General features: G+C 75.2%; 216 protein-coding genes, 1 tRNA gene, 1 pseudogene and 1 riboswitch (2 of these 219 cut by a window edge). Of the genes and pseudogenes, 140 read left to right on the top strand and 78 right to left on the bottom strand.

Annotation, left to right across the window (positions count from 1 at the left end; all coding sequences use genetic code 11):
- A protein-coding gene (locus tag ACYX4T_RS05765) for an SAM-dependent methyltransferase (protein ID WP_476013614.1) crosses the window boundary here: on the top strand, positions 1-834 show its 3' portion. Its footprint begins 6 nt before the window's first position; 834 of the gene's 840 nt are visible here — the last part of the coding sequence; the start codon falls outside the window, past its left edge; it ends in the stop codon at positions 832-834.
- A gap of 7 nt (positions 835-841) precedes the next feature.
- Positions 842-1408: a class I SAM-dependent methyltransferase gene (locus ACYX4T_RS05760; protein WP_476013613.1), complete on the top strand. Its 567-nt coding sequence runs from the start codon at positions 842-844 to the stop codon at positions 1406-1408.
- Here the strand turns inward: ACYX4T_RS05760 and ACYX4T_RS05755 are convergent.
- On the bottom strand, positions 1359-2462 hold the full coding sequence (locus ACYX4T_RS05755; protein ID WP_476013612.1) for an FAD-dependent monooxygenase: 1104 nt from the start codon (positions 2460-2462) through the stop codon (positions 1359-1361). The genes ACYX4T_RS05760 and ACYX4T_RS05755 overlap by 50 nt on opposite strands.
- A 147-nt stretch (positions 2463-2609) precedes the next feature.
- On the opposite strand from ACYX4T_RS05755, the gene ACYX4T_RS05750 reads away from it, so the two are divergent.
- From ACYX4T_RS05750 to ACYX4T_RS05740, 3 genes are all read left to right on the top strand, one after another.
- The gene (locus ACYX4T_RS05750; protein ID WP_476013611.1) at positions 2610-4112 is read left to right on the top strand and encodes an aldehyde dehydrogenase family protein; all 1503 of its coding nucleotides are present in this window, start codon (positions 2610-2612) and stop codon (positions 4110-4112) included.
- A gap of 43 nt (positions 4113-4155) precedes the next feature.
- Complete coding sequence (locus ACYX4T_RS05745; RefSeq protein ID WP_476013610.1) at positions 4156-5745, top strand: GMC family oxidoreductase; 1590 nt, start codon at positions 4156-4158, stop codon at positions 5743-5745.
- 93 nt (positions 5746-5838) lie between these two features.
- Positions 5839-6516, top strand: a complete 678-nt coding sequence (locus ACYX4T_RS05740) for an HAD family hydrolase (RefSeq protein ID WP_476013609.1) — start codon at positions 5839-5841, stop codon at positions 6514-6516.
- Positions 6517-6655: 139 nt separating this feature from the next.
- On the opposite strand, the gene ACYX4T_RS05735 is transcribed toward ACYX4T_RS05740, so the two are convergent.
- Positions 6656-7672 (bottom strand): class I fructose-bisphosphate aldolase, encoded by a 1017-nt coding sequence (locus tag ACYX4T_RS05735; RefSeq protein WP_476013608.1) that lies wholly within the window; start codon positions 7670-7672, stop codon positions 6656-6658.
- A gap of 113 nt (positions 7673-7785) precedes the next feature.
- Here ACYX4T_RS05735 and ACYX4T_RS05730 point away from each other — a divergent pair, with 113 nt between their 5' ends.
- Positions 7786-8613 carry a siderophore-interacting protein gene (locus ACYX4T_RS05730; protein ID WP_476013607.1) on the top strand — a complete coding sequence of 276 codons (828 nt, stop codon included), beginning with the start codon at positions 7786-7788 and terminating at the stop codon, positions 8611-8613.
- 87 nt (positions 8614-8700) lie between these two features.
- Here the strand turns inward: ACYX4T_RS05730 and ACYX4T_RS05725 are convergent, their stop codons facing one another.
- Entirely contained in the window at positions 8701-11556 is a 2856-nt protein-coding gene (locus ACYX4T_RS05725) for an aconitate hydratase (protein ID WP_476013606.1), read from the bottom strand.
- A gap of 392 nt (positions 11557-11948) precedes the next feature.
- Here ACYX4T_RS05725 and ACYX4T_RS05720 point away from each other — a divergent pair, with 392 nt between their 5' ends.
- From ACYX4T_RS05720 to ACYX4T_RS05705, 4 genes are all read left to right on the top strand, one after another.
- Positions 11949-13334 carry an NlpC/P60 family protein gene (locus ACYX4T_RS05720; protein ID WP_476013605.1) on the top strand — a complete coding sequence of 462 codons (1386 nt, stop codon included), beginning with the start codon at positions 11949-11951 and terminating at the stop codon, positions 13332-13334.
- Between the two features lie 119 nt (positions 13335-13453).
- Positions 13454-14533 (top strand): AAA family ATPase, encoded by a 1080-nt coding sequence (locus tag ACYX4T_RS05715; RefSeq protein WP_476013604.1) that lies wholly within the window; start codon positions 13454-13456, stop codon positions 14531-14533.
- Between the two features lie 137 nt (positions 14534-14670).
- Entirely contained in the window at positions 14671-15633 is a 963-nt protein-coding gene (locus tag ACYX4T_RS05710; protein ID WP_476015190.1) for a DUF58 domain-containing protein, read from the top strand.
- Positions 15633-16604: a VWA domain-containing protein gene (locus ACYX4T_RS05705; protein WP_476013603.1), complete on the top strand. Its 972-nt coding sequence runs from the start codon at positions 15633-15635 to the stop codon at positions 16602-16604. The genes ACYX4T_RS05710 and ACYX4T_RS05705 overlap by 1 nt, the downstream gene beginning before the upstream one ends.
- On the opposite strand, the gene ACYX4T_RS05700 is transcribed toward ACYX4T_RS05705, so the two are convergent.
- Positions 16605-17720, bottom strand: coding sequence for an alpha/beta hydrolase fold domain-containing protein (locus ACYX4T_RS05700; RefSeq protein ID WP_476013602.1), 1116 nt, complete (start codon positions 17718-17720; stop codon positions 16605-16607).
- A gap of 174 nt (positions 17721-17894) precedes the next feature.
- On the opposite strand from ACYX4T_RS05700, the gene ACYX4T_RS05695 reads away from it, so the two are divergent.
- The 6 genes from ACYX4T_RS05695 to ACYX4T_RS05670 all read left to right on the top strand — a co-directional run bounded on the left by ACYX4T_RS05695 (position 17895) and on the right by ACYX4T_RS05670 (position 23334).
- Positions 17895-18599: a beta-ketoacyl-ACP reductase gene (locus tag ACYX4T_RS05695; RefSeq protein ID WP_476013601.1), complete on the top strand. Its 705-nt coding sequence runs from the start codon at positions 17895-17897 to the stop codon at positions 18597-18599.
- A 29-nt stretch (positions 18600-18628) separates the two neighbouring features.
- Positions 18629-19396, top strand: coding sequence for an enoyl-ACP reductase FabI (fabI, locus tag ACYX4T_RS05690; RefSeq protein WP_476013600.1), 768 nt, complete (start codon positions 18629-18631; stop codon positions 19394-19396).
- 52 nt (positions 19397-19448) lie between these two features.
- A complete protein-coding gene (locus tag ACYX4T_RS05685) occupies positions 19449-20528 on the top strand; it encodes a ferrochelatase (RefSeq protein ID WP_476013599.1) in 1080 nt (359 codons plus the stop codon).
- Between the two features lie 203 nt (positions 20529-20731).
- On the top strand, positions 20732-21556 hold the full coding sequence (locus ACYX4T_RS05680) for an N-acyl homoserine lactonase family protein (protein ID WP_476013598.1): 825 nt from the start codon (positions 20732-20734) through the stop codon (positions 21554-21556).
- A 16-nt stretch (positions 21557-21572) separates the two neighbouring features.
- Positions 21573-22865: a hydroxyacid-oxoacid transhydrogenase gene (locus tag ACYX4T_RS05675; RefSeq protein ID WP_476013597.1), complete on the top strand. Its 1293-nt coding sequence runs from the start codon at positions 21573-21575 to the stop codon at positions 22863-22865.
- A 4-nt stretch (positions 22866-22869) separates the two neighbouring features.
- Positions 22870-23334, top strand: a complete 465-nt coding sequence (locus ACYX4T_RS05670; RefSeq protein ID WP_476013596.1) for an FmdB family zinc ribbon protein — start codon at positions 22870-22872, stop codon at positions 23332-23334.
- A 107-nt stretch (positions 23335-23441) separates the two neighbouring features.
- Here the strand turns inward: ACYX4T_RS05670 and ACYX4T_RS05665 are convergent, their stop codons facing one another.
- Positions 23442-24233, bottom strand: a complete 792-nt coding sequence (locus ACYX4T_RS05665; protein ID WP_476013595.1) for a hypothetical protein — start codon at positions 24231-24233, stop codon at positions 23442-23444.
- A 226-nt stretch (positions 24234-24459) separates the two neighbouring features.
- On the opposite strand from ACYX4T_RS05665, the gene ACYX4T_RS05660 reads away from it, so the two are divergent.
- From ACYX4T_RS05660 to ACYX4T_RS05630, 7 genes are all read left to right on the top strand, one after another.
- Positions 24460-25404, top strand: coding sequence for a DUF3097 family protein (locus ACYX4T_RS05660; protein ID WP_476013594.1), 945 nt, complete (start codon positions 24460-24462; stop codon positions 25402-25404).
- Positions 25405-25445: 41 nt separating this feature from the next.
- A complete protein-coding gene (locus ACYX4T_RS05655; protein WP_476013593.1) occupies positions 25446-25943 on the top strand; it encodes an NfeD family protein in 498 nt (165 codons plus the stop codon).
- A complete protein-coding gene (locus ACYX4T_RS05650; protein ID WP_476013592.1) occupies positions 25943-27118 on the top strand; it encodes an SPFH domain-containing protein in 1176 nt (391 codons plus the stop codon). Before ACYX4T_RS05655 ends, ACYX4T_RS05650 begins: the two co-directional genes overlap by 1 nt.
- 30 nt (positions 27119-27148) lie before the next feature.
- On the top strand, positions 27149-28831 hold the full coding sequence (locus ACYX4T_RS05645; protein WP_476013591.1) for a glutamate--tRNA ligase: 1683 nt from the start codon (positions 27149-27151) through the stop codon (positions 28829-28831).
- Positions 28832-28870: 39 nt separating this feature from the next.
- A complete protein-coding gene (locus ACYX4T_RS05640; RefSeq protein ID WP_476013590.1) occupies positions 28871-29647 on the top strand; it encodes an alpha/beta fold hydrolase in 777 nt (258 codons plus the stop codon).
- Between the two features lie 99 nt (positions 29648-29746).
- Positions 29747-30187: a hypothetical protein gene (locus ACYX4T_RS05635; protein ID WP_476013589.1), complete on the top strand. Its 441-nt coding sequence runs from the start codon at positions 29747-29749 to the stop codon at positions 30185-30187.
- A 21-nt stretch (positions 30188-30208) separates the two neighbouring features.
- Positions 30209-31267, top strand: a complete 1059-nt coding sequence (locus tag ACYX4T_RS05630; protein ID WP_476013588.1) for a DUF3616 domain-containing protein — start codon at positions 30209-30211, stop codon at positions 31265-31267.
- A gap of 54 nt (positions 31268-31321) precedes the next feature.
- Here ACYX4T_RS05630 and ACYX4T_RS05625 read toward each other — a convergent pair whose 3' ends face one another.
- The gene (locus tag ACYX4T_RS05625; RefSeq protein ID WP_476013587.1) at positions 31322-32785 is read right to left on the bottom strand and encodes an NAD-dependent succinate-semialdehyde dehydrogenase; all 1464 of its coding nucleotides are present in this window, start codon (positions 32783-32785) and stop codon (positions 31322-31324) included.
- A 108-nt stretch (positions 32786-32893) separates the two neighbouring features.
- On the opposite strand from ACYX4T_RS05625, the gene ACYX4T_RS05620 reads away from it, so the two are divergent.
- Together ACYX4T_RS05620 and ACYX4T_RS05615 are read left to right on the top strand one after the other, a co-directional pair.
- Positions 32894-34429 (top strand): FAD-dependent oxidoreductase, encoded by a 1536-nt coding sequence (locus ACYX4T_RS05620; RefSeq protein WP_476013586.1) that lies wholly within the window; start codon positions 32894-32896, stop codon positions 34427-34429.
- 122 nt (positions 34430-34551) lie between these two features.
- Positions 34552-34872 carry a hypothetical protein gene (locus tag ACYX4T_RS05615; RefSeq protein ID WP_476013585.1) on the top strand — a complete coding sequence of 107 codons (321 nt, stop codon included), beginning with the start codon at positions 34552-34554 and terminating at the stop codon, positions 34870-34872.
- A 1-nt stretch (position 34873) separates the two neighbouring features.
- On the opposite strand, the gene ACYX4T_RS05610 is transcribed toward ACYX4T_RS05615, so the two are convergent.
- Both ACYX4T_RS05610 and ACYX4T_RS05605 read right to left on the bottom strand, forming a co-directional pair.
- Positions 34874-35533, bottom strand: coding sequence for a TVP38/TMEM64 family protein (locus ACYX4T_RS05610; protein WP_476013584.1), 660 nt, complete (start codon positions 35531-35533; stop codon positions 34874-34876).
- A 41-nt stretch (positions 35534-35574) separates the two neighbouring features.
- A complete protein-coding gene (locus ACYX4T_RS05605; protein WP_476013583.1) occupies positions 35575-36165 on the bottom strand; it encodes a putative glycolipid-binding domain-containing protein in 591 nt (196 codons plus the stop codon).
- Between the two features lie 114 nt (positions 36166-36279).
- Here ACYX4T_RS05605 and ACYX4T_RS05600 point away from each other — a divergent pair, with 114 nt between their 5' ends.
- The 11 genes from ACYX4T_RS05600 (at position 36280) to ACYX4T_RS05550 (ending at position 48307) form a co-directional block, all read left to right on the top strand.
- On the top strand, positions 36280-37878 hold the full coding sequence (locus ACYX4T_RS05600) for a DUF7847 domain-containing protein (protein ID WP_476013582.1): 1599 nt from the start codon (positions 36280-36282) through the stop codon (positions 37876-37878).
- On the top strand, positions 37878-38537 hold the full coding sequence (locus ACYX4T_RS05595; RefSeq protein WP_476013581.1) for a DUF4129 domain-containing protein: 660 nt from the start codon (positions 37878-37880) through the stop codon (positions 38535-38537). Before ACYX4T_RS05600 ends, ACYX4T_RS05595 begins: the two co-directional genes overlap by 1 nt.
- Positions 38534-39778, top strand: coding sequence for a DUF4350 domain-containing protein (locus tag ACYX4T_RS05590; protein WP_476013580.1), 1245 nt, complete (start codon positions 38534-38536; stop codon positions 39776-39778). The genes ACYX4T_RS05595 and ACYX4T_RS05590 overlap by 4 nt, the downstream gene beginning before the upstream one ends.
- A gap of 76 nt (positions 39779-39854) precedes the next feature.
- A complete protein-coding gene (locus ACYX4T_RS05585; RefSeq protein ID WP_476015189.1) occupies positions 39855-40853 on the top strand; it encodes an AAA family ATPase in 999 nt (332 codons plus the stop codon).
- A 16-nt stretch (positions 40854-40869) separates the two neighbouring features.
- Positions 40870-42171 (top strand): DUF58 domain-containing protein, encoded by a 1302-nt coding sequence (locus ACYX4T_RS05580; RefSeq protein WP_476013579.1) that lies wholly within the window; start codon positions 40870-40872, stop codon positions 42169-42171.
- Between the two features lie 318 nt (positions 42172-42489).
- Entirely contained in the window at positions 42490-45330 is a 2841-nt protein-coding gene (locus ACYX4T_RS05575; protein ID WP_476013578.1) for a DUF4040 family protein, read from the top strand.
- Positions 45330-45713 (top strand): sodium:proton antiporter, encoded by a 384-nt coding sequence (locus ACYX4T_RS05570; RefSeq protein ID WP_476013577.1) that lies wholly within the window; start codon positions 45330-45332, stop codon positions 45711-45713. The genes ACYX4T_RS05575 and ACYX4T_RS05570 overlap by 1 nt, the downstream gene beginning before the upstream one ends.
- Positions 45710-47257, top strand: coding sequence for a monovalent cation/H+ antiporter subunit D family protein (locus ACYX4T_RS05565; RefSeq protein WP_476013576.1), 1548 nt, complete (start codon positions 45710-45712; stop codon positions 47255-47257). The genes ACYX4T_RS05570 and ACYX4T_RS05565 overlap by 4 nt, the downstream gene beginning before the upstream one ends.
- Positions 47258-47301: 44 nt before the next feature.
- Positions 47302-47664, top strand: coding sequence for a Na+/H+ antiporter subunit E (locus ACYX4T_RS05560; protein ID WP_476013575.1), 363 nt, complete (start codon positions 47302-47304; stop codon positions 47662-47664).
- Positions 47661-47918 carry an MrpF/PhaF family protein gene (locus ACYX4T_RS05555; RefSeq protein ID WP_476013574.1) on the top strand — a complete coding sequence of 86 codons (258 nt, stop codon included), beginning with the start codon at positions 47661-47663 and terminating at the stop codon, positions 47916-47918. Before ACYX4T_RS05560 ends, ACYX4T_RS05555 begins: the two co-directional genes overlap by 4 nt.
- 5 nt (positions 47919-47923) lie before the next feature.
- On the top strand, positions 47924-48307 hold the full coding sequence (locus ACYX4T_RS05550) for a cation:proton antiporter (protein ID WP_476013573.1): 384 nt from the start codon (positions 47924-47926) through the stop codon (positions 48305-48307).
- Here ACYX4T_RS05550 and ACYX4T_RS05545 read toward each other — a convergent pair.
- The 3 genes from ACYX4T_RS05545 to ACYX4T_RS05535 are packed head-to-tail and all read right to left on the bottom strand — an operon-like array spanning position 48285 to position 50172.
- The gene (locus ACYX4T_RS05545; RefSeq protein ID WP_476013572.1) at positions 48285-48713 is read right to left on the bottom strand and encodes a VOC family protein; all 429 of its coding nucleotides are present in this window, start codon (positions 48711-48713) and stop codon (positions 48285-48287) included. The two genes, ACYX4T_RS05550 and ACYX4T_RS05545, sit on opposite strands and share 23 nt — an antisense overlap.
- Positions 48710-49159, bottom strand: coding sequence for a helix-turn-helix transcriptional regulator (locus ACYX4T_RS05540; RefSeq protein ID WP_476013571.1), 450 nt, complete (start codon positions 49157-49159; stop codon positions 48710-48712). The genes ACYX4T_RS05545 and ACYX4T_RS05540 overlap by 4 nt, the downstream gene beginning before the upstream one ends.
- Positions 49160-49164: 5 nt before the next feature.
- Positions 49165-50172 carry a stage II sporulation protein M gene (locus ACYX4T_RS05535; protein WP_476013570.1) on the bottom strand — a complete coding sequence of 336 codons (1008 nt, stop codon included), beginning with the start codon at positions 50170-50172 and terminating at the stop codon, positions 49165-49167.
- Between the two features lie 49 nt (positions 50173-50221).
- Between ACYX4T_RS05535 and ACYX4T_RS05530 the strand changes: the two genes are divergently transcribed.
- From ACYX4T_RS05530 to ACYX4T_RS05510, 5 genes are all read left to right on the top strand, one after another.
- Positions 50222-51103, top strand: a complete 882-nt coding sequence (locus tag ACYX4T_RS05530) for an RDD family protein (protein ID WP_476013569.1) — start codon at positions 50222-50224, stop codon at positions 51101-51103.
- Positions 51104-51235: 132 nt separating this feature from the next.
- Positions 51236-51694 carry a hypothetical protein gene (locus tag ACYX4T_RS05525; RefSeq protein ID WP_476013568.1) on the top strand — a complete coding sequence of 153 codons (459 nt, stop codon included), beginning with the start codon at positions 51236-51238 and terminating at the stop codon, positions 51692-51694.
- Positions 51691-53586, top strand: a complete 1896-nt coding sequence (locus ACYX4T_RS05520; protein WP_476013567.1) for a cytochrome c oxidase assembly protein — start codon at positions 51691-51693, stop codon at positions 53584-53586. Before ACYX4T_RS05525 ends, ACYX4T_RS05520 begins: the two co-directional genes overlap by 4 nt.
- Before the next feature lie 63 nt (positions 53587-53649).
- On the top strand, positions 53650-54876 hold the full coding sequence (locus tag ACYX4T_RS05515) for an MFS transporter (protein WP_476013566.1): 1227 nt from the start codon (positions 53650-53652) through the stop codon (positions 54874-54876).
- 4 nt (positions 54877-54880) lie between these two features.
- The gene (locus tag ACYX4T_RS05510; protein WP_476013565.1) at positions 54881-55405 is read left to right on the top strand and encodes an N-acetyltransferase family protein; all 525 of its coding nucleotides are present in this window, start codon (positions 54881-54883) and stop codon (positions 55403-55405) included.
- A 10-nt stretch (positions 55406-55415) separates the two neighbouring features.
- On the opposite strand, the gene ilvA is transcribed toward ACYX4T_RS05510, so the two are convergent.
- Positions 55416-56693, bottom strand: a complete 1278-nt coding sequence (ilvA, locus tag ACYX4T_RS05505) for a threonine ammonia-lyase IlvA (protein ID WP_476013564.1) — start codon at positions 56691-56693, stop codon at positions 55416-55418.
- A gap of 156 nt (positions 56694-56849) precedes the next feature.
- On the opposite strand from ilvA, the gene ACYX4T_RS05500 reads away from it, so the two are divergent.
- The 9 genes from ACYX4T_RS05500 (at position 56850) to ACYX4T_RS05460 (ending at position 64675) form a co-directional block, all read left to right on the top strand.
- Positions 56850-57962: a sensor histidine kinase gene (locus tag ACYX4T_RS05500; RefSeq protein ID WP_476013563.1), complete on the top strand. Its 1113-nt coding sequence runs from the start codon at positions 56850-56852 to the stop codon at positions 57960-57962.
- On the top strand, positions 57959-58618 hold the full coding sequence (locus ACYX4T_RS05495) for a response regulator (protein WP_476013562.1): 660 nt from the start codon (positions 57959-57961) through the stop codon (positions 58616-58618). Before ACYX4T_RS05500 ends, ACYX4T_RS05495 begins: the two co-directional genes overlap by 4 nt.
- A gap of 138 nt (positions 58619-58756) precedes the next feature.
- Positions 58757-60223 (top strand): multicopper oxidase family protein, encoded by a 1467-nt coding sequence (locus ACYX4T_RS05490; RefSeq protein WP_476013561.1) that lies wholly within the window; start codon positions 58757-58759, stop codon positions 60221-60223.
- Entirely contained in the window at positions 60216-60653 is a 438-nt protein-coding gene (locus ACYX4T_RS05485; protein WP_476013560.1) for a hypothetical protein, read from the top strand. The genes ACYX4T_RS05490 and ACYX4T_RS05485 overlap by 8 nt, the downstream gene beginning before the upstream one ends.
- Before the next feature lie 5 nt (positions 60654-60658).
- The gene (locus ACYX4T_RS05480; RefSeq protein ID WP_476013559.1) at positions 60659-60886 is read left to right on the top strand and encodes a hypothetical protein; all 228 of its coding nucleotides are present in this window, start codon (positions 60659-60661) and stop codon (positions 60884-60886) included.
- Positions 60873-61172 carry a hypothetical protein gene (locus tag ACYX4T_RS05475; protein WP_476013558.1) on the top strand — a complete coding sequence of 100 codons (300 nt, stop codon included), beginning with the start codon at positions 60873-60875 and terminating at the stop codon, positions 61170-61172. Before ACYX4T_RS05480 ends, ACYX4T_RS05475 begins: the two co-directional genes overlap by 14 nt.
- Positions 61173-61298: 126 nt before the next feature.
- Complete coding sequence (gene htpG / locus ACYX4T_RS05470) at positions 61299-63143, top strand: molecular chaperone HtpG (protein WP_476013557.1); 1845 nt, start codon at positions 61299-61301, stop codon at positions 63141-63143.
- The gene (locus tag ACYX4T_RS05465; protein ID WP_476013556.1) at positions 63143-64183 is read left to right on the top strand and encodes an LLM class flavin-dependent oxidoreductase; all 1041 of its coding nucleotides are present in this window, start codon (positions 63143-63145) and stop codon (positions 64181-64183) included. Before htpG ends, ACYX4T_RS05465 begins: the two co-directional genes overlap by 1 nt.
- Positions 64184-64225: 42 nt before the next feature.
- Positions 64226-64675 carry an MOSC domain-containing protein gene (locus tag ACYX4T_RS05460; RefSeq protein ID WP_476013555.1) on the top strand — a complete coding sequence of 150 codons (450 nt, stop codon included), beginning with the start codon at positions 64226-64228 and terminating at the stop codon, positions 64673-64675.
- On the opposite strand, the gene ACYX4T_RS05455 is transcribed toward ACYX4T_RS05460, so the two are convergent.
- Genes ACYX4T_RS05455 through sbnA form a run of 7 tightly spaced genes read right to left on the bottom strand, consistent with a single transcriptional unit; the run spans position 64672 to position 74357 of the window.
- Complete coding sequence (locus tag ACYX4T_RS05455) at positions 64672-65613, bottom strand: endonuclease/exonuclease/phosphatase family protein (RefSeq protein WP_476013554.1); 942 nt, start codon at positions 65611-65613, stop codon at positions 64672-64674. The genes ACYX4T_RS05460 and ACYX4T_RS05455 overlap by 4 nt on opposite strands.
- Before the next feature lie 37 nt (positions 65614-65650).
- A complete protein-coding gene (locus ACYX4T_RS05450) occupies positions 65651-66346 on the bottom strand; it encodes a VOC family protein (RefSeq protein ID WP_476013553.1) in 696 nt (231 codons plus the stop codon).
- A gap of 43 nt (positions 66347-66389) precedes the next feature.
- A complete protein-coding gene (locus ACYX4T_RS05445; RefSeq protein ID WP_476013552.1) occupies positions 66390-66968 on the bottom strand; it encodes a hypothetical protein in 579 nt (192 codons plus the stop codon).
- 5 nt (positions 66969-66973) lie between these two features.
- Positions 66974-67966 (bottom strand): TauD/TfdA family dioxygenase, encoded by a 993-nt coding sequence (locus ACYX4T_RS05440; RefSeq protein ID WP_476013551.1) that lies wholly within the window; start codon positions 67964-67966, stop codon positions 66974-66976.
- Positions 67967-67989: 23 nt separating this feature from the next.
- Positions 67990-68982, bottom strand: a complete 993-nt coding sequence (locus ACYX4T_RS05435; protein ID WP_476013550.1) for an alpha/beta fold hydrolase — start codon at positions 68980-68982, stop codon at positions 67990-67992.
- Positions 68979-73355 (bottom strand): Pls/PosA family non-ribosomal peptide synthetase, encoded by a 4377-nt coding sequence (locus ACYX4T_RS05430; protein ID WP_476013549.1) that lies wholly within the window; start codon positions 73353-73355, stop codon positions 68979-68981. The genes ACYX4T_RS05435 and ACYX4T_RS05430 overlap by 4 nt, the downstream gene beginning before the upstream one ends.
- 15 nt (positions 73356-73370) lie before the next feature.
- A complete protein-coding gene (gene sbnA / locus ACYX4T_RS05425; RefSeq protein ID WP_476013548.1) occupies positions 73371-74357 on the bottom strand; it encodes a 2,3-diaminopropionate biosynthesis protein SbnA in 987 nt (328 codons plus the stop codon).
- A gap of 708 nt (positions 74358-75065) precedes the next feature.
- Here sbnA and ACYX4T_RS05420 point away from each other — a divergent pair.
- Positions 75066-75725: a sigma-70 family RNA polymerase sigma factor gene (locus ACYX4T_RS05420; RefSeq protein WP_476013547.1), complete on the top strand. Its 660-nt coding sequence runs from the start codon at positions 75066-75068 to the stop codon at positions 75723-75725.
- Entirely contained in the window at positions 75722-77110 is a 1389-nt protein-coding gene (locus ACYX4T_RS05415; protein ID WP_476013546.1) for a hypothetical protein, read from the top strand. Before ACYX4T_RS05420 ends, ACYX4T_RS05415 begins: the two co-directional genes overlap by 4 nt.
- Positions 77111-77158: 48 nt before the next feature.
- On the opposite strand, the gene ACYX4T_RS05410 is transcribed toward ACYX4T_RS05415, so the two are convergent.
- Positions 77159-77242, bottom strand: a tRNA-Leu gene (locus ACYX4T_RS05410).
- 64 nt (positions 77243-77306) lie between these two features.
- On the opposite strand from ACYX4T_RS05410, the gene ACYX4T_RS05405 reads away from it, so the two are divergent.
- Positions 77307-78623, top strand: a complete 1317-nt coding sequence (locus tag ACYX4T_RS05405) for a M20/M25/M40 family metallo-hydrolase (RefSeq protein ID WP_476013545.1) — start codon at positions 77307-77309, stop codon at positions 78621-78623.
- Positions 78620-79582 (top strand): NADPH:quinone oxidoreductase family protein, encoded by a 963-nt coding sequence (locus ACYX4T_RS05400; RefSeq protein ID WP_476013544.1) that lies wholly within the window; start codon positions 78620-78622, stop codon positions 79580-79582. The genes ACYX4T_RS05405 and ACYX4T_RS05400 overlap by 4 nt, the downstream gene beginning before the upstream one ends.
- Before the next feature lie 237 nt (positions 79583-79819).
- Here the strand turns inward: ACYX4T_RS05400 and ACYX4T_RS05395 are convergent, their stop codons facing one another.
- Both ACYX4T_RS05395 and ACYX4T_RS05390 read right to left on the bottom strand, forming a co-directional pair.
- Positions 79820-80020 carry a DUF5703 family protein gene (locus tag ACYX4T_RS05395; protein WP_476013543.1) on the bottom strand — a complete coding sequence of 67 codons (201 nt, stop codon included), beginning with the start codon at positions 80018-80020 and terminating at the stop codon, positions 79820-79822.
- A gap of 149 nt (positions 80021-80169) precedes the next feature.
- Positions 80170-81159 (bottom strand): aldo/keto reductase, encoded by a 990-nt coding sequence (locus ACYX4T_RS05390; RefSeq protein WP_476013542.1) that lies wholly within the window; start codon positions 81157-81159, stop codon positions 80170-80172.
- A 102-nt stretch (positions 81160-81261) separates the two neighbouring features.
- Between ACYX4T_RS05390 and ACYX4T_RS05385 the strand changes: the two genes are divergently transcribed.
- The 6 genes from ACYX4T_RS05385 to ACYX4T_RS05360 all read left to right on the top strand — a co-directional run bounded on the left by ACYX4T_RS05385 (position 81262) and on the right by ACYX4T_RS05360 (position 86716).
- Complete coding sequence (locus ACYX4T_RS05385) at positions 81262-82110, top strand: undecaprenyl-diphosphate phosphatase (protein WP_476015188.1); 849 nt, start codon at positions 81262-81264, stop codon at positions 82108-82110.
- A gap of 50 nt (positions 82111-82160) precedes the next feature.
- On the top strand, positions 82161-82904 hold the full coding sequence (locus ACYX4T_RS05380) for a histidine phosphatase family protein (RefSeq protein ID WP_476013541.1): 744 nt from the start codon (positions 82161-82163) through the stop codon (positions 82902-82904).
- Between the two features lie 70 nt (positions 82905-82974).
- Positions 82975-83544: a DUF3090 domain-containing protein gene (locus tag ACYX4T_RS05375; RefSeq protein ID WP_476013540.1), complete on the top strand. Its 570-nt coding sequence runs from the start codon at positions 82975-82977 to the stop codon at positions 83542-83544.
- A gap of 4 nt (positions 83545-83548) precedes the next feature.
- Complete coding sequence (locus ACYX4T_RS05370; protein ID WP_476013539.1) at positions 83549-84379, top strand: SCO1664 family protein; 831 nt, start codon at positions 83549-83551, stop codon at positions 84377-84379.
- A gap of 82 nt (positions 84380-84461) precedes the next feature.
- The gene (locus ACYX4T_RS05365; RefSeq protein ID WP_476013538.1) at positions 84462-85406 is read left to right on the top strand and encodes an MBL fold metallo-hydrolase; all 945 of its coding nucleotides are present in this window, start codon (positions 84462-84464) and stop codon (positions 85404-85406) included.
- Complete coding sequence (locus ACYX4T_RS05360) at positions 85403-86716, top strand: MFS transporter (protein WP_476013537.1); 1314 nt, start codon at positions 85403-85405, stop codon at positions 86714-86716. The genes ACYX4T_RS05365 and ACYX4T_RS05360 overlap by 4 nt, the downstream gene beginning before the upstream one ends.
- Here ACYX4T_RS05360 and ACYX4T_RS05355 read toward each other — a convergent pair.
- The 4 genes from ACYX4T_RS05355 to ACYX4T_RS05340 all read right to left on the bottom strand — a co-directional run bounded on the left by ACYX4T_RS05355 (position 86653) and on the right by ACYX4T_RS05340 (position 89489).
- Positions 86653-87462 (bottom strand): enoyl-CoA hydratase/isomerase family protein, encoded by an 810-nt coding sequence (locus tag ACYX4T_RS05355; protein WP_476013536.1) that lies wholly within the window; start codon positions 87460-87462, stop codon positions 86653-86655. The two genes, ACYX4T_RS05360 and ACYX4T_RS05355, sit on opposite strands and share 64 nt — an antisense overlap.
- Positions 87463-87536: 74 nt before the next feature.
- Positions 87537-88283, bottom strand: a complete 747-nt coding sequence (locus tag ACYX4T_RS05350) for an SDR family NAD(P)-dependent oxidoreductase (RefSeq protein WP_476013535.1) — start codon at positions 88281-88283, stop codon at positions 87537-87539.
- Positions 88284-88317: 34 nt separating this feature from the next.
- Positions 88318-88968 (bottom strand): class F sortase, encoded by a 651-nt coding sequence (locus tag ACYX4T_RS05345; RefSeq protein ID WP_476013534.1) that lies wholly within the window; start codon positions 88966-88968, stop codon positions 88318-88320.
- Positions 88965-89489 carry an excalibur calcium-binding domain-containing protein gene (locus ACYX4T_RS05340; protein WP_476013533.1) on the bottom strand — a complete coding sequence of 175 codons (525 nt, stop codon included), beginning with the start codon at positions 89487-89489 and terminating at the stop codon, positions 88965-88967. Before ACYX4T_RS05340 ends, ACYX4T_RS05345 begins: the two co-directional genes overlap by 4 nt.
- Before the next feature lie 207 nt (positions 89490-89696).
- Between ACYX4T_RS05340 and ACYX4T_RS05335 the strand changes: the two genes are divergently transcribed.
- The 6 genes from ACYX4T_RS05335 (at position 89697) to ACYX4T_RS05310 (ending at position 97812) form a co-directional block, all read left to right on the top strand.
- Positions 89697-91133 carry an ATP-binding protein gene (locus tag ACYX4T_RS05335; RefSeq protein ID WP_476013532.1) on the top strand — a complete coding sequence of 479 codons (1437 nt, stop codon included), beginning with the start codon at positions 89697-89699 and terminating at the stop codon, positions 91131-91133.
- Positions 91123-93099 carry a vWA domain-containing protein gene (locus tag ACYX4T_RS05330; RefSeq protein ID WP_476013531.1) on the top strand — a complete coding sequence of 659 codons (1977 nt, stop codon included), beginning with the start codon at positions 91123-91125 and terminating at the stop codon, positions 93097-93099. Before ACYX4T_RS05335 ends, ACYX4T_RS05330 begins: the two co-directional genes overlap by 11 nt.
- 297 nt (positions 93100-93396) lie before the next feature.
- Positions 93397-94647: a cysteine--1-D-myo-inosityl 2-amino-2-deoxy-alpha-D-glucopyranoside ligase gene (gene mshC, locus ACYX4T_RS05325; protein WP_476013530.1), complete on the top strand. Its 1251-nt coding sequence runs from the start codon at positions 93397-93399 to the stop codon at positions 94645-94647.
- A 66-nt stretch (positions 94648-94713) separates the two neighbouring features.
- Entirely contained in the window at positions 94714-95070 is a 357-nt protein-coding gene (locus tag ACYX4T_RS05320) for a DUF2237 family protein (RefSeq protein WP_476013529.1), read from the top strand.
- 30 nt (positions 95071-95100) lie between these two features.
- Positions 95101-96558, top strand: coding sequence for a type VII secretion protein EccB (gene eccB, locus ACYX4T_RS05315; RefSeq protein ID WP_476013528.1), 1458 nt, complete (start codon positions 95101-95103; stop codon positions 96556-96558).
- Positions 96559-96597: 39 nt separating this feature from the next.
- A complete protein-coding gene (locus tag ACYX4T_RS05310) occupies positions 96598-97812 on the top strand; it encodes an MFS transporter (protein ID WP_476013527.1) in 1215 nt (404 codons plus the stop codon).
- Between the two features lie 28 nt (positions 97813-97840).
- On the opposite strand, the gene ACYX4T_RS05305 is transcribed toward ACYX4T_RS05310, so the two are convergent.
- Positions 97841-98977, bottom strand: coding sequence for an MFS transporter (locus tag ACYX4T_RS05305; RefSeq protein ID WP_476013526.1), 1137 nt, complete (start codon positions 98975-98977; stop codon positions 97841-97843).
- Entirely contained in the window at positions 98974-99852 is an 879-nt protein-coding gene (locus ACYX4T_RS05300) for a PAC2 family protein (protein ID WP_274234446.1), read from the bottom strand. Before ACYX4T_RS05300 ends, ACYX4T_RS05305 begins: the two co-directional genes overlap by 4 nt.
- A gap of 128 nt (positions 99853-99980) precedes the next feature.
- On the opposite strand from ACYX4T_RS05300, the gene metH reads away from it, so the two are divergent.
- The 4 genes from metH to hisG all read left to right on the top strand — a co-directional run bounded on the left by metH (position 99981) and on the right by hisG (position 105510).
- On the top strand, positions 99981-103526 hold the full coding sequence (gene metH / locus ACYX4T_RS05295) for a methionine synthase (RefSeq protein WP_476013525.1): 3546 nt from the start codon (positions 99981-99983) through the stop codon (positions 103524-103526).
- A complete protein-coding gene (locus ACYX4T_RS05290; RefSeq protein ID WP_476015187.1) occupies positions 103523-104233 on the top strand; it encodes an HAD family hydrolase in 711 nt (236 codons plus the stop codon). Before metH ends, ACYX4T_RS05290 begins: the two co-directional genes overlap by 4 nt.
- 81 nt (positions 104234-104314) lie before the next feature.
- A complete protein-coding gene (locus ACYX4T_RS05285; RefSeq protein WP_476013524.1) occupies positions 104315-104578 on the top strand; it encodes a phosphoribosyl-ATP diphosphatase in 264 nt (87 codons plus the stop codon).
- Positions 104579-104613: 35 nt separating this feature from the next.
- Positions 104614-105510, top strand: coding sequence for an ATP phosphoribosyltransferase (gene hisG / locus ACYX4T_RS05280; RefSeq protein WP_476013523.1), 897 nt, complete (start codon positions 104614-104616; stop codon positions 105508-105510).
- 24 nt (positions 105511-105534) lie between these two features.
- On the opposite strand, the gene ACYX4T_RS05275 is transcribed toward hisG, so the two are convergent.
- Both ACYX4T_RS05275 and ACYX4T_RS05270 read right to left on the bottom strand, forming a co-directional pair.
- Positions 105535-106347: a thioesterase family protein gene (locus ACYX4T_RS05275; protein ID WP_476013522.1), complete on the bottom strand. Its 813-nt coding sequence runs from the start codon at positions 106345-106347 to the stop codon at positions 105535-105537.
- On the bottom strand, positions 106344-107252 hold the full coding sequence (locus ACYX4T_RS05270; protein ID WP_476013521.1) for a RecB family exonuclease: 909 nt from the start codon (positions 107250-107252) through the stop codon (positions 106344-106346). The genes ACYX4T_RS05275 and ACYX4T_RS05270 overlap by 4 nt, the downstream gene beginning before the upstream one ends.
- Positions 107253-107633: 381 nt before the next feature.
- Here ACYX4T_RS05270 and ACYX4T_RS05265 point away from each other — a divergent pair, with 381 nt between their 5' ends.
- The 18 genes from ACYX4T_RS05265 to ACYX4T_RS05180 all read left to right on the top strand — a co-directional run bounded on the left by ACYX4T_RS05265 (position 107634) and on the right by ACYX4T_RS05180 (position 126526).
- Positions 107634-108461, top strand: a complete 828-nt coding sequence (locus ACYX4T_RS05265; RefSeq protein ID WP_476015186.1) for a tRNA (adenine-N1)-methyltransferase — start codon at positions 107634-107636, stop codon at positions 108459-108461.
- Positions 108462-108618: 157 nt separating this feature from the next.
- Positions 108619-110433 (top strand): proteasome ATPase, encoded by a 1815-nt coding sequence (gene arc / locus ACYX4T_RS05260; RefSeq protein ID WP_476013520.1) that lies wholly within the window; start codon positions 108619-108621, stop codon positions 110431-110433.
- A 37-nt stretch (positions 110434-110470) separates the two neighbouring features.
- Positions 110471-111706: an esterase/lipase family protein gene (locus ACYX4T_RS05255; RefSeq protein WP_476013519.1), complete on the top strand. Its 1236-nt coding sequence runs from the start codon at positions 110471-110473 to the stop codon at positions 111704-111706.
- Positions 111703-112926, top strand: a complete 1224-nt coding sequence (locus ACYX4T_RS05250) for a multidrug effflux MFS transporter (RefSeq protein WP_476013518.1) — start codon at positions 111703-111705, stop codon at positions 112924-112926. The genes ACYX4T_RS05255 and ACYX4T_RS05250 overlap by 4 nt, the downstream gene beginning before the upstream one ends.
- Positions 112927-112936: 10 nt before the next feature.
- A complete protein-coding gene (gene dop, locus ACYX4T_RS05245) occupies positions 112937-114454 on the top strand; it encodes a depupylase/deamidase Dop (RefSeq protein ID WP_476013517.1) in 1518 nt (505 codons plus the stop codon).
- An 84-nt stretch (positions 114455-114538) separates the two neighbouring features.
- Positions 114539-114733 carry a ubiquitin-like protein Pup gene (locus tag ACYX4T_RS05240; protein ID WP_116710823.1) on the top strand — a complete coding sequence of 65 codons (195 nt, stop codon included), beginning with the start codon at positions 114539-114541 and terminating at the stop codon, positions 114731-114733.
- Between the two features lie 158 nt (positions 114734-114891).
- A complete protein-coding gene (prcB, locus tag ACYX4T_RS05235; protein ID WP_476013516.1) occupies positions 114892-115737 on the top strand; it encodes a proteasome subunit beta in 846 nt (281 codons plus the stop codon).
- 63 nt (positions 115738-115800) lie between these two features.
- Positions 115801-116679, top strand: a complete 879-nt coding sequence (gene prcA / locus ACYX4T_RS05230) for a proteasome subunit alpha (RefSeq protein WP_476013515.1) — start codon at positions 115801-115803, stop codon at positions 116677-116679.
- Between the two features lie 84 nt (positions 116680-116763).
- Positions 116764-117720 carry a LysR family transcriptional regulator gene (locus tag ACYX4T_RS05225; protein ID WP_476013514.1) on the top strand — a complete coding sequence of 319 codons (957 nt, stop codon included), beginning with the start codon at positions 116764-116766 and terminating at the stop codon, positions 117718-117720.
- A 99-nt stretch (positions 117721-117819) separates the two neighbouring features.
- Positions 117820-119136, top strand: a complete 1317-nt coding sequence (locus tag ACYX4T_RS05220) for an FAD-dependent oxidoreductase (protein WP_476013513.1) — start codon at positions 117820-117822, stop codon at positions 119134-119136.
- A gap of 10 nt (positions 119137-119146) precedes the next feature.
- Positions 119147-120427, top strand: a complete 1281-nt coding sequence (locus ACYX4T_RS05215; RefSeq protein ID WP_476013512.1) for an aconitase X — start codon at positions 119147-119149, stop codon at positions 120425-120427.
- Positions 120424-120927 carry an aconitase X swivel domain-containing protein gene (locus ACYX4T_RS05210; protein ID WP_476013511.1) on the top strand — a complete coding sequence of 168 codons (504 nt, stop codon included), beginning with the start codon at positions 120424-120426 and terminating at the stop codon, positions 120925-120927. Before ACYX4T_RS05215 ends, ACYX4T_RS05210 begins: the two co-directional genes overlap by 4 nt.
- A complete protein-coding gene (locus ACYX4T_RS05205) occupies positions 120924-121400 on the top strand; it encodes a Rieske (2Fe-2S) protein (RefSeq protein ID WP_476013510.1) in 477 nt (158 codons plus the stop codon). Before ACYX4T_RS05210 ends, ACYX4T_RS05205 begins: the two co-directional genes overlap by 4 nt.
- A complete protein-coding gene (locus ACYX4T_RS05200) occupies positions 121397-122524 on the top strand; it encodes an amidohydrolase family protein (RefSeq protein WP_476013509.1) in 1128 nt (375 codons plus the stop codon). Before ACYX4T_RS05205 ends, ACYX4T_RS05200 begins: the two co-directional genes overlap by 4 nt.
- Positions 122521-123657: an amidohydrolase family protein gene (locus ACYX4T_RS05195; protein ID WP_476013508.1), complete on the top strand. Its 1137-nt coding sequence runs from the start codon at positions 122521-122523 to the stop codon at positions 123655-123657. Before ACYX4T_RS05200 ends, ACYX4T_RS05195 begins: the two co-directional genes overlap by 4 nt.
- Positions 123654-124697 (top strand): ABC transporter substrate-binding protein, encoded by a 1044-nt coding sequence (locus ACYX4T_RS05190; protein ID WP_476013507.1) that lies wholly within the window; start codon positions 123654-123656, stop codon positions 124695-124697. The genes ACYX4T_RS05195 and ACYX4T_RS05190 overlap by 4 nt, the downstream gene beginning before the upstream one ends.
- A 59-nt stretch (positions 124698-124756) precedes the next feature.
- On the top strand, positions 124757-125650 hold the full coding sequence (locus ACYX4T_RS05185) for an ABC transporter ATP-binding protein (protein WP_476013506.1): 894 nt from the start codon (positions 124757-124759) through the stop codon (positions 125648-125650).
- A 3-nt stretch (positions 125651-125653) separates the two neighbouring features.
- Entirely contained in the window at positions 125654-126526 is an 873-nt protein-coding gene (locus tag ACYX4T_RS05180) for an ABC transporter permease (protein ID WP_476013505.1), read from the top strand.
- Between the two features lies 1 nt (position 126527).
- On the opposite strand, the gene ACYX4T_RS05175 is transcribed toward ACYX4T_RS05180, so the two are convergent.
- Both ACYX4T_RS05175 and ACYX4T_RS05170 read right to left on the bottom strand, forming a co-directional pair.
- Positions 126528-128036 carry a diacylglycerol kinase family protein gene (locus tag ACYX4T_RS05175; RefSeq protein WP_476013504.1) on the bottom strand — a complete coding sequence of 503 codons (1509 nt, stop codon included), beginning with the start codon at positions 128034-128036 and terminating at the stop codon, positions 126528-126530.
- Between the two features lie 8 nt (positions 128037-128044).
- Positions 128045-129592: a phosphatase PAP2 family protein gene (locus ACYX4T_RS05170; protein WP_476015185.1), complete on the bottom strand. Its 1548-nt coding sequence runs from the start codon at positions 129590-129592 to the stop codon at positions 128045-128047.
- Positions 129593-129749: 157 nt separating this feature from the next.
- Between ACYX4T_RS05170 and pafA the strand changes: the two genes are divergently transcribed.
- The 4 genes from pafA (at position 129750) to ACYX4T_RS05150 (ending at position 135101) form a co-directional block, all read left to right on the top strand.
- Entirely contained in the window at positions 129750-131108 is a 1359-nt protein-coding gene (gene pafA, locus ACYX4T_RS05165) for a Pup--protein ligase (protein WP_476013503.1), read from the top strand.
- Positions 131109-131197: 89 nt separating this feature from the next.
- Positions 131198-133063: a serine/threonine-protein kinase gene (locus ACYX4T_RS05160; RefSeq protein ID WP_476013502.1), complete on the top strand. Its 1866-nt coding sequence runs from the start codon at positions 131198-131200 to the stop codon at positions 133061-133063.
- Positions 133064-133116: 53 nt separating this feature from the next.
- A complete protein-coding gene (locus ACYX4T_RS05155; RefSeq protein WP_476013501.1) occupies positions 133117-134112 on the top strand; it encodes a helix-turn-helix transcriptional regulator in 996 nt (331 codons plus the stop codon).
- An 8-nt stretch (positions 134113-134120) separates the two neighbouring features.
- The gene (locus ACYX4T_RS05150; protein WP_476013500.1) at positions 134121-135101 is read left to right on the top strand and encodes a helix-turn-helix transcriptional regulator; all 981 of its coding nucleotides are present in this window, start codon (positions 134121-134123) and stop codon (positions 135099-135101) included.
- A gap of 55 nt (positions 135102-135156) precedes the next feature.
- Here the strand turns inward: ACYX4T_RS05150 and ACYX4T_RS05145 are convergent, their stop codons facing one another.
- Together ACYX4T_RS05145 and ACYX4T_RS05140 are read right to left on the bottom strand one after the other, a co-directional pair.
- Positions 135157-136482 carry an MFS transporter gene (locus tag ACYX4T_RS05145; RefSeq protein WP_476013499.1) on the bottom strand — a complete coding sequence of 442 codons (1326 nt, stop codon included), beginning with the start codon at positions 136480-136482 and terminating at the stop codon, positions 135157-135159.
- On the bottom strand, positions 136482-137528 hold the full coding sequence (locus tag ACYX4T_RS05140) for an MBL fold metallo-hydrolase (protein ID WP_476013498.1): 1047 nt from the start codon (positions 137526-137528) through the stop codon (positions 136482-136484). Before ACYX4T_RS05140 ends, ACYX4T_RS05145 begins: the two co-directional genes overlap by 1 nt.
- Before the next feature lie 127 nt (positions 137529-137655).
- On the opposite strand from ACYX4T_RS05140, the gene ACYX4T_RS05135 reads away from it, so the two are divergent.
- The 9 genes from ACYX4T_RS05135 (at position 137656) to ACYX4T_RS05095 (ending at position 147526) form a co-directional block, all read left to right on the top strand.
- Entirely contained in the window at positions 137656-138531 is an 876-nt protein-coding gene (locus ACYX4T_RS05135) for a LysR family transcriptional regulator (protein ID WP_476013497.1), read from the top strand.
- A 185-nt stretch (positions 138532-138716) separates the two neighbouring features.
- Positions 138717-140396: an HNH endonuclease signature motif containing protein gene (locus ACYX4T_RS05130; RefSeq protein ID WP_476013496.1), complete on the top strand. Its 1680-nt coding sequence runs from the start codon at positions 138717-138719 to the stop codon at positions 140394-140396.
- A 77-nt stretch (positions 140397-140473) separates the two neighbouring features.
- Entirely contained in the window at positions 140474-140671 is a 198-nt protein-coding gene (locus tag ACYX4T_RS05125; RefSeq protein WP_476013495.1) for a hypothetical protein, read from the top strand.
- A 30-nt stretch (positions 140672-140701) separates the two neighbouring features.
- Positions 140702-140980, top strand: coding sequence for a Sec-independent protein translocase subunit TatA (gene tatA, locus ACYX4T_RS05120; RefSeq protein ID WP_476013494.1), 279 nt, complete (start codon positions 140702-140704; stop codon positions 140978-140980).
- Positions 140981-141011: 31 nt separating this feature from the next.
- Entirely contained in the window at positions 141012-142076 is a 1065-nt protein-coding gene (gene tatC / locus ACYX4T_RS05115) for a twin-arginine translocase subunit TatC (RefSeq protein WP_476013493.1), read from the top strand.
- An 81-nt stretch (positions 142077-142157) separates the two neighbouring features.
- Positions 142158-145025: a DEAD/DEAH box helicase gene (locus tag ACYX4T_RS05110; RefSeq protein WP_476013492.1), complete on the top strand. Its 2868-nt coding sequence runs from the start codon at positions 142158-142160 to the stop codon at positions 145023-145025.
- Positions 145026-145919 (top strand): DUF4333 domain-containing protein, encoded by an 894-nt coding sequence (locus ACYX4T_RS05105; protein ID WP_476013491.1) that lies wholly within the window; start codon positions 145026-145028, stop codon positions 145917-145919. It abuts the gene before it with no gap.
- A complete protein-coding gene (locus tag ACYX4T_RS05100) occupies positions 145919-146320 on the top strand; it encodes an MmcQ/YjbR family DNA-binding protein (RefSeq protein WP_476013490.1) in 402 nt (133 codons plus the stop codon). The genes ACYX4T_RS05105 and ACYX4T_RS05100 overlap by 1 nt, the downstream gene beginning before the upstream one ends.
- A gap of 117 nt (positions 146321-146437) precedes the next feature.
- Entirely contained in the window at positions 146438-147526 is a 1089-nt protein-coding gene (locus ACYX4T_RS05095) for an oxidoreductase (protein ID WP_476013489.1), read from the top strand.
- Here ACYX4T_RS05095 and ACYX4T_RS05090 read toward each other — a convergent pair.
- Entirely contained in the window at positions 147523-148503 is a 981-nt protein-coding gene (locus tag ACYX4T_RS05090) for a 5'-3' exonuclease (RefSeq protein WP_476013488.1), read from the bottom strand. The genes ACYX4T_RS05095 and ACYX4T_RS05090 overlap by 4 nt on opposite strands.
- A gap of 20 nt (positions 148504-148523) precedes the next feature.
- On the bottom strand, positions 148524-150590 hold the full coding sequence (locus ACYX4T_RS05085; protein WP_476013487.1) for a DUF2339 domain-containing protein: 2067 nt from the start codon (positions 150588-150590) through the stop codon (positions 148524-148526).
- Between the two features lie 156 nt (positions 150591-150746).
- Between ACYX4T_RS05085 and ACYX4T_RS05080 the strand changes: the two genes are divergently transcribed.
- From ACYX4T_RS05080 to ACYX4T_RS05065, 4 genes are all read left to right on the top strand, one after another.
- The gene (locus ACYX4T_RS05080; RefSeq protein WP_274234428.1) at positions 150747-150953 is read left to right on the top strand and encodes a hypothetical protein; all 207 of its coding nucleotides are present in this window, start codon (positions 150747-150749) and stop codon (positions 150951-150953) included.
- 73 nt (positions 150954-151026) lie between these two features.
- Positions 151027-152127 carry a M24 family metallopeptidase gene (locus tag ACYX4T_RS05075; RefSeq protein ID WP_476013486.1) on the top strand — a complete coding sequence of 367 codons (1101 nt, stop codon included), beginning with the start codon at positions 151027-151029 and terminating at the stop codon, positions 152125-152127.
- A complete protein-coding gene (gene lnt, locus ACYX4T_RS05070) occupies positions 152121-153716 on the top strand; it encodes an apolipoprotein N-acyltransferase (protein WP_476013485.1) in 1596 nt (531 codons plus the stop codon). Before ACYX4T_RS05075 ends, lnt begins: the two co-directional genes overlap by 7 nt.
- Positions 153717-153828: 112 nt before the next feature.
- Positions 153829-154485 carry a polyprenol monophosphomannose synthase gene (locus tag ACYX4T_RS05065; RefSeq protein ID WP_476015184.1) on the top strand — a complete coding sequence of 219 codons (657 nt, stop codon included), beginning with the start codon at positions 153829-153831 and terminating at the stop codon, positions 154483-154485.
- Positions 154486-154601: 116 nt separating this feature from the next.
- Here ACYX4T_RS05065 and ACYX4T_RS05060 read toward each other — a convergent pair whose 3' ends face one another.
- Positions 154602-154946: an RNA polymerase-binding protein RbpA gene (locus ACYX4T_RS05060; protein ID WP_133828683.1), complete on the bottom strand. Its 345-nt coding sequence runs from the start codon at positions 154944-154946 to the stop codon at positions 154602-154604.
- A 203-nt stretch (positions 154947-155149) separates the two neighbouring features.
- On the bottom strand, positions 155150-155956 hold the full coding sequence (locus ACYX4T_RS05055; RefSeq protein WP_476013484.1) for a glycerophosphodiester phosphodiesterase family protein: 807 nt from the start codon (positions 155954-155956) through the stop codon (positions 155150-155152).
- Between the two features lie 198 nt (positions 155957-156154).
- Between ACYX4T_RS05055 and ACYX4T_RS05050 the strand changes: the two genes are divergently transcribed.
- Positions 156155-156994 carry a hypothetical protein gene (locus ACYX4T_RS05050; RefSeq protein ID WP_476013483.1) on the top strand — a complete coding sequence of 280 codons (840 nt, stop codon included), beginning with the start codon at positions 156155-156157 and terminating at the stop codon, positions 156992-156994.
- Between the two features lie 9 nt (positions 156995-157003).
- Here ACYX4T_RS05050 and ligD read toward each other — a convergent pair whose 3' ends face one another.
- From ligD to ACYX4T_RS05035, 3 genes are read right to left on the bottom strand one after another with little or no spacing between them, the layout of a single operon-like run.
- Positions 157004-158431: a non-homologous end-joining DNA ligase gene (gene ligD / locus ACYX4T_RS05045; protein WP_476013482.1), complete on the bottom strand. Its 1428-nt coding sequence runs from the start codon at positions 158429-158431 to the stop codon at positions 157004-157006.
- A gap of 9 nt (positions 158432-158440) precedes the next feature.
- A complete protein-coding gene (locus ACYX4T_RS05040) occupies positions 158441-159529 on the bottom strand; it encodes an extracellular catalytic domain type 1 short-chain-length polyhydroxyalkanoate depolymerase (protein WP_476013481.1) in 1089 nt (362 codons plus the stop codon).
- A 44-nt stretch (positions 159530-159573) separates the two neighbouring features.
- Positions 159574-159972, bottom strand: a complete 399-nt coding sequence (locus ACYX4T_RS05035) for a CopG family transcriptional regulator (RefSeq protein ID WP_476013480.1) — start codon at positions 159970-159972, stop codon at positions 159574-159576.
- A gap of 119 nt (positions 159973-160091) precedes the next feature.
- On the opposite strand from ACYX4T_RS05035, the gene ACYX4T_RS05030 reads away from it, so the two are divergent.
- The 4 genes from ACYX4T_RS05030 to ACYX4T_RS05015 all read left to right on the top strand — a co-directional run bounded on the left by ACYX4T_RS05030 (position 160092) and on the right by ACYX4T_RS05015 (position 164870).
- The gene (locus ACYX4T_RS05030; protein ID WP_476013479.1) at positions 160092-161564 is read left to right on the top strand and encodes a hypothetical protein; all 1473 of its coding nucleotides are present in this window, start codon (positions 160092-160094) and stop codon (positions 161562-161564) included.
- A 1-nt stretch (position 161565) separates the two neighbouring features.
- A complete protein-coding gene (locus tag ACYX4T_RS05025) occupies positions 161566-162096 on the top strand; it encodes a UGSC family (seleno)protein (RefSeq protein ID WP_476013478.1) in 531 nt (176 codons plus the stop codon).
- A 165-nt stretch (positions 162097-162261) separates the two neighbouring features.
- Positions 162262-163620 carry an FAD-binding oxidoreductase gene (locus ACYX4T_RS05020; RefSeq protein WP_476013477.1) on the top strand — a complete coding sequence of 453 codons (1359 nt, stop codon included), beginning with the start codon at positions 162262-162264 and terminating at the stop codon, positions 163618-163620.
- A 26-nt stretch (positions 163621-163646) separates the two neighbouring features.
- Complete coding sequence (locus ACYX4T_RS05015; RefSeq protein ID WP_476015183.1) at positions 163647-164870, top strand: class I SAM-dependent methyltransferase; 1224 nt, start codon at positions 163647-163649, stop codon at positions 164868-164870.
- Here the strand turns inward: ACYX4T_RS05015 and ACYX4T_RS05010 are convergent.
- Positions 164818-165471 (bottom strand): sigma-70 family RNA polymerase sigma factor, encoded by a 654-nt coding sequence (locus tag ACYX4T_RS05010; RefSeq protein WP_476015182.1) that lies wholly within the window; start codon positions 165469-165471, stop codon positions 164818-164820. The two genes, ACYX4T_RS05015 and ACYX4T_RS05010, sit on opposite strands and share 53 nt — an antisense overlap.
- Before the next feature lie 591 nt (positions 165472-166062).
- Between ACYX4T_RS05010 and ACYX4T_RS05005 the strand changes: the two genes are divergently transcribed.
- Positions 166063-168390, top strand: a complete 2328-nt coding sequence (locus ACYX4T_RS05005; RefSeq protein ID WP_476013476.1) for a protein kinase domain-containing protein — start codon at positions 166063-166065, stop codon at positions 168388-168390.
- Positions 168391-168442: 52 nt separating this feature from the next.
- Positions 168443-169522 (top strand): AbrB family transcriptional regulator, encoded by a 1080-nt coding sequence (locus ACYX4T_RS05000; RefSeq protein WP_476013475.1) that lies wholly within the window; start codon positions 168443-168445, stop codon positions 169520-169522.
- On the opposite strand, the gene ACYX4T_RS04995 is transcribed toward ACYX4T_RS05000, so the two are convergent.
- The 3 genes from ACYX4T_RS04995 to ACYX4T_RS04985 all read right to left on the bottom strand — a co-directional run bounded on the left by ACYX4T_RS04995 (position 169523) and on the right by ACYX4T_RS04985 (position 171156).
- Positions 169523-169657, bottom strand: a complete 135-nt coding sequence (locus tag ACYX4T_RS04995; protein ID WP_476013474.1) for a hypothetical protein — start codon at positions 169655-169657, stop codon at positions 169523-169525.
- A gap of 81 nt (positions 169658-169738) precedes the next feature.
- Entirely contained in the window at positions 169739-170269 is a 531-nt protein-coding gene (locus ACYX4T_RS04990; protein WP_476013473.1) for a hypothetical protein, read from the bottom strand.
- A 116-nt stretch (positions 170270-170385) separates the two neighbouring features.
- On the bottom strand, positions 170386-171156 hold the full coding sequence (locus tag ACYX4T_RS04985; protein WP_476013472.1) for a 5-formyltetrahydrofolate cyclo-ligase: 771 nt from the start codon (positions 171154-171156) through the stop codon (positions 170386-170388).
- Positions 171157-171214: 58 nt separating this feature from the next.
- Between ACYX4T_RS04985 and ACYX4T_RS04980 the strand changes: the two genes are divergently transcribed.
- The 3 genes from ACYX4T_RS04980 to ACYX4T_RS04970 are packed head-to-tail and all read left to right on the top strand — an operon-like array spanning position 171215 to position 174125.
- Complete coding sequence (locus tag ACYX4T_RS04980) at positions 171215-171826, top strand: ArsR/SmtB family transcription factor (RefSeq protein ID WP_476013471.1); 612 nt, start codon at positions 171215-171217, stop codon at positions 171824-171826.
- Complete coding sequence (locus ACYX4T_RS04975) at positions 171823-172656, top strand: SRPBCC family protein (RefSeq protein ID WP_476013470.1); 834 nt, start codon at positions 171823-171825, stop codon at positions 172654-172656. The genes ACYX4T_RS04980 and ACYX4T_RS04975 overlap by 4 nt, the downstream gene beginning before the upstream one ends.
- The gene (locus ACYX4T_RS04970) at positions 172653-174125 is read left to right on the top strand and encodes an MFS transporter (protein WP_476013469.1); all 1473 of its coding nucleotides are present in this window, start codon (positions 172653-172655) and stop codon (positions 174123-174125) included. The genes ACYX4T_RS04975 and ACYX4T_RS04970 overlap by 4 nt, the downstream gene beginning before the upstream one ends.
- Positions 174126-174128: 3 nt before the next feature.
- Here the strand turns inward: ACYX4T_RS04970 and ACYX4T_RS04965 are convergent, their stop codons facing one another.
- Positions 174129-175034 carry a helix-turn-helix transcriptional regulator gene (locus tag ACYX4T_RS04965; RefSeq protein ID WP_476013468.1) on the bottom strand — a complete coding sequence of 302 codons (906 nt, stop codon included), beginning with the start codon at positions 175032-175034 and terminating at the stop codon, positions 174129-174131.
- An 89-nt stretch (positions 175035-175123) separates the two neighbouring features.
- Here ACYX4T_RS04965 and ACYX4T_RS04960 point away from each other — a divergent pair, with 89 nt between their 5' ends.
- Complete coding sequence (locus ACYX4T_RS04960; protein WP_476013467.1) at positions 175124-175894, top strand: class I SAM-dependent methyltransferase; 771 nt, start codon at positions 175124-175126, stop codon at positions 175892-175894.
- Between the two features lie 58 nt (positions 175895-175952).
- Here the strand turns inward: ACYX4T_RS04960 and ACYX4T_RS04955 are convergent, their stop codons facing one another.
- From ACYX4T_RS04955 to ACYX4T_RS04940, 4 genes are all read right to left on the bottom strand, one after another.
- On the bottom strand, positions 175953-176810 hold the full coding sequence (locus ACYX4T_RS04955) for an EamA family transporter (protein ID WP_476013466.1): 858 nt from the start codon (positions 176808-176810) through the stop codon (positions 175953-175955).
- On the bottom strand, positions 176803-177348 hold the full coding sequence (locus ACYX4T_RS04950) for a MarR family winged helix-turn-helix transcriptional regulator (protein WP_476013465.1): 546 nt from the start codon (positions 177346-177348) through the stop codon (positions 176803-176805). Before ACYX4T_RS04950 ends, ACYX4T_RS04955 begins: the two co-directional genes overlap by 8 nt.
- A gap of 146 nt (positions 177349-177494) precedes the next feature.
- A complete protein-coding gene (locus ACYX4T_RS04945; RefSeq protein ID WP_476013464.1) occupies positions 177495-178898 on the bottom strand; it encodes a pyridoxal phosphate-dependent decarboxylase family protein in 1404 nt (467 codons plus the stop codon).
- An 11-nt stretch (positions 178899-178909) separates the two neighbouring features.
- Positions 178910-179617, bottom strand: a complete 708-nt coding sequence (locus tag ACYX4T_RS04940; RefSeq protein ID WP_476013463.1) for a DUF998 domain-containing protein — start codon at positions 179615-179617, stop codon at positions 178910-178912.
- A gap of 292 nt (positions 179618-179909) precedes the next feature.
- On the opposite strand from ACYX4T_RS04940, the gene ACYX4T_RS04935 reads away from it, so the two are divergent.
- From ACYX4T_RS04935 to ACYX4T_RS04920, 4 genes are read left to right on the top strand one after another with little or no spacing between them, the layout of a single operon-like run.
- Positions 179910-180938: a 3-oxoacyl-ACP synthase III gene (locus ACYX4T_RS04935; protein ID WP_476013462.1), complete on the top strand. Its 1029-nt coding sequence runs from the start codon at positions 179910-179912 to the stop codon at positions 180936-180938.
- Positions 180935-181855 (top strand): alpha/beta fold hydrolase, encoded by a 921-nt coding sequence (locus ACYX4T_RS04930; RefSeq protein WP_476013461.1) that lies wholly within the window; start codon positions 180935-180937, stop codon positions 181853-181855. Before ACYX4T_RS04935 ends, ACYX4T_RS04930 begins: the two co-directional genes overlap by 4 nt.
- Positions 181852-183471 carry a fatty acid CoA ligase family protein gene (locus ACYX4T_RS04925; RefSeq protein WP_476013460.1) on the top strand — a complete coding sequence of 540 codons (1620 nt, stop codon included), beginning with the start codon at positions 181852-181854 and terminating at the stop codon, positions 183469-183471. Before ACYX4T_RS04930 ends, ACYX4T_RS04925 begins: the two co-directional genes overlap by 4 nt.
- Complete coding sequence (locus ACYX4T_RS04920; RefSeq protein WP_476013459.1) at positions 183468-184460, top strand: NAD-dependent epimerase/dehydratase family protein; 993 nt, start codon at positions 183468-183470, stop codon at positions 184458-184460. Before ACYX4T_RS04925 ends, ACYX4T_RS04920 begins: the two co-directional genes overlap by 4 nt.
- Positions 184461-184472: 12 nt before the next feature.
- On the opposite strand, the gene ACYX4T_RS04915 is transcribed toward ACYX4T_RS04920, so the two are convergent.
- Positions 184473-185357 (bottom strand): acyl-CoA thioesterase, encoded by an 885-nt coding sequence (locus ACYX4T_RS04915; RefSeq protein ID WP_476013458.1) that lies wholly within the window; start codon positions 185355-185357, stop codon positions 184473-184475.
- Between the two features lie 102 nt (positions 185358-185459).
- On the opposite strand from ACYX4T_RS04915, the gene ACYX4T_RS04910 reads away from it, so the two are divergent.
- The gene (locus tag ACYX4T_RS04910; RefSeq protein ID WP_476013457.1) at positions 185460-186089 is read left to right on the top strand and encodes a methyltransferase domain-containing protein; all 630 of its coding nucleotides are present in this window, start codon (positions 185460-185462) and stop codon (positions 186087-186089) included.
- Here the strand turns inward: ACYX4T_RS04910 and ACYX4T_RS04905 are convergent.
- A complete protein-coding gene (locus ACYX4T_RS04905; RefSeq protein WP_476013456.1) occupies positions 186079-186900 on the bottom strand; it encodes an MmyB family transcriptional regulator in 822 nt (273 codons plus the stop codon). The genes ACYX4T_RS04910 and ACYX4T_RS04905 overlap by 11 nt on opposite strands.
- A 119-nt stretch (positions 186901-187019) precedes the next feature.
- Here ACYX4T_RS04905 and ACYX4T_RS04900 point away from each other — a divergent pair, with 119 nt between their 5' ends.
- Complete coding sequence (locus ACYX4T_RS04900) at positions 187020-187451, top strand: hypothetical protein (RefSeq protein WP_476013455.1); 432 nt, start codon at positions 187020-187022, stop codon at positions 187449-187451.
- 20 nt (positions 187452-187471) lie between these two features.
- Here ACYX4T_RS04900 and ACYX4T_RS04895 read toward each other — a convergent pair whose 3' ends face one another.
- Positions 187472-188269 (bottom strand): YqjF family protein, encoded by a 798-nt coding sequence (locus ACYX4T_RS04895; RefSeq protein ID WP_476013454.1) that lies wholly within the window; start codon positions 188267-188269, stop codon positions 187472-187474.
- Between the two features lie 100 nt (positions 188270-188369).
- Here ACYX4T_RS04895 and ACYX4T_RS04890 point away from each other — a divergent pair, with 100 nt between their 5' ends.
- Positions 188370-189026 carry a GOLPH3/VPS74 family protein gene (locus ACYX4T_RS04890; protein ID WP_476013453.1) on the top strand — a complete coding sequence of 219 codons (657 nt, stop codon included), beginning with the start codon at positions 188370-188372 and terminating at the stop codon, positions 189024-189026.
- Between the two features lie 87 nt (positions 189027-189113).
- Positions 189114-189932, top strand: a complete 819-nt coding sequence (locus ACYX4T_RS04885; protein ID WP_476013452.1) for a DUF427 domain-containing protein — start codon at positions 189114-189116, stop codon at positions 189930-189932.
- Here the strand turns inward: ACYX4T_RS04885 and ACYX4T_RS04880 are convergent, their stop codons facing one another.
- The 4 genes from ACYX4T_RS04880 to ACYX4T_RS04865 form a co-directional block, all read right to left on the bottom strand.
- Positions 189933-190496, bottom strand: a complete 564-nt coding sequence (locus ACYX4T_RS04880) for a DinB family protein (RefSeq protein ID WP_476013451.1) — start codon at positions 190494-190496, stop codon at positions 189933-189935.
- A gap of 88 nt (positions 190497-190584) precedes the next feature.
- Entirely contained in the window at positions 190585-191064 is a 480-nt protein-coding gene (locus ACYX4T_RS04875; protein WP_476013450.1) for a MarR family winged helix-turn-helix transcriptional regulator, read from the bottom strand.
- 45 nt (positions 191065-191109) lie between these two features.
- Positions 191110-192042, bottom strand: coding sequence for a type I pantothenate kinase (gene coaA / locus ACYX4T_RS04870; RefSeq protein WP_476013449.1), 933 nt, complete (start codon positions 192040-192042; stop codon positions 191110-191112).
- A gap of 141 nt (positions 192043-192183) precedes the next feature.
- Complete coding sequence (locus tag ACYX4T_RS04865) at positions 192184-192915, bottom strand: SDR family oxidoreductase (RefSeq protein WP_476013448.1); 732 nt, start codon at positions 192913-192915, stop codon at positions 192184-192186.
- Between the two features lie 50 nt (positions 192916-192965).
- Here ACYX4T_RS04865 and ACYX4T_RS04860 point away from each other — a divergent pair, with 50 nt between their 5' ends.
- From ACYX4T_RS04860 to ACYX4T_RS04825, 8 genes are all read left to right on the top strand, one after another.
- Positions 192966-193430, top strand: a complete 465-nt coding sequence (locus ACYX4T_RS04860) for a PPOX class F420-dependent oxidoreductase (protein ID WP_476013447.1) — start codon at positions 192966-192968, stop codon at positions 193428-193430.
- A gap of 19 nt (positions 193431-193449) precedes the next feature.
- On the top strand, positions 193450-194808 hold the full coding sequence (locus ACYX4T_RS04855; protein ID WP_476013446.1) for a hemolysin family protein: 1359 nt from the start codon (positions 193450-193452) through the stop codon (positions 194806-194808).
- Positions 194805-196019 (top strand): hemolysin family protein, encoded by a 1215-nt coding sequence (locus ACYX4T_RS04850; protein WP_476013445.1) that lies wholly within the window; start codon positions 194805-194807, stop codon positions 196017-196019. The genes ACYX4T_RS04855 and ACYX4T_RS04850 overlap by 4 nt, the downstream gene beginning before the upstream one ends.
- Positions 196016-196996: an NAD(P)/FAD-dependent oxidoreductase gene (locus tag ACYX4T_RS04845; protein WP_476013444.1), complete on the top strand. Its 981-nt coding sequence runs from the start codon at positions 196016-196018 to the stop codon at positions 196994-196996. The genes ACYX4T_RS04850 and ACYX4T_RS04845 overlap by 4 nt, the downstream gene beginning before the upstream one ends.
- Positions 196997-197332: 336 nt before the next feature.
- On the top strand, positions 197333-198130 hold the full coding sequence (locus ACYX4T_RS04840) for a VldE C-terminal domain-containing protein (RefSeq protein ID WP_476013443.1): 798 nt from the start codon (positions 197333-197335) through the stop codon (positions 198128-198130).
- A gap of 66 nt (positions 198131-198196) precedes the next feature.
- Positions 198197-199579, top strand: a complete 1383-nt coding sequence (locus ACYX4T_RS04835; RefSeq protein ID WP_476013442.1) for an MFS transporter — start codon at positions 198197-198199, stop codon at positions 199577-199579.
- 112 nt (positions 199580-199691) lie between these two features.
- Positions 199692-201092, top strand: coding sequence for an APC family permease (locus ACYX4T_RS04830; RefSeq protein WP_476015181.1), 1401 nt, complete (start codon positions 199692-199694; stop codon positions 201090-201092).
- On the top strand, positions 201089-201889 hold the full coding sequence (locus ACYX4T_RS04825; RefSeq protein ID WP_476013441.1) for a universal stress protein: 801 nt from the start codon (positions 201089-201091) through the stop codon (positions 201887-201889). Before ACYX4T_RS04830 ends, ACYX4T_RS04825 begins: the two co-directional genes overlap by 4 nt.
- A gap of 15 nt (positions 201890-201904) precedes the next feature.
- Here ACYX4T_RS04825 and ACYX4T_RS04820 read toward each other — a convergent pair whose 3' ends face one another.
- Positions 201905-202849: an AraC-like ligand-binding domain-containing protein gene (locus ACYX4T_RS04820; protein WP_476013440.1), complete on the bottom strand. Its 945-nt coding sequence runs from the start codon at positions 202847-202849 to the stop codon at positions 201905-201907.
- A gap of 157 nt (positions 202850-203006) precedes the next feature.
- Between ACYX4T_RS04820 and ACYX4T_RS04815 the strand changes: the two genes are divergently transcribed.
- Together ACYX4T_RS04815 and ACYX4T_RS04810 are read left to right on the top strand one after the other, a co-directional pair.
- Positions 203007-203834, top strand: a complete 828-nt coding sequence (locus ACYX4T_RS04815) for an alpha/beta fold hydrolase (RefSeq protein ID WP_476013439.1) — start codon at positions 203007-203009, stop codon at positions 203832-203834.
- A 16-nt stretch (positions 203835-203850) separates the two neighbouring features.
- Positions 203851-204717 (top strand): alpha/beta hydrolase, encoded by an 867-nt coding sequence (locus ACYX4T_RS04810; RefSeq protein WP_476013438.1) that lies wholly within the window; start codon positions 203851-203853, stop codon positions 204715-204717.
- 13 nt (positions 204718-204730) lie between these two features.
- On the opposite strand, the gene ACYX4T_RS04805 is transcribed toward ACYX4T_RS04810, so the two are convergent.
- The 9 genes and pseudogenes from ACYX4T_RS04805 to ACYX4T_RS04765 form a co-directional block, all read right to left on the bottom strand.
- On the bottom strand, positions 204731-204946 hold the full coding sequence (locus ACYX4T_RS04805; protein WP_476013437.1) for a hypothetical protein: 216 nt from the start codon (positions 204944-204946) through the stop codon (positions 204731-204733).
- 218 nt (positions 204947-205164) lie between these two features.
- Positions 205165-208164 carry an aminomethyl-transferring glycine dehydrogenase gene (gcvP, locus tag ACYX4T_RS04800; RefSeq protein ID WP_476013436.1) on the bottom strand — a complete coding sequence of 1000 codons (3000 nt, stop codon included), beginning with the start codon at positions 208162-208164 and terminating at the stop codon, positions 205165-205167.
- Positions 208165-208367: 203 nt separating this feature from the next.
- A riboswitch (glycine riboswitch) is annotated at positions 208368-208471 on the bottom strand.
- Between the two features lie 62 nt (positions 208472-208533).
- Positions 208534-209154, bottom strand: a complete 621-nt coding sequence (locus ACYX4T_RS04795) for a MerR family transcriptional regulator (protein WP_476013435.1) — start codon at positions 209152-209154, stop codon at positions 208534-208536.
- 121 nt (positions 209155-209275) lie between these two features.
- Positions 209276-209749, bottom strand: a complete 474-nt coding sequence (locus ACYX4T_RS04790) for a bifunctional nuclease family protein (RefSeq protein WP_116710890.1) — start codon at positions 209747-209749, stop codon at positions 209276-209278.
- A 923-nt stretch (positions 209750-210672) separates the two neighbouring features.
- Positions 210673-210939 (bottom strand): annotated as a pseudogene (locus tag ACYX4T_RS04785) (MerR family transcriptional regulator); the annotation flags it as partial.
- On the bottom strand, positions 210936-211403 hold the full coding sequence (gene garA / locus ACYX4T_RS04780; RefSeq protein WP_274234813.1) for a glycogen accumulation regulator GarA: 468 nt from the start codon (positions 211401-211403) through the stop codon (positions 210936-210938). The pseudogene ACYX4T_RS04785 and the gene garA, both read right to left, overlap by 4 nt.
- A gap of 253 nt (positions 211404-211656) precedes the next feature.
- Complete coding sequence (gene gcvH / locus ACYX4T_RS04775; protein ID WP_476013434.1) at positions 211657-212046, bottom strand: glycine cleavage system protein GcvH; 390 nt, start codon at positions 212044-212046, stop codon at positions 211657-211659.
- Between the two features lie 57 nt (positions 212047-212103).
- A complete protein-coding gene (gene clsA / locus ACYX4T_RS04770; protein ID WP_476013433.1) occupies positions 212104-212688 on the bottom strand; it encodes a cardiolipin synthase ClsA in 585 nt (194 codons plus the stop codon).
- A gap of 29 nt (positions 212689-212717) precedes the next feature.
- Positions 212718-213467: an SDR family oxidoreductase gene (locus tag ACYX4T_RS04765; RefSeq protein WP_476013432.1), complete on the bottom strand. Its 750-nt coding sequence runs from the start codon at positions 213465-213467 to the stop codon at positions 212718-212720.
- Positions 213468-213491: 24 nt separating this feature from the next.
- On the opposite strand from ACYX4T_RS04765, the gene ACYX4T_RS04760 reads away from it, so the two are divergent.
- Positions 213492-214673, top strand: coding sequence for a glycosyltransferase family 9 protein (locus ACYX4T_RS04760; protein ID WP_476013431.1), 1182 nt, complete (start codon positions 213492-213494; stop codon positions 214671-214673).
- On the opposite strand, the gene selD is transcribed toward ACYX4T_RS04760, so the two are convergent.
- From selD to ACYX4T_RS04745, 3 genes are all read right to left on the bottom strand, one after another.
- Positions 214666-215667 (bottom strand): selenide, water dikinase SelD, encoded by a 1002-nt coding sequence (selD, locus tag ACYX4T_RS04755; protein ID WP_476013430.1) that lies wholly within the window; start codon positions 215665-215667, stop codon positions 214666-214668. The two genes, ACYX4T_RS04760 and selD, sit on opposite strands and share 8 nt — an antisense overlap.
- Before the next feature lie 9 nt (positions 215668-215676).
- Positions 215677-216432 carry a DUF742 domain-containing protein gene (locus ACYX4T_RS04750; protein WP_476013429.1) on the bottom strand — a complete coding sequence of 252 codons (756 nt, stop codon included), beginning with the start codon at positions 216430-216432 and terminating at the stop codon, positions 215677-215679.
- 437 nt (positions 216433-216869) lie between these two features.
- Entirely contained in the window at positions 216870-217088 is a 219-nt protein-coding gene (locus ACYX4T_RS04745) for an RNA-binding S4 domain-containing protein (protein ID WP_476015180.1), read from the bottom strand.
- A gap of 95 nt (positions 217089-217183) precedes the next feature.
- Between ACYX4T_RS04745 and ACYX4T_RS04740 the strand changes: the two genes are divergently transcribed.
- Positions 217184-217933 (top strand): sulfite exporter TauE/SafE family protein, encoded by a 750-nt coding sequence (locus ACYX4T_RS04740; protein ID WP_476013428.1) that lies wholly within the window; start codon positions 217184-217186, stop codon positions 217931-217933.
- 659 nt (positions 217934-218592) lie between these two features.
- Positions 218593-219456 carry a hypothetical protein gene (locus tag ACYX4T_RS04735; RefSeq protein WP_476013427.1) on the top strand — a complete coding sequence of 288 codons (864 nt, stop codon included), beginning with the start codon at positions 218593-218595 and terminating at the stop codon, positions 219454-219456.
- Here ACYX4T_RS04735 and ACYX4T_RS04730 read toward each other — a convergent pair.
- Genes ACYX4T_RS04730 through ACYX4T_RS04715 form a run of 4 tightly spaced genes read right to left on the bottom strand, consistent with a single transcriptional unit; the run spans position 219428 to position 221766 of the window.
- Positions 219428-220153 carry an SDR family NAD(P)-dependent oxidoreductase gene (locus ACYX4T_RS04730; RefSeq protein ID WP_476013426.1) on the bottom strand — a complete coding sequence of 242 codons (726 nt, stop codon included), beginning with the start codon at positions 220151-220153 and terminating at the stop codon, positions 219428-219430. The genes ACYX4T_RS04735 and ACYX4T_RS04730 overlap by 29 nt on opposite strands.
- Positions 220154-220197: 44 nt before the next feature.
- Complete coding sequence (locus ACYX4T_RS04725; protein ID WP_476013425.1) at positions 220198-220656, bottom strand: GatB/YqeY domain-containing protein; 459 nt, start codon at positions 220654-220656, stop codon at positions 220198-220200.
- A 13-nt stretch (positions 220657-220669) separates the two neighbouring features.
- Positions 220670-221401, bottom strand: coding sequence for an SDR family oxidoreductase (locus tag ACYX4T_RS04720; RefSeq protein ID WP_476013424.1), 732 nt, complete (start codon positions 221399-221401; stop codon positions 220670-220672).
- An 11-nt stretch (positions 221402-221412) separates the two neighbouring features.
- Complete coding sequence (locus ACYX4T_RS04715; protein ID WP_476013423.1) at positions 221413-221766, bottom strand: VOC family protein; 354 nt, start codon at positions 221764-221766, stop codon at positions 221413-221415.
- Between the two features lie 87 nt (positions 221767-221853).
- Here ACYX4T_RS04715 and ACYX4T_RS04710 point away from each other — a divergent pair, with 87 nt between their 5' ends.
- On the top strand, positions 221854-222417 hold the full coding sequence (locus tag ACYX4T_RS04710) for an RNA polymerase sigma factor (RefSeq protein WP_476013422.1): 564 nt from the start codon (positions 221854-221856) through the stop codon (positions 222415-222417).
- Positions 222414-223157, top strand: coding sequence for a methylated-DNA--[protein]-cysteine S-methyltransferase (locus tag ACYX4T_RS04705; protein WP_476013421.1), 744 nt, complete (start codon positions 222414-222416; stop codon positions 223155-223157). The genes ACYX4T_RS04710 and ACYX4T_RS04705 overlap by 4 nt, the downstream gene beginning before the upstream one ends.
- A gap of 13 nt (positions 223158-223170) precedes the next feature.
- On the opposite strand, the gene ACYX4T_RS04700 is transcribed toward ACYX4T_RS04705, so the two are convergent.
- From ACYX4T_RS04700 to msrA, 4 genes are read right to left on the bottom strand one after another with little or no spacing between them, the layout of a single operon-like run.
- Positions 223171-225159 carry a CehA/McbA family metallohydrolase gene (locus ACYX4T_RS04700; protein ID WP_476013420.1) on the bottom strand — a complete coding sequence of 663 codons (1989 nt, stop codon included), beginning with the start codon at positions 225157-225159 and terminating at the stop codon, positions 223171-223173.
- Positions 225159-225989 (bottom strand): mycofactocin-coupled SDR family oxidoreductase, encoded by an 831-nt coding sequence (locus tag ACYX4T_RS04695; RefSeq protein WP_476013419.1) that lies wholly within the window; start codon positions 225987-225989, stop codon positions 225159-225161. Before ACYX4T_RS04695 ends, ACYX4T_RS04700 begins: the two co-directional genes overlap by 1 nt.
- Before the next feature lie 60 nt (positions 225990-226049).
- Complete coding sequence (locus tag ACYX4T_RS04690) at positions 226050-226841, bottom strand: DUF1684 domain-containing protein (RefSeq protein ID WP_476013418.1); 792 nt, start codon at positions 226839-226841, stop codon at positions 226050-226052.
- Complete coding sequence (gene msrA / locus ACYX4T_RS04685; RefSeq protein WP_476013417.1) at positions 226838-227353, bottom strand: peptide-methionine (S)-S-oxide reductase MsrA; 516 nt, start codon at positions 227351-227353, stop codon at positions 226838-226840. The genes ACYX4T_RS04690 and msrA overlap by 4 nt, the downstream gene beginning before the upstream one ends.
- A gap of 108 nt (positions 227354-227461) precedes the next feature.
- Here msrA and ACYX4T_RS04680 point away from each other — a divergent pair, with 108 nt between their 5' ends.
- Positions 227462-227770 carry the 5' portion of an SRPBCC family protein gene (locus tag ACYX4T_RS04680; RefSeq protein ID WP_476013416.1) on the top strand. Its footprint extends 171 nt past the window's final position, so only the first 309 of its 480 coding nucleotides appear in the window; its start codon is at positions 227462-227464; its stop codon lies off the right edge, out of view.

Genomic DNA, 227770 nt, shown 5'->3' with positions numbered 1-227770 from the left:
GCTGCGCACTCCTCCTCCCGCACGGGGTCCGCACCCGCCTACATCGATACGACCAGGGCGAGCATCGCGCGGGTCTACGACACGGCGCTCGGCGGCAAGGACAACTACCCCGCCGACCGCGAGGTCGTCGAGAAGCTCAAGCAGGTCGCCCCGGAGATCGAGCAGTTCACGGTCGACCACCGCGCGTTCCTCGTGCGCGCCGTGCGCTTCCTCGCCGGCCAGGCGGGGATCGACCAGTTCCTCGACCTCGGCTCGGGCCTGCCGACCGCGGAGAACACCCACCAGGCCGCCCAGCGCCTCAACGCCGAGGCCCGGGTGGTCTACGTCGACAACGACCCCACGGTGGTCGCGCACGGGCGGGCGCTGCTGGAGGAGAACGACCGGACGTTCTTCTCGCCGGGCGACCTCACGCACCCGCAGGAGGTGCTGGAGGACCCGGTGGTGACGCGCAACCTCGACTTCGAGCGGCCGATCGCGCTGCTGCAGCTGGGCACGCTGCACCACTACGACGAGTCCGAGCTGTCGTGCGCGGAGATCATGAAGCAGTACGTCGACGCCCTGCCGTCGGGCTCGTACGTCGCGCTGAGCCACTTCCTCGACCCGCAGGACGAGGACAGCGTCGTCGCCCGGCGCATGGAGGACGTCTTCCTGCACAGCCCGCTGGGCACCGGCCGGTTCCGCACGCGCGACCAGGTCCTCGCGATGATGCCGGGCCTCGAGCTCGTCGATCCCGGGCTGGAGCTGTGCGTGCTGTGGTGGCCGGACGGCCCGATGCTGCGCCCGCTGGTGCCGGCGCAGCGGTGCCTCGCCGGTGTGGTGGGTCGCAAGCCCTGAGCCGCGGGTGAGCACGGCCGACCGGGAGCGCTGGGACGCCCGCTTCGCCGACCTCGGGCCGACGGAGCCGGTCGAGCCCGGCCCGCCGACGGCCCTCGCCGGCCGGGAGGAGCTCGTGCCCACGGCGGGCCGGGCCCTCGACGTCGCGTGCGGGCGCGGCGCCGTCGCCGTGTGGCTCGCGCGCCGCGGCCTGGACGTCGACGCCGTCGACGTGTCGCCGGTGGCCCTGACGGCCGGGCGGGCCCTGGCGGGCGAGGTCCACTGGGTCGAGGCCGACCTCGACGAGGGGCTGCCGGTGAGCGGCCCCTACGACGTGGTGGTCTGCCAGCGCTTCCGCGACCCCGCGCTCCACCCCGCCCTCGTCGACGCGCTCGCCCCGGGCGGGCTGCTGGTGGTGACGGTGCTGACCGGCGAGGGTCCTTTTCGCGCCCCGCCGGGCGAGCTGCTCGCGGCCCTCGGCCACCTCGAGGTCCTCCACCACGAGCAGGGGCACCGCGAGGAGAGCCTCGTGGCCCGCCGCCCGCTCACGCCGGCGGCCGCCAGTCCAGGATCCCGTCGAGACCCCGGACGGTGACCGCGGTCGGGACCAGGCGCCCGACACCGTCGCGCACCCCCGTCGGGACGCGACCCCGGAGGCCGGCGACGCGGCCGGCGAGCCGGGACATCCGCGTCAGGCGCGCGGTGCGCGGCCGGCGCAGGCGGTCGTGGCGGCGCAGGCCCTCGTCGACGTCGCCGCTCGCGAGGCAGCGGCCCAGCGTGGCGGCGTCCTCGAGCGCGAGGCAGGCGCCCTGGCCCAGGTTCGGCGTCATCGCGTGGGCGGCGTCGCCGACGAGCACGGTCCGCCCGGCCACCGTGCGCCGCAGCGGCGGGAGCCAGCGCAGCTCGGTGACCAGCGCCGACGCCGGGTCGGCGCGGGCGAGCAGCGCCGGGATCGGGTCGTGCCAGCCCGCGAGGCGCCGGCGCAGGGCGTCGAGGTCGGACGCGGCGGGCTCACCGGCCGGCACCACCGCCCACAGGTGGACGCGGCCGTCACCGTGCGGGGCGAGGCCGGCGTAGGCCCCGACGCCCCAGGTCTCGCCGCCGGCGCGGGGCGGGTCGCCGTCCGGGACCGCCGCGACGCGCCAGGCCACGGTGCCCGTCGACCGGGGCTCCGCCTCGGGGGCGACGAGTGCGCGGGTCGACGAGCCGATCCCGTCGGCGCCGACGAGGAGGTCGGCGGTGGCCCCGGGAGGTTCCGGCCCGGCCGGGTCGACCGTCTCGCCGGTGCGGACCGCGTCGTCGGGCAGGGCGTCGACCAGGACCCGGAGGAGGTCCGCGCGGTCGAGCACGAGGATGCCGTCGCCGTGGCGGCGCGCGAGGACGGCGTTGTCGGTGCGGGCGAGCCAGCGGCCGCGCCGGTCGCGGATGCCGCCCGCCTCGTGCGCGTGCCCGACCGCCCGCACGGCGTCGCCGACCCCGAGCGCGTCGAGCGCCCGCAGCGCGTTGGGCCACAGCGAGATGCCCGCGCCCTCGTCCCAGGGCGCCGCCCGACGCTCCCGGACCTCGACCTCCCAGCCCGCCCCGCGCAGGGCGATCGCCGTCGCGAGCCCGCCGATCCCCGCACCCACGACCAGTGCCCGTCCCGCCACGCGACCGGGGTGCCCCGCCGGGCCGGGTCCGACGACGGGCGCACGAGTGGTCGGTGTCGAGGATGGTGCTGGCGGTGCGCGGGGGTCGATACTCGAGCGACCGGTCCGCAGGGCCGACCGGGTGACACGGACGAGGAGGCGCCGGGCGTGGGTCAGCTGTTCATCGACGGAGCGTGGACGTCGGCGGTCGACGGGGGACGCCGGGAGATCCGGTCTCCCGCCGACGGGTCGCTGGTCGCGGAGGTCGACGAGGCCGGGGCGAAGGACACCGAGCTCGCGATCGCGGCGGCGCGGCGGTCGTTCGACGACGGCCGGTGGGCGTCGGTGCCGGCGGCCGAGCGCGGGGGGCTGCTGCTGCGGGTCGCCGACCTGCTCCAGCGCGACAAGGCCCGCCTCGCCCGGGCCGAGACCGACGACACCGGCAAGCGGATCGCCGAGTCCGAGATCGACATGGACGACATCACGAACTGCTTCCGCTGGTTCGGCCACCTCGCCGCCAGCGACGACGGGCGGCTCGTCGAGACCGGCATCGCGACCGCCCGCAGCAAGGTCGTCCACGAGCCCGTCGGCGTCTGCGGGCTCATCACGCCCTGGAACTACCCCTTGCTGCAGACCGCCTGGAAGGTCGCGCCGGCGCTGGGGGCGGGGTGCTCGTTCGTCCTCAAGCCCAGCGAGCTCACGCCGCACACCGCGATCATCCTCGTGGAGCTGCTCACCGAGGCCGGCGTGCCCGACGGCGTCGCCAACCTCGTGCTCGGTGCCGGGGCGACGGCCGGTGCGCCGCTGTCGACCGACCCGCGCGTCGACATGGTCAGCTTCACCGGCGGCCTGGCCACCGGCCGCACGATCATGGCGTCGGCCGCGGCGACGGTGAAGAAGGTGGCGCTCGAGCTCGGCGGCAAGAACCCGTTCGTCCTGTTCGCCGACGCCGACCACGAGACCGCCGTGGACAACGCCCTGACCGCGATCTTCCTGCACTCCGGGCAGGTGTGCTCCGCCGGGGCGCGGCTGGTCGTCGAGGAGTCCGCGCACGACCGGATCGTCGACGACCTCGTCGAGCGGGCCCGGCGGATCCGCCTCGGCGGTCCCGACGAGCCCGGGACCGAGACGGGCCCGCTGATCTCCGCGGCCCACCGCGAGAAGGTCGAGCGCTACGTCGCCGCCGGGGTCGCCGAGGGCGCGGTGCTGCGCTGCGGCGGCGAGCGGCCCACCGACGAGCGCCTGGCGAACGGCTACTACTACCCCCCGACGATCCTCGACCGCTGCACCCAGGACATGTCCGTGGTGCACGACGAGTCGTTCGGTCCGGTGCTCACCGTCGAGACGTTCACCGACCTCGACGACGCCGTGCGCATCGCCAACGACACCTCCTACGGCCTGGCGGGCGCGGTGTTCTCGTCCGACCACGGGACGTGCGAGGAGGTCGCCGCGCGCCTGCGCCACGGCACCGTCTGGATCAACGACTTCGGCCCGTACGTCCCCGCCGCGGAGTGGGGCGGTTTCGGCCACTCGGGCGTGGGCCGCGAGCTCGGCCGCGCCGGCCTCGCGGAGTACCAGGAGCCCAAGCACGTCTGGACCAACACCCGCCCGGGGCCGACGGGGTGGTTCCCGTCCTCGACCAGCCGTTCCACCCCGGGGAGCGGATCGTGACCGGCCCCAGCAGCACGCCCAGCACCCCTCGGACGGAGGCCCCATGAGCAGCCCGCAGACGTCGGGACGCGAGTTCGACTACGTCGTCGTCGGCGGCGGGACCGCCGGCTCCGCGGTGGCCGCACGGCTCTCGGAGGACCCGGACGTCTCGGTCCTCCTCGTCGAGGCGGGCCCGTCGGACGTCGGCGACCCGGCCATCCTCGACCTCTCCCGCTGGATGGAGCTGCTCGAGTCCGGCTACGACTGGGACTACCCCATCGAGCCGCAGGAGTTCGGCAACTCCTACATGCGCCACGCGCGGGCCAAGGTGCTCGGCGGCTGCTCGTCCCACAACTCGGCGATCGCCTTCTGGGCGCCGCGCGAGAACCTCGACGACTGGGAGGCCCAGGGCTGTACCGGCTGGGGCGCCGACGAGAGCTACGCCTTCTACCGCAAGCTCGAGACCGCCCTCGACGGCGCCGACCAGGCCGAGCCGCCGGGCCGGGGGACCGACGGGCCGGTGACCATCCGGTCGATCGCGCCGAAGGACCCGTGCGGGCGGGCGCTGCTCGAGGCCTGCGAGCAGGTCGGGCTGCCGGTCACGCCGTTCAACACCGGGCGCACGGTGCTGCGCGGCGCCAACTGGTTCCAGGTCAACGCCAACCCCGACGGCACGCGCAGCTCGGCGTCGGCGGCCTACCTGCACCCGGTGATGGCGCAGCGGAAGAACCTCGAGGTCTGGACGGGATACCGCGCCGAGCGCCTGACGTTCGACGACTCCGGCCCCCGTCCGCGCGCCACCGGCGTCGCCCTGCGCACGCCGGACACGCGCTGGACGATCGAGGTCAGCGCGCGTCGCGAGACGATCCTGGCGGCCGGGGCCATCGACGGCCCGAAGCTGCTGATGCTCTCGGGCATCGGACCGGCCGAGCACCTGCGCTCGGTGGGCGTCGAGGTGCGCGTCGACGCCCCGGGCGTGGGGGAGAACCTGCAGGACCACCCCGAGGGCCTGGTCCAGTGGGAGGCGCTCCAGCCGATGCCGACCGAGTCGGTGCAGTGGTGGGAGATCGGCATCTTCGCCGGCGCCGAGGGCCGCACGACCCCGGACCTGATGTTCCACTACGGGTCGGTGCCGTTCGACCTCAACCTCGTCCGCTACGGCTATCCGAGCAGCGACAACACGTTCTGCCTCACCCCGAACGTCACCGGCGCCCAGTCGACGGGCACCGTCCGCCTGCGGACCCGCGACTTCCGCGACAAGCCGGCCGTCGACCCGCGGTACTTCACCCACGAGCACGACCGCGAGGTGATGATCCGCGGCGTGCGGGTGGCCCGCGAGATCGCCGCGGCGCCGGCGCTGCAGGACTGGGTGGGCAAGGAGCAGGCCCCGGGCGACGCGGCGCAGACCGACGAAGAGATCTTCGACTACATCACGAAGACCCACAACACCGTCTACCACCCGTCGTGCACCGCGAAGATGGGCCCCGACTCCGACCCGATGGCCCCGGTCGACCCGCAGCTGCGCGTCCGCGGCGTCGACGGCCTGCGCGTCGCCGACGGCTCGATCATGCCGGACCTGATCACCGTCAACCCGTGCATCACCACGATGATGATCGGCGAGCGCTGCGCCGACTTCATCAGGAACCCCCGCTGACGCCCTCGGTGGCGGGACCCGCGGTGACCGCGGATCCCGCCACCGAGGTGGGCCGCGCATGATCTCGGCACTGTCCGGGGCATCCCGGGCGCCATGGCCGACTCGCCGGGCACCGTGATCCTCGACGTCGACGGGACCCTCGTCGACACCAACTACCACCACGCCCTCGCGTGGTACCGGGCCTTCCGTCGCTTCGACGTGACCGTGCCCGTGTGGACGATCCACCGGCACATCGGCATGGGTGGCGACCAGCTCGTGGGCGCCGTCGCCGGCGACGACGTCGAGCGCGCGCACGGCGACGACATCCGCGCGGCGTGGACCGAGCAGGCGGACGCGATGCTCGACGAGATCAGCGCCCTCCCGGGTGCCCACGAGCTGCTCGAGGCGGTGCGCGGCGCGGGGTTCGGGCTGGTGATGGCGAGCTCGGGCAAGCCGCACCACGTCGAGCGCTACGCGGAGCTGATCCGGGCCGGCGACCTCGCCGACGCCTGGGTGAGCTCCGGCGACGTCGAGCAGACCAAGCCCGCGCCGGACCTGCTGCAGGTCGCCATGCAGCGCATCGGCGCGCGGGCCGCGATCGTCGTCGGCGACTCCGTCTGGGACTGCCGCGCGGCCGCGCGCCTGGGCCTGCCGTCGGTGGCGGTGCGCACCGGCGGGTTCTCGAACGAGGAGCTGCGCGAGGCGGGCGCGACGTCGGTGTACGCGTCGGTCGACGAGCTGACCCGGGACGTCGCCGGGCTCGAGCCGCGCGTGGCGACCCCTCCGCAGTGACCGGGTGCCGAGCGAAGGGCACCTTCGCGCGATCTTGTCGAGCGTGGGTGCCCTTCGCCGGTCCCGAGCTGGGCGGAGGGGCCCTTCGGTCAGCTCGGATGCGACCGAGGGCGCCCGTCGCTCGAGACCTCGCGGCGGATCACGACGCCGCGCGCTCGTCGTCGCGCGTCCACTCGCCGCGGTTGGCGGCGCCCGTGACGCGCACGCGCTCGGCGAACGCGTCCTGGGCGGCGGCGACGTTCTCCTCCGCGCCGGCCCACACCGACATCGGTCGCCCCTGCAGCGCCCGGGCGTAGGAGAAGCTCACCGTCCACGGCTGCGGGCCGCGGCGGGCGATCGCGTCCAGGTTGGCGTTGGCCTGCGCGTCGGCCTGCCCGCCCGAGAGGAACACGATGCCCGGCACGGCCGACGGGACGGTCCGGTGCAGCACCTCCAGCGTGCGGTCGGCGACCTCGTCGGGCCCGGCCTGGTCGCTGCCCCCGTAGCCCGAGACCACCATGTTGGTCTTCACGAGCACGCCCTCGAGCGCCACGCGCTGGCGGCGCAGCGCCTCGACCGTCGCGGCGAGGACCTCCTCGGTGACCGCGGCCGAGCGGTCGATCCCGTGCTCGCCGTCCATGATCGACTCGGGTTCGACGATCGGCACCAGGCCCGCCTCCTGGGCCAGGGCCGCGTACCGCGCCTGGCCGGCGGCGTTGAGCTCGATCGCCGTCGCGCTCGGCAGCGTCTCCGACACGTTGATCACCGAGCGCCACTTCGCGAACCGCAGGCCCTTCTCGGCGTACTCGGCGAAGCGCTCGCGCAGCCCGTCCAGCCCCTCGGTGACCTTCTCCCCGGGGAAGCCCGCGAGGTCCTTGGCGCCCGCGTCGACCTTGATGCCCGGCACGATCCCGCGCCGGCGCAGCAGGTCGACCATGCCGGTGCCGTCGAGGGCGTGCTGCCGCACGGTCTCGTCGTAGAGGATCACGCCGCCGAGGCGCTGCTCGACGTCCTCGGTCGTGAACAGCAGGTCGCGGAAGCGGCGCCGGCTCTCCTCGGTCGACTCGACCCCGACGGCCTCGAGGCGCTTCGTGATCGTCCCGGTGCTCTCGTCGGCGGCGAGGATCCCCTTGCCGTCGGCGAGGATCTCGCGCGCGGTGTCCTGCAGTGTCGTCACGTCGCGCTCCTTCCGTCCTGCACAGGGTTGACCGCGACGGCGCGTCGCATGCTCGCCCACGACGCCAGCGAAAGTTAGGGTGACCTCACCTGGCGGTGGCGGAAGGGGCATGCGTGACGGCGGCGTCGACACGTCCGGCGGTCCGGCTGCGGCGCGCCGTGGTGCGCGCGGTGGCGCGCCCGACGCCCCGGGTGATCCGGGTGACCCTCGCGGGGCCCGAGCTGGCGGACCTCCCCGTCGTCGCGCCCGACGGCTACCTCAAGCTCTTCTTCCCCCGCCCCGACGAGGTCGAGCCGCAGGTCCCGGCGCCGGAGGGCGACGACGTCCCCGGCTGGTTCCGCCGCTACCTGGCGGTGCCCGACGACGTCCGCCCGCCGATGCGCACCTTCACGCTGCGCCGGCGCCGCGAGGACCCCGTGGAGCTCGACGTCGACTTCGTCCTGCACGACGAGGGCCCGGCGCGCGACTGGGCGCTGCGCGCCGTGCCGGGCGAGCACATCGCGTTCACCGGCCCCTACGGGCTCTACGCCCCGCGCGACGAGCACGACGGCGTGCTGCTCGCCGGCGACGAGACCGCGGTGCCGGCGATGGCCGCGATCGTCGAGGACCTGCCGCCCGGCCGGCGCGCGACCGTCCTCGCCGGCGTCCGCGACGTCACCGAGCAGCAGACGTGGGTGACCGAGGGCGACGTCACCCTGCACTGGACGACACCCGACGCCCTCGCCGAGGACCTCCGCGAGCTCGCCTTCCCGGCCGGGCGGCCCTACGTGTGGCTGGCCGGCGAGGCCTCCCTGGTGAAGGCCATGCGCCGCCACGTCGTCCGCGAGCGCGGCGTCGACAAGCGCGACGTCTGCTTCACCGGCTACTGGCGCCGCGGGCGCACCGAGGAGCAGGAGGTGCGCGCCGCCCTGGACGGCACCGCCGAGCCCGCCGGGGACTGATCCCGCCCACGACCACGACGAACGAACGCGCTGTTCGCTGCCCTAGAAGCAGCGAACAGCGCGTTCGCTCGTTTCAGGCCGGGCTCGTCAGCCCAGCATCTTGCGCAGCACGTAGGGCAGGATGCCGCCGTTGCGGTAGTACGCCGCCTCGCCCGGGGTGTCGATGCGCAGGCGGGCGTCGAACTCGACCGCGTCCCCGCCGTCGGTCGGCGTCGCCGTGACGTGCACGGTGTCGGGCACCTCGCCGTCGTTCAGCGCCGTGACCCCGCTGATCGCGAAGGTCTCGGTGCCCGACAGGCCCAGCGAGTCGGCGTTCTGCCCCTCCGGGAACTGCAGCGGCAGCACGCCCATGCCGACGAGGTTCGAGCGGTGGATGCGCTCGTAGGACTCGGCGATGACCGCGCGGACGCCGAGCAGCGTCGTGCCCTTGGCCGCCCAGTCGCGCGACGAGCCCGAGCCGTACTCCTTGCCCGCCAGGACGACGAGCGGGGTGCCGGCCTCGGCGTAGTTCATGGCCGCGTCGTAGACGTAGGCCTGCTCGCCGCCCCTGCTGTAGTCGGCTGTCCAGCCGCCCTGGGGCAGCTCGGCGCCGTCACCGGTGGTGAGCAGGTTCCGCAGCCGGATGTTGGCGAAGGTGCCGCGGATCATCACCTCGTGGTTGCCGCGACGCGAGCCGTAGGAGTTGAAGTCCTTGCGCTCGACGCCGTGCTCCTTGAGGTACTGACCGGCCGGCGACTCCTCCTTGATCGCCCCGGCGGGCGAGATGTGGTCGGTGGTCACCGAGTCGCCCAGCTTGAGCAGCACGCGGGCACCCTCGATGTCGGTGACCTCCGACGGCTCCCGCGACATGCCCTCGAAGTAAGGGGGCTTGCGCACGTAGGTCGACGACTCGTCCCAGGTGAACGTCTCGCCCTCGGGGGTGGGCAGCGAGGTCCAGCGCTCGTCGCCGGCGAACACCTCGGCGTAGCGGGAGGTGAACTGCTCGGCGGACAGCGAGGACTCGATGACCTCCTGGACCTCCTGCGGCGAGGGCCAGATGTCCTCGAGCGTCACCGGGTCGCCGTCCGGGGTGTAGCCCAGCGGCTCGGTGGCGAGGTCGAGGTCCATCGTCCCGGCCAGCGCGTACGCGACGACCAGCGGCGGGCTGGCCAGGTAGTTCATCTTCACGTCGGGGTTGATGCGGCCCTCGAAGTTGCGGTTGCCCGAGAGCACCGCCGTGACCGCGAGGTCGGCGTCGTTGACGGCCTGCGAGATCTCCTCGGGCAGCGGGCCCGAGTTGCCGATGCAGGTCGTGCAGCCGTAGCCGACGAGGTTGAACCCGAGCTTCTCGAGGTAGGGCAGCAGGCCCGAGCGCTCGTAGTAGTCCATGACGACCTTCGAGCCCGGGGCCAGCGAGGTCTTCACCCACGGCCGGCGCTCGAGGCCCTTCTCGACGGCGTTGCGGGCCAGCAGGGCCGCGCCCACCATCACCGACGGGTTCGAGGTGTTCGTGCACGACGTGATCGCCGCGATCGTCACCGCACCGTGGTCGAGCTCGAGCGCGGTGCCGTCCGACAGCGTCACCGCCGTGGGGTGCGAGGCACGCCCGCCCGGGTCGGCCGGCTGGCGGTGGACCCGCGGCTTGTCGTCGTCGCCGTTCGGGTGCTCCGCGGGCGGGTCGGAGGCCGGGAACGACTCGCTGTCGGACTCCTCGGACTGGCTGCGGGGCTGCTCGTCGTCGGAGACGTAGTCCGGCAGCGACGCGCGGAAGGACTCCTTGGCCGCGTCCAGGCGGATGCGGTCCTGCGGGCGCTTCGGGCCGGCGATCGACGGGACGACCGTCGAGAGGTCCAGCGACAGCGTCTCGGAGTAGTCCGCCTCCGCCGTCGGGTCGTGCCAGAGCCCCTGCTCCTTGCAGTAGGCCTCGACGAGCGCGACCTGCTCCTCGTCGCGGCCGGTGAAGCGCAGGTAGGTCAGCGTCTCGTCGTCGATCGGGAAGATCGCGCAGGTGGAGCCGAACTCCGGGCTCATGTTGCCGATCGTGGCGCGGTTGGCCAGCGGCACCGCGCCGACGCCCTCGCCGTAGAACTCGACGAACTTCCCGACGACGCCGTGCTCCCGCAGCATCTCGGTGATCGTCAGCACGAGGTCGGTGGCCGTGGCGCCGGCGGGCAGCTCCCCGGAGAGCTGGAAGCCGACGACCTTGGGGATGAGCATCGACACGGGCTGGCCGAGCATGGCCGCCTCGGCCTCGATGCCGCCGACGCCCCAGCCCAGCACGCCCAGGCCGTTGACCATCGTGGTGTGCGAGTCGGTGCCGACGAGGGTGTCCGGGTAGGCCTGACCGTTCCGGGTCATCACGACGCGCGCCAGGTGCTCGATGTTGACCTGGTGCACGATGCCGGTGCCCGGCGGGACCACCTTGAACTCGTTGAACGCCGTCTGGCCCCAGCGCAGGAACTTGTAGCGCTCCTCGTTGCGCTGGTACTCCAGCTCGACGTTGCGCTCGAAGGCGTCGGGGGTGCCGAAGAGGTCGGCGACGACCGAGTGGTCGATGACGAGCTCGGCGGGCGCGAGCGGGTTGACGCTCGAGGCGTCGCCGCCCAGCTCGGTGACGGCCTCACGCATCGTGGCGAGGTCGACGATGCAGGGGACGCCGGTGAAGTCCTGCATGACGACGCGGCCGGGGACGTACTGGATCTCGGTGTCCGGCTCGGCGGTGGGGTCCCACTCCGCGAGCGCGCGGATCGAGGCCTCGGTCGTGACGAGACCGTCCTCGGTCCGCAGGAGGTTCTCGAGCAGCACCTTGAGGCTGAAGGGCAGGCGCTGCGAGCCCTCGACCGCGGAGAGCCGGAAGATCTCGTAGGACTGGCCGCCGACCTCCAGGCTGCCCTTGGCGCCGAACGAGTCGACGCTCTGCGGCGCGGCCGTCGATACGCCGTCGGACTGGTCTGGCGAGCTCACGGGCACGTTCCTCCTTGTTTCCTCACGGCCGCGGCGAGTGGCGTTCGCGCGCGACCGGGGTCGCTTCTCGTCCCGGCGGCGTCGTCGAGGCGGTCCCGGACCGTCCCCACCTGCCGGGGCCGGTCGGGGGCCGTGCGCCTGTGGTGGTCCAACGGCGCTCGACCCGGGTCGGGCCGGAGTCTCGCGCACCCTCGCGGCGCCCGCACCCCCGCCCTCACCAGCCTACGGTCGGGTGCCCCGACGAGCTGCCCGCCGCGCACCCCGCGGGGCCCGATCGGGACCCCCGAGCGGGCGATCCCCGCCACACCGCCGCGTGTCGGAGCCCGACGACCGCCCCGGTGACCGGGAGGCTCCGGGCGCTCGTGCAGCCGGTCGACGGGGGAGGAGGCGGCGTGCGCGCGCTCGTCACCGTCCCGGCCCGGCTCGCCGGCGTGCTGGCCACCCTGCTCGTCACCCTGCTCGCCGCGACCGTCCTGCTCGCCCCGGTCGCCGCGGCCGAACCCGGACCACCGGCCCCGGCGCCCGGTCCCGCCGCGGTGGAGGACCCCGACGACGCCGGCTCGCTCGTCGCACGCATCGCCACCGCCCGCACCGCGCTCGACGCGCTGAGCGCCGACCTCGGCCAGAGCCAGGAGCTCGCCAACCGCGCCCTCGCCGACGAGGCCGCTGCCGGCGTGCGCGCCGACGAGGCCCGGCGGGTCGCGCAGGAGAGCCGCCGCGGGGCCGACGTCGCCGCCGCGGACGCCGAGCGGGCGCGCACCGAGGTCGACGCGTGGGTGGCGGCGTGGTTCCAGCAGGCCGACGTCCTCGGGCCGCTCTCGGTGCTGTCGGGCGCGGCGGGTCCCGACGACGTCGCCGAGCGCGCGCACCTGCGCGACGTCGTCACCGCCGACCGGCGCGCCGCCCTCGAGCGCGCCGAGCACGCACGGATCGAGGCCGCCAACGCCGACTCGCGGGCCCGCGCCGCGCGGATCGTCGCCGACGCCGAGGCGGTGCGCGCCGCCGACGCCCGCACGGCCGCCGAGGCCGAGCTGGCCCGGGTGCGCGCCGAGGCCGACGCCCAGCAGGCGCAGCTCGCGCAGCTCACCGCCGAGCGCGACGACGCCGAGGCCCGCCTGCGCGCGCTCGAGGACGCCGACCCGGAGCTCGCCGCGCAGCGCGACCGCGCCGCGGCCTTCGACGCCGCCGCCACCGAGCGCGACGCCGCCCGCGACCTCCGGGTGCGGGACGCCGCGCGGGCCGGGCTGGCCCGCCGCGACCCGGCCCGCACCGAGACCGGCACCGAGGGCGGCGCCGGGGGCGAGGACCCGCTCGCCGCGGCCGGCATCGCCACCGACGGGATGTCCGCCACCGTCGAGCAGGTGGTGGCGCGCGCTCTCTCGCAGCTCGGCGTCGTCTACGCCTGGGGCGGCGGGGACGCCGACGGACCCACCCAGGGCATCCGCGACGGCGGCGAGGCCGACGCCCACGGCGACTACGACAAGACCGGCTTCGACTGCTCCGGGCTGATGATCTACGCCTTCGCCGCGGCCGGGAAGGAGCTCCCGCACTACAGCGGCTACCAGGCCGAGGCCGGGCGCCAGGTGCCGCTGGCCGAGCGCGAGCCGGGCGACCTCCTGTTCTGGGCCGACGACGACGGCGCGGGCGCGGTCCACCACGTCGCGCTCTACCTCGGTGACGACCGGATGGTCGAGGCACCCGAGTCCGGCAAGACCGTCCGCATCACGCCCGTACGGATCAACGCGGAGATCCTCCCGACCGTCACGCGGCTCGTCTGACCTGTTCACCGCCCCCACACCGGCCGCCCGGTTGCCTGGGAGGGCGACGGGTAGCGTGCCGCCGGAGGACATCCACGTCCGGTACGGGCGGGAGAGACCGCAGTCGGGGAGGAACACCGGTGACCGAGCCCGGTAGCGAGCAGCAGGGCCAGACGGGGGCCTCGGGACCCTCGTCGGGACCGTCGACGCCCGCGCACGACGCCGAGCAGCTCGAGCGCACGGTGCTCGAGGTCAAGCGCGTGATCGTCGGTCAGGACCGCCTCGTCGAGCGCATGCTCGTCGGCCTCCTGGCCAAGGGCCACCTGCTGCTGGAGGGCGTGCCCGGCGTCGCCAAGACGCTCGCGGTGGAGACGTTCGCGCGGGTGGTCGGCGGGTCGTTCGCCCGCATCCAGTTCACGCCCGACCTGGTGCCCGCCGACATCCTCGGCACGCGCATCTACCGCCAGGGCCGCGAGGAGTTCGACGTCGAGCTCGGCCCGGTCGTGTCGAACTTCGTGCTCGCCGACGAGATCAACCGCGCGCCGGCCAAGGTGCAGTCGGCGATGCTCGAGGTGATGGCCGAGCGCCACGTCTCCATCGGCGGGCAGACCCACCCGATGCCCGACCCGTTCCTCGTGCTCGCCACGCAGAACCCGATCGAGAACGAGGGCGTCTACCCGCTGCCCGAGGCGCAGCGCGACCGCTTCCTGTTCAAGATCCTCGTCGAGTACCCGACGGCCGACGAGGAGCGCGAGATCGTCTACCGGATGGGCGTGAGCCCGCCGTCGCCGCACCGCGTCCTCGACCCCGGCGAGCTGCGCCGCCTGCAGGACGTCGCCGCGCAGGTGTTCGTCCACCACGCGCTCGTCGACTACGTCGTGCGCCTCGTCGTCGCCACCCGCTCGCCGGCGGAGCACGGGATGGCCGACGTCGGCGGCTGGGTCGCCTACGGTGCCTCGCCGCGCGCGTCGCTCGGCGTCATCGCCGGGGCCCGCGCGCTCGCCCTGGTGCGCGGGCGCGACTACGTCCTGCCCCAGGACGTGGTCGACATCGCGCCGGACGTGCTGCGCCACCGCCTGGTGCTCTCCTACGACGCGCTGGCCGACGGGGTGCCCGTCGACCACGTCGTCACCCGCGTGCTGCAGACCGTGCCGCTGCCGCAGGTGTCGGCCCGTCCCGTGGGGATGGGGCCGGCGCCCGTGCCGGCGGCGGGTCGGTGACGGCCCCCGGGGACCCGCCCGACGACACACCCTCGGCCCGGGTCCCCGAGCCCGCCCCGCGGCCGCCGGGCGCCCCGGCCCCGACGACGCCCGCCGGCCAGCCCCGCCCGGGCTGGGCGCCGCCGCCGACCTCGCCCGTGCCCGCCGGCGGCGAGGTCGCGGGCCAGGCCATGCAGGCGCGGCTCGCGGCGTCGCTGCGCACCCTCGAGCTCACCGTCCGGCGCCGCCTCGACGGGCTGCTGCAGGGCAACCACCTCGGCCTCGTCCCGGGCCCGGGCACCGAGCCGGGCGAGCCGCGGCCCTACCAGCCCGGCGACGACGTGCGGCGCATGGACTGGTCGGTCACCGCGCGGACCACCGAGCCCCACATCCGCGAGACCATCGCCGACCGCGAGCTCGAGACCCAGCTCGTCGTCGACCTCTCGCCGAGCCTCGACTTCGGCACCGCCGCCTGCGAGAAGCGCGACCTCGCGGTGGCCGCCTGCGCGGCCGTCGTGCACCTCACCCGAGGCGGGGGCAACCGGGTCGGCGCCGTCGTCGCCACCGGCGACCGCACGCTGCGCCTGCCCGCCCGCGGCGGCGAGACCGCGGCCCGCGAGCTCCTGCGCCGCATCGCCGCCACCCCGCCCGCGCCCGAGGGCACGCGCGGCGACCTGCCCGGCGCCCTCGAGGCCCTGCGCCGCCCGCCGCGACGGCGCGGGCTGGTCGTCGTGGTCAGCGACTTCCTCGGCGACGTCGACTGGGAGCGCGCGCTGCGGGCCCTGCGCGCGCGCCACGACCTGCTCGCCGTCGAGGTCGTCGACCCACGCGACGAGGAGCTCCCCGACGTCGGCACCGTGGTGCTCGCCGACCCCGAGACCGGCCGGCGCCGCGAGGTCACCACCACCCCGACCCTGCGCCGGCGCTTCGCCGCCGAGGCCGCCGCCCACCGCGGGCGCGTCGCGGCGGCCCTGCGTCGCTGCGGCGCCGGGCACCTCGTGCTGCGCACCGACCGCGACTGGATCGCCGACGTCGTGCGCTTCGCCGTGGCCCGCAAGCGGGGCTGGTCGGGCGGCTCGTCGACGGGCATCGTGCCCAGCCCCGCGGGGGCGACCCGCTGATGTTCGCGCACCCCTGGTGGTTCCTGCTCCTCATCGTGGTGGCGGGGCTGGCGGTCGGCTACTGGTGGATCAACCGGCGCCGCCAGCGCTACACGATGCGCTTCACCAACCTCGCCCTGCTCGAGCGCGTCGCGCCGAAGGGGCCGGGGCGCTGGCGCCACGTGCCGATGGCGCTGGTGCTGGTCGCGCTCGTGCTCATGACGATCGCGCTGGCCGGCCCCCAGGGAACGGCGCAGGTGCCCCGCAACCGCGCCACGGTGATGCTGACGATCGACGTGTCGCTCTCGATGCGCGCCACCGACGTCGAGCCCTCGCGCCTGCAGGTCGCCCAGACCGCGGCCTCGGCGTTCGCCGACCAGCTCCCCGCCGGCATCAACCTCGGGCTGTCGTCGTTCGCCGCGACCCCGAGCACGCTCGTCACCCCCACCACCGACCGCCAGGCGGTGAAGAACGCGATCGGCACCCTGCAGCTCGCGGAGTCGACGGGCACCGGCGACGCGATCCGCGCGAGCCTCGCCGCGATCCGGGCGTTCGGCAGCCAGATCCGCGGCCCCGAGGGCCCGCCGCCGGCGCGGATCATCCTGCTCTCGGACGGCAAGCAGACGACCCCGACCACCGACCCCGCCGACGACCGCGGCGCCTATCCCGCCGCTGCCGAGGCGCGGGCCGCGGGGGTGCCCATCTCGGCGATCTCCTTCGGCACCGAGTACGGCGAGATCGAGATCGACGGCCGGCCGGTCTCCGTCGCGGTCGCCGACGACCAGATGCGCGAGATCGCCCAGGTCTCCGGGGGCGACTTCCGCCGCGCCTCGACCGAGCTCGACCTGCGCGAGACGTACGCGACCCTCGCCGAGCAGGTCGGCTACGAGGAGCGCACCGTCGACCTGTCGGGGCGCTGGTTCCTCGCGGCCACGATCCTCGTCCTGCTCGGCGCGGGCACCGCGATCGTCACCGGGCAGCGGCTGCCCTGATCACACGTGGTCGACCGTCAGCCGGTCGACGAAGGCGCGGATGTCCGCGATCGCCGCGCGGTGCTCGGCGGGCAGCGCCTGGCGGAAGATCATCTCGGCGCCGTGGGTGATCCCGAGGTTCACCCGCCCCTCGACCGGCACGCCGGCGGCGAGCAGCTTGCGGTAATAGGCGAGCCCCTCGTCGCGCAGCGGGTCGAGCTCGTTGACGGTGATGACGTGCGGCGGGAGCCCCGCGAGGTCGTCGGTGCTCGCGAAGTACGGCCAGGCCAGCGGGTCCTCGGCGTGGCGGCCCTCCGGGTCGTACTGGGCGACCAGCAGGTCCATCAGGGCGCAGTTGATGAAGTACCCGTCGTTCTCGATCATCGACGGGAGCTCGCGGAGCTTGCGCGCGCGGTCCCAGGCGTAGCCGCCGCTGACGTAGGGCACCGAGGCGTACACGCCGTCGATCGCGTCGAGGTCGCCGGAGCGCTTGGCCCGCAGCGTCGTGGCGAGCACGAGGTTCGCGCCGCCGGACTCGCCCTGCAGCACCAGGCGGGTCAGGCCCAGCTCGCCGCGCTGGTCGTCGAGCCACCGCAGCGCCGTCGCGCAGTCGTCGAGGCCCGCGGGGAAGGGGTGCGGGCCGAGCTCGGTCCACGCGTTGCGGAACCCCACCCGCGCCGCGACGACCCCGGTGAGGGCGAGCTCGCGACACCAGCGGTCGTGCACGCGGGTCTCGGCGTCGAGGATCGTCATGCCGCCGCCGTGGAGGTAGACGACGCACGGCAGCGGGCCCGCGACCCCGGCCGGGCGGTAGAGGCGCAGGGGCACGAGGTGCCCGTCGGGCGAGGCCACCGACGTGTCGGTGGTCTCGACGGCCTCGTCGGGCAGGTCGCCGGGCAGGCCGAGGGGGAGGTTCGCGTAGAGGGCGCTGAACCCGGCGTGCAGCCCGCCGACCGCCTCGGCCACGGCCTCGCGCCCGGCCGCGCGCGTCACCGGGGGCTCGGCGGCCGGTCCGTCGAGGCCGACCGCGGCCAGGGCGGCGACGAGGTCGGGCTTGGCGCGGGGGTCGGTGCGCAGGTCGAGAGCGGGGTCACCGAGCCGGCCCGGGAGGGTCGGCTGGGCGTCGGTCGCGGTCATCGGTCCTCCGGGGTTGAGATCGACTCCGTGACCGACCCTATGGCGCGGCCCACACGGTTCCTAGCCCCGTTCGGCCGTGCTACCAGCGGGTTCGGCTGGGCCGCGGGGGAGGGGAGTGGGTAGCCTTCCGCCGCCGCACGCCCCGACCGCGTCGGCCCTGACGAGAGGAGTCGCGTGAGCCGCGTCGTGCTGGTCACGGGAGGCAATCGCGGGATCGGGCTCGCCACCGCGCGCGAGCTCGCCGAGCGGGGACACACCGTCGTGGTCACCCACCGCTCGGGGGAACCGCCGGAGGGGCTGCACGGGGTGCAGGCCGACGTCACCGACTCCGCCGCGGTCGACGCCGCGTTCTCGCAGGTGGAGTCGGAGCACGGGCCGGTCGAGGTCGTCGTGTCCAACGCCGGCATCACCCGCGACGGCCTGCTCATGCGGATGCCCGAGGACGCGTTCACCGACGTGCTCGACGCCAACCTCACCGGTGCCTGGCGGGTCACCCAGCGCGCGATCCGCGGCATGGTCAAGGCCCGCTTCGGGCGCCTGATCTACATCTCCAGCGTCGTCGGGCTCACCGGCGCGCCCGGCCAGGCCAACTACGCCGCCTCGAAGGCCGGCCTCGTCGGGCTGGCGCGCTCCACCGCCCGCGAGCTGGGCGGGCGCGGGATCACCGCCAACGTCGTCACCCCCGGCTACGTCGACACCGACATGACCGCCGAGCTCACCGACAAGCGGCGCGAGGAGATCCTGGGGTCGATCCCGCTCGGTCGCACCGCCGCGCCGGAGGACATCGCCAAGGCCGTCGCCTGGCTCGCCTCCGACGACGCCGCCTACGTCACCGGCGCGGTCCTGCCGGTCGACGGCGGCATCGGCATGGGTCACTAGCCACACCACTCGAGGGAGGAACAGCACCCGTGTCCGGACTCCTGGACGGCAAGCGGATCCTGGTCACCGGGATCATCACCGACGCCTCGATCGCCTTCCACGCGGCGAAGGCGGCCCAGGAGGCCGGCGCCACCGTGGTGCTCACCGGCTTCGGGCGCCTGTCGCTGGTCAAGCGCGTCGCGCAGCGCCTCCCGCAGGAGGCGCCGGTGATCGAGCTGGACGTGCAGGACCAGGGGCACCTGGACGCCCTCGCCGACAACGTCCGGGAGCACGTCGACGGCCTCGACGGCGTCCTGCACTCCATCGGGTTCGCGCCGATGGACGCCCTCGGCGGCAACTTCCTGAACACCGAGTGGTCCGACGTCGCGACCGCGGTCGAGGTCTCGGCCTACTCCTTCAAGTCGCTCGCCATGGCCTGCAAGCCGCTGCTGGGCCGCGGGTCGTCGCTGGTCGGCATGGACTTCGACAACACCGTCGCCTGGCCCGGCTACGACTGGATGGGCGTCGCCAAGGCCGCGCTCGAGGCCACCACCCGTTACCTCGCCCGCGACCTCGGGCCCGAGGGCATCCGCGCGAACCTCGTCGCCGCCGGACCGGTGCGCACGATGGCCGCGAAGTCGATCCCGGGCTTCGACACCTTCGAGGAGGCCTGGGTGCAGCGCTCGCCGCTGGGCTGGGACCTCGGCGACCCGACGCCGGTCGCGAAGACGATCTGCGCGCTGCTCTCGGACTGGCTGCCCGCCACCACGGGGGAGGTCGTCCACGCCGACGGCGGCTACCACGCGATGGGCGCCTAGCCACGGTGGTCTCGTCGTGTAGCTCCTCCTCCGCGGGGGGATGCTGGACGACGTGAGTGCTGAGCCCCCGATCGACGCGGTGCTGGTCCTGTCCTTCGGCGGCCCGGAGGGCCCCGACGAGGTGCGGCCGTTCCTGGAGAACGTGACCCGCGGGCGCGGGGTGCCGCCCGAGCGGCTCGACGAGGTCGAGGAGCACTACCAGCACTTCGGCGGCGTCAGCCCGATCAACGAGCTCAACCGGCGGCTCGTCGCCGACCTGTCCCGCGCGCTGCGCGAGGCCGGCCGCGACCTGCCCGTGTACTTCGGCAACCGCAACTGGCACCCGCTGGCCGAGGACACCGTCGAGCAGATGTCCCGCGACGGCGTGCAGCGCGCGCTGGTCTTCGCGACGAGCGCCTACGGCGGCTACTCCGCCTGCCGGCAGTACCACGAGGACATCGCGCGGGCGCGCGAGGCGGCCATCGAGCGCACCGGCTCGGCGCCGGACCTCGTCAAGCTCCGCCACTTCTACGACCACCCGCTGTTCGTCGCGGCGGTCGCCGACGGGGTGCGGGCCGCGCGGGAGCGTCTCGACAGCCACATCGGATCCGGGGGGCACGACGCCCGGCTGGTGTTCACCGCGCACTCGATCCCGGAGTCGGCCGACCGCACCGCCGGGCCACCGGAGGAGGGCGGGCACCGCTACTCGCGGCAGATGGCCGAGGCCGCTCGCCTCGTCGCCGCGGCGGTCGACGCGCCCGACCACGACCTCGTGTGGCAGTCGCGGTCCGGGCCGCCGCAGATCCCGTGGCTGGAGCCCGACATCGTCGACCACCTCGACGACCTGCACGACCGCGGCGTCGGCGCCGTCGTCGTCAGCCCGGTCGGGTTCGTCTCCGACCACCTCGAGGTCGTCTGGGACCTCGACAACGAGGCCGCCGAGCACGCCGGGAAGCTGGGCATGGGGTTCGTCCGTGCGGCGAGCGCCGGGTCCGACCCGCGGTTCGTGGAGATGATCACCGAGCTGATCGCCGAGCAGGTCGACGGGGCCCCGGTCCGCGAGCTCGGCACGGTGCCGCGGGCGGGTGTGGGGTGCAACGGCACCCTGTGCCACCCGGGCTGCTGCGAGCCGGCGAAGCGGCCGGTGCGGTAGGCCCCGAACGCCTGCTGCAAGGGTCTGGCAGCAGCCTCGTAGGTGGAAGAAGCCCTGCTCGGATCGCCTTCGGCCCGCCTGTTGCCGATGATCGTCAGCGTGGCTAGTGTCCGCCATCACGTGGTCGGCGATGCATGCATCGTCGGTGCAGCGGCCCGGCCGCGTTCCCCGATCGGCATGGTGGCAGAGCGGAGGCGCGCTGAATGGCGGCGAGTGGCGAGATCAAGGTGACCATCCTGGACTGCGGGATGATGACCGCGGACCTGACGTGGCTGCTGCTCAAGCCGGGGCGGTCGATCCGCCCCCGACAGATGCGCGACCAGCCCACCGAGTGGGCCGACGTCCCCACCCACACCGTCCTCGTCGAGACCCCCGACGGGACGATCCTGTGGGACACCAGCTGCCCGCGTGACTGGGAGGAGCGCTGGGGCCCGACGGGCCTGCAGGACTTCTTCCCGTACGACAAGGTCGGCGAGGAGGAGTACCTCGACTCGCGGCTGCGCCAGATCGGCGTGTCGACCGACCAGATCGACTACGTGGTCCTCTCCCACCTGCACTTCGACCACTGCGGCAACGCCGACATGTTCAAGGACTCGTCGGCCAAGCTGGTCTGCAGCGACAAGGAGAAGGACTGGGCCTTCGGCTTCGACGGCCTGTTCAACGGCGCCCACCTCAAGACCGACTACGAGGACCTGAACTGGGAGACGGTCTCGGGCGACACCGAGTTCCTCCCCGGTGTCACGCTGCTCCAGACCCCGGGCCACACGCCCGGCACGATGTCGATGCAGGTCGACCTCCCCGACAGCGGCACGATGATCTTCACGTCGGACGCCGTGTACATGGGCGAGAGCTACGGCCCGCCGACGACGCCGGCGGCGATCGTCAACGACATGGGCCAGTTCTACTCGTCGGTCGAGAAGATCCGCGGCGTCGCCGAGAAGACGAACGCGACCGTGGTCTTCGGGCACGACGCCGAGCAGATCCACCAGCTCAAGACCGTGGGCAACGGCGGCGGCCACTACACCTGATCGGAGAATCCCCCGGATGACCGTCCCCCCGGTCCCCACCGACGAGTCCGTCTTCACCTGGGGCGCCCCGCCCCTGAAGTTCGGCGCCGGCGCCTGCGACGAGATCGGCTTCGACCTCGCCCAGTACGGCGCGAAGCGCATCCTCCTCATCACCGACCCGGGCATGCAGCAGACGGGCCTGCCCGACCGGGTCGCCGACCAGATCCGGCGCTACGACATGACCGTCGAGATCTTCGACGGCGTGCACGTCGAGCCCACCGACGACTCGATGAACAAGGCCGTCGGCTACGCCTCCGAGCAGGGCCCGTGGGACGGGTTCGTGGCGGTCGGCGGCGGGTCGGCGATCGACACCGCCAAGGCCGTCAACCTGCTGACGACCTACCCCGGCGACCTGATGGACTACATCAACAAGCCGGTCGGGAACGCGCAGGTCCCGCCGGGGCAGCTCAAGCCGCTGATCGCGGTGCCCACGACGGCGGGCACGGGCTCGGAGTCCACGGCGATGTGCATCCTCGACGTGCTCTCGCTGCGGGTGAAGACGGGCATCAGCCACTGGCGGCTGCGCCCGACCCTCGCCGTCGTCGACCCGCTGCTGACGATGACCCTGCCCCCGCAGGTCACCGCGGCGTCGGGGATGGACATCGTCTGCCACGCGCTCGAGTCGTACACCGCGCGCTGGTACACGTCGTTCGACCGCAAGAAGCCCGAGGAGCGGGTGACCTACTGCGGGTCCAACCCCGTCTCCGACCTGTGGTGCGAGAAGTCGATGTCGCTGCTCGCCCGGTCATTCCGCACCGCGGTCGAGCGGGGCGACGAGGACGTCGACGCCCGCATGGACATGATGATGGCGGCGACCTTCGCCGGTATGGGCTTCGGCAACTCCGGGGTGCACATCCCGCACGCCAACGCCTACCCGATCGCCGGGCAGGTGCGGGACTTCCACCCGGCGGGCTACCCGCAGGACGAGCCGATGGTGCCCCACGGCATGTCGGTCTCGCTGACGGCGCCCGAGGCGTTCCGGTTCAGCTTCGAGTCCGCCCCCGACCGCCACATGGCGGCCGCGCGGCTGCTCGGGCCGAACGCGGAGACGCAGTCGAACGCGGCCGAGCAGCTGCCGCACGTCGTCACCGAGCTGATGCGCGACATCGACATCCCGAACGGGATCGGCGCTGTCGGCTTCGGCGAGGGCGACATCGGTGACCTCGTCGACGGGACGATGAAGCAGCAGCGGCTGCTCGCGACCTGCCCGCGGACGCCCACCGAGGACGACATCGCGGACATCTTCCGCAAGTCGATCGAGAACTGGTAGCCGCGTGCCGATCTACGACTACCGCTGCGGTTGCGGGGCCCGGTTCGATCGTCTGGTCGGGCTGGACGCGCCCGCGCCGGCGTGCCCGGAGTGCGGGGGCGAGACGCGCAAGGTGCCGTCCCGCCCGGCGCTCACGGGGACCGCCGACGCCGGGCTGTCCAAGGAGCAGATGCCGCAGACGTGGCGGGGCACCTACCACGGCAACCGGGAGTACGTCACCGGCATGCAGCGGAAGTGGGAGCAGCGCCAGCGCCTCGAGGCCAAGCACCCCGAGCTCCGCGGGGACACGCGCCCCGTGGCCGCGCACGAGGGACGGTACGAGCAGGCGCCACTGCGCGCGGGGGAGCCGTACCTGGGGCACTCCTCGGGGTCGTCCTCGTCCGGCGAGTCCGCGCCGGCGAAGGAGTCCGGGGGCGGGTCGTCCGGCCACGGCCACGGCCACGGCCACGGCCATGGTCACGGGCACTGACCCCGCTCACTGACCCCTGAATCGGTGGACGCCTCCGCTGCGTGCGACGCGGCGGGGGCGTCCCTCGTTCCGGGTGGCGACGGGCGGCGGCCGTCTCCCGTTCCCGCTCAGGCGGCGGTCAGCGCCCGGACCGTCTCGGCGACCGCCGCGACCCGCGCCGCGCGCACGGCCGTCGCGAGCGGGCGCAGGGCGTCGGTGCGGGCGAGGGCGGCGGACGACGACACGGCGCCGCCCGGGTCGTCGCCGGCGGCCGCGACGACGATCGCCTCGACCTCGTCGGCGTGCTGGAGCACCCGCAACGGACGTCCCGGGGTGCCCGCCGGCCAGCTCGGACGGGGGCGGCGGCGCAGCGCGTCGGCGATCTCCTCGCGCACCCCCGCGCGGGGACGGGCGACGTCCATGGCGGCGAGCGTGTCGGCGGCGTCGCGGACCGAGCCGCGCAGGTCGTGCTCGGCGTCGGCGAGGCTGGGGTGCGCGGCGGGCGGGACGTCGTCGACGAGGTGGACGGTCCAGCGCAGGACGCCGTCGGCGACCGGGGACGGGACGGCGGCGAGTCCCGCACCGGCGAGCACCGCGCACTCGCCGGCGTCCATCGCCCCCGTCCGCAGCGCGTCGGGCCCGGGCAGCCCGCGCACGTCGCCGGGCGCGGGCATGACGAGGCGCGCGTCGGGGCCCAGCGGGCCGACCCGCTTCCGGGCGAGGACGAGCAGGGCCGCGAGGCCGGTGCCGGCGCGGTCCGGGGTCGGCAGGTCGGTGACCGCGGCGGCGGCCGTGTCGGCGGCGACGACGTCGTGGGCCGCGGACCACGGGGTCAGCGCGTCGAGGACGTCGTCGGCCGCGACCGAGCCGGCGAGCCACGCCGCGCTCCACACGGCCAGAGAGGCACTCGCGCAAGGCACCCGATCAACGCTACCGGGAGGCGGGGAGCGGAGCGGCCCGAGGACGCCGGGGCCGTGGTGGCACCGCCGTGAGCTCGACGTGGCGAGGCGCCGGACGCGAGGAGCACGTACGGCAGGCGCCGGCGCCTCTCGATCATGCGCAACGTGCCCCTCGCTGCCACGAGTCGGCGTGCCCACCAGCGTGTCGACCCCGGACGATCGCCACGCACCGTTAGCGTCGCCGTCCGTGGCGAGGACGCAGGGCCGGGGGATGCACGGCTCCACCGGGGATCCCGGATTCCGCACGACGGGCGGGGCGGTGCGCGCGCCGGGGCGGGGCGGCTCGCCGTCCTCGGGCGCCGGCCGCACCGGTGGCCTGCCGGGGCTCGCGCCGCACAAGCCGCCGCGCGAGGTGGTCTCGGTGGTCGCCGAGCCGGGGCTGGTCGTCGAGGACGCCGCCGAGACCTTCTGCGGGGCGGTGATCCGCGCCGACGTCCGCGAGGTCGTGCTCGAGGACGCGGCGGGCCGCCGCCGGCTGTTCCCCAACAAGCCCGCCGCGTTCCTGCACGAGGGACGGCCGGCGACACTCGTGCCGCCACAGCGCGCCGCGGGGCCGGACAAGGCGACCCAGCAGCGCTCCGCGTCGGGGTCGCGACGGGTCGACGGCGCCCGCGCGCGCACGGCGCTCCCGCACCGCATCTGGGTGGAGGGCCTGCACGACGCGGAGATCGTCGAGCGGGTCTGGGGTCACGACCTGCGCGTCGAGGGCGTCGTCGTCGAGCCCCTGCACGGGGCGGACGTGCTGGTGGAGGCCGCGCGCGAGTTCGGGCCCGGGCCGGACCGGCGGCTCGGGGTGCTCGTCGACCACCTGGTGACCGGCTCGAAGGAGTCGCGGATCGCCGAGGGCCTGCGCCGTGACCTCGGGCCCGCGGCGGCCCACGTGCTGGTGCTCGGTCACCCGTACATCGACATCTGGGAGGCCGTGAAGCCGCGCATGGTCGGGATCGAGGCGTGGCCGACGATCCCGCGCGGCACCGAGTGGAAGCGCGGCGTCTGCGAGGCGCTGGGCTGGGGCGACGAGCGGGCCGGGGCCCGGCGGGTGCTGTCGTCGGTGTCCACGTGGACGGACCTCGAGACGCCCCTGATCACCGCGATGGAGCAGCTGATCGACTTCGTCACCGTGGGTGCCTGAATCGGCCCGTCGGACGAGTGGCGTCTGGCACACTGAGCAGGGTGATCCCGCTGCTGTGGGCGATCGCGGGGGTGGTGCTCGTCGCGGTCGAGCTCGTGACCGGCACCTTCGTGCTGCTCATGCTCGGGCTCGCCGCGCTCGTCACCGCCGGGGCCTCCGCGCTCGGCGCCCCGCTCGGGGTCGACGTCGCGGTGTTCGGGCTGTCGTCCCTGCTGCTGATGCTGCTCGCCCGGCCCGCACTGCAACGCCGGGCGCGCACCGACACCGCCGACGGTCCCGTCAACGCGGGCCCCGAGGCGCTGCTCGGCACGCAGGCCGAGGTCGTCGAGGCCATCACGCCGGGTGACGCCGGCACCGTGCGCATCGGTGGCGCGCTCTGGACCGCCACCGCACTGCACGACGATGCGGCGCTGCGCCCGGGCGCCGCCGTGGTCGTCGTCGACATCCGCGGGGCGACCGCCGTGGTCACGGGCGCCGATCCGGCCGGCACCGACCCCTCGGCCCACCCGTCCCGCCCGCCCCTGCAGGGAGAGAGCTGATGGAGCCCGTCACGCTCGTGCTGTACGTGGTCATCGCCGCGGCGCTGATCCTCATCATCACGGCGGTGGTCAAGAGCATCACCGTCGTCCGCCAGGCCGAGGCCGCGGTGATCGAGCGGCTCGGGCGCTACCAGCGCACGGCGGCGCCGGGTCTGACGTTCCTGCTGCCGTTCATCGACCGCATCCGCGAGCGCGTGGCCCTCTGGGAACAGGTCGTCTCGTTCCCGCCCCAGCCGGTGATCACGCAGGACAACCTGACGGTCTCCATCGACACCGTCGTGTACTACCAGGTCACCGAGCCGCGCAACGCCGTCTACGAGATCAACGACTACATCAACGGCGTCCAGCAGCTGACCACCACGACGCTGCGCGACGTCGTCGGCGGGATGAGCCTCGAGCAGGCCCTCACCTCCCGCGAGATGATCAACACCGGGCTGCGCCGGGCCCTCGACGACGCCACCGGACCGTGGGGCCTGCGCGTGGTGCGTGTCGAGCTCAAGGCCATCGACCCGCCGCCGTCGATCCAGGACTCGATGGAGCGGCAGATGAAGGCCGACCGCGAGAAGCGGGCGATGATCCTCACGGCCGAGGGCCACCGCGAGGCCGCCATCGCCGAGGCGCAGGGCAACAAGCAGGCCGCGATCCTGTCGGCCGAGGGCGCCAAGCAGGCGGCGATCCTCGAGGCGGAGGCGGACCGGCAGTCGACGATGCTGCGCGCCCAGGGCGAGCGGGCCGCGCAGTACTACCAGGCCCAGGGCGAGGCGAAGGCCATCGAGAAGACCTTCGCGGCGATCAAGGCCGGCCGCCCGACCCCGGAGCTGCTCGCCTACCAGTACCTCCAGACGCTGCCGCAGATGGCGCAGGGCGAAGCGAACAAGGTCTGGATGGTGCCGAGCGACTTCGGCAAGGCCCTCGAGGGCTTCACGCGCATGCTCGGGGCGCCCGGCGAGGACGGCGTCTTCCGCTACCAGCCCTCGCCGGAGGACGGGGCGGCGGCGGCGCGGCCCGGGGCGGACGACGCGGACGTCGCCGACTGGTTCGACACCAGCACCGACCCCGAGATCGCCAAGGTCGTCGCGGCCGCCGAGCAGCGGGCCGACGCCGCCGTGGCGGAGCCGGAGGCGAACGGTGCCGGGCGCCACGCCAGCGGTGACGGCCAGGCCGACACCCCCTGAGCCGGGGAGCACCTCGTAGGATCCGGTCCCATGCTCGACCGCGCCCTCGTCGACGGCCTGTTCCCGGACGACCTGCCCGAGCCCGCCGAGCTCGAGGAGCGCTACCCGCCGCGCGAGCTGGGCGGGCGGGACGGGGACGGGGGCGCGCTGGTCACCCGCTTCGGTCCGAGTCCGACGGGGTTCGTGCACGTCGGCGGCCTGTACACGGCGATGGTGTCGCGCGACCTCGCGCACTCGACCGGCGGGGTCTACGTCCTGCGGATCGAGGACACCGACCAGAGCCGCGAGGTGGCGGGCGCCGACGAGCACTTCCGGCGCGCGTTCGAGGCGTTCGACCTGGTGCCCGACGAGGGCGATCTGAGGATCGGGGACCTCGACGAGCCCCGGGGCGACTACGGGCCGTACCGCCAGTCGCAGCGCGCGGCGATCTACCAGACCTACGTGCGCGAGCTCATGCGCCAGGGGAAGGCCTACCCGGACTTCGCCACGAAGTCCGAGCTCGCCGAGATCTCCGACGCGCAGCGCACGCTGAAGCTCCCGACCGGCTACTACGGCCGCTGGGCACCGTGGCGCGACGCGAGCGAGGACGACGTGCGCGCCGCGCTGGACGCGGGCAGGCCCTGGGTCGCGCGGTTCCGGTCGGACGGCGTGGTGGGGGAGCGGTTCGCGTTCTCCGACCGGGTGCGGGGCCGGGTGGAGATGGAGGACAACCACAACGACGTGGTCATCCTCAAGTCGTCCGACAGCCCGGTCCGGCTGCCGACCTACCACTTCGCGCACGCCGTCGACGACCACCTCATGCGCACCAACCTCGTCGTGCGCACCGAGGAGTGGCTGTCGTCGGTGCCGGTGCACCGCCAGCTCTTCGCCGCGCTCGGGTTCGACCCGGTCGACTACGCCCATCTCGCGCCGCTGATGAAGCAGGAGGGCGGCTCGAAGCGCAAGCTCTCCAAGCGCAAGGACGCCGAGGCCTCGGTCGACTTCTACCTCGAGGCCGGCTTCCCGGTACCCGCCGTGCAGTACTACCTGCGCGGCCTCGCGAACCCCCGGCTCGCCGAGGTGCCGCTGCCCGAGGCCCTGGCGACGCCGCTGCGCCTCGACGAGTTCGGTCTCGCCGGCCCGCTGGTCGACACGGTGAAGCTGCGCGACATCGCCGCCGACCACGTCGCCACCCTGTCGGGTCCCGACGTCCTCGCCGGCGTGCGGGCGTGGGCCGCCGAGTACGACCCCGAGATCGTCAAGGTGCTCGACGCGAACCCCGAGCTCGCGCTCGCGGCGATCGACGTCGAGCGGGTCGGCGTCGAGAACCCGCGCAAGGACCTCGCGACCTGGTCGGACTTCCGTGACGCCTACGGCTTCTTCTTCCCCGAGCTCTTCACCGACGTCACCGACCCCGCCGACGAGCGCTTCGGCGGCCTCGACCCCGAGCTCGTCCGGGCCGTCGCCGCCGACCTCGCCGACACCTACGTCCACGAGGGCGACCAGCCGACCTGGTTCCAGCAGATCCGCGACCTGGCGAACCGCCACGGTTTCGCCCCGAACCCGAAGACGTACAAGAAGGACCCCGACGCCTACCCGGGCATGCTGCGCGACGCCGCCAACGTCGCCCGCGTCGCGATCACCGGCGCGCAGCGCAGCCCCGATCTCTACGAGGTCACCCGGGCGCTCGGCGCCGGCGAGGTCGTGCGCCGCCTGCGGGCCGTCGGGCGATGAGTCCGCGCGTCGGCGTCCGTCACACGTGACGTGACGACGATGCAGAGCTCCACGACCCCCGACGGCCTCGTCTACGACCGCGCCGGCCACGGCGGCCGCCCCGTGGTCCTCGTCGACGGCCTGGGCCAGATGCGCGCCGTCGACGCGGGCACGCGGGCGTTGACCGTCGCGCTGGCCGAGCGCGGGTTCGACGTCCTGCACCACGACCGACCCGGCCGGGGCGACAGCGCCGGCGAGCCGCCCTTCACCCTCGCCGGGGAGGTGGCGGCGCTGCGGGTGCTCGTCGACGAGCTCGGCGGGCGGGCGGCGCTCTACGGCAGCTCCTCGGGCGCGGCGATCGCCCTGGCGGCGGCGGCCGCGATCCCCGAGGTCGACCGCGTGGTGGCCTGGGAGATCCCGCTGGACGTCGACGCGGAGCCCGGGGCCGGGTGGGAGTTCCACGCCGCGATCGTCGAGCGGGCGGGCGACCCGGAGGCCGCGCTGCGCGCCGCGATGGACTTCCTGCCGCCCGAGGTGCTCGACGGGATGCTGGCCGGCCCGGACGGCGACCGCTACCGCCGTCTGGCGCCCACGACCGCCGCCGACGCCGAGGCGCTCGCCCGGGCCCTCGACGGCCTGCGCGACGGCTCGCTCGCCGCGACGGTGACGGTGCCGACGACGCTGCTCACCGGCACCTCCACCTGGCCTTTCATGGCCGCGGCCGCCGACGCGCTCGCCGCGGCGCTGCCCCACGCCGGGCGCGCCGAGGTGCCGGGCGCGGACCACGCCTGGGAGCCGGAGGACATGGCCGCGGTGCTCGCGTCCGTCCTCGGGTGACGGGCGCACCCGGCCGGAGATCCGGGCGGAACATTCCGGCGGCGCCGGGACGTCAGACGCGGCGAGATCATCACCGCGACAGCGACGACGAGGTGCGCCATGACCGTCACGACGAGTCGACCACTCCCCGCCACGACCTGGAGCGATGCGCCGCCGGGCCGGCGCCCGGTGCTCGGCGCCCTCGCCGTCGCCCTCGTCGCCGGCGGCCTGCTCGCCGGGTGCAGCGGCGGCTCGAGCACCTCGGTGAGCTGCCGGGGCGCCGACTGCCGGGCGACGGTCAGCGGCGCGCCGGTGGAGGTCGGCCAGCCGGACACGAACCAGTCGACGCGCTCGGCCCGCAGCACGAAGCGTCGCCCGCTCCGGGACAACGACGGCGTGGACTTCGGTGTCAACGCCATCGGCCCGGGCTGGGTGGACGTGGAGGACGACGGCCGCGTGACCCGCATCCCGCAGGGCGGCACGTTCACCGAGGACGGGTCGACGGTGCGCCTCGAGTCGTCCGACGGCCGGACCGCCGTGTTCACCTTCCGCCGGCGCTGACGGGGCGGCGATGATGGCGGGGTGGCCGACACCGTCACCCGGACCGCGAGCCCGCCCCTCTCCGTCCGTCTGCACCTCGGCGCGCACGCCCCGACCGCCGGCCTCGACCTCTCGGGCGTGGCCGTCGCCGGCGACACGATGTTCCTCGCGCCGGACGAGGGCTCCTCGCTCCTGCGGCTGCGTCGCGTCCCCGGCGGCTCGCTGGACTGGGAGGACCCGCAGGAGGTCCCGCTCCACGACGCGGTCGCGCTCCGCGGCAGCCCCGAGGACGAGGTGGACGCCGAGGGCCTCGAGGTGGTCGACGGCTGCCTGTGGGTCGCGGGGTCGCACAGCGCCAAGCGCCGCCGGGTCAAGCCGGAGACGCCGGGCGAGGAGATCGGGGAGCGGCTGGCGCGGGTGTCGCCGGAGAAGTCGCGGCGCGTGCTGGCCCGGCTGCCGCTGCGCGAGGGGCCGGACGGGCCCGCGACGGTGCCGGCGGGGGAGGAGGTGCGCGGGCTCGGGGTGGCGGCGCGCCTGCCGTCGGGCAAGCGGGGACTCCGGGGTGCGCTGGGCGACGACGAGCACCTGGGCCCCTTCCTCGGCATCCCGGGCAAGGACAACGGGTTCGACGTCGAGGGCGTCGCCGTGCGCGACGCCGCCGCCGGCGGGGGCGTGGTGCTGGGGCTGCGCGGGCCGGTGCTGCGCGGCTGGGCGGTACTGCTCGAGGTCGCGGTGCACGCCGACGGGAGCGAGCTCGTGCTCGACGGCGTCGACAAGTGCTTCGTCGATCTGGAGGGTCTCGGGGTGCGTGACCTCGCCCGCGACGGCGACGACCTGCTGATCCTGGCCGGGCCGACGATGGTGCTCGACGGGCCCGCGCGCGTGCTGCGCCTGCCCGGCGGCGCGGCGGGCCCGCTGCCGCCGGCGATCCGGGCGGAGGAGCTGGTGCTGGTCACCGAGGTGGCGGTGGGGCGGGGCTGCGACCGGCCGGAGGGACTCGCCGCGCTGCCCGAGGGCCTGCTCGTCCTGCACGACACCCCCGCGCCCCACCGCCTCGACGGCGAGCACCTGGTGGGCGACCTGTGGGCTGCGCCCATGTGAGCACTTTCCGGGCCTATAGGCCCGGAAAGTCCTCACATGGGCGCGGAGCGCACCTCACACGTTCATCGCCACGTACTTGATCTCGAGGTACTCGTCGATGCCGACGCTGCCGCCCTCGCGGCCCAGGCCCGACTGCTTCCAGCCGCCGAAGGGCGCGCCGGCGTTGGACACCATGCCCTGGTTGAGCCCCACCATGCCGGCCTCGAGGCGCTCGGAGAGGCGGATCGCCCGGCTGAGGTCCCGGGTGTAGAGGTAGCTGACCAGCCCGAACTCGGTGTCGTTGGCCGCACGGATGGCCTCGTCGTCCTCGGTGAACGTGAAGATCGGCGCGACCGGCCCGAAGATCTCCTCCTTGGCCAGGCGCGCGGAGGTGGGGACGTCGGCGAGCACGGTGGGCGGGTAGAAGTAGCCCGCGCCCGAGGGCACCTCGCCGCCGGTGCGCACCGTGGCGCCCTTCTGCACGGCGTCGTCGACGAGCTCGGCGACCTTGTCGCGCTGGTCGGCCTCCACGAGCGGCCCGACCTCGACGCCCTCGTCGGTGCCGCGGCCGACCTTCATGTCGCCCATCCGCTCGGTGAGCTTCTTCGTGAACTCCTCGGCGACGTCGGCGTGCACGTAGAAGCGGTTGGCCGCGGTGCAGGCCTCGCCGATGTTGCGCATCTTGGCGAGCATCGCCCCGTTCACGGCCTCGTCGACGTCGGCGTCGGCGCACACGACGAACGGGGCGTTGCCGCCGAGCTCCATCGACGTCTTGAGCACCTGCTCGGCCGACTGCGCGAGCAGCTTCTGCCCGACCTCGGTGGAGCCGGTGAACGACAGCTTGCGGATGCGCCCGTCGGTGATGAGCGGGCCCATCACCTTGCCCGTCGACTTCGTGGTGACGACGTTGAGCACGCCGTCGGGCAGCCCGGCCTCGGCGAGGACGTCCGCCAGCTTGAGGATCGTCAGCGGGGTCAGCGACGCCGGTTTGATCACCATCGTGCAGCCCGCGGCGATCGCCGGGCCGATCTTGCGGGTGCCCATGGCCAGCGGGAAGTTCCACGGCGTGATGAGCAGGCACGGCCCGATCGGCTGGCGCATGACGAGCACGCGCCCGCTGCCCGTCGCGTTGACCTTCCACTCGCCGCTGATCCGCACGGCCTCCTCGGAGAACCAGCGGAAGAACTCGGCGGCGTAGGTGATCTCGGCCTTCGACTCGGCGAGCGGCTTGCCCATCTCGAGCGTCATGAGCATGGCGATGTCGTCGGCCCGCTCGGTGATCAGCTCGAACGCGCGGCGCAGGATCTCCCCGCGCTCGCGTGGGGCCGTCGCCGCCCAGTCCGGCTGCGCCGCGTGCGCGGCCTCCAGGGCGGCCATCCCGTCCTCGGGCGAGGCGTCCGCGACGTCACAGAGGATCTCGCCGGTGGACGGGTCCTCGATGCCGAACGTCCTCTGCTCGGTCGCGTCGCGCACCGACCCGCCGATGATCAGCCCCTTGGTGACCTCGTCGATCACTCGGCGTTCCCGGTCGGTCTGCATGGGTGCCCTCCCGCCTCGGCGCGCCGCGGTGGTGTGACGCGTCCTCGTGGCCGGAAGGTGCCCCCGTCCCCGCAGGCTCATGCCGCCCGTCCGGCCTAGGCTCCCGGCGTGCTGCGCGTGCCCGACCCGTTCCGTCCCCACCACCACGTCACCGCCCGACCCGACCTCCCGCACCGGGTGGGCCCGGACGCGACGGCGGTGGTGGTCGGTGGCGGCGTCGCCGGCGTCGGCGCCGCCCTGGTGCTCGCCGAGCGCGGCGTGCGGGTCGAGCTGCTGGAGGCCGCGCCGCAGCTCGGGGGGCGTCTCGGTACCTGGGACCGGCGCCTCGCCGACGGCAGCGAGGTGGTCGTCGAGCACGGCTACCACGGCTTCTTCCGGCAGTACTACACGCTGCGCGACCTCCTGCGCCGCCTCGACCCGGAGCTCGGCTTCCTGCGCGACGTCGGCGGCTACCCGATCGCGAGCCGGCCCTCGGTCGGCTGGGAGCCCGAGGACTTCACCGCGCTGCCGCGCACCCCGCTGCTCAACCTCGTCGCGCTGGTGCTGCGCAGCCCGAGCTTCAAGCTCGGCGAGCTGCGCCACGTCAACGCCGACGAGGCGCTGGCGATGCTGCACTACGACCCGGTCCGCACCTACGCCGAGCACGACAACCGCAGCGCCGCCGAGCTGCTCGACTCCCTCGGTTTCTCCGACCGCGGCCGGGCGATGCTCTTCGAGGTCTTCGCCCACTCGTTCTTCAACGTCGAGCAGCGGTACTCCGCGGCCGAGTTCCTCGCGATGTGCCACTTCTACTTCACCGGCAACCCCGAGGGCCTGGGCATGGACGCCCCGGTCGACGACTACCGCACCACGCTCTGGGACCCCTTCACCCGCCTGCTCGAGAAGCACGGGGCGACGGTGACGACGGGCGCGCGGGCGGTGTCGCTGCGCCCGGACGGGGCGCGCGGCTGGGCGGTCGACGTCGAGGGCGAGCCCGCCCGGCACGCACGCCACCTCGTCGTCGCGACCGACGTGCCCGCCACCCGGGAGCTCGTCGCCGCCTCCCCGGAGCTCGTCGCGACCGCGCCGGGGCTGGCCCGGAGGATCGCCGCGCTGCCCAGCGGCGAGCCGTACGTGGTGGCGCGCCTGTTCTGCGAGGGCGACGTCGACCCGGCCCGCGCCCCGTTCACCGGCGTCACCCGCGAGCGCGTGCTGGACTCGGTGAGCCTGTTCCACCGGCTCGAGGGCGGGTCGGCGCGCTGGGCCCGCGAGCGCGGCGGGTCGGTCGTCGAGCTGCACTCCTACGCCTGCCCGCCCGGGGCGTCGCGCGACGAGCTGGTGGCCGACATGCGGGCGGAGCTCACGGCGCTGTGGCCCGAGGCCGCGGACCTGCGGGTGCTCGACGTCGACGCCCACCGCTACACCAACGCGCCGGGCTTCGATCCCGGCTACCACCTCGTGCGGCCCGGCGTCCTCACCGACGCCCGCGGCCTGCGCCTGGCCGGCGACTGGGTGGCGTGCGAGGTCCCGTCGGCGCTGATGGAGCGCGCGGCGGTCACCGCGGTCACCGCCGCCAACGACGTGCTGCGCGAGGAGGGCGTGGGCCCCGAGCCCATGCGCTCGATCCGGCCGCGCGGCGTGCTGGCGGGTCGTCCACGTGCGTGATCCCCTGAGCTGTCGCTGAGACGATCACGCACATGGGGCGAGCGCGGCGACCGGTGCGGGGACGCGATACCGTCTGCGCGCCGCCGGCGCCGGACCGGTGCGAGACCCGGGAGGGACCTGCAGTGGCGAACCGACGGACGGCCGGTCGCACGGCGGCCCTGGCGGGCGTGCTCCTCGCCGGTGGGATCGCCCTGAGCGCCTGCGTGTTCCCCGCCGAGCCGGCTCCCGGGTCGCCGTCGAGCCCGAACGAGTACTCGACGGGCGGCTTCCCGCCGCCCGGACCGCCGCCGCAGCCGGGCGTCATCACGCCCGACCCGGTCGCGCCGCCCGCCCCGTCCGAGGCGCCGCGCCCGGAGGAGGGCCCGGTGCCCACCGAGGGCCCGCGCACCAGCGTCGGCGACGAGCCGGAGGTCACCGAGCCCGCGCCGCCGCCCGGCAGCTGATTCAGCGCTCCGGCGGGGCGGCCGGGGTGCGCGCGCACAGCAGCACACCGACCACCCCGATCGCGCCGCTGACCGCGAACACCGCGAGCAGGCTCGGCGAGAGCGTGCCCGTCACCGCGTCCCCGAGCAGGACGACCGCCGAGGTGCCCGGCACCAGCCCGATCGCCGTGCCGCCCAGGTAGTGGCGCCAGCGCACGCTGGTGAGCCCGAAGGTGTAGTTCAGCGGGGCGAACGGGATCGCGGGCACGAGCCGCGCCGAGGTCACGGCGAGCAGTCCCCGGGCGGAGATGCGCTCCTCCAGGACCCGCGCCCGCCCCGCCCCGAGCCGCCGCGCCGCCCGGCCCCCGAGGCGCCGGACCAGCGCGAACGCGGCCGCCGCGGACACCGTGCTGGCCACCACGCACAGCGCGAGCCCGACCCACGGCCCGAACAGCAGGCCCGCCGACAGGGAGAACGCGGTGCGCGGCAGGGGCGTCGTCGTCACCACCGCGTGCACGAGCAGGAAGGTCACCGGGGCCCAGACGCCGAGCGCGGCGACGCGATCGCGCACCTCGAGCGGCGTCGGCAGCGGCACCGTGAGCGCGAGGACGGCGAGCGCGAGCACGGCGGCGGCGAGCACCACCCAGCGGGCGGGGCCGGAGGTCAGGCGCAGCGCGGCCACCCCTCCACCTCGCCGGGACCCAGAGACCCCGTCGAGAGTACCTACGCCACGCGCGTGAACAGGCCCTGGTAGGCGACGACGAGACCCGCGGGGTCCACGGTCATCCCGTACTCGCCGTAGGTCGGGTCGGCGTAGGTGTAGGTCGCGAGGCCGTGGGCGTCGTCGGGTCCCCGGCGGTAGACCTGGCGCACGCGGTGGACCGCCAGCGACGGCACGTCGAGCCACGCGACGTCGATGGCCGCCTCGCCGCCGACGGGCAGGCCGAGCCGGCGCACGGGCAGGGCGTTGGTCAGCGGCGACGCGGAGACGTCGACGTCGGTGCAACCGCGCAGCTCGGGCCACGGGCGGCCGTCGAGGGACCACTCGCCGAGCTGGTCGACCGACAGCGTCACCCGTTCGAGCCCGTCGTCGGCGAGGACCTCGACGAACACGGTGCGGGTGAGCCACGCCCGGTCGGTCACCACGGAGAAGCGCAGCGACCAGGGGCCGGCGTCGTCGCGCATCACCGCCGAGCCGTCGAGGAGGTGCGCGCCGTCGGGGTGCTCGGCGTCGGGCGTGAAGTCGGAGACGGCGCCGTGGGCCAGGCCGTCGGCCACGTCGAGGCGTCGCCACAGGGCGGAGTGCAGGGCCACCGGTGGATCGTGGCAGACACGGTGCGGACGATGGACGCGTGCCGCGCGCAGGCGCGTGGCACGATCATCGCGTCATCGGTCCGGCGCGGGGAGTCACCGGCGCGAGGAGGGAGCGTGCCCGAGGTGAGTGGTCCGTCGTCCGGTTCGTCGTCGGGAACCCCCGGCGAGGACGAGTCCCGGGAGGCGCGTGGCGACGAGCACACGCCCCCCGAAGGAACGCCCGGCCCGTCGTCCGTCCCGGCCTGGGACCCGAGCGGCGGTGACGCCGGTCCGTCCGGCGCCGCGCCCACCGAGGTGCACCGGACGGGGGAGGGGCAGGGTGTCGCCCCTGATGCCGGGAGCTCGGGATCGAGCTTCGCCCAGCCCGAGTCGAGCCGGCCGACCTGGGGCGGCGGGCAGGGGCCGGCGGGGGCCGGCCAGCAGCCCGGGTACGGGCAGGCCGGGCCCGCGGGCTACGGCCAGCCCGGCTACGGGCAGCCGGAGCAGCCCGGGTACGGGCAGCAGCCGGGCTACGGCCAGCCGGGCCAGCCGGGGTACGGCCAGCAGCCGGGATACGGCCAGCAGCCCGGATACGGCCAGCCGGGCCAGCCGGGGTACGGCCAGCAGCCGGGGTACGGCCAGCAGCCGGGGTACGGCCAGCAGCCGGGGTACGGCCAGCAGCCGGGGTACGGCCAGCAGCCCGGGTACGGCCCACCGGGACAGCCTGGCTACGGGCAACCCGGCTACGGACAGCCGGGCTACGGACAGCCCGGCTACGGACAGCCCGGTTTCGGCGGCATGCCGCCGCGTGCGCCGAAGCCCGGGATCGTGCCGCTGCGGCCGCTGGGCCTGGGCGAGATCCTCGACGGCGCGCTGGGCTACATCCGCGCGCACCCGAAGATCGTGCTCGGGACGTCCGCGCTGGTGGCGGTGGTCAGTGGTCTCGCCCAGCTGGTCGTGACGCTGGTCGCGCCGGCCACGACGCCCCCGCTCGGCGGGTCCGCGGACCTCTCGCGCGTCACCGGGCAGGTCGCGGGGTCGAGCGCCACGTCGGGCATCACCGCCGTGATCACCCTGATCGCGACGGCCGTGCTCACCGGCATCGTCATGGTCGTCATCAGCCGCGCGGTGCTCGGCGCGCCGGTGGACGCCGGGGAGACCTGGCGGGCCGCGCGCTCGCGCATCTGGGGCCTCATCGGCGTCGCACTGCTGGTCGGGCTGATCATCTTCGGTGTCGTGCTCGTCGGGCTCCTCCCGGGCCTGCTCCTGCTGATCGCCGACCCGACCGTCGGGGCGATCGTCATCGGCGTGGGCGCGCTGGCCGCGATCGTCGTCGCGGTCTGGCTCGCCGTGATGCTCTCGCTCGCGACGCCCGCGTACGTGCTCGAGGGCATCGGGGTCACCGAGGCGCTGCGCCGGTCGTGGTTCCTGGTCAAGGGGCGCTTCTGGCCGGTGCTGGGCATCCAGCTGCTCGGCGCGATCATCGCGTTCGTCGTCTCGGCGATCATCGCGGTGCCGTTCGGCATCATCGGCGGGATCGCCGCGTTCGGCGGGGGCGGCGGGGGCGTGACGCCGCTGCCGTTGCTGCTCCTCACGGCGCTCGGCGGGATCATCGCGAGCACGCTGACGACCCCGTTCCAGGCCGGGGTCACCGGCCTCCTCTACGTCGACCAGCGCATGCGCCGCGAGGGCTTCGACATCGAGCTGCAGCGGGCCGCGGCCGGCGGACACTGATGGACCCGGTGGGGCCCGCGGTGCCCGGCGCGCCCGCCCCCGGGACGCTGCCGATCGACATCGGCGCCGACCCCGCCCGTGAGCTGGCCCGCGAGGAGCTCGCGCGGCGGGCCTACCAGGAGGCCGCGCCGGATCCCGTCACGGCGGCGCTGCAGTGGCTCGCCCGGCGCCTGGACGAGCTGCTGCGCGCCGCCTCCGACGTCTCGCCCGGCGGCGGGTGGGGGCTGCTGGTGCTCGTGGTGGTGCTGGTGGTCGTGGTGGTGCTGGTGCGGCGCCGCTTCGGACGGATGGCGCGCACCGCGGCCGCGCCGGGGGCCGTGCTCGGCGACACCGTCCGCACCACCGACGAGCACCGCCGCCTCGCCGACCGCCACGCCGCGGCCGGTGCCTTCGACGACGCGGTGCGCGAGCGGATGCGGGCGATCGTGCGCTCGCTCGAGGAGCGCACGATCCTCGAACCCCGCCAGGGCCGCACGGCCGGCGACGCGGCGCGCGAGGGCGGACGGGTCCTGCCCGCCGCGGCCGGCGAGCTGCTCGAGGCCGCGCGCCGCTTCGACGAGACGGTCTACGGCGGCCGCCCGGCCGACGCCGACACCGACGCCCGCCTGCGCGCGGTCGACGCCGCCGTCGCCGCCACCCGCGCGGTGGAGCCCGCGTGACCGACCGAGCGCCCGGCCCGGTGATCGACGGGGACTTCCGACGCCTAGAGGCAGCGAACAGCACGTTCGCTGCCAACAGGACCGGGACCCGCCGCTGGCGCGGGCCGGTGCTGGTGGTGGCGGCGGTGCTGCTCGGCGCGCTGGTCATCGCCGTGCTCGGCGCCGCGCCCCGCACGGGCGGGCTGGACCCCGAGGCCGCGTCGCCCGAGGGCTCGATGGCCCTGGCGCGCCTGCTCGAGGGGCAGGGGGTGCGGGTCGAGCCCGTCGCCGACCTCGACGCCGCCACCGCCGGCCCCGGCCGCACGGTGCTCGTGACCTTCCCGGAGCGGATGAGCACCCGCCAGCGCGAGGCGCTCGCGGCGTCGGGTGCCGACCTCGTCGTCGTCCGCCCCGACGAGCGCTCCCTCGTCGCGCTGGCCCCGACCGTGCGCAGCGAGCTGCTCGCGCTCCCCGAACCCACCGACCCCGCCTGCGGGCTCCCGGCCGCCGTCCGCGCGGGTCCGGTCGACCTCGCCGGCGCCGCCTACGCCACCGACGACCCGACCGCCCAGCGGTGCTACCCCGTGGAGGAGCCGGTCGGCGCGAGCTCGCTCGTCGCGGTCCGCGAGCGCGGGCGCACCGTCACCGTCGTCGGCGACGCCGCCCCGTTCACCAACGACGTCCTCGACGAGCGGGGCAACGCCGCGCTCGCCCTCAACCTCCTCGGCGCGCACCCCGACCTGCTCTGGTACCTGCCGGTCCCGCCGCCGGCCGAGCCCGGCCAGGAGCGCAGCACCACCGAGCTCCTGCCGAGCGGGTGGATCTGGGGCCCGGTGCAGCTGCTCGTCGCCGGCCTCGCGGTGGCGCTGTGGCGGGGCCGGCGGCTCGGTCCGGTCGTCACCGAGGACCTGCCGGTGGTGGTCCCCGCGGGCGAGACCGTGCGCGGGCGAGCGCGCCTCTACCGGCGTGCCGGGGCCCGTGACCGCGCGGCGGCGGCCCTGCGGGGGGACGCCGTGCGCGACGTGGCGGCGCGGCTCGGGGTCCCGCGCGGGGCCGGCCCGCGGGCGGTGGTCGACGCCGTCGCCGCGCGCACGGGCCGTTCGGCGGCCGAGGTCGGCCCGGTCCTCGACGGTCCGGTGCCCGCCGACGACGCCGCGCTCGTGGCCCTCGCCGACGACCTCGACGCGCTGCGCCGCAGCGTGCGCGGTACGACGGAGGCGATCGGGGCGGCACCACGCGACGCACGGGCTCCGGCGCCGTGATCGGATGGCGCACGGCGGGACCCGCGGGGTCCCGGGAGGGGAGGGCCGCGTGACGGGCACGGGCGACACGACGGTCGTGAGCAGCGGCGCGGGCCGGACCGACCGGACCGACCGGACCGTCAGCGGCGACGAGGCCCGCGAGGCCCTGCTGGCGCTGCGCCGCGAGGTGGCCAAGGCCGTCGTCGGGCACGACGCCGCGGTGACCGGGCTGGTCATCGCCCTGCTGAGCCGGCGTCACGTGCTGCTCGAGGGCGTCCCGGGCGTCGCGAAGACCCTGCTCGTGCGGTCCGTCGCCGCCGCGCTGTCGCTCGAGGACCGGCGCGTCCAGTTCACCCCCGACCTCATGCCCGGCGACGTCACCGGCTCGCTGGTCCACGACGCCCGCAGCGCCGAGTTCTCGTTCCGTCCCGGCCCGGTGTTCACGAACCTCCTGCTCGCCGACGAGATCAACCGCACCCCGCCCAAGACGCAGGCGTCGCTGCTGGAGGCGATGGAGGAGTTCCAGGTCTCGGTGGACGGGGTGCCGCGCCCGCTGCCCGACCCGTTCGTCGTGGCCGCGACGCAGAACCCGGTCGAGTACGAGGGCACCTACCCGCTGCCCGAGGCCCAGCTCGACCGCTTCCTGCTCAAGCTCGTGCTGCCCCTGCCCGCGCGCGACGACGAGATCCGGATGCTGGGCCGCCACGCCGAGGGCTTCGACCCCCGCGACCTCGCCGCCGCGGGCCTGCGCCCCGTCGCCGGGCCGGAGCACCTGACCGCGGCGCGGGCCGCGGTGTCGCGGGTGACGGCGCGGCCCGAGGTGCTCGCCTACGTCGTCGACCTGTGCCGGGCGACGCGCTCCTCGCCGTCGCTGCGCCTCGGCGTCTCGCCCCGCGGGGCGACGGCGCTGCTGCTCGCGGCGCGCTGCTGGGCGTGGCTGTCGGGGCGGGAGTTCGTGACCCCGGACGACGTGCAGGCCCTCGCCCTGCCCGTCCTGCGCCACCGCGTCGCCGTCCGCGCCGAGGCCGAGCTCGAGGGCGTGACCGCCGACGGGGTCGTGTCCGGGGTGCTCGGCGCCGTGCCGGTGCCGCGCTAGCCCGGGAGACGGCGACGTGGCGATCACCGGACGCCTGGCGCTCCTCGTCGCCCTGGCCGCGCCGGTCGTGGGCCTCGCCTGGCCGTCGGGCACCGGGGTGCTCGTGGTGTCCGGGGTGCTGGCGCTCGCGGCGGTCGTCGACGCGCTGGTCGCGGTGCCGGTGCGCAGTCTGCGGCTGGAGCGCGAGCGGGACGGGGTCGCGACCCTGCGCCTCGGCACGTCGCTGGAGGTCGCGCTGCGCGTCGCGAACCCGGGGCGCCGGCGGGCGACGCTGGTGCTGCGCGACGCCTGGGAGCCCTCGGCGGGCGCGGTCCCGGCGCGCCACCGGGTGGTGGTGCCGGCGGGGGAGCGGCGCCGGGTGGTGACGACGCTGACCCCGACCCGGCGCGGCGACCGGGACGCGGTGCGGGTCACGGTCCGCTCGATCGGCCCGCTCGGGCTCGCCGCCCGGCAGGGACGTCGCGACGTCCCGGCCCGCGTGCGGGTGCTGCCGGCGTTCGGGTCGCGACGCCACCTCCCGTCGCGGCTGGCCCGCCTGCGCGAGCTCGACGGGCGGCGGGCGGTGCAGATCCGGGGGCAAGGCACCGAGTTCGACTCGTTGCGCGAGTACGTCGCCGGCGACGACGTGCGCTCCATCGACTGGCGGGCCTCGGCGCGCTCGACCGACCTGGTGGTCCGCACCTGGCGCCCCGAGCGCGACCGGCACGTCCTCGTCGTCATCGACACCGGCCGCAGCGCCGCGGGCCGCGTCGGCGACGCCCCCCGCCTCGACGCGGCCCTCGACACCGCGCTGCTGCTCGCCGCGCTCGCCTCCCGGGGGGGCGACCGCGTCGACCTGCTCGCCCTCGACCGCGAGGTGCGGGCCTCGGTGCTCGGCGCGACGGCGGGCGAGCTGCTCCCCGCGATGGTCACGGCCATGGCCCCGCTGGAGCCGCGTCTCGTCGAGACCGACATGCGCCTGCTCGCGTCGGCCGCGCTCGCCCGGGCCGGGCGGCGCAGCCTCGTGGTGCTCGTCACCGGGCTCGACGAGGCCGCGGTGAGCGAGGGCCTCGACCCCGTCCTCGGGCCGCTGCTGCGCCGGCACACGGTGCTGCTCGCCGCCGTCGCCGACCCCGAGCTCGCGACGATGACGGCGGGACGCGGGGACGCCGAGGCCGTCTACACCGCCGCCGCGGCCGCCGCCGCCCGTGACGCCCGCCGGCGGACGGCCGAGCGGCTCGCCCGGCGCGGCGTGGAGGTCGTCGACGCGGACCCCGACGACCTGCCCCCGGCCGTCGCCGACCGCTACCTGGCGCTCAAGGCGGCGGGCCGGCTCTGAGCCGCGTCCCTCGGGCAGGCCCTCGTCACGGGCTCGCCGTGAACTCCCGGTCCCGCCCCGTCGGCAAGAGGACCCGCGCCGACCTGGCGGGACAGGTACGGTCGGGCGGTGCTCTGCCCACGACCCGGCTCCCCGCGACGGGACGCAGCCGTGGCGCGCCCCGGCACGAACGGCTACTGCTCGACGTGGGGTGCGTTGCTGGCGGGCACGACACCTGACGGCCGTCCTGGGGCTCGGCACTGAGCGATCCGTTGCGGGTCGGAGCCTGAGCCCACCGAGTGCTCCTGCCCACGGTCGCGACCTGGAAGTGCCTCTGCTGTGATCCTGCCGATCGTCTTCGGCCTGACCTTCGTATGGGCCGCGCTCGCCCCGCTGATGGCCTCGTGGTGGGGCCGGCGCGCCGGCTGGCCGCTCGCTGCGGGCCTCGTCGGGCTGGCCGTGGCGCTTGCGGCCGGCACCGGCGGCGATCTCGCCACGGAGCTGCCCTGGCTACCGACCCTGGACGTGGCGCTGCGTCTGCGGGTCGACGGGCTGTCGATGCTGTTCGCGATGCTCGTCCTGCTCGTCGGCGCGCTGGTGCTCGCCTACTCGGCCAGCTACCTGCACCGGTCGGATCCCGGCTTCTACGGGCTGATGACGCTGTTCGCCGCAGCGATGCTCGGTCTGGTCCTCGCGGACGACGTGCTCCTGCTCTTCGTGATGTGGGAGCTGACGACGCTGTGCTCCTTCTTCCTCATCGCACGGTCCGGGCCCGACGCGGGCCCGCCGGCCATCCGCACGCTGCTCATCACCGTGTTCGGTGGACTGAGCCTGCTCGCCGGCGTCGTTCTCGCGGCGGTGCGCGCGGGCACCACCGAGCTCTCCGCGGTGCTCGTGCACCCGTTCTGGACCACGGAACCGCTCGTGGCCGCAGCCGTGGCGGTCCTGCTGGCGGTGGCGGCGTTCACCAAGTCGGCACAGTTCCCCTTCCACTCCTGGCTGCCCGACGCGATGGTGGCTCCGACCCCGGTCAGCGCCTATCTGCACGCCGCCGCGATGGTCAAGGCGGGCATCTACCTGTTGCTGCGCTTCTCGCCCGCGCTCGGTGCCACGCCGACCTGGAACATCCTGGTCATCACGGTCGGCCTGGTGACGGCGGTGATGGGGGCACTGTTCGCGCTCCAGCGCCACGATCTCAAGGAGTTGCTGGCCTACTCCACGGTCAGCCAGCTGGGTTTCCTCGTGGCCGCGATCGGGGTGGGCACTCCCGAGGCGATGGTCGCCGGCACCGTCCACACCCTGGCGCACGCGCTGTTCAAGGGCGCGCTGTTCATGCTCGTCGGCGTCGTCGACCACCAGACCGGCACCCGGGGCATCCGGGAGCTCTCCGGGCTCGCCCGGCTCATGCCGGTGACCGCGGTCGCGATGGCCGTGGCGGCGGCCTCGATGGCGGGGGTGCCGCCGCTGCTGGGGTTCCTCAGCAAGGAGAGCGTCCTCGCTGCGCTGCTCGAGGCCCCCGGGCCGAGCTGGACGGGGCCCGTCGCCGCCGGTGTCGGCACGGCGGCAGCGATGCTCACCGTCGCCTACTGCGGTCGCATCGTGCTGGGCTGCCTGACCGGTCCGCCCCGCCCGCCCACGACCCGTGAGGCGCCCGCCCTCTTCGTCTCGTCGCCGGTCCTGCTGGCGGGGCTCGGGCTGCTCCTCGGGCCGGCCGCGTTCCTGGTCGATCCCACGATCAGCCGGGCCGCGAGCGCTGCGGCCGGGGTCGGCGTCGAGGCGGACCTGGCGCTGTGGCACGGGGTCACCCCCGAACTGGGGCTCTCCGCGCTGGCCCTGACGGGCGGCCTGCTGCTCGTGGTGGGCCGGGCGCGCGTCGGGCGGGCGCTGGAGCGGAACCTGCTCCCCGTCACCGGGGTGGGGGTCACCGAGGCGCTCCGTGCGGGGGCGACCGCACTCGGGACCCGGGTCGCCGCTCTCACCCGCTCGTACACGCCGACGCGACACCTGGTCGTGCCGGTGACCGGCGTGCTCGTTCTCGCCACGTGCGGTGTGGCGGTCGCCGGGATCCCGTCGCCGAGCCCCGGCCTCGATCGCCCGGTGGACTGGATGCTCACCGCCCTGCTCCTCGCGGGGGTCGGCGGGCTGGTCGCCGCACGCCACCGCCTCGCCGGTCTCGTGCTGGTCGGCGTGGTCGGGTTCGGGGTCACGGTGTGGTTCTTCGTCCTCGGCGCCGCCGACGTGGCCCTCACCCAGCTGCTCGTCGAGATCCTCACGGTGGTGGTGCTCGCCCTGGTGCTGTCGCGGTTGCCCGAGCGGTTCCGTCCCGGTGGCCGGTGGCGGAACCTCGGCGCCGGAGTCCTCGCCCTCGTGGCGGGCCTGGCTGCGACGGTCGGCGTGCTCGCCCTGACGGGGCGCCCCGAGCTCTCGCCGGTCGGGAGGTACTTCCTCGCCGAGGCCCCCGCCGACACCGGCGGCAGCAACGTCGTCAACACCATCCTCGTCGACTACCGAGCTCTGGACACGCTGGGGGAGCTGACCGTCCTCGGCGTCGCCGCGGTGGTGATCGTGGTGGCTCTCGACACCCGGCGGCTGCTCCCCCAACGGCGTCCCTCGGCCCTCACGGTCCGGTCGGACTCGCCGCTGCGCGACCCGGGCGAGAACGCGGTCTTCGGGCGCACGCTGGCCCGCGGCATGGGTCCGGTCCTGGTCGTCCTGTCGGTGTGGCTGCTGCTGCGCGGCCACTACGAGCCCGGCGGAGGCTTCATCTCCGGGCTGGTCGGGGGCGGCGGAGTCGCGCTGTTCTTCCTGACCGCGCCCTCGGAGCGCACGGCGCGCATCCGGGTGCCCGCGATGGCCCTGGCCGGTGGCGGGGTCGTCGTCGCCGTGCTCTCGGGGCTGCTCGGACTCGTCGACGGGACGTTCCTGGCCCCGCAGCGTGGTTACGTCCTCGGGCAGAGTCTGACCACCGCGCTGATCTTCGACGTCGGGGTCTACCTCGTCGTCGTCGGGGTGATCCTCACCGCCCTGAACCGGCTCGGCCCCTCCCTCGCCCCCGGGGACGTCGCCGGCGACGGCGCCCTCCGACAGCCGTCGCACGCCGCGGTGCGCACCGGAGCCGGGAACGGCAGGTCGCGGCAACCGGTCGACCCCGACATGACCCGGACGGGAGAGGAGGTCTGATGGCTCTGGCGATCTCGGTGGGCCTGCTCGTGGCCGGCGGTGTCTACCTCCTCGCGCAGCGCGGCATGTTGCGCATCGTGCTGGGCTTCGTCCTGCTCTCGCACGCCGTGAACCTTCTGATCATGTCGGCGGGAGGCATCTCCCGCCGTAGCGAGCCGCTGGGCGACGCTCCCGACCCCGCCGTCACCGCCGACCCGTTGCCGCAGGCCTTCGTGCTGACCGCGATCGTGATCGCCTTCTCGATCACCGTCTACATGGCGGTCCTGGCGGTCGTCGGGCGCGGCAGTGACGACACCGACGACACCGACGACACCGACGACACCGACGACACGGCCGGGAGCGCGGGCGCCGACGGCACCGCGGAGCAGGAGGTGCCGCGATGACCGGCGGAGTCGCGAGCGTGGCCCTGCCGTTGCTGGTCGGGCTGCCGCTGCTGGCCGCCGGGTGCCTCGTCATCGCCGACCGTCGCGCCGTGCTCGACCGCGTGGTGCTGTTCGGGGTACTGATCGCGAACAGCACGGTCGGCGTGCTCCTCGTGGTGGCCCGCACCGACGGCTCCGTCCTGGCGCACCAGGTCGGCAACTGGCTGCCGGGCGTGGCGATCGTGTTCGTCGCGGACATGTTCGCCGCGCTCATGGTCGCCGCCACGGGCCTGCTGACCCTGGCGTGCTGCGCCTTCGCGGTCGCCGCGGGCCAGGAGCAGCGACGGATGTTCGCGCCGCTGGTCCTCGTCCTCACGGGTGGGGTGAACGGGGCGCTGCTCACCGGCGACCTGTTCAACCTGTTCGTCTTCATCGAGGTCATGCTGCTGCCGTCGTACGGCCTGCTCATGCTGGCCGCCCGGGGCACCGACAGCGAGCGACAGGTCCGCGGGAACCGGCTCTACGTCACCGTCAACCTGCTCACGTCGACGATCTTCCTCGCCGGTGTGGGCCTCATCTACGGGGTCACCGGGACGGTGAACCTCGGCGAGCTCGCGTCCGCCGCCCGCGACTCCTCGGCCGTCGCCGCGGCCGCCGCGGTGTGCCTGTTCGCGCTGTCGATCAAGGCAGCCGTCGTTCCGGTGCACGGCTGGCTGGCGCAGGCCTACTCGGCGACCTCCCCGACCATCGCGGCGCTCTTCTCCGCACTGCACACCAAGGTCGCGATCTACGCCATCTACCGCGTCTACGCCGTGGTCTTCGACGGCGACAGCCGCTGGCTCTGGGTCGGGATCGTCCTCTTCTCGGTCACCATGATCGTGGGCGGGTTCGGGGCGGTCGGCGAGAACGCCACGCGCGCCGTCCTGGCGTTCAGCACGGTCAGCCAGGTCGGTTACATCCTGCTCGGGCTCGCCCTGTTCGGACCTCTCGGTCTCGCCGCGGGGATCTTCTACCAGCTCCACCACATGATCGTGAAGACGTCGTTGTTCCTGTCCACGGGCGCGGTCGAGGTCCGGTACGGCACCGCCCCCCTGGGGCGGGTCCGGGGCCTCCTGCGCCGTGAGCCCGTGATCGCGGTGGCGTTCTTCGCCGGCGCACTGTCGCTGGCGGGTCTCCCGCCGTTCTCCGGGTTCGTCGCGAAGTACGCGCTCGTCACCGCCTCGTTCTCGACGGGACAGTGGGCGGCCGGAATGATCGCCGTCCTCGCGAGCCTGCTCACGCTGCTGGCCATGCTGAAGATCTGGTCGAGCACCTTCTGGGGAACCCCCGCCCGCGAGGACGAGGGTTCCTCGGCAGGGACGCCGGACGTCGGCGGCGGCGACACCGCGGTCGCCGTGCGGGCATCGCGACGGATCGGGCCGGCCCTCGCCGCGCCCGCGGTCGCCCTGGTGCTGGCGACCCTCGCGTTCGGCATCGGCGGCGAGCTGATGCTCTGGCTCTCGTCGGTGGCCGCCGACGGCCTGGTCGACACCACGTCCTACGTCCAGGCGGTGTTGACGCCGTGAGTCGACCCGTCTCCGCCGGGGACCGCCCAGGCCCCTCCTCTCCGATGAGCTGGCCGCTGCGGTGGCTCGGGTTCGCGCTCTGGTACCTCGGCGCGTTGGCACGCTCCTACGCCGATCTCATCCGCGACAGCGTCACGCCGGGCGTCAACTCGACCCCCGGCATCGTCGAGCTGGACACACGGTGCGTCCGGGACGCCGAGCTGACCTTCCTGGGCGTCCTCATCTCGCTCACCCCGGGCACCCTCACCATGGGCGCCGGCCACCGCGACGCGCACACGGCCCCCGCGACGCGGGTGATGTGGGTGCACAGCATGTACAACACCGACGCGGACGACGCCCGCGGCGACCTTCAGGAGATGGAGCGGCGCATGCTGCACGCCGTCCGCCGGAACGGGTTCCGACCGTGATCGGGCTCGCGATCACCGCGGTGCTCCTGGCGAGCACGCTGCCCGCGCTGATCTACCGGATGGTCGCCGGTCCGACCAGGGTGGACCGGGCTCTCGCGTCCGACTTCATCCTCTTCGTGACCATCGGTCTCATCGCCCTCGTCGGGGTGGCCCTGGCCAGCAGCGCGACCTTCGACCTGGTCCTGATCGCGACCGCCGTCGGGTTCCTCGCGACCCTCGCGCTGGCCCGCCTGATCACCGGACAGAAACGGTAGCGGCGATGTCACTGCTCGGTCAGATCCTCGCCGTGCTCGGCGGCCTGATCTTCCTCACGGCGGCCGTCAACCTGGTCCGCCTCCCCGACGTGTACACCCGCACCTCGGCCCTCACCACGGCCGCGGGGCTCGGGCTGGGCTTCGTCACGATCGGTGCCCTGCTCGTCGCGCCGACCGTGGCCGACACGGTCAAGGTCGCGCTCGCGGTGCTGCTCCAGCTCGCCACGAGCGCGGTGGCCGGCATGTACATCGCCCGCAGCGCCTACCTCACCGGCACTCCGCTCGCCGAACACACGCGCTACGACGAGCTCGCGACCTCGGCGGTGACCGAGGCGGACGAGAACCGGCGTGCCGGGCGAGGGCCCGTCAGCCGAGGTCCGCGGGACTGAACGCGCGCGGCTCGACGAGCACCAGCCAGTTGCCCGAGTTGTCCCGCATGACGGCCTCGATGCCGTAGGGGCGCTCGGAGGGCTCCTGGGTGAACTCGACGCCGAGCTTGCCCAGGCGCTCGTACTCCGCGCGGCAGTCGTCGGTGGTCAGCCCGAACCCACCCATGGAGCCGGCCGCGAGGGCGCGGCGGACGGCGCTCGCCATGTCCTCGTCCAGCGGCGGGCCGGGGACCATCAGCGTCACCTCGAGCTCGGGCTGCTCCGGGTGCTTGACCGTCACCCACCGGAAGCCCTCGCCCATGCGGACATCGGTGCCCTCCACGAAGCCCATCACGTCGCAGTAGAACGTCTTCGCCTCGTCCTGGTCGGTGACGTACAGCGTGACCAGCGAGATGTTGGTGATCATGCGGAGGATTCTCCTCGCGCCGGGCCGCCCCCCGGCTTCTCCGGAGTTGCTCGGTCCGACAGGCCGTGCATCATGACGAAGCAGCCCGGGATGCGCGGCGGCCCGGTGGGCGCCCAGCGCGCCTGGTACTCCGACGGGCTGCACCCCACGAGGCGGCGGAACCGCGTCGAGAACGACCCGAGCGCCGAGTACCCGACGAGCCAGCAGACCTCGGTGACGGTGAGGTTGGTGGCTCGCAGCAGGTCCTGGGCGCGCTCGACGCGGCGCTCGGTGAGGTAGGCGTGCGGGGTGCGGCCGTAGGTGCGGGCGAAGCAGCGCAGGAAGTGGAACTTCGACAGCCCCGCCGTGGCGGCGAGCGCGTCGAGGTCGAGCGACTCGGCGTAGTGCCGGTCGATGCGGTCGCGGGCGCGGCGCAGGCCGACGAGCAGGTCCTCGGGGACGACCATCGCCGTCACCCGGTCGCCGGCAGGGCCGCCCCGCGCCGGTCGGCGGCGAGGTCGGCGAGCGTCGGCGCCGTCGGGCCGTGGCGGCGCACCAGCGCCACGCCCCACAGCACGTAGGCGACGAAGCCGAGCTCGGCGAGCACCCCGATCCCGATCCGCGCCGCGGTCGGCAGCCCCGAGGGCGTCACGAACGCCTCGATCACCCCCGAGATCAGCAGCAGCACCCCCACCCCGAGCGCCACCCCGACGGTCGTGCGGCCCTGGCGCGCGAGCGACTCCGACCGGGTCAGCGGCCCGGGGTCGATCCACGCCCAGCCCAGCCGCAGTCCCGCCCCGGCCGCGACGAACAGGGCGGTGAGCTCGAGCAGGCCGTGGGGGGTGATGAGCCCGAAGAAGAGGTCGGCGCGGCCGTTGGCGGCGAGGATCCCGCCCGAGATCCCGATGTTGACGACGTTCTGCAGCAGCACATAGAGCACCGGCAGGACCAGCACGCCCGAGACGAGGCAGACCGCGGCGAGCCAGGCGTTGTTCGTCCACACGCGCGCCGCGAACGACGACGCGGGGTTCGAGCTGTAGTACGCGGCGAAGTCCTCCTCGACCAGCCGGCGGGTCTCCTCCGGCGGCAGGAGCGCGGCCTGGACGTCGGGGGAGCGCGCCACCCACACCCCGACCGCGACCATGACGACCGAGCACACCGTCAGCGTCGTCAGCCACCACCGCCACGACGCGGCGAGCGCGACGGCGAAGCCGACGCCGGCGAAGCGGGTGAGGTCGCGCCACGACGCCGTCGTCGACCCGGTGATCGCCGTGCGGGCCCGCGCGACCAGCGTCGAGAGCCGCGCGATCAGCGCCGGGTCGGGCGAGGTGGACCGCACGACCGACAGGTGGGTGGCGGTGCGCTCGTAGAGCGCGACGACCTCGTCGACCTCGGCGCCGGCCCAGCGCCGGCGGTCGAGCAGATCCGCCAGGCGGTCCCACTCGGGCCGGTGCGCGGCCACGTACGCGTCGACGTCCACGATCACCGATCCTCCCACCGAATCGGCGGCTCGCTGGCACGATGGCGCCGTGGACCGGGTGGTGATCGGCGAGGCCGTCGAGCTGGACGTCCGCACCGCCCGGCTGCCCAGCCGCGCGCTCGGCCTCGCGCTCGACGTGATCGTCATGAGCGCGCTGCTCGTTGCGGTGCTGCTGACGATGTCGCTGGCCGGGGCGGAGGTCGACGAGGCGCTCGGGGCGGCGATCAGCATCGTCGTCACCGTCGGCGTGTTCGTCGGCTACCCGCTGCTCTGGGAGACGCTGACCCGGGGTCGCTCGCCCGGGAAGTACGCCATGGGCCTGCGGGTGGTGCGCACCGACGGCGGGCCGATCGTCTTCCGCCACGCCCTGGCCCGCGCGCTGGCCGGCTTCATCGTCGACTTCGGGCTGCTCTCGCTGTTCACCGGGCTGATCGGGGTCGTGGTGTCGGCGAGCTCGGCGCGGGGTCAGCGGGTCGGCGACCTGCTGGCGGGCACCGTCGTCGTCCGCGAGCGGCTCCCGGGCTCGGCTCTCGACGGCCTCCCGCCCGCCGACCCGCGCCTGGCGGCGTGGGCCCAGCAGTGCGAGCTCGCGCTGCCCGACGACCTCGCCCTCGCCGCCCGCCAGTTCCTCGTCCGCGCGGACCAGCTCGCCGGCCCCCGCCGCGCCGAGCTCGCGGGACGCCTGGCCGTCGACGTCGCCGCCCGCGTGGCCCCGCCCCCGCCGCCCGGGATCCCGCCCGAGGCCTACCTGCTCGCGGTGCTCGGCGAGCGCCGGCGGCGGGAGAGCCAACGCCTCGGCGGATCGTCGTGGGCCGGACCTCCGACCCCCGGTTCCGGACCCGCGCCGGCGCCGGCCTCGCCGTGGGCCGCCGGTCGGCCGCCGGACGCGCCGGCGCCGTCGAGCTCGTCGGGCTTCGCGCCGCCGGGCTGAGGAGCCACCGGGCCGAGGACCGGGCCGCTCCACGGCGGACGCTTCGGACATCGCACCATCTCCTGGGCATCGACCGGCGCGGGCGGTACCCCCGGGGCCGGGGGCAGGGCGCCGCCTTGTCACGATCGGGCCGTGTCCTCCGACCCCGCCCCGACCCCGCACGCGGCCCCGGCGACGGCGACGGACGGCACGCCGGGCGCGGGCACCGAAGGGCGCCGCCCGCCCGGCATCGCCGTCGCCGCGCTGGTTCTCGGGGTGATGGCGCTGGTCAGCGCCTGGACCGGGTGGGGCGGGCTCGCGCTGGGCCTGCTCGCGGTGGTCGTCGCGCTCGCCGCGCTGGCCCGCCTGCGCGGTCGCCCCGGCCGGCGCGGGCCGGCGGCCGGGCTCGCGCTCGGGGTCATCGCGGTCGGGATCGCCGTCGCGGTCGAGTGGAGCACGCTCGCCGGGGCGGTCACCTACCTCGAGACCGGCGGGGTCCGGACCCTCGACGAGTGCATGCGCCAGGCGCAGAACGAGAAGGAACAGCACGTCTGCAAGTCCCAGCACCTCGACGAGTACCGCGCGCGCTACCCCGGCCGGCTCGACCCGTGAGCCGGCGCGCGCTGGTGGCGGGCGCGGCCGCGGTCGGCCTGCTCGCCGCGGCGGTGGCGGTGCTCGTCCGCGGCCCGCTCGGCTACCCCGAGCTCGGCCTGGCGGACCCGGGCACCGTGGTCCGGGTCCTCGTCCCGGTCCTGCGCACGGTCGTCGACCTCGCGGCCGCCGCAACCATCGGCGGGCTGCTCGTCGCGCTCGTCGTCGCGACGCCCGTCGCGGGCGCGGGCGCGTTCAGCGACACCGGCGGACGTGCCCTGCGCGTCGCGCGCGGGGCGGCCTGGGTCGGCGCGGGCGCCGCGGCGCTGTCGGTGCCCGCGACGCTGGCCGACTCGACGGGCGGGCGGCTCCCGCTCGGCCCGGACCTCGTCACCGTCATGCTGGCGCGCGGCGAGCCGGTGAGCTGGCTCCTCGCCGCCGTCCTCGGCGTCGTGACGGCGGTCGCGGCGGGTGAGGTCCGGCGCTGGAGCGGCGGCGCGGGCGTGCTCGCCCTGGCCGTGGCGGCGCTGCTGGTCCCGGTGGCGACCGGGCACGCGGCGGACGGCGTCGGCCACGACCTGGCCCTGCCGGCGACGGCCGGGCACGTGGTCGCCGCCGCGGCGTGGACCGGCACGCTCGGGGTGCTCGCCCTGGTCGGGGGGGACGCGAGAGCGCGGTGGCGGGCCGCGCGGATCGGCACGGCGGCCGGCGCGGTGACGGTCGCCTCGGGGGTGCTCGCCGCGGCCGTCGCCCTCACCGGTCCCGGTGGCCCGGCCGCGGGCCTCGACTGGACGGTCCTCGTCGCGCTCACCGCCGCGCTCTCCGTGCTCGCGGGCGGCGTCCTGTGGCGCCGCCGCACGGGGCGTGCGGCCTGGCCGGTCGAGCTCGCGGTCCTCGCCGTCGTCACCGGCCTGTCGGCGGTCGCGACGCGCGCGGTGCCGCCGGTCCAGGCGCCCGGCGCCGCGAGCACGCCGACCGCGGTCCTCGGCTACGGTCTCGCGGCCCGGCCGACCCCGACGGTCCTCCTCACCTCCTGGCGACCCGAGCTCGCCTCGCTGACGCTGGCGGTCCTCCTCGCCGCGCTCTACACCGGAGGACTGCGCCGGCTCGCCCGCGAGGGCGCCCGGTGGCCGCTCGGGCGCAGCGCCGCGTGGTTCGCGGGGTGCGCGCTGCTCGCCGTCGCCACGTCGTCGGGTCTGGGGCGCTACGGGCCGGCCGTGCTCAGCGTGCACATCGCGGGCCACATGCTCGTCGCCACGGCGGTGCCGCTGCTCTGGGTGCTCGGGGCGCCGGTGGTCCTCGCGCGCCGGACGGTGCCCGAGGCGCCGCCGGGGGGACCGGAGGGCCCGGGGGAGTGGCTCGAGCACCTGCTCGCGGCGCCGACCCTGCGCTGGGCGAGCCACCCCGTGGTGGCGCTCGTGCTCGTCGTCGGCTCACCGGCGCTGCTCTACCTCACCCCGGTGTTCGCGCTGACGCAGCCGCTGGGCTGGCTGCAGCCGCTCATGACGCTGTGGTTCCTGCTGGTCGGGGTGCTGTTCCTCGGCCCGCTGGTCGCCGGGCCGCCGGACGGGCCGGGCCTGCCGCACCTGGCGCGGCTGACGTTCCTGCTGGCGTCGATGCCGGTGCACGCGCTGGTCGGGCTGGCGCTGCTGGCCGCGGACCACCCGGTGTCGCGGACGCCGGTGCTGCCCGCCGACGGGGGCAGCGGGCAGCTCTTCGTCGACGACTTCTTCGTGCGGCTGCGCCTGCCGTGGGCGCCCGACCTGCTCGCCGACCAGCACCTCGCCGGCGTGCTGACCTGGCTGCTCGGCGACCTCCCGCTGCTCGCCGGGGTGGTCGCGGTGCTGTTCGCGTGGTCGCGGCACGCCCGCACCGAGCACGCCGACGTCCTCGTGGGGCTGGGATCACGCTGAACCGTCCCACGATGTGGGAGAGCTTTCCTGCGGAGTGGTCCTCGATAGCGTAGACAAGCACCCGTGCGATCCCGCCGACGCTGGGCCGTCCTCGCCGCGGGCGTGGCGGCGCAGACCGCCGCGTCCGCCGTGGTGTACGGCGTGCCGTTCCTCGTGCCGAGCCTGCGCGACGAACGCGGGCTCTCCCTCGCCGCGGTCGGCGTGGTCGTCGCGGCCCCCACGCTCGGGCTCCTGGTCGCCCTGATCGCCTGGGGCGCGGTGGTCGACCGGGTCGGCGAGCGCCTCCCGATGGCGATCGGCCTCGGCGCGTGCGGGCTCGTCACCGGCGGGCTCGCGCTGCTCGCGCCGTCGTCGCTGACGCTCGCGGTCGCCCTGCTGGTGCTCGCCGGCATCGGGGCGGCGTCGGTGAACGCCGCGAGCGGGCGCCTGATCATGGGCTGGTTCGACGTCGAGGAGCGCGGCCTCGCGATGGGCATCCGGCAGACCGCGCAACCCCTGGGCGTCGCCGCGGCCGGGCTCGTGCTGCCGACCCTCGCCGCGCGCGAGGGCTCGCTGCCGGCCCTGGGCTGGCCGGCGCTCGCCTGCGTGGTGTGCGCGGTCGTCGTCGTGCTCGTCGCCGCCGACCCGCCCCGCGCCCCGCGCGCCGCGGGCGAGGCCCCGCCGGCCTCGCCCTACCGCAGCGCGGTCCTGCCCCGGGTGCACGCGGCGAGCGCGCTGCTCGTGCTCCCGCAGTTCGCGGTGTCGGCGTTCTCGCTGGAGTACCTGGTCCGCGAGCAGGGCTGGTCGCCCGGCCCGGCGGGCGTGTTCGTCGCCGTCGCGCAGCTCGCCGGGGCGGGCGGGCGGATCGCGAGCGGCTGGTGGTCCGACCGCGTGGGCTCGCGGCTGCGTCCCATGCGCCTGCTCGCCATCGCCAGCGCCGGCGTGCTGCTCGTCTTCGCGCTCGGCGACCTCACCCTCTGGCTGGTCGCGGTGGCCGCCATCGCCGCCGGCTCGGTCATCACCGTCGCCGACAACGGCCTCGCCTTCACCGCCACCGCCGAGATCGCCGGCACCGCCTGGTCCGGGCGCGCCCTGGGCGTGCAGAACACCACCCAGAACATCGTCGCCACGGCCGCGCCGCCGGTGCTCGGCGCGATCATCGGCGTCTCGAGCTACGCCGCCGGGTTCGCCCTCGCCGCCCTGGCGCCGCTCGCGGCCATCGTCGTCACCCCGGTGGCGTCCGAGCCCGTCCCGGAGCGGGTCGCCGCCCGCGCAGCAGCGGGTCCGGCGGCCCCGGACGGCGGAGACTGACCGGGTGCCCTGGACCATCCGCCGCGCGGTCGACGCCGACGCCGACCGCATCGGCGAGATCACCGTCGCCGGCTGGCGCCACGCCTACCGCGGCATCGTCGACGACGACCGGCTCGACGCGCTCGACCCCGCCGAGGTCGCCGAGCGGCGCCGGGAGGTGATCGCCGCACCCGAGCCGATGGCGGTGTTCGTGGCCGACGACGAGCAGGGCCGGGTGCGGGGCTACTGCACCGTCGGCCCGTCGACCGACCCCGACCTCGCCGGCGACACCACGACGACGAGCGGCGTCCTCTACACCCTCTACCTCGACCCCGAGGTCATCGGCACCGGTGCGGGCGGGCTGCTCCACGACGCGGGCGTCGCGCACCTCGCGACGGCCGGGTTCGCCCGGGCCACGCTGTGGGTCTACACCGCGAACACGAACGCCCAGGCGTTCTACGCCCACCGCGGCTGGTACGCCGACGGCGAGCCCTACCAGGGGCCGGGCTGGTCGGCGCCCGCCACGCGGTGGGCCAGGGACCTCGTCTAGACAGCGGCCGTCAGACCAGGAACCGGAACGCGGGCGACCCCGGCTCCAGCGCCTCGATCTGCAGCGGCGAGCGGGCCATGCGCTCGAGCAGGGGCTCGAGGTCGTCCCGGGCGCCGATCTCGACGCCGACCAGCGCCGGGCCCGACTCGCGGTTGTCCTTCTTGACGTACTCGAAGCGCGTGACGTCGTCGTCGGGGCCCAGCACCTCGTCGAGGAAGCGCCGCAGCGCGCCGGGCTCCTGCGGGAACTCGACGAGGAAGTAGTGCTTGAGCCCCTGGAAGCGCAGCGAGCGCTCGATGACCTCGGCGTAGCGCGAGACGTCGTTGTTGCCGCCGGAGAGGACGACGACGACCCGCTCGCCCGGCACGAGGTCGAGGCCCGGGCCGTCGGGCCGGATCGCGGCCCCGGCGAGCGCGCCCGCGGGCTCGGCGATGATCCCGTCGGTCTGGTAGAGCGCGAGCATCTCGGTGCAGACCAGGCCCTCGTCGACCGCGACGAGCTCGGCCCCCGAACGGCGGATCAGCGGGTAGGTCACGGCGCCGGCCTTGCGCACCGCCGCGCCGTCGACGAACCGATCGAAGCCGTGCTCGTCGAGCACCACCGGGCTGCCCGCGTGCAGGGCGGCGGCGACGTTGCGCGCCCCGGCGGGCTCCACACCGACGACGCGGGTGCGCGGGTGGGTGGCCTGCAGCCAGGTGGCGGTGCCGGCGAGCAGCCCGCCGCCGCCGACCGGCACGACGACCGTGTCCGGCGCCTCGCCGCCGAGCTGCTCGACGATCTCGGCCATCACCGTGGCCTGGCCGGCGACGGTGCGCGTGTCGTCGAAGGCCGGCACGAGCGTCGCGCCCGTCTCCTCGGCCCACCGCGTCGCCGCGGCCGACGACTCGTCGTAGGTGTCGCCGTCGACGACCAGGTCGATCATCCCGCCGCCGAGCGCCACGATCCGCTCGCGCTTCTGGCGCGGCGTCGTCGACGGGATGACGACGCGCCCGGCCACCCGGTGCGCCGCGCACGCGAACGCGAAGCCCTGCGCGTGGTTGCCGGCGCTGGCGCACACGACGCCGGCGGCGCGGGACTCCCCGTCGAGCTGGCTGATGAGGTTGTAGGCGCCGCGCAGCTTGTACGAGCGCCCGACCTGCAGGTCCTCGCGCTTGAACCACACCTCGGTGCCCGTGGCGGCCGACAGGCGGGCGTTGCGCTGCAGCGGGGTCCGCTCGGCAATGCCCGACAGACGCTCCGACGCCTCGAGCACCTGCTTCTCGAAGGTCGTACCGCCGCCGCGCGCCATGGGTGTCCCGCTCCTGTCCTGTCGGCTGTCACCAGGGGTTTCGGTCGATGGTAGGTGTCCCCCGATGCGCCGTCCGGCCGTACCCCGGGAGATGCCCGGGTCGCGTACGTCGAGATGCTGACGACAGCGGCGTCGCAGGCCCCTAGCGTGCCCGGGGTGACCCTGGATGTCCGGTCGTGGCGGCCGCCCGCGACCGACGTCGCCCTGGCCGCGGCGCTCGCGGTCGCCACGGTCCTCGGCACGGTGCTGGTCGCCCGGCCCGACGACCGTCCCTGGTGGCCCGGCGGCGCCGCCCTCATCGTGGCCGCCGCCGCGACGCTGGCCTGGCGTCGCCGCGCCCCCGTGCTCGTGCTCGCCTCGACGCTGGCGACCGTCGCGCCCTACTACTGGATGGCGTATCCCGACGGGCCGGCGTCGCTGATGGTCGCCGTCGCCATGTACACCGTCGCGACCCGGCTGAGCTGGCCGCGCTCGGCGGCGATCGGGGTCGTGCTCTTCGCGGTGTGGGTCACCCTCGACCGGCTGGTCTCCCTGCGCGACGGCTCCGTGGAGGCGCCCGACCGCGACCGCTTCATGTGGATCATCGTCACCGTGGCCGTCGGCGTCGCCGTCGGGGGCCTGCGGCGCGCCCAGACCGCGGCGACCGAGCAGGCCCACGAGCAGGCCCGCCGCCGGGTGGAGCAGGAACGGCTGCGCCTGGCCCGCGAGGTGCACGACGTCGTCTCGCACAGCCTCGCGATGATCGCCGTGCAGGCCGGCGTCGGCGCCCACGTCGCCGACCGCCGCCCCGAACAGGCCGTCGCCGCGCTGCTCGAGATCAAGGAGGCCAGCCGGGCGGCGCTCGCGGAGCTGCGCACCACGCTCGACGTGCTGCGCGAGTCCGAGCCCGCCGACGCGCCCGGGCTCGCGCGCCTCGACGAGGTGGCGCGGGTCGCGGGGCTGGCGGGCGTCGAGGTCGAGGTCCGGGGGAGCGCGGGGCGCCCCGACCCGGCGGTCGACGGCGCGGCGTTCCGGATCGTGCGCGAGGCGGTCACCAACGTCGTGCGCCACGCCCGGCAGGCGCGCCGGGTCGTCGTCGACCTCGCCCACGACGGCGACGACGTGCGGGTCCGGGTGGCCGACGACGGCGGGCCGGTCGACGCCGTGACACCGGGGCACGGCCTGCGGGGCCTCGCCGAGCACGCCGCCGCCGTGGGCGGTCGGTCGACGGTGGCGCCCGGCCCGGACGGGGTGGTCGTCGAGGCGGTGCTGCCGGCGGTGTCGCGGTGATCACCGTGGCGCTGGCCGACGACCAGCAGCTCGTCCGCGCCGGCCTGCGCGTCCTGCTCGAGACCGAGGACGGGTTCACCGTGGTCGGCGAGGCGTCCGACGGCGAGGAGGCGGTCGCGCTCGCGCGCGCCGGCCGTCCCGACGTCGTCGTGATGGACGTCCGCATGCCCGGCGTCGACGGGCTCACCGCGCTGGAGGCGATCGTCGCCGACCCCGCCCTCGCGGCCACCGCCGTGCTCGTCCTGACCACCTTCGACCTCGACGAGTACGTCTACCGGGCGCTGCGCGCCGGCGCCTCGGGCTTCCTGCTCAAGGACGCCGAGCCCGCCGACCTCGTGCGCGCCATCGCGCTCGTGGCCCGCGGCGACGCGCTGCTGGCGCCGACCGTGACCCGCCGGCTCATCGGCGAGTTCGCCCGCCGGCCCCAGCCGCACGTGTCCGCGGCGCGCCTGGACGTCCTCACCCCGCGCGAGCGGGAGGTCCTCGCGCTGGTCGGCGCCGGGCTGACCAACGACGAGATCGCCGCGCGCCTGGTGATCAGCACCGCGACCGCCCGCACCCACGTCGGGCGCCTGCTCACCAAGCTCGACGCCCGCGACCGCCCGGCCCTCGTGGTGATCGCCTACGAGACCGGGGTGTGCGCTCCGCGCAGGTGAGCACCTCGGAGTGCTGGAGCACTCCTTTCTGCTCACGAGCGCGGAGCGCACCTCGGGGTCGCTACGCCCCGCGGCGTACGCCGGGGACACGTCGTCGCGCGGACGCCCCGGCAGTCCCCTCCCGGCGACGCTGCGCCCGTGTCCCCCCTGTCCCGGCGCTCCTTCCTCGGCGCCACGCTCGCGGCCGGCGCCGCGGCCGGGCTCGCCGCGGCCGGCTGCTCCACCGCCGCGCCGCCGGTCCGGCCCCGGACGCCCGCGCGCCCGCTCGCCATCCCGCCGCTCGCGCCGTCGTCGACCGACGGCCGCGGTCGGCGGGTGTTCGCCCTGACCGCCGCGCCCGGCACCTCGACGTTCCTCGACGGCCTCGCGACCCCGACCTGGGGCTACGGCGGCCTGCCCTTCGGCGGGCCGACGATCCGGGCCCGGCGCGGTGAGGAGGTCGTCGTGCGCGTCACCAACCGCCTGCCCGAGACCACGACCACCCACTGGCACGGCATGACCCTCCCGGCGCGCATGGACGGCGGCCCGCACCAGCCGATCGCCCCCGGCGCGACCTGGGAGGCGTCGTGGCGCGTCGACCAGCCCGCGGCGACGCTCTGGTACCACCCGCACCCGCACGGGGCGACCGAGCGCCACGTCCACCGTGGCCTGTCCGGCGTCTTCCTCGTCGACGACGACGTGCCCGTCGCCCTGCCCGACCGCTACGGCGTCGACGACGTCCCGGTCGTGCTCACCGACCGCAGCTTCACCGCTGACGGCGCCTTCGACGAGCAGCACCGCAACGCCGTCGGCCTGCTCGGCGACACGGTGCTGGTCAACGGCACGGTCGCGCCCTTCCTCGACGTGCGCACCACCCGCGTGCGGCTGCGGGTGCTCAACGCCTCCCCGGCGCGGAGCTACCGGATCGGTGTCGGGTCCCCGGTGACCCTCGTCGGCACCGACGTCGGCCTGCTCCCGGCGCCACGCATGATCGACGACGTCCTGCTCACGCCGGGGGAGCGGGCGGAGATCGTCGTGGACTGCACGCCGGGTCGGCGGACGGTGCTGCGCTCGCGGCCCGACGACCTGGGCGCCGTCAACGGCGTCGCCGCGGCCGCCGGGGGTGCCGATGCCTTCGATCTCCTCGAGCTCCGCCCCGCCGAGCGGCTGGCGCCCGCACCCGCGGTGCCCGCCCTGCTGTCGCGGGAGACGCCGCTGGTCGAGGGACCGACGGTGCGGCGCTTCGTCCTGTCGAACAACCGCATCAACGGCCTCGCGATGGACATGACCCGCGTCGACGAGGTGGTGCCCGTCGGCGCGACCGAGACCTGGGAGTTCACCAACCGGCACACGCTGCCGCACAACATCCACGTCCACGACGCCCGCCTGCAGGTCCTCGACGGGCCGGCCGCCGGGCGTGCGTGGAAGGACACGGTCGCCGTCGCGCCGGGGACCACCGTGCGGGCGCTGGTGCGCGTGGGCCCGTACGCCGACCCGGCGGTGCCCTACATGCTCCACTGCCACCTGCTGCGTCACGAGGACGACGGCATGATGCTGCAGTTCCTCGTCGTCGGACCGGGTCAGCGGCCGGCGACGACGATCGCGGCGGGGCACGACCATGGGTGACGGCGGAGCGTTCCGGGCGCTCTTCCGGGTCGTGGTGGTGCTGCACGCGGCGATGGCGCTGGTCCAGCCGGTCACGGCCGGCGCGGTCCTGCAGGCCTCGACGCTCGGCCTGACCGTGCACCAGGCCGTCGGCGGCGTCCTGCTGCTCGTGGCGTTCGTCCAGGTCCCGGTCGCGGTGCTCGCCTGGCGCCCGGGGCGGCTGCCGGCCTGGCCGATCGCGGTGTCGGCGGGCCTGGTGGTGCTCGAGACGGCGCAGGTCGCGCTGGGCGCCATGGGCGTGCTGGCGGTGCACGTCCCGCTGGGCGTGGGGATCGTCGGCGCGGCGGTGGGGCTGGCGTGGTGGGCGGTGCGGGCGCGGCCGGTGGCCCGGCCGGCGCGGGGACCCGCGATCGCGAGCGCTACCGCGTCCGCCGGGCGAACGGTACGGTGAAAGGTATGGCGACGCGGAAGGCGACGTTCTCCCTCGACGCGACGGCGCTCGCCCTCGCGGAGGCCGCCGCCGCGCAGGCCGGGACCTCGACGTCGGCGTGGCTCTCGGCAGCGGCCCGGCGCGAGGCGGTCCGCCAGGGCGCGGGCACGCGCTGGGGCGACCCGCAGGCCGACGCCCTGGCCGACGACGCCGACCTCGCCGCCGCGGAGGCCGACATCCGTGCGACGGGGTGAGCTCCGCCGCTACACCCGCCCCTCGAGCCCCGGGGTCGTCCGGACCGTCGTCCTGCTCTCCAGCGACGGCGTCCAGGACTCGCCGCGACCGTGGCTGCTCGGGCTCGAGCTCCGCGACCACGACCCCGGCGACATCCTCGCCGTGCCCGTCGAGGGCGGCCGCTTCGCCTACGCGGGCGACCTGAACCGGCTCTACCGGGCCTGGGTCGGCGAGCGGGTGGGCGCCCTCGACGCGACGACGCTGTCCCGGCTCGACGGAGCGCTGCGCGCCGCCCTCGACCTCTGACGGTCGTCCGCGCCCTCCCGAGCGAGCTCCCGGCGTGACGCGTCGGCCGGCTGGGCCGCCCGGGCCACGTCGGCGAGTCGATATCCTCGACGGCGCACGGCACGGACACACCGCGGGAGAGGACGCATGAGCGAGACGATCGAGTTCCAGGCCGAGGCCCGCCAGCTGCTCCAGCTGATGATCCACTCGATCTACTCCGACAAGGACGTCTTCCTGCGCGAGCTGATCTCCAACGCCTCCGACGCGCTGGACAAGCTGCGCCTCGAGTCCTATCGCGACAAGGACCTCGAGGTCGACACGTCGGATCTGCGCATCGAGCTGGCGCAGGACGCCGAGGCCCGGACGCTGACCGTCCGCGACAACGGCATCGGGATGACGCGCGACGAGGTCGTCGAGCTGATCGGCACCATCGCGAAGTCGGGCACCGCCGAGATGCTCGCGCAGGTCCGCGAGTCGCAGGAGGACAGCGCCGAGGGGCTGATCGGTCAGTTCGGCATCGGCTTCTACTCGAGCTTCATGGTCGCCGACCGCGTCGAGATGGTCACGCGCAGGGCCGGCACCAGCGAGGGCGTGCACTGGGAGTCGACCGGCGAGGGCACCTACACCCTCGAGCCCGTCGAGGACGCCCCGCAGGGCACCGCCATCACCCTGCACCTCAAGGCCGAGGACGCGGAGGACAGCCTCCACGACTACGCGAAGCCCGACGTCGTCCGGCGCATCGTCAAGCGCTACTCGGACTTCATCACCTGGCCCATCCGCCTGGTGACCGACGAGGACGAGGGCGAGAGCGGCCCGATCAACTCCCGCCAGGCGCTCTGGGCGCGGCCGCGCTCGGAGGTGACGGACGAGGAGCTCACCGAGTTCTACCGCCACGTCAGCCACGACTGGCAGGAGCCGCTGGAGACCATGCGGCTCTCCGGCGAGGGCACCTTCGAGTACCAGGGCCTGCTGTTCCTCCCGAGCCACGCGCCGATGGACCTGTTCATGCGCGAGGCGCGCCGCGGGGTGCAGCTCTACGTCAAGCGCGTGTTCGTCATGGACGACTGCGAGGCGCTCGTCCCCGAGTACCTGCGCTTCGTCAAGGGCGTCGTCGACGCCGCGGACCTCTCGCTCAACGTGTCGCGCGAGATCCTCCAGCAGGACCGCCAGATCCAGGCGATCCGCAAGCGGCTGGTCCGCAAGGTGCTGCAGACGGTGGCCGCGCTGCAGGAGAACGAGCCGGAGAAGTACGCGACCTTCTGGACCGAGCTCGGCCGGGCCTTCAAGGAGGGCCTGCTCACCGACCCGGACAACCAGCAGGCGATCCTCGCCGCGAGCTCGTTCCCGTCCACCCACTCGCCCGACGGGAACACCACGCTCGCGGCCTACATGGAGCGGATGCCCGAGGGCCAGGAGTCGATCTACTACCTCACCGGCGCGACGCGCGCGAGCATCGAGAACTCCCCGCACATCGAGGCGTTCCGGGCCAAGGGCTACGAGGTCCTCCTGCTCACCGACCAGGTCGACGAGGTCTGGACCGACGCCGTGAGCGAGTTCGACGGCACCCCGATGGCCTCGATCGCCAAGGGCGACGTCGACCTCGGCGGCGACGACGACAGGCCCGAGGGCTTCGACGAGCTCCTGACCTGGATGGGCACCGAGCTCGCCGACGACGTCAAGGAGGTCCGCCTGTCGTCGCGGCTGACGAGCTCGCCGGCCTGCCTCGTCGGCGACCCCGGCGACATGTCGCCGATGCTCGAGAAGATGTACCGGGCGATGGGCCAGGAACCGCCGGTGACCAAGCGGATCCTCGAGCTCAACCCCCAGCACGGGCTGGTCAGCGGCCTGCGCGAGAAGCAGGGTGCCGGCGAGGCCGACCCGGACGTCGCCCGCCTGCTCTACGGCATGGCGCTGCTGGCCGAGGGCGGCGATCTCAAGGAGCCGACGGCGTTCGTCAACACGCTGGCCGAGCGTCTGCAGAAGACGCTCTGATGGCGGACAGCGTCCTCCTCGGCGTCGACAGCTTCGTCGCCCGCGTCACCGACCCCGACACCGAGCGGGTCGTCGGCCCCGAGGAGCGCTTCTCCCACCTCCTCGACGAGATCGCGCTCGCCGACCGCGTGGGCCTGCACTCCTACGGCATCGGCGAGCACCACCGCAGCGAGTACTTCGACGCCGCGCCGCCGGTGATCCTCGCCGCGGCCGCCGCGCGCACCGAGAACATCCGCCTGCGCAGCGCGGTCACCGTGCTGTCGGCGGCCGACCCGGTGCGGGTGTTCCAGGAGTTCGCGACGATCGACCTCATCTCGCGCGGCCGGGTCGACCTCGTCGTCGGTCGCGGGTCGTTCGTCGAGGCGTTCCCGCTGTTCGGGCTGGCCTTCGAGGACTACGACGACCTCTTCACCGAGAAGCTCGACCTCCTGCTGAAGATCAACGAGTCGCCGACGGTGACCTGGTCGGGGAAGCACCGCCCGGCGCTGAGCGAGCAGCCCGTCTACCCGCGGCCGTCGCAGGAGCGGCTGCCGATCTGGGTGGGGGTCGGCGGCACGCCCGAGTCGTTCGCCCGGGCCGGGCTGCTCGGGCTGCCGCTCATGATCGCCATCATCGGCGGGGAGCCGAAGCAGTTCGCACCGCTCGTCGACCTCTACCGGCGCGCCGGCGAGCACGCCGGACACCCGGCGGAGGCGCTGCGGGTGGGCCTGCACTGCTTCGGCTTCGTCGGCGACGACGTCGCGAAGGCCACGAACGCCTTCTACCCGGGGTGGGAGGAGATGTTCACGACGGTGGCCGCCGAGCGGGGCGGGATGCCGCCCACGCGCCGGGCCTTCGACGCCATGCGCGGGCCGGACGGGGCGTTCTTCGTCGGCGACCCGAGGACGGTGGCGGACAAGGTCCTGCGGGTGTCCGAGCAGCTCGGCGGCGTCGAGCGCATCAACCTGCAGATGACCAACCCGCGCCTGCGCCACGCGGACCTGCTGCACTCCATCGAGCTGCTCGGGACCGAGGTCGCGCCGCTGGTGGCGAAGGGCTGACAGCCCGGGAAAGCCTGGGGCGACCCTCGAGGGAGGCACGCCGTGGGCCGGGTGGCCGCGCTGTACGTCGCGCCCGAGCGGAAGGCGCCGATGGTGCCGGTGGTGAGCGTGGAGGCCGAGGCCGGCAGGGGCCTCGTCGGCGACCGGCACCACGGCTCGCGGCACCGTCACGTGTCGGTGCAGAGCCGAGACGAGCTCGCGGCCGCGACGGCGGCGTACGGGGCGCCCGTGCCCGAGGAGCTGACCCGCCGCACGCTGACCCTCGACCACGGCGCGGTGCCGACGACGCCGGGCGCGCGGCTGGTGGTCCGCGGCGAGGGGGGCGACGTCGTGCTGGAGGTCGTCCGCCGCGCGGCGCCGTGCCGGGTGATGGACACCGAGATCGGCCCCGGCGCCCGGGCCGCGCTGCACGACCGCGGCGGGTCGATCTGCCGCGTGCTCACCTCGGGCACGATCGCCGTCGGCGACGCGGTCGAGCTCCCCGACGCCTAACGGCTCGCGCAGGGCCCGACGGTGGCCGCGACGCCGTCGTGGTCGGAGCCGGGCAGCGGGAAGCGCCGCGCGTCGTCGCCGCACCACCCGGGCCCCGCGAGCAGGTGGTCGATGCGCAGTCCGAACAGGCGCCACTGCGTCACCGATGTCGGCCCGGCCCAGGTGGAGCGCATGGCGTCGACGAGGCCCTGGTCGACGAGCAGGCGGTAGTCGCGGGCGCGGTCGGTCGAGTTGAGGTCGCCGGCGACGACGACCGGGCCGGGCTCGCGGGTCACGCGCTGGGCCGTCTCCTCGACCAGACGGCGGTGCTCGGCGGGCGTGGCCTGGTAGCTGCCGCTGCCCGTCCACCAGGGCCGGGGCACGTGCATCGCGTAGAGCACGAACGGTGACCGGCCCTCGACCGCCACGCGCAGCCCCGGGAAGTCGGGGCCCTGAGCCTCCAGCAGCCGCACCGGGGCCCGGCTGTACACCCCCACCGACGGGGTCCCGTCGACGAAGGCGCGGAACGGGTAGGCGGCGTCGAGGGCGGCGTCGATCCGCGGGGAGTTCTCGACGACGACCAGCACCTCGGCGTCCGCCGCGCGCAGCGCCGGCACCGTGGACGAAAGGCCCGTGACGTTGGCGCTCGCGACGGCGACGCCCCGGTCGGGCACCACCGGCCCGGCGTCCTCGGGCGTCCACGGCCCGACCACCGCGACCGCGCCGACCAGCACCAGCGAGACGGCGGTGACGACGCCCCACCACCGCCCGAGGGCGACCGACGCCACGGCCGCGAGACCCACCAGCAGGGGGAGCACGATCGCGAGGGTGTCGCCGACGAGGCCCAGCCCGTCGCGCAGCGGGAACCACGCCCAGGGCAGCGCCGCGAGCAGCAGCCACCACCACGGCGAGGACCGGAGACGACGGGAGGGCGCCGTCCCGACGGTCTCCCGCTCCACCTGATCGACTGTACCGATCAGGAACGGCGTCGGCGGCTCACCGGAGCCGGCACACCTCGAACGTCGCGCCCGCGGCGTCGGCGAGGGTGGCCCGGGAGTCGTCGCGAGCGAGCACCGAGCCGCCCGCCGACCACGCGGCGCCCACCGCGGCGTCGACGTCGCCCACCCCGAACACCGGGAGCCAGTGGGGGAGCGCGTCGCCCGCGAGCGCGAGCTCGGCGAGCGGCCCGTCGGGCCCGTGGCCGACGAGCCGGCCCGGCGCCCCGTCCTCGACCCAGCGCCACCCGAGCAGCTCGCGGTAGAACGTGCGCGTGGTGCCGGGCTCCGCCGACGCGGCCCTTGCCCAGCACAGGCGACCGGGTGCGGGGTCCGGCACCGGGTCGTCGGACTCCCACAGCCCGACCACCGCCGCCCCGGCGTCGAGCACGACCGCGAGCCGCCCGCCCGTGCGGTCGTCCTCGGGCTCGTGCAGGACCTGCCCACCGAGCTCCTCGGCGGCCTGGACGGCGGCGTCCACGTCGTCGACGGCGAGGTAGAGCGTCCAGGCCGGTGGAGTGGCGGCGCCGGGGGAGCCCAGCGCCGCGACCGCGACGCCGTCGTGGCGCAGGACACGGTGCTGGTGGTCGGCGAGCACCGCGTGGTCCCCCGTCCACCCCAGCACCGCGGCGTAGAAGCCGGCCGCCGCGTCAGGGTCGTCGACGTCGAGCTCGGCGAAGCACGGGACACCGCTCATCGCGCGCCAGTGTGGCCCGCGCCCCCGGCGACGGGAAGCGGCGTCAGACCGGCCCGGCGAAGTCGACGAACGCGCCCGGCGCCTCGTCGCTGCCCGGGAGGTCCTCGCCGGCCGGGGTCTGGTCGGCCTTGGCGACCTCGACCGTGACGTCGGTGGGCCCGGGGTCGGGCAGGGCGAAGCGCACCGGGAAGGTCCGCGTCTCGCCGGGTGCGAGGGTCCCGTCGGGCCCCTCGTCGACGGCCGGGGCCTCCCGGTCCTCGGGCTCGCCCGGCACCGACGCGTCGAACCCGAACCGGGACAGGTCCTCGGGCGCCGGCGTGCCGTTGCGGACGGTGACGGCCACCTCGAGGCTGCGCGGGAACGGCGTCCCCGGCGGCGGCGGACCGACGACCGGCGCCGCGACGGTGACCGTGTTGCCGTCCGGGAAGGTGTGCGTGGTCCCGAAGGCGAGGGGCTCCACCTCGGGGGCGGCGTCGTCGGCGCCCGGCGCCGACGGGGCCTCCGCCGTCGCCGGGACCGGCGCCGGGCTCGCGGAGGGCGCCGGCGGCGCCGGGGTCGACGAGCACGCCGCGCCGAGGACCAGCAGGGCGGCTGCCAGCCCGGCGAGCACGGACCTCGGCACGCCGATCACGACGCGACCGCGGCGGTCGGGGCGAGCTGCGCGACGTGGCGCGGGTCGGCCATGCCGACGAGCACCGCGCGCGTCCCGACGTAGGGCTCGCGGCCGTGGGCGGTGCGCACGTTGTCGACGAGCAGCAGGTCACCGGCCTCCCACGGCTCGCGGAGCGTGTGCTGCTCGTAGGCCTCGTTGATCAGCGCGACCACGTCCGCGCCGACCTCCTCCCCGTCGCCGAAGCGGGTGGTGAACGGCAGGCCCTCCTCGCCGAACACCTCCAGCAGGAACGCGCGGATCTCCTCGTCCAGGGTGTGGGCGTTGAGGAACGCGATCTGGTTGAACCAGCACCGCACGCCGGTGACCGGGTGCCGGGCCACGGCGGGCCGTCGCTGCCGGGTCCGCAGCCCGCCGTCGTCCCGCCAGGCGAACTCGATGCCGTGGGTGCGGCAGTAGTGCTCGACGGCGCGCGGGTCGTCGGTGCCGAAGGCCTCGCTCCAGGGCGCGCCGAGGTCGTCGCCGTAGGAGCGGTCGAGGCGCCAGCCCTCCTGCTCGCAGCGCGCGACGAGCTCGGCGGGCAGGGCCGCGAGCACCGCGGCGGCGTCGGCGATCGTCGTCGCGCCGCCCGTGGCGGGGGCGACGAGGCAGGCGAACATCATCGTGCCGGGGAACTGCAGCCCGTAGCTCAGCTCGTGGTGCAGGCACATCCGCTGGTGCGCGGGCCACTTCGTCGACGAGTGGGCGCCGCTCGGGTAGGGCTGGCGCGGCGCGAACGCCTCCCGCTCGGGCAGCAGCCCGCCGGGCGCGAGGGCGCGCAGGGCGGCGCCGGCGTCGACGTCGTCGCGCAGCCCGAGTCCGCGCAGCAGGACCGCGCCGTGGGCCAGGACCGCCGCGCGGACGGCGTCGCGGTGACGGTCGAGCCACCCCACCGGGTCCCCGCCGACGTCGACGGCCAGCTGCGGGGGCCGGCCGGGCGGGCGCTGCACGGGGAGGTCGGGGTGGGCCATCGCGGGTTCCTCCGGGCGGGTCGTCACGGCGAGGGGACGGGGTCGGCGGCGGCGCGGACGACGCGCGCGGCGGCCGCCGGGCGGGTGCGCAGGAAGTGGTGGCCGCCGTCGTCGAGGACGTGCAGGTCGACCTGCCGGGCGAACAGCCCCCAGTCGCGGTGGCGGGACTCGCGACCGGCGGTGCCGGGGTCGTCGGCGGCCAGCACCACGGACACGGGCGTGGCGAGGCGGTCGGCCGGCGGGTCCTCGAGCGCGCCGACGAGGTAGCCGTGGGCGGCCAGGCAGTCGTGGCGGAAGGCCGCGGCCGCCCGCGCGGCCCGGTCGGGAGCGAGGTCCGGCGGGGCGGCGCTGCTCGCGAGCAGGTCGGCGTCGCTCCGGGCCACCAGCTCGGCGGCGTCGCGGCGGCGGGCGTCGGCGTCGCCGAGCAGCTGGGCGCCGATCACCACCCGGTGGGCGGGCGCGCCCCGGTCCTCGAGCCGCCGGGCCACCGCCAGGGCCGTCGCGGCGCCCGCGGAGTGACCCCAGAGGACGACGCCGGGCAGCGCCCGGTCGGCGATCTCCGCGGCGATACGGTCGGCGACCTCGTCGAGGGCCAGCAGGGTCCCGTCGGTGTCGTCGCTGCCGTCGGGGTCGTGCCCGGGCAGCTCGACGGCGTGCACCGCGAGCCCGCTGCCGCGCAGCGCCGTGGCCAGCGGCCGGAAGTTCACCGCGTGACCGCCGGCGGGCGGCAGCCCGACGAGCGTGGCGCGACCGCCCTCGCCGGGGTCCGACAGCACCTGGAGCAGCCCGGTCGACGGGGGCGGGCGCTCGTCGATCAGCGCGGCGAGGTCGGCGAGGACCGGGTGGCGCGTGACCTCGGCGAGCGAGACCTCCTTGCCCAGGCGCAGCACCATCGTCACCGCCTGCAGCGACGAGCCGCCCCGGTCGAAGAAGTGGTCGTCGCGCCCGATCGCGGTCTCGTCCACGCCCAGCAGCGGTGCCCACACCGCCGCGAGCCGGCGCTCGGTCGGCGTCACGACCGACCCGCCGGGACGGGCATCTCGCGGGCCGGGTTGCCGCCCCAGGACTCGCCCGCCGGGACCTCCTCGCCCTTCATGAGGAAGGTGTCCGGGGCGAGGACGGCGCCGTCGCCGATCGTGGTGCCGTAGTGGGCGAACGCTCCCACGCCGAGGGTGACGCGCGAGCCCACCGTGATCAGCTCGGACTTGAACGCGCCGTCCTCCTGCGAGTGGCACTGCAGGACCGTCTGGGTGTTGAACGTGCACTCGTCGCCAATGGTGGTGAACGTCCGCTCGGTGAGGTTGGCGCCGTCGTCGAAGACACGCCTGCCGATCCGCACGCCGAGCATCCGCCAGACCAGGTTCTTGTAGGGCGTGCCGTTGAACAGCGCCACCCAGTCCGGCAGGGCCACCTTCCAGAAGCGCTCGTGGCGCCAGAAGGCGTGGTCGTAGATCGAGCGGCCCTCGGGCGCCCGGCACATCAGCGGCGCCACGGATCGCTCGACCAGCACGAGCCACAGCGTTCCGAAGACGAAGATCAAGAGCTGCGCCACGAGCATCTCGACCGCCCCGAGCCGCACCGGGACCGAGGCGACGCACGCGACGAAGGCCGCCATGGCGAGGAAGAGCCACCAGCGCACGAGCAGGTACAGCGCCATCGTCGTGGCGTTGTGCCGGTTCTTGCGCCGCAGACCGCGGGCGAGCTCGTCACCGGACTGGTCGAGGGCGCTGTCGCGGCGGACGGTGCGGGGGATCTCGAAGCTCGGTGAGCCGAGCAGCCCCACGCCCTCCCGTACCGGGCCGTCGACCGGGATCATGGCCTTCGTCGCGAGCAGGCAGTCGTCGCCCGTCCGCCCCTGCGCGGGGTAGTGGATCTTGTTCCCGAGGAAGTTGTGGGCCCCGATCGCCGTCGGGGACACCCGGAACGAGGTGGCGGAGTAGTCGGCGTTCATCACCGACAGGCCGTCGGCGACGACCGTCCCGCTGCCGACGTGGGTGAGGTACGGGTTCTCCTGCTTGACCATCATGCCGAAGTTCGAACCGGTCTGGACCAGCGGCCGCATCCGGTACCCGAGTCGGCCCAGGTAGCGGGCGATCGCGGAGCTGTCACCGAACAGGTAGGTGAACGCGGTGACGTTGGTCAGGCCGGAGACCCACCGGTGGCACCAGTAGTGCAGGCCGTAGAGGGCGTAGACGCGGTCGGGACGGACACCCAGGGCGAACAGCCGCGGCAGCGTGGCGACGATCAGCAGGCCGAGCAGCAGCAGCCCGAAGACCACGATCACCGAGACGAGCAGGGTCTCGATCCAGAACAGTCGGCTGGTCAGGGCCCCGGGCCCGGGCTCGATGAGCGCGCGCAGCTGCGGGACCTCCAGCAGCAGCAGGGCCGCGCCGCCGGCCGCGATCGGCAGGACCACGGCGAGCAGGACGGTGAGCGAGACCAGCGAGTACGCGACCTTGCGCAGCGCCCCGCACCGCATCGGCGGCACCGTCGGGTAGGTCGTCGGGGCCTCGCGGGCGGGGGAGCCGTGCCAGGTGGCCCCGGCGGGCACCGCCTGCCCGCGGTGCAGCGACGAGCTGTGCCCGAGGGTCGCGCCGTCACCGATGGCGGTGTCGATGTCGAGCACGACGTTCTCGCCGATCACGGCGTCGCGCCCGATCGTCACCGGCCCGGTCTGGATCACGCCGTCGTGGGCCCGGTAGCCGGAGAAGATCACGTCGTTGCGGACGAGCGCCCCCGGGCCGACGGTCAGGAGGTCGGCGCAGACCGGCACGGGCCCGGACAGCAGCACGGTGCCCTTGCCGATCCGCGCGCCGAGCGCCCGGAGGTAGAACGGGTAGATCGGCGTGCCGACGAACAGCACGAGAGGGCTGGTCTGCACGAGGACCCTGACGATCCACAGCCGCAGGTACGTCGCGCCCCAGATCGGGAACTCCCGGGCCCGCCAGCGCCCCACGAGGAGCCACTTGAGCGCGATCGGGAGCACCGAGAGCACGGCGAAGGCGAAGGAGCCGACGGCCACCGCGCGCAGGTAGAGGTGCAGCTCGTCGGGCGCGAGGGCCAGCCACTCGAACGCCCAGGTGACGATCGTCGCGGCGACGTACGTGTAGCCGAGGACGAAGAGCAGCTGTCCCGCACCGCAGAGCACGTAGGCGAGCTGACCGGCGCGGGGGGTGGCCACCGGCTCGGGGTCCGGCTCCGGCGCGGGGTCCGGCTCCGCCTCGGGCGCGGGTGCGGTGGGCGCGGGCGCGGGCGCGGGCGCCGGGATCGTCGGGGTCAGGGCTCGGGCCAGCTCGGCGACGGTGGGGTGGGCGTAGACGTCCTGCATCGCGATCGAGGGCAGGTCGGGGTGCTTGCGGACCCGGGTGCAGAAGCGGGCCATGAGCATCGAGTCCGCGCCCAGGTCGTCGAAGACGTGCGCGTCGACCGGCACCTCGTCGCGCTCCAGCGCCCCGGCCAGCACCTCGGCGAGCAGGGCCTGGGTGCGGTCGGGCGTCGTGGGGGGAGGAGCCGCCGGGGGAGCGGTCGGGGGCGCGAGGGCGCTCGCGAGCTGCGCGACGGTGGGGTGGGCGTAGACGTCCTGCATCGCGATCGAGGGCAGGTCGGGGTGCTTGCGGACCCGGGTGCAGAAGCGGGCCATGAGCATCGAGTCCGCGCCGAGGTCGTCGAAGACGTGCGCGTCGACCGGGACCTCGTCGCGCTCGAGCGCCCCGGCGAGGATCTCGGCGAGCAGCGCCTGCGTGCGATCGGCCGGCGGCCCGGGCTGCGTCCCGGGAGGCGTCTCGGGTGGCGTCTCGGGAGGCGCGGCGGGTGGGGGCGACAGGGCGGCGGTGGACAGGGCGGCGGTCGAGAGGGCGACGGTGGGGGCGGTGTCCGCCTCGGGAGCGGAGGTCGTGACCCGGGCGCGGGGGCGCGGGGTGGGTGGGAGCGGTGGGGCCGGGGGGAGCGGCGGGAGCGGCACCGCCGGGGCGGTGACCGTGGCCGGCCGGGGAGCGATCACCGTTGTCGGCCGGGCGCCGCGACCGGCGGCGTCGACGAGCCGCCCCAGGAACTCGACCTCGCCGCCCTCGGTGACGCGGCCGAGGTCGCCGGTCCGCACCACGCGACCCGAGGGGTTGCCCGGGATGCCGAGGGGGTCGGGGACGAAGGTCTCGCGGTCGAGCTCGGCGCGCCCGACGTAGCCGCGTGCCACCCCGGTCCCCGCGAGGCCGATCTCGCCCACCGCGCCCGGCGGCAGCGTGCGCGCGGGCCGGCCCGGGTCGAGGACGACGACGCGCGCGATGGGCAGCGGGACGCCGAGGGTGGCGGTGCGGTGGGGGCGGAGCTCGGTCCACAGCGCCGCGACCGTCGCCTCGGGCGGGCCGTACACCCCGACGAGGCGGCGGCCGGGGCGGTGCCAGCGACCGAGGAGGTCCTGCGGGTACGACGGGCCCGGGACGACGAGGAGGCGCAGATCGGGCAGGTCCTCGTCGATCCCGGCGAGCAGGTCGGGCCCGGCGCACAGCACCGAGATCCGCCGGGCGCGCAGGTGGCGGCCGAGGGCGGCGGGCGCCCGCTCGACCCCGTCCGGCGGCACGACGACCGTGGCCCCGCGCGTCCAGGGGAGCCAGGTCTCGATCACCGCGAGGTCGGAACCGGGTGCCGCGCCGCGGTGCACCCTGTCGCCGGGCCGGACACCGAGCACGTCCCCGAGAACCCGCACGAGCGCGACGGCGGCGGTGTGGTCGACGGCCGTGGCCCGCATCGCGCCGCCGTCGGTGGTGTGGACGACGTAGGCGAGCGCGTCCCGGCGGGGACCGCACTCGACGTCGAGCAGCGCGCGCCCGTCCTGCTCGGCGACCAGGGCGGCGGCCCGGTCGAGGGCGACGACGTCCGCGCCCGCGGCCACCGCCGGCGCGGTCAGGTCCGGGGTGTCCCGGTCGGTGGTGAGCACGGTCGTGGCGCCGACGTCGGCGAGCAGCACCGTGATGTCGTCGGGGGACAGGCCCGGGGCGATCGTGACCGTCGCGGCGCCCAGGCGCGCGACGGCGAGCAGCGCGAGGTGGGCCGCGTCGGGGCTGTCGAGGCGCAACGCCACGCGGTCGCCCCCGCGGACCCCGTGGAGCCGCAGGTAGCGCGCGAGGCGGTTCGCGTCGGCGTCGAGCCCCCCGTAGGACAGGGTGCGGTCGGGGATCTCCAGCGCGACCGTGTCGAGCCGGTCGGCGTCCCGCAACGACGCGCAGCGCGTCGTCACCAGGTCGTCGAGGCGCTCCCCGGCACGGGCGCGGGGGCCCTGGGCCTCACGCCCGTCGATGAGGACGTGGTCGGCGTGGGACGGGTCGGGCGCCGGCGGCCCCGCGATGCGGAGCAGCGGGCGCGGTGTGTCGGACCCCCACGTCAGGATCGGCACCCGGGACGTCATCGGTCAGGCCGATCGGGCGTCGACGGCGGCGGCCTCCCGCCCGAGCACCGAGTCGCCGTAGTGCTCGAGCACCCAGGAGCGTGAGTAGACGGTGTCGAGGTACCGCTCGCCCATGTCCGGGGCGATCGCGACCGCGGTGAGATCGGGCGCGCCGTAGCGGTCGAGCCACGCCGAGGCGCCGCTGACCACCGTTCCCGTCGAGCCGCCGAAGAGGAAGCCGCGCGCGGCCAGTCGGTGGCAGGCGCGGACGGTGTCCTCCTCCTCGACGCGCACGACGTCGTCGACCAGCGACGCGTCGAGCTGGGGCGGTGGCACGCTCATGCCGAGACCCGGGATCAGGCGCCGCGAGGCCGGGCCGCCGAAGCTCACCGAGCCCACGGCGTCGACGGCGACGATGCGCACGTCCGGGTTCCACCAGCGGAACCAGCGCGCACAGCCCATCAGCGTTCCGGTGGTGCCCGCGCCGACGAACAGCACGTCGAGCTCGGGGAACTCGCGGGCGATCGCGGGTGCCGTCGTGCGGTGATGGGCCCCCCAGTTGGCCGGGTTGGCGTACTGGTCGAGCCAGACGTAGCGCGGGCTCGAGGAGCAGAGCCGCTGGATGTGATCGAGGCGGGCGCCGAGGAGGCCGGTCACCGGGTTCGGCTCGGTCACGGTGTGGACGTCGCTGCCGAGCGTCCGGATGAGCCGGCGGGTGGTCTCGTTGCAGCGTGAATCGGTCACGCAGAGGAACCGATAGCCCTTGCTCGCCGCGACCATGGCCAGGGCCACCCCGAGGTTCCCCGACGACGACTCGACGAGGATCGACCACTGGTTGAGCAGCCCGTCGCGCTCGGCCGCCTCGACCATCCCGAGGGCCGCCTTCAATTTGATGGAGCCCGCGAAGTTGAATCCCTCGCACTTGAGGTAGAGCGCGTGACCGGTCATCGCGCGCAGGTTGACGAACAGTTCGTCCTCGTTGTACTCGAGGGGATCGGAGATGATGGTCACGACGGTTCCCCCCGTTGCGCTGTGTGCCCGGTCGACGACGCAGAATGGTCGGCTCTTCGCGTCCCACCGTCGCCCCGAATGTCGTTGCCCCGTGCCCCAGCACGCCGAGCGGCGCCCTCGTCGGAACCGGCCCCGAGCCGCGTCCCGATCGACCGGCGCGCCCCGCGTCGTGTCGGTCCTCCGCCCGCCCCACCCATGGCGTCCCCCTGCACTTCGTCGTGCCGGCCTGTGTGTTCCAGTTCACCGCTGACCCGACGTTCGTTACTCAGAGGTGGAATCTACGAGTCTTGTTCACTCGTTCAGCGCAGCAAAACACCGAGTGGCCGTCTTTGTGGGAGCAAACCGGACAACGGACCGTCGCCGTCAGTGACGATTGCCCGACGGGTGAGTCACCCCGTTGGACACAACGACGTCGTCTCGTGTGTCGAGCGGTTCCCGGCCCACGCCCGTGGCGCGACGGCCGTCCCTCCCACTCCCGACCGACGGGAGCCGCCGTCCGGGGCTCGACCCCGCGGCGCGACCGAACCACCCCGGGGCCGTGGGCTTCGGAGCGATAACGATTCCTTGTCGTCTCCCGGGCACGGGTGCACAGTCGGGGCTCCCCGACGTGCGGGCGACCACTGAAGCGGGGGGCCACCGCCTTCCGTTCCGGCCGTCGCGGAGTGCGAGGTCGGCACGCGGGGACGTCGGTGCACCGTTGCGCCGAGGGTGGGGGAGACCGTGTTGATCGACGAGCTCGACGAACAGGCAGAAAGGGCGTCGCGGGACGACCGAGCAGCGCTCGAAGAATTGCTCGGTGTCCTGACCCCGATCGTCGAACGCTATTGCCGCGCGCGGTTCGGCGGCCGGGAGCGGCCGACCGCCTCGACGGAGGACCTGACCCAGGACGTGTTGCTCTCCGTCATCACGGCGCTCCCGCGGTGGCGCCGCGCCGACGGGCCCTTCCTCGCCTTCGTCTACGGCATCGCGGCCCACAAGGTCTCGAACACCTTCCGCTCGCTCGGTCGGGACCGCAGCGCCGCCACCTCGGACGTGCCCGAGCTGCTCGACATCGCCGAGGTCGCCTCCGGCCCCGAGCAGCAGGCCATCGACGCCTGGACCCACCACCGCTTGGGCCGCCTGCTCGGGCACCTACCCGACCGGCAGCGCGACGTCCTGGTCCTGCGGACCGTCGTCGGGCTCTCGGTCGACGAGGTCGCTCACGCCACCGGCATCACGGCCGGTGCGGTGCGCATCGCGCAGCACCGGGCGCTCTGCCGGCTGCGCCAGGTCCTGGAGGGCGACATCACCGCGGGTCGGCGGTCCCCACGATCCGCCGCTCCGGTCGACCGCGACCGGCGGAGGGCACGCGCCGGTGGTGCCGGGTGAGCGACGACGTCCCCGGTGGCGAAGCGTCCGCCGGCCGCGACCCCGCGGACGACGGGCCGGGGCCGTGCGACCACCACCCGTGGCGGGGTGCTCCCGTCGAGGACGCCTGTCCCGACGACGACGCCTGTCTCGACGCCGACGCCTGCCTCGACGACGACGCCTTCCTCGATGCCCTCGCCGCCGGGAGGCGCGCAACGACCGAGCCGCTCGTCGACCACACCGACGACGAGGTGGAGCGGGAGCTCGTCGCGGCGCTCCTGGCGTGGCGACGGAGCGTGTCCCGCTGCCCGCGGACCTGGTCGGTCGACGTCGACCGCGCGGCGGAGCTGGTCGCGCAGGCTCGTGCCACGGGTCGTCCGCGCCGGGTCGGCCCTCGCCGCGCCCTCACCGCCGCGGCCCTGGCCGGCCTGGTCGTGGTGCTCGTGTGGTCGGCTCCCGGCGCGCGCCCGCCGTCACCGGCGAGCGAGGACGCCGTCCAGCTCGCGTCGACGGACCTCGACCAGGCCGCGGCCGCAGTGCGGCGTGGTGACCTCGCCCGGGCCGGCGAGGCGCTGACCCGGGCCGACCAGCGGCTCGCAACGGTGCCGCCGACGGACCGCGACCGCGAGTCGGCCGCGGTCCGCGCCCGCTGGCGGGCACTGCACGACGAGGTGCAGTCGCGACCCGGCCCCTCGCGCCGGAGCACGACAGGCTCGGGGGACGAGCCGCGGACATCGGGGGCCTCGCGGACCTCGGGGACCTCGGGGACCTCGGAGCCCTCGCGGACCTCGGAGCCCTCGCGGACCTCGGAGCCCTCGGAGCCCTCGCGGACCTCGGAACGATCGTCGGAGAGCGCTCGGGCCGCCGCTCCCGCGACGGGATCATCCCCTGATCGCCCGACACGAACCCCGTCGCGGACCCCCACCCACGCGCCGGACCACACGCCCTCGGCCCGGCCGCCCAACGTCCCGGGAGACACGGACGACCCCGAGCCGAGCCGGGAACCGAGCCGGGAGCCGAGCCGAGAACCGAGCCGAGAACCGAGCCGAGAACCGAGCCGGGAGGACGACTCGGGGTCGGGGACGGACCGGGACGCGGGGACGCCGCCGCGCACGGAGGAGCCCGGCGAGCGCCGGGGGAGACACGGGACCGAGGCGCCGGACCGGACGGTTCCCCCGCGGGAGGCCCTGGCCGGCGACTCCACCCCGCCCCCGTCGACGCGGTTGTCGACGAGAGCCGCGTCACCGCTCGGCGAACGGCAGACCCCGCGCCGGGATCGCGCCGCGGAGAGCGACGAGCCCGACGCTCAGGACCGGAGCGCCGGAGCGGACGACCAGGACCACGAACACCACGAGGACCACGACGACGAGGACGACGAGGACGACGAGGAGGAGGACGACGACTGACGACGTCGTCCAGCAGGAGAGACCCCGGGGGGAGAGAAGAGGGAAGTGTGTCCGAGGGGGGACTTGAACCCCCACGCCCTACTAGGGCACTAGCACCTCAAGCTAGCGCGTCTGCCATTCCGCCACTCGGACTTGCGTGGAACCAGCGTAGACGACGCCGCGCCGCCCGATCACGGTGGGTGGCAGGATGCGGCGCATGGGTCGTGCCGAGGACGAGGTCGTGACGCTGACCAGCGAGCTCATCCAGATCGACAGCCAGAACACCGGCGAGCTCGCGACGACGACGGGCGAGGCCGAGGCCGCCGCCTACGTGGACGCGAAGCTGCGGGAGGTCGGGTACGAGACCGAGGTGGTCGAGTCCGGGGCTCCCGGACGCCACAACGTGTTCGCCCGCCTGAAGGGCGCGGACCCGGACCGGCCGGCGCTGCTCGTGCACGGGCACCTCGACGTCGTGCCCTTCGACGAGAGCGAGTGGTCGGTCCACCCGCTGTCGGGATCCGTGCAGGACGGTTACGTCTGGGGCCGCGGCGCGGTGGACATGAAGGACATGGACGCCATGATCCTGGCGCTCGCGCGCCAGTTCAAAGCCGAGGGCACGGTGCCCCCGCGGGACCTGGTCTTCGCGTTCCTCGCCGACGAGGAGGCGGGCGGCGCCTACGGCTCGCACTGGCTCGCCGAGCACCGCCCCGACCTGTTCGCGGGCTGCACCGAGGCGCTCGGCGAGGTCGGCGGCTTCTCGCTGACCCTCGGCGAGGACGTCCGCGTCTACCCGGTGATGACCGCCGAGAAGTCGATCGCCTGGATGAAGCTGCGGGTGCGCTCGCGCCCCGGCCACGGCTCGATGGTCCACGACGAGAACGCCGTGACGATCCTCGCCGAGGCCATCGCGCGCCTGGGTCGTCACCGCTTCCCGCTGGTCCTCACCGAATCCGTGCAGGGCTTCTTCGACGAGGTCACGGCGCTGACCGGCATCGAGTTTCCCACCGACTCCGCCGCCGCGCTCGACTCGGCGGTCGCGAAGCTCGGCGGGGTCGCCCGGGTGGTCGGCGCGACCACCCGCGACACCGCGAACCCGACGATGCTGCAGGCCGGCTACAAGGCCAACGTCATCCCGTCGGTGGCCGAGGCGACCGTCGACTGCCGCGTGCTGCCCGGCCGCCAGGAGGCCTTCGAGCGCGAGCTCGACGAGCTGCTCGGGCCCGACGTCGAGCGCGAGTGGATCCGCAACCTCGAGGCCGTCGAGACCCCCTTCGACGGCGAGCTCGTCGACGTCATCACCCGCGCGGTGCAGGAGGAGGACCCCCAGGCCCACACGCTGCCCTACATGATGTCGGGCGGCACCGACGCGAAGGCGTTCGTGAAGCTGGGGATGCGCTGCTTCGGGTTCGCCCCGCTGCGCCTGCCCCCGGACCTCGACTTCACCGCGCTCTTCCACGGTATCGACGAGCGGGTGCCGGTCGACGCCCTGCAGTTCGGCACCCGGGTGCTCGAGCGCGTCCTGCTGCGGGCGTGACGGAGCTCCTGATGCGCGCCTGGCGGGTGCCGCGGCTCGGCCCGTTCGCCGAGGTGCTCGAGGTCGCCGACGTCCCGCGCCCCGAGCCGGGGGAGGAGCAGACGCGCGTGCGGGTCGCCGCGGCCGCCCTGAACTTCGCCGACATCCTGTACGTCTCCGGCGACTACCAGGACCGGGTGCCGCCGCCGTTCACGCCCGGGCTCGAGGTGGCCGGGGTGACCGACGACGGCCGCCGCGTGCTCGGTCCCGTGGTGATGCCGCACGGCGGGTTCGCCGAGGAGGCGGTGCTGCGCACGACGTGGCCCTGGCCCGAGGGGATGAGCGCGGCCCAGGCGGCCGGGTTCTTCGTCGCGTACCAGACGGGCTGGTGCGCGCTGCACCACCGCACGACGCTGCGCGCGGGGGAGACGCTGCTCGTCCTCGCCGCCGCGGGCGGGGTGGGCGCGGCCGCCGTCCAGCTCGGCAAGGCCGCCGACGCGCGGGTGATCGCGGTGGTCGGTGACGAGGACAAGGCCGCCGTGGCGCGGTCCCTCGGCGCCGACGAGGTGCTGGTCGACCCCGACGACCTCGTGACCGCGGTGCGCGAGCTCACCGCCGGCCGCGGCGCCGACGTCGTCTACGACCCCGTGGGCGGCGACACCTTCGACGGCGTCCGCCGCGCGGTGGCGTGGGAGGGGCGCCTGCTCGTCATCGGCTTCGCCGGCGGACGACCCGCCGACGCGCCCACCAACCACGCGCTGGTGAAGAACTACGCCGTGGTGGGCGTGCACTGGGCCCACTACCAGCAGCGGTCCCCGGACCTCGTCGTCGCCTGGCAGCGGGAGATCGAGGCGCTGTGGGATCGCCGGGCGATCGACCCGCTCGTGGGCGCCGAGTACGCGTTCGACGACCTGCCCGCCGCCCTGACCGAGCTCGCGGCCCGCCGGACCACCGGCCGCGTGGTGCTGCTCGCGCCGTAGACCACCGCGGCCGGCGTCGCGCCGCTGCCGGGTCGCCGCGCGCCCCTCCGACCGCTCAGCATCGGGCGCGATCGGGAGGACCTGTGCCCGAGACCGCGTCGACAACGCGCGCCAGTGTCGACAACGCGCGGCTGCGACGACTCCGCCGCGGCGAACCGATCCCGGTCGGCGTCGTTCTCGACGCGATCTTGCGCACAGGTCCGGGCCAGGACCCGCGCCCGGCTCACCCCGAGGCGCTCAGGTCGCGAGCCCCGCCGCCAACGATCGGGAGAGCTTGCGCCGCAGCCACACCTTCCGGGTGCCGTCGGCGTAGAGCAGCGTGCGGGCGAGCTCCCAGCCGCCGAACTCGGCCCGGATGCCGAGCTGGACCGTGGCCGAGATCCGTGTGATGTCCGGAGGCAGCCGGACGGGCTGGTACTCCCAGTCCCCTTCGACCACCGCCGAACCCACGAGAGCCCCGCCATCGCGGGCACCAGCGTCGTTCACGAGCCGACCACCTCCGAGACACCTGACGGAGCGGGCACCACCGTACGCACAGGCGCTCATCCCGCGCACGCGTCGCGCGGCGTCGCGGGACCTGGATCGCGTCACTCCCAGGGCGGGAGGTCCGGCTCCTCGTCCTCGACGTCGGGGTCGACCGGGGAGCTGACGTCGTCGAGCGCGCCCCGGATCGCCGAGGGCAGCACGAGCTCCTCGGCGGCCAGCGACCCGAGCAGCTGCGCCCCGTCGCGGGCCCCGACGACGGGGGCGACGACGCCGGGCCGGTCGCGGACCCAGGCGAGCGCGACCGCCAGGGGCGAGGTGCCCAGCCCGTGCGCGGCGGTCACGACGGCCTGCACGATCCGCGCGGTGCGCTCGGTGCGGTGCCGAGCGACGTAGCCGGCGAGGTGTTCCGACGCGCCTCGGGAGTCGGCGGGCACGCCCTCGCGGTACTTGCCCGTGAGCACCCCGCGGCCCAGCGGCGCCCACGGCAGCAGCCCGAGGCCGTGGTGCTCCGCGGCCGGCAGCACCTCGGACTCCACCGAGCGCTCGAGCAGCGAGTACTCCGACTGCACCGACACCAGCGGCAACGACGTCAGCGCCTGCCGCGTCGCCGCCGAGGCGACCTGCCAGCCCGCGTAGTTCGCGACCCCGGCGTAGCGGGCGCGCCCGGTGGTGAGCGCCACGTCGAGCGCGGCGAGCGTCTCCTCCAGCGGCACGTCGTCGTCCCAGGCGTGCAACTGCCACAGGTCGACGTAGTCGGTGTTGAGCCGGTCGAGCGAGTCGTCGAGGGCCGTCAGCAGGGCCGCCCGCGAGGCACCCCCGCCGAACGGGCCGTCCTCGCGCCGGGCGCCCGCCTTCGTCGCCACCACGACCTCGCCGCGCGGGATGACGTCGTCGAAGAGGCCGCCGAGGATCCTCTCGGCCTCGCCGCCGGCGTAGACGTCCGCGGTGTCGACGAGGGTCCCGCCGGCGTCGAGGAAGGCCAGCAGGGCCGCGCCCGCCTCGTCGGCGTCGGTGTCGCGGCCCCAGCTCATCGTGCCCAGGGCCAGCCGCGAGACCCGCAGCCCGCTCGTGCCCAGGCGTCGCTGCTCCACGGGGAACCACCTTACGAAGAGGTCACGGACGAGCCCTCGGGGGCACGCCGTCACGTCACGACGGGTGCACTACCGTCCGTCGCCGTGACGGCGGGTGCCCCGATGGGCTGGCTCGAGGCGGTGGTCCTCGGCATCGTGCAGGGACTGACCGAGTTCCTGCCGGTGTCGTCGTCGGCGCACCTGCGCATCACCTCGGCGTTCTTCTTCGGCAACGACGCGGGCGCGGCCTTCACCGCGGTCACCCAGCTCGGCACCGAGACCGCGGTGCTCATCTACTTCTTCTCCGACATCTGGCGCCTGCTCCGGGCCTGGTTCGTCGGCCTCGCCCGGCGCGAGGAACGCGGCTACGACTACAAGCTCGCCTGGTACGTGATCCTCGGCTCGATCCCCATCGGCGTGCTCGGCCTGGCGTTCGAGGACGCCATCAAGGGCCCGGCCCGCAACCTGTACCTCAACGGCGCTGTGCTGATCATCTTCGCGCTGGTCCTCGCCGCCGCGGAACGCTACGGGCGCCAGCGCCGGGGCCCCGACCAGCTCACGCTGCGCGACGGGCTCGTCATGGGGTGCGCGCAGGCGATGGCGCTGATCCCCGGCGTCTCCCGCTCGGGCGGCACCATCACCGCGGGCCTCTTCCTCGGGCTCGAGCGGGCGGTCGCGGTGCGGTTCTCGTTCCTGCTCGCGCTGCCCGCGGTGTTCGCCTCGGGGCTGACCCAAATCCCCGACATCCTCGACCCCTCGGCCGCCGACGTGCAGGGCAGCCTCGTGGTGGTGCCGAGCATCCCGCAGATGATCGTCGCCACGCTCATCGCGTTCGCGCTCGGCTACGCCTCGATCGCCTGGCTGCTGCGCTTCGTCGAGAACCACACGATCTACGTCTTCGTCTGGTACCGCGTGCTGCTCGGCCTGGTCGTGCTGCTCGCCGTGAGCAACGGGGTCGTGCCGGCCACCTGAGGGTCCGGCCCAGGGATGCGGCCGTGGGAACCCACGTAGTGTCGGTCCCCGTGACCACCGTGATCCTCCTGCGCCACGGCCGGTCGACGGCCAACGTCTCGGGCGTGCTCGCGGGCCGCACCGAGGGCGTCGGCCTCGACGACCACGGGCGGTCCCAGGCCGAGAAGCTCGTCGACCGTCTCGCCGAGCTGCCCCTGGCCGCCGCCGTGACCTCGCCCCTGCAGCGCTGCCGCGAGACCCTCGCGCCGCTGCTCGAGGCCCGCGGGCTCGAGCCGACGGTGGAGGAGGACCTCTCCGAGGTCGACTACGGCGACTGGACCGGCCGCAAGCTCGGGGAGCTGGGCAAGGAGGACCTCTGGAAGGTCGTCCAGGCGCACCCGTCCGCCGCGGTGTTCCCCGGCGGCGAGGGGCTGGCCGGGATGCAGGCCCGCGCGGTCGCCGCGATCCGCCGCCACGCCGCGCGGATCGGCGCCGAGCACGGCGAGAAGGCGCTGTGGGTGGCGTGCAGTCACGGCGATGTGATCAAGGCCGCGGTCGCCGACGCGCTGGGCCTGCACCTGGACTCGTTCCAGCGGATCGTCGTCGACCCGAGCTCGGTCAGCGTGATCAGCTACACGCCCACGCGACCCTTCGTGGTGCGCGTCAACGACACCGGCGGGGACCTGTCCGCGCTGGTCCCGAAGCCGGACACGGAGGAGACGGGGGAGGCCGACGGGGACGGGAGCACGGCCGCCGCGGGCGACGACGCCGTCCCCGCGGAGGCCACCGTCGGGGGGTCGACGGGAGTAGCATGAGACGGCCGTCGACGTCAGGAGACACCGTCCCTCGGCGGCACCCCGCCCGGAGAACTACGATCGAGATGCCATGCCCAGGGTGATCCACGTCTTCCGTCAGCCCGACCGGTTCGTCGCCGGCACCGTCGGGCAGCCCGGTGAACGCTCCTTCTACCTGCAGGCCACCGAGCAGGCACGGAAGGTGAGCGTGCTGCTGGAGAAGCAGCAGGTCTCGGTGCTCTCGGAGCGGATCGGCACCCTGCTCGAGGAGGTCTCGCGCCGCTTCGGCGCCGAGGTCCCCGTCTCCGTGCCCGAGGACGAGGTCGACACCTCGCCGCTCGAGGTGCCGGTCGAGGAGGAGTTCCGGGTCGGCACGATGGGCCTGGGCTGGGACGCCGAGTCCCGCAACGTCGTCGTCGAGCTGCTCGCGGTCACCGAGGAGGAGATCGACGAGTCGGTCGTCCTCGACGACACCGACGAGGGCCCCGACGCGCTGCGCGTGTTCCTCTCGCCGGCCGGGGCCCGCGCGTTCGCGACGCGGGCCGAGCGGGTCGTCTCCGCCGGTCGCCGCCTGTGCCCTCTGTGCACCCAGCCGCTCGACGCCGCGGGCCACGTCTGCCCGCGCCAGAACGGCTTCCGCCGCGTCACCACCCCCGAGTAGGCGCGTGGACGCGGAGCGGAACGGAACCCACCGACCCGACACCTCGGAGTCCGAGGAGCTGCTGCTCCACGGGCGCATCGAGGTGGAGGGACGCCTCACCGAGGCGTCGAACACCACGCTGCTGTGCTCGATCTCGACCAACGGCGTCGAGGAACGGTGCGTCTACAAGCCCGTGCGCGGCGAGCGGCCCCTCTGGGACTTCCCGGACGGCACGCTCGCCGGCCGCGAGGTGGCGACGTACCTGGTCAGCGAGGCGGCGGGCTTCGGCGTCGTCCCCCCGACGGTGCTGCGCGACGGGCCGTTCGGGCCTGGCATGGTGCAGCGCTGGATCGAGACCGACGACGAGCGCGAGCTGGTCGACATCCTCTCGCCCCGGGACGTGGGCAAGGAATGGCGCACCGTGCTGCGGGCCCGCGGGATGGACGGCGACCCGGCGCTGCTCGTGCACCGCGACGATCCGGCGCTGCGGCGGATGGCGGCCCTCGACGTGGTCGTCAACAACGCCGACCGCAAGGGCGGGCACGTCCTCGCGGGCCTCGACGGCGGCGTCTACGGCGTCGACCACGGCATCTGCCTGCACCGCGAGGAGAAGCTGCGCACGGTGCTGTGGGGCTGGGTGGGCGAGCCGCTGACCGACGACGTCCTCGAGTGCCTGCGGACGCTGCGGGCGAAGCTCTCGCCCGGGAACCCGGCGGGACTGGACGACACGCTGCACGAGCACCTGACCCGCGCCGAGGTCAGCGCCCTGCGCTCGCGGGTCTCGCGGCTCATCGACGCGGACGAGCTGCCCGCCCCCGGGGGCCGCTGGCCGCCGATCCCGTGGCCCGCGTTCTGACCCGTCCCGACCCCATGTGAGCACTTTCCGGGCCTATAGGGCCGGAAAGTGCTCACATAGCCCCGATCCGAGGTGCCCCGCCGTGCCGTCCGCACGCCGCGATCCGCGCTGGCCGCGCGACTTCCACCACCGCCGCACCGCGGGCCTGCTCAACCCGCTGCAGGTGCTCGAGCTGGCCCGCTCCATGCCGGGCGCCGAGGGCCGCCGCGACGGCGCGCGGGTGCCGGTGGTCGACGCGCGGCCGCTCCCGCCCGCGGGGCCCGGCGAGATCGCGGTGACCTGGCTCGGCCACGCATCGGCGCTGCTGCGCGTCGACGGCGTGACGCTGCTCGTCGACCCCGTGCTCGCCGGCGGCATCCCCGGCGCGCGCCGCCGCCTCACCCCGCCCGCCCTGGCGCCCGAGCAGCTGCCGCCGCTGGACGCCGTGCTGCTCAGCCACGACCACTACGACCACCTCGACGCGCCCACCCTGCGCCGACTGCCGCGGGACACGCCCGTCCTGGTCGGGGGCGGCGCGGCGCCGTGGTTCGCCCGCCGGGGGTTCACCGACGTCACCGAGCTCGACTGGTGGGAGGGCACCCGGGTCGGCGGGGTGCGGGTCGAGTTCGTCCCCGCCCACCACTGGTCGCGGCGGACCCTGTTCGACACCTGCCGGCGCCTGTGGGGCGGCTGGGTCGTCACGGGCGCCGACGGCCGCAGCGTCCTGCACGCCGGCGACACCGGCTACGGGCCCTTCCCGGCGCGCATCGGCGCGCGGCACCGCGAGATCGCGGTCGCGCTGCTCCCGGTCGGCGCCTACGCGCCCCGCCGGCTCCTGCGCGGCGTGCACATGGACCCCGCCGAGGCGGTCCGCGCGGCCGGCGACCTCGGCGCGCGCCACGTGGTCCCGATCCACTGGGGCACGTTCGTGCTCTCCGGCGAGCCGGTGCTCGAGCCGCTGGAGCGGGTCCGCGAGGAGTGGGTCCGGGCGGGACGGGACCCGGCCGACCTCTGGGACCTCCCGATCGGCGGGACGCGGGTCCTGTGAGCTCGCCGACCAGCAGCGTCGTCCCCCCGCGCCGCTCCGGGCGTGCCCTCGCCGTCTGGGGCGTCGCCGTCCTCGCCTACGTCGCGGCGGTGCTCGGCCGGTCGTCGCTCGCCGCGACCGGGGTCACCGCCGCCGAGCGCTTCGACGTCTCCTCGGGCGTGCTGTCGCTGCTCGCGGTGGTGCAGCTCGCCGTCTACGCCGCCCTGCAGATCCCCGCGGGCGTGCTCGTCGACCGCGTCGGCCCCCGCCGGGTGATCGCCGGCGGGGCCGTGCTCGTGGCCGCCGGACAGGTGGTGCTCGCGCTCGCGGCGCCGTTCTGGCTCGCCGTGGCCGGGCGGATGCTCGTCGGCGCCGGCGACGCGGTGACCTTCGTCAGCGTCCTGCGCCTCATCCCGTCGTGGTTCCCGGCGCGCCGCGTGCCGCTCTACAACCAGCTCGCGGGCATCCTCGGCCAGCTCGGCCAGGTGGTCTCGGCGGTACCGCTCGCCGCCCTGGTCGTCGGGTCCGGCTGGACGCCCGCCTACCTCGCCGCCGGCGGCACCGCGGTGCTCGTCGCCGTGCTCGTCCTCGCCGTGGTGCGCGACGGTCCGGCCGGGGCGCCCGCGCCGGCGGGCCCGGCCGCTCGGGGCGGCCTCGGCGCGGCCCTGCGCGAGCCGGGGGTGCGGCTGGCGTTCTGGTGCCACCTCGCGTCCCCGTTCCCCGGCAACGCGTTCGGGCTGCTCTGGGGCTTCCCGTTCCTCACCGGCGGCGAGGGACTGACGGGCGGCACCGCCCGGGGCCTGCTCGCGCTCTACGTCGTCGCGGGCATCGCCATCGGGCCGCTGCTCGGCACGCTCGCCGGTCGGTTCCCGCACCGCCGGGTCACGCTGGTCGTCGCCGCCACCGTGGCCCAGGCGGTCATGTGGCTCGTCGTGCTCGCCTGGCCCGGCCCCGTGCCGCTCGCCCTGCTCGTGCTGCACGTCGTGGTGCTCGGCGGCGGGGGACCGGCCTCGCTCGTCGCCTTCGACATCGCCCGCGCCGCGGTGCCGCCCCAGCGGATCGGGCGCGCGTCGGGGATCGTCAACGTCGGCGGCTTCGTCTCGACGGTCCTGGTCGTGCTGCTCGTCGGTGTCGCGCTCGACCTGCAGGGTGCGGGCACCCCGGACACCTACACGCTCGAGGCCTTCCGCGTGGCGATGCTGGTGCAGGTGCCGGTGTGGGCGGCCGCGCTGGTCGGCATCGCCCGGGCGTCCCGGCGGGTGCCGGGTCAGGGCGTCCCGTCCTCCGCCGACGGGAAGCGCGGCGCGCGCTTCTCGCGCAGCGCGGTGTAGCCCTCGACGACGTCGGGGCCCATGAAGGTCAGCATCTCGTAGGCCGCCGACTGGTCGAACGTCGGACCGGCGCTGCGCAGCCAGTTGTTGAGGGTGCGCTTGGTGAGCCGGATGGCCTGCTGGCTGCCGGTCGCGAGGACCTCGGCCACGCGCAGGGCCTCGTCGAGGACCTGGTCGCGGGGCAGCGCCTTCGCGACCATGCCGAGGCGCTCGGCCTCCGCGCCCGTGACCATCTCGCCGGTGAGCAGGTAGTAGCGCGCCTTGGCCATCCCGGCGAGCAGCGGCCAGATGATCGCCGCGTGGTCGCCCGCCGCGACACCGAGCTTGACGTGCCCGTCGCCGAGCTTCGCGTCCTCGGCCGCGATCGCCACGTCGGCGAGCAGCGCGACCACCACCCCGGCGCCGACCGCCACCCCGTTGATCGCCGAGACGATCGGCTTGTCGCAGCCGATGACGTTGTAGACCAGCTCGGACATCTCGCGCAGCATGTGCTGGACACGGTCGTAGTCGCCGGCGATCCGCTCGACCATCGCGAGGTCGCCGCCCGCGGAGAACGCCTTGCCGGCGCCGGTGATGACCGCGACGCGCACGTCCGGGTCGGCCTCGACGTCGCGCCACACCCGCGCGAGCTCCCCGTGCATCTCCTCGTCGGCGGCGTTGTACTTGTCGGGCCGGTCGATCGTGATGAGCAGGACGCCGTGGTCGCGGCGCTCGAACGTCAGTTGCCGGTAGTCGTCGAGGGACACGGGGCCTCCGGGGACTCTCACGCGGGCAGGGGTCGGCTCACCGGGGTCGGCTCACCGGGGTCAGCTCATCGGGGTCAGCTCATCGACAGGCCGCCGCTGACCGACAGCGTCTGGCCGGTGATGTAGGCGGCCTCGGGCGAGGCGAGGAAGGCGACGGCGTGCGCGATGTCGGCCGGCTGCGCGAGCCGGCGCAGGGGGATCGCGCGCACCAGCGCGTCGTGCAGCTTCGGGTCGTGCTCGGTGACCGCGGCGAGCAGCGCGGTGTCGGTCGGGCCGGGGCTCACGCAGTTGACGCCGATGCCGTGCCGGGCCATCTCGCGCGCCGTCGTCTTGGTGAACGCGATGATCCCGCCCTTGGCGGCGGAGTACACGGCCTCGCCGGAGGAGCCGACGCGCCCGGCGTCGGAGGCGAGGTTGACCACCCGCCCGCCGCCCTGGGCCACCATCAACGGCAGGACGGCGTGGGAGGTGTGCAGGACGCCGTAGAGGTTCACGGCGATGATCCGGTCCCAGTCGGCGGGGTCGGAGTCGACGAAGGGCCCGATGACGTCGATGCCGGCGTTGTTGACCAGCACGTCGATGCGCCCGTGCCGCTCGCGGACGGCGTCGACCATGGCGTCGACCGAGGCGCGGGAGGCGACGTCGGTGGCGAGGCCGGTCGCCCCGCCACCCAGGGCCCGGGCGGTCCCCTCGGCGGCGGTGCCGTCGAGGTCGGCGGCCACCACCGTCGCACCCTCGGCGGCGAGCACCTCGGCGATCCCGCGGCCGATGCCCCGCCCGGCACCGGTGACGACGGCGACCCTGCCGTCCAGCCTGCCCATGCCGGTGATCGTGACACGGCACGGGCAGCGGGCGTCAGCCCCGACCGACCAGCCGCGCGGAGACGATGACGTTGTCCGTGTACGAGCGGTCGGTGCGGTCCAGCGCGCCGCCGCAGGTGATCAGCCGCAGCTCGGGGCCGGCGGTGTCGCCGTAGACGTCCCGGGTCGGGAACCAGTTCTTCGACACCTGCACCGTCCCGACCACCGCGAACACCGCGACCGACCCGTCGCGGCGGGCCACGGTGATCCGGTCGCCCGCGGTCGCCGCGGCGAGGTCGGCGAACACCCCGCGCCGCCCGTCGCCGTCGACGTGCCCGACGAGCACCGCGGGCCCGCGCTCGCCCGGTGTCGGGCCGAGGCGATACCAGGCGGCCTGCTCGGGTGTGTGCACCGAGGGCACCTCGATCCGCCGCCGCTCGTCCACCCCGACCGGCACGAGCGAGGAGCACGCGTCGATCCGGTCGACGGTCAGCGCCACCGGCTCGGATGCGGGCATCGGCGACGGGTCGGCGCGCCACGGCGCCGTCGCCGGCGGGCAGGGGTCGGCGCGCGCCGCGGTCGCCACGCCCATCGCCGCGCAGGCGGCGGCCAGCACGAAGGCGAGCACGGCGAGCGCCCGAACCAGGGGCGAGGAGTCGGGAGCCGGGAGCGGGCGGCCCCGGCGCGCACGGCGGTGCCGGCTCACCGCCGCGGCGTCGGCCGGGCGTGCCGGGTGCGCAGCGTGCCCACCGTCACCAGCACGAGCCCGATCGCCCACCACCAGGCCACCGACGTCGTGACCAGCCCGTCCTCGGGCTCGGTGACCTCTGCGACGACGTCGGCGCGCGACCCGTCACCGGTCGGCGCGGCGCCCACCGGGATCACCGACACCTGCCCGCCGTCGGGGACCTCCTCGGTCCCGGTCGCCTCCTCGTCGGCGATCACCTCGTTCGCGACCGCCTCGTCCGCGACCGGCTCCGCCCCGGCCGTGTTCGCCGGGTCGCCGCGGTCGCAGGCGAACCCGTCGTCGTCGCGGTCGAGCGCGGGCCGGTAGCCCGGAGCGCCCGCCGGGATGGTCGACACGCCGGCGGCGAAGGCCTCGGCGCAGGTCGCGTAGTCCACGGACGGTGCGGCCAGTGCGGGCCCGGCCCCGCCCAGCAGAACGATGGTCGACATCCCGGCCACCACCCCGGCCGCCAACCCGGCCGCCACCACGGATCGCGTCATGTTCTCCCCCGACGTCCACCCCCGCCCCGCGCGGGGGAGAGCCCGCAGTCAACTCCGGTGAGTGTCGAGGGAGCACGCAGCGTGACGGCGCGTCGCGGCCCACCTTCGGGGGATTCGTCGCCCGGGTCCGTTTGCCGGTCCCGGGTGGGACCGTCCGTACCCCGCTCGCGGCGGCCGGATCGCGATCGTCGTCGTAGCGTGGGGGAGGTGAGCTCCACCTCTGCTCCTTCCGTTCCCACCGATCTCCCCACCACCGCCGGTGAGCTGGCCCGCAGCGGCCACCCGGCGGCGACGGCCCGCAGCGTGCGGACCGAGCTGCGTGGCAACCTGCTGGCCCGCCTGCGGGACGGTGTGGACCCCTGGCCGGGGATCGTCGGGTTCGACCGGACCGTGCTCCCGCAGTTCGAGCGCGCGGTCCTCGCCGGACACGACGTGGTGCTGCTCGGCGAGCGGGGCCAGGGCAAGACGCGGCTGCTGCGCAGCCTGCAGAACCTGCTCGACGAGTGGACGCCCGTGATCGAGGGTTCCGAGCTGGGCGAGCACCCCACCGAGCCGATCATCCCGGCCAGCCGACGACGGGTCGCCGAGCTGGGCGACGACCTCCCGATCACCTGGCGCCACCGCGACGAGCGCTACGCCGAGAAGCTCGCGACGCCGGACACCTCCGTCGCCGACCTCATCGGCGACGTCGACCCGGTCAAGGTCGCCGAGGGCCGCAGCCTCGGCGACCCCGAGACGATCCACTACGGCCTCGTGCCGCGCGCGCACCGCGGCATCGTGACGATCAACGAGCTACCCGACCTCGCCGAGCGCATCCAGGTCGCGCTGCTCAACGTCATGGAGGAGCGCGACATCCAGGTGCGCGGCTACACGCTGCGCCTGCCGCTGGACGTCATGCTCGTGGCGAGCGCCAACCCCGAGGACTACACCAACCGCGGGCGGATCATCACCCCGCTCAAGGACCGGTTCGGCGCCGAGGTCCGCACCCACTACCCGCTCGAGGTCGCCGGCGAGGTCGCCCTGGTCCGCCAGGAGGCCCACCTGGTCGCCGAGGTGCCCGACCACCTCGTCGAGGTGCTCGCGCGCTTCACCCGCCACCTGCGCCAGTCCGGCGCGGTCGACCAGCGCAGCGGCGTGTCCGCCCGCTTCACCATCGCCGCCGCCGAGACCGTCGCGGCCGCGGCGCTGCGCCGTGCCGCGGTGACCGGCGAGGAGGCTGCCGTCGCCCGGCCCGTCGATCTCGAGGCCGTGCCGCCGGTGCTGCGCGGCAAGCTCGAGTTCGAGTCCGGCGAGGAGGGCCGCGAGGCCGAGCTCCTCACGCACCTGCTGCGCCGCTCGATCACCGAGACCGCCCGGGCCCGCCTGGCCGGGGTCGACCTGGCCCCGCTCGCCGACGGCGTCTCGGCCCTCGAGGGCTCGCGGCGCGTGGTCACCGGCGACCGCGTGGCTGCCCGCCAGGTCGTCGACGCCCTGCCGTCGATCTCGGTGGTCTACACCGTGGCCGAGCGCCTCGGCGCCGCCGGCACGGAGGCCCCCGGGCCGCTGGCCAGCGCCGTCGAGCTCGCGCTCGAGCACCTCTACCTCACCCGCAAGCTGGCCAAGGACGACGACGAGGACGCGGGGACGGTGGCCTATGGCGGCTGATCCGGCAGGCCCGACCGGACCGGGGTCGGGTCGCTACTCCTACGGCCGGTTCGACGACGGCCCCGACCCGCTCGCCCCGCCGTTCGACCTGCGCGAGGCGATGGACGAGCTCGGCCGCGACGTCATGGAGGGCACGTCGCCGCGCCAGGCGATGCAGGAGCTGATGCGCCGCGGGCTGGGTGAGCAGCGGGGTCTCGACGACCTCATGCGCCGGCTCAACGAGCGCCGCAGCCGGCTGCAGCGCACCCACCGTCTCGACGGCACCCTGCAGGAGGTCCGCGAGCTCCTGGAGCGGGCGCTGGAGGCCGAGCGGAACTCGCTGCAGGCCGAGGATTCCGACGACGCGCGCTTCCGCGAGATGCAGCTCGACGCGCTGCCGCCCTCGCCGGCGGGGGCGGTGCGCGAGCTCGAGGACTACGACTGGCGCAACGCCGAGGCGCGCCAGGCCTACGAGCAGATCCGCGACCTGCTCGGCCGGGAGGCGCTCGACCAGCGCTTCCAGGGCATGAAGCAGGCGATGGAGAACGCGACGCCCGAGGACGTCGAGCGCGTCCGGGAGATGATCTCGGACCTCAACGACCTGCTCGACGCGCACGGTCGCGGCGAGGACACGACGGACCAGTTCCGCGAGTTCATGGGCAAGCACGGCCAGTTCTTCCCGGAGAACCCGCAGACCACCGACGAGCTCGTCGACCTGCTCGCGGAGCGCTCGGCGGCAGCGCAGCGGATGATGAACTCGCTGTCGGCCGAGCAGCGCGCCGAGCTCGAGGGCCTCATGCAGCAGGCCTTCGGCGACCCGCGGCTGGCCGAGCAGCTCGGGCGTCTCGACCAGCAGCTGCAGGGCCTGCGTCCCGGCGAGGACTGGCAGGGGCGCGGCCGTTTCCGCGGCGAGGACCCGCTCGGCATGGGCGAGGCGACCCGGGCCATGGAGGAGCTCGGGCAGATGGACGCCCTGGCCGAGCAGCTCTCGCAGTCCTACCCGGGCGCGCGCATGGAGGACATCGACCTCGAGGCGCTCGAGGCCACGCTGGGTGAGCAGGCGCGCGTCGACGCGCAACGGCTCGCGGAGCTCCAGCGCGAGCTCGAACGCCAGGGCGTGTTCCAGCGCGCGGCCGACGGTTCGTTGATGCTCTCGCCGAAGGCGCTGCGCCAGCTCGGGCAGTCGTCGCTGCGCGACGTGGTGGGGTCGCTGTCCACCCGGCGCGGCGAGCGCGAGACGCAGCGCTCGGGCGCGGCGGGGGAGGCCACCGGCGCCACGCGGCCCTGGTCGTTCGGCGACACGGAGCAGTGGGACGTGCCGCGGACACTGCTCAACGCCGAGATGCGGCACGCCTCGGGCGACCCGCGGACGCTCGACGTCACCGACGTCGAGATCGTCGAGACCGAGCAGCGCACCCGCGCGGCCGTGGCGCTGTGCGTCGACACGTCGTGGTCGATGGTGGCCGACGGGCGCTGGGTGCCGATGAAGCGCACCGCGCTGGCGCTGCACCACCTCGTCTCGACGCGGTTCCGGGGCGACGCCCTGCAGCTCGTCACGTTCGGCCGGCACGCCAAGGAGGTCGAGCTCGGCGAGCTGACCGCCCTGGAGGGGGCGTGGGAGCAGGGCACGAACCTGCACCACGCGCTGCTGCTGGCCGGCCGGCACCTGCGCAAGAACGCCGACGCGGCGCCGGTCGTCCTGGTCGTGACCGACGGCGAGCCGACCGCGCACCTCGAGCCCGACGGGCACGCGGTGTTCGACTACCCACCGAGCCCGGAGACGCTGCGGGCGACGCTCGGGGAGGTCGACGCGCTCGCCCGGCTGAACGCGGCGATGACCGTGTTCATGCTCGGCGAGGACCCGCGGCTCGAGGCGTTCGTCGACCTCGTGGCCCGCCGGGCGGGCGGGCGGGTGGTCAACCCGGACCTCGACGGGCTCGGAGCCGCCGTGGTGAGCGACTACCTCGCGAGTCGCCGACGACGCTGAGCGCATCAGCGGACAGGTGACCAGCCCGTCCGGGTGAACGAATGGCGCGCAACCGGGCGGCACGACCACGGGGCGCGACACCGCGTACGCTCGGTCGTGGCTGGAGCCGATCCCCCCCGCGGCTCCTGGCCACCCCGGCCGGGTCCGTCATCCCGTGCGGGGCCGGCGTGCTCGCCCACGCCGTGCCCCGTCGACAGGACCCGGCCGGGGTCCCGCCCTCTCCTTCGCGTCACCCCCGGCGAGCGGTTCGCCACCAGCACCGGCCTTCTCCCCGCGGGCGGGCATAGGCTCGGGGTCATGCGAGCGTGGTCACCGGTCGACGTCCCGCGGATCCCGGGCAGTGCGCCCCCGTTGCGCCTCCACGACACCGCCAGCGGCGGGGTCCGGCCGACCGCGCCCGGGTCGACCGCGCGGATGTACGTCTGCGGCATCACGCCCTACGACGCGACCCACCTGGGCCACGCGGCGACCTACCTGGCGTTCGACCTCATCAACCGCCTCTGGCTCGACGCCGGCCACGACGTGCACTACGTCCAGAACGTCACCGACATCGACGACCCCCTGCTCGAGCGCGCCGACCGCGACTCCGAGGACTGGATCGTGCTCGGCATGCGGGAGACCGCGCTGTTCCGGGAGGACATGGCGGCCCTGCGGATCCTCCCGCCGCGCGACTTCGTCGGCGCCGTCGAGGCCGTCGACGAGATCAGCGAGCTGGTCGGGAAGCTGCTGGCCAGCGGGGCGGCCTACCGCGCCGACGACGAGCAGTACCCGGACGTCTACCACGACCACACCGCGACCCGGGACTTCGGCTACGTCTCGCGCTACTCCGACGCGCGGATGCGCGAGATCTTCCCCGAACGCGGCGGCGACCCCGACCGCCCCGGCAAGCGCGACCCGCTCGACGCCCTGCTGTGGCGCATGGCCCGCGACGGGGAGCCGTCGTGGGCCTCCGACCTCGGCGAGGGCCGGCCCGGCTGGCACGTCGAGTGCGCCGCGATCGCGCTCAACCGCCTCGGCGACCAGTACGACGTCCAGGGCGGCGGCTCCGACCTCGCCTTCCCGCACCACGAGTACGGCTCGGCGCACGCCGAGGCGCTCACCGGCGCGCACCCGCTGGCCCGGCACTACTGCCACGCGGGGATGATCGGGCTCGACGGCGAGAAGATGTCGAAGTCCAAGGGCAACCTCGTCTTCGTCTCCCGCCTGCGCGGCGACCGCGTCGACCCGATGGCCATCCGCCTGGCGCTTCTCGCGGGGCACTGGCGCAGCGACCGGTCGTGGACCGCCGACGTCCTCACCGCCGGCCAGGCCCGCCTGCACCGCTGGCGCGAGGCCGCCGCCGCGCCGACCGGGCCGGACCCCGAGGACACGATCACCCGGGTGCGGACCCACCTCGCCGACGACCTCGACACCCCCGGCGCGCTGGCCGCGCTCGACGCCTGGGCCGACGACGTGCTCGCCCGCCGCGACGCCACCGGGTGGACGCCCGACGGCCCGATCCGCGTCGCCGACGCCGTGGACGCGCTGCTGGGGGTCACGCTCCGCTGACCAGCTGATGTGAGCACTTTCCGCCCCTATAGGGGCGGAAAGTGCTTACATGGGTACGCGGGGGCCATGGCTCAGAACGTTCTCGGCGGCGAGCTCGCCGACTGCGGTCACGACCCGAAGACCGGCTTCTACCGCGACGGCTGCTGCGAGACCGGTCCCGACGACGCGGGCGTGCACACGGTGTGCGCCCGCGTCACCGCGGAGTTCCTGTCGTTCTCCGCGGAGCGGGGCAACGACCTCACGCGACCCGACGCGAACTTCCCCGGCCTGCAGCCCGGCGACCGTTGGTGCCTGTGCGCGACGCGCTGGAAGGAGGCCCTCGACGGCGGCGTCGCCCCGCCCGTCGTCCTCGAGGCCACCCACGCCCGCACGCTCGAGTGGGTCGACCGCGCCGACCTGGAGAAGCACCGGATCGCCGAGTGATCGGGGCGCCGATGCGGTAGGCATCGCCCCGTGCCGTCGGACCCGCCCACCGCGACCCAGGTCCAGGCGCACCGGTTCGCGGTGCGCCGCCTGGAGTCGGCGCTGGTCGGCCGCGACCCCACGCCGCGCCACGACCCGGGCCGGCGGCAGGACCGCGCCCTGCTCGTGGGCGCGGTCCTCGGGGTGCTGGCGCTCGTCGGCTTCGCGGTCGTCGGCCTCGTGCGCGGGGACGAGGGCTGGCGCGACGAGGCCGTGGTGCGCGGGGAGCCCTCGGGCGCGCTCTACGCGGTCGCCCACGGTCCCGACCGCCTGGTCCCCGCCCTCAACCTGACCTCCGCGCGCCTGCTCGCCGCGGCGGCCGGCAACGCCCCGGACGCGGGCGGCCTCGCCGGCCCGCCGGTCCCGGTGCGCGACGACGCGCTGGCCGAGGCCCCCCGCACCGCGCCGGCCGGCATCCCCGGCGCACCCGCGGTGCTGCCCGACCCGGCGGCCGCGGTCGCCGACGCGTGGGCGGTCTGCGACCGCGCGGTCCTCGACCCCTCGGTGCCCGACCCGGCCGCCGACCCCGTCGTCACCACCGTCGCGCTCGGCGGGCTCCCCGCCCCCGGGCGCCCGCTCGGCGCCGAGGAGGCGCTGCTGCTGCGCGGGCCGGAAGGGTTCTGGCTGGTCAGCGAGGGGCGACGCGCGCGGATCTCCCCGGACGCCGGCTCGGTCGTGCGTGGGCTCGAGCTCACCGGCGCCCGCGCCCGCACCGCGAGCCCGGCCTTCCTCGGCACGCTGCCCGAGGCGCCGCCGCTGCGGCCGGTCACGGTGCCCGGCACCGGCACGACGCCCACCGAGCCCCGCACCGCCGCGCTCGGCGTGCCCGTGGGCGCCGTCGTCAGCCCGGACGGCGCGCGCTTCCACCTCGTGGCCGCCGAGGGGGTGCAGGAGGTGCCGGCGGTCGTCGCGCAGCTGGCGAGGTTCGCCAACCCCGACCCGGCCGCCGACCCCGGCATCGCCGCCGTGCCCGCCGGGCGCCTCGCCGACGCCCCGCGGGTCACGGTGGTCGACGTCGCCGCCTACCCCGCGACCTTCCCGCGCCTCGTCACCTACGACACGGCCACCACCGTCTGCGCGCGCCCCGACGCCGCCGACACGACCGCCGCCACCGCCGTCTTCGCCGGGCCCGGGCTGCCCGGCCCGGTGGAACCGACCCCCCTCGTCGGGCCCCCGCTCGACGGCGCCTGGGTCGCGGGCGGCGGCGCGTACGTGGTCCCCGGAGATGCCGTTCCCGGGGATGCCGTCCCGGGGGGTCCGGCAGTCCCGGGCGGGGCCGCCGCGACCGGCGTCCTCGTCGACCCCGGCGGGCGCGTCTTCGCCGTCCCCGACCCGGACGCCGTGGCCGCCCTCGGCCTCGGCGTCCCGCGCCCGGCGCCCCGATCGGTCCTCGATCTCCTGCCGCGCGGGCCGACCCTCGATCCGCTCGCCGCGCAGACGGCCCGCTGAACCCCCCGCCGAGGCCCGGCATCCGGCAGGGTGCGGGGCATGGCGGACGCGGCGGACGTGCGGAGCTCGACGCGGCGCCGCGTGGTCGCCCCGGCGTGGGCGCTGTGGACGGTCGTCTTCGTCGTCGCCTTCGGCACGAACGTCCCGACGCCGCTGCTGCTGGTCTACCGGGACACGCTCGGGCTCGCCCCGACGACGCTCACCGCCGCCTTCGGCGTCTACGCCGCCGGCCTCATCCCCGCGCTCCTGCTCTCCGGCCCGGCGTCGGACCGCCTCGGTCGCCGGCCCGTGGTGGTGCCGTTCGTCGTGCTCGCCGGCCTGGTCTCGGTGCTCTTCCTCGCCGCCGGCTCGTCGGTGCTCGTGCTCTTCCTCGGCCGCTTCCTGCAGGGCGCGGTGTCCGGGGTGGTGTTCAGCGTCGGCACCGCCTGGCTGGGGGAGCTGGTCGGCGAGCCCGGGCGCTCGGCCCGGCTGACGACGATCGCGCTGGCGATGGGCTGGGCCCTCGGCCCGCTGGTCGCGGGGCTGATGGGGCAGTGGGTGGTGCTGCCGACCGTGCTGCCCTACCTCGTGCACGTCGCGCTGATGGTCGGCGCGGTCGCGCTGCTGCCCGGCATCCCGGAGACGCTCGGCCCCGACCGCCGGCGGGCGAGCGGGCCCGTCGTCAACCTCGGCGTCCCGCCGGGGACGCGGTGGGCGTTCGTGCTGGTCGTGGTGCCGATCGCGCTCGGGGTGTTCGCGTTCCCCTCGACGGCGGTCACGGTGCTGCCGCTGCTGCTGACCGCGCAGATGTCCGGCGTCGCGGTGGCCGTCGCGGGGATCGTCGCCGGCGTCACGCTCTCCACCGGCGCGCTGGTGCCCCCGCTGCAGCGCCGGCTCGGTGCCGCCTGGTCGGGGCCGGTGGGCCTCGGGCTCGGCGCGCTGGGGCTCGGGCTCGCCCTGCTCTCGCTGGTGCTGTCGGCCTGGCCGCTGCTGCTGCCCGTCGCCCTGCTGCTCGGCGCGGGCTACGGGCTGTGCCTGGCCTCGGGGCTCGCGATCGTCGCCCGCCTGGCCGTGCCCAGCGAGCGCGGCGCCCTGACCGGCACCTTCTACGCCTGCGCCTACCTCGGCTTCGGGGTGCCCTACCTGCTCTCGGCCCTCGCCGGCCTCACCGCCGGCGGCAGCCTCGCCGGCCCGCTCGCCGGGCTGGGCGTCGCCGCCGCGATCGTCGCCGCCCTCCTGGCCCTGCCCGCCGCCCGGCGCCTCGGCACCCGCTGAGCGCCCGCCCGGGGTGGGGCAGCGGAGCTCACCGCCGCGGCACGAGCACCGCGGCCCCGACGAGCAGCACGCCCGCGAGGCCGAAGGCGGCGACGGGGGAGAGGTGATAGGGGCCGAGGAAGATCGCGGGCGCGGCGGCGGCCCCGAGGAACCGTCCCGCCTGGACCACCGAGACCCCGCCGGCCGTCCCCCCGCGCAGCACGAGGGTGTTGACGCCGACCAGCACGCACTGCGCCGCGACGCCCGCCGCCGCCCACACCGCCCCGATCGCCACCACCGACGGCAGCAGCCCCACCGCGGCCACGAGCAGCGCGCCCCCGACCGCGCCGGCGCGCACGAGCACCCCGGGCCCCAGGCGGTCGACGCCGCCGCCGACCACGCGCGCGGTCAGCAGCCCGGCGATCCCGAAGCCCGTGAGCAGCGCCCCGCGCAGCCCCGCGCCCACGGCGAACGCGTCCTCGACCCGCAGCGCCACGAGGAACGCCAGCCCACCGAGCGCGCCCCACGCGAGCCCCGCGACCAGGCCGAGGCGCAGCACCGACGGGCGCCAGGCGTCGCGCAGCCGCGGGCGCTGCTCGGTGGTGCCCGCGGCGTCGGCGGGCAGCCCGGCCGCCGCGAGCAGGGCCGCGACGACGGCGACACCCACGAACGCGCCCCGCCAGTCGACCTCCGCGGCGAGCCCCCCGACCAGCGGCGCGAACGTCATCCCGGCCGCCTGCAGCGAGCCCATCACCCCGAGCGCGCGCCCGAGCCGTTCCGGCGCGGTCGCCGTCGCGAGCGCCGCGAGCAGCAGCGGGGTGGTGAACGCGTTGGCCGCGCCCTGCAGCGCCCGCGCGCCGAGGAAGAGCCACCCGCTGGCGGCCACCGCCGCGAGCAGCGACACCACCACGTAGGCGACGTAGGCGATCCGCACCGTCCGGGCCGCACCCCAGCGCTGCCCGAGCGTCCCAGAGACGAGCATGAGCAGGGCGAACGGCAGCAGGTACGCCGTCAGCGACGCGGACGCCGCCGCGGGGGAGAGGCCGAGGTCCGCGCCGAGCTCGGGCAGCATCGACGCGGTGATCCCGCCGCCGAACGGGCCGAGGAAGCCCCCGGCGTAGAGGGCCGCGACCCGCAGGCGGTCGAGCGCCGGGCGGGGTGGTGCGGAGGGGGAGGAGCCGCTCACCGCTCCCAGGGGCCCTTGCCGGGACCGGGCGGACCGCCCGCCGTGCCCCCGGGACCACCCTGGCCGCTGCTCCCCGGCCCGCGCCGGCGCAGGTAGCGCTCGAAGTCGGCGGCGATCTCCTCGCCCGAGGCCTCCTCGAGGTCGGTCTCGGCGTCGCCGGCCTCCTCGAGGGCCTTGACGTACTCGCGCACCTCGTCGTCCTCGTCGGCCATCTCGGACACGGTGCGCTCCCACTTCTCGGCCTGCTCGGGCAGCGCGCCCAGCGGCACCTCGACGTCGAGGACCTCCTCGACGCGCTGGAGCAGGGCGATCGTGGCCTTCGGCGCGGGCGGCTGCGAGACGTAGTGCGGCACGGCGGCCCAGAACGAGATGGCGGGGATGCCCGCCTGCACGCAGGCGTCGTTGAGCACGCCGGTGATGCCGGTCGGGCCCTGGTAGCGCGAGCTCGAGAGCCCGTAGCGGGCGGCGGAGGCCTTGTCGAACGACGAGCCGGTCACCGGCACCGGGCGGGTGTGCGGGGTGTCGGCCAGCAGGGCGCCGAGCGTGATGACGGTGGTGACGCCGAGCTCCTCGGCCTTCGCGACGATCTCGGCGACGAACGAGCGCCACCGCATGTTCGGCTCGATGCCGCGCACGAGCACCAGGTCACGCTCGGATCCGGGCGGCCGGCAGAGCGTGAAGCGGGTGGTCGGCCAGTCGATGGCGCGGCTGATGCCGTCGACCAGGCGCACGGTGGGGCGCGAGACCTGGAAGTCGTAGTAGTCCTCGGGGTCGATCGCGCCCAGCTCGGTGGCGTCCCAGTTCAGGGCGAGGTGCTCGACCGCGGTGGAGGCGGCGTCACCCGCGTCGTTCCAGCCCTCGAACGCGCACAGCATGACCGGGTCCGACAGCTCACGAGCAGGGATCCCGGGGTCGTCGGAGACTGACACCGGCCCAGCTTACGTGTCGTGACGAGGCTCGCAGTGCGTCCGGGACCGCTCCTCGATCACGTTACGATCGTTCGATGACTACTTCGAGTGAGTCTGCTTTTCTGTCCGCTCTGCACTCCGGGGTCCTCATCGGCGATGGTGCCATGGGAACCGCGCTGCAGGACCAGGACCTCTCGCTCGACGATTTCCAACAGCTCGAGGGCTGCAACGAGATCCTCAACGTCTCCCGTCCCGACGCCGTGCTCGCGGTCCACCAGGGCCACCTCGACGCCGGCGCGGACGTGATCGAGACGAACACCTTCGGCACGAACTGGCCGAACCTCAACGAGTACGACATCCCCGAGCGCATCCGCGAGCTCGCCCTCGAGGGCACGAAGATCGCCCGCCAGGCCGCCGACGAGTACTCCACCCCCGACCGCCCGCGCTTCGTCTTCGGCTCCAACGGCCCCGGCACCAAGCTGCCCACGCTCGGCCACGCGCCGTTCGCGCAGCTGCGCGACGCCTACGTCGAGTCGGTGCTCGGCCAGCTCGAGGGCGGCGCCGACGCGATCCTCGTCGAGACCTGCCAGGACCTCCTGCAGTCCAAGGCCGCGATCCTCGGCGCGTACCGGGCGATGGACCAGTACGGCAAGCGCGTTCCGGTCATCTGCCACGTCACCGTCGAGCTCACCGGCACGATGCTCGTCGGCTCGGAGATCACCGCCGCGCTGACGGCCCTCGAGCCGCTCGGCATCGACGGCATCGGCCTGAACTGCGCCACCGGCCCGGCCGAGATGAGCGAGCACCTGCGCGCCCTGAGCCGCCAGAGCCGCATCCCGGTTTCGGTCATGCCCAACGCCGGCCTGCCCGAGCTCGGCCCGAACGGCCCCGAGTACCCCCTGCAGCCCGACGAGCTCGCCGACTACTGCGCCTCGTTCATCACCGACTACGGCCTCCAGCTCGTCGGCGGCTGCTGCGGCACCACGAACGACCACGTGCGCGCGCTCGCCGAGAAGTGCCGCGACCTCACGCCCACCGAGCGGAACCCGCAGCCGGAGCCGGGCATCGCGTCGATGTACCACTCGGTGCCGTTCCGGCAGGAGACGGGCCTGCTGATGATCGGCGAGCGCTCCAACGCCAACGGCTCGAAGGCGTTCCGCGAGGCGATGGTCGAGGACGACTACGAGAAGTGCGTCGACATCGCCAAGGCGCAGACCCGCGAGGGCGCGCACTGGATGGACCTCTGCATCGACTACGTCGGGCGCGACGGCGTGGCGGACATGGACCGCCTCGCCCACGACGTCTCGACGGCCTCGACGCTGCCGGTGGTGCTCGACTCCACCGAGCCCGAGGTGCTGCAGGCCGGGCTCGAGCAGCTCGGCGGCCGGTCGGCGATCAACTCGGTGAACTACGAGGACGGCGACGGGCCGGACTCGCGGTTCCAGAAGATCATGCGCCTCGTCCGCGAGCACGGCGCCGCCGTCGTCGGCCTGTGCATCGACGAGGAGGGCCAGGCCCGCACCGCGGAGTGGAAGACCCGCGTGGCCTTCCGCCTCATCGAGGACCTGGTCGAGAACTGGGGCATGCGGGTCGAGGACATCATCATCGACTGCCTGACCTTCCCGATCTCCACCGGTCAGGAGGAGGTCCGCAAGGACGGCATCGAGACGATCAACGCGATCAAGCAGCTCAAGGAGCGCTACCCGCAGGTCCAGACCACGCTCGGCCTGTCGAACATCTCGTTCGGGCTCAACCCGGCCGCGCGCCAGGTGCTCAACTCGGTGTTCCTCAACGAGTGCGTCGACGCCGGTCTCGACACCGCGATCCTGAACGCCAGCAAGATCCTGCCGTTCTCGCAGATCGACTCCGAGCAGCGCGAGGCCGCGCTCGACCTCGTCTACGACCGGCGCGAGAAGCACGACCCGCTGCAGCACTTCATGAACCTCTTCGAGGGCGTGTCGGCGCAGTCGGCGAAGGACGAGCGGGCCGAGAAGCTCGCCGCGATGCCGCTGTTCGAGCGCCTCGCGCAGCGGATCATCGACGGCGACCGCAACGGGCTCGAGGAGGACCTCGACGCCGGGATGCAGGAGAAGAACCCGCTCGAGATCATCAACACCGACCTGCTCGGCGGCATGAAGGTCGTCGGCGACCTGTTCGGCGCGGGCAAGATGCAGCTGCCCTTCGTGCTCGCCTCGGCCGAGGTGATGAAGGCGGCCGTCGCCCACCTCGAGCCCCACATGGAGGCGACCGAGAACTCCGGCAAGGGCAAGATCCTGCTGGCGACGGTCAAGGGCGACGTCCACGACATCGGCAAGAACCTCGTCGACATCATCCTGTCCAACAACGGCTACGACGTCGTGAACATCGGCATCAAGCAGCCGATCAACGCGATCCTCGAGGCCGCGGACGAGAACAAGGTCGACGCGATCGGGATGTCCGGGCTGCTGGTCAAGTCGACCGTGGTCATGAAGGACAACCTGCAGGAGATGAACGACCGCGGGATCGCCGAGAAGTACCCGGTGCTGCTGGGTGGTGCGGCGCTGACCCGCTCCTACGTCGAGAACGACCTCGGCGAGCTCTACCAGGGCGACGTCCGCTACGCGAAGGACGCGTTCGAGGGCCTGCGGCTCATGGACTCGGTGATGACCGGGGAGGGCCCCTCCGAGGAGGAGAAGGCCAAGATGGCCGAGCGCAAGGAGCGCCGCGAGCGCTCCGAGCGCATCAAGGCCAAGCGCGAGGCCGAGGCCGGCGAGGAGAACCCCGCGTTCGACCCCGACGCCGTCTCCGACGTCGCGCGCCGCCTCGAGGTCCCGACGCCGCCGTTCTGGGGCACGCGGGTCGTGCGCGGTCTGCGCCTGGCGGACTTCGCGGCGATGCTCGACGAGCGCGCCACCTTCTTCGGGCAGTGGGGCCTGCGCGGCCAGAAGGGCGACGAGGGCCCGTCGTACGAGGAGCTCGTCGAGACCGAGGGCCGCCCGCGCCTGCGCTACTGGCTCGACCGTCTCCAGTCCGAGGGCATCACGAGCCACGCCGCGCTGGTCACCGGCTACTTCCCGGTGATCTCCGAGGGCCAGGACGTCGTCGTGCTCGACGAGGCCAAGCCCGACGCCGGCGAGCTGCACCGCTTCGCGTTCCCGCGCCAGAAGCGCGACCGGCGCCTGTGCCTCGCCGACTTCTTCCGGACCCGCGACGAGGCCCGCGAGCTCGGCGGCGTCGACGTCATGCCGATGAACCTCGTGACGATGGGTCAGCCGATCGCGGACTTCGCGAACACGCTGTTCGCCGACAACTCCTACCGCGACTACCTCGAGGTGCACGGCCTGGGCGTGCAGCTCACCGAGGCGCTGGCGGAGTTCTGGCACCGTCGCGTGCGCGAGGAGCTGACGTTCGCCGACGGCTCGACGATGGCCGACCAGGACCCGGCCGACGTCAACGAGTACTTCAAGCTCGGCTACCGCGGCGCCCGCTTCTCGCTGGGCTACGGCGCCTGCCCGAACGTCGAGGACCGGGCGAAGATCGTCGACCTCCTCCAGCCGGGGCGGATCGGCGTCGAGCTCTCCGACGAGGACCAGCTGCACCCCGAGCAGTCGACCGACGCGTTCGTGGTGCACCACCCGGAGGCCAAGTACTTCAATGCCTGATCTCCGTGCCTGAGCTGGCGGCCGTCCTGTGGGACATGGACGGCACGCTGGTCGACTCCGAGCGGCTGTGGGACGTGTCCCTGGCCGACCTCGCCGCGTACCTCGGCGGCGAGCTCTCGGCCGCGCTGCGCGAGGACCTCGTCGGGTCGTCGCTGCCGCGCTCGGTCTCGGCCGTGCGCGCCGCCGCGGGCCTCGACCCCGACGACCCGGACGGCGTCGCGACCGACGGGCGGTGGCTGCTCGAGCGCACCAAGCGGCTGTTCGCCGAGGACCTCCCGTGGCGCCCCGGCGCCCGGGAGGCCCTCGGCGAGGTGCGCGCGGCCGGGCTGCCGACCGCGCTCGTCACCAGCACCTACCGCGAGCTGACCGACGTCGCGCTGGACACCATCGGGCGGGGCTTCTTCGACGTCACCGTGTGCGGCGACGAGGTGTCGGCGACCAAGCCGGACCCCGCGCCGTACCTGCGGGCCGCGTCCCTGCTGGGCGTCGCACCCGACGCGTGCGTCGCGGTGGAGGATTCGCCGACCGGCACGCGCTCGGCGGTGGCCGCGGGCGCGACCGTCGTCGTGGTCCCTTCGGAGGTTCCCGTACCCCCGGGCGAGCGCCGGGTGCTGCGGCCGGACCTCGTCGGACTGTCCGTCGACGAGCTGCGCGGGGCCCTGCTGGCGGGGAACGACGACCACCGGTCGCGGGCCGGCGCACGGTGAGCGCACGGTGACCGCTCGGCGCACCCCGGATGGGGCCAGCAGTGTGCGACCGGTTCCGCACCCGTGCGACGATGGCTCGACGTGAAGACGTTCGAGGAGCTCTTCGACGAGCTCGAGGGCAAGGCGCGGGACCGACCGGCGGGATCCGGGACCGTGGCCGCTCTGGATGCCGGGGTGCACGCCCAGGGCAAGAAGGTGCTCGAGGAGGCCGGCGAGGTGTGGATCGCGGCCGAGTACGAGACCGACGAGAAGCTGGCCGAGGAGATCTCCCAGCTGCTCTACCGCGTCCAGGTCATCATGCTCGGCCGCGGGCTCACGCTCGCCGAGGTCTACAAGCACCTGTAGTCGACACCACGGGGGTGTCGGGAGGAGAAGGACCCATGCTCCGCGTCGCCGTTCCCAACAAGGGATCCCTGTCGGAGGAGGCGTCGACGATGCTGCGCGACGCCGGCTACCGGCAACGGACGGACAGCCGCGACCTGAGCCTGCACGACGAGGCCAACGGGGTCACGTTCTTCTACCTGCGGCCGAAGGACATCGCGACCTACGTCTCCGAGGGTCAGCTGCACCTGGGCATCACCGGGCACGACCTGACCGAGGAGTCCAGCGCCTCGGTCAACCAGCTGCTCCGACTCGGGTTCGGGCAGTCGAAGTTCCGCTACGCCGCGCCCGCACGCAACGAGTGGACCATCCAGGACCTCGCCGGCAAGCGGATCGCGACGTCGTACCCGCGGCTCGTCCGGGCCAACCTGGCCCAGCAGCGCATCGCGGCGAAGGACGTCATCCGCCTCGACGGGGCGGTCGAGATCTCGATCGAGCTGCAGGTGGCCGACGCCATCGCCGACGTCGTCAGCTCGGGGCGCACGCTCGCCCAGCACGGCCTGGTCACCATCGGGGACCCGATCACCGAGTCGGAAGCGGTGATCATCGACCGCAACGCCAAGTTCGACCAGGTGCCCGACTCGGCGGAGACCGAGCGGGCGAAGTCGCGGTTCGTCGAGCGCCTGCGCGGCGTCGTCTACGCCCGCCGCTACGTCATGCTCGACTACGACTGCCCGCGCGACCTGCAGGACCGCGCCGTCGAGCTGACGCCGGGCATCGAGTCGCCGACCGTCGCGCCGCTGTCGAACGAGAAGTTCGTCGCGGTCCGCTCCATGGTCGAGCGCAAGCGGGTCAACGACATCATGGACGAGCTCGCCGACCTCGGCGCCACGGGCATCGTCACCTCGTCGCTGCAGTCGTGCCGCGCCATCGGCGCGGGCAACGGCAACCGCTGACCGACGCCCCGACGGTCCGGCCCCTCACCGGGGTCGGACCGTCAGCGCCTGCGCGGCCCGGCCCACCGGGCCGTGCTCGTCGTGCAGCACCGAGAACGCCGTGCCGAGGCCCTCGGGGCCGATGACGCTGTCGGCGTCGAGCCCGATCCACTCGCCCCGCGGGGCGCGGTGGACGTGCAGCGTCAGGTCGGTGTTGACGAACAGCCAGTCGTTGAGGTCGAGGCGCGCGGCGGCGCCGTTCGTGGAGTCGGCGATCGAGGCGAGCCGCTGCCACGGCGTCGGCTCCTCGCCCTCGACGACCGGCACCCGCAGCCGCCCCCACGCCCGCCCCGGCCCGGACTCGCCGAGGTGGCCGGACAGCCAGCGCCAGTCGATGGCGTCGAGGTAGCCGGGCAGCCAGCCCGCCGGGCTCGGTATCGCGCGGCCCTCCCCGGGGCCGGGCATCGACGGGCCGGGTGCGGTGGCGGCCGCCGCGGTGTCGGTGACGCCCAGGCGCCAGCCCGCGGCCCGCGCCACCGTCCGACCGGCGGCGGCGAGCTCGGCGACGACGAGCTCGATGGTGCGCCCGGCCCGCTCGACGCGCGCGGAGACCGTGAGCTCGCCCATCGGCACCCGGCCCAGGACCTCGACGGTCAGGCGCGAGAGCAGCATCTCCTCGCGCGGCGCGCACCGCTCCAGCGCGCGGACCAGCAGCGCGCTCGGCGGGCCCATGTGCTGGCCGTCGGGGAACCAGGGGCCGGCGGTGGAGCCGGTGGCGAGCACCCGCTGCGCGCCCGGCGGGTCGTCCGCGGCGGGCGGCAGGAGGCGGAAGAAGGGCTCGGTCACGAGCGCGGTCACGGGGCGTCTCCCACGGTCGGTCCGGAGGGCTCGGCGGAGCGGGGGCGGGGCACGGGCAGGGGAGCGGGGGCCGTGACCGTCGCGGGCGCGCCCCCGGGCCACCCCGGGTAGGGCGGGGGCGTGCCGCCCTGCGCGGGGCAGCGGTCGCGGAACGGGCACCAGGTGCAGCCGGCGCCGGGGTTCGGACGGAAGTCCCCGGTGGGCGCGGCCCGGGTGATCGCGGCCCAGACCGCGGCGAGCACCCGGGCGAAGCGGTCGAGCTCGCCGGCGGTGGGCCGCAGGGTCAGCGTCGTGGTGTCGGCGAGGTGGAGCAGCCGCAGCGTCGGCACCACGCCGCGCGTCCGCGCGAGCAGCAGCGCGTAGAAGCGCACGCCGAACAGCGTCCGCCCCTCGGCGTGCACCGACGGCGCCGGCCCGGACTTGTAGTCGACGACGGTGAGCCCGCCCGGCCCGGTGTCGAGCCGGTCGAGGTAGCCGCGCAGCGGGACACCGGCTCCGTCTCCGGCGAGCTCCGCCTCGACACGCAGCTCGCGGGCCTCGGAGGTGACGGTGCGCGGGTCCTCGAGGGCGAAGTAGCGCGCGAGCAGCCCCTCGACGCCGGGCTCCGCGCCGAGGAGCGCCCGCTCGGCGGGGTCGAGGGCGTCGAGCACCTCGGCGGCGAGCTCCCGCGCGGCCCCGGGGCGGCGCTCCGCCGGATCGAGGGCGTGGAGGCGCTCGAGCACGGCGTGCACCACGGTGCCCCGCAGCGCGCCGGGCGAGGGCGTCTCGGGCAGCCGGTCGACCGCGCGGAAGCGGTAGAGCAGCGCACAGCGCCGGAAGTCGACGGCCCGGGACGGCGAGAGCGCGGGCGGGCGCGGCGGGGCCTCGGCCTCCACCCCGACCTGCGTCGCCGTCTCCGTGCCCACGGCCGTGAGGCTAGATCACGCCACCGACAGGCCCGGGCGGTTCGGCGAGGTGGGGGCGCGAGGGGCACGCTGCGCATGATCGAGAGGCTCGTCGCCCTGCCGACCGTGCCCCTCGCCGCGACGACCTCTCCGGAACGATCTCCCCGGAGTGCCGCCACGGTCGCCGCGCCGGCGACAGCCACGACACCCTCGCGAGATCGACGGGGAGAGCGCCGACCCACGCCGCCGCCCGCAGGGAGCCGGTGCCTAGGGTGGCTCGCCGTGCAGAGCGAGGAGGCCCGGGCCGACGAGGCGGTCGCCGCCGTCGACGACACGGGCGCGGACGCCGCAGAGGTCCCCACGGACGCCGAGGGACCCGTCGAGGACGAGGAGCGCGACCCCGTGCGCAGCGGCCCGTTCCGGGCCGGCGACCGGGTGCAGCTCACCGACCCGAAGGGCCGGCACTTCAGCCTCGTGCTCGAGCGCGGCCAGAGCTACCACACCCACCGGGGCGCGATCGCCCACGACAAGCTCATCGGGGCCCCCGAGGGCAGCGTCGTGCACTCCGCCGCGAACACGCCCTACCTCGCCCTGCGCCCCCTGCTGCCCGACTACGTGCTCGCCATGCCGCGCGGCGCGCAGGTGATCTACCCGAAGGACGCCGCGCAGATCGTCATGTGGGGCGACGTCTTCCCGGGCGCGCGGGTGCTCGAGGCCGGCGCCGGGTCGGGCGCGCTGACGTGCAGCCTGCTGCGGGCGGTCGGGCCGGCCGGGCACGTGCGCTCCTACGAGGTCCGCGCCGACCACGCCGAGCACGCCGAGCAGAACGTCGAGCGCTTCTTCGGCGAGCACCCGGAGAACTGGGACCTGCGTGTCGCCGACCTCGCCGACCACGACCCCGCCGAGACCGCGGACCGGATCGTGCTCGACATGGTCGCGCCGTGGGAGGTGCTGCCGGTCGTGCGCGACACGCTGGTCCCCGGCGGGGTGCTGGTGGGCTACGTGGCGACGACGACGCAGCTCTCGACGCTGACCGAGGCCCTGCGCGAGCAGGCGTGCTGGACCGAGCCGCAGGCCTGGGAGGCGATGGTGCGCCCGTGGCACAGCGTCGGGCTGGCCGTGCGCCCGGAGCACCGGATGATCGCCCACACGGCCTTCCTGCTGACCGCCCGGCGACTCGCCGACGGCGTCACCCCGCCCCGCGTCCAGCGTCGACCCAGCCGAGGCTGACCCTCCGTGGTCAACAGGCCCCTGAGGTGCAGGAGGAATCACCCTCGGTGACGTGACGCAAGGGGGGTTCGTGAGAACTCCGTCACCGGGACGCTACTCCACGGACACCTCGATTCGCGGGTACGGTTCTAGCCACGGAGTAGCGGAGGAGGGCGCCGTGACGACTGACGACGACCCCAGGGGCCGATCCGACAGGGCAGACACCGGCCGGGACCGCGGACACGACCGTGGCCCGGCGGACATGGCAGCACAGGTGCGCTTCCTCGAGGACGAGGTGGCGCTGTTGCGTCGCAAGCTGACCGAATCCCCGCGGCACGCGCGCATCCTGGAGCAGCGGCTGGGCGAGGCGCAGCAGCGCGTCGCGCAGCTGACGGAGCGGAACGACAAGCTCACGGAGACCCTCAAGGAGGCCCGCGCGCAGCTCGTGGCCCTCCGCGAGGAGGTCGACCGGCTCGCGCAGCCGCCGTCGAGCTACGGCACGTTCCTCGAGGCGCACGACGACTCCACGGTCGACGTGTTCACCTCCGGCCGCCGGATGCGCGTGGCGGTGTCGCCCGCGGTGGAGATCGCCGACCTGACCCGCGGGCAGTCCCTGCGGCTCAACGAGGCGCTCACCGTCGTCGAGGCGGGCTCGTACGAGCGCATCGGCGAGGTGGTCGCGCTGCGCGAGGTCCTCACCGAGGAGGACGGCACGCGCAACCGCGCCCTGATCATCGGGAACGCGGACGAGGAACGGATCGTCCACCTGGCCGACTCGCTGCTCGACGCCGACGCGCCCGAGCTCAAGGCCGGCGACTCGCTCATGGTCGACACCCGCGTCGGCTACGCGTACGAGAAGGTGCCGAAGGCCGAGGTCGAGGAGCTCGTCCTCGAGGAGGTCCCCGACGTCGCCTACACCGACATCGGCGGGCTCTCGCGGCAGATCGACTCCATCCGCGACGCGGTGGAGCTGCCGTTCCTGCACGCGGACCTGTTCCGGACCTACCAGCTGCGCCCGCCCAAGGGCGTGCTGCTCTACGGCCCGCCCGGCTGCGGGAAGACGCTCATCGCGAAGGCGGTGGCGAACTCCCTGGCGAAGAAGGTCGCCGAGACCCGCGGCGAGGACAGCCGCGACGTCAAGGCGCACTTCCTCAACATCAAGGGCCCGGAGCTGCTCAACAAGTTCGTCGGCGAGACCGAGCGGCACATCCGGATGATCTTCCAGCGGGCGCGCGAGAAGGCGTCCGAGGGCACGCCGGTCATCGTGTTCTTCGACGAGATGGACTCGATCTTCCGCACCCGTGGTTCGGGTGTCTCGAGCGACGTCGAGACGACGATCGTCCCGCAGCTGCTCAGCGAGATCGACGGCGTCGAGGGGCTCGAGAACGTCATCGTCATCGGCGCCTCGAACCGCGAGGACATGATCGACCCCGCGATCCTGCGGCCGGGCCGGCTCGACGTGAAGATCAAGATCGAGCGTCCGGACGCCGAGGCGGCGCAGGACATCTTCTCGAAGTACCTGATCGACGGGCTGCCGCTGCACGAGGACGACATCGACGAGTTCGGCGGCAACCGCGCGGCGTGCCTCGAGGGCATGATCGAGCGGGTCGTCGAGCGGATGTACGCCGAGACCGACGACAACCGGTTCCTCGAGGTCACCTACGCCAACGGGGACAAGGAGGTCCTGTACTTCAAGGACTTCAACTCCGGCGCGGTCATCGAGAACATCGTCGGGCGGGCGAAGAAGTCGGCGATCAAGTCGGAGCTGGAGAGCTCGCAGCCCGGCCTGCGCGTGCAGCACCTGCTGGACGCGGTCGTCGACGAGTTCGCCGAGTCCGAGGACCTGCCGAACACCACCAACCCGGACGACTGGGCCCGCATCTCGGGCAAGAAGGGCGAGCGGATCGTCTACATCCGCACGCTGGTCACCGGCAAGGGTGCGACGCAGGGCAAGGAGATCGACACCGCGTCGAACACCGGTCAGTACCTCTGATCGGGCCGGTACCTGTGACAGTGGGTACCGTGCAGTCATGAGCGACGAGTCACCCCGGCCGTCCCGCCCGGACCGCAACGAGGTCCGCGGGGCGGCCGGTGTGGCGTCGGAGGCCGTCGACATCATCTCGCGCCCGGTGCAGGGCACCCACGAGGCGATCTCGGGCACCGTGTTCGGCGTGCTGCGCCGGGTCGGGCTCGGCCCGGCGTCGAGGCCGGTGCAGGTGGTGCACGACGGCATCTCGACCGGCGTCTACGCGGCCGTGCGCGGCATCTCCCACCTCGCGGGGCGGGGGGTCGGCGCCGCGGCCGCCCTGGCCCGCCCCGGCGACTGGCGCCCGGTCACCGGCACGCCCACGGGCGCCGTGCTCACCGGGGCCGTCAACGGGCTGGTCGGCGACCACATGGTCGCCCTCGACAACGACCTCGCCGTGCCGATGACGCTCTACACGGCGACGGTCGCCGACGACGACCCGCACGCCGAGCTGCCCGGTGACCCCGAGGCGCTGCGCGCCGTGGTCGCCGACCACCCCGAGCGCGACCTGCGCCGCCTCGTGCTCTTCGTCCACGGCCTGGGCGAGACCGAACACGCCTGGCGGCTCTACGGCGAGGCCAGCGCGGGGGAGGGCTACGCCGAGCGGGTCGCGTCGGCCACCGGCGCGACGCCGCTGCTGCTGCGCTACAACAGCGGGCTGCCCATCGCCGACAACGGGGCCGCGCTGTCGCTGCTGCTCACCGACCTGTGGCGGCGCTGGCCCGAGGAGGTCGCGCGCCTCGACCTCGTCGGGCACTCCATGGGCGGGCTGGTGCTGCGCCACGCGTGCCACCACGCCGTGCGGACGGGCCAGCCGTGGGTCGCCGCCGTGCGCCGGATGATCTATCTCGGCTCGCCCCACCGCGGGGCGCCGCTGGCCCACCGCGTCGACCAGCTCGCCACGCAACTGTCGCGGTGGTCGCGCTCGCGCGCCTGGGGGGAGTTCCTGGACCGGCGCTCGGCGGGCATCCGCGACCTCGTCGCGGGGGTGTCGGACACCGAGGTGCCGCTGCTCGCCCACGCGTCGCACCACGCCGTGGCCGCCTGCGTCACGAGCTCGGCGCACCACCCGCTCGCCGACGCGCTGGGCGACCTGCTGGTGCCCGTCGACTCCGCCGGCGGCGCCGTCGCCGACGTCGAGCCGCTGACCTCGTCGCACCACTTCCACCTGCTCAACGACCCGGACGTCCACGACCACCTCATGCGGTGGCTGACGGCGGAGGACGAGCCCGCCTCGTGAGCGGGCCCGAACCCGGGCACCGCGCGCGTCTCGTCGTCCTCGGCGCGCTGACCGCCGCGGCGCCGCTGAGCCTCGACACCTACCTGCCCGCGCTGCCGGCGCTGACGGGCGACCTCGCGACGACGCCGTCGGTCGCCCAGCTCTCGCTGACCTCGTGCCTGGTCGGCCTCGCGCTCGGGCAGCTGATCGCGGGCCCGCTGTCCGACGTGCTGGGCCGCCGGCGTCCGATGCTGATCGGGGCGGCGGGGTTCGCGGTCGCGTCGGTGCTGTGCGCGGTGGCGCCGAGCGTGGAGGTGCTCGTCGCGCTGCGGCTCGCGCAGGGGCTGCTCGGCGCCGTGGGGATCGTGGTGGCGCGGGCGGTGGTGCGCGACACCAGCGACGCGACGACGTCGGCGCGCTCCTTCGCGACGTTGATGCTGGTCTCGGGCGTGGCGCCGATCGTGGCACCGGTGCTCGGCGGGCAGCTGCTGCGGGTGACGAGCTGGCGCGGGGTGTTCGTGGTCCTCGCGGTCTACGGCGTGCTGACCGGGGTGGCGGTGCTCGCGCTCGTGCGGGAGTCGCTGCCGGCGTCGCGGCGCCGGGCGGGCAGCGCGGCCGCCACGATCGCCTCGTTCCGCGTGCTCCTGGGCGACCGCCGGGTGGTGGCGTGCGTGCTGGCCGCGGGGCTGACGTTCTCGGCGATGTTCGCCTACATCTCGGGCTCGACCTTCGTGCTGCAGGATCTCTACGGGCTCTCGCCGCAGGGGTTCTCCGGGGTGTTCGCGGCCAACTCGGTGGCGATCGTGACGTCGGTGCAGGTCGCGGGACGGCTCGTGGGAGCGGGGAAGGTGCGCCCGCAGCGCCTGCTCGTCGTCGGGCTCGGTGTCGCCGTGGTGGGGACGGGGGTGCTCCTGGGGTCGGCGCTGGCCGGGGCCGGGCTCGCCGGGATCCTCACGGGGCTCGTCGTCACCGTCGTCGGGGTCGGGCTCGTCCTGCCCAGCGCCACGACCCTGACCCTCGCCGACCACCCCGAGCACGCCGGCAGCGCCTCGGCCCTGCTCGGGACCGCGCAGTTCCTCGTCGGTGCCGGGACGGCGCCGCTGGTGGGCCTCGCGGGCGGGCGCACCGCGGTGCCGATGGCGGCGACGATGGCGGGCGCGGTGGTGCTCGCGGCCGTGGTCTTCGGCATCCTGTGGCGGGGCGCCCGCCCGGAACGGGCCGCGGACGCCGAGCACGCATAAGGTCGGGGGCATGACGGCGCGGCGCATCATGGGCACCGAGATCGAGTACGGCATCTCCGTGCCCGGCGACCCGGCGGCGAACCCGGTGATCACCTCCACGCAGATCGTCCTGGCCTACGCGGCGGCCGCCGACGTCCCGCGCGCCCGCCGCGCCCGCTGGGACTACGAGGTCGAGTCGCCGCTGCGCGACGCCCGGGGCTTCGACCTGGGCCCGAGCGCCGGCCCGCCGCCCGACGCCGGCGACCTCGACGACCTGGGCGCCGCCAACGTCATCCTCACCAACGGCGCGCGGCTCTACGTCGACCACGCGCACCCGGAGTTCTCCGCACCCGAGGTCACCACCCCGCGCGACGCCGTGATCTGGGACAAGGCGGGGGAGCGGGTGATGGAGGACGCCGCCGAGCGCGCCGCCACCGTGCCCGGCACGCCGCGCATCCAGCTCTACAAGAACAACATCGACAACAAGGGCGCGAGCTACGGCTCCCACGAGAACTACCTCTGCGCCCGCCAGACGCCGTTCCCGACCATCATCACGGGCCTGACGCCGTTCTTCGCGTCGCGCCAGGTCGTGGTCGGTGCGGGTCGCGTCGGGCTCGGACCGTCGGGCGACGAGCCGGGCTTCCAGCTCTCGCAGCGCGCCGACTACATCGAGGTCGAGGTCGGGCTGGAGACCACGCTCAAGCGCGGCATCATCAACACGCGCGACGAGCCGCACGCCGACGCCGACAAGTACCGGCGCCTGCACGTCATCATCGGCGACGCGACGCTCGCGGAGTACTCGACGTTCCTCAAGGTCGGCACCACCGCGCTGGTGCTCTCGATGATCGAGGCCGGCGTCCGGTTCGACGACCTGCGCCTGCTCGAGCCCGTGCGCTCGGTGCACCGCATCAGCCACGACCCGACGCTGAAGACGCTGGTCGACCTCTCCGACGGCCGGAAGATGACCGCGCTCGACATCCAGCGCGCCTACCTCGAGCGCGCCTGGAAGCACGAGGAGACCACGGGCGACGGGGAGATCGACCCGATGACCCGCGAGGTGCTCGACACCTGGCAGGAGGTCCTCGACGACCTCGACACCGACCCGCTGCGCTGCGCCGACCGCCTCGACTGGGTCGCCAAGCTGAACCTGCTGCAGAGCTACCAGCAGCGCGACAACCTGCCCTGGGACTCGCCGAAGCTGCACCTCATCGACCTGCAGTACGCCGACGTGCGGCAGGCCAAGGGCCTCTACAACCGGCTGGTGACCCGCGGGTCGATCAAGCGCCTGGTCACCGAGGACGAGGTCCGCGCGGCGGTGACGAAGCCGCCGGAGGACACCCGCGCCTACTTCCGGGGCCGGTGCCTCGAGCGCTACCCGGCCGAGGTGGCCGCGGCGTCCTGGGACTCGGTGATCTTCGACCTGGGTCGCGAGTCGCTCGTTCGCATCCCCACCCTCGAGCCCCTGCGCGGCACCCGCGGGCACGTCGGGGAGCTCATCGACAACTCCGCCGACGCCACCGCGCTGGTGGAGGCCCTCACACGGGGATAGCGCGCGGACGGCCGCGCGACACGGGCGCACCGCCCGGACGATCGGTAGTGTTCACGGCGCAGTACCGAGACCCGGGAGGCAGCCATGGCGCAGGAACAGACCCAGCGGCAGGGCGGGGGCGACGACGGCGAGGGCGGCGAGGACACCACCGCCGCCGGCCAGGAGCGCCGCGAGAAGCTCGGTGAGGACGTCGACACGATCCTCGACGAGATCGACGACGTGCTCGAGGAGAACGCGGAGGACTTCGTCCGCGCGTACGTCCAGAAGGGCGGCCAGTAACCTCCCGGCCGGAGGCGCGCCTCCGTTCGGCCCCACAGACACCCCGCCGCCCCCGCGGCCCGGTCCGCCGGGCCCGGGGGCGGCGTTCCATCACCCACCCGGACGCCCGTCCCGCACTCCCTCCACCCCCGACCCGACTGCTCAGGAGCGCCCCACCGATGGAGCCCTCGTCGGCCCTGCCCCCGGCCTACTTCCACGCGGGGACGGCCTCGTTCGTCGACTTCCTGCGCGAGGTCCGGCCCGACCTGCTGCCCGGGGCGAGCGCCCGGCCGGTGACGGCCGAGCAGGCCGCTCCGTCCGGGACCGGCACCGCCGCGCACGGCACGACGATCGTGGCCGCGACGTTCTCCGGCGGCGTCGCCATCGCCGGTGACCGGCGAGCGACGATGGGCAACCTCATCTCCTCGCGCGACATGCAGAAGGTGTTCATCACCGACGACTGGTCGGCGGCGGGCATCGCGGGCACCGCGGGGATGGCCGTCGAGGCCGTGCGCCTGTTCACCGTCGAGCTGCAGCACTACGAGAAGCTCGAGGGCGTCCCGCTGACCTTCGACGGCAAGGCGAACAAGCTCGCCGGCATGGTGCGGGGCAACCTCGGCGCCGCGATGCAGGGCCTGTCGTTCGTCCCGCTGTTCGTCGGGTTCGACGTCGACGCCGCCGACCCGGCCCGCGCCGGACGGATCATCTCCTACGACGTCGTCGGCACCCGCAGCGAGGAGACCCACTACGCCGGGGTCGGCTCCGGGTCGCTGTTCGCCAAGTCGGCGCTGAAGAAGCGCCACGACCCGCAGGGATCGCGCGACGACGTCGTGCGCACCCTCGTCGAGGCGCTCTACGACGCCGCCGACGACGACTCCGCCACCGGCGGGCCCGACACCATCCGCGGCATCAACCCGGTGGTCGTGACGATCGACGCCGAGGGCGCGACGATGCTCTCCGACGACGAGGTCGGCACGGTCGCCGACGCCGTCGTCGCCGGGCGCCGCGAGCGTCCCGGCGGCTGACCCGGCCGTCACCCACCTCACTCGAGTCCCACCCGAGACCCAGACCCAGGAGCGCTCCCCGCCATGACGATGCCGTTCTACGCGTCGGTCGACCAGCTGATGCGCGACCGCTCGGACCTCGCGCGCAAGGGCATCGCGCGGGGCCGCAGCGTCGTCGTCCTGACCTTCGCCGGCGGCGTGCTGTTCGTGGCGGAGAACCGGTCGAACTCGCTGCGCAAGGTCTCCGAGATCTACGACGCGATCGGGTTCGCCGCCGTCGGCCGGTACAACGAGTTCGAGAACCTGCGCACCGCCGGCATTCGCTTCGCCGACGTCCGCGGCTACTCCTACGACCGGCGCGACGTCTCCGGGCGCTCGCTGGCCAACGCCTACGCCCAGATCCTCGGCGCGAGCTTCATCGAGCAGCAGAAGCCGTTCGAGGTCGAGCTCTGCGTCGCCGAGGTCGGCGAGAACCCCGAGCGCGACAAGCTCTTCCGCATCACCTACGACGGGTCGATCTCCGACGAGCCCCGCTTCGTGGTCATGGGCGGCACCACCGAGCCGATCAGCGCCGCGCTGCGGAGCTCCTACGAGGCCGACCTCGAGATGCGCGACGCCCTGCGCATCGCGCTCGAGGCGCTCCAGTCGGCGAACGGGTCCTCGTCGGGCTCCTCGTCGTCGTCCGGCTCCTCCTCGTCGTCCTCGTCCTCGTCCTCGTCCTCCGCCGAGGCCCTCGGCGTCGACGCCCTCGAGGTCGCCGTGCTCGACCGGGCCCGCCGCCCCCGCCGCGCGTTCCGCCGCGTCACCGGGGCGGCCCTCGCCGAGCTGCTGCCCGGCAGCGGGACGGCGGAGTCGTCGGAGTCGTCGGAGTCGTCGGACCCGGCGGCGGACGCCGCCGGGAGCACCGACACCGGCGCCGGCGACGAGGTCTCGGGCGCGGGCGGGGCCGACCCGCAGGCCTGACGGCGAGGGTCGGGGCGGCCGCCGCGGTATCGATGCCGCGGATGGCCTTCCACGGCACGCGCCCCGGACACCACGCTGGGGCGGGTGCGGACACCGTCGTCGTCACACCTGGCGAACCTCGACCTCAACCTGCTGGTGTCGCTGCGCGAGCTCCTGCGCGAGCGGAACGTGACGCGGGCGGCCGCGCGGGTCGGGGTGACGCAGCCGGCGGCGAGCGCCGCGCTCTCCCGGCTGCGCCGCCACTTCGACGACGAGCTGCTCACCCGGCACCACGGGAGCTACGTGCTCACCCCGCTGGCCGCGCAGCTCGCCGAGCAGGTCGAGGGCGTGTGCGCGGCCGCGGAACGGCTCTTCGGCACCGGGCGGCAGTTCGACCCCGCCACGACCCGCCGCGGCTTCACGCTCCTGCTCGCCGACTACACGATCGCGGTGCTCGGGACCGCGCTCTCCTCGGCGCTCGCGGCCCGCGCGCCCGGGGTGGAGCTGCGGCTGCGGCTGGTGCGGGAGGCCTTCACCGCCGACATCGCCGAGACGAGCCGGCTGATCGACGGGGTGGTGGCGCCGCCGTCGCCGCGCTTCGACCGCCCTGACCTGCGCTCGGTCGAGCTGTTCCGCGACCGCTGGGTGCTCCTGCTCGACGCCGGGCACCCCGCCGCCGGCGACGAGCTCACGCCGGCCGTGCTGGCCGCGCTGCCCTGGGTGGTGCCGTTCGCGCCCGACCGCGGGTTCTCGACGGCGGTGCCGATGACCCGCGAGCTCGCCCGCCTCGGGATCGAGCCCGAGACCCGGGTGCGCGTGGAGAGCTACCTCGCGGTGCCCCACCTCGTGGCCGGCACCGACCGGGTGGCGCTGGTGCAGGAGCGGCTCGCTCGGGAGGTCGCGCCACGGCTCGGGCTCGTGGTGCGCGAGGCCCCGGCCTCGGAGCGCGCCCCGGCCGCGGCGGAGATCCGGGAACGGTTCTGGTGGCACGCCGACCTCGACGGCGACCCCGCCCACCGGTGGCTGCGCGAGCTCCTCGTCGAGCTGGGCGCCGGCGTCTGACCCGTCGCCCGCCACCACCTCACCATCAACGCGGTTGATGGTGAGGCAGCGCGAATCGCTATTTCCACGCGCGACCCGTCCCTTCCTAGCGTGTGACGCATGCCGCACCCGCTCACCGACCTCCCGGTCCGCACCGTCGTGCGGGATGCGCTCCTGCACCCCGCCGACCCCGCCGAGCACCGGGTCGACGCCGACGTCTGCGTCGTCGGGGCCGGGATCGCCGGGCTCTCCGCCGCCGTGGAGTCGGCGCGCCTCGGCCGCGACGTCGTGCTCGTGGACGCGCTGCCGGTGCTCGGCGGGCAGATGGTGAACTCGCTGATCGGCCTGTTCTGCGGGGCCTTCGGCAACGCGCCGGAGCACCGCCGGCTCACCTACGGCCTGCTCGACGACATCTTCACCGACCTCGGGGCGAGCGGGGACATCTTCTACCGCGTCGGCCACACCATCACCGTCGGCTACGACGAGGTGCGGCTCGGGCGCTGGGTGGAGGACACCGTCCGCGAGCTCGGCATCAAGGTGCTCACCGGCGCGTCGCTGGTGGGCGTCGACCGCGAGGGTGACCGGGTCCTCGGCGCCCGGTTCGCCACCCGCTACGGCGCCGTCGACGTCCGGGCCCACGGCTTCGTCGACGCCAGCGGCGACGCCGCCCTGTGCTGGGCCGCGGGCCTGCCCTGCCGGCTGCCCGAGCGGGAGATCTACGGCAGCCAGCAGCTGGTCGTCGAGCACCTCGACGAGTCCGACCCGCCCGAGCCGGCGGACCTCGCGGCGCGCGTCGCGGCCAAGGCCGCCGAGTACGGGCTGCGCCGCCACGACGGCCTCGCGTTCTACTTCCCGGGCCGCGGCACCGCGGTGCTCAACATGACCCACATCGAGGCCCCGCTCGACCCGATCGCGGCCGCCGAGGCGCAGCTCGAGGGCAAGGCGCAGGCCGACCGGGTGGTGGCGTTCCTGCGCGCCGAGTTCCCCGAGGTGTTCGGCAAGGCGTCGGTCCGCTCCTACGGCCTGCCCGGCCGCCGCCAGACCCGCTGGGTCGCCGGGGTCCACCAGCTCACCGTCGACGAGGTCCGCGCCGGCACCCGCTTCCCCGACGCGGTGGCCCGCACCGCCTGGCCCATCGAGCTGCACGACACCCCGTCCGGCTACGTGTGGGAGACCTTCGGGCCCGACCACCTGCACTACGTCCCGCTGCGCGCGATGACGCCGCCGGACACGGCGAACCTGCTGGTCGCCGGCCGCTGCGTCGACGGGGACGCCGCCGCCCTGTCGAGCGTGCGGGTGATGGGCCCGTGCGCGGCGATGGGCCACGCCGCGGCGCACGTCCTCGACCTCGTCGGCCCCGACGGCACCGTCCACGACGTCCCCACCCGCCGGACCGCGGAGCTCACCGACCGCATCCGGCCCAACGTCGAGGGCTGAGGCGACGGACATGATCCTCACCGACGACGACCGCCGCCTGCGCGACGGCGACGAGGGCCCGGCGGTGGCGGCCGCGATGGACCTGCTGGTCCGCTACGGCGAGGCCCTGGACGCCGAGCGCCTGTGCGACGTCCGCAACGTCGCGGGCACCACGACCCAGCCCTCGCCGGTGAAGGCCCGCCTGGTCGCCGAGGGCGGCTGGGACCGCGCGTTCTCGCTGATCAACCTCGACGCCGACGAGACGCTGCCGATCCCGCCGATGGCGGTGCCGACCTGCCAGCTCCAGCACGGCTTCGGCCGCGACGCGGTCGGCGTCGTCCCCTACGCCCCCGAGATGGTGGCGCTGCAGGACGACGGCGAGGCGTTCGTCGGCGCCCGCGGGGTCTCGGTGCTCGCCACCTGCACGCCCTACCAGGTCGGCAACCTGCCGGTGCGCGGCGAGCACTGCGCGTGGATGGAGTCCTCGGCGGTCGTCTACGCCAACAGCGTGCTCGGTGCCCGGACCAACTGCGAGGGCGGCGCCTCGACCGGTGCGGCGAGCCTCACCGGGCGCATCCCGTGCTGGGGCAACCACCGTGACGACGAGCGCCTCGGCACCCACCACGTCCGCGTCGAGACCCCGGTCGCGAGCTTCCTCGACTGGGGTCTGCTCGGCTACGCCGTGGGCGACGCCGTGCAGGAGGGCCGCCCCGTCGTCACCGGCGACCTCGCCCTGCCCGACCTCACCGACCTCAAGCACTTCGGAGCGGCCGCGGCCTCGTCGGGCGGGGTGGAGATGTACCACGTCCCCGGCGTCACGCCGGAGGCGACGAGCACCGAGGCGGCCTTCGGGGGGCGGCCGCCGCGCGAGGACGTCGTCTTCGGCGCGGCCGAGCGCCGCGCGGCCTACGAGCGGCTCAACGACCGCGGCACCGGCGAGGACGTCGACTTCGTGCTGCTCGGCTGCCCGCACGCCTCGCTGGACCAGATCCGCGACGCCGCCCGCGCCCTCGAGGGCCGCCACCTCGCCGACGGCACCGAGCTCTGGATCATGGCACCGCGGGCGCTGGCCGCCGTCGCCGAGCGCTCCGGCTACACCGCGGTCATCGAGGCCGCCGGCGGGCGGGTGCTCACCGACTCGTGCCCGGCGATGTCGCGCACCGCGCCGGTCGGCACCCGGGTGTTCGCCACCGACTCGGCCAAGCAGGCGCACTACCTGCCGGCGATCCTCGGGATCGAGGCGTGGTTCGGCACCACCGCGGAGTGCGTCGACGCCGCGGTGACCGGCCGCTGGCGGGGTGAGCTGCGATGACCGACCTCCGGCGCCCCGGGACCCGGGCCGGCGTCGTCCTGCGCGGGCGCACCGTCGTCCCCGGCGTCGTCACCGGCGAGGCCCTCGTCTCCCCGGAGACGATCTCCGGATGGGGCGGCATCGACCCCGCCGCCGGCACGATCATCGAGGCCCGCCACCCCCTGGCCGGGGTGTGCTTCACGGGGAAGATCCTCGTTTTCCCCGGCGCGAAGGGCTCCTCGGGCTGGTCGGGCTTCTTCCAGACCACGCGCCTGCTGGGCACCGCGCCGATCGGCATGGTCTTCGCGGTCACGACGACGAAGGCGGCGCTCGGGGCGGTGGTCACCCGCGTGCCCGCGCTCGCCGACCTCGACGACGACCCGGTCGCGGTCCTGCGCACCGGCGACCGCATCCGGCTCGACGCGACGGCCGGGACCGTCGAGCTGCTCGACCGCCCGGACCCGACGGCCGGGACGGCAGGGACGGCCGGGACCGACGCGACAGCGGGGGAGGACCGATGAGGATCGCGGTGATGCGCGCCGACGAGCTCGCGCCCGGCGAGCACCGCGTCGTGCAGGTCGGGCGGCGCTCGATCGGGGTGTTCCGCGTCGGCGACGAGTACTACGCGCTGGCCGACCACTGCCCCCACCAGGGCGGGCCGCTGTGCCGGGGACGCGTCGCGCCGCTCGCCACCGCCGGCGCCCCCGGCGAGGTCGCGCTCGACCACGACCGGCTCTTCGTGGCCTGCCCCTGGCACGGCTGGGAGTACGACGTCACCACCGGCCAGTCGTTCCTCGGCCCGGGGGAGGCGCCGGTGCGCAGCTACCCCGCCGAGGTGCTGCCCGGCGACCCCACGCCCGACCCCGTGACCGGCCGCGTCCCCGGCCCCTACGTCGCGGACACCTACGCGGTGACCGTGGAGGACCGCGTCGTCGTCGTCGACACCTCCGCACGTCGATCAGCCCCGGCCCCCGGGGTGGAGGAGACACCGTGACCGACACCCTGCCCGGCACCGCCGCCACCGCCGCCACCGCCGGGGCCCGCCCGCGCCGCGCGTCCCGCACGCCCGTGGTCGACGCCGACATCCACCCCGCGGTGACGCCGCAGCGCCTGGCCCGCGAGCTGCCCGAGCCGTGGCGGCGCCGCTACGAGCGCTTCGGCGTGCGCGGGGCCCCGCCGCCCGCGATCTACCCGCGGACCCGCAACGGGGGGATGCGCGCGGACTCCCACCCCGCCTCCGGGCCCCCGGGCAGCGACCTCGGGATGCTGCGCGAGCAGCTGCTCGACCCCTACGACGTCCTCGCCGGCGTGCTCATCCCGCTGCAGGGGCACACCTGGGGCGCCGAGGAGCCGGACTTCGCCGCCGCCCTGTGCCGGGCGCTCAACGACGTCCTCGTCGCCGACTTCCTCGACCCCGAGCCGCGGCTGCGCGCCAGCATCTGCCTCGCCCACGAGTCGCCCGAGCAGGCGATCGCCGAGATCGAGCGTCGCGCCGGCGACCCGCGGTTCGTGCAGGTCCTCTTCCCCAGCGGCACGCACCTGCCCCTGACCGACGCCAAGTACCGCCCGGTGCTCGCCGCCGCGGCCGAGGCCGGCCTGCCGATCGGGATGCACCTCGGCGGCACCGAGGGCCACCGCGGCGACGGGTGGCCGTCGTTCTACCTCGAGCAGCACGGCTGGTACGGCAACGCGATGGCGATGGCGCTGACCACGCTCGTCGCCGGCGGCGTGCTCGACGCCGTGCCGGACCTGCGCCTCGTGCTCGTCGAGGGCGGGCTGACCTGGGTGCCGTCGATGCTCTGGGGGCTCGACGAAGGCTGGGAGCGCTTCCGCGACGACGTGCCGTGGCTGCAGCGCCCGCCCTCGGAGGTCGTGCGCGAGCGGTGCTGGTTCACCACGCAGCCGATCGACGAGCCGGAGAACCTCGAGCACCTCGCGGTCACGATCCGCCAGAGCGGGCTGTCCGAGCGGATCCTCTTCGCGTCGGACTACCCGCACTGGGACTTCGACGACCCGGTGACGGCGCTGCGCGTCCTCCCCGCCGACCTGCGCCGGCCGATGATGGCCCGCACCGGCGCGGCGCTCTACGGCCTCGAGCTGCCGGAGGGAACGTCGTGACGGCCGGTGGTGTGGAGGGCGCGGACGGGGTGGGCGGTGTGGGCGGCGCCGTCGACACCGACACCCACGTGGCCCCCGCGTCGCTGGACGCGCTGATGCCCTACCTCGCGCCGTTCTGGCGCGACTACGCCGAGGGCGCCGCCCTGCGCCTCGACCCCGCCCAGGCGGGCGCCTACCCGCCCGGCGCGGTCGACGGCCCCGCCCCGGCGGACGTGGCGACGCTGCGCGAGCAGGTGCTCGACGTGCCTGCCCCGGGCGGGGTGCCGGTGCGCACGGCGGTGCTCAGCGCCACCTCGGCGTTCGACGTCAGCCGCAACCCCTACTACGACGCGGCGCTGTGCGGGGCGCTCAACGACTGGGTCGTCGAGCACTTCCTCGACCGCGACGACCGGCTGCGCGGCGGCGTCGCGGTCCCGTCCGGCGACCCGGAGGCGGCCGTCGCGGAGATCCATCGCCGCGCCGACGACCCGCGGTTCGTCCAGGTGCTGCTCCCGGTCCGCGGCCACGACCACCGCTACGGGCACCGCCGCTTCCTGCCCGTGCTCGAGGCCGCGGCCGAGGTCGGGCTCGCGGTGACCCTGCACGCGTGGGGCCGGGCGGGGAGCGCGGCCACGCCCACCGGGTTCACCCACACCTACCTCGCCGACTACCTCTCCCAGGGCCACCTCGCCCAGGCCCAGCTGACGAGCCTCGTCGTCGAGGGCGTCCTCGACCGGCTGCCCGGCCTGCGCGTGGTCGTCGCCGAGTGCGGGTTCTCCTGGCTGCCGCCGCTGCTCTGGCGCCTGGACAAGGAGTGGAAGGGCATCTGGCGCGAGGTGCCGTGGGTGCGCCGCCCGCCGTCGTCGTACCTGCACGAACAGGTGCGGTTCACCAGTAGCCCGGCCCACCTGCCGACCGACCCCGGCGAGCTCGCCGACGCGCTCGAGGTGATCGGCGCGGCCCGGCTCGTCATGTACGGCGGCGACCACCCCCACGTCCACGGCGACGGCACCGCCCGTCTGCTCGCGGCGCTCGGCCCCGGCGAGCGGGCCGCGGTCCTCGCCGGGACCGCGGAGGAGTTCCTGCTCCGCCGCACGCCCGGCACCGGCTCGTCCACCCCCCGATCGCACCGTCGCGAGGAGGCCCCCCGATGACCACCACCCGAAGCCGCCGACCGTGGGTGCGCGTGCTGGCCGGCCTGCTCGTCGCCTGCGCGGTGCTGGTCGGCTGCGGGGAGGGCGACACCACCGACGACGGCCGGCAGCGGATGACGTTCCTCAACATCCTGCCGATCGAGTCGCTGTCCTACGCGCCCGAGCTCATCGCGGACACCCGCGGGTTCTTCGCCGCACGCGGGCTGGAGGTCACGTTCGAGGCCACCCAGGGCTCCGCGCCGGCGATCCAGACGCTGCTGGCGGGGTCGGCGGAGATCAGCCGCATCGGCGACATCGAGACCATGATCGCGGCCGGGAACCGCCAGGCGCCGCTCGTCGGGGTCGGCGAGGTCATCCACCGCGGCACGATCCGGGTGGTCTCGGCGAACGACGACCCGATCACCCAGCCCGCCCGGCTGCGCGGCAAGCTCATCGGGACCCCGTCGGAGGGCGGGACGAGCTCCATCACCCTCGACCTGCTCGCCGCCTCGGCCGGCGTGCCCCCGGCCGAGGTCCGCCGCCAGGTGGTCGGGCTCGCGCCCGGCGTGTTCGACCTGCTCACCGCCGGCCGCATCGACGGCTACATGGTCTCGCTCGACACCGCGGTGCTGCTCCAGCGCACACGGCCCCAGGCCGTCGTCCTCGACCCCAACCAGTCGATCACGGCGGGCTCGCAGATCTACGCGACCTCGGCGCAGACCGCCCGGGACCCCGCCGAGCAGGACAAGCTGCGCCGCTACCTCGCCGCGATCGACGACGCGGCTCGGTTCATCGTCGCCGACGAGGCCAACGGCTTCGCCGGGACGATGGCCGCGATCGGCGGGAAGTACCAGGTGCCGGCGCTGCGCGACCCGGAGACCGCCCGCCTCGCGCTCGCGGCCTACGTCGACTCCTACACCGCCGGCGAGAGCCTCATGGGCATCTCGCCGCAGCGCTGGCAGCAGACCTACGGCGAGATCGTCGGGGTCGGGCAGCTGCCCGCGGGCCTCGACCCGAACCGCTGGCTCGACACCACGCTCGCGCCCGCGGCGCCGTCCTGACCCGCACCGATGCCGACCGAACACCCACCGCACCCACCGCACCAGGCAAGGAGGCGGCGATGACGACGCAGCAGACCCCCACGGCGACCCGGACACCACCACCGACCACCGCAGGGCCCGCCGGCCCCGACGAGTTCGACGGGCCCGACACGGACCGCCCCGGCGACGCGCGGGCCGTCGGGCTGCGGGTCGCGGGCGTCGACAAGACCTACACGACGCGGCGCGGGGACGTGCACGCCCTGTCGGACATCGACCTCGAGGTGGGCCGGGGCGAGTTCGTCTCGCTGGTCGGGCGCTCGGGCTGCGGCAAGACGACGCTGCTGCGGGTGCTCTCGGGCCTGCTCGCGCCGACCGCGGGCACGGTGGAGGCGGGGGAGCGGCCCGCGTGGGTGGCGGGGCGCCGCGACGACGCGGTGTTCGCGGAGTTCGGCCTCGTCTTCCAGGAGGCCAACCTCTTCCCGTGGTTCACGGTGGTCGACAACGTCGCGCTGCCGCTCAAGCTGCGCGGGGTCGGGAAGGCGGCGCGACGGGCCCGGGCGACCGAGCTGTGCGCGACCGTCGGCCTCACCGGGTTCGAGGACTCGTACCCCCGCGAGCTCTCCGGCGGGATGCGCCAGCGGGCGGCGATCGCGCGGGCGCTGGCGTGCGACCCGTCGGTGCTGCTCATGGACGAGCCGTTCGGCGCGCTGGACGCCATGACCCGCGACCGGATGAACCTCGAGCTGCAGCACATCCACGCCGTCTCGGGGACGACCGTGGTGTTCGTGACCCACTCGATCAGCGAGGCGGTGTTCCTCGCCGACCGCGTCGTGCTGCTCACCCCCCGGCCCGGGCGCATCCGGTCGGTCACCCCGATCGACCTGCCCCGGCCCCGCACCGTCGAGGTCGAGGCCACCGCGGAGTTCGGCGAGCTCGTCGTCGGGCTGCGTCGTCAGCTGGACGAGGAGGACTGAACGGTGACGACCTCACTGGACCGGGACACCGACACCCGCACCGGCGGCGCCCCGCCGCCGCGCGCCGTCGACACGGACGCCACCCCGGCCGAGGGCGAGTCGCCCTGGATGCGGCGGCTGCCCTGGGTCAGCGGGCCGCTGATGCTGGTCGCGCTGCTCGGGGTCTGGCAGTTCGCGGTGTCCGTGGTCGGCGTCTCGGAGTTCATCCTCCCCGCGCCCGCGGCGGTCGTCGGGGCGCTCGGCGACCTGTTCGCCGACCCCGAGATCGCGAGCCACATCGGCATCACGCTGCTCGAGGTGCTCGCCGGCTTCGGCATCGCGCTGGTGGTCGGGGTCGCGGTCGGCGCGACCCTCGGGCGCATCGCGTGGCTGCAGCGCGCGGTCCAGCCGGCGCTGGTCGCCCTGCAGGTGGTGCCGAAGGTGGCCTTCGTGCCGATCTTCGTCATCTGGTTCGGGTTCGGCCCGACCTCGAAGATCATCATGGCGGCGCTGCTGGCGTTCTTCCCGATCATGCTCAACGTGATGCTGGGGGTGCGCTCGGTGGACCGCGGCCACCGCGACGTCATGCGGGGCCTCGGTGCGAGCCGGTGGGCGACGTTCCGGGACATGGAGCTGCCGACGACGCTGCCCTACGTCTTCGCGGGGGCCGAGGTCGCCATCGTGTTCTCCGTGATCGGCGCGATCGTCGGCGAGTACCTCGGCGGCAGCCAGGGCCTCGGCTACCTCGTCGTGTCGAGCCTCAACGCCCTCGACGCGCCCCGGCTGTTCGCCGTGATCGTCCTGCTGGCGGTGCTGGGCTCGCTGCTCTACGTCGCGGTGACGACGGTGAAGAAGCTCGTCATCCCCTGGCACGACTCGGTCCGCGCCGGGGTCTGACCTACACCTCGCGCGGGCGGTACACCGGGATCGCGCCCGGGGCGATCCGGAAGACGAACCGGTCGGCGTCGGGCTGCACCTCGCCGTCGGTCGCGAGCCCCACCGGCGGGCCGATGACCCGCACCGACAGCCGGGTGCGGGTGTTGGCCACGTAGACGTGGCTGCGCGAGAGCGTGCCCGCGAGCACCGAGACGACGAAGCGGGTGCGCGAGAACGGCACGTCGGCGCGCAGGAAGCGGACGTCGAGCACGCGGGCGTCGAGGCGCGGGCGGAACAGCGGTGCCATGCCCCGCGGTTCGTAGCCGCCGTTGCCGACGAAGAGCAGCCAGATCGTGCGGCGCTTCCCGTCGAGCTCGACGACCAGCGGCGAGGCCTCGGCGAGCACGCGCACCAGGGCGAACGCCGCCGACGGCCACTTGCCCCAGCGCTCCTCCCAGCTCTCGCGGAGCCGGACCATGTCGGGGTAGCCGCCCAGGCTCGCGGTGTTGACGAACGCGACGCTGCGGGTCTCGCCGTCGTCGCCCGCGCTCATGTCCACGACGCCGACGTCGACGAGCACCGCGTCGCCGTCGCGGGCCGCGCCGAGCGCGGTGGGGGTGTCGTCGACCCCGACGTCGCGGGCGAAGTGGTTCAGGGTGCCCTCGGGCAGCACCATGAGCGGCACCCGGCGGCGCTGGGCGAGCCCGGCGAGCGCGGCGACCGACCCGTCGCCCCCGGCCACGCCGATCGCGCGCGGCTCGGCGCCGTCCGCGGTGGGACGGTCGAGCGCGGCCTCGACCTGGTCGACGAAGTCGACGCCCGGCTCCGGCACGATCACCTGGGCGCGGGGCAGGACCTGGTGGATCGCCGACGGCGGCGCGGGCGGCTCGGGCTCGGAGTCGGTGTCTGCCCCGCCGATCACGGGCGCCACAATCTGGCCGAGCGTCTCCAGCGGCCCGGGCGTCCCGGCCGAGCTGTTGGCGACGACGACGAGCCCGGCGCCGTCCCCGAGAGCGGGCGCATCGCCCGCCGGGCGGGCCCGGGCGGGGGCGTGGCGCACCACCGGCCACCAGCGCCGCGTCAGCAGCGCCACGCCGACGCCGAGCCCGGCGCCCGCGACGACGTCGGGGACCGACCGCTCCCCGAGGACCACCCGCGCGGTCGACACCCCCACCGCGACCGGGGCCAGCACGCCCCCGAGCAGCGGCGACTCCATCGCCGCCGCGGTCACGAACGCGGTGGAGGACGCCGCGTGCGCGGAGGGGAAGCGCCGGCCCCAGGGGCGGGCGCGGGGCAGCAGCGGTTTGGCCAGCGCGTGGGCGATCGTCGAGGTCGCGGCGGCGGCCATCACCCCGCGCACCCCGGCACGCCGTTGCGGACCGCGTCCCGACGCCATGAGCCCCCCGGCCACCACGGCCCAGAGGAGCCCGCGGTCGGCGGTGCGGTCGAGGCGGCCGAGCCAGCGGGGCAGGGCGGGGGAGCGGGCGGCGCCGGGGAGGTCGCTCACCAGGTCGGTCACCCTGTCGGTCACCGGGTCGCTCACCGGGCGGTCGCGCGGTGCGGCCAGCGCGCCTCGTCGCGCCGGTAGACGGGGACGGGGTGGTCGGCCACCCGGTAGCGCAGCCGGCGGCCGCGGCCGACGACCTCGCCGTCGGCGGCGACCTCGACCGGCCCGTCGAGCAGCTCGATGTCCAGCGACCGCATGGCGCTCTCCTGGTAGATCCTGTTGTGCCCGAGCACGCCGGTGGCCAGGGCGAGGAAGGCCCGGGCCCGGGCGAGCGGCCGGTCGGCGCGCAGGTAGCGCACCTCCAGCACGCCGGTGTCGAGCCGGGGCCGGTACGACGGCACCATCCCGGTCGGCACGTAGGGCCCGTTGCCGACGAACAGCATCCACACCGAGCGCTCCACCCCGTTGAGGCGGACGCGGATCGGCCGACTGCGGGCGAGCGTCACGAGCAGGGCGGCGATCGCGGCGGGCCACTTGCCCCAGCGCTTCTGCCACCGCTCGCGCAGGCGGACCATCTCGGGGTAGCCGCCGAACGCCGAGGTGTTGACGAAGACGACCCGGCGCGGCTCCTGGCGGCCCTCGGCGTCGGCGTGCAGCCGCAGCTCCCCGAGGTCGACCGCGACGGCCTCGCCCGCGCCGGTGGCGTCGATGGCCTCCTGGGTGTCGTAGACGCCGACGTCGCGGCCGAAGTGGTTGAGGGTGCCCGCGGGGACCACGGCGAGCGGCAGGTCGAGGTCCTCCGCGACCCGGGCCGCGGCCGCCACCGAGCCGTCGCCGCCGGCGATGCCCACCGCCCGCACGCCGGGCTCGCGGGCGGCGTCGATGAGCGTCTCGGCGAGGTCCTTGCCGTCCTCGAGGCGCAGGACGCGGGCGCGGGGCAGGGCGCCGACGAGCTCCTCGTACGGGTCGACGCCCGCGCGGCCGGAGCGGGTGTTGACGAGCACGACGAGGCCCTCGCCCTCGGGCAGGACGGGCGCGCCGGCCACGGGGCGGGCGGCGGCCTCGTCGATGCTGCGCAGCGGGAGCCAGCGGCGGGTGGCCAGGGCGGCGCCGGTCCCGAGGGCGACCCCGGCGGCGACGTCGCTGGTCCAGTGCACGCCGACGTGCACCCGGGAGTAGGCCACCGTCGCGGCCAGCGGCACCACCCAGGACGCGGCCTTCGGGCTCTCCATCGCGACGGCCGCGGCGAACGCGGCGGCCGAGGCCGCGTGGCCGGAGGGGAACGACGACGAGGTCGGCGGGTCGTCGAGCGACCGGTAGTCGGGCAGGAGCTCGGCGGCGGGCCGCCGGCGGGGCACCAGGGGCTTGAGCAGGGCGTTGGCCAGGAAGCTCGCCCCGGCGATCGCGAGCACCCCGCGCAGCGCACCGCGGCGGGTGTGGCGGGTCCCGGCGGCGAGGGCGGCGGCCACGCCGAACCAGAGCCTGCTGTGGTCGGCGGAACGGCTCAGCGCGGCCAGCGCAGGGTCCGCGACCGTGTAGGGCAGCCCCCCGATCGCGGTGGTGATCCGGCAGTCCTGCTCGTTGACGTCGGCCAGCCGCCGCCGGCTGCCCCGCGCCCCCTGCCGCACCCGCCGGCCCACGCCACGGGAGATGTCGGTTGCCAGTCCTCGTGCGGGGAGCGCCACGGCGTCGACCGTAGTGATCGGGCCCCGGCGCCTCCGTCGTGCCCCGCGGCACCGGGTGACGCGGGGCGTCACAGAGGCCACAACGGCGGGTCGGCTGGCCTAGGGTGGAGGGATGCAGCGGAGGATTTACGGGGTCGAGACCGAGTTCGGTGTCACCTGCACCTTCCACGGCCAGCGGCGCCTCTCGCCCGACGAGGTCGCCCGCTACCTGTTCCGCCGGGTCGTGTCGTGGGGCCGGTCGTCGAACGTCTTCCTGCGCAACGGGTCGCGGCTCTACCTCGACGTGGGCAGCCACCCCGAGTACGCCACCGCGGAGTGCGACTCGCTGACTCAGCTCGTCGCGCACGACAAGGCGGGCGAGCGGATCCTCGAGGACCTCCTGCTCGACGCGGAGCGGCGCCTCGCCGACGAGGGCATCGGCGGCGACATCTTCCTGTTCAAGAACAACACCGACTCGGCGGGCAACTCCTACGGCTGCCACGAGAACTACCTGGTCGGCCGCTCGGGCGAGTTCTCGCGCATCGCCGACGTGCTGCTGCCCTTCCTCGTGACCCGCCAGCTCATCGCCGGCGCCGGGAAGGTGCTGCAGACGCCGCGGGGCGCCGTGTTCTGCCTGTCGCAGCGCGCGGAGCACATCTGGGAGGGCGTCTCCTCCGCCACGACGCGGAGCCGCCCGATCATCAACACCCGCGACGAGCCGCACGCCGACGCCGAGCGCTACCGCCGCCTGCACGTCATCGTCGGCGACTCGAACATGTCCGAGGTCACCACGCTGCTCAAGGTGGGCACCACCCACCTCGTGCTCGAGATGATCGAGCAGGGCGTGCAGTTCCGGGACTTCACGCTGGACAACCCCATCCGCGCCATCCGCGAGATCAGCCACGACCTCACCGGGCGCCGGCCGGTGCGCCTGGCCGGCGGCCGCGAGGCGAGCGCGCTGGACATCCAGCGCGAGTACCACGCGCGCGCCGTCGAGCACGTCGCCCGCCGCGGCTCCGACCCGATCACCGACCGGGTCGTCGAGCTGTGGGGCCGCACGCTCGACGCCGTGGAGCGCCAGGACCTCTCGCTCATCGACCGCGAGATCGACTGGGCGATCAAGCACCGCCTCGTCCAGCGCTACCGCTCCCGCAACGACCTCGGGCTCTCCAGCCCGCGCGTGGCCCAGCTCGACCTCGCCTACCACGACATCCGGCGCGGACGGGGCGTGTTCGACCTGCTCCAGCGCAAGGACATGGTCGACCGGGTCACCGACGACGGCGAGATCGAGGCGGCGAAGGACACCCCGCCCCAGAGCACCCGGGCCAAGCTGCGCGGCGACTTCATCGCCGCCGCCCAGGCCGCCGGGAGGGACTTCACAGTGGACTGGGTCCACCTCAAACTGAACGACCAGGCCCAGCGAACCGTCCTGTGCAAGGACCCCTTCCGCGCCGTCGACGAACGTGTCGACCGATTGATCGCCACCTTGTAACGGAGGCCACGTCGGCGGCGTGCGTCGGGGGCGCACGAGGTAACCGCGAACGCACTCACCGACGACGCCGAGGACGGCACGAGAACTCGATGGAGCACCAGCCCCGCACCTCCCGCCTGCACGGCCCCGTGGCGGCGCCGAGCACGCTGCACACCGCCCACGAGGCCGCACCGGTCCCGGTCGACACGTCGGTCGTGGGCACGGTGCTCGGCGGGCGCTACCGTGTCGGCGAGTGCATCGGGGCCGGGGCCATGGGCGTCGTCTTCACCGCCTGGGACCGCCGGCTGCGCCGCACGGTCGCGGTGAAGCAGCTGGCCGCCCGCGGCCACCGCGACGCCACCGAGGAGCACGTGGCCCGTGCCCGGGCGATGCGTGAGGGCCGGATCGCGGCGCGCGTCGTGCACCCGCGGGCGATCGCGGTGTTCGACGTGGTGGTCGACGGCGATCAGGGTTCCGGGCACGGCCCCTGGCTGGTCATGGAGTACCTGCCCTCGCGCTCGCTCGCGGCCGTGCTCGCCGAGCAGGGCCCGCTCGAGCCGCGCGAGGCCGCGTGGGTGGGCGCGCAGGTGGCCGACGCGCTGGGCGCGGTGCACGAGGCGGGCATCGTCCACGGCGACATCAAGCCCGGCAACGTGCTGATCACCGACGACGGCGTCGCGAAGATCACCGACTTCGGGGTCTCCCGCGCCTCCTGGGACACGACCTCCACGGGCGGCGGCATGGTGGCCGGGACGCCCGGCTACTTCGCGCCCGAGGTGGCCCGGGGCGGCGACCCGTCGCCCGCCTCCGACGTGTTCTCGCTCGGCGCGACGCTCTACGCCGCCGTCGAGAACGAGCTCGTGTGCGGGCGGCACGACAACACGCTGGCCGTCCTGCACGCCATGGCCGAGGGCCGGCTGCGCCCCGCGGCCCGCGCCGGGGTGCTCGGCCGCCCGCTCGCGGCGATGCTGCGCCTCGACCCCGAGCACCGGCCCGGCACCGGCGCGGTGGAGCGTGCCCTGCGCGGCCGGGCCGGCACCCGACCCTTCGTCCCGGCGCCCCGCCCGGCTCCCGCGGAGGCCGACGCCGACGGGGACGCCGTCCCGGCCCCGCGCCGGCCCGGCACCGCGGACCTGCCCGCGACGGCCGGGGCGCTCCCGGCCGCGGGACCGTTCGGGGCGGATCCGGTCGCGCCCGACCCCGACGGGATCGATCCCGATGAGCTCGTCGCCCCCGCGTCGATCACGGCGTCGACCCCCGCGACCACCGCCGGGAGCCCGCTCGCGGCCGGCCTGGAACGGATCGGCGGGGTCGGCGCGGCCGCGGCGGCGTCGTCGCTGGCCCGCCCCGGTGCCGCCGCCGCACCCTCGCGCACGCTCGCGGCGGGCTCCGACCGCCGCCGCCCCTCCCGCTGGTCGCGCCCGCGCCGGGCCACGGCGGTCGCCGCGGCCTCGGCGGTCGTGCTCGCCGGGGGCATCGGCGTCGCGGTCGCCGCCGGTGCGGGGAGCGGGACGGTCGCATCCCCGGCGCCGGACCCCGCCCCGACCTCGGCGGCGCCGGAGCCGGCCCCCTCCGACCCGCTCGGTGGCACCGACACCGAGCGGCCGGTCCCGAGCGTCGCCGCCCCGCTGTCGCCGAGCGACCCGTCCGACCCGCCGTCGGGTGGCGACCCGGCCACGGTCGTCGTCGACTACTACGAGGCCCTGCCCGGCAACCTCGACGGCGCGTGGTCCGTGCTCTCCGAGCGGGCGCAGGACGAGTCCGGCGGGTACGACGGTTACCGGCGGTTCTGGTCGACCATCCGCGACGTGCAGACCTCGAACGTGTCGGTGCGCGGCGACATCGTCACCGCGGACATCGAGTTCGTCACCGAGAGCGGCCGGACCAGCCGGGAGAACTACCGGTTCGAGGTCGACCGCGACGACGACGGCCAGGTGCGCATCCAGCGGGCGCAGCGCAGTTCGGACTCGAGCTGACGCGCCGGGCACCGGCGTTCGAACACGTGCGCGAGGAGTCGTAGGCTCACAGGGTGTCGACGAGCCCGTCCGCGCGCGCCGAACGCCTGGTCAACCTGGTGCTCTGCCTGCTCTCGACGCGCCAGTACCTCAGCGCCGAGCGGATCCGGGCCACCGTGCCCGGCTACGCCGACGTGGCGTCCGACGAGGCCTTCTTCCGGATGTTCGAGCGGGACAAGGCCGAGCTGCGCGAGCTCGGGGTCCCGCTGGAGACCGGGCGGTCGTCGCTGGCCGAGCCCGTCGACGGCTACCGGATCGCGCGCGGCGACTACGAGCTGCCCGACATCGACCTCGCCCCCGACGAGGCCACCGCCGTCGCCCTGGCCGCACGGCTGTGGGACTCGCCGGCGCTCGCGGGGGCGGCGCGCACGGCGCTGCAGAAGCTGCGGGCGGCCGGGATCGCCGTCGACCCCGACGCCGCGTCGGCCGTGCAGCCGCGCCTGCAGGCCGCGGAGCCGGCCTTCGCGCCGCTGCTCGCGGCCAGCCGGGCGGGGCGGGTCGTCACGTTCACCCACCGGTCGCACCCCGCCGCCGAGGCGCGCACCCGGACCGTCGAGCCGTGGGGCGTCGTGTCGTGGCGGGGACGCTGGTACCTCGTCGGCCACGACCGGGACCGCGACGACGTGCGCTGCTTCCGCCTCTCGCGCATCGGTGGCGACGCCCGCGCGGTCGGGCCGCGGGGCGCGGTGAGCCCGCCCGCCGACGTCGACCTCGTCGCCGTCGTCGCCGCCTCCGCCGGTCCGCCGCCGCCGACGGGCCGCGCGCGGATCCGGCTCGTCCCCGGTCGGGCGCAGGGCCTGCGGCGGGGTTCGCGGCCGGACCCCCAGGGCGACCCGGACGTCGTCGAGATCGACCTCGGGCGCGTCGACGTGGCCGCCCGCTGGGTGGCCGGGCACGGTCCGGACGCCGTGGTCCTGGAGCCGCCGGAGCTGCGCGAGGCGGTGGTCTCGCTGCTGCGGGGATCGGTCGTGTCCGCTCCCGACACCGCCGACGTCGGGGGCGCGCGGTGACCGCCGGCGTGTCCGAGCGGCTGCCCCGCCTGCTCACCCTCGTGCCCTACCTGCTCGCGCGGCCCGGGATCGCGGTCGCCGACGCGGCCGCGGACTTCGGCGTCGGAGAGGCCCAGCTGCGCCGCGACCTCGAGCTGCTGTGGATGTGCGGGCTGCCGGGCTACGGGCCGGGCGACCTGGTGGACCTGTCGTTCGAGGGCGACACGGTCACCGTCACCTTCGACGCCGGCATGCGCCGCCCGCTGCGCCTGTCGGGCACCGAGGCGGCCACCCTCGCGGTCGCGCTGCGGGCCCTGGCCGACGCGCCGGGCGTGGTCGACGCCGACGCCGTGCAGCGCGCGCTGGCGAAGATCGAGGACGCGGCCGGGCGGGTCGGCGACACCGCGGCCGAGTCGGGCGAGCCCTCCGGGGAGGGCGTCGCTGTCGGCCTGGGCCGGCGGCCGGGGCGGGCCGAGGACGCGGTGCGCCGGGCCGTCGAGACCGGCCGGGCCCTGCGCCTGACCTACTACTCGGCGTCCCGCGACGCCGTCGGCCGCCGCGACGTCGACCCCATGCGCCTGCTCCTCGTCGACGCCTCCGCCTACTTGGAGGCGTGGTGCCGGCGCGCCGAGGGCGTGCGGCTGTTCCGCCTCGACCGGGTCGACGACGCCGAGGTGCTCGACGAGCCCTCCGCCCCGCCCCCCGGGGCGCGGGGCCGCGAGGGGTCGGGGGAGGAGCTGCTGCGCCCCGACGACGGCGCGTTCGTCGCGGCGCTCGTGCTGCACCCGGCGGCGCGCTGGGTCGCCGAGTACTACCCGGTTGAGGACCTGCACGCCGACGACGACGGCTCCGCCCGCGTCACCATGCGCTACGGCGACCGCGACTGGATGGTGCGGCTGCTGCTGGGGCTGGGCGACGCGGTGGAGGTGCTGGCCCCGCCGGACCTGGCCGCGGCCCGCCGCGCCCGGGCGCGCGAGGCGCTGGCGGTGTACGGCGAGGCCGAGGGCTGACGGCTCGGGGCTGAGGGCTGGGGGCTGAGGGCTGGGCCCGGCCGCCGCCTCGGCGTCAGCCGATCTCGCGGAGGTCGCGGTCCTTGCCCTCGCCCGCGACGGCGACGGCGACCAGGCCGATGAGGGTCATGCCGATCCAGGCCGCCGCGACCAGCCACAACGACCCGCCCCCGGCGAGCACGAGCGCCGAGGCGATGACCGGCATCAGTCCGGCGCCCAGCGCGGCCGCGATCTGGTAGCCCATCGAGGCCCCGGTGTAGCGGATCCGGGTGGGGAAGAGCTCGGCGGCGAACGCACCGTAGGGCCCGGCGACGAAGCCCTGGATCACCGCGAGGCCGAGGAACAGGGCGAGGAAGACGGTGACGACGCTGCCCGAGTCGAGGAGCAGCATGATCGGCACGGCGAGCAGCACGGCGGCCACGTTGCCCCCGAGCATGACGGGCCGGCGCCCGATCCGGTCGGACAGCCGGGCGGCGATGACGACCATGACGATCACGCAGACCCCCGTGAGGGCCTTGACGTTGAGGACCCCCGTCGGCGAGAGCTGGAGCTGGGTGACGGCGTAGCCGATCGCCCACACGCCCATCAGGCCCTGGGCCGCCTGCCCGGAGAGGCCGGCGCCGACCGCCACGAGCAGCCGGCGCGGGTAGCGCGTGACGACCTCGCCCACCGGGACCTGCTTCTCCTCGGCTGCGGCCACGGCCTCCTGGAACACCGCCGACTCGGCCGTGCGCAGCCGGATGACCAGGCCGATGACCGCGAGCACCGCGCTGAACAGGAACGGGACCCGCCAGCCCCAGGACAGGAAGTCCTCGCGCGGCAGCATCGTGAAGGCGCTGAGCACCAGCGTCCCGGCGATGGTGCCGGCGGGGGCGCCCATGTACGCGACGGAGGCGGCGAAGCCCCGCGACCGCTTGCCGGCCCGCTCGAACCCGAGCAGCATCGCGCCGCCCCACTCCCCGCCGACCGCGATGCCCTGCAGGATGCGCAGGAGCACGAGCAGCAGGGGCGCGGCGACGCCGATCTGCGCGGTGCCGGGCAGCAGCCCGATGAGCGTGCTGACCACGCCCATGAGCACCACCGACACGACCAGCATCGACTTGCGGCCGATCCGGTCGCCGAGGTGCCCGAACACGATGCCGCCGATCGGGCGGGCGAAGTACCCGGCGGCGAGCGTCCCGAAGGACAGGATCTGCGCGACGCCCGGGCCGACCCCGGTGAAGAAGACGCTGCCGAAGACGATGCTCGCCGCCGTCGCGTAGAGGATGAAGTCGTAGTACTCGATCGTGGTGCCGATGAAGCTGGAGGCGAGCACCCGCCGCATCTCGCGCGGGGACGCCTCGGTCGTGGTCCCGGGGGCCGGGTCCGCCGTGCTGGTCATCAGGCCACCTCCGTGCGGTCGTGGGCGGTCGGTGCGGCGGCGTCGAGGAGGTCGAGGACGTCGAGGTCGTCGGGCACGAACACCCGGCCGCGGAACGTCGCGGCCGCGGCGTCCCGGAACGCGCCCGCGGGGGCGTCGCCGGGCACCAGGTGGTGCAGGCCGAGCGCCCGGGCGCCGGCCCGCGTCGCGAGCTCGCCGGCCTGCTCGGCGGTGGTGTGCGCCCGGCGGTGGTGGGCCATCGTGGCCTCGCGCATCGCCGCGTCGGGGTAGCGGCGGCCCATGGCCGCGAGGTCGATGGCCTCGTGCAGCAACAGGTCGGTGCCGCGCGCGAGGTCGACGAGGTTGGCGCAGGGCGCCGTGTCGCCGGAGATCGTCACCGAGCCCTCGGGGGTGTCGAAGCGGAACGCGAAGGCGGGCGCGGTGGGCGGGTGCTCGACGAGGACGGCGGTGACGACGACGTGCTCGTCACGGTGGACCTCGAACGGGGCCATCGGCGGGGCGACCCGGGTGTCGGGGTCGAACCCGGTATCCGGCGGCAGGGTGATCTCGCGGACCGCGACGTGGTCGGCGGGACGGCCGCTGAGGGAGTCGAAGAGGCGGTCGTTGAGGTCGGTCGCGTGGGCGGCGCACAGCAGCTCGACCATCTCCGCGGTGCCGGGGGTCGGGTTGGCGGGCGCCACCGGGGCCGGTCGGCGGGCGGCGTGGTCGGACAGCGGCGGCAGCCCCCCGCGCGGGCCGGGCCCGTAGACCGGCATCGGCGCGACGGCCGGGTGGCGGCGCTCGAACAGGCCGAAGAGCAGCCACGGCGCCAGGTCGGCGACGTGGTCGGAGTGCAGGTGGGTCAGGAACAGCGCGCGGACCCGGTCGAGGGGCAGGCCGGCCCGGGCAAGCTGGCGGCCGGCACCCTGCCCGGCGTCGACCACGTACACGGCGTCGCCGACGACGACCGCCGTGGCGATCCCGCTGCGGGAGGCGGCGGCTCCGGGCCGGTCCCACCACCGTGGGCCACCGGCCGTCCCGAGCATCACCACGTGGGGACCGGGCATGGCGCTCCTTCGCGTCGAGGGTGCCGCAGTGCGGTCGCGGTGCGGGCACCGCGGTCGACCAGCACTGTCGCCCGCGCCACTGCTGAGGCATAGCTGTTTCTCCTCGGGCTCTGCATAAGCTGAGCTTGTGAACGACGTCACGCTGCGCCAGCTGGAGTACCTGGTGGCGATCGCCCGCGACGAGTCGATCTCGCGGGCGGCCGTGCGCTGCCACGTCTCCCAGGCCGCGATGAGCCAGGCGCTGCGCGAGCTGGAGGGCAGCCTCGGGGTACAGCTCGCCGTGCGGCGGACCGCGAAGGGCGTGCACCTCACCCCGGCCGGCCGCACCGTGGCGAACCGGGCGCGGGGCGTCCTCCAGGACGTGCGACAGCTCGTCGGCGACCCCGCGACGGGACCGCTGACCATCGGCTGCTTCCCGTCGCTGGCGGTGCAGGTGGTGCCGGAGGTCGCCGCGCTGCTGCACGACCGGTTCCCGGACGCGAGCCTCGAGGTGGTCGAGGGGCCCGCGGCGGTGCTCCAGGACCGCATGTTGCGGGGACAGATCGACGTCTGCTTCCTCTACGAGATGCAGCTCCAGGCCGAGGTCACCTCGACCCTACTGCGCGAGCGCCGCTTCAAGGTCGCGCTGGCGGCCGACCACCCGCTCGCCGTGCAGTCGGAGATCCGTCTGGCCGACCTCGCCGAGCACCCGGGAGCGCTCCTCGACATCGAGCCCGCGAGCTACCTCAACGAGGCCATGCTGGCCCGCTTCGGCGTGACGCCGCGCTTCGTCTACCGCAGCTCCGACGTCGCGACCGTCCGCGCGCTCGTCGGTCGCGGGCTCGCCTGGGCGCTGCTCATGACCGAGGTCGCCACGAGCCATGACGGCCGGCCGTTGCGCTTCCTGCCCATCGTCGAGGACGTGGGGACGAACTCGCTGGTCGCCGCCCTGCCGCGGGGCGTCGGGCCCGCCGGCCTCGTCGAGCACGTCCTCGAGCACTGCGCGGACGTCCTCCCGCGCTGAACGGTCGCCACCGGGGCAGCGGTCGAGGTTCGGGGTGGGCAGCTGGGCCGGGCCGCGGGTCGACGGCGCTCTCCACCCTGATCTCTCGGGAGTGTCGCCGTTGTCGTCGGACCCCGACCCTGAGCTGCGGGAACGATGCCGCGGAACGGCAATACCGTGACGGTGGAGCTGGTACCATCGAACATGTGTTCGACAGTGGGTGGTGCGCAGCGGCCCCGGTCGCGCCGGTCCGCCCGACGTGGTCGGAGCAGGCGCCGGGTCCGGCGCTGGCCGCTGCCCTCGCGACGTCCGCGCCGGTGGACGTCGGCGACGACGAGGGGTTCGACGCCGTCGAGCGCCTCGCGGCGTGGGCGGCGCTGGCGGGCTGGGCCCAGGCAAGGCTCCACCAGGAGATCGCCGACTACCTGCACGCACGCCAGGCGCGGGTGCGCGGGGAGGGGCGCGGGGAGCTGGCGTCGCAGTCGGTGGCGATGGAGGTCGCCACGGTCGGACGGGTCGCCGCGCGCACGGGGGAGATCCGCGTGCACCAGGCCGACGTGCTGGTCGAACGCCTGCCGAACACGCTCGCGGCGCTCGACGCCGGCCGGATCTCGATCTCGCACGCTCGCGTGATGATCGAGCAGACCGAGCAGTGCTCCCCGCGGACGGCGCGAGCGCTCGACGCGACGCTGTGGTCGCGCCCGCCGCGCGACCGGACGCCGACGCAGCTCCGCGAGACGGTCCGCCGGATCCTGGCGCGGCTCGACCCCGACGCCCTCCGGCGACGGCCCGAGCAGGCCCGGCGCGATCGCGAGCTGCGGTACTGGTCCGACGACGACGGCGCCACCGGTGTGATCCAGATGCGCCTGCCGGCCGACGAGGCACGCGGGGTCTACGCGGTCGTCGACGCCGTCGCGCGTCAGGCCGGCGACCCGCCCGAGGGGGAGCAGCGCACGCTCGCGCAGAAGCGCCTGGACGCCGCGCGCGACCTCATCCTCGACGGCGCCACCGCCCGCGCCGCCGCCTGCTCGTCCGGCGACGGCGACGCCCCTGCTCCGGACCGCGACGACCGCCCTGAGTCCGGCGACCACGGCAGCGACCAGGACGCCCAGGACGCCGGGCACCCGCGCGGTGCGGGGGGCTGCAGCGACGAGGCCGGCCCGGTCGCTCACCTCGGCCGCGACGTGCGGCGCGGGGTCTGCGACCGGGCCCCGTCGCCGGTGCGTACCGAGGTTCGGATCACGATCGGCTGGGACGTCCTCGCCGGCCTCTCCGAGCGCCCTGCCGAGATGGAGGGCCACGGGCCCCCGCCGGCGCTGCTCGCCCGGCGCCTCGCCGCCGACCCGGACGCGGTCTGGCGACGGTTGATCACCGATCCCGTCACCGGCGTCGCCGACCACCTCGAGTCCACCCGCTACCGACCACCCCCGTCGCTCCAGGACTTCGTGCGCTCGCGGGACCTCACCTGTGCGGCGCCCGGCTGTCGCGTGCCCGCCGCCCGCTGCGACCTCGACCACGTCGTGCCCTACGACCACGGCCACCCGTCGGGCGGTGCCGGGCGCACGCGGCGGGGCAACCTCAAGCCCTGCTGCCGGCGTCACCACCGGATGAAGACCCTCGAGCGCTGGGCGGCGTCCTGTGTCCCGGACCCGGAGGGCGGGACGAGTCCGGTCGTCATGTGGACGTCGCCGTCGGGGCACCGGTGGTGGGTGCGCTCGCCCCAGCTCGAGCCGCCGCCGTGGGAGCGCGACCCGTACACCGACCCGGAGGACGCGGACGCCGCACTCGCCACCACCTCCGTCCCGGCGCCCACCGCGACGTCAACCCCGACGTCCACCCCGACGTCCACCCCGGGCGCCGACCCGGCCCGAGGCGCCGCCGCGTGAGCGCGACCACGGGACCTCGGCACCCCGCGCACACGGCCGTTCACCGTCCGGTCACCGCGCCCGGTTAGGGTCGTCCCGTGCCGTACCTGTGGAGCGTCGTCGCGGTGGTCGCCGCGCTGGTCGGGTTGGGGCTGGTCGTCGCGGCGCTGCTCGGACCGGTCAAGCGCTTCGGGCTCGTCGCGAACGTCGCGAAGGAGCAGATCGGCCGGGACGTCGGGCTGATCCAGGCGCGGGTCGCCGCGCTGAAGGTCCGCCTCGCCGAGCGCCGCGCGTAGCATCGGCGACACCGTGGAAGGAGCCACACCGTGAGCGAATGGGTCATCGTCGCGATCGTCGGCGTGGTGCTGCTGTTCAGCGCCAGGAAGCTGCCGGACATGGCGCGTGGGCTGGGCCAGTCGATGCGCATCTTCAAGGCCGAGACGCGCGGCCTGCGCGAGGACGAGAAGGCCGGTCAGGCGAACGCCGAGCCGCAGGCGCCGGGCCGCCAGCTCGACGAGGGCACGCCGACCACCACACCGACCAGCACCAACGGCACCGCCCAGCAGGACGCGACCCGGTCCCAGCCGGGCTCCACCTCGTCCTGACCCGGGTACCGAGCCGGAACCCCCGCCGCCCGTGACGTCGCAGGACGCGCCCCGCAGCACAGCAGGACCGGACGGCTCGGGTTCGCGCGCCCGCTGGTGGCGCGGCCTGCGCCGGCCCGGGGCGCGCCGTCGGGCCAACCCCGACGGGACGATGACGCTCGTCGAGCACATCTACGAGCTGCGGCGCCGCCTGGCGATCGCGCTGCTCGCCATCACGGCAGCCACCGTGCTCGGCTTCGTCTGGTACACCGCCTACCCGTTCGGCCTGCCGTCGCTCGGGCAGCTGCTCACCGACCCGTACTGCGCGCTGCCGCCCGAGAACCGGGTCCAGCTCGGCGGCGGGGAGCAGTGCCGGCTCGTGGCGTTCGGGGTGTTCGAGCAGTTCACGCTGCGCCTCAAGGTCGCCGCGACCGCCGGGGTGCTCATGGCGAGCCCGGTCTGGTTCGCCCAGATCTGGGGCTTCATCACGCCCGGGCTGTACGCGAAGGAGAAGCGCTTCGCGTACACGTTCGTCACGGCCGCGGTGGTGCTGTTCACCGCGGGCGCGGTGCTCGCCTACTTCGTCGTCACCCAGGCCCTGCAGTTCCTGTTCACCATCGGCGGCGACGTCCAGGCCACGGTCCTGCGGGGCTCGGACTACTTCGACCTGCTGCTCGCCCTCCTGGTCATCTTCGGGGTGAGCTTCGAGCTGCCGCTGCTCGTGATCATGCTCAACCGGGTCGGGGTCGTCTCGTACGCGCAGCTCAAGCGCTGGCGTCGCGGCCTGGTGTTCGGGCTGTTCGTCTTCGCCGCGCTCGCGACGCCCGGCCAGGACCCGATCTCGATGCTGGCGCTCGGGGTCTCGCTGGTGCTGCTGCTCGAGCTCGCGATCCAGGTCGCCCGGGTCCACGACAAGCGCGAGGCCCGACGCCGCCTCGAGCAGGGCTGGGACGGCCTGGACCCCGACCAGCCCTCGCCGCTGGACGACCGCCTCGGCGCGCCCACTCCGGCCCCCGGACCCGCGCCCGGCCCGCCGCCCCGGATCGAGCCGCTGCGGGGCGACCAGGGGCCCGACAGGGGCAGCGACGGCTCGGCCGACCGGTGGGACGTCACCTGATCCGCCCCTCGCGACGCCTGTGATGCCTTCGGGGGGGTCTCGGGGGGCGAAGCCCCCCGAGTGTTGTGACACTGTGGAGACGTGGCCACCCGCTCTCCCGCCGAGGCCTACGCGCAGGCTCGCACCCGCGCCGCACACCCTCAGCTGGGCCGTTTCGAAGCGGAGCTCTCCTTCGAGCTCGACGACTTCCAGCGCCGCTCCTGCCTGGCCCTCGAACAGGGCCACGGCGTGCTGGTCTGCGCCCCGACGGGGGCGGGCAAGACGGTGGTCGGCGAGTTCGCGGTGCACCTCGCCCTCGCGCGCGGCCAGAAGTGCTTCTACACGACGCCGATCAAGGCGCTGTCGAACCAGAAGTACACCGACCTCGTCGAGCGCCACGGCGCCGACGCCGTCGGCCTGTTGACCGGTGACGCCGCGATCAACGGCAACGCGCCCGTGGTGGTCATGACCACCGAGGTGCTGCGCAACATGCTCTACGCGGAGGCGCCGGCGCTCGAGGGCCTGGCCTACGTCGTGATGGACGAGGTCCACTACCTCGCCGACCGCTTCCGCGGCGCCGTGTGGGAGGAGGTCATCCTCCACCTGCCCGAGCACGTGCAGCTCGCGTCGCTCTCGGCGACGGTGAGCAACGCCGAGGAGTTCGGCGACTGGCTGGTCACCGTGCGCGGCGACACCACGGTGGTCGTCGACGAGACGCGGCCCGTGCCGCTGTGGCAGCACATGGTCGTCGGGCACCGCATGTTCGACCTGTTCGCCGAGGAGCGCCGCGGCGGGCAGGCCGCGCTGAAGGTGGACCCGACGCTGGTCAGGGCCGTCGCCGAGGTCGACCGCGGGCCCTCGGTCCGCGGAGGTCGCGCACGATCCGGCCCGCCCGGTCGGGGTGGGCGCAACGGGACGCGGGGCGGTCCGGGCCGGTCCGGCCCGCCCGGGCGCGGTGGGCCGTCGGGCTTCCGGCCGCCGTCGCGGGTGGACGTCATCGAGCGGCTCGACGCCGCCGGCCTGCTGCCCGCGATCACCTTCATCTTCAGCCGCGCCGGGTGCGACGCCGCGGTCACCCAGTGCGTGCGCTCCGGGCTGCGCCTGACCGGACCGGACGACGTCGCGGCGATCCGTGAGGTCGTCGAGCGCCGGACCGCCGGGCTGCCCGACGCCGACCTCGAGGTGCTGGGCTACTGGGAGTGGCGCGACGGCCTCGAGCGCGGGGTCGCCGCGCACCACGCGGGCATGCTGCCGGCGTTCAAGGAGACGGTCGAGGAGCTGTTCGTCCGCGGCCTGGTGCGGGCGGTGTTCGCCACCGAGACGCTGGCGCTGGGCATCAACATGCCGGCGCGCACGGTCGTGCTCGAGAAGCTGGTGAAGTACAACGGCGAGGCGCACGTCGAGCTGACGCCGGGGGAGTACACGCAGCTCACGGGCCGGGCCGGGCGCCGCGGGATCGACGTCGAGGGCCACGCCGTCGTGCTGTGGACCCCGGGGGTCGACCCCGAGCAGGTCGCCGGGCTCGCCTCGACGCGGACCTACCCGCTGCGCTCGTCGTTCCGCCCCGGCTACAACATGGCCGTCAACCTCGTCGACCGCCTCGGTGTCGAGGACGCCCGCGAGCTGCTCGAGCAGTCGTTCGCCCAGTTCCAGGCCGACCGCAGCGTCGTCGGCCTCGCCAAGCGCCTCGAGCGCAACCGCGAGGCCCTCGCTGGTTACGCCGAGGCAGCCGGGGGCAACGGCTCCGGCGGCCGCGAGGCGTCGCCGGACGCCCCCGACTTCGACGACTTCGCCGAGTACATGGACCTGCGCCGGCGGGTGTCCGAGCGGGAGAAGATGCTCTCGCGCCAGGGCCGCTCGGCGCAGAAGGCCGAGGCCGCGTCGTCGCTGGAGAACCTCCGCCCGGGCGACGTCATCGCCGTCCCCGGGGGCAAGCGCGCCGGGCTGGCCGTCGTCCTCGACCCCGGCATCGACCGCAGCCCCCGCGGCATGGAGCCCCGTCCGCTCGTCCTCACCGAGGACCGCTGGGCCGGGCGGCTCTCGCTCACCGACTTCCCCGAGGCGGTGACCGCGCTCGGCACGATGAAGCTGCCGCGCAAGGTCGACCACCGCGTACCCCGGGTCCGGCGCGACCTCGCCAACGCGCTGCGCGAGACGGGCATCGAGCCGCCCCTGCGGGAGGGATCGGCGCGGAAGCGCCAGGGCGCGCAGAACGAGGACGGCGAGCTCGCCGCCCTGCGCCGCGCCCTGCGCGCCCACCCGTGCCACGGCCTGCCCGACCGCGACGACCGCGCCCGCTGGTACGAGCGCCACCAGCGCCTCGAACGCGAGACCGAGCAGCTCCAGTCGCGGGTGCGCTCGACGACCCACTCGCTGGCCCGCACGTTCGACCGGATCCGCGGGCTCCTCACCGAGCGCGGCTACCTCGACGAGGCCCCCGACGCGCAGCAGAACGTCACCGAGCACGGGCGGCGGCTCTCACGGCTGTGGGGGGAATCCGACCTGCTCGTCGCCGAGTGCCTGCGCCACGGCGTCTGGCGGGGCCTCGGGCCGGCGGAGATCGCCGCGCTGGCGTCGTCGCTGGTCTACGACAGCCGTCGCGACGACGGCGGCGTGCCGCGGGTGCCCGACGACGCGACCACCGCCGTCGACGCGACCGTCCAGCTCTGGCACGACCTCGTCGCCGACGAGCGCCGCCACCACCTCGACCGCACCCGCGAGCCCGACCTCGGCTTCGCGTGGCCGGTGCACCGCTGGGTGCGGGGCGACTCGCTCGCCACCGTGCTCGACGGAGCCCGCGCGCACGGCACCGAGCTGTCCGCGGGAGACTTCGTGCGCTGGTGCCGGCAGGTGGTCGACCTGCTCGACCAGATCCGCGCCGTCGCGGGCGCCGAGGACACGGTCGGTCGCGCCGCCGGCGACGCGGTCCGCGCCATCCGGCGCGGGGTCGTCGCGGTGGGGGAGGGCTGAGTGAGCGACCGGCCGGACGAGGGGACCCCCGAGGGCGCCTCGCCCTGGGCGCGGCCGGACGCGGGACCGGCGCCGGCCCGCGCCGACGCGGGGACCGAGACCACCTCGACCGCCTCGACCGATTCCACCCGCGCGCACACGCGCTACGACCAGCCCGCCGAGCCGTCGGGATGGGGCGGGCATGCCGGGCAGCCGGCCTACGGCCCGCCCGGCCAGGACCCGACGCAGGCGTACGGCCCGAGCGCCTTCGGCCAGGCGCCCCCGGGGTACGGGCAGGGCTACGGCCAGACCCAGGGCTACGGCCAAACCCAGGGCTACGGCCAGACCCAGGGCTACGGCCAAACCCAGGGCTACGGCCAGACCCAGGGCTACGGCCAGACCCAGGGCTACGGCCAGACCCAGGGCTACGGCCAGACCCAGGGCTACGGCCAGACCCAGGCCTTCGGCCGGGGCGGCGGGCCCGGGACCACGGGGTGGGCCCCGCCCGGCGGGCAGGCCGGCGGCGCTCCTCCCGGCTGGGGGCAGCCCGGACCCGGCTGGGGCGGGCCGTACCCGCCGCGCCCGCGCCGGCCGTTCCCGTGGAAGGCCGTGGGCATCGTCGCCGGGGCGCTGCTGCTGGTCGCGGTGGTCGTGGTCGGGCTGCTGGCGTTCGTCGTCGGGCCCCGCTTCGCGCGGGTGGACGTTCTCGACGCGGACACGGTGGCGCAGGGCGTGACGCGGGTGGTCACCGACGACTGGCGCCGCCAGATCACCGACGTCACCTGCCCCGAGGACCAGGAGGTCCGGCCCGGGGTGCGCTTCACGTGCTCGGCGACCGTCGACGGGCGGCCGGTGCAGGTGCCCGTGACGATCGTGGACGCCTCCGGCACGTACTCGGTCGGCCAGCCACGCTGATGGCCACGCTCGACGACGTCCGGCGCCTCGCGCTCGCGTTGCCGCGGACCAGCGAGAAGGTCTCCTGGGGGTCGGCGAGCTGGGGCGTCTCGTCGAAGGGGTTCGTGTGGGAGCGACCGCTGCGCCGGTCGGACGAGGCCGCGCTGGCGGAGGCCGGAGTCCCGCTGCCCGAGGGCGACGTGCTCGGCGTCCGCGTCGCCGACGAGGGCGTCAAGCACGCGCTGGTCGCCGACGACCCCGACGTCTACTTCACGACGCCGCACTTCGACGGCTACCCCGCGGTGCTCGTGCGCCTCGAGCGGATCGGCGTCGACGAGCTGCGCGAGCTCGTCGAGGAGGCGTGGCTGCTGCGCGCCCCGACGACCGTCGCGCGGGCCTGGCTCGCCGAGCAGGGACGCTAGCGCGCCCCCGTCCCGCGGGGTGGACCGCGGAGCCCCGGATCGGCAGGCCGTGGTCGGCGTCGCGGCGCCGGGCGAGTGTCGACGGCACACGCCCGAGCGCAGAGGAGCTGGTCTTCCGTGGCCGCATCGACCGACGACGCAGGAGAGGCACCGCCGACCGGGACGGGCCGCCGGGGGTTCACGCGGCGGTCGGTGCTGCAGATGTCCGCCGTCGGGGCCTCGGCCGGTCTGGTGGGCGTCGCCGCCGGCCGCGCGACCGCGCCGGGGACCGAGACCCCCGACTGGACCGCGGCGGACATCCCGCCGCAGACCGGGCGCCGCGCGGTCGTCACGGGCGCCAACGGCTACCCGCAGGACGGTCGCAGCGGTCTGGGCTATCACCAGGCGCTCGAGCTCGCCCGGGCGGGCGCGGACGTCACGATCGCCTCGAGGAACCAGGAGCGGGGCGAGGAGGCGGCGCGTCGGATCCGCGCCGCGGCGCCCACCGCGACCGTGCGGTTCGAGCGGCTGGACCTGACGGACCTCCGCTCGATCACCGGGTTCGTCGAGCGCCTCTGGGCGTACGGCGACCGTCTCGACCTGCTGGTCAACAACGCGGGTGTCATGGCGCGCCTCCACCGCGAGGTCAGCGTCGACGGCTTCGAGCGGACCTTCGCGACCAACGCCCTCGGTCCGTTCGCCCTGTCGGCCCAGCTGCGCCCGCTCCTCCGGAACGGGATCGAGCCCCGCATCGTCTGGACGGCGAGCGCGCGCGGCCACGGCGGCGCCGTCGACTTCGACGACCTCCAGAAGGAGCGCGCCTACGACCACGGCCGCGCCTACGACGACACCAAGCTCGGCAATCTCCTGCTCGCCTTCGAGTGCGACCGCCGCAGCAGGGCCCTCGGCTGGCGGATCACCAGCGTCGCGGCGCACCCCGGCGTCGCCCGCACCAACATCGTCCTGGACGGTCCCGGCCCGGACAGCGCGGAGGGGTGGCGCTTCCGCCACCTCCCCGTCATGTTCCAGGACCCGGCCCGGGGCGCGCTGCCGATCCTCTACGCGGCGACGTCCCCGCAGGCGAACGGCGGCGGGTACTACGGCCCGCAGGGCCTCGGGGAGATCCGCGGCCTGCCCGGGGTGACGACCGTGCCGGACAACGCCCGCGACCCCCGGCTGTGGTCGGCCTACTGGGAGACCCTGCAGCGGCTGAGCGGGACCTCCTAGGGTGCGTCCTCGCCCTTCAGCGCGGCGGCGAGCCGGTCCACCGAGCCGGTGAGGTTCCACCGCTGCGCGAGGTCGTTGAGCTTGTCCGCGTCGAGGGGCGCGTGGGGGAGGGGGCGGCGCTCGCCGGTCCAGTCGACGGGCGCGTCGGGGGCGACCCGCACGACCTCGGGGGCCTTGACCAGGTAGTCGCCGGCCTTCGCCATCTTCGCGCGCACGGCCGAGGACATCCGGGTGTCGGAGCGGTCGAGCACCGCGCCGACCATCTCGTCCCACGAGCCGAACTTCGACACCACCTGCGCCGCGGTCTTCTCCCCGATCCCCGCGACGCCGGGCAGGCCGTCGGAGGGATCGCCGCGCAGCATCGCCATCTCGGCGTAGCCGTCGCCGGCCCGGGAGGTCGGGACGCCGTAGCGGGCGGCGACGTCCTCCGGGCCGTAGAGCTCGTACTTCGAGACCCCGCGGGCGATGTAGACGATGCGCACCGGGGTGGGCTCGTCGCGCACGAGCTGGAGCAGGTCGCGGTCGCCGCTGACGACCTCGACCGCGTCGGTCGCCTCGGTGGCGCAGAGGGTGCCGATGACGTCGTCGGCCTCGTAGCCCTCGGCGCCCGCGGTCGGGATCCCGGCGGCGGCGAGCACCTCGAGGATGAGATCGACCTGCGGGCCGAGCTCCGGCGGCGCCGCCTCGGCGTCGGGGGCCCCGCCGACGGGGGAGGAGGGGTCGCCCATCGTCGGGTCGACGCGGTGGGCCTTGTACGACGGGATCGCGCGCACCCGGAACGCCGGGCGCCAGTCGCGGTCGAGGCACGCGACGACCGCGCCCGGGCGGCGCTCGCGGACCAGGCGGGCGACCATGTCGCAGAACCCCCGCGCGGCGTTGACGGGCGTGCCGTCCTCGGCGGTGAGCGTCGCCGGCACGCCGTAGAAGGCGCGGAACCAGAGGCTGGCCGAGTCGAGCAGCATCACCGGCGCGTCCATGGTCGGAGAGCTTCCCAGACCTACGCCCCGGGGTGGTGGCCGCCGGTCGCCGGGGGCTCGTCGGTCGACGAGCTCGCGGCACTCGTGGCGTTCGTGGCGTTCGTGGCGTTCGTGGCGTCGGCCTCGCCCGCTCCCGAGCCCGCGACGACCCGCGCGTAGCCGGTCCCGGCCGCCAGCAGGACGAGCCCGGCCCCGAGGAACGCCGCGACGCGGGCGAGGCCGTCGAGCGCTGTGAGGTCGAAGGTCAGCAGCTTGATCACCGCGGCCACGACCAGCACACCGCCGAGGATGCGCGGCAGCGCCGACTGCAGGCCGCGGACGAGCAGCACCAGCGCGATCGCGGTCCACGAGACGGTGACCAGCACGTGCCCGACGAGGAACGCCCCGCGCGTCGGCGACACCAGCAGGGCGCTCGTCACGACCGCGCCCGTCGCCCCGTAGAGCCCGACCCCGCCGAGGCCGGCGACGGCGGCCGCGGCGCGCCCGCGGTCGGCCAGCGCCCCGAGGCGGGCCAGGGCGACGATGCCGGCGGCCGCCACGGCGACCAGGAGCAGCGAGGTCACGAGGGCGCCGGCGAGCTCGCCGACCGCGGCCGTGGTGGCGGTGCCGCCCGGCGCGGTGAGGACGAAGGGGCGGGTCGGGAAGTCGGCGAGCAGGTCCGCCGGCGCGTCCACGGCGAGCGCCGCCGCCCCGCCGACCAGGGCGAGGGCCGCGGCGGCGACCAGTGGCCCCGCCCGGCGCGTCGCAGCCGCCGCGACCGCGAGCACGGCGGCCTCGGCGAGCAGCGGCACGGCGGCCGGGCCGGAACCGACGGCGACGAGGGTGGCGACGAGCAGCGAGGCCGTGCCGGCCGTGCCGGCGACCAGGGCCAGCGCGCGGTGCCCGACCGGCGCGCCGGCGCGGTCCAGGGCGACGACGGCCAGCAGCAGGGCGACCGCGACACCGCCGGCCACGAGCGCGCCGGGCACGCGGGCCAGCCCCGGCGCCACGAGCAGGACCGGCAGCACGGGCGCCCCGAGCAGCGCCCCGGCGATCGCCCGGCCGGGGGCGCCGACGAGCACGGCGGAGACCCCGCCCGCGACGAGGACCGCGAGGACGGCGAGGACGGTCGGCAGATCCGCGAACGCGCCGCCCGCGAGGAAGCGGACCGCGGCGCCCAGCGCGGCGAGGGTGGTCGCGAGCGCCGCGACGGCGGCGACGACGGGCCAGGCGCGGCGCCGGGCGACGGCGACCGCGGCGACCTGCGCGGCGAGCAGCAGCGCGACGAGCGTGGGGGTCGGCGCACCCACGACCAGGGGCGCGGCGAGCGCGGCCGCGACGAGCACGCCGAGGGCGAGGCCCCGGTGGCGCCAGCGGTCGGCGAGCGCCAGCCCGCCGGTCGTCACGGCCAGCGCGAGCGGTGCGGCGAGCGCGAGGGGGAGCAGGGCGTAGAGCGCGACCGCGGCGACGTCGGCGAGGAAGAGGGTCGCGACGCCCGTCGCGACCAGGGCGACGGCGCCGGCGGGGGCGTCGCCCTCCGTGGCGCTGCGACGGCGGACCACCATCCCGACGCCGACGAGCGCGAGGCCCAGCGCCGCGCCGCCGACCACCCGCGCGCCGGGGCCGAACCAGCCCCGGTCGGCGGCCAGGACGAGCAGCAGCACGACCCCGAGCACGGTGGTCGCGGCGCCGGCGACGGCGATGAGGCGGGCCGGGGTCCAGGCGACGCGCGGCGGGCGCGGCGGTCGGGGGAGCCGGGGCCCGCGGGGCGGGCGGGGCGGGGGCGGTGGCGCCCAGGCGGCCGGCGGTGCCCAGGGACCGGCGTGGGGCGGACCGTGGTGGGGCGGACCGGGGTGGGGCGGGGGCGGCACCGGCCGCGGCACCGGGCCGGGCCACGGGGGCGGCGTCGGCACGGGGCCGGGTGCCGATGTCGGTGCTGATGTCGGTGCTGGTGTCGGTGCTGGTGTCGGTGCTGGTGTGGGCGCCGGCGTCGGCGCCGATCGGGCGCCCTGCAGGGCGGTGCGGATGCGGTCGACCTCGCGGGCAACGCCGGCGAGGTCGTCGTCGAGGCGGGCGAGCAGCGCGTCCTGCGACACCGGGCTGGTCATGTCCGGCAGCGTGCCGCTCGACGGCGTCCGGCCCCAGGGGACATCTACTCAGCTACCCGTCCCGGGTCTCCTGCGTGACGTGGACCTCGACGGGGCACGAGGATCAGCGCCGGACCCGGCACCGCCGGGCGACCACGACGAGGGGAGAGTCGGATCATGGGTGACATCGCGTCGAAGCTCGACAAGGAGTACGAGACCAAGTCGGCGCAGGAGATCGCCGACGCGCCGGTCGCCGCGCTGCAGGGCGTCAGCGAGGACGACGCGAAGAAGCTCCAGGAAGCGTTCAACATCAAGACGGTCCGCGACCTCGGGACCAACAAGTACTTCCTGTGGGCGCAGGCCTTCGCGAAGCTCGCCGAGTGAGGCGACCGGGCACGCCCCGGGTCCGCCCCGGGGCGCGCCCGCGCGCCGTCCGCCTGACCTAGGCTCGGCGACCATGAGCACCACCGACCACGTCACCGCGCGCCTCGAGCGCGCGCGGGCCGCCGCCCGGCAGGCCGGGGTGGACGCCCTGGTCGTGACCCCGGGACCCGACCTGCGGTACCTCACCGGCGTCGTCAAGCACTCCCACGAGCGGCTCTCGGCCCTGCTGCTGCCCGCCGACGGCGACCCCGTGTTCGTGGTCCCGACGCTCGAGCGCCCGGGCCTCGACGGGTCCGCGATCGAGGCGATGGACGTGCTCACCTGGACCGACGGGGTCGACCCGCACGCGCTAGCCGCCTCGCGCCTCGGTGCCCCGGCGCGGGTCGCCGTGGCCGCCGACATGCCCGCCCTGCACGTCCTGGGCCTGCGCGACGCCCTGCCCGGCGCGACGCTCGAGCTCGCCACCCCGATCCTGCGTCGGCTGCGGATGCGCAAGGACGCCGAGGAGATCGCCTCGCTGCGCACGGCGGGCGCGGCGATCGACGACGTGCACGCCCGCGTGCCGCAGTGGCTGGTGGCCGGGCGCACCGAGGCCGAGGTCGGCGAGGACATCACCCGCGCGATCGTCGAGACCGGGCACGCCGAGGCCGCGTTCGTCATCGTCGGCTCGGGGCCCAACGGCGCGAGCCCGCACCACGAGGTGTCCGAGCGCGTCATCGAGGCGGGCGACGTTGTCGTCGTCGACATCGGCGGCCCGCTGCCCGACGGCTACAACTCCGACTCGACGCGCACCTACGTCGTCGGCGAGCCGGACGACGAGGTCCGCGACGTCTACGCCGTGCTGCAGCGCGCGCAGGCCGCCGCGGTCGACGCGGTGCGCCCGGGCGTCACGGCCGCGAGCATCGACGAGGCCGCCCGCGCGATCATCCGCGACGCCGGCTACGGCGAGTACTTCGTGCACCGCACCGGCCACGGCATTGGGCTCGAGGTGCACGAGGAGCCCTACATCGTCGACGGCAACGACCTCGTCCTCGAGCCCGGCATGGCCTTCAGCGTCGAGCCCGGCATCTACTTCCCGGGCCGGTGGGGCGCGCGGATCGAGGACATCGTCGTCGTCACCGACGCCGGCTGCGAGCCGGTGAACCGCCGGCCCCACGACCTGCAGTCGTGCTGACGACCGACCCCGGTTCCGAGCGAAGGGCGCCTTCGCGCGATCTCGACGGGCGAAGGGGCCCTTCGGTAGGCACCTGGGGCCGCCTCGCCGGCGCCGTCGTCGCGGGCCTCCTGCTCTACGTCGCGTTCCCGCCGCTCGGGGCGTGGTGGGCGGCGCCGCTGGGCGTCGCGCTGGCCGTCGGGGTCGTCGACGGCCGGCGCCTGCGCACGGCCGCCGGGCTCGGGCTGCTCGTGGGGCTGGGCTACCAGTGGCCGCTGCTGCACTGGACCGGCGAGTACGTCGGCGGCGTGTGGCTCCTGCTGCTCGCGGCGCTGACGGTGGTCGTGGCGCTGCCGATCGCGCTGCTGCCGCTGGTGACGCGTCTGCCCGGCGCGCCGCTGTGGGTGGCGTGCCTGTGGACCGCGGGCGAGGCGCTCATCGCGCGGTGGCCGTTCGAGGGCTTCCCGTGGGCCAAGCTCGCCTTCGGTCAGCCCGGCGGGCCGTTCGCGTCGCTGGCGTCGCTGGGAGGCGCACCGCTGGTCACCTTCGCGGTCGCCCTGTCGGGGGCCGGGCTGTGGGCCCTGGTCCGCGCCGTCCGGCCGCCGCGCCGGGCGGGTGCCCTCGCGGGCGCGCTCGTCGCCGTGCTGCTCGGCCCGGTCGTGGGGCTCGCGGCGTGGCCGTCGGTCGCCGCGGACGCGCCCGGCCCGTCGGTCACCGTCGCCGCGGTGCAGGGCAACGTGCCGCGCGCCGGGCTCGACTTCAACGCCCAGCGCCGCGCGGTGCTCGACAACCACGTCGCGCAGACCCGCCGCCTGGCCGAGGACGTGCGCGCCGGGCGCACCCCGCGTCCCGACCTGGTGATCTGGCCGGAGAACTCCTCGGACATCGACCCGCTGCGCAACCCCGACGCCGGCGCGGCGATCCAGGCGGTCACCGACGAGGTCGGGGTGCCGGTCGTCGTCGGCGCGGTCCTCTCGGGCACCCGCGGCGCCGACGGCACCATCGTCCAGGGCCCCCGGAACACCGCGATCGTGTGGCTGCCCGGCACGGGTCCCGCCGCGACGTACACCAAGCGGCACATCCTCCCGTTCGGCGAGTACATCCCGCTGCGGGCGATCGCCGAGCAGGTCTCGCCGCTGGTCGACCGCGTCGTCGACTTCGAGCCCGGCACCGGCTCCGGCGTCGTCCCGGCCGGACCGGTGCGCCTCGGCGTCGTCACCTGCTACGAGGTGGTCTTCGACGACGCCGTCCGCGACGCCGTGCGCGGGGGAGCCGACCTGCTCACCGTCCCGACCAACAACGCGACCTTCGGCTACAGCGACATGACCTACCAGCAGCAGGGCATGTCCCGGCTGCGCGCGATCGAGCACGACCGGGCCGTGGTGATCGCCGCGACCAGCGGGCAGAGCGCGGTCGTCGCGCCCGACGGGACGCTCCAGACCCGCACGGGCGCGCTGTTCACCCCGGGCCTGCTCGTCGAGCGGGTGCCGCTGCGGACGACGACGACGCTCGCCACCCGCGTCGGGCCGGCGCCGGAGTGGGTGCTCGCGGGGCTGGGCGTGGCGGCGGTCGTCGCCGGCGCCGCCCTCCGCCGGCGGGGCACCGCGTGAGCGGACCCGCCCCCGACGGGTCGGACGTGCTGGTCACGATCCCGACCTTCAACGAGCGCGAGAGCCTGCCCGGGCTCGTGACGCGGCTGCTCGCGACCCTGCCCGGGCTGCGATCCTCGTCGTCGACGACGGCAGCCCCGACGGCACGGGTGCGCTCGCCGAGACGATCGCGGCCGTCGAGCCCCGGGTCCGCGTGCACCACCACGCGCCGCGCGCGGGCCTCGGCGCGGCGTACGTGGACGCGTTCCGGCGCGTCCTCGACGGGAGCTGCGACGTCGCCGCGGGCGTCGGGTGGATCGTGCAGATGGACGCCGACGGCTCGCACGCGCCCGAGGAGCTCCCGCGCCTGCTGGCCGCGGCCCCGGACGCCGACGTGGTGCTGGGCTCGCGCTACGTGCCCGGCGGCGGCACCGAGGGCTGGGCGTGGCACCGCCGGCTGCTCTCGCGCGCGGGCAACGTCTACTCCCGGCGCGCGCTCGCACTGCCCCTGCACGACGTGACCGGCGGCTACCGCTGCTTCCGCCGGTCCGCGCTCGCCGGGCTGGAGATCCCGACCGTGGCGTCGGAGGGCTACTGCTTCCAGGTCGACGTCGCGTTCCGGGTGCACCGGTCGGGCCTGCGGGTGCGCGAGGTGCCGATCACCTTCGTCGAGCGCGCACACGGCGAGTCGAAGATGAGCGGCGAGGTCGTGCGCGAGGCGCTGTGGCGCATCACGTCCTGGGCCGTGCGCGACCGGGCGCGCCGGCGGCGAGCGCGCCCCCGCCGGTGATCGAAGTACCGATACGGACGTCCAGTGTCTGCGACGGCACTTCGCTGACACCCCCGGACACACGAAAGGACCGTCCCAGCACGGCCGGAACGGTCCTCGTCGCGGACCTCGCGCGCTCAGGCGCTCTCGGAGCGGCGCTCCTTGAGCAGCCCGAGGCGCTCGTCGAGCAGCTCCTCCAGCTCGGGGACCGAGCGGCGCTCGAGCAGCATGTCCCAGTGGGTGCGCGGCGGCTTGGCCTTCTTCTGCTCGGGCTCGGTGCCGTCGATCCGCTTGCCCTCGTCGCCGTGCAGGCGGCACTCCCAGGTCACCGGCGCCTCGGCGTCGTCCGAGAACGGCACCTCGAAGTCGTGGCCCTTGGGGCAGCGGTAGGCGAAGGAACGGCGGGGGGCGAGGTCGTGGTCGCGGTCGGTCTCGTAGCTGACGGCTCCGAGACGGCTGCCACGGAGGACGCGGTCGGCCATGATGGTGTCCTTTCCTCGACTGCGTGTGCGCCCGAGACGCACGGCCGCCGGGCACGGGGTGGTCAACGCCGGACCGTCGCTGTTCGTTCCCGCGACCGCCGGCGTTCATCCCTCCCGTGACCGGACTCACCGCTCCGGCTGCACACCGGGCGAATACCCGTGCTGTGCAACGCCCACACGACCCCGGTTGTGCCCGACCTGTCTCAGCCGGTCCCGTCGGCGGGCGCGGTCCACGTGCCGCGGGTGACGAGGACGTCGCGCAGCAGGTCCGGGCGGTCGGTCATGATGCCGTCGACCCCGAGGTCGAGCAGGCGGTGCATCTCGGAGGTGCGGTCGACGGTCCAGGCGTGGACCTCGATGCCGAGCTCGTGGGCGGTCGCGACCATGGCCGGGTCGATCACCGTCATCGCCCCGAACCGCACCGGCAGCTGCGCGAGGTCGCCCCGCACCCGCAGCGCCCGCCCCAGCGCGCGCACCGGGGACACGGCGCGGGCCCGCAGGCGCAACGCGGAGCGCGACGCGATCCCCGTGACGACGCGGTCGCCGTACCGCGCCCGGACCGCGTCGAGCCGGCGCTCGTCCATGCTGGCCACGGCCACGCGCCCGGCGACGTCGTCGCGCTCGAGCAGCCGCAGCATCGGCTCCAGGGTGCCGGGGGCCTTGAGGTCGACGTTGAACCGCGTGTCCGGCAGCGCCTCGAGGACCTCCTCGAGACGGGGGAGCGGCTCACGCCCGCGCAGGCGGACGTCGGCGAGGTCGGCCCACGGCATGCTGCGCAGGACGCCGGGGTGGCCCGCGACCCGGCGCAGCGTCGCGTCGTGGTGGACGACGAGCACGCCGTCGGCCGTGGCGTGCACGTCGGTCTCGAGGTGCGTGTAGCCCTCGTCGGCGGCGCGCCGGAAGGCGGCGAGCGAGTTCTCCAGACCGTCGAGGTCCCCGATGTGCCAGCCGCGGTGCGCGAAGGCGCGCGGGACGGGACCGGCCAGGTACGGGTGGGTCGCCCGGGTCACGGGCCCCGAGTGTGCCCGGTCGCGGGAGGTGGCGCTCGGGACGGGACGGACCCGGCGGGTGTCGGTCATCCGTGCCAGGATCACTACGGCGAAACGCCGTGATCGTTCGCACGTTTCGGGGAAGGCCGGGCCACCTTGGGGGCGCGCGTGCACGTGCAGTAGTCTTGGCGATCACACTGGGCTGAGGGGGAGCGCAGGATGTCGAAGCGGTCGGGGGGTGAGCCCTCGTGGTGGTCGTCGGGCTCCGTCCCCGACGAGCTCCCGACCTGGGCGCGCCGCGGTCTCGAGGAGGCGCCCGCCGACCTGGCGCCCTCGGCCCCGGTTCCCGACGGCGGTCGCCACCGGCGCCGCCGGGGTGCCGCGGCCGGCGCCGGCGGGGCGCACCGCCTGCGCGGCTGGGGGCTCGCCGCGGCCTCCGTCGCCGCCGCGGCCGCGGTCGTCCCCGTCGCGATCTCCACGCTGGCGAACAGCGGGGAGAACACCGCCCTGCCGCGCGTCGGCACCTTCCCCGTCGTGGCGCCCGGCGACCTGTCCGGCCAGGCCCCGCCCGGCACGCGCACCGTGCCGCGCAGCCCCGCCGACGCCCCGGCCACCGGCTCCGACGCCTCGGTCCTCCCGCCGCTCGAGGACCCGACGGTCGCGGTCGCCCGGCCCCCGCGCACCGTCACCGTCGCGCCCCGCGCGCTGCGCGAGGACGACGAGACCACCAGCACCCGCCGTCCCACCTCGTCGAGCACCACCACGGACGAGGACGAGGAGACCCCGACCCCCCGCGACGAGGGCGGGGACGGGGACGACGAGGGCGGCTCCGGCGGCGGGTCGGGCGGTGGCCGCGACGGCGGGTCCGGCTCGTCCGGGGGGTCCTCGGGCGGCTCGTCCGGGGGGTCCTCCGGCGGCTCGTCGGGCGGCTCCGGCGGTTCCGGCGGTTCCGGTGGTTCCCGGGGCGGGGTGCTCGACGGCGTCGGCGACGCGGTCGGGGGCGTCGTCGGCGGTGCCGGGCGCGCCGTCGGCGGCGTGACCAACTCGCTGCTGCGCTGAGGCCGGTCGCTACCCCGCCGACGGGGTCTCGGGCAGGTCGGGGCGGGTGACGCCCTCGCCCAGCGCGGCCGCGTAGAGGTCACCGCGGGCCTCGATGCGGGCCAGCACGTCGGCCGGCGAGAACGTCAGCTCCCGGACCTCGCGCGCGTCCGCCACCTCGTCCCAGCTCAGCGGGGTCGACACGGTCGGGGCGCCGTTCGCGGCCCGCGCGCGCAGGGAGTACGGCGCGACGGTGGTCTTCGCGGTGTTGTTCTGGCTCCAGTCGACGAAGATCTTCCCGCGGCGGCGGTCCTTGGCCATGATCGACGTGACGCGACGCGGGGTTTCGCGGGCGAGGAGCTCCGCCACGGCCTTGGCGTAGGTCGACGTGCGTCCCGGGTCGTCGACGCGCACCGCGGCGCTGACCTGCATGCCCTTGCTGCCGCTGGTCTTCGGGCAGGGCTCGAGGCCGTCGGCGGCGAGCACCTCCCGCACCCGCTCGGCGATGCGCGCGCAGTCGACGACCGTGGTGCCCTCGCCGGGGTCGAGGTCGAAGACGAGTTCGTCGGGCGGCTGCACCCGGTCGTCGGAGTCGACGCGCCACTGCGGCACGTGCAGCTCGAGGACGGCGAGGTTCGCCAGGTAGACCAGGGTGGCGAGCTCCTCGACGACCACGAAGTTCGCCGTCGTCGAGCCGCGGCTGCTGCCCGGGGTGGGCACGGTGACGCTGCGCAGCCACTCGGGGGCCTTGGCGCCGGCGTTCTTCTCGTAGAACGACGGCGCCGAGATGCCGTCCGGGAAGCGGCGCAGGGTGAGGGGCCGTCCGGCGAGGTGGGGGAGGAGCGTGTCGGCGACGCGGGCGTAGTAGTCGACCACCGCCGCCTTGGGGACGTCGGGGTAGAGCTCCTTGTCGAGGTTCGACAGCCGCAGGCCGCGGCCCCCGACGCTGACCCGCGGCGACTGGGCGGAGGCGTCGCGCGCCGGCGCGGCCTTCTCCGCCTTCCGGCGCTGGACGAGCCAGTCCTTCTCCTGCTGGTCGTCCCGGTCCGGCTTGAAGAACACGAAGCGCCCGGACACCCGCTCGCCGTGCAGGGTCACCGCGACCTCGCTGTCGGACCACTTCTCGGTCTCGTAGCGCCCGGCGTCCCAGATCGTCATCGACCCTCCGCCGTACTCGCCGGCGGGGATCTCGCCGTGGAAGTCGAGGTACTCCAGCGGGTGGTCCTCGGTGTGGACGGCGAGCCGCGGTGCCCCGGGCTTCTCCGGCAGGCCCCGGGGCACCGCCCAGCACACCAGCACGCCGTCCCGCTCGAAGCGCACGTCGTAGTGCAGCCGGCGGGCGTGGTGCTCCTGGACGACGAAGCGGTCGCCGGTGGGCGCCGCCGCGTCGACCTGCCCGAAAGGCTCCGGCGTGCGCCCCGGGTCGCGCTTGGCGTTGTACTCGGAGAGGTCGGGCACGGTCGTGGTCTACACGACGTCCCGGTCGGCGGTGAAGCCGAAGAACGCGAGCATCGCCGTGGCGGCGTCCGGTCCCGACGGGTCGGCGTACGCGACGCCGGATCGCCCGCCCGACCACGCGTGGCCCAGGCCGTGCACCGTCCACGACTCCGCCAGCACCCGCCCGCCCGGCTCGGTGCACCGCTCGCGCGTCCAGCGCCGGCCGCCGTCGACCTGCCCGCTCGTGCCGTCCCGCTCGACCCGGCCGGCCCGGCGGAGGGCGGAGCGCACGACGGCGTCGGCGTTGCCGGGCGCCACGGTCCGGTCGGCGTCGCCGTGCACGACCATCAGCGGCACCGGGCCCGCGTCGGCGACCTGGGCCGGCGGTGACGACATCGCCGCGAACGCCGACCCGACGTCGCGGGCGGCGCGGTGGGGGAGCCCGGAGTGCACGCCGGCGCCGCAGAACACGTCCGGGTGGGTCGCGGCCATGACCGCCGCCATCGCCGCGCCCGCGGAGAACCCGGCGACGGCCACCCGCGCCGGGTCGGCGTGCAGCTCCTCGGCGACGGTCCGGGTGATCGCGGCGATGATCGCGGGCTCGCCGCCGTCGCGGGTCTGGTCCCCGGGGCGGAACCAGTTCCAGTAGCCCATCGCGTTGGCCTGCCGCGACTGCTCGGGGTAGACGACCGCGACGCCCGCCCGGGCGGCGACCTCGTCCATCCCCGTGCACGCGGCGAACCCGTCGGCGTCCTGGGTGCCGCCGTGCAGCATCACGACCAGCGGCGCCCCGGACGCGAGGCCTGGCGGGACGAACAGGCGGTAGGCGCGACGGTCCCCGCCGGCCGCGGCGGCGCCGCGCGTGACCGTGCCGGCGGCGCGGTCGGAGCTGCCGGCACCGGCCGTCGGCATCCCGGACACGGGCATCCCTGGCTTCGGCATGGACGGGGTCGGCATCCCCGGGAGGCCGGCGCCGAGGCGTTCCTGGATGCGAGCGGTCGCGTCCACGAGCTTGCCCTCGCGCACGAGCCGGGCGGCGTCCGACCAGCCGCCCGGGCCTCCCTGGGCCGCGGCGGCCGTGCGCATCGCCTCGGTGAACATCCTGCGGGCACGGGACACGGCGACCTCCGGGGGTCGGGGGTGTTCGGCGGTGGTGGAGCGGCTCAGACGATCCGGGACGCCAGCGCGGCCTTCACCGCGCGGCTGGCCCGGAACGCCCCGAGCACCTCGACCGAGGCGATCGTCGCCAGGGCCAGGTCGGGCGGGACGTCGTCGGCCACGGTGGCCAGGCCCAGCACCCGCACGTGGACCTGCTCGCCCGCGTCGCGCAGGGCCTCGAGGTCGCGCCGGGTGAAGTGCTGGGTGCCGAGGACGAGGGTCCGGCGCGCGACGGTCTGCTCGATCGCGCGCTCGCTGGTGGCGAGCTGGTTGCGGACGGCGGTGCGGATGAAGTCGGTGCGGGTGGTGAAGAACCCCTCCTGGACGAGCAGGTCGATCCGGCCGAGGTCGACCGGCCCGAGGTTGACCGTGATCTTCTCGGTCCGCTCCGGTTCAGTGACCACGACACCCTCCCGACGCCATCCACCTGGATGGTGCACGGAGGGTGGAGCGATGCGCAAGTCGTCCGGTCCGCGCCCCGACCACGACCTTCGAGCGCCGCCGGCGCGGTAGCGTGCGGGCCGTGACCACGACGGCGACCACGACGGCGACCGCGGCGGCGTCGACGCGCCCGGAGGTGCCGGCGGACGGGCTCGTGGTCGTCGTCAAGCAGGACTGCCCGACGTGCCGGCTCGTGGCGCCGGTGCTCGGCGGCCTCGCCGACCACGGCGTCACGGTCTACAGCCAGGACGACCCCGCGTTCCCGCCCGGCGTCGCGGTCCGCGACGACACCGACCTCGACGCCAGCGTCGCGCTGGGCATCGACGTCGTCCCGACCCTGCTGCGCCGCGAGGGCGGCCGGGAGACCGCGCGGGCCGAGGGCTGGGACCGGGCGACGTGGCGCGAGCTCTCGGGCCTCGGCGACCTCGGCGCGGAGCTGCCCGAGTGGAAGCCCGGCTGCGGCTCGCGCACCCACGACCCCGCGGTCGCCGACGCGATGCTCGTGCGCGCCCGGGGCCACGAGCTCGCCGCCCGCCGCGTCGAGCTCGCCGGGCTCGAGGACGAGGCCGAGGCCCTGTACGACCGCGGCTGGACCGACGGCCTGCCCGTGGTCGCGCCGACCCCGCCCCGCGTGCTGCGGATGCTGGCCGGCACGACCCGCGCGCCCGACGAGGTCGTCGCCGTCGTCCCGCCGAACCTGGTGCCCGCGACCGTCGAGAAGGTCGCGATCAACGCCGTGCTCGCCGGCTGCCGGCCCGACTACCTCCCGGTGGTGCTCGCGGCCGTCGAGGCGGTGTGCAGCGAGGAGTTCAACGCCCACGGCCTGCTCGCCACGACCTGGGGCGCGGGGCCGGCGGTGCTGGTCCACGGGCCGGTCGCCCGGCGGATCGGGGTGAACGCCGGGGGCAACGCGCTCGGCCAGGGCGCGCGGGCGAACTCGACGATCGGGCGGGCGGTGCAGCTGGTGATCCGCAACGTCGGCGGCGGGCGCCCCGGCGAGGTCGACCGGGCGACGCTGGGCCAGCCCGGCAAGGTCGGCCTGTGCTTCGCCGAGGACGAGGAGTACTCGCCGTGGGAGCCCCTGTCCGTCGAGCGCGGGGTGCCGGCCGGCGCGTCGGCGGTCACGGTGTTCGCGAGCGAGGGGCCGCGCGGCGTCGTCGACCAGATCTCGCGCACCCCCGGGTCGCTGGCCCGGTCGCTCGCGGTGGCGCTGCGCGGGGTCGGGCACCCGAAGCTCGCGCCGGGCTTCGATGCGGTGCTGGTGCTCAGCCCCGAGCACGTCGCCGTGTTCGCCGAGGCCGGCTGGGACCGCGCCCGCTTCACCACGGCGCTCGACGACCTGCTCCTGCTCCCGCCCGAGGAGCTCGCCCGGGGCGCCGACGGCATCCAGGAGGGCGTGCCGGAGCCCACCCGGCCGCGCCCGAAGTTCCGCCGCGGCGGGCTGATGGTGGCCGTCGCCGGCGGGGGAGCGGGCAAGTTCTCCGCCGTGCTCGGCGGCTGGGTCGGCGGGCCGGGCGGCAGCTCGCCCGTCACACGTCTGATCGAGGAGGGCTGACATGACCACCGTGCTCGACCCCACCGACGAGTCCCGCCCCGCCACCCGCACCGTCGGGCCGCGCCCCGACGACCTCGCGGGCCGCACGGTCGGGCTGCTCGACATCGCCAAGCCGCGCGGCGACGTCTTCCTCGACCGGCTCGCGGACCTGCTCGCCGACCGGGGCGCGACGGTCCGCCGCTACGCCAAGCCGACCTTCACGAAGCCGATGCCCGCCGATCTGCGCGCGGAGATCGGTGCGGAGTGCGACGTCGTGATCGAGGCCCTCGCCGATTGAGGCTCGTGCACGTCGTGCAGTGTGCACGACCTCGCCGCCCTCGAGGCCGACGGCGTCGCCGCCACGTTCGTCGCGTCCAGCGAGTTCGTGACGGCCACCGACGCCCAGGCCCGCGCGCTGGGCTTCGCGTCGGTGCCCGCGGTCTACGTCGCCCACCCGATCCAGGACCGCACCGACCCCGAGATGGCGGCGCTCGCCGACGAGGCGCTACCCCGGGTGCTCGCAGCCGTCACGGAGGCTCCCCCGACCGCGTAGGGGCGCAACACGCCGGATCGACACGCCGTGTGGCACAGCGGACACGGTGCGTCGAGCGTCCGCTCGGGTGGCACACGGAACAGCGGAACACCGGTGCTCCGGACCTCACGGCGGGCATACGCTCCCTCGGGATCCGGGAGGGAGCACCCAGATGACGGTCGGCTCATGACGACGGCGACGGACGCCGGGACCGCCCACCGCCGGGCGGTGGACGCGGTGCGGGAGGGACTCGCGGCGCTGCCGGCGGACGCCCCGGTGCGGCTGCGCAAGAAGACCTCGAACCTGTTCCGCTTCCGCGGGGGAGCGGGCGGGCTGACCGTCGAGGGCCTCGACCGCGTCCTCGCCGTCGACCCCGTGGCGCGCACCGCCGACGTCGCGGGCATGACCACCTACGAGCAGCTCGTCGCGGCGACCCTGCCGCACGGGCTGATGCCGCTGGTGGTGCCGCAGCTCAAGACGATCACGCTCGGGGGAGCGGTGGTCGGCCTCGGGATCGAGTCGTCGTCGTTCCGCGCCGGCCTGCCGCACGAGTCGGTCCTCGAGGCCGACGTGCTCACCGGGACCGGCGACATCCTCTCGACCACCGAGCACCCCGACCTGCTCGCGGGCCTGCCCAACTCGTACGGCACGTTGGGCTACGCGCTGCGCCTCACCATCGAGCTCGCACCGGTCAAGCCGTTCGTGCGGCTGCGCCACGTCCGCTTCGACACCGCCGAGGAGGTCGCGCGGGCGCTCGCCGAGGTCTCCGCGTCGGGGACCTGGGAGTCCGAGCGGGTCGACTTCTGCGACGGCGTCGTCTTCTCCGCCGACGAGCACTACATGACCGTCGGCGAGATGGTCGACACCGCGCCGTACCTCTCGGACTACACCGGCCAGCGGATCTACTACCGGTCGGTGCAGCAGCGCGAGAGCGACTTCCTGACGATCCACGACTACCTGTGGCGCTGGGACACCGACTGGTTCTGGTGCTCGCGCGCCCTCGGCGTCCAGCACCCGGTGGTGCGGCGGCTGTGGCCCGCGCGGTACCGGCGATCGGACGTCTACCGCCGGATCGTCGCGCTCGACCGCCGCACGGGCCTGTCCCAGGCCCTCGCGCGCCGCAGCGGCGTGGCCGGCGTCGAGCCGATCATCCAGGACGTCGAGGTGCCGGTGGACCGGCTCGCGGAGTTCCTCGCCTTCTTCCACGACGAGATCGGGATCGAGCCGGTCTGGCTGTGCCCGCTCCGGGCGCGCGACCGCCGGAGCTGGCCGCTCTACCCCTTGGACCCCGACACGACCTACGTCAACATCGGGTTCTGGTCCGACGCCCCGCTCACCGAGGGCCAGGCGCCGGACCACCACAACCGGCGCATCGAGCAGGTGCTCATGGGGCTGGACGGCCACAAGTCCCTGTACTCGACCGCCAGCTACACCAGGGACGAGTTCGACGCGCTCTACGGGGGGACGACCTACCGGGACCTCAAGGAACGGTACGACCCGGACGGCCGTCTCCCGGACCTCTACACCAAGACCGTGACGGGCTGAGGAGGATCGTCGTGCAGGTCGCCGAGATGTTCCGACCAGTGCTGGGGGAGCAGGCCCCCGTCGCCATCCGTGCCTACGACGGGAGCAGGTCGTCGCCCGGCGGCGCCGACCCCGTCGCCACCGTCGACGTGCGCAGCGAGACGGCCCTGGCCTACCTCGCCGGCTCGCCGAACAGCCTCGGGCTCGCGCGGGCCTACGTCTCCGGGCACCTCGACGTCGACGGCGACATCTACGAGGCGCTGTCGGCGTTGAGCGACCTGACCGTCTCCGACGTGCCGCCCTCGACGCTGATGCGCATGGTCGCGCGGCTGGCCCCGCTGCGGTGGCGCCACCGTATCGCCCCGCCGCCCGAGGAGCACCGCCAGCACGGGCGACGGCACTCCAAGGACCGCGACTCCGAGGCGATCGAGCACCACTACGACGTCTCGAACCGCTTCTACGAGATGGTCCTGGGGCCCTCGATGGCCTACACGTGCGCGGTCTACCCGTCGGCGACCGCGACGCTCGAGGAGGCCCAGTTCACCAAGCACGCGCTGGTCGCCGAGAAGCTGCGCCTCGAGCCGGGGATGCGCCTGCTCGACGTCGGCTGCGGCTGGGGCCAGATGTCGATGCACGCCGCCGAGCACCACGGGGTGCAGGCCCTGGGCGTGACGCTCTCGCGCGACCAGGCCACCTGGGCGCAGAAGGAGGTCGCGCGCCGGGGGCTGGGGGACCTCGTCGAGATCCGGCACGCCGATTACCGCGACGTCACCGAGACCGGGTTCGACGCGGTGGCCTCGATCGGGCTCACCGAGCACATCGGGCGGCGCAACATCCCGGCCTACTTCCAGTTCCTGCACAGCAGGCTGCGTCCCGGCGGCCGGCTGCTCAACCACTGCATCACCCGCCCCGACGCGCACCACCGGGCGCACGCCGACCCGTTCATCGACCGCTACGTCTTCCCGGACGGCGAGCTCCTGCCGATCGGCTGGCTGATCTCGCAGATGAACGGCGCGGGCTTCGAGATCCGGCACGAGGAGAACTTCCGCGAGCACTACGCGAAGACGCTCGCGGGCTGGTCGGCGAACCTCGAGGCGAACTGGGACGCCTGCGTCGAGGAGGCCGGGGAGGGGCGCGCCCGCGTGTGGCGGCTCTACATGCCGGCCTGCCAGGTCGGGTTCGACGTCAACAACATCCAGCTCCACCAGGTGCTGGGGGTCAAGCTCGGCCCCGACGCGCGCTCCGGGTTCCCGTGGCGGCCCGCGTACTGAGCAGCCCCCGCGGCGGGGTGTCGTCGGGCCCGCGCTCCTCGTCGGGCGTCTCGAGGACACCCCGCAGCTTGGCCACCGCCCGGTGCTGGGCGACGCGGACCGCGCCCGGCGTCGAGGAGACCGCGACCGCCGTCTCCTCGGCCGAGAGCCCGACGACGACGCGCAGGACGAGGATCTCGCGCTGCTTGGCCGGCAGCTGGGCGAGCAGCGCGCGCATCTCCGCGCTGGCCGACGCCTCGAGGGCGTGCTGCTCCGGGCCGACGGCGTCGGTGAAGCCCTCGGGGACCTCGTCGGTGGGTTCGGAGCGGTCGCGGCCGGCGTGGCGGTGGGCGTCGACGACCTTGTGCGCGGCGATGCCGTAGACGAACGCCAGGAACGGCTTGCCCTGGTCGGTGTAGGTCGGCAGCGCCTTGAGAACCGCCAGGCAGACCTCCTGGGCGACGTCGTCGGCGGCCACGCCGGCGCGGTCGGTGCCCAGCCGCGAGCGGCAGTAGCGCACGACCAGGGGCCGCAGGATCGCGAGCAGCTGGTTGAGGGCCGCCCGGTCGTCGGCCAGGACGGCGGCGACCAGCCGATCGATCTCGTCGGACTCCTCGGTCACCGGCGCCCCCGCCGGTGTCCTGTTCCAGCCACGGTTCCCCCCGAGCACGCCCGGACCGTGCGCCCGGACCATCCACTGAAAGTGAGCGACCGTCACACAGCGGAGACAGGCGTCCCGCTACGCGACCCGGCCGTGATCCCACCGTGCTCGATCGGGTGGGCACTGTGAAGGAGGCGCGCGGTCGGCGGACGGACTGTCCGCCGGGCGGCCGATCGGTCGTGTCCGATTCAACGTCCGGACGCAGACGACCTGCCGTCACCGGTCGACCACCGACGGCGAGCGGATCTCAATCACCGACATGGCCCAACGTGCCGCAGGCGCCGCTCCCGGCGCTGCTCGAGGCCCGGGGTGTGCGAGCGATGCGGCGTCGCTGGCGTTGAAGGCCAGGATCGCTACATCCTCGCCGGCGCGACACGCCGTGGCCCGCGCACCGCTCCCGCACGTCGGTGTCGATCCGATAATCGCCATTATGTCATCTTGTCAGGAGGGCCCGCGGGACGGAGATCATCGACCTCCTCCCCTCACGACCTGCGCTGACCTACGATGCCGACCGCGACGGTCCCGGGTTCCCGCGGGGCCACAGGGGGCGGCGTGGGCAGCGAGGACGGCGGCAACGGCAACGGCCACCCGAACGGCGAACCGTTCGGTCGGTACCGCCTGCAGGGCCTCATCGGCTCCGGCGGCATGGGCGACGTCTACCAGGCCGTCGACACCGAGCACGACCGCGTCGTCGCCCTCAAGCTGCTCCCCCCGCTGTTCAGCGGCAGCGCCGAGTTCCAGGAGCGCTTCCGCCGCGAGTCCCGCATCGCCGCCCGCCTGCGCGACCCGCACATCATCCCGATCCACGACTTCGGCGAGATCGACTCCCGCCTCTACATCGACATGCGCCTCGTCGACGGCGGGACGACCATCGCGAGCCTGCTGCGCGACGAGGGCCCGCTCCCGCCCGACCGCGCGGTCCACCTCGTCGCCCAGGCCGCCGAGGGTCTCGACGCCGCGCACGGCGACGGGCTGATCCACCGCGACGTCAAGCCGTCCAACGTCCTCGTCACCGCGCGGGACTTCGTCTACGTCATGGACTTCGGCATCGCGCACGCCGTCGGGCAGACGCAGTTCGGGCTGACGATGACGGGCACGACGGTCGGGACGATCGACTACATGGCCCCGGAGCGGTTCCTCAACGGGGCCGTGGACCGTCGGGTCGACGTCTACGCGCTCGGCTGCCTGCTCCACCAGTGCCTGACGGGACGCCCGCCCTTCGAGGCCGCCGAGGCGCCGGCGCTGATGTTCGCCCACGTCCACGGCGAGCCGCCGCGTCCCAGCGCCTCCGTCGACGGCGTGCCCCCGACGCTCGACGACGTCGTGGTCACCGCGATGGCGAAGGACCCCGCCGACCGGTACGCGACCGCCGGCGAGCTCCGCGACGCCGCCCGCCGGGCCCTCGAGGGCGGCGGCGGGCCGGCTCCCCGCGGACCGGTCGGGGCGCGCCTCACCACGCCGGTCCCCCGCGGCACCCGTCCCGACGATCCGGGCCCGGACGGACCGCCCGGGACCACCGGCGGCCGGCCGGCGGCGAGCGCCGCCCGGCCCGGCACCGTGCCCCCCGGCTCCCGCCCGTCCGGGCCCGCGCCGTCCGGGCCCACGCCGTCCGGGCCCACGCCGTTCGGGCCCACGCCGTTCGGGCCCACGCCGTTCGGACCCCCGCCGTCCGGTCGGACGGGACCCGACGCGGCGGCGGCCCTCGCGGCCCCGACGGCCGCCGTGGCCACCGGTCCGCCCTCGGCCCCGGGCCGCGAGGGCCGGGGTGGGGCCGCCGCTCCCCCGCCGGTCCCGCCCGCGCCGCAGGACGGCGCCGAGAGGTCCCCGAGGCCGCGGCGGCCCCGTCGCCAGACCCTCCTCGTGCTCGGAGGCTGCGCGGTGGTCGCGCTGGCGCTCCTCGCGGTGCTGCTGGTCGCGCTGCCCGACCGGGACGTCGCGCCGGCCGGCCAGGGGTCGGCGGCGCCCGCGGTCAGCGCCCCGACCGCCGAGGTCATCGGGTCGGTGCCCACGCCGCCCACCCCGGGCTCGATGGCGGTCGCCCCGGGCGGACGGATCGCGTACGTCGCCAACCGCGAACCGCGCGTGCTGACCGTCGTCGACCTCCTCACCGGCACCACCCGCCGCACCATCCCGGTGCCCGAGGCCCCGCCGCGCTTCATCGCGTTCTCCGCCGACGGCGCCCGCGCCTACGTCAGCGCCTACACCGAGGACGACGCGGTGAACGTGGTGCAGGTGGTGGACACGGCCTCGGGCGAGGTCGTCGCCGTCGTGCCGGTGGACCGGCGGCCCTACGCGCTGGCCGTCGCCCCCGACCAGCGCAGCGTGTGGATCCCCAGCCACGACGACGCGACCATCGACGTCCTCGACACGACCTCGCTCACCATCACCCGGCGCATCGACGTCGCGCCGAACCCGCACTGGATCGCCTTCGGCGGCGGGCGCGCGTACATCGCCAACCACGAGTCGGACCTGGTCACGGTCCTCGACGCGACGACCGGGGCCACCCTCGTCACGGTGCCCGTCGGCCGCAGCCCGCACGCGCTCGCGGTCTCCCCGGACGGCACGCGGGTCGCGGTCGCGAACTACGACGGCGCTGGGGTGTCGTTCATCGACACCGCCACCTCGCAGGTGGCGGCCACCGTGCCGGTGGGGCGCGGGCCCCAGTACACCTCCTACGCCGGCGACGGACGCCACGTCTACACGGCGAACGTGCAGGACGGGACGGTGTCGGTGATCGACACGACGACGTCGACGGTGTCGGGCACGGTGCCGGTGTGCTCGTCGCCGACGAGCGTCGTGGTGGTGCCCCCGGAGGACCGGACCGCGCGCGTGACCTGCCTGGACGAGTCCCGGCTGGCCGTGCTGCAGATCGCGGAGTGACGCGGGGCGGAGCCGGGGCGCGGGGCGTCACCGCGGCCTAGGCTCGCCCGCGGTGGCGGAGCGGAGCACGACGTGGCCCGGAGCGGCGGGCCGGTGGGTCGTGCTCGCCGTCCTCACCGCGGTCGCGACGGTCGGGCTCGCCGCGCTGGCGGTGCCGTCGGCGGCGCTGTTCGCCGGGCTCCTGGTGGCGACGGTCGTCGCGCTCGCCGGCCTCGGGCCGCGCGCCGTCGCGCCCCGCGCCACCTCGGCCGCGCAGGCGGTCATCGGCGTCGTCATCGGCCTGCTCGCGCGCCCGGAGACGCTCGGCGCGGTGGCCGCCGACTGGCTGCCGGTCCTGCTCATCAGCGTCGGCACCCTGCTCGCCAGCATGGCCGCGGGGCTGGTCATGGGCCTGCAGCGCGGGGTGTCGGCGCTGACCGGGGTGCTCGCGCAGACCGCGGGCGGCGCGTCCGGGCTCGTCGCGATCAGCCGGGGCCTCGGCGGGGACGAGCGCGTGGTCGCGGTCGTGCAGTACCTGCGGGTGGGCCTGGTGACCGCGACGATGCCGGTGGTCGCGGTCCTCGGCTACGGGGCCGCGCACGTCGACGGCGCCGCCCCGGCCCCCGACGCGGGCCCGGCGGCGCCGTGGTGGCTCGGGGTCGCCGTGCTGGTCGGGTGCGGCGTGGTCGGCGCGCCGCTCGCCCGCCTGCTGCACGTGCCGGCCGGCTCGCTGCTGGGGCCCATGGTCGTGGCGGCCGCGGTGGGTCTCACCGGCGTCGTCGGCGATGCGACCGTCCCGGGCCTGGTCGTCGACGTCGCCTACGCCGTCATCGGGTGGCAGGCGGGCCTGCGCTTCACGCGGTCCGCGCTGCTCACCGTGCTGCGGGTCCTCCCCCTCGCGACGGCGCTCATCCTCGCGGTGATCGTCGTGTGCGCCGGTCTCGGGCTCGTGCTGTCGTCGGTCACGGGCATGACGCTGCTCGAGGGCTACCTCGCGACCACCCCGGGCGGCATCTACGCGGTGCTCGCCACCGCCATCTCCTCGGGCGTCGACGTCACCTCCGTGGTCGCGGTGCAGGTGCTGCGCGTGCTGCTGATGCTGCTCGTCGCTCCCCTGCTGGCCCGCGTCGTGGGACGCCGGACCACGAGCTGATCAGGGGCGGCGCAGGCCGTCGAGCAGGCGGGCCGGGGACAGGGCGACCTCGAAGGGTCGCGTCACCTCCACGACCTCGTCGCCGGCGGCCTCCGCGAGGGTGACGTACCGCCCGCTGCCGTCGAGCTCGAGCACCTCGAGCGCGGCGCGTCAGCGCCATCTCCTGGTGCGGCCGGCCCCGGCGCCGGGCTCACGAAGAGCATCCCGTCGATGAGCTCACGACGACGGCCGTCGTCGGGCATCGCGTGCAGCTCGGCCACCGTGTAGGCCGAGGTCGACGCCGGCTCGCCCACGGGCGCCATCGTCCCGCTCCTCCCCTCGCCCCACCAGCGCCGACCGGAGCCGATGGATCCCCGCGGGGGTACTGGAGTAGACGCCGAGCGTGTCCAGCCCGGCTCCGGCGGCCGCGCCGTCGAGCGCTTCCGCCCACTCCTCGTCGTCGGCATTGATCTCGGGCGGGCCGAGCCGTTCGAGCACGAAGAGGCAGGAGCCGCGCCCGGTCGCAGTGTCCAGCGGCCCGCCGCCGAAGTGCGCGAGCATGTCCCGCAGGCCCCGCACGAGGTGCGGGTCGGGGCGTCGCGGCGAGTCCTCGAGCGGGACGACGGCCGGCGCCTGGCGGCGGTCGCCGTCCACGAGCATCAGCCAGACGCAGCCGTCCTGGCGGGCCGGTCCGACGATCACCTCGACGCGCGCGCGGACGTCGTCGTCGGTGAGCAGGAGCGGGGCGTTCTCCGGGGTGAGTGTCATGCCGTCCACGGTGGGCGCCTCGGCGCCGACGTGGGTGCCGTTTCGCGGAAGCCGTCGCTCTCGTGCCGTCACCTCGACCGTGGTGACACTCCCGGGAGATCGTCGTGGAGAGCCCGTCAGGACGTCGACCGCAGCCGCCCCAGCAACGGGATGGCCGCGATCTTCTCCTCGGTCAGCGCGTCCCAGTCGATCCGGCCCGGGTGGCGGGCCTCGCGGGTGCAGGTGACCACCCGGTCGGCGGTGACGACGAGGTCGAGGCGTACGTCGTGGTCGGTGACGGGGATGTCGCCGACGGGGACGATCTGCTGCTCGTGCACGGTCGTGACGACCGGCGTGTCCGGCGCGACCAGTCCTGCCTCGCTCGCCACCGCGAACTCGAGGTCGGAGAACCCGCCGCCCTTGCCCAACCGCGCGCCGCGGGTGTCCACGGCGACGCACCCGGTGACGACGAGGTCGACGGGCTCCAGGTCCTCGACGGCCACCGTGCGCCCCGACCGCGACGCCCCCTTGATCGACGAGGCCTTGCGCGGGGTGTCGGCGAGGTGCTCGGGGTCGAGCAGGAAGAACGGCGCCTCCTCGGCCAGGCGCGGCACGGCCATGTAGACGGTCTTGCCGTCCTCGAGCGCGCGCTGGCGCACCGGCCACTGGGCGGCGTCGGGGTTGCACTTCAGCGTCCGCGCCCGTCGCCAGACGTCGGTGCCGCGCAGGCGCTCGGCCGCCGCCTCGGCGCCGCTGACGTTCGGGATGCGCCCGTGCGCGCCCGGGAACCGCGCGAGCTTCCCGTCGCGCAGCGCGTCCCAGACCCGCTCGCGCACGGCCGCCTTGGCCTCGTTCACCGCCGCCGATCCCCCGGCGTCCCCGTCGTGCCGGCGTGCTCCTCGTGCCACGGCGGACACGCTACGGGCGTCTATTGACAACTTTTCTTGTCAATGTTGTCCTGGGTCCGTGCTCGACGTGGACGTGATCGACGAACCGGCGGCCGCCGCGGCGGCCCTCGACCCGCTGCGCGCGCGCCTGCTGGCCGCGCTCGCCGAGCCCGGATCGGCCTCCACGCTGGCCGGACGGGTCGGCCTGACCCGACAGAAGGTCAACTACCACCTGCGCACGCTCGAGGCGCACGGCCTGGTCCGCGAGGTCGGGCAGCGCGCCAGGCGCGGGCTGACCGAGCGGATGGTGGAGGCCTCCGCCGCCTCCTACCTCGTCTCCCCCGCCGCGCTCGGGGAGGCCGCGAGCGACCCCGGGCGCGTCTCGGACCGGCTCTCGGCCCGCTACCTGCTGGCCCTCGGCGGACGCCTGGTGCGCGAGGTCGGCGACCTCGCCCGCCGCGCCGACGCCACCGACAAGCGCCTGGCCACGCTCGCGATCGACACCGAGATCGCCTTCGCCTCGCCCGCCGACCGGGCCGCGTTCGCCGAGGAGCTCGGCGCCGCGGTCCGCGACCTCGTCGCCCGCCACCACGCGCCCGGCGGGCGCCCCCACCGCCTCGTCGTCGGCGCGCACCCCGTGCCCGCGCCGGCCCCGGACCCCGCCACCGACTCCCCGGAGGACCCGTCATGACCGAGCAGGACCACCGCACCGTCGACCTCGAGGTCACGGTCCCCGGCACGCCCGAGCAGGTCTGGGACGCGATCGCGACCGGGCCCGGCATCAGCTCCTGGCTGCACCCCACCCGCGTCGACGAGCACGTCGGCGGCGCCTTCGGCTTCGACATGGGCGGGTCCGACGAGGCGGCCCACAGCACCCCGCAGGGCACCGTCACCGCCTACGACGCCCCCGCGCGTTTCGCCACGGAGGCCGCCTGGTCGATCGGCCCGGAGACCACCACGCTCGCCACCGAGTGGCTGGTGAGCACGCGCGACGAGGGCACGTGCGTCGTGCGGATGGTGATGAGCGGCTTCGGGTCGGGCGACGACTGGGACGACGAGATCGACGCGCTGCGCGAGGGCATGGGCGTCGCGCTGGAGACCCTGCGCCTCTACCTCGCGCACTTCGCCGGGCACCGGCCCGCGACGGTCGACGCCGGGGCGCGGCTGGGCGGTCCGGCGGAGGACGCGTGGTCGCGCCTGGTCGCGGGCACCGGCCTGGCGGAGGCCCGCGTCGGCGAGCGCCTCGCCCTCGGCGGGATGCCGGAGCTCGCCGGCACGGTCGAGGCCCTCTCCCCCGGGCGCTGGCACCGGGCCGCCGTCCTGCTCCTCGAGACGCCGGCGCCCGGCGTCGCCGCGCTCGTGGCGGCGGGCCGGGACGCCCACGCGTCGGTGCACCTGACCTTCTTCGACGGTCCCGGGACCGACGCCGCCGCCGTCGCCGACCGCGAGCGCCCCCGCTGGCAGGCCTGGCTGGCGACGGTCGGGACCTCGTCCGCGACGACCGCCGGGGAGCCCCGGTGACCCGCACCCGCACACGGCTCGCACTGGCCGTGCTCACCCTGCCCGCCCTGCTCGTCGCGCTCGACCTGTCCGTGCTGCTGGTCGCGCTGCCGCGCCTGTCCGAGGACCTCGGCGCCGACGCGGCCCAGCAGCTCTGGATCACCGACGTCTACGGCTTCCTCGTCGCCGGCTTCCTCGTGACGATGGGCAGCCTCGGCGACCGGATCGGCCGGCGACGCCTGCTGCTCGTCGGCGCCGCCGCGTTCGGCGCGGCGTCGCTGGCGTGCGCGTTCGCCCCCACCCCGGAGCTGCTCATCGCGGCACGCGCGCTGCTGGGCCTCGCCGGCGCCACGCTCATGCCCTCGACGCTCGCGCTGGTCACGAGCCTCTACACCGATCCGCGACGGCAGGGCGTCGCGATCGCCACCGTGTTCTCCGCGATCATGGCCGGCGGGGCGCTCGGGCCCGCACTGGGCGGGCTGCTGCTCGCCCACTCCTGGTGGGGCTCGGTGTTCCTGCCCGGCGTCGCCGTCATGGTGCTGCTGCTCGTCGCCGGGCCGCGGCTGCTGCCCGCGGGCGAGGGCACCGGGGTCGGGCGGCTCGACCCCGCGAGCGTCGCGCTGTCCCTTCTCGCGCTGCTGCCGGTCGTGCACGGGGTCAAGGAGCTGGCCCGGGGCGACGTCGGCGTCGTCACGGCGCTCGCGCTCGGGGTGGGCGTCGTCGCCGGCGTGGCCTTCGTCCGTCGCCAGCGCCGCCTGACCCACCCCCTGCTCGACCTGCGCCTGCTCGCCCACCCGGCCCTGCGGGGGGCGCTGCTCACGATGCTGCTGGGCGGGGTGGTGATGGGCGGGATGTTCCTGGTCGTCACCCAGGACCTGCAGCTGGTCGCCGGCCTCGACCCGCTGGCGGCGGGGCTCGCGACGCTGCCGGGCACCGTGGCGATGCTGCTCGGCGTGCTCGCCGGGCCCCACCTCGCGCGGCGGTTCCGCCCGGCGTGGGTGATGGCGGGCGGCACGACCCTGGCGGCGGTCGGGCTCACCGGCGTCGCGCTCGCCCCGGACACGGTGACGATGCTCGCCGCCTTCACCGTCGCGCTGCTCGGCATGGGCCTCCCCGGCGGGCTGGGCGTGGGCCTGGTGATCTCCTCGGCGCCGCCCGAGCAGGCCGGGTCGGCGTCGTCGCTCTCGGAGACCGGCCAGGAGCTGGGCATGGCCGTGGGGCTCGCCGGGCTCGGCAGCCTCGCCGTCGCCGCCTACCGGGCGCTGCTGCCCGCCGACGTCCCTGCCGCCGCGCACGACGGGCTCGCGGGCGCGGTCGCGACCGGCGACCCGGCGGTGCTCGCGCCGGCCCGGGAGGCGTTCACGGGCGCGGCCGGTCTGACCGCCGCGGTGGCCGCCGTGGTGCTTCTCGGGGTGTCCGTGCTGGTCGTGGCCACGCTGCGGCACGTGCCGGCGACACCCACGAGCGAGCCCGAGCTCGTCGACGCGTGAGCTTCACGCCCCGCGCCACCGCCCGGGTGGGACGCCGTGCTCGGCACGGAAGCGACGCACGAAGTAGCCGGCGTCGCGGAACCCCACCCGGGCGGCGACGGCGGTCACGGTGAGGTCGGTGTCGGCGAGCAGGCGGCGGGCCTCGCGCAGGCGCCGCTCGGTGATCCACTGCTGGACCGTGCGCCCGGTCCGCCGGCGCACCACCGTCGTCACGTGACCCGGGGTCAGCCCGACCGCGTCGGCGACGTCGCGCAGCGACAGGGGCGCGCGGAAGCGCTGCTCGACGACGTCGAACACCGCCGCGAGCAGGGGTTCGTCGCGGTCGCGGAGCTCGTCGGTGACCACGGCCTCGAGCCGCGTGAGCTCCACGAGCAGCAGCGTCAGGTAGGCCCGGACCGCCGCGGCGGCGCCCTCCCGGCGCTCGCGCAGCTCGGTGTCGAGGGCCCGCACGTGCCCGACCCACCGGGCGCGCTCCTCGTCGGGGAGCGTGAAGCGCTGCCACCCGACCCGTCCGTGGCCCACCAGCGGGGCGAGCAGCGGGTGCGACCGCCAGGAGACCAGCGAGCCGGTGGTGGCGGGGTCGACGGCGTCGGCCGGGAAGTAGACCATCCACAGGTCGCTGGGCGTGGCGAGGTGCCCGCCGTGCGGGGCGACGACCGCCCCCGGCGCGAGCACCGCCACGTCGCCCGCGGCGAGCGGGACGTCGCGGTCGTCCACCCGCAGCGCGCCCGTGCCGGACTCGACGAGCAGGAGCAGCAGGAAGTCGTGGGCGTGCGGGGTGGCGTTCGGGGCCCCGGCGGGCGGGAGATCGGCGACGTCGGAGACGCCGCGCCGGTGCCGCACGGTGACGTCGAGGCCGTCCGGCGAGCGGGGGTAGTCGACGACCGGGACATCAGAAGATCGTCCCATCGCGCCCGATCCGCGTCCCTTGTCCGCAGGTGGGACCGCGCGGAGCGTGGACGACGACACCGAATCCCGTCCCACGAGGAGAGCAAAGCATGACCGAGCCGGAGCGCGCCACCCCGCCACCCTCCCGTCCCGCCCGGGCCTTCCTGCCCGCGATGGGCCGGGAGTCGTTCCTGCCCGCCTACGACCTGACGAGCCGCCTGCTCGGCGCCGGCCCCGCCCACGCCCGACTCGTCGCCCAGGCCGCGCCGCCGGCCGGCGGGCGGGTCCTCGAGATCGGGTGCGGCACCGGCAACGTGCTCGCCGCCGTGGCACGAAGCCACCCGGACGTCGAGCTCATCGGGATCGACCCCGACACGGCCGCCCTCGAGCGGGCCCGCGCGAAGCTGCCCGCCCGCGTGCGCCTCGAGCAGGCCTACGCCGACGACCTGCCGCTGCCCGACGCCGGCCTCGACCGCGTGCTGTCGTCGCTGATGTTCCACCACCTGCCGCCCGAGCAGCAGCGCGGCGCCCTGCGCGAGGTCCGGCGGGTGCTGCGTCCGGGCGGGTCGCTGCACCTCGTCGACATGGAGGGCGAGCCGTCGCGGGGCCCGCTGGCGCGCCTGGCCACCGCCGCGATGCGCCGGATGGCGCGGGGCGCGGGCGGCGACCAGGAGCACGGCCACGGGCACGGCCACGGGCACGGCCACGGGCACGGGCACGGGCACGGGGACGACGAGGGAGAGCCGCGCCGGCACGTCACCGGCGCCGAGGAGGTTCTGGCCCTGATGCGCGAGGCCGGCCTGGTCGGCGCCGCGGTGGTCCAGCGTCGCCGCTGGACGCTCGGGACGCTGGCGTTCTACTCAGCGCGCGTGCCGGGCTGAGGCGTCCCGGACGTGGTGGCGGGTCACGTGGTGGCACCCGCACTCCGTGTGCTGCTCGTCAGCCGACGCCGATGAGGACACCGGCCACGACGGCCAGGAGGAGCCCGAGGCAGCGCAGCGGCGGAAGGGGTTCGCCGAGGAGCACGTAGGCGAGGATCGCCGTGATGACAGGTGACAGTTCCGTGGTCACGGCAGCCACGCCGACGCTGGCCGCCCCAGCGGCGAACAGGTAGGCCACGGTGCCCGCGGCCGAGAGCGCGCCGATGGCCAGGACCGCCGGCAGCTGCCGCGGGGGCACCAGGAGACGGACGCGGCGCACGAGGGCCGTGGGCAGCGCGACACCCACGATGACGACGAACAGGGCGGTTACGGGCCAGAGCCCGGCTGCGGGGGACGCCTCGCCGAGCAGGACGTACATGACCGCGTGTGCGGCGCCGGCGCCCGCGCCCCACCCCACGCCGCCGCGGGTCGGCCCCGACGGAGACGAGCTCGCCTCGCGCCGCTCGCGGGCCCCGACCAGCACCACCGCGACGATCGCGAGCACGATGCCCGCCGCGGTGGGGCCCGACGTCGCGACACCACGGAGCAGGTCGACCAGCACGGGCAGTCCGGCCGCCGTGACCGACGCGGCCGGCGTGACCACGCCGAGCCGGCCGGTGGCGAACCCGCGCAGGAAGCAGTAGCTCCCGACCATGCCGGCCAGCCCGGCCCCGCCGCCCCACACCAGCGCCGCGGGGTCGGGTGTCCCCGGCACAGCGGTGCTGGCCGGAAGGAGGACGAGCAGCGCTGCGCCTTGACCCAGGACGAGCAGGGTCAACGTCGGCAGTCGCCGCGACAGGGCTCCCCCGACGAAGTCCCCGACGCCGTAGGACACCGCCGCTGTGAGACCCAGCAGCCCGGCGGCGGCGCTACCCATCCCCGCCGGCCACCTCGTTCCGGGGTGCCCCGGGCCCGGCGGCGGCCCGGTCGGTGGTCGCCGCGTCGAGATGCGTCCACGGAGGGCAGGGCTCGCAGGCCGCCCGATCGCAGAGTCGGCAGAGGTGGCGCAGCTCGGTCTGATCGGTCGCCTGCTCGAGCAGCAGCGGCTCGATCAGGGCGGCGAGGCGTTCCCGGTCGCCTCCCAGGCGCTCGAGCTGCGCGGCGAGGGCGTCGTGCCGGGCCGCGAGCAGAGCATCGCGAGCGGTGAGCCCGGCGGGAGTGGGACGCAGAGCGACGGCCCGTCCGGGAGCCGCGCCGCGTTCGACCCAACCACGCTGCTCGAGGCGGTCGACGAGCCGGACCGCGCCCGGGTGGGTCAGCCCGAGCGCGCGACGCAACGTGTCGACACTCATGCCCGGCTCCGCAGCGATCGCCACCAGCGAGGCCGGGCCGGCCCCGCTCATCCCGGTCGCGTGCTCCGCGGCCTCGCGCACGGCGTCGGCCACGGCCAGCACCCAGGCCCCCAGCACGTTCACCGACCGCTCGCCATCGACATGCATGACTCATATTAGAGCGGATGTCCTGAGGCCGGTCCACCCCGGGAACGCGCCGTGCCCGCGCGACGCCGCCGGCCGGATCCGCGGCGACCGCCGCCCGGGACCGCCGACGGCGGGGTGGTCGATCAGCTCGCCGACCAGTCCCCCCGGGCCGCCGTCATCGCTGTGATCGCCGCGACCGACCGGGTGACGTCCTCGGGCGTCGTCGACCAGTTCGACACCGAGAACCGCAGCGCCGGCCGGCCCTGCCAGACCGTGGTGCCGACCCAGCAGGTGCCGTCGCGGACGACCGCGGCGGCGAGCTCGCGGGCGTCCCCGGCGCGCGGCCGGACCAGCACCTGGTTGAGCACGACGTCGTTCAGCACCTCGAGGTCGGGGTGGCGGGCGAGCTCCCCGGCGGCCTGGCGGGCGAGCGCGCAGCAGCGGTCGACGAGGTCGGCGACGCCGGCGCGGCCGAGGTGGCGCAGCGCCGCGTACACCGGGAGCGCGCGGGCCCGCCGGGAGCTCTCGGGCACCCGGCTCGAGGGGTCGGCGCCGGCGAGCGGGAGATAGGCGGCCGAGGTGGTCATCGACGCCGTCAGCGCCGCCCGGTCGCGGACGATCGCCATGCCGCAGTCGTAGGGGACGTTCAGCCACTTGTGCGCGTCGACCGTCCACGAGTCGGCGCGCTCCGCCCCGGCGACGAGGCGCCGGTGCGCCGGCGAGGCCGCGGCCCAGAGCCCGAAGGCGCCGTCGACGTGCAGCCAGGCCTGCTCCCGGGCCGCGACGACGTCGGCCATGGCGTCAGCGATGGCGTCGAGCGGGTCGCAGGCGCCGGTGTCGACCTGCCCGGCCTGGGCGTTGACGAGCACCGGACCCTCGATCGCCGCGAGCAGGTCCCGGAGCACGTCGGCGCGCATCCGGCCCTGGTCGTCGGCGGGGACGCGCACCGCCCGCCCCGACCCGAGGCCGAGCAGGCGCAGGGCCTGCAGGATCGTCGAGTGCGCCTGCGCGCCGATCAGCACGGTCGGCACCGGCGCTCCGGCCAGCCCGTCCGCCTCGACGTCCCAGCCCACGGCGGCGAGCAGGGCGTGGCGGGCGGCGGCGAGGCCCACGACGGTGGCCATCTGCGCGCCGGTGGTGAACCCGACGGCGCACTCCCCCGGCAGCCCCAGCAGGTCGAGCACCCAGGCCCCGGTGACCTCCTCGACCGCCGTCCCCGCCGGCGACATCACCCGCGCGGCGACGTTCTGGTCGGCGGCCGCGGCCATCCAGTCGGCGCCGAGCGCGACCGGCAGCGCCCCGCCGGTGACGAACCCGAAGTAGCGCGGCCCGGGCGTCGCCACCAGCCCGGGCTCGAGGGCGGCCGCGAGGTCGTCGAGGACCTGCTCCGCCGGGGTGCCGTGCTCCGGGAGCGCCCCGAGCCCGGCGCGCAGGACGCCGTCGTCGTCCACCGGGCGCCCCGCGGGGCGGTCGGGCAGCGAGGCGAGCCAGTCGTCGGCGAAGCGCCGGGCACGGTCCAGGACGAGGTCGAAGCGCGGGTCCGCCACGTCCGCAGACGCTAGACGGCGCGGTCGACGGCGGGGGCGCTCCGCCGTGCGTGCGCCAGCGCCCAGGCGCCGAGCAGGGCGACGACGAGGACCTCGGCGAGCGCCAGGCCGCGCTCGAGCAGGCCCAGCGGCACCGCGCGCCACCACGGCACGCCGGTCACGCCGCGCAGGCCGATGGCCACGACGATCGGCAGGAACGAGGCCAGCGCCAGCCACGACCCGAGGCGCACGCCGCGCAGGTAGGGGCGCGCGGCCGGGTCGCTACGGTGCCGGCGGGCGAGCAGCAGCGCCCCGAGCGGCAGCGCGACGAACGCGACGAGGCTCGCGTAGCGGTGGACGTAGCCGGAGACGCTCGGGCCGATCGACCAGTTCGTCTTCTCGAACGCGACGACGAGCAGCAGCCCGACGCACCAGGCGCCGATCAGGACCACCGGCAGCGAGCGGGCCGGGGTCAGCCGGGCCGCGACCAGCGCCGCGATCACCCCTGCCGACCCGAGCGCGAGCGCGACGACCGCGACGTCGAAGAGCCAGCCGCCCTCGACCACGGCGTACTCGCTGATCGTGCGGCGCACCGGGTCGATCCGCGCGGACGGGCCGACGAGGTGCATCGCGCCGATCACGACCAGCGCCAGCACCACGGCGGCCATGCCGGCCCGCGCGCCGGGCGCCACCACCCGGTCCGGCGCCGCACCGGTGGCCGTCAGGTCAGGGGACGTCACGGGGGAATCAACGTCCGGACCGGGGGCGGCGTTCCCCCGACCGCCGGGCGACTGCGGAGAATGTCGCAGATCATCGGCGGTGGTACTCCACGGTACTGCCGTACGATCCGGCGGAATGGCCGTGGGCCCGGCGGCACAGCATTCGCCGCCGTTCGGCGCAGAAAGCGCGGCCGTCTTTCCTGTTACCGCCGTTCGTGCGACCGACGGTAGCAGTTCCCGCCATTATCCGGTACATCGTGTACCGGTCACCGGGAAACGGCGGAGCACATCGTCGCCCGGCATGGTCGACAGCATGAGAGCGGCACAGCGCTACGACCAGGTCGTCATCAGCGGGCTGGCGCACCTCGATGCGCCGAACGTCGTGAGCTCCGCCGAGCTCGAGGAGCGGCTGGGCGACACGCTGGCCCGCCTGCGCATCACGCCCGGCCTGCTCGAGAAGCTCTCGGGCATCGTCGAGCGGCGCGTCTGGGACGAGGGCACGATGCCCAGCGAGGTCGCCGCGCGGGCCGGCGAGGAGGCCCTGGCGCGCAGCGGCGTCGACCGCGACGCCATCGGCGCGCTGATCAACACCTCGGTCAGCCGCGACCACCTCGAACCGTCGACCGCGAGCATCGTGCACGGCCGGATGGAACTGCCGCCCGAGGCCGTGAACTTCGACCTCGGCAACGCCTGCCTCGGTTTCCTCAACGGCATGAACCTCGTCGCGACCATGATCGAGCACGGCGAGATCGACCACGGCCTCGTCGTCGCCGGCGAGACGAGCCGCTTCGCGATGGAGTCGACGATCGCGAGGCTCGCGGGCCCCGAGGCGACGCGGCACATGTTCCACGAGCAGTTCGCCACCCTCACCGTCGGCTCGGGCGCGGTGGGCATGGTGCTCTCGCGCGCCGACGGGCCGGGCGGGCACCGCTTCCTCGGCGGGCTCGGGCGGGCCAGCACCGCCGGCAACGCCGACCTCTGCGTCGGCCAGGCCGACGAGATGCGCACCGACACCCGCGGCCTGCTCATGGCCGGCATGGAGCTCGCCGGGCGCACGTGGAAGGAGGCCGTCGAGAGCTTCTCCTGGGACGCCGCCGGCTACGACGTCTACTGCCTCCACCAGGTCAGCAAGGTCCACACCCGCGCGGTCGCCGAGCAGCTCCAGCTCGCCGAGGAGCGCTTCCCGTCGCTCTACCCGCGCTTCGGCAACATCGGGCCGGTCGGAGTGCCGACGGTGCTCTCCAAGGCCGTCGAGGACGGGACGGTCACCGACGGCTCCCGGGTGATGCTCATGGGCGTCGGGAGCGGCATCAACGCCGCGGCGGCCGAGGTGCTGTGGTGATCGGAGCTCTGCGCCCCACCCGGTCCCCCGACACCCTGACCGTCCCGGGACACCCCTCGACACCGCGGTCGGTCGAGATCGGCGGGCACCGGATGGCTTACGTCGACGAGGGCTCGGGCCCGCCCGTGCTGCTCGTGCACGGCAACCCGACCTGGTCGTTCTACTGGCGCTCGCTGCTGGCCGCGCTCCCGGAGGCGGGGATGCGCGCGATCGCGCCCGACCACATCGGGATGGGCCGGTCCGCGCGCCCGGGCGCCGACGAGTACCCGCACACCCTGCGCCGCCGGGTGGACGACCTCGGCGCGTTCGTCGACGCCCTGGACCTCGACGCGCCGATCTCGCTCGTCGTCCACGACTGGGGCGGGCCGATCGGCCTGTCCTGGGCGGCGGAGAACATCGAGCGCCTCGACAGGCTCGTGCTGCTCAACACCGCCGCCTTCCCGCTCCCGGCCGGCCACCGCATCCCCTGGACGCTGCAGGTCGCGCGGCTGCCGGTCGTCGGCGACGTGGCGGTGCGCGGGCTCGGCGCGTTCTCCCGCGGCGCCCTCGTCCTGGGCACCGCCCGCCGGTGGCTGCCGGCCGAGGCGCGCCGCGGCCTGCTCGCGCCGTACGACTCCCCCGCTCACCGGACCGCGGTGCACGCGTTCGTCCAGGACATCCCGACCGACCCCGGCGACCCTGCCCACCCCGTCCTGGAGCGCCTCGCCCAGCGGCTGCCGCTGCTCGACGAGCTCCCGGTGCAGGTGTGGTGGGGCCTGCAGGACCCGGTGTTCGACGCGCGGATCCTCGACGAGCTCGAGGCCCGCCTGCCCCGCGCCGACGTCCACCGCCTCCCCGATTCCGGGCACTACGTGCTCGAGGACGCCGCCGACCGCATCGTGCCGGGCGTGCGCGACTTCCTGGCGCGGCCCGCATGACCGCCCTCGGCTCCCCCACCACGCTCGACGACCTGCTCGTCGAGCACGCCGCCGCCGATCCCGGCCGGCCCGCCCTCGTGCTCCCCGGGCCGCTCGGCACCCACCGCACCGTCGACTACGGCACCCTCGCGCGCCGCGTCGAGGCCACCGCCGCCGGGCTCGCCGCCGCCGGGATCGGCCCGGGCACGCGCACCGCGCTGCTCGTGCCCCCGATCGCCGACTTCTTCGTGCTGGCCTACGCGCTGCTGCGGGTGCGGGCGGTGCCGGTGGTCGTCGACCCCGGGATCGGCCTCGCCCGGGTGCGGGACTGCCTCGGCGAGGTCGCGCCGGAGGCGTTCGTCGGGGTCGCGAAGGCCCACCTCGCCCGGCGGGCGCTGGGCTGGTGCCCCGACGCGCGGGTCGCGGTCACCGCCGGCCCGGTGCCCGTCCCCGGGACCACGGGGCTGCGCCGGCTGGAGCGCGACGGCGCGCGGCGCGGGCCGGTCAGTACCGTGCCGCCGCCGGAGGGCACGCCCGCCGCGATCCTGTTCACCAGCGGCAGCACCGGCCCGCCCAAGGGCGTCGAGCACTCCCCGGCGGGCCTGCTCGCCCAGGCCGGCCTGGTCCGCGACCTCTACGGCCTCGGCCCCGGCGACGTCAGCCTCGCGACCTTCCCCCCGTTCGCGCTGTTCGGACCGGCGCTCGGCATGACGACCGTGGTCCCGCGCATGGACGCCACGCGCCCGGCGAAGGTCGTGCCGGCCCGGCTCGTGCGCGCCGCCCGGCGCACCCGCGCGACGGTCATGTTCGGCTCCCCCGCCGTGCTCGACCGGCTCGGCCGCGGCGCCCCGGCCGGCACCCTGCTGCCCGACCTGCGCCAGGTCGTCTCGGCCGGCGCGCCCGTCCCCCGCGACACCCAGCGCCGCGTACTGGCCCTGCTCGGCGCCGGCGCCCGGATCCACACCCCGTACGGCGCCACCGAGGCCCTCCCGGTGACGACGATCGACAGCGACGAGCTGTTCGCCCTGCCCGACGACGGCATCTGCGTGGGGCGCCCGGTACCCGGCGTCGACGTGACCCTGATCCCCGTCACCGACGGGCCGGTCACCTCGGTGGCGGCGGCCGGCGAGGTGCCGCTGGGCGAGGTCGGCGAGGTCGTCGTCCGCGGCCCGGTGATCCGCCAGGGCTACGCCGAGCGCCCCGAGGCGACGGCCGCCGCCACGGTCGACTGGGACGGGGCGCCCGCGCACCGCATGGGCGACCTCGCGTGGATCGACGACCGGGGCCGGCTGTGGTTCGCCGGCCGGGTCGCGCACGTCGTGCACACCGCCGACGGGCCGCTCTACAGCGTGCCGTGCGAGGAGGTGCTCAACCGGCACCCGGCGGTGCGGCGCTCCGCGCTGGTCGGGGTCGGCGCGCCCGGGACCCAGCGGCCGGTGCTCGTCGTCGAGCTCGCGACACCCGGGCGGCTGGACGACGCGCTGCGCGCCGAGCTCCTGGGCCTCGCCGCCGACGACCCGCGCACCGCGACCGTGCACACCCTGCTCGAGCACCCGGGCCTGCCCGTCGACCCGCGCCACAACTCGAAGATCGACCGCCCGGCGCTGGCCGCCTGGGCGAGCCGGGAGCCGGCATGAAGGCCCTGGTCACCGGGGGTGGCGGGTTCCTGGGCGGGGCGGTCGTCGACGCCCTGCTGGCCCGCGGGGACACGGTCACCAGCGTCGCCCGCGGCGACTACCCGGACCTGCGCGCCCGCGGCGTGCACACCGTGCGCGGTGACCTCGCCGATCCGGCGGTCGCGCGCGAGGCCGTCACGGGAGCCGACGTCGTCCTGCACGTCGCCGCGAAGGCCGGCGTCGGCGGGCGCACCGCCGACTTCCGCCGCAGCAACGTCGAGGCCACCCGGGTGCTCCTCGACGCGTGCCGCGACGCGGGCGTGCGGCGGCTGGTGTTCACGAGCACCCCGAGCGTCGTGCACACCGGCGGTGACCTGCACGGCGGCGACGAGTCGCTGCCGTACGCCACCCACTTCGACTCCGCCTACCCCGAGACGAAGGCCGAGGCGGAACGCCTCGTGCTCGCCGCGGACGGGCCCGACCTCGCCACCGTCGCCCTGCGCCCGCACCTCGTGTGGGGCCCCGGCGACACGCAGCTGGTGCCCCGCATCCTCGACCGCGCGCGGCGCGGGCAGCTGCGCCTGGTCGGCGACGGCTCGTCGGTCGTCGACACGACCTTCATCGCCGACGCGGCCCAGGCCCACCTCGACGCCGCCGACCGCCTCGCGCCCGGGGCCGCGTGCGCCGGACGGGCGTACTTCATCACCTCGGACGACCCGCGCCCGATCCGCGAGCTGGTCGACGGCATCCTCGGGGCGGGCGGCCTGCCGCCGGTGACCGCCACGGTGCCCCGCCCGGTCGCGGTCGCCGCCGGGGCCGCGGTCGAGGCGGTGTGGTCGCTGCTCGGGCGCACCGACGACCCGCCGATGACCCGGTTCCTCGCCCGCCAGCTCGCCACCGCGCACTGGTTCGACATCGGCGCCGCCCGCCGCGACCTGGGCTACACGCCGCAGGTCCCGCTCGAGGAGGGGTTCGCGCGGCTGGCGGCGTCGCTGCGGGCCGCGTCCTGACCAGCGACCTGATCAGGGGCCGATCCAGCCGGACCCGTCGGCGTCGAACGGCCCGGCGGCACCGAACCCGTCGGCGAGGCCCACGCACCGCTCCCCCGCGAAGACGCCGGCCCGGTAGTGAAGGCCGTCGGGGGCGGGATCCACGGCGAGGGCGACGTCGTAGGTGCGCGGATGGGCGACCTCGTCGACGTACTGCACGTCCCACGCGACCGGGGCGAGGTCCTCGGGCGGCCCGCCGTCGGGGTCGCCGAGCTGCGCGGACTGCCAGGCGGCGACCGCGTCGGCGTACCAGGACAGCACCGCGACGTTGTTGACGTGCCGGTTGGTGTCGACGTCGGCGATCCGCGTCGCGATCCGGTGGGCGACGGGGTAGCGGTCGTGCTCGCGGCGCGCGGCCTCCGGACGGGGCGGGGCGTCGCCGGGCTCGTCGATGGCCAGGGCCGCGAGGTCGGCGCGCAGCTCGTCGGGCAGCCCGCTCGGGCCCGCGCCCGTCGCCAGCACCGTCACCGAGTCGGACACCGCGACGCACGTGTCGCCGGCGAAGACCCCGTGGCCCCAGGAGTACGACGACCCGCCGATGCGCCGCACGCCGGACCCGACGCGGTGGTCGGCGCCGAGGGTCGTCGGCGCCAGCCGCCGGATCCGCTGGGCGGCGAGCAGGATGCGGAACGAGCCGCCGCCGTCGGAGACGAGCCGGCGGAACCGCGGCAGGGCCGCCGCGACCCGCGCCTCCTCGAACCACCGGGCCAGCGCCACCGTCGTCACCCGGCCGTCGCCGCCGAGGTCGGCGTAGCGCGGGGCCAGGGCACGCAGGACGGGGAAGGCCGCCGGATCGGTCAGCGCGCCGTCGCCGGGCAGGGTCGGGCCGGCGGGGAGCACCGGGGCGGAGTCGGCCATGCGGGCCATCGTCCCCAACCGGGCCCGGCCCGCACCCGGCGCCGCCGACGGGATCACATGTGACGGGGCACCCCGGGGCACCCGGACTCCGTGATCCCGCCCGTGACCCCGCCCGTGACCTTCCCGCCCGGATTCTTCGACCGCGCCGACGACGGTGACGACGCCTCCTTCTACGGACCGCCGCGCCTCGTCCAGCACATCGACGACGGCGCGATCGCCGCGGTCGGCGCGTTCTACGACGAGATCGGGGTCGCCGGCGACGTCCTGGACCTCATGAGCTCGTGGGTCTCGCACCTGCGCACCCGGCCGCGCCACCTCACCGTGCTGGGGATGAACGCCGCCGAGCTCGACGCCAATCCGATGGCCGACGAGCGGGTGGTCCGCGACCTCAACGCCGACCCGACGCTCCCGTTCGCCGACGCGTCCTTCGACACCGCCGTCTGCACGGTCTCGATCGACTACCTGACCACGCCGGTCGCGGTCTGCGCCGAGGTCGGGCGCGTCCTGCGGCCCGGCGGCACCTTCGCGCTGACCTTCTCCGACCGCTGCTTCCCCACCAAGGCGATCCGCGGCTGGCTCGCCGCCGACGACCGCCGGCGCGCCGCCATCGTCGCCACCTACCTGCGCGAGGCCGGCGCCTTCGACGAGCCCGTCGCCCAGCGCCGGGCGTCCACCGACGACCCCGTGATCGCGGTGCACGCGCGGCGTCGTGCGGAGGGGCTCACTCGCTGACCAGCTCCTCCAGCACCGCGCGGGTGGCGGCGTCGGCGGGCACGAACGACTCCAGCGACAGCTCGTCGAGCGTGACGTCCCAGGCCGCGCCGAAGTGCGTGATCGTCGAGTAGAGCCGCAGGTCGCCCGCCGGGTGCGCGAGGTGCAGCGGCAGCATGACGTGCGCCGCCCCGGCTCCGGATCCGGTCGGGGCCGGCGGGGCAGGAAGGGCATAGCCGGTGAGCTCGTCGCGCAGGGCGACGAGGCGCGGGTCGCCGGTGAGGTCGGTGAGGCGCTCGAGGCGGTGCAGCAGGTGCCCGGCCCACTCGGCGAGGTTGCGCACGTGGGGTGCGAGGCCGTCGGGGTGCAGGCTCAGCCGGTAGACGTTGACCGGCGGCGTGAGCAGCGCCGGGTCGAGCAGGGCGAGCAGCGCGCTGACGGCCCGGTTGGCCATGACGACGTCGCCGCAGCGGTCGACGACGAGCGCGGGGAACGGTTCGTGGCCCGCCAGCAGGTGCTCGAGCGCGTCGCGGACGGCGTCGAGGGCGGCCGCGTCCAGGCGCGACTCGCTGTAGGTCGGGGCGAAGCCGGCGGCGAGCAGCAGGGTGTTGCGCTCGCGCAGCGGGACGTCGAGGTGCTCGCACAGGTCGACGAGCAGCTCGCGGCTCGCCCGGGCCCGGCCGGTCTCGACGAAGCTCAGGTGCCGGGTGGAGACGCCGACGTCGAGGGCGAGGTCCATCTGACTGCGCCGGCGGCGGGTGCGCCAGCCGCGCAGCAGGTCGCCGGGCGCGGGGCGCGACTCGAGCGTCGTCATGCCTGTCGTACCGGTCACGTGAGCCGACGCTAGGGCGCGCCGGGGGCGGCGGCCATGACCTCCGAGGTCATCGACCCCGTTACCCGCGCCGCCGCAGGCTTCTCCCCGACAGTCGCACCGGCCCCGAGGAGGACCCCATGAGCGCCACGACCGACCCCACGACCACCACCACGCCGACCACCACCGCCACCGACACCCACCGCGGCCTGCGCGCGGTCCTGCGCCTCGACGCCGCGGCGTCCGGCGCGCTCGGGATCGCCGCCGCCGCGGGCGCCGGGGTCCTCGACACCTGGCTGGGCCTGTCGAGTCCACTGCTGCTCGGGGTGGGCGTGTTCCTCGTCGTCTACGCCGCCGGGCTGGTCGCGCTGGCCGCGCGGCCGGCGGTGCCCCGCCCGCTGACCTGGGTCGTCGTGCTCGGCAACAGCGCCTGGGTGCTGATGAGCCTCGGGCTCGTCGTCGGCGCGTGGGAGCAGCTGACCGTGCTCGGCGCGGTCGTCGTCCTGGCCCAGGCCGCCGTGGTCGCCGTGTTCGCCGACCTGCAGTGGGCGACGGGGCTGCGCCGGTCCTGACCCCGGCTCCCGTCCGGCGGTCACCGGCTCGTACCGCTCGCCCGGCGAGGGATACGCGCCGGTGACCGTGTGCCGAGCGCCCCCGGCCACCGCGGCCGCCGCCAGGGTCGCGGGAAGCCGAAGCGCACCGACACCCCGGGCGAGGCGGCGACGTGGTCGGGCGGCCGGCCCGCGAGGTCGGGGAACCCGGCGGCCGCGAGCAGCGTGTCGTCGAGCTCGCGCAGCTCGGCGTGGTGCAGCGGCCAGGGCTCGTGGACGTTCGGGACGTACCAGTCGACGCCGAGGTGACGCTCGTGGAGGCCCCAGCGGGCGGTGAGGAAGTCCTCGAGGGGCCCGGACCCGCGAGGCCCGCCCACCCGGACCCGCACCCGGCTCGCGTGCGGCCGCCCGGTGACGTAGGTCCGCTCGTCGCCGTCGTCGGCGACGTCCATCGACGCCCAGCGGTACGGCAGCCCGAACGCCGCCCGCGCGCCGGCGACCACCGCGAGCCGCGAGGCGTCGAGGCTGCGGAACACGATGCCCCGGACGCCGCGCTCGTCGACGGTGTAGAGCCGCACGTTGGTCTCGGGGAACGTGCCCAGCCACGGGATCGACGGCCCGCGCAGCACCCCGGCGCCGACCATCCGGAACGGCACCAGCCCCACCCAGGTCACGCCGTCGTGCACGTCGGGGTGCACCCCGGGCGGGAGCAGCGGCGCGACCGTCGACGGCGTGACCGCCCAGTGCAGGAAGGCGACGTCGCACCAGCGCTGGGTCATCATCGTCGGACCCGTGTATCCGGGGGCGACGCGGGTGACGGGCTGGATCGGGGCGCTCACACGCGGGTCATCCCCGCCACGGACGGCCCCCACGCATACGGCACGCATCTCCGCCGCGAGACGGAGGCGGGCGCGGGGCCCGGCCCGCCACGATGAGCTCATGCGCACCGCCGAGGACCTGGCCCTGCTCCTCCACGAGCCCGAGACCGGCGCGCCGCTCGTGGACTCCACCTCCCTGCCCCGGGCGCTCGCCGGGGCCGTCGTGCTCCAGCTGGTGCTGGACGGGCGCGCACACCTCGCCGACGGCGGCCGGTGGCGCGGCACCCGCCTGGTGGTCGGCGACCGCGGGCACACCGGCGACCACGTCCTCGACCTCGCCCTCGAGCGCCTGCCCGCCGACGCGACCCCGAAGTCGGCGATCGAGAAGCTGCAGGGCCGGGTGCGCGACCCCCTGATGGCCGGCCTCGTCCACGACGGCGCGCTGCGCCTCGAGGAGCGCGCCTTCCTCGGGATCCCCCGCTCCCCCCGCTACCCCGCCGCCGACCGGTCGCGCCGCGACGCCGCGGTCGCCCGCCTGCGGGCGGTCCTCGTCGACGGCGCCGTCCCCACCCGGGACGACGCCGCCCTGGTGGCGCTCGTGCGCGCGGTCAAGGCCGAGCACAAGCTGCTCGACGCGCCGCGCCGCGAGCTGCGTGACCGCAGCAAGGTCGTCGCCGACGGCGAGTGGGCCGGCGAAGCCGTCCGGCGGGCGATCGCCGACGTCCACGCCGCGGTGGCCGCCGCCGCGGGCGCGGGCGCCGTCGCGGCGAGCAGCTGAGGCACACGGGCGGGAGCGGGCGGGAACAACGCCCGCGGCCCGCCGGGTTGTCCCTGGCACGTCCCGCTCCCGTCCCAGGAGGTCCTCGTGGCCCTGACGATGTTCGGTGGCCCGCTGTCGCGGAAGGTCCCCGAGACCCGCACGTTCACCGTCGAGGGCCCCGCGCACTCGCTGCTGCTCGAGCCGTTCACGCGGCGCGTGCGGGCCGAGGTCGACGGGGTCACCGTCCTCGACACCACCGACGGCGCCCTGCTCTACGAGACCGGGCTGCCCCCGCAGCTCTACGTGCCCGAGGCGGACCTGCGCGCCGACCTCCTCGAGCCCAGCGACACCGTCACCCACTGCCCCTTCAAGGGCGACGCGACCTACCGCTCGCTGCGCGTCGGCGACCGCGTGGTCACCGACGCGGTGTGGGCCTACCCGGACCCCAAGCCCGAGACGTCGTGGCTGGCCGGGCGCGCCGTGCTGGCCGTCGAGGCCGCCGACCGGTGGCTCGACGAGGACGACGAGGTCATCGGGCGCCTGCCCGACCCCTACCACCGCGTGAGCCTGCGGAACACGAGCCGCCACGTCACCGTCACGACCACCGACGGCGTGTCCATCGCCGACACCGCCGACGCCGCCGACGCCGCGGGCAGCGCGGTCCTGCTCGGCGAGACCGGGCTGGTCGACCGCCTCTACCTGCCGCGGGAGGCGCTGGCCGCGACCCTCGAGCCGTCCGGGAAGCGCACCGCCTGCCCGTACAAGGGCTACGCGACCTACTACTCGGTCCGGCTGCCCGACGGGCGCGTGCTCGCCGACGCCGCCTGGTCGTACGAGACCCCGACCGACGAGTCGCGGGCCATCGAGGGCCTCGTGTCCTTCGACCACGACGAGCTCACGGTGACCGCGAGCGTCAGCCGCTGATCACTCCGGGGCGGGCGCGGTGACCGGCCCGGTGGCGGACTCGGTCCCGAGCCCGGCACCGAGCCCGACCGAGGCGTCGCGCAGCACCTGCGCCTGCCCGGCGTAGCGAGCGGTCTCGGTGATGAGGTGGAGCAGGATCCAGCGCAGCTCGATGTGCCCGCGCCGGTCGTCCCGGACGGCGTCGTCGAGCGACTCGGCGCCGGCGAGGGCGTCCCGCCCCTTCTCGCACGCCTCGAGGTAGGCGCCGACGACCTCCTGCGGCGTCTCGACGTCGGCGAGCCGGTATCCGGGCTCGTCGTCGTCGACGTAGCTCGGGATGTGGCGGCCGCCGCGCCCGCCCCAGCGCTCGACCAGCCAGGTGCGCTCGACCTCGGTGAGGTGCTTGACGATGGCGAGCAGGCTCGGCCCGTCGGCCGGGACACGCCGGCGCAGGGTGGCCTCGTCCAGCCCGTCGAGGGCGACGACGACCAGCGCGCGGAAGTAGTCGAGCCACCCCTCGAGCGCCTCGCGCTCGTCGGCCACCTCGGGCGGGGACGGGCGGCGCTGCAGGGGCGCTTGGAACACCACCGGCTCTCCCGGAGTCGACTCACTCACACCTGACACACCGTCTGTCGTCACTCGGACGCGGAACGTTACACCCCACGGGTGCCGGCTACTCCTCGACGAGGAGCTCGAGAGCGGGCAGGGCCGCCTCCAGGGCCGCACGCTGCTCGGGGTCGAGCCGGTCGAGGCGCTGCGCCAGCGAGGCCGTCCGCTCGGTACGGATGCGCCGGATGGCGTCGTGACCCTGGTCCGACAGGTGGATCAGCGCCGACCGGGCGTCCTGCGGGTCGGGCGTGCGCACGAGCAGGCCCGCGTCGTCGAGGGCGGCCAGCACCCGGCTCATCGTCGGCGGGGTGACCGCCTCCCGGCGGGCGAGCTCGGAGAGCCGCAGAGGGGCGTGGTCCTCGAGCGTGGCCAGCACCGAGGTCTGCAGCGGGGGCAGCGCGGCGGCGGAGTCGACCCGGATACGGCGGTTGAGGCGGCCGACGGCCAGTCGCAGGCGCGACGGCAGGTCCGGATCGGACGAACCGGACGCACCGGACGGATCCCGGCGCGGCTCGGCCTGTGTCCCGGCGGCGGAAGTGGACATACCGGCATGGTCCCACGCCGCCGTGACGTGCCGGTCAGAGCTGGCTCACAGCTTGCGCAGCCGGATCCGCCGCACGGTGTGGTCGCCGCCCTTGGTGAGCACGAGGTCGGCCCGCGAGCGGGTCGGGGCGATGTTCTGCCGCAGGTTCGGGCCGTTGATCTCGTCCCAGATCGTCCCGGCCCGCGCCAGCGCGGCGTCCTCGTCCATCTCGGCGTAGCGCCGGAAGTACGACGCCGGGTCGCGGAACGCCGTCTCGCGCAGGGCGAGGAAGCGCTCGACGTACCAGCGCCGGACGTCGCCGGGGTGGGCGTCCACGTACACGGAGAAGTCGATCAGGTCCGAGACGGCCAGGGCGCTCGCCCGCTCGCCGGTCTGCGGCGCCGGTTGGAGCACGTTGAGGCCCTCGAGCACGAGGATGTCCGGCCGCGAGACCACCCGCTGCTCGTCGAGGACGTCGTAGACGAGGTGGGAGTACACCGGCACCGGCACCTCCGGCTTGCCGGCCTTGATGTCCGCGACGAACCGCAGCAGCGCGCGCCGGTCGTAGGACTCCGGGAACCCCTTGCGCCCCATCAGCCCCCGCCGCTCGAGCTCTGCGTTGGGGTGCAGGAACCCGTCGGTGGTGACGAGGGCGACGTCGGGGTGGTCGGACCAGCGCGCCAGCAGCAGGCGCAGCAGCCGCGCGGTCGTCGACTTGCCGACCGACACCGAGCCCGCGATACCGATGACGAACGGCGTCGCCTCCTCGTCCTGGCGCAGGAAGGTGCGGTAGGCCTCGAGGAGGCCCGCGTTGGCGCGCACGTGCAGGTCGAGCAGGCGCGACACCGGCAGGTAGACGTCGCGGACCTCGTCGAGGTCCACCGGGTCGCCCAGCGAGCGCAGCTCCTCGAGCTCCTCGGCCGTCAGCGGCACCGCGCTCGTGTCGCGCAGCTGGGCCCACGACGCGCGGTCGAAGTCGACGAACGGGCTACCGCTCACGAGCGCGGCTCCGCTCCGCTACGCGCGCTGCCGCTCACGAGGCCCTCGTCGGCGAGGCTCCGTCGCACATGGCGGGTCATTGTTCTCGTGGCCGTGGGGTCCCCCGCCACCGCGTGCGGCGCAGGTCACCGAACCGATCCGCTACCCGCGCTGCTGCGCCGTCGACACCAGGGCGTACTCCACCACGCACACCTCCGGCGGCAGGCCGAGCACGTGCACCACCGCGCCGGCGACGTGCTCGGGTGTGAGGCCCAGCGCCTGCATCCGCTCCCGGAAGGAGGCGACGTCGGGGCGTCCCGGCTCGTCGCCCGCCAGCAGGTCGGTGGCCACGAACCCGGGCGCGACCGTGGTGACGCGCACGCCCCGCGGGCCCACCTCGCGGCGCAGGGTCTCGTCGACGGCGTGGGCGGCGAACTTGCTCGCGGCGTACACCCCGCCCGCGGCGGTGGGGACGCGCCGGCCGGACATCGACGAGATCGTCACGAAGCTGCTGCCCTCGCCCAGGTGCGGCAGCGCCGCGTGGGCCGTCGCCAGCAGCCCGGAGACGTTGACGTCGAACACCTCGCGCCAGCGCGCCGGGTCCGTCTCCCCCACCGCGCCGAGGTGCATCGTCCCCGCCGCGGCCACCACGGCGTCGAGCCCGCCGAGGTCGCCCACCAGCTCCTCGACGGCGGCGGTGACCGCCGTCGCGTCCGTGACGTCGGCGACCGCGGCGTGCCCCCCGACCTCGTCCGCCAGGACCGCGAGGCGGTCCGCACGCCGGGCCAGCAGCCCGACGGTGGCCCCGGCCTCCGCGGCGGCCCGCGCCACGGCCGCCCCGATGCCCGACGACGCTCCCGTGACCAGCACCCGCCGGCCCTCCAGTGCACCCACGGCGATCACCGTAGAGGGGGCGGTCGGTGCCCGCGGCTACGCTCGTCGCCATGGCGAACGTGGCGACGAACGACCGGGTCTCCCGCGAGGAGCTCGACGCGTTCCTGCGCACGCGGCACAAGGCGATCGTCGTCACCCACCGCCGCGACGGGGGCGAGCAGACCTCGCCCGTGACGCTCGGGATCGACGCCGAGGGCCGCCTGCTCGTGTCGACCTACCCGGAGCGGGCCAAGGTCGCGAACGTGCGGCGCGACCCGGGGGTGGCGATGTGCGTGCTCTCCGACGACTTCGACGGGCCGTGGGTGCACGTCGAGGGCAGCGCGGAGGTGCTCGACCTGCCCGACGCGCTCGAACCGCTGTGCGACTACTTCCGCTCGATCTCCGGCGAGCACCCCGACTGGGAGGAGTACCGCGAGGCGATGGCGACGCAGGGGAAGTCGCTGATCCGGCTGACGGTGCAGCGGTGGGGGCCGATCGCCACGGGCGGCTTCCCGGCCCGGTTGGCGACAGGCTGAGGCGGGGACTCGGTCGACCGTGGACGTCCTCCTGTCGGTGCTGGGCCTGGTCGGGTTCGTCGCCGTCACCTTCACGACGGCGATCTTCGTCGCCGCCGAGTTCTCCCTGACCAGCCTCGAGCGCAGCCAGATCGACAACCACGTCGCCGAGGTCGACGACCGGCGCTCGAAGGTCGTCCAACGGGCCCACCGCAACCTGTCGTTCGAGCTCTCGGGCGCCCAGCTCGGCATCACCATCACGACGCTGATCACCGGCTACCTCTCCGAGCCGGCCATCGCCACGCTGATCTCCCCGCTGCTCGAGGACGTCGGGCTGCCCCCGGGCGCGGCCGGAGGCACCGCCTCGATCATCGCGCTGATCGTCGCCACCGCCCTGTCGATGACCTTCGGCGAGCTCGTCCCCAAGAACCTCGCGATCGCCCGGCCGATGGGCACCGCGCGGATGGTCGCCGGGCTGCAGGCCGGCTTCTCCCGGATCTTCTCCTACTTCATCGGCGGGCTGAACGGCTCGGCCAACTGGATCGTGCGCCGGCTCGGCATCGAGCCCGCCGAGGAGCTGCGCTCGGCGCGCTCCCCCCAGGAGCTCGGCTCGCTCGTGGCCACGAGCGCCCAGCAGGGCACGCTCGACGAGGGCACCGCCGAGGTCATGGCGCGCTCGCTGCGGGTCAGCGAGCGCCGCGCCGACGAGCTGATGACCCCGCGGGTGCGCGTCGAGTCGCTCTCACAGGACGACACCGTCGACGACCTGCTCGCCGCCACGGTGCGCACCGGCTTCTCCCGGTTCCCCGTCGTCGACCGCGACCTCGACGACATCAAGGGCGTCGTGCACGTCAAGCAGGCCTTCAGCGAGCCGCGGGCCCGCCGCTCCACCACCAAGCTGCGCAACCTCATGCGCACCGCCACCACCGTGCCCGACTCCCTCGACGGCGACGAGCTGCTCGACCGCCTGCGCGGCGCCGGACTGCAGATGGCGCTGGTGGTCGACGAGTACGGCGGCACCGCGGGCATCGTCACGCTCGAGGACCTCGTCGAGGAGATCGTCGGCGACGTCCGCGACGAGCACGACCGCGGCGAGGCGGCCCGGGTGCGCGACGAGGGGCCCGACAGCTGGATCGTCTCCGGGATGCTGCGCCCCGACGAGCTCGAGGACCTCGTGGGGTGGGGATTCCCGGAGAGCGAGGTCTACGAGACGCTCGCCGGCTACGTCGTCGCCGAGCTGCAGCGCCTGGCCAACGTCGGTGACGCCGTCACCCACGACGACTGGCAGCTCATCGTCACGCGGGTCGACGGCCGGCGGATCAACGAGGTCCGGGTGGTGCGCCCGCCGCAGGTCGAGCCGGCCGCGGTCACCGCGAGCGGTGTGGAGGAGGGCTCGTGAGCGACACCGTCGCGCTGCTGCTAATGGTCGCGCTGCTCGGGGGCAACGCGTTCTTCGTCGGCGCCGAGTTCTCGCTGATCACCGCGCGCCGCGACCGTCTCGAGGCCCTGCAGGCCGAGGGCACCTCCGGCGCGACCACCGTGCTGCGCGCCTCCGAGCACCTCTCGATGATGCTCGCCGCCGCCCAGCTGGGCATCACGATCTGCTCGCTCGCCCTCGGCTCGCTCGGCGAGCCCGCGGTGGCCCACCAGCTCGAGGGCGTGCTGCTGCCGATCGGCGTGCCCGAGGTGCTCATCCACCCCATCGCGTTCGTGGTCGCGCTGACCATCGTGACGATCCTGCACATCGTCGTCGGCGAGATGGTGCCCAAGAACATCGCCATCGCCGGGCCGGAGCGCACCTCGCTGTGGCTGGTGCCGGCGCTGGTGGCCTTCCTCAAGGTCACCCGACCGGTGATCACGGTGCTCAACTGGGTCGCGAACCACGTCCTGCGCCTCTTCGGCGTCACCCCGGTCGACGAGCGGGAGGCGGCCTACACCCCGCAGGAGATCGCGGACATGCTCTCGGAGTCGCGCCGCGAGGGGCTGCTCGACGCCGCGCAGACCCGCCGGCTCACCCAGACGCTGAGCTCCGCGGAGCACACGGTCGCCGACGTCATGATCCCGCTCGACCGGGTCACCGTCCTGCCGCCCAACCCGACGGTCGGCGCGGTCGAGGAGGCCGTCGCCCGCACCGGCTTCTCCCGCTTCCCCGTGCAGGCCCCGCTGGGTCCCGACGCCCATCCGCGCCTGGACACCCAGCGCCACGAGCTCGGCACGACGCCGATCACCCCGGACGCGCCCGGCGAGGGCGGTCAGGGCAGCGAGGGCGGTGACGTCACGGACCACGAACCGGTGGTCGCCCTCGACGGGTACCTGCACGTCAAGGACGTCCTCGATCTGGGCGACGGGGACGGCGACGGCCGGTCCGACGACGAGGCCGCCGACCGCCCGGTGCCGGCCGACCGGGTCCGGGCGCTGCCCGAGCTGGCGCTCTCGGCGCCGGTCGACGAGGCGCTCGCGGCCCTGCGGCGCGAGGGCTCGCACCTCGCGCGGGCCGTCGACGAGGAGGGCTCGACGGTGGGCCTGGTCGCGATGGAGGACCTCGTCGAGGAGTACGTGGGCACGGTGCGCGACAGCACGCACGTCTACCGGTCGGGGGCGCGGACGTGACCCCTCCCGTCCGCTCCGACGTCCTCGTCGTCGGCGGCGGCATCAGCGGCGTCGCCTGTGCGCGGGCGCTCCTCGCGGCCGGCACGCCCGCCCGCGTGCTGGAGCGGTCGCACCGGGTCGGCGGGCGGATGACGAGCCGGCCGCTGCCCGCGGGCGCCGACGCGTCCGACCACGTCGTGGACCTCGGCGCCGCCTACTTCACCGTGCGCGGCGAGGAGTTCGCCGCCGTCGTCGACGACTGGCACGCCCGCGGGCTCGCCCGCCCCTGGACCGACACGCTCGCGAGCCACGACGCCGACGGCACCTGGTCGTCGAAGCAGGGCCCGCAGCGGTGGTGCGCGCCGGGCGGGCTGCGCTCGCTGGTCGCCGACCTCGCCGCGGGCCTCGACGTCACGTCCGGGCACGCCGTCGGGGCCGTCACCCCCGGCCCGGCGGTCGACGGGCTCGCGGCCCGCGCGGTCGTGCTCGCGATGCCCGACCCGCAGGCCGCCCGCCTGCTGCACCCCGCGCTGCGGGCGGCCGAGCTCGTCGCCGACCGGACGTGGGAGCCGGTGATCTCGGTGGCCCTGGGCTTCGGGCACCGGAGCTGGGAGCGGTTCGCCGCCGCGTTCGTCAACGGGCACCCCGACGTCGACCTCGTCGCCGACGACGGCGACCGGCGCGGCGACGGCGCCCCGGTGCTCGTCGCGCACACCAGCAGCGAGCGGGCCCGGCGTCACCTCGACGACCCCGACGGCGCGATCGCGCCCGTGGTCGGCGCGGTCACGGAGCTGCTCGGCCTGGACGACGCGCCGGCCTGGACCCATGCGCACCGCTGGTCCTACGCGAGCCCGTCGGAGCCGCGCCAGGACGACTTCGCGCTCACCGACGACCTCGTCGGGCTCTGTGGCGACGGCTGGGGCAGCCCCAAGGTCGAGACGGCCTGGCGCTCGGGCACCCTGCTCGGCCGGGCGGTCGCGGACCGCCTGTCCTGCTGACCGGCCTCCCGAGCGGCACGCCACCACGACGAGCGGTCCCGCCGTCGCGCCCCGTGACCGCCGACCGCGCGGTGCTTCCCGCCCGTCGTGGAGCAGGCAACCCCGCCGGATCACCGCGTCCGGTTCGTCTACTGTCGCTCACGGAACGGTCACGAGCAGGTCACGGCTCCCCCCACGGTTGACCTCGCTCTCCCCGATCGGCGACCACCGACCCCGACGGTGCCGCCGGGCCGTTCCCGTACCGGAAGGCAGCACGTGACACGGCAACGCTCCCCCAGGGGCCGTGACGCGCACGCAGGACCGCGCCGCCGCGAGCCCCGCACCGTCCCGTTCGTCATGCCCGAGGGCGCCGTCCGCGGCGCGTCCCGGCACCGCTCCCCCGGCCGCTCGGCGGTCCGGCACGGCGCGGTCGCCGCGGGCCTGACCGGCAGCGCGCTCGCGCTCGTCGGCCCGGCGGTCATCGCCCTGCCCGACCAGGACCCGCAGGGCGCCGCGACCACCCTCGAGCTCTCCGCCCAGGGCGCCGCCCTCGCCGACACGTCCTCGTCGGGCCCGACCGCCGGCGTGCGGTCGGCCGTGGCGCCGGTCAGCGGCCCGGGCACGAGCGCGGCGTCGGCGGACCTCATCAAGGCCACCGAGCGCGACCGCGCCGCGGACGCCGCGGCCGCCCGCGAGGCGGAGGCCCGCGCGGCCGAGGAGCAGCGCGCCCAGGAGGCCCAGCAGGAACGGGAGGCCGAGCAGGAGCGCGCCGCGTCGATCACCGGCTGCGGGGCGTCGAGCTCCTACGGCGGGGTCGCCGACGCCGTGCAGGAGGTCGGCAACGCGATGGAGTGCGTCTTCCCCGGCCACGACGTCCTCGGTGTCGGTAGCCGCGGCGGCCAGTCCGACCACCCGGACGGCTACGCGCTCGACTTCATGACCACGAGCGGTGACGCGATCGCCGACTGCCTCGTCGAGAACAAGGACGAGCTCGGCGTCTCGTACGTCATCTGGGACCAGCGGATCAACACCGGGTCCGGCTGGGAGGGCATGGAGGACCGTGGCGGCGCCACGGCCAACCACGAGGACCACGTGCACGTCTCGTTCGAGCGCAGCGGCTCCCCCGACGTCTCGGCGCTGCGCAGCTGCTCGTAGGAATGTCACCGCGGGACGTCGCCGCGGGACTTCACACCGTCGTGACATCTTTGGTCCACTACAACGATGTCGACGGAGACGAGCGGATCGAGCACGGAGAGTGATCTCGGCCGGCGGACGCTGCGCAAGGTCGTCCGCCGGCTGATGCCCCTGCTGGGACTGCTCTACTTCGTCAACTACCTGGACCGCGTCAACATCGGCTTCGCCGGCCCGAACGGCATGAACGCCGAGCTGGGCATGACAGCGACGGTGTTCGGGCTCGCGTCCGGGATCTTCTTCGTCGGCTACCTGCTGCTCGAGGTGCCGAGCAACCTCGCGCTGCACCGCTTCGGGGCGCGGCGGTGGATCACGCGGATCCTGGTGTCCTGGGGGATCGTCGCGACGGTCATGGCGTTCACGCCGAACGCGACCGTGCTGATCGTCCTGCGCTTCCTGCTCGGCGTCGCCGAGGCGGGCTTCTTCCCCGGGATCATCCTCTATCTCACCTTCTGGTTCCCGGCCGAGTACCGGGCGCGGGCGGTCGGCTGGTTCATGGTCGCGGTGCCGGTGTCGACCGCGGTCGGCTCGACGGTCAGCGCGCTGATCATCTCCGCGGGCGACGGGCTGTTCGGCCTGTCGGGCTGGCGGGTCATGTTCCTGTTCGAGGGGATCCCGGCGATCCTGCTCGGGTTCCTCACGCTGTGGGCGCTCACCGACAGGCCCGAGGACGCCCGCTGGCTCGCCGACGACGAGCGCCGCTGGCTGCGCGACCGGCTCGACGCCGAGTCCGAGCAGGTCCGGTCCGCCGACCACTGGCCGCTGCGCCGCGCGCTGACCGCGCCCCGGATCCTCGTGCTGGCCTTCGTCTACTTCGGCGTCACCTACGGGCTCTACGCGCTGGGCTTCTTCCTGCCCACGATCGTCGCCGGTTTCGAGCAGCAGTTCGGCACCGAGCTCGACACGATCGAGAAGGGCCTGGTCACCTCGGTGCCCTACGCCGTCGCGGCCGTCGGGATGGTGCTGTGGAGCCGCGCGGCCGACCGGGCCGCCGCGCGCACCGACGGCGGCTTCCTCGCCGGGGAGAGCGGGCGGCGCTGGTGGCTCGCGCTGCCGATGCTCGTCGGCGGGGTCGCGATCCCCGTCGCGCTCTATCTGCAGGACCCGTTCTCGGCGATCGCCGCGGTGACGGTGTGTGCCGTCGGGATCTGCTCGGCGCTGCCGACCTTCTGGCCGCTGCCCTCGCAGTTCCTCACCGGCGCGGCTGCCGCGGGCGGCATCGCGCTGATCAACTCGCTGGGCAACGTCTCGGGCTTCGCCGCCCCGTACGTCACCGGCGGGCTCGCCGACCTCACCGGCAGCCAGCGCGCCGGCCTCTGGGTCGTCGGGGCCGTGACGGTGCTGGCGGCCGTCGTCGCGCTGGTCGTCGGACGCCGGACGAGTCGCGGGGCGGTCACCGTGGACGCGAGTTAGGCTGCCGATCCTCCGCTCGAGGGTGAGGGGACCTACGTTCGCACGCTCGAGAGGGACCGCCGTGCCCACACTCGACCGCGCCGCCTGGCTGCGGCGCAAACCGGTCGCCACGATGGCCGCCGAGTCCGGGGCGGACGACGCGGACGGGCACGGCGGCGGCGAGCTCAGGCGCTCGATCGGGCTCGGCCAGCTCGCCGCGATCGGCATCGGCGCGACCGTCGGCACCGGCATCTTCTTCGTGCTCTCCGCGGCCACGCCGGAGGCCGGGCCCGCGGTGGTCCTCTCGTTCGTCATCGCCGCCATCACGGCCGGGCTCACCGCGCTCTGCTACGCCGAGCTGGCGTCGGCGGTGCCGGTGTCCGGGTCGTCGTACTCCTACGCCTACGCGACGCTCGGCGAGGCGGCGGCGATGGCGGTCGCGGCCTGCCTGATCCTCGAGTACCTCGTGTCGTCGGCCGCGGTCGCGGTGGGCTGGTCGGAGTACCTCAACGCGCTGTTCGAGGCGACGATCGGGGTGCGGGTCCCGGACGCGCTGTCCGGGGCGCCGGGCGCGGGCGGCGTGGTCAACCTGCCCGCCGTCGTCCTCGTCGTCCTCTGCACGCTGCTGCTGGTGCGCGGGGTCAGCGAGTCGGCCGCGGTCAACACGATCATGGTGGTGATCAAGCTCGGGGTGCTGCTGCTGTTCGTCGCCATCGCGTTCACGGCGTTCGACGTCGACAACTTCGCGGAGTTCGCGCCGCTCGGTCTCGGCGGCGTCGGCGCGGCCGCGGGCACGGTGTTCTTCTCGTTCATCGGGCTGGACGCGGTGTCGACGGCCGGTGAGGAGGTCCGTGACCCGCGGCGCAACCTGCCCCGCGCGCTGATGCTCGCGCTCGTCGTCGTCACCGTGATCTACCTGCTCGTGGCGGTCTCCGCGCTCGGGGCGCAGCCGTGGGGGGAGTTCGAGGGCCAGGAGGCCGGCCTCGCCGCGATCATGGGCGAGGTGACCGGCGCGGCCTGGCCGGGGATCGTCATCGCGGCCGGTGCCGTCATCTCGATCTTCAGTGTCACGCTGGTGACGATGTACGCGCAGACGCGGATCCTGTTCACGATGAGCCGCGACGGCATGCTCCCGCCGCTGCTCTCGCGGGTGAACCCCCGCACCCTGACCCCGGTGCCGACGACGGTGCTCGTCGGCGTCGGCGTCGCCCTGCTGGCGGGGCTCGTGCCGCTCGACGTGCTCGCCGACCTGGTCAGCGTCGGCACCCTGGTGGCGTTCTGCGTGGTGTCGATCGGCGTCATCGTCCTGCGGCGCACCGCGCCCGACCTGCCCCGCGGCTTCCGGGTGCCGGGCTACCCCGTGACGCCGATCCTCTCGATCGCCGCCTGCGTCTACCTCATCGTCGGGCTGCAGTGGATCACACTGGTCGTGTTCGTGCTGTGGCTCGGGGTCGCGCTGGTGTTCTGGGCGTCCTACGGGGCGCGGCACTCGCGCCTGGCGACCGTCGAGCCGACCGGTGGGGAGCCCTCGTGACCGTCCTCGTCGGCCACCTGCCCGGCACCGACCCCGACGGCCGGGCGCTCGTGCTCGGGGGACGGCTGGCCCGCGCGCTCGGCGGCCCCCTCGTCCTGTGCACCGTCACCGGCCACGGCGAGGACACGGCAGCGGCTCCCGAGGCTCCCGCGATCGAGGGCGTCGAGGTCGAGGTCACCGCGATCGCCGACCGCTCGGTGCCCGGCGGGCTCGCCCGCGCGGCGCACGCCCACCAGGCCGCGGTCGTGGTGCTGGGCGACGCCCCACCGGGCCCGGGCTCGATCGGCGCCCGCCTCGCCCGCGCCGCGGACGTCCCGGTCGCGCTCGGCGGCGACGGGGCGCTGCACGAGGGCCCGATCACGCGGGTGACCTGTGCCTGGGGCGGCGGACGACACGCCGAACGGGTGCTCGCGACGGCCGTCGACCTCGCCCGACGCACCGGCGCCACCCTGCGCGTGGCGTCGTTCGGGCCCCAGCGTGGGCGCACCGTGCCGCCCGAGGCGGGGCTGCACGCCGAGCAGATCGTCGTCGAGCAGTGGCGCGAGCAGATGCAGGGCGCCCAGCGCACGGCCCTCGCCCACCTCGGGGTGACCGACGCGGAGACCCTCGCCGTCGCCGCGGCCACCGTCGAGGAGGCGGTGACGGGCATCGGCTGGGACCCCGGCGAGCTGCTCGTCGTCGGCGCCAACGCCGTCGGCACCGCCACCCGCGTCCTGCTCGGCGACCCCGGCGCCGCGGTGGTGCGCGCCGCGCCCGTCCCGGTCGTCCTCACGCCGGGGACGACGACGCTGTCGTAGGGGCTGTCTCCCTGGTCAGCCTTCCTGGTCAGCCCCCGCCGCACGCCGCTCCCGCGGGGTGATGCCGTAGGCGTCCTTGAAACGCCGGGAGAAGTGGGCGGCGTCGCGGAAGCCCCACTCGTGCGCCACGGTCGCGATGGCTTTGTGCCGTGCGGAGGGCCGGCCGAGCTCCTCGTGGGCGGCCTCGAGGCGCCGGGCGATGATCGTCTGCTCGAGGCTGCTGCCGGCGTCGGCGAACAGCTCGAAGAGCCGGCGCCGCGAGACGGCGTGGACGGCGGCGATCTCGTCGGCGTCGAGGTCCGGGTCACGCAGCCGCTGGCGGACGTACTCGTGGATCTGCGCGAGGAGGGTGTCCCGGTGCACGCCCGGGTCGCGCGGGCCGGTCGAGGCGAGCAGCGCGCGGACCAGGTCGATGGTCGCCGACCCGATGGCCGCGGCCTGGTCGGAGGCGGCGAGGCGGTCGGCGGCGGCGAAGAGGTCCACGACGTGGCGGGTGAGGAGCCCCGCGAGCGGGCTGGCGTCGAGCCGGGACCCGGCCTCGCGGACGACCTCGGCGGGCAGGCCGAGCGCGTCCAGCGGCACCTGCAGCGCCCGCGACGCCCCCGAGGTGGCCCACGAGAAGGCGAAGGGCGCCGAGAGGTCGACCATCATGAGCCGCCCCGGCGCCACGGTCTGCCGGTGTCCGAACTGCTCGTGGCGCGCCGTGCTCCGCTCCTGGACCGCGATCGCCACGATCGGCGTCTCCTCCCGCCGCGCCCGGCGCACGTCGCGGGACATCGCCATGCCCGACGACTCGCTGCGGAAGAGGGCGAGGCGCCCGAGCTGCCAGAGGTCCATGCGGGCGTGCAGGTCGGCGTGGGGCGCGAGCGTGACGGTGGCGGCGCTCGTCTCGGCCATCAGCGCCGTGACGAGCTCGGCGCGCGCCGCCGGCGGCGTGTCACAGGAGTCGAGCACGAGCATGGTGACCGAGCGTAGAGAAGCGGGGGCCACAGGCCAAACGTCCGGCGCACCGAGAGGCAAGAAGCCCGCACGCTGGGACAACTCCGGCCCACTCCGCCTACTTATCGTGATCGACCAGCGAACCCATCGGTCAACCCCACCTCCCCGAGGAGCCCGCATGGCCCACGTGACCACCGCCGACGGCGTCGAGATCTTCTACAAGGACTGGGGCCGGGGCCGTCCCGTGGTCCTGAGCCACGGCTGGCCGCTGAACGCGGACAGCTGGGAGGCACAGATGCTCTTCCTCGCCGACAACGGCTACCGCGTCCTCGCCCACGACCGGCGCGGCCACGGGCGGTCGAGCCAGCCGTGGGACGGCAACGACATGGACCACTACGCCGACGACCTGGCGGCGGTCATCGACGCCCTCGACCTGCGCGAAGTGACCCTCGTCGGGTTCTCCACCGGTGGCGGCGAGGTCGCGCGCTACATCGGGCGGCACGGCACGTCGCGGGTGGCGCAGGCGGTGCTGGTGTCGGCGGTGCCGCCGCTCATGGTGCGCCGCGACGACAACCCGGACGGCGTGCCGATCGAGGTGTTCGACGGCATCCGCGCCGGCTCGCTGGCCGATCGCTCGCAGACCTACCGCGACCTCGCCGACGGCCCGTTCTTCGGCAACAACCGCCCCGGCGCCGATGTGTCCGAGGGCATCCGCGCCGCATTCTGGTTGCAGAGCCTGCAGTCCGGTCACAAGAACGCGCTCGACTGCATCCGCGCCTTCTCCGAGACCGACTTCCGTGGCGACCTCGCGGCGTTCAACGTCCCGACGCTCGTGATCCACGGCGACGACGACCAGGTCGTGCCCTTCGCCGTCGGCGGCCGGGCATCCGCCTCGATGGTCGCCGGCGCCGAGCTGATCGTCTACGAGGGCGCCCCGCACGGGATCACCGACACCCACAAGGACCGGCTGTCGGCGGACCTCCTCGAGTTCCTCAAGCGCATCTGACCCGGAAGGACAGCACGTGACCCACGCCCAGCAGACCCCCGACACCATCGTCCTCGTCCACGGCTTCTGGGTGACCCCGCGCTCCTGGGAGCAGTGGGTCGCCCACTACGAGGCCAAGGGCTTCCGGGTGATCGCGCCCGCGTACCCCGGCTTCGAGGTCGAGGTCGAGTCCCTCAACGCCGACCCCTCCCCGGTCGAGGCGATCACGATCCCCGGCATCGTCGAGCACCTCGAGGAGATCGTGCGGGGCCTCTCGTCGCCGCCCGTCATCATCGGGCACTCCGCGGGCGGCGCCTTCACCCAGATCCTGCTCGACCACGGCTTCGGCGCCGCGGGCGTCGCGCTGAACTCGGCGCCGACCGAGGGCGTGCCGGTGATCCCGCTCTCGCAGGTCAAGGCGACGTTCCCGGTGCTGAAGAACCCGGCCAACCGGCACCGGGCGGTCCGCTACGACTTCGCGCACTGGAACTACGCGTTCACCAACACCTTCCCGGAGGACCAGGCCCGCGCCCTCTACGAGCGCTACGCCGTGCCGGTGTCGGGCGGCATCCTGTTCGAGAGCGCGCTGGCGAACCTCACGCCCGGCCACCAGGGCACCTGGGTCGACTATCACAACGACCGCCGCGCGCCTCTGCTGTTCGTCGCCGGGAGCTGCGACAACATCATGCCGCCGAAGGTGCAGTGGTCGAACGCGGCGCACTACAAGAGCGAGAAGACGATCACCGAGGTCGTCGAGTACGGCAGCAAGCCCCACCTCCTGCCCGCCGCTCCGGGCTGGGAGGAGATCGCGGACTACGTCCTGGCCTGGGCGCTGCGCCACGCCACGACCCCGCCGCCGATCGTCCCCGCCCCGGACGCGCCGACCGAGGCGATCACGGTCTGACCGCTTCGACGCGTCAGAACGACGGGCTGCTGCCGTAGAAGATCAGGACTCCGAGGATCAGCAGGCCGCCGAGGACGAAGGCGAGGTCGCTCTTGCCGCGGTAGTTCTTGCGGTTGTTCATGATCCCGCGAGCGTCGACGGCTGCACGAAAGTACTCGGCCCAGCGCCGCCCGACGACGAAGCCGACCACGAGGCCGACGACGATGCCCGCGGCGAGGACGACGTTCACGGTGTACCCCCGGTGCTCGACAGGGCGCGAGCGGACGTCCGGGAGGGCGCGGTCCCCGAGCCGCGGAGCCCCACCCGTCACTCGCGCCCCAGGAGTGTGACCGAGGCGTCCCCCATCGGGTGATGCGACACGCCGCCGAACGGCGCTGGTGGCCTTCGGCCATGTGAGCAGAAAGAAGGGCGACAGCCCTTCTTTCTGCTCACCTGCGCGGAGCGCACCTAGTCGGCGAGCTCCTCCAGCGGCGGGCAGGAGCAGACGAGGTGCCGGTCGCCGTGGGCGGCGTCGATCCGGCGCACCGGCGGCCAGATCTTCGTCGGGCGCCCGCCGGCGGGGAAGGCGGCCTCCTCCCGGGTGTAGGCGTGGTCCCACGACCCGCCGAGCACCGAGCGCGCGGTGAACGGGGCGTGGACCAGCGGGTTGTCGTCCGCCGGCCACTCCCCCGACTCGACGCGGGCCACCTCTCCCCGGATCGCGATCATGGCGTCGCAGAACCGGTCGATCTCGGCGAGGTCCTCGGACTCGGTCGGCTCCACCATCAGCGTGCCGGCCACGGGGAACGACATCGTCGGGGCGTGGAAGCCGTAGTCGGCGAGGCGCTTGGCGACGTCGTCGACCGAGATGCCCGAGGCCTTCGTCAGCGGGCGCAGGTCGAGGATGCACTCGTGGGCGACGAAGCCGTCCGGCCCGGTGTAGAGCACCGGGAAGTGCTCGTGGAGGCGCTTGGCGACGTAGTTCGCCGCGGCCACGGCCGTCAGCGTCGCGCGGCGCAGGCCGTCGACGCCCATGAGCCGCACGTAGGCCCAGGAGATCGGCAGGATCGACGCCGACCCCCACGGCGCGCCCGCGACCGGGCCGACGCCGGTCGCCGGTCCCGCGGTCGGCTGGGCCGGGTGGTTCGGCAGGAACGGCGCGAGGTGCTCGGCCACGCCGACCGGACCGACGCCGGGACCGCCGCCGCCGTGCGGGATGCAGAAGGTCTTGTGCAGGTTCAGGTGGCTGACGTCGGCGCCGAAGCGGCCGGGCCGGGCGAGCCCGACCAGGGCGTTGAGGTTGGCGCCGTCGACGTAGACCTGCCCGCCCGCGTCGTGCACGGCCGCGCAGACCTTGCGCACGTGCGGCTCGTACACCCCGTGCGTCGACGGGTAGGTGATCATGATCGCGGCCAGCGCGTCGCCGACCTCCGCGATCACCTCGTCCAGGTGGTCGCGGTCGACGTCGCCGCGGTCGGTCGTCTTCACGACCTTCACCCGCATCCCCGCCGAGATCGCCGACGCCGCGTTCGTGCCGTGCGCCGAGGCCGGGATCACGCAGACGTCGCGGTGCTCGTCGCCCCGGCTGCGGTGGTAGGCGCGGATCGCGAGCAGCCCGGCGAGCTCGCCCTGCGAGCCGGCGTTGGGCTGCAGCGAGACCGCGTGGTAGCCGGTGAGGTGGACCAGCCAGTCCTCGAGGTCCCGGATCACCTGCAGCATCCCCGGGGCGTCCGAGGCCGCCGCGAACGGGTGCAGCTCAGCGAAGCCGGGATAGGTGATCGGCTCCATCTCGGCGGTCGCGTTGAGCTTCATCGTGCAGGAGCCCAGCGGGATCATGCTGCGGTCGAGCGCGACGTCGGAGTCCGCCAGCTCGCGCAGGTAGCGCAGCAGCGCGGTCTCGCTGCGGTGCCGGTGGAAGACCGGGTGGGTGAGGTACGACGACGTGCGCACGAGCGACGCCGGGATCGCGTCGCCGGTCGCGGCGTCGAGGTCCTCGACGTCCATCTCCCCCGCCCCCAGCGCTCGCCACAGCGCGCGCAGGTGCTCGCGGGTGGTGCGCTCGGAGCAGGAGACGCCGACGTGGTCGGCGTCGACCTCGCGCACGAGGATGCCCTCGTCGCGGCACGCCGCCACGGCCGCCGCCGCGCCACCGCTTCCCCCGTCGCTGCGCTCGCCCCGGTCGGGCACCCGCACGAGCACGGTGTCGAAGAACTCGCGGTGCACGACCTCGACGCCGCCCTTGACCAGGCCCGCCGCCAGCACGGCGGCCATGCGGTGGGTGCGCCGGGCGACCGTGTGTATGCCCGTGGGGCCGTGGTGCACGGCGTACATCGCGGCGATCACCGCGAGCAGCACCTGGGCGGTGCAGATGTTGCTGGTGGCCTTGTCGCGGCGGATGTGCTGCTCGCGCGTCTGCAGGGCCAGGCGGTGGGCGGGGTCCCCGTCGGCGTCGACCGACGTGCCGACCAGGCGCCCCGGCAGCTGGCGCGCGAGGCCCTGGCGCACCGCGAGGAACCCGGCGTGCGGGCCGCCGAAGCCGAGGGGGACGCCGAAACGCTGGGTCGACCCGACCGCCACGTCGGCGCCGATCTCCCCGGGCGGGGTGACCATCGCGGCGGCGAGCAGGTCGCAGGCCACGACGACCGCGGCGCCACGGGCGTGCGCGGCCTCGACGACGCCGCGGTAGTCCCGCAGCGCACCCGAGGCGCCGGGGGCGGCGAGCAGGAGCCCGAAGAAGTCATCGGTCGGGAGCGCCACCCCTTCTCCCGTCGCCCCGCTCGCCCCACCCGTGACGTCCACGACCTGGATCTCGATGCCGAGGGCCTCCGCGCGCGTGTGCAGCACGGCGATCGTCTGCGGCAACGTGTCGGCGTCGACGAGGAAGCGGGACGACTTCGTCTTGTCCGCGCGGCGCAGGAGCAGCATCGCCTCCGCCGCCGCGGTCGACTCGTCGAGCATCGAGGCGCCCGCGACGTCGAGGCCGGTGAGGTCGCAGACCATCGTCTGGAAGTTCAGCAGCGCCTCGAGCCGGCCCTGCGAGATCTCGGGCTGGTAGGGCGTGTACGCGGTGTACCAGGCCGGGTCCTCGAGGACGTTGCGGCGGATCACCGGCGGGGTGATCGTGCCGTGGTAGCCGAGGCCGAGCATCGGCTCGAGGACGGTGTTCCGCGCGGAGAGCCCGCGCAGCTCGTCGAGCACCTGGGCCTCCGTCGCCGGCGGGGGCGGCGCGGCACCGGTGGCGTCCTGCGACCAGTCGGCGGGGTCGGTGCGGATCGACGTGGGCATCGCCCGGTCGGCGAGCTCCTCCAGCGAGCCGACGCCGATCGTCTCGAGCATGCGGGCCAGGCCGCGCGCGTCGGGGCCGATGTGGCGGTCGGCGAAGGGAATGCCGTGCTCGAGGGCAGCGAGCGGGGCGGCGCTCCAGGACGAGTCCCAGGAGGAGGGTGCGGGACCGTGCGATGCGTTCATGACGCCTCCGGTGCAGGGCGGGCTGGGGCCTCGCGCGGCGCGGACGTCGTGGTCCGTCGCGCGGCCTCCCCCTCTGCCGCTGCCCGCTCCCGTGCGGGCGCCTGAGAGCTTCGCCGGTGGGGTGGGCTCACCCTCGGCTTGCACCATCGGCGGGCTCGCGCTCCGGGCAGGACCCGGACCGGTCACCACTTTCCAGAGGTCGTCTCCTCCGCGCGGTCGGGGTGCCTGAGAGGTTCCGGGGAGGAGTTGCTCCTTCGGCGCCTGCGCCCAGAGGCTTCTGACTGCAGGTCTCTCCCGCGCGGTGTCCAAGAACGACCCGATGAGGGTACCGCAAATGGCGCCGAGGACCCAGGACCTGCGTGGCCGCCGTCACCCGGCGGTGCGCGTCCCCCGGGCCCGGCGGGACGCGAGCTCGTCCTCCGGCGCGTGGTCGACGGCGGCGGCGTCGGCGCGCTCGGCCGGGAACCGCGAGATGCTGCCGGAGATCTCGCGCATGGCCCCGCCGACGGCGATGCCGAAGACGCCCTGGCCGCCCTGGAGCAGGTCGACGACCTCCTCGGGCGAGGTGCACTCGTAGACCGTGACCCCGTCCGAGAACAGGGTGATGCGGGCGAGGTCGCGCACGCCGTGGCGGCGCAGCTGCTCGACGGCCACGCGGATGTTGTTCAGCGAAACGCCGGTGTCGAGGAGGTTCTTGACCACCTTGAGCACCGCCAGGTCCTTGAACGAGTACAGGCGCTGCGAGCCGGAGCCGGTGGCGGTGCGAATGCTCGGCACCACGAGCTTCGTGCGCGCCCAGTAGTCGAGCTGGCGGTAGGTGATGCCGACGATCTGGCAGGCGGCGGGACCGCGGTAGCCGAGGACGTCGCCGGTGGTACCCGGCCCGCCCTCGCCGAACAGCTCGTCGGCGAACAACAGGCCCTGCTCACCTTCCGGGCCGAGGGGCTCGAGCTCGGGGCCGGCGGGACCGCCGTCCTGACCACCGCTCACCGACTGCCTCCCTCGTACCGTGGTGTCGCCGACGGTACGAGCGGCGGAGACGGGGGTCAACGCGACGCGCGGCGACTCTCGACCTCGAGTTCAGGGTGAGAGTAGCGGGCCGTCGGACACGCTATGTGTCCGCCCCTCGGAAGTCCTCCGGGGACACGGAGTCGAGGAACTCGCGGAACTTCTCGACCTCGTCCTCCTGCTCGTCGGGAATGACGAGCCCGGCCTCGGAGAGCACACCCTCCTCGGCGTGGATCGGCACGCCCACGCGCAGGGCCAGCGCCACCGAGTCGCTGGGGCGGGCGGACACGCGCACGTCGCCGTCGAAGACGAGCTCGGCGTAGAACGTGCCCTCCTGCAGATCGATGATCCGCACCTGCTCCAGACGCCGGTCCAGCGCGCCCAGCACGTCCTTGAGCAGGTCGTGCGTCAGCGGCCGGGCAGGCTTGACGCCCTGCTGCTCGAGGGCGATGGCGGTGGCCTCCACCGACCCGATCCAGATCGGGAGATAACGGTCGCCCTCGGCCTCCCGCAGGAGGAGGATCGGCTGGTTCGCGGGGAGCTCGACCCGCACACCCACGACACGCATCTCGCTCATGCGACTCGCCCTCCTCCTGGTCGGGCCCGCAGGCTCCGTCTCCCAGCCCTCGGTCGACGAACCGTGACGCTACACGCTCCGCGACCGCCGCGCGCGCGTCCGAGGGACGCTCGGAAGGCGCGTCGCCGAGCGGGCGCGGGCCCGCGCGGCGGGGTCGTTCCGGGGTCGTTCCGGGGTCGTGCCGGGGTCGTGACGCCGATGTGACGCCCCGGTCGGCGGGTGCCGCGGGCCCCTCGTCAGCGCCGCAGACCGTGGCGCAGACCCGCGCCGACGAGCAGGGCGTGCAGGCGTCCGGACAGCGCCGCCAGCTCGGCGGACAGCTCCTCGGCGCGCCGCGCCGCCTCCGGGCCACGGCTGCGCGCGACCGGCGTGACGAGCTGCGCGAGCAGACCCACCTCGCGGTCGGCGCCCGCGCGCACGGAGCGCAGCAGGCGGGGCTCGACGCCGAGGCGCGCGAGCGAGGCCGCGGTGCGCGCGACGAGCACGTCCTCGGGCTCGTAGCGCCCGTCGGCGTCGGCGCGCAGGATGCCGTGGCTCTCGAGGCCGTCGAGCAGCGCGGCGTCCACGCCGTCCTCCGCGAGCAGCACGTCGCGGCCCACCGTGTCGCCCCGCGCGACCCCGGCCACCGGGCCGTCGGGGTCCTCGTCGGGCTCGACGCGGTCGGCCACCGAGGCGAGGCTGCGCACCCGGGCCGTCGCCCCGGCGCTCGGGCCGCCGCCGTGGGCCGACGGACCCGAGGGGCCACCGGGACCACCGGGTCCGCCGGGACCGCCTGGTCCGCCGGGTCCCCCGCCGTCGATCGCCGGGTTGCCGGCGAGGGCCGTCCCGGTGCTCCCGGTGCTCCCGGTGCCGCCGGCGCCGCCGGCGCCGCCACCGACCGGCAGGTCGCCGGGCAGCGACGGGCCGCCGGGCACCGGGTTCCGGTCGAACTCCTCGAGCCGCGACCGGATCACCTTGAGCGGCAGGTAGTGGTCGCGCTGCGCGGACAGGACGAACCGCAGCCGGACGACGTCGTCGTGCGAGAACTGGCGGTAGCCCGCCGGCGTGCGCGCCGGGCGGATCAGCCCCTCGGACTCGAGGAAGCGGATCTTGGAGATCGTGATCTCCGGGAACTCGGCGCGCAGCGCGTCCAGGACCGAGCCGATCGAGAGGGGGGCTCCCCCCGGCTCCGGCAGCCCGGCGGCGGTCACTCCAGCCCCGCCCCCGCCCCGGCCGACCCGCCGTCGCGGGGGCCGGTGAGGAAGACGAGACGGAACTTGCCGATCTGCACCTCGTCGCCGTTGGCGAGCACCGCGGTGTCGACCGGCTCGCGGTTGACGTAGGTGCCGTTGAGGCTGCCGACGTCGACCACCACGAACTCCGCGCCGTCGCGGCGGAACTCCGCGTGCCGGCGGGAGACGGTGACGTCGTCGAGGAAGATGTCCGAGTCGGGGTGGCGACCGGCGCTCGTGGTGTCGCGGTCGAGCAGGAAGCGCGAGCCCGCGTTCGGGCCGCGCTTCACCACCAGCAGCGCCGAGCCCGCCGGGAGCGAGTCGACCCCGGAGACCGGGGCGCCGCGCGACTCGGTCTCGGGCTCGGCCAGGAAGTCGGCCCGGAAGACCGACGTCGTCTCGCCCTGACGCTCGGGGGGGACCGGGGGACCGCCTGTGCTCACCGTGCTCCTCCGTCGTGTCGTGCTCGTCCAGGTCGTCCCGCCCGTCCCCGCCAGGCCGTCACACGGCGCGGTGGAGGCGCCGGTGCGGCTCGGTGACGGATCGTCGCGAGGTGGCCGACACGGTACCGGTCCCCGTCACGGGGTCGAGGCCCTCCCCACCCTCGGTGAGCGGACCTCGGCGTGCCGTGGCGGAGCGTGCAGGCCGTTCCCCGTCGAGGGCCCGTCGAGGCGTGCCGGCCACCCCGACCGGGCGTCAGGAACCCTCGACGAGGTCCTGGTAGGCGGCCGCGTCGAGCAGCTCGTCGAGCGCCCGCGGGTCGGGCACCCGCAGCTCCATCATCCAGCCCGAGCCGTAGGGGTCGGAGTTGATGAGCTCGGGGGTGTCGGACAGGGCGTCGTTGACCGCCGTCACCTCGCCGTCGAGCGGTGCGTAGATCTCCGAGACCGACTTCGTCGACTCGACCTCGGCCACCGACTCGCCGGACGACACCGACGCCCCCACCGACGGCAGCTGGACGAAGACGACGTCGCCCAGCTGGTCCTGCGCGTAGTCGGTGATGCCGACCCGGACGACCGACGAGTCGCCCTCGGTCGCAGTGATCCACTCGTGCTCGGCGGTGTAGCGCAGGCCCTCGGGGACCACGGGCGGCTCCTCACATCATCGGGGCAGCGGTTACCGCTGCGTACGGGCCGCGGCAGGCTAACGGGCGGGTGGGGCGACGGGCGAGCGCACGAGCTGGATCAGGTAGAGCGTTCCCGACCACAGGTGCAACGCGATCCCCCAGGCGGTGAACGCGTAGGCGAACGGACGGGCGACGTCGGCGCCGGGCCAGTCCATCTGCGCGAGCAGGAGCAACGGGAACGCGTAGAGCAGGTTCAGCGTCGCCGCCTTGCCCAGGTAGAGCACGGGGAAGGCGAGGTAGCCCTTGCGGCGCAGCACCGGCAGGGCCAGCGAGACGACGAGGTCGCGCCCGATGATCAGCGCCAGCACCCACCACGGCACGATCCCCCGGATGAGGAACGCCACGAGCGTCGCCACGGTGTAGAGCCGGTCGGCGAGCGGGTCGAGCAGCTCGCCGAGGCGGCTGTACTGGTCGAGGGCGCGCGCGATCCGCCCGTCGAGCCAGTCGGTGACGCCGCTCGCCACGAGGACGACCAGTGCCCAGCCGTCGGCCTGCGGACCCAGCAGGAGCCACAGGAACAGCGGCACCCCGAGCAGGCGCACGAAGCTCAGCCCGTTCGGGACGGTGAGCCAGCGCTCGTGGGCGAGCTCCCGGAGGGTCACGCGCGCAGTATCCCCTCAGCGGCTGCGCCTCAGCGCGCCGTCCAGCCCATGTCCATGATCACCGGCGAGCCCGTGAACGAGGAGCCCGCCCGCGTCTGCAGGAAGGCGACGACGTCGGCGACCTCGGAGGGCTCGATGAGCCGCTTCGACGCGTGCGGGGTGAGGATGACCTCCTCGAGCACCCGGTCCTCGCTGATGCCGTGGGCGCGCGCCTGGTCGGCGATCTGCTTCTCGACCAGCGGGGTGCGCACGTAGCCCGGGCACACGGCCGTGGCGGTGATCCCGTCGGCGGCGCCCTCGAGCGCGAGCGTCTTCACCAGGCCCAGCACGCCGTGCTTGGCGGACACGTAGCCGGCCTTGAACGGGGACGCCGCCAGCGCGTGCGCGGACGCGATCGCGACGAACCGCCCGCCGTCGGGGGCGGCGCGCAGCGACTCCCAGGCGTACTTGGCGAGCAGGAACGGGCTGGTCAGGAGGATGCCGAGCAGCGCGTCCCAGCGGTCCTCGTCGAAGTCGGCCACCGGGGAGACGTGCTGGAAGCCGGCGTTGGCGACGACGAGGTCGAGGCGCCCGAACTGCTCGAGGGCGGTGTCCACGGCAGCGCGGTTGCCCTCGCGGGTGGTGAGGTCGGCGCCCAGCGAGGGCCCCGGCAGCGTCTCGTCGCCCTTCAGGTCGACGCCGAGGACCGACCACCCGTCGCCGTGCAGCCGGTCGACGATCGCGCGCCCGATCCCGCTGCCCGATCCGGTCACCACGGCTGCTCGCTGCTCGCTCTCCATGCCCCGACCGTAGGCTCTCACGCCGTGATCGTCCCCGACCCACGGGTCGCTGCCCCTCCCGACGGACCGCCCGCCGCCCGCCCCGACGGCCCGGCCCTGGGCCTCCCGGCGCGCCCCGCTCCCCCGGTGCCCGACGTCCGGCGGATCGCCGTCCTGCGCGCCAACGGCATCGGCGACTACGTCGTCGCCGAGCCCGCCCTCTCGTCGCTGCGCGACGCCTACCCCGACGCCGAGATCACGCTGCTCGGCGCCAAGCACCACGAGGCGCTGCTCGCCGGGCGGCCGTCGCCGGTGGACCGGATCGTCACCGTGCCGCTGGTGCCCGGCGTGCGGGTGGGTCCCGAGCCGGACGCGAGCTCCGAGGAGGTCGAGGCGTGGTGCGCGGAGCGGCGCGCCGAGGGCTACGACCTCGCCGTCCAGCTCCACGGCGGCGGGCGGAACTCCAACAAGCTGCTGCTGCGCCTCGGCGCCACGGTCACCGTCGGCGCCGCCACCCCCGACGCACCCCGCCCCGACCGCTGGGTTCCCTACTGGCCCTACCAGCACGACACCGTCCGCTGGCTCGAGGTCGCGGCCGCGGCGGGCGCGACGACGAGCCGCATCGAGCCCCACCTGGCGGTGACCGAGGCCGACCTCGCGGCCTCCCGCGCCGTTGTGCCGCCCGGGGACGCGCCGCTGCTCGTCGTGCACCCCGGGGCCACCGACGCCCGCCGCTGCTACCCCGAGGAGCGCCTCGGCGCGATCGCCCAGGACCTGGCCGACCGCGCCGACCGCGCAGGCCCGGCCGGCCGCGGCGCCCGCGTCGTCGTCGTCGGCGGGCCGAGCGAGGCCGACCGGGTCACCCGCGTGGTGTCGGGGATGCGCGCCGAGCCCGAGACCGCCGTCGGGACCCTCGACCTCCCCGGGCTGGTGGGGCTGCTGTCCCGCGCGACGATGGTGCTGGGCAACGACTCGGGACCGCGGCACCTCGCCGGCGCGGTGGGGACGCCGACCGTCGCGGTGTTCACCTACGCGAACCTGGCCGACGTCGCCCCGCTGACGCGCACCTGGCACCGCGTGCTCGTGTCCTGGCACGGCGGCTGCCAGGTGTGCGGGCTGCGGGTGCTCGAGGGGTGGTGCGGGCACGGGGCGAGCGCCACCCACGACGTGCCCGTCGAGGAGGTCCGCGAGGCCGCGCTCGACCTGTGGGACCAGGCCGTCACCTGACCCGCAGGGTGGTCCCCTCCTCGGCCGCGACGATCTCGCCGACCACGGGGTGCCCGGGGATCTCGCCGGCGAGCAGCAGCCCGCCGGAGGTCTGGGCGTCGGCGAGCAGCAGCGCGGTGGTCTCGTCGACCTCGATGCGCGCGTGCGGGCGGACCCAGTCGAGGTTGCGCCGCGAGCCGCCCGGCACGTTGCCCGCCGCGGCCGCCTCGCGAGCCCCGTCGAGGAACGGGACGGCGGCGCTGTCGATCACCGCGGTGACGCCGGAGGCGCGCGCCATCTTGTGGGCGTGGCCCAGCAGGCCGAAGCCGGTGATGTCGGTACCGGCGCGGATGCCCGCGGCGAGCGCGGCGCGGGAGGCCTCCGCGTTGAGGGTGGTCATCACGGCGATCGCCTCCGCGAACGACTCCCCGGTGGCCTTGTGCCGGTTGTTGAGCACCCCGAGCCCGAGCGGCTTCGTCAGCGTCAGCGGGGTGCCCGGGCGGGCGGCGTCGTTGCGGATGAGCGCGTCCGGGTCGGCCGTGCCCGTCACCGCCATGCCGTACTTGGGCTCGGGGTCGTCGACCGAGTGCCCGCCGGCGACGTGGCACCCGGCCTCGTCGGCGACCGCCAGCCCGCCGCGCAGCACCTCGGCCGCCAGGTCGTAGGGCAGCACGTCGCGCGGCCAGCACAGGAGGTTCAGCGCGATCACCGGGCGGCCACCCATGGCGTAGACGTCCGAGAGCGCATTGGCGGCGGCGATGCGGCCCCAGTCGTAGGGGTCGTCGACGACCGGGGTGAAGAAGTCGGTGGTCGCGATGATCGCGAGCCCGTCGCGGATGCGGACGGCCGCGGCGTCGTCGCCGTCCTCGAGCCCGACGACCAGCTCGCCCTCGCGCTGCGTCGACGGCGAGGGCATCAGGCCTTTGACGACGTCCTCGAGTTCGCCGGGCGGGATCTTGCAGGCGCAGCCGCCGCCGTGGGCGTAGCCGGTCAGTCGCGGGGTCGTGGCGGTCACGACCCCGTTCTACAGCCTGTGCAGGCCGTCGAGCACGCGCTGCATGATGTCGCGCGACGGTGCTCCGGAGGTCGCGACGGCCCGCGGGTGCACGAGCAGCAGCCCGGCGCCCGCCATGTCGTCGATGATCACCCGCGCCACCCCCAACGGCACCGCGAGCAGCGCGGCCACCTCGGCCACCGATCGCGGGTCCTCGACGACCTCGCCGAGCGCGACGTGCTCGGGGTCCTCCAGCGGCGGGCGCGGCGAGGGGATCGACACGAGGGTCTCGACGGCGAGGTCGGCGCGGGCCCGGGTGCGCCCGCGCGTGCGGACGTAGGGGCGCACGCGGGTGCGGGTGCTCTCGGGCGGGGGCGTCGCGGTGATGAACAGCGGGATGGTCGGCGCGTCGTCGGGCAGGGGCTGGCGACGCGCCGGCGGAGGCGCCTGCTCCGGGACGACGGCATCCTCCGCCGCCGCGCGCGCGGCCGCCTTGCGGGCCCGGCGCGAGTGGGACCCGAACCGGGCCCCGGTGAGCGGCAGGCTGCCCGTCTCGCCGGGCAGGGCGCCGGGTAGGGCGCCGGGTAGGGCGCCGGGTAGGGCGAGGCCGCCGGACGGGTCGGACGGGTCCCCGGTCGTGTCGGCGGCGCTGTCCGGGGCCTCGGCGTCCTCGGGCTCGACGAGCTCGTCGGCGAGGGCGCGCGGGAAGCGGGCGCCGGTGCGCCCGACCCGTCCGCGGCGGCGTCGTGCGCCGGCCGGACCGTCGGACCCGCTCCCTCCGCTCACGCTCCGCTCCCCCTCGGGTGGCCACGAACGGCCCAGTCCGTCCGCTCTCCCCTGCTCGCGCGACGACACCGACGGTCACCGGGCGAACAGGAGGCAGGGTCACGATAGAGCAGGTCTCGGTCCGATCACACGATCCGACGGGACCGGGCGGTGAGAGCGCGACCATCGTGACGTGGCGTGACACCGTCGTTACTCGGTGACAGTGACGTCACGTCCGTGGGACGAGTCGGTAGCGACCGGATCGGACGCCGTGTCCTCCGGCGACGGCCCGCTGCGCAGGGACTAAGCTCGTGCCCAGCCCCATCTCGGACCTCTCTCCGTGGGGCTGTTTCCACATCGGGGCTCGGGGTCGTCGTCGTTCCACCCGGTTCGCCGGGACGGCGATCCCGGGTCCCGTTGCCGGTTCCGTCGCCGATTCCCCGGCGGCGTCGGCCGTGCTAGACGCCCGGGCCGCGCACCCGGACCCGCTCGTCACCGAGGGCCACGACGTCGCCGGGGGCCACCTGGCGTCCCCGTCGCGACTCGCTGCGGCCGTTGACCGTGACCTCGCCGGCCTCGAGGGTCTCCCGGGCCGCCGCGCCGTGCTCCACCAGCCCGGCGAGCTTCAGCAGCTGGCCGAGCCGGATCGTCTCGTCGCGGATCTCGACGTCCCGGATCGGGCTCCTGCCGTCGGGTGCGCGCTGCTCCACCGGGCGAGTGTGCCCCGCGCCTCCCCCGCGGAACCCGGCGCGGTGCGGGGGCCGGTGGTGTGATGGCGCCGATGGTCGCCCTGCTCGTCGCCGCCGGGTTCGCCGCCGGGCTGACGGGCTCGATGGCCGGGCTGGCGTCGCTCTTCTCCTACCCCGCCCTGCTGGCGGTGGGACTCTCTCCCGTCGCGGCGAACCAGACGAACACCATCGCGCTGGCCGTCAGCAGCGTCGGGTCGATGCTCGGCTCGCGCCCGGAGCTGCGCGGACAGGCACCCCGGGTGCTGCGGCTGCTGCCACTGACCATCCTGGGCGGGGCGATCGGCGCGGGTCTCGTGCTCGTCACGCCGTCCGACGCCTTCGCGCTCATCGTGCCGTTCCTCGTCGCCGGTGCCTCACTGGTCCTGCTCCTGCGCCCGCGGCCCGACGCCGCCCCGGTGACCTCGCGCGCCGGCCGCGCGACCACCGTCGTCGGCGTCGTCGCGGTCGGCGTCTACAGCGGCTACTTCGGCGCGGCCGCCGGCGTCGTGATGATGGCCCTGCTCGTGCGGGCCCTCGCCGACAGCCTCGTGCGCGTCAACGCCGTGAAGAACGTGCTGCTCGGGGCGTCGAACGCCGTCGCGGCCGTCGGGTTCGCGCTGCTGGGCGAGGTGTCCTGGTCGGCGGCCCTGCCCCTCACCGCGGGCCTGCTCGTCGGCAACTACTGCGGCCCGGCGATCGCCCGCCGCCTGCCCCCGACCGTCCTGCGCGTCGGCATCGCGCTCGCGGGGCTCGTCCTGGCCGCCGTGCTGCTCCAGCGCGCCCTGACCACCTGAGCGGGCGGCGGGTCGGCGCCGCGGCCCGGGGCGGAGGGCGCCGGGTCAGCGCGCGAGGGGACGTGTCGGCAGGACCTATGCACAAGATCGCGTCGAGATCGACGCCAGCGCGACGCGTCGCGTGCGTGTGCCCGGGCCGCGCCAGTCCCCCGGCCTCCGGCCGCTCCGGCCGCTCCGGGGTTCGCGAGCCTCGTGGTCCGCTCCGGGGCCGCTGGGCCGCCTCGGTCCCTCGCCCGACCGGTGCGGTGTCGACGACACTCCGTCGCGCTGGCCCCTGCACGGCGCCGAGCACGCGCCCCGACAGCGACATCGCGGCGACCTATGCACAAGATCGCGTCGAGTCCGCCTCCCGCCGGCGTCGTGGTCGCGCGCCCGACTCGGGCACCACCTCGTCCGTCGATCTCGACGCGATCTTGCGCACAGCTCGAGCCGCGGCCCTCGTCGGTCGGTGACCGCGACCGCCCCCGCGACCGCCCCCGCGACCGCCCCCGCGACCGCCACGGCGACGGTGGCGCCGTCACCGGCGGCCGGCTGCGCCGCGTGCCCCATCCGACCCGTCGTTCTCGATGCGATCATGTGCATAGCTCACTCGGGGCGGTCGCCCGCCCGACGAGCGGAGCCGACGGAACCGGCTCCGAGCCGGCGACGTCGAACCCGGTGTGAGCACCGAGCCCGTCCCCGTCGATCCACCCGCGGCCCACGGTCCCGACGACCTCCTCCGCCGCGCAGCCGCCCTTCTCGAGGCCCGGCCGAGCGGTGTGCTGGCCGGGCCCACCGCGGCCGCGCTGTGGGTCGGCCCGTTGAGCGGCCTGGTGGCCGGCGACGATCGGGAGGGCGGGTCGGTGCTGGTCCCGGGCCTCGCCGGCCGTCCCCTCGAGGTCGTCGTCGCGGGCCGGGGCGGGCGGGCGTCGCCGGGGGTGCGGGTGCGGGCCGACCGGCTGGCGCCCGACGAGGTCCGGGAGGTCGTGCACGACGGCGTCGGGCGGTTGCGTCTCACGAGCCCGCTGCGGACGGCCTTCGACCTCGCCCGCACCGTGTCGCTGGACGTGGCGGTCACGGTCGTCGACGCCATCGGTGCCCGGCACGGGCTCGAGGCCGGGGAGCTGCGCAGCATCGCGCACCGCCACCCCGGGGTGCGGGGGCGGCGGGCGGTGTTCCCGGTCGCGGACCTCGTGGACCAGGGCAGTACCTCGCCGGCGCGGACCCGCGTCCGGCTCGCGATCCGGCGGGCCGGGGTCGACGTCCCGCTCGCGGGGCGGGCGATCATCGACGAGGACGGGGTGATCGCCGGCGTGCTCGACCTCGTGTGGCCGGACGACGGGTGCGGCATGCAGGTCGGGCGGGCGAGGCCGGACGCCGCGGCGCGGGCGGGGCGGCTCCCGGAGCTCGGCTGGCACATCCGCCTCGTCCCGGACGACCTCTCGGCCTACTGGCTGTCCTGGGAGGCCCGAGGGCTGCTCGCGCAGCGGCGGGGGCGGACGTTGCCCCGGCTGATCACAAGGTCTGCCCGCCGTCGACGGTGACCGTCTGACCCGTGATGGCGCGGCTCGCGACGAGCCCGAGCACCGCGGCGGCCACGTCCTCGGGCGTCGTCCCGCGGTCGAGCAGCGCCGACGCCGCGAGCTCGCGCCCGCGCTCCTGGTTGCCGGCCCACCACCGGGTCAGCACGAGGCCCGGCGCCACCTCGTTGACCCGCACCGGGGCCAGCGCCCGGGCCAGCGAGCGGGTCAGCCCGTGCAGCGCCGACTTGCTCACCGCGTAGGGCAGCGACGACCCGTTGCCGGTGAGCCCGGCGATCGAGCCGATGTTGACCACGACACCGTCGTCGGCGGCGCGCAGGTCGTCGGCGGCGGCCCGGGCGCAGTACCAGGGCGCCATGAGGTTGACCGCGAGCAGCTGCTGCCAGACGTCGTCGGTGGCGCCCTCGAGGTCGTCGAGGGGCAGCGGGACCGTGGCGCCGGCGTTGTTGACGAGCACCTCGACCGGCCCCAGCCGCTCGCGCACCTCGGCGACCATCGCGCGCACCGCGGCGTCGTCGGTGACGTCCGCCCGGACCGCCAGCGCCCGGCCGCCCTCGGCCTCGATCTCGGCGACCGCGGACTCGGCGTCGTCGGACGACCGTCGGTACGAGATCGCCACCGGGCGCCCGGAGCGGTGCAGCGCGAGGCTGCAGGCACGGCCGATCCCGGTACCGCCGCCGGTGACGAGCGCAGTGCCCACCGCAGTGCCCACCGCAGTGCCCACCGCAGTGCCCACCGCGGGACTCACGACCCGCTCAGCTGACGCTTGACCTCGCCCGACACGCGGCGGCCGTCGGCGCGTCCGGCGACCCGCGGCTGCACGACCTTCATCACCTGGCCCATCTGCTTCGGCCCCTCGGCACCCGTCTCGGCGATCGCCGTGGCGACGAGCGAGGTCAGCTCCTCGCCGGAGAGCTGGGCGGGCAGGTAGTCGGTGAGCACGGCCTGCTCGGCGCGCTCCCGCTCGGCGAGCTCGGTGCGGCCGGCGCCGTCGAAGGCCTCGGCGGACTCGCGGCGCTTCTTCTGCTCGCGCCCGAGGACCGTCACGACCTCGTCGTCGGTGAGCTCGCGGTGGCTCTCGCCCGCGACCTCCTCGGTGTTGATCGCGGACAGCGCCATCCGCAGCGTCGCCACCCGCACCTCGTCGCGGGCCTTCATCGCGGTGGTGAGGTCGCTGCGCAGTTTCTCCTTCAGCTGGGCCACGGTCCCACCGTAGTCAGGTGAGGCGACGGAGAATCGGGGTCGGCACGACGCGCAGTGCCCGGCCGAGGACCGCCCACGGCCAGGTCGGCACGTAGGCGTGGGCCGGCGCCTTCTCGATGGCGTCGACCATGGCGCGCGAGCCGGTGACGGCGTCGACCGACATCGGCCGGCGCATGCCGCCGTTGAGGTCGGTGCGGATGTAGCCCGGCGCGAGGGTGGTGACGCGGATCGGGGTGCCCGCGACGTCGACGCGGATGCCCTCGGCCAGGTGCGAGAGCGCCGCCTTCGTCGCGGCGTAGGTCGTCTCCGCGCCCCGCAGCCCGCGGTCGGCGGCCACCGACGACACCACCACCAGGTGTCCCGAGCCCTGTGCCCGGAAGATCTCCATGGCCGCCTCGCACTGGGCGAGGGCGGCGACGAAGTTGGTGCGCGCCGTCGCGAGGTTGACGTCGAACCGCCCGGTGCCGATCGGCGCGCCCTTGCCCAGCCCGGCGTTGACGACGACGCGGTCGAGACCGCCGAGCTCGTCGTGCAGCGCGCGGACCGTGGTGAACACGGCGTCGTGGTCGTCGACGTCGAGGGCCGCCACGGCGACCCGCACGCCGGTCGGGGCCAGCTCCTCGCGGAGCGCCTCGAGACGGTCGAGGCGGCGGGCGACGAGCGCGAGGTCGTGGCCCCGCGCGGCGAGCTCGCGGGCCATCCCGGCGCCCAGCCCGGAGCTCGCTCCCGTGATCAAGGTCGGCATGGCCCGAGTGCCTACCAGGCGCGGCGGTGGGCCAGCACGTTCACCACCACGCCCTGCGGGGTCCGGACGAAGAACCGCCGCACGCCCCACGGTTCGTCGGTGAGCGGGTGCACGATCTCGTAGCCGGCGGCGACGGCCTGGGTGTACAGGGCGTCCACGTCCTCCACCTCCACCGACACCCGGCTGTCCTCGGGCGCCGTGGCGTCGCGCGAGATCAGCTGGACCTGCCCGTTGCCGGCGGAGCGGTGGTTGACGACCCAACCCATGTCCATCGGCGTCTCCATCCCGAGCAGGCCGGCCCAGAACGGCGCGTCGGCGGCGGGGTCGGCGACGGTGAGGTTGGCGACGATGCGGCGCACGGTCATGGAGCGAGCGTGCCGCCACGCAGGTCCGCCGTCTTGGACGGATCGGAGCCGCGCCACGGGGTCGGCGACTGTGGTGTTCTCCCCGACGTGGCGGACGACGAGCAGCTGCGCGCCGCGCTGACCGAGGACCTCGACGCGGGGTTCGAGGCGGTGGTGCGCACCCACGGGGACGTGGTGCACGCGGTCGCCCGGCGCACGGCCGAGCGGGCCGCGGACGCGGAGGACCTCGCCGCCGAGGCGTTCCTGCGGGCCTACCGGGCACTGCGGGGCTACGACCACGACCGCATCGCGCGGCTCGATCTCCGGCCCTGGCTCCTCACGATCCTGCTCAACACCGCCCGCAACGACCGCCGCGACGCCGCCCGCCGACCTCGCACCGACGGCGCCGCCGACCCGCCCGACCGCGCCAGCCCCGCTCCCGGCCCCGCCGAGCGGGCGGAGGCCACCGACCTCGGCGACCGGCTCGCCGCCCTGCTCGCGACGCTGCCGGTCGCCCAGCGCACCGCGGTGGTGCTGCGCCACGTCGTCGACCTGCCCGTCGCCGAGGTGGCCGCGGTGCTCGCGTGCAGCGAGGGCACCGCCCGCTCGCACGCCGCCCGCGGGCTCGCCGCCCTGCGCACACGTCTGACCAGTACGGAGGACACGTCATGACCGACCCGGTGCTCGCGGCGCTGCGCGACCTCGCCGAGCCCGCCCCCACCACCCTCGCCGACCGCGTCGTCGACGGCTGGCTGCGCGTCCCCGGCCCGCTCGGTGAGGTGTACGCCGTCGTGGGCGACCGCGGTGTGCGGCTGCTGCGCCCGGCGGCGTTCGCCGGCGAGCTCGACGCGTTCCTCGAGGACTACCGCACCCGCCACGGCCGCCCGGTCCGCCCGGCGCCGCGCGCACCCCGCGGGCTGCTGCCGGCGCTGCGGGGGCGCGGCGAGGGGCCGGCGCTCGACCTCGGGGACCTGACGCCCTTCGCCCGCCAGGTCCTCGCCGTCACCGCCCGCATCCCGGCCGGGCAGATCCGGCCCTACGGCTGGGTCGCCCGCGAAGCCGGGCACCCGGCGGCGGTGCGGGCCGTCGGCACGGTGCTGGCGCGCAACCCGGTGCCGCTGCTCGTGCCGTGCCACCGGGTGGTGCGCTCCGACGGCGACGTCGGGCAGTACCTCTCGGGGCGCGCGGACAAGGTGGCCCTGCTCGAGCGCGAGGGCGTGGAGCTCTCGCACCTCGAGGCGCTCGCGGCCGCCGGCACCCGGCTCGTCGGCAGCGACACCACCGGCGTCGTCTGCCTCCCGACCTGCCACCACGCCCGCCGCATCACCGCCGCCCACCGGCGCGGCTTCCCGAGCCTCGAGCGCGCCCGGGACGCGGGCTACCGCCCCTGCCGGGACTGCCGCCCCATGTGAGCGGAATGCGCGCCTAGAGGCGCGAATTCCGCTCACGTAGGGCGGTGTAGACGACGCGGGCCCGGGCGAACAGGGCCTGGTGGTCGGCGAGCTGGGCGTCGCGGTGCGCGGGGTCGAAGCGGCCCTGCGCGACGACGAGCTCCTCGACGCGGTCGAGCAGACCGAGGCACCAGGCGACGTCGGCGGCCCGGACGACGCGCTCGCCCGCCACCTCCACGTGGACCGGCGAGGTGTGGGCGAACACCGGGCGATCCGGGTCCATGGGGTGCGGCCCGCCCCGGGCGATCGCGGCCAGCCACAGCGGGCCCTCGACGGTCACGGTCGCGGCGACCTGGGGGCCCCGGGCCGAGGCGATCTCCCCGGACGGGCCGACGATCACGACCTCCTCGGCCCCGCTCCCCCACACCCGCGCCGACACCTCCAGCACGTCGCCGACCTGCGCGTCGAGCACCTCGCCGGGCCCGTGACCGGCCACGGACACCGTCAGGAACGGCCCGTTCGTCGCCACCGTCCGCCCCGCCCGCACGGCGTCGCGCACCGCCTCCGCCGACACCGGGGCCCCGCCGAGGTGGGCGTACGTCCGGACCCAGCCCGGCGGGTTGGAGGCGACGCCCGGGCCGTGGGCGAAGGACAGGAAGACGTCGCTGCCCGCGACCGCGGCCGGGCGCAGGCCGCACCCGAGCAGGTGGTGGTACAGCTCGGCACCGGCGGCGTCGTCGAAGCACGACACCACCTCGACGGCGTCGACCAGCCCCAGCGCGACGTCGACGACCAGCTCCCGGGCCTCGACCGTGCGGTGCGGCGCGAGGAACGGGCCGTACGGGTCGTGCCCGTCCCCGAACGGCGCGAAAGCCGGGTGGGCGTAGGCCGTCGACGCGCCCCCGGCCTGCATCTCCGCGCAGGTCACGGCGTTGGGCGGCCAGTCGTGCGGGTGGGGGCTGCCCTCGTGCCCGGTCTGGTACCGCGACGGCACCGCTCCGGGCGCCAGGGCGTGGACGTGCCCGAGCAGGTCGTTGCGGAACTCCACCGACGCCCGCGCGACCGCGTCCCCCGACCACAGATCCGCGCCGACGGTCGCCTCGAACAGCGCCCGGTCGTAGACGTGCCCGCCGCCGAGGTTGCCGGCGGTCAGCGACAGGAAGTCCAGGCCCTCACCGCGCTGCATCGCGCGGGCCTGCTCCGGGGTGACGACGAGGTCGCCGGAGTAGTTGAGGTGCACGTGCAGGTCGGCCGAGCACCAGCCCTCGGCGCCCGGGTCGACGAGACGCTCCGGCTCGAGGTCGACGACACCGCCGTCGACCACGACCGCGGTCGCCGTCGCGTACTCCGGGCCCCGCGTGCAGCTCACCGTGAGCTCGCCGGCGGGCACCGTCAGCACGGTGTCCCGGGCGTGGAAGTACGGCCGGTGGGCGCCGTCGCGCTTGGGCGGGACGCCCTCGGGCCACCAGCCGCCGCCGGCCGCGTCGACCACCGACCAGCGCGACCACGCTCCCGACCGCACCCGCAGTGTCGCCGCCGGGCGCACGTCGACGACGCCGGCGACGTCGAGGTCACCGACGGTCAGCGTGTCCCCGGTGACCTCCACGGTCAGCGCCGTCGCCCCGCCGGCCCCCACCTGCACGCGCACCCCACCGACGTCGAGGTCGGTCGTCGCCGCGGTGTCGACCACCACGTCCAGCGTCACCGGCCGTCCCGCGACCGCCAGCGCGGGGGTCCCGACGCGCGGGGCCGGCTCCCCCGCGGCGTCGACGTCGAGCACCACGAGCCCGGCCGGCGGGTGCTCGCCGGCGAGGCGGCGGATCGCGCGGGACCAGTCACCGCCGGTCTCACCGAGGGCTTCGGTCAGCTCGCCGAGCCGCGAGAAGCGCGCGAGCCGGAAGAACTCGGGCAGGTCCTCGCCGCCCCAGTCCCAGCCGTGCTCGTCGCGCAGGCGACGGTAGTGCGCGAGCGCCTCGATCGCGGCCGCCGGCAGGTCGAGGGTCTCGTCGTCCTGACAGCACATCAGCGGGCCGTGAACCCGGCGTCCACCGGCAGCGCCACCCCGGTGACGTAGCGGGCCTCGTCGGACACCAGCCAGTCGACCGCCCCGGTGACGTCCCCGGGGTCGAGCAGGCCGACGGGCAGCAGGTTGCCGACGTCGGGGGCGTCGTCGACCGGGCCCGAGAAGCGGGCGGCGACGGCGTCGTTGAGGACCATGGTGGTGGCGACGCCCGAGGGGTGCACGGAGTTGACACGGATGCGGTGCGGCGCGAGCCAGTGCGCCCACGCGCGCATGAGCCCGACCACGGCGTGCTTGCTCGCGACGTAGCCGTCGGACTGCCCGCTGCCGTCGCCGCCGCGGCCGGTGAGGCCCATCGAGGAGCTGGTCAGGACGATCGCGCCGCCGCGTCCCTGCTCGATCATCGTCGGGGCGGCCGCGTGCACGGTGTGGAAGACGCCGGTGGTGTTGACGTCGAGCTGGTCGCGGAACGCCTGCGCGTCGCCGACGTCGGGCGACGCCATCCCGATGCCGGCGTTGGCCAGCACCACGTCGAGGCCGCCGAGCTCCTCGACGCCCGCCGAGACGGCCTTGCCGAGCGCCTCGGCGTCGCGCACGTCGGCGACGTGGACGCTGACGCGCCCGCCGCGCTCGCGGATGCCGGCGGCGGTCTCGTCGAGGTCGGCCGGGCTCGCCATCGCGTAGGCGACACCCTCGATCGGGGCGCAGACGTCGACGGCGATGACGTCGGCGCCCTGCTCGGCGAGCCGGTAGGCGTGGCTGCGGCCCTGTCCGCGGGCCGCGCCCGTGATGAGCGCGACCCGCCCCGCATGGCGTCCGGTGCGTGAGTCCATGGTGGGACCGTAGCAGGACGCGATGCGACGGCAGAATCATGAGGTACGAAAAACGTACCGTCAGGCCGGCGTCTTCTCCCCCGCCTCCACCGGCACGCTGACCGTGTTGCCCGCGGGCGGGAGCGGGCAGGTCGCCGACGCCGTGAACGCGCACGGCAGGTTGAGCGTGCGGTTCAGGTCGATCGACACCGACCCGTCGGCCGCCGGGGGCGCGGTGCGCAGGACGCGCCCGCCGCCGTAGGTGCTCTCCCCCGACGTGCCGTCGCGGAAGTGCAGCTTCAGCTCGCCGGCCTCCCCGCCGAGGGCCGTGAGCTCCTGCTCCTCGCCGCCGAGGGTGAACCGCACCGTCCCCACGGCCGTCGGGTGGAACCCGAGGCCGTCGACGACGGTGTCGACGTCGATCCGCCGCGGTGCGTCCCACGCCTCGAAGCGCCCGGTGACGATCCACGCGGGGTCGACGGGGAACGCCGGCACCCCGGCGAACCGCTGCCGGGTCGGCGCCTGCGGGTCGCGGACCCGCAGCGCCAGGTGCTCCTCGCGGCGGATCACCTCGACGCGCCGCTCGCCCACGGCGACCAGCACGCCCGGCTTGCCGTCGACGGGCTCGACGCGGGTGGTGCCGTCGACGGGCCCACCGTCCACGGACACGCCGTCGGCCGCCGTCGCGGTGATCTCCACGCCGCCGTCGACGGCCCGCCACGTGCCCGGGAGCTCCGGGTACGTGCGGGGGGTGTCGTCGAGCCAGTGGAGCGCGGTCAGGCTGAGCCACCCGTGCGGGACGCGCAGGGTCTCCTCGCGCTCCGCGTGCCAGGCCGCCCAGCTCGCCGCGAGGTCCTCCTCGACGGCGGTCACGCCTGACTCGCCTCGCGCTTCGGCAGCACCCAGCCCGGGCGCACGAAGTGGCACGTGTAGCCCCAGGGCATCTTCTGCAGGTAGTCCTGGTGCTCCGGCTCGGCCTCCCAGAACTCGGAGGCCGGCTCCACCTCGGTGACGACCTTGCCCGGCCACAGGCCCGACGCGTCGACGTCGGCGATGGTGTCCCGCGCGACGCGCTCCTGCTGTGGGGTCGTGTAGTAGATCGCCGACCGGTAGCTGCGGCCGATGTCGTTGCCCTGCCGGTTCTTCGTCGACGGGTCGTGGATCTGGAAGAAGAACTCGAGGATCTCGCGGTAGGAGATCACCTCGTCGTCGTACACGACTTCCACCGCCTCGGCGTGGTCGCCGTGGCGCCGGTAGGTCGCGTTGGGGGTGTTCGGGTCGCCGGAGTAGCCGACCCGGGTCGAGAGGACGCCCGGCCGCCGGCGCAGCAGCTCCTGGGCACCCCAGAAACACCCGCCGGCCAGGATCGCGGTCTGTGTGGCCACCGATGTACCTCCTCGAACTCGCCTGCACCCGGCACAACGCCGCGGGCCGGACGGCTGTTCCGGCGGGGGCCGTACGGGTGCAGACGGTTGTGTGCCACCGGCAGTGCCATGCTGCGCCCCGTGAACGAGCAGCGCATCGAGGTCACCCGGTGGATCGACGCCGAGCCGGCGACCGTCTTCGACGTGCTGCGCGACCCGCACGGCCACGTGGCCATCGACAGCTCGGGGATGCTCATGGCCGCCACGGGCGAGCCGGTGCAGGGCGTCGGCGACCGCTTCACCGTGCACATGGACCGCGAGGCCCTCGGCGACCGCCCGCTCGGGCGCTACGACGTCGACGTCGTCATCACCGTCTACGAGCCCGACGTCGAGATCGCCTGGACGATCGAGGGGCAGGTGCGCCCCTTCATCGGTCAC

Source organism: Actinomycetospora sp. ABD4_176, assembly GCF_056311855.1.
This window is presented reverse-complemented; position numbering and strand designations above follow the sequence as displayed.

Excerpts from the sequence above, each read along its gene's own strand:
- ACYX4T_RS05745 (WP_476013610.1), top strand. The coding sequence starts at position 4,156 with ATGAGCAGCCCGCAGACGTCGGGACGCGAGTTCGACTACGTCGTCGTC.
- ACYX4T_RS05740 (WP_476013609.1), top strand. The coding sequence starts at position 5,839 with ATGGCCGACTCGCCGGGCACCGTGATCCTCGACGTCGACGGGACCCTC.
- ACYX4T_RS05705 (WP_476013603.1), top strand. The coding sequence starts at position 15,633 with ATGTTCGCGCACCCCTGGTGGTTCCTGCTCCTCATCGTGGTGGCGGGG.
- ACYX4T_RS05700 (WP_476013602.1), bottom strand. The coding sequence starts at position 17,720 with ATGACCGCGACCGACGCCCAGCCGACCCTCCCGGGCCGGCTCGGTGAC.
- ACYX4T_RS05680 (WP_476013598.1), top strand. The coding sequence starts at position 20,732 with ATGGCGGCGAGTGGCGAGATCAAGGTGACCATCCTGGACTGCGGGATG.
- ACYX4T_RS05675 (WP_476013597.1), top strand. The coding sequence starts at position 21,573 with ATGACCGTCCCCCCGGTCCCCACCGACGAGTCCGTCTTCACCTGGGGC.
- ACYX4T_RS05650 (WP_476013592.1), top strand. The coding sequence starts at position 25,943 with ATGGAGCCCGTCACGCTCGTGCTGTACGTGGTCATCGCCGCGGCGCTG.
- ACYX4T_RS05645 (WP_476013591.1), top strand. The coding sequence starts at position 27,149 with ATGCTCGACCGCGCCCTCGTCGACGGCCTGTTCCCGGACGACCTGCCC.
- ACYX4T_RS05640 (WP_476013590.1), top strand. The coding sequence starts at position 28,871 with ATGCAGAGCTCCACGACCCCCGACGGCCTCGTCTACGACCGCGCCGGC.
- ACYX4T_RS05635 (WP_476013589.1), top strand. The coding sequence starts at position 29,747 with ATGACCGTCACGACGAGTCGACCACTCCCCGCCACGACCTGGAGCGAT.
- ACYX4T_RS05625 (WP_476013587.1), bottom strand. The coding sequence starts at position 32,785 with ATGCAGACCGACCGGGAACGCCGAGTGATCGACGAGGTCACCAAGGGG.
- ACYX4T_RS05595 (WP_476013581.1), top strand. The coding sequence starts at position 37,878 with ATGGACCCGGTGGGGCCCGCGGTGCCCGGCGCGCCCGCCCCCGGGACG.
- ACYX4T_RS05570 (WP_476013577.1), top strand. The coding sequence starts at position 45,330 with ATGGCTCTGGCGATCTCGGTGGGCCTGCTCGTGGCCGGCGGTGTCTAC.
- ACYX4T_RS05565 (WP_476013576.1), top strand. The coding sequence starts at position 45,710 with ATGACCGGCGGAGTCGCGAGCGTGGCCCTGCCGTTGCTGGTCGGGCTG.
- ACYX4T_RS05560 (WP_476013575.1), top strand. The coding sequence starts at position 47,302 with ATGAGCTGGCCGCTGCGGTGGCTCGGGTTCGCGCTCTGGTACCTCGGC.
- ACYX4T_RS05550 (WP_476013573.1), top strand. The coding sequence starts at position 47,924 with ATGTCACTGCTCGGTCAGATCCTCGCCGTGCTCGGCGGCCTGATCTTC.
- ACYX4T_RS05545 (WP_476013572.1), bottom strand. The coding sequence starts at position 48,713 with ATGATCACCAACATCTCGCTGGTCACGCTGTACGTCACCGACCAGGAC.
- ACYX4T_RS05540 (WP_476013571.1), bottom strand. The coding sequence starts at position 49,159 with ATGGTCGTCCCCGAGGACCTGCTCGTCGGCCTGCGCCGCGCCCGCGAC.
- ilvA (WP_476013564.1), bottom strand. The coding sequence starts at position 56,693 with ATGGCGCGCGGCGGCGGTACGACCTTCGAGAAGCAGGTGCTCGAGGCG.
- ACYX4T_RS05485 (WP_476013560.1), top strand. The coding sequence starts at position 60,216 with ATGGGTGACGGCGGAGCGTTCCGGGCGCTCTTCCGGGTCGTGGTGGTG.
- ACYX4T_RS05480 (WP_476013559.1), top strand. The coding sequence starts at position 60,659 with ATGGCGACGCGGAAGGCGACGTTCTCCCTCGACGCGACGGCGCTCGCC.
- htpG (WP_476013557.1), top strand. The coding sequence starts at position 61,299 with ATGAGCGAGACGATCGAGTTCCAGGCCGAGGCCCGCCAGCTGCTCCAG.
- ACYX4T_RS05465 (WP_476013556.1), top strand. The coding sequence starts at position 63,143 with ATGGCGGACAGCGTCCTCCTCGGCGTCGACAGCTTCGTCGCCCGCGTC.
- ACYX4T_RS05450 (WP_476013553.1), bottom strand. The coding sequence starts at position 66,346 with ATGAGCGGTGTCCCGTGCTTCGCCGAGCTCGACGTCGACGACCCTGAC.
- ACYX4T_RS05440 (WP_476013551.1), bottom strand. The coding sequence starts at position 67,966 with ATGGCCCACCCCGACCTCCCCGTGCAGCGCCCGCCCGGCCGGCCCCCG.
- ACYX4T_RS05405 (WP_476013545.1), top strand. The coding sequence starts at position 77,307 with ATGGGTCGTGCCGAGGACGAGGTCGTGACGCTGACCAGCGAGCTCATC.
- ACYX4T_RS05385 (WP_476015188.1), top strand. The coding sequence starts at position 81,262 with ATGGGCTGGCTCGAGGCGGTGGTCCTCGGCATCGTGCAGGGACTGACC.
- ACYX4T_RS05375 (WP_476013540.1), top strand. The coding sequence starts at position 82,975 with ATGCCCAGGGTGATCCACGTCTTCCGTCAGCCCGACCGGTTCGTCGCC.
- ACYX4T_RS05350 (WP_476013535.1), bottom strand. The coding sequence starts at position 88,283 with ATGGGCAGGCTGGACGGCAGGGTCGCCGTCGTCACCGGTGCCGGGCGG.
- ACYX4T_RS05340 (WP_476013533.1), bottom strand. The coding sequence starts at position 89,489 with ATGACGCGATCCGTGGTGGCGGCCGGGTTGGCGGCCGGGGTGGTGGCC.
- ACYX4T_RS05330 (WP_476013531.1), top strand. The coding sequence starts at position 91,123 with ATGGCGGCTGATCCGGCAGGCCCGACCGGACCGGGGTCGGGTCGCTAC.
- mshC (WP_476013530.1), top strand. The coding sequence starts at position 93,397 with ATGCGAGCGTGGTCACCGGTCGACGTCCCGCGGATCCCGGGCAGTGCG.
- ACYX4T_RS05320 (WP_476013529.1), top strand. The coding sequence starts at position 94,714 with ATGGCTCAGAACGTTCTCGGCGGCGAGCTCGCCGACTGCGGTCACGAC.
- ACYX4T_RS05310 (WP_476013527.1), top strand. The coding sequence starts at position 96,598 with ATGGCGGACGCGGCGGACGTGCGGAGCTCGACGCGGCGCCGCGTGGTC.
- ACYX4T_RS05300 (WP_274234446.1), bottom strand. The coding sequence starts at position 99,852 with ATGCTGTGCGCGTTCGAGGGCTGGAACGACGCGGGTGACGCCGCCTCC.
- metH (WP_476013525.1), top strand. The coding sequence starts at position 99,981 with ATGACTACTTCGAGTGAGTCTGCTTTTCTGTCCGCTCTGCACTCCGGG.
- hisG (WP_476013523.1), top strand. The coding sequence starts at position 104,614 with ATGCTCCGCGTCGCCGTTCCCAACAAGGGATCCCTGTCGGAGGAGGCG.
- ACYX4T_RS05255 (WP_476013519.1), top strand. The coding sequence starts at position 110,471 with ATGAGCGACGAGTCACCCCGGCCGTCCCGCCCGGACCGCAACGAGGTC.
- dop (WP_476013517.1), top strand. The coding sequence starts at position 112,937 with ATGACGGCGCGGCGCATCATGGGCACCGAGATCGAGTACGGCATCTCC.
- ACYX4T_RS05240 (WP_116710823.1), top strand. The coding sequence starts at position 114,539 with ATGGCGCAGGAACAGACCCAGCGGCAGGGCGGGGGCGACGACGGCGAG.
- prcB (WP_476013516.1), top strand. The coding sequence starts at position 114,892 with ATGGAGCCCTCGTCGGCCCTGCCCCCGGCCTACTTCCACGCGGGGACG.
- prcA (WP_476013515.1), top strand. The coding sequence starts at position 115,801 with ATGACGATGCCGTTCTACGCGTCGGTCGACCAGCTGATGCGCGACCGC.
- ACYX4T_RS05220 (WP_476013513.1), top strand. The coding sequence starts at position 117,820 with ATGCCGCACCCGCTCACCGACCTCCCGGTCCGCACCGTCGTGCGGGAT.
- ACYX4T_RS05215 (WP_476013512.1), top strand. The coding sequence starts at position 119,147 with ATGATCCTCACCGACGACGACCGCCGCCTGCGCGACGGCGACGAGGGC.
- ACYX4T_RS05210 (WP_476013511.1), top strand. The coding sequence starts at position 120,424 with ATGACCGACCTCCGGCGCCCCGGGACCCGGGCCGGCGTCGTCCTGCGC.
- ACYX4T_RS05205 (WP_476013510.1), top strand. The coding sequence starts at position 120,924 with ATGAGGATCGCGGTGATGCGCGCCGACGAGCTCGCGCCCGGCGAGCAC.
- ACYX4T_RS05190 (WP_476013507.1), top strand. The coding sequence starts at position 123,654 with ATGACCACCACCCGAAGCCGCCGACCGTGGGTGCGCGTGCTGGCCGGC.
- ACYX4T_RS05185 (WP_476013506.1), top strand. The coding sequence starts at position 124,757 with ATGACGACGCAGCAGACCCCCACGGCGACCCGGACACCACCACCGACC.
- pafA (WP_476013503.1), top strand. The coding sequence starts at position 129,750 with ATGCAGCGGAGGATTTACGGGGTCGAGACCGAGTTCGGTGTCACCTGC.
- ACYX4T_RS05160 (WP_476013502.1), top strand. The coding sequence starts at position 131,198 with ATGGAGCACCAGCCCCGCACCTCCCGCCTGCACGGCCCCGTGGCGGCG.
- ACYX4T_RS05145 (WP_476013499.1), bottom strand. The coding sequence starts at position 136,482 with ATGACCAGCACGGCGGACCCGGCCCCCGGGACCACGACCGAGGCGTCC.
- ACYX4T_RS05140 (WP_476013498.1), bottom strand. The coding sequence starts at position 137,528 with ATGCCCGGTCCCCACGTGGTGATGCTCGGGACGGCCGGTGGCCCACGG.
- ACYX4T_RS05100 (WP_476013490.1), top strand. The coding sequence starts at position 145,919 with ATGGCCACGCTCGACGACGTCCGGCGCCTCGCGCTCGCGTTGCCGCGG.
- ACYX4T_RS05090 (WP_476013488.1), bottom strand. The coding sequence starts at position 148,503 with ATGGACGCGCCGGTGATGCTGCTCGACTCGGCCAGCCTCTGGTTCCGC.
- ACYX4T_RS05085 (WP_476013487.1), bottom strand. The coding sequence starts at position 150,590 with ATGACCAGCCCGGTGTCGCAGGACGCGCTGCTCGCCCGCCTCGACGAC.
- ACYX4T_RS05080 (WP_274234428.1), top strand. The coding sequence starts at position 150,747 with ATGGGTGACATCGCGTCGAAGCTCGACAAGGAGTACGAGACCAAGTCG.
- ACYX4T_RS05075 (WP_476013486.1), top strand. The coding sequence starts at position 151,027 with ATGAGCACCACCGACCACGTCACCGCGCGCCTCGAGCGCGCGCGGGCC.
- ACYX4T_RS05060 (WP_133828683.1), bottom strand. The coding sequence starts at position 154,946 with ATGGCCGACCGCGTCCTCCGTGGCAGCCGTCTCGGAGCCGTCAGCTAC.
- ACYX4T_RS05050 (WP_476013483.1), top strand. The coding sequence starts at position 156,155 with ATGTCGAAGCGGTCGGGGGGTGAGCCCTCGTGGTGGTCGTCGGGCTCC.
- ACYX4T_RS05020 (WP_476013477.1), top strand. The coding sequence starts at position 162,262 with ATGACGACGGCGACGGACGCCGGGACCGCCCACCGCCGGGCGGTGGAC.
- ACYX4T_RS05015 (WP_476015183.1), top strand. The coding sequence starts at position 163,647 with ATGTTCCGACCAGTGCTGGGGGAGCAGGCCCCCGTCGCCATCCGTGCC.
- ACYX4T_RS04990 (WP_476013473.1), bottom strand. The coding sequence starts at position 170,269 with ATGACACTCACCCCGGAGAACGCCCCGCTCCTGCTCACCGACGACGAC.
- ACYX4T_RS04975 (WP_476013470.1), top strand. The coding sequence starts at position 171,823 with ATGACCGAGCAGGACCACCGCACCGTCGACCTCGAGGTCACGGTCCCC.
- ACYX4T_RS04965 (WP_476013468.1), bottom strand. The coding sequence starts at position 175,034 with ATGGGACGATCTTCTGATGTCCCGGTCGTCGACTACCCCCGCTCGCCG.
- ACYX4T_RS04960 (WP_476013467.1), top strand. The coding sequence starts at position 175,124 with ATGACCGAGCCGGAGCGCGCCACCCCGCCACCCTCCCGTCCCGCCCGG.
- ACYX4T_RS04955 (WP_476013466.1), bottom strand. The coding sequence starts at position 176,810 with ATGGGTAGCGCCGCCGCCGGGCTGCTGGGTCTCACAGCGGCGGTGTCC.
- ACYX4T_RS04935 (WP_476013462.1), top strand. The coding sequence starts at position 179,910 with ATGAGAGCGGCACAGCGCTACGACCAGGTCGTCATCAGCGGGCTGGCG.
- ACYX4T_RS04925 (WP_476013460.1), top strand. The coding sequence starts at position 181,852 with ATGACCGCCCTCGGCTCCCCCACCACGCTCGACGACCTGCTCGTCGAG.
- ACYX4T_RS04920 (WP_476013459.1), top strand. The coding sequence starts at position 183,468 with ATGAAGGCCCTGGTCACCGGGGGTGGCGGGTTCCTGGGCGGGGCGGTC.
- ACYX4T_RS04915 (WP_476013458.1), bottom strand. The coding sequence starts at position 185,357 with ATGGCCGACTCCGCCCCGGTGCTCCCCGCCGGCCCGACCCTGCCCGGC.
- ACYX4T_RS04900 (WP_476013455.1), top strand. The coding sequence starts at position 187,020 with ATGAGCGCCACGACCGACCCCACGACCACCACCACGCCGACCACCACC.
- ACYX4T_RS04890 (WP_476013453.1), top strand. The coding sequence starts at position 188,370 with ATGCGCACCGCCGAGGACCTGGCCCTGCTCCTCCACGAGCCCGAGACC.
- ACYX4T_RS04875 (WP_476013450.1), bottom strand. The coding sequence starts at position 191,064 with ATGTCCACTTCCGCCGCCGGGACACAGGCCGAGCCGCGCCGGGATCCG.
- ACYX4T_RS04860 (WP_476013447.1), top strand. The coding sequence starts at position 192,966 with ATGGCGAACGTGGCGACGAACGACCGGGTCTCCCGCGAGGAGCTCGAC.
- ACYX4T_RS04840 (WP_476013443.1), top strand. The coding sequence starts at position 197,333 with ATGCCCGAGGGCGCCGTCCGCGGCGCGTCCCGGCACCGCTCCCCCGGC.
- ACYX4T_RS04835 (WP_476013442.1), top strand. The coding sequence starts at position 198,197 with ATGTCGACGGAGACGAGCGGATCGAGCACGGAGAGTGATCTCGGCCGG.
- ACYX4T_RS04830 (WP_476015181.1), top strand. The coding sequence starts at position 199,692 with ATGGCCGCCGAGTCCGGGGCGGACGACGCGGACGGGCACGGCGGCGGC.
- ACYX4T_RS04820 (WP_476013440.1), bottom strand. The coding sequence starts at position 202,849 with ATGCTCGTGCTCGACTCCTGTGACACGCCGCCGGCGGCGCGCGCCGAG.
- ACYX4T_RS04815 (WP_476013439.1), top strand. The coding sequence starts at position 203,007 with ATGGCCCACGTGACCACCGCCGACGGCGTCGAGATCTTCTACAAGGAC.
- gcvP (WP_476013436.1), bottom strand. The coding sequence starts at position 208,164 with ATGAACGCATCGCACGGTCCCGCACCCTCCTCCTGGGACTCGTCCTGG.
- ACYX4T_RS04790 (WP_116710890.1), bottom strand. The coding sequence starts at position 209,749 with ATGAGCGAGATGCGTGTCGTGGGTGTGCGGGTCGAGCTCCCCGCGAAC.
- ACYX4T_RS04765 (WP_476013432.1), bottom strand. The coding sequence starts at position 213,467 with ATGGAGAGCGAGCAGCGAGCAGCCGTGGTGACCGGATCGGGCAGCGGG.
- ACYX4T_RS04740 (WP_476013428.1), top strand. The coding sequence starts at position 217,184 with ATGGCGCCGATGGTCGCCCTGCTCGTCGCCGCCGGGTTCGCCGCCGGG.
- ACYX4T_RS04720 (WP_476013424.1), bottom strand. The coding sequence starts at position 221,401 with ATGCCGACCTTGATCACGGGAGCGAGCTCCGGGCTGGGCGCCGGGATG.
- ACYX4T_RS04715 (WP_476013423.1), bottom strand. The coding sequence starts at position 221,766 with ATGACCGTGCGCCGCATCGTCGCCAACCTCACCGTCGCCGACCCCGCC.
- ACYX4T_RS04705 (WP_476013421.1), top strand. The coding sequence starts at position 222,414 with ATGACCGACCCGGTGCTCGCGGCGCTGCGCGACCTCGCCGAGCCCGCC.
- ACYX4T_RS04700 (WP_476013420.1), bottom strand. The coding sequence starts at position 225,159 with ATGTGCTGTCAGGACGACGAGACCCTCGACCTGCCGGCGGCCGCGATC.
- ACYX4T_RS04695 (WP_476013419.1), bottom strand. The coding sequence starts at position 225,989 with ATGGACTCACGCACCGGACGCCATGCGGGGCGGGTCGCGCTCATCACG.